We start from the raw sequence: 227,537 nt of genomic DNA, 5'->3' as shown, positions 1-227,537 counted from the left end.
CAGGTGATGAGGTTCCACGCGATCGCGCCGACGAGCGCGCAGAACACGACGACGAGCGCCGTGTGGTTGGAGGCGTCCTGGAGGTCCACGATCGAGGTCGCGATGGTCTCCGCGACCTCGGTGCCGAGGAGCGCGCCCACGAAGTTCATCACCGCCGCCATGGCCAGGGCGACGCGCGGGGTCAGCGCCCGGGTGGAGACCGACGTCGCGATCGCGTTGGCGGCGTCGTGGAAGCCGTTGGTGTAGTCGAACCCGAGCGCCAGCGCGACGACCAGGACGACGAGGGCTGCCTCCACGCTCAGGACTCCTTGAGCGCGATCGTCTCGACCATGTTCGCGACCCGCTCGAAGGCGTCGGCGGCCTCCTCGAGCATGTCGACGATCTCCTTGAGCTTCATGAGCAGGACCGGGTCGTCGGACATGTCGTCGAAGAGCTGGGCGATGAGCTTGCGGTGCAGCTTGTCGCCCTGGTTCTCCAGGCGGTTGATCTCGACCCAGTAGTCGGAGAGCTGGTCCATCGAGCGCAGGCGGGGCATGGCCTCCGCGGTCAGCTCGGCGCAGCGCTGCAGCACCTGGACCTGCTCGGAGACCCGCAGCGGCAGCTCGTCGACCTTGTACAGGACGATGAGGTCACCGGCCTCCTCCATGGCGTCCATGCAGTCGTCCAGGGCGCCGGCCAGGCCGTAGATGTCGTCCCGGTCGAACGGTGTGACGAACGTCTGGTTGAGGCGCCGCATGATCGAGTGCGTGGCGTCGTCGGCGAGGTGCTCGGCCTCGGCCAGCCGGTCCGCCACGGCCTCACGGTCCGTCTTCGGGGTGCCGAGCAGCTCGGCGAGCAGCGCGGCACCGGTCACGTTGTGCTGCGCGAGCGCGGCCAGCATGTCGAAGTAGGTGGTGTCGCGCGGGGTCAGGCGCAGGCGCACGTGAGGCTCCCGTGGTCGAGGTCGCTGAGACGTTCACAGACTAGAGGTGGCCGCAGTGGCGCGCCCAATCGCCCAGCGCGGCGCACGTCCGCGCGGGCGCCCGGGAGACGCCCCGGGAACAAGTGAGTGCGACGCCGGACCGGGAGCGCCTCTCGGCGCGTGGCCGCTCGTAGCGGCTGAAGATGGAGCCCGGGGCTACCGCGGCCCGACGTCGCGCGCCCATCGTACGCACACCCCCCGCCGGCCCGTAAACTCCCGCCGAACCCGCAGGTCAGGCGGTTCGCGGCGTCACTCGAGGGTGCCGGCGCGCCACTGGGCGGCGGCGTGCTCCAGCTCCTCGGCGGTGCGCACCAGGTCGCTCGCCCCACGGGTCGTCCGCGTGGCCCCGGCGGGGTCGGCGGCCTCGCGGGCGTCGGCGTCGAACGTGGCCCCGGTGGCCAGGATCCGGCAGAACGACGCGGCCCGCTCCAGCGCCACGGCGAGGTCGCCGGCGTACACGCCCGACAGGACGTCGTCGGCGAGGGCACGCAGGTCCTCCGGCCCGGGCGGGCGCGGCACCCCGGCGACGGCCTCGTGGACGGGCGCGGACGCGACGCCGAGCCGGTAGCGCAGCGCGACCGTCCTGGGGTCCCGTCGCACCCACTCGCGCAGCACGTAGATCCGCCACAGCGCGCCCGGCAGCGTCACGGGGGCGGCGTCCGACCACAGCGCCGCGACGACGTCGAGCCCCTCGCGCTCCACCAGCCGGACCAGCCTGTCGACGACCTGCGGGTCCTCGGCGGCGCGGGCGCGGTGCACGACGGCGCGGGCCGTGGTGTGCGCCACCTCGTCGCGCAGCGCGGGGTCGACGGAGCCGGGGAGCTGCTCCGCCTCGGCCGGGTCGAGCATGGCGGGCCTGCGGTGCCTTCGGGGCTCGTCGTCGTTCACGCCCCCCAGTGTGGCGCCCGGGCCGGGCCCTGCGACAGCCCGCGTACACTCGCCGGGCCGATCAGCGCCGCCCGGCCTAGCATGCGAAGCGGACCTCGTCCGCTCACGACGACCGGGAGAACCGAGGAGCTCATGCCCAGCCCGACCCTCAGCGCGGCGGCACGCAGCGCGCACCGCAAGGCCACAGGACTGGCGGTCGCCGCCGCCGTCGGCGGATTCCTGTTCGGATTCGACTCGTCGGTGATCAACGGCGCCGTCGAGGCGATCGAGGGCCAGTTCGGCCTGAGCTCCACCGTGACGGGCCTCGTGGTGGCCGTCGCCCTGCTCGGCTGCGCGCTCGGCGCGTGGGGCGGAGGCAAGCTCGCCGACCGCTGGGGCCGCACCCACGTGATGGTGGCGGGCGCGGTGCTGTTCTTCGTGTCGTCGATCCTCTCGGCGATCGCGTTCAGCGCCTGGGACCTGGCGCTCTGGAGGTTCATGGCCGGCGTCGGCATCGGCATCGCGTCGGTGATCGCTCCGGCGTACATCGCCGAGATCGCGCCCGCCGCGCTGCGCGGGCGCCTGGGCTCGCTGCAGCAGCTCGCCATCACCGTCGGCATCTTCGCCGCCCTCCTGTCGGACCAGCTCCTCGCGGAGGGCGCGGGCGGCGCCGCGAACGAGCTGTGGCTCGGCTGGGAGGCCTGGCGCTGGATGTTCCTGGTCGCCGTGGTCCCGGCCGCGGTCTACGGCGTCCTCGCGCTCCGGATGCCGGAGTCCCCGCGCTACCTGGTGACGAAGGGGCGCGACGGCGAGGCCCGCCGCGTCCTGTCGTCCGTGCTGGGACCGGAGGAGGACGTCGACGACCGGATCGCCGAGATCCACCGCTCCATCGCGGAGGACGAGGAGAACGCCGAGCTCGGGACGCTCAAGGGTGACCGGTTCGGCCTCAAGCCGATCGTGTGGGTCGGCATCCTCATGGCGATCTTCCAGCAGTTCGTCGGCATCAACGTGATCTTCTACTACTCGACGACGCTGTGGCAGGCCGTGGGCTTCGACGAGTCGCAGTCGTTCCTCATCTCCACGATCACGGCCGTGACGAACGTCGCGGTGACGTTCATCGCCATCGCCCTGATCGACAAGGTCGGCCGCCGGCCGCTGCTCCTCGTGGGCTCCGCCGGGATGGCGGTGTCCCTCGGGCTGATGGCGGTCGCGTTCACCCAGGCGACCGGCAGCGGCGAGAACATCTCGCTGGGCGCGCCGTGGAACGGCATCGCCCTGGTGGCGGCGAACGCGTTCGTCGTCTTCTTCGGCGCCACCTGGGGGCCGCTGATGTGGGTCCTCCTGGGCGAGATGTTCCCCAACCGGATCCGCGCCGCGGCGCTGGGCGTGGGGGCGGCCGCGAACTGGCTCGCGAACTTCGCGGTGACGCTCACGTTCCCGCCGATGCTGTCGACGTTCGGCCCGGCGGTCCCCTACACGGTGTACGGGTTCTTCGCCGTGCTGTCCTTCTTCTTCGTGCTGGCCCGGATCCCGGAGACCAAGGGCGTCGAGCTGGAGGACATGTCCGGGGAGACGTACCACCGCGCCTGACCCGCCGCCGTTCGGCTCGCCGTGGGCGCGAGGTCGACGCTGTCTCCGCCGCGAGCAGCGCCGGCCTCGCGCCCGCAGCGCGTCTCCGACCTGGATACTTGCTTGCTGCAAGCACCGGAGTTATAGTTGCATACAGCAATCAACCGACGTCGCCGCGGAGCACCGTGCGACGGACCCGCCCCCATCCAGGACAGCGAAGGCACGCCCATGCCCGTTCCCCGCGCCCGAGCCCGCGAGCTCGTGCAGACGCTCGAGGAGCTCTCCCGCGCCCAGCGCGAGGCCGCCATGCGGGTCGCGCGCGACCTCGACCTCCCCCGCGCCGGCCTCGGCGCCCTGCACCTGCTCACACGGTGCGGCCGCGTCCAGCTCACCGACGTCGCAGCGAAGCTGCGCGTCGACGTCTCGGTCGCCAGCCGCCAGGTGAGCGCCCTCGTCGACGCCGGCCTCGTGCGCCGCACCGTGGACGACGACGACCGCCGGGCCCGCACCCTCGAGCTGACGGACGCCGGCCGCGAGTTCGCCGAGGAGTCCTTCCGCCGCATCGACGACCTCGTCTCCGAGTCCTTCTCCGACTGGACGGAGCAGGACCTCGTCGACGCCACCACCCGGATCCGCAGCGTCGCGGCCGCACTCGTCTCGACCCACGACCGCGCCTCGGCGCAGGAGGAGAACGCAGCTCCATGAGCCGACCCACCACCGGCGACACCGCCCCCGCGGCCCCGTCGCCCGACACCAGTCCGGCCCCCGCCATGTCGCGGCGCGAGACGCTCGAGGCGCTCTCGGGCATCCTCCTCGGCGTCCTCGTCTCGCTGCTGGCCACCACGATCGTCTCGACGTCGCTGCCGCGCATCGTCGCGGACCTCGACGGCTCGCAGCACTCCTACACCTGGGTCGTCACGGCCATGCTGCTGACGATGACGATCTCGACCCCGCTGTGGGGCAAGCTGGCGGACCTCACCAACCGCAAGGTCCTCATGCAGGTCGCCCTGCTCGTCACCGTGCTGTCCGCCGCCGCGGCAGGCCTGTCCCAGAACATCGAGTGGCTCATCGCGTGCCGCGCCTTCCAGGGCATCGGCGCGGGCGGCGTGATGTCGCTGGCCACCGTGCTCATGGCGGACATCATCAGCCCCCGCGAGCGCGGCAAGTACATGGGCCTCATGGGCGGCGTCATGGCCGTCGCCCAGATCGGCGGCCCGCTCCTCGGCGGCGTCATCACCGACACGATCTCCTGGCGCTGGACGTTCTTCGTCGGCGTGCCCTTCGCCGTCGCCGCCCTCATCACCCTGCAGCGCACGCTGCACCTGCCGAGGCGCGAGGCCCGCGCCGTCCGGATCGACTACGTCGGCGCCACCCTCATCGCCGTGACGGTCGCCCTCCTGCTGCTGTGGGTCACCTTCGCGGGCGACCAGTTCGAGTGGGCGTCGTGGCAGACGGCGGCCATGGTCGGCGGCGCGGTCGTCGCGCTGGTCGCGACCGTCTTCGTCGAGCGCGCCGTGCCCGAGCCGATCCTGCCGCTGCACCTGTTCCGCAACCGCACGTTCGTGCTGTCCGTCGTCGCCTCCGCGTCCGTGGGCGTGGCGATGTTCGGCACCGCCGTGTTCCTCGCGCAGTACTTCCAGCTCGCCCGCGGCAAGACGCCGACCGAGTCCGGCCTGCTCACCATCCCCATGGTCGTGGGCACGATGCTCGCCGGCGTCGTCCTCGGCCGGATCATCTCCGCGACGGGCCGCTACAAGGGCATCATGATCGGCGGCGCCGCCGTGCTGTCGCTGTCGCTCTTCGGTCTGTCCACCATCGAGGTCGACACGAGCTTCGTGGTGATCTCCGTCTTCCTGTTCGGCCTCGGCCTGTCCGTGGGCGCGCTCATGCAGAACCTCGTGCTCGCCACCCAGAACACCCTCGACGTGCACGAGATGGGCGCCGGCACGTCCGGCGTCGCGTTCTTCCGCTCCCTCGGCGGCGCGATCGGCGTCTCGGTCCTCGGCGCGGTGATGGCCGCGCGGGTGAAATCCGACGTGACCGCCGGCCTCACCGACCTCGGTGTCCCGGCGTCCGCGACGGGGGGCGGCGCCGGCGCGGTGCCCGACCTCACGCAGGTGCCGGAGCCCGTCCGCGCCGTCATCGAGCAGGCGTACTCGAACGGGATCACGGAGATCTTCCTCCTGGCCGTCCCCATGGCCGTGATCTCGCTGGTCGCGGTGATCTTCATCAAGGAGATCCCCCTCGGCAAGCGCTCCGGCATCGAGCAGGTGCTCGACGAGGAGGAGGCCACCGGCGACGACACCCGGGCGGCCGTCCCCGCCTCCTGACACCTCCCGGCGGGCGGCGCACGGTGCGACGCCCGCCGGGCCCCCGCGGGCCCGGCGAAGGTCACGAGTCGGCACCGAGTCTTCCCGACCGCGCGGACGGCCTATCATGATGGCCTCATGCACCACGCCTCAGCGCCCCCACCAGACCCGGCGACCGACCCGTTCGGCGCCCTCGAACGAGAGATCCGGGTCCTGATCCGGCGCGCCCAGTCCGCCGCCGCCCAGACGGCGCGCCGGGTGCACCCGGAGCTGGAGGCGTCGGCCTACCCGCTGCTCGCCCACATCGACATGCACCCCGGGCTGCGCGGGTCCGACCTCGCCGCCCACTTCGGCGTCGGCCGTGCGACGGTCTCGCGCCAGCTCAGCCGCCTCGTGGAGCTCGGCCTGGTGCACCGCGAGGTCGACCCCGACGACACGCGCGGCCAGCGCATCACCCTCACCCAGGACGGCGCCGCGCGGTTCGCGCGTGCGCGTGACGGCCGCGTCGAGATGTACCGCGCCGCGTTCGGCCACTGGGAGCGCGACGACGTCGCACAGCTCGCGGAGCTGCTGCACCGGTACTCCGAGGACTTCGTGCGCTGGCGCGACACGCACGCCTGACCGCCGCACCGCGGCAGGGACGACGACGGCGAGGCCTCGTGACCGAGGCCTCGCCGTCGTCGTGTCCGGGGTGTCCGGCCTGTCAGCCCTCCGCGGGCTCGAACGCCAGGCTCACCGAGTTCATGCAGAACCGGTCACCCGTCGGCGTCTGCGGCGCGTCGTCGAACACGTGCCCCAGGTGCGAGCCGCACCGGGCGCAGCGCACCTCCGTGCGCACCATGCCGAGCGACCGGTCCTCGATCAGCTCGACGGCGTCACCCGCGAGGGGCGTGTAGAACGACGGCCACCCGCAGTGCGAGTCGAACTTGGTCTCGCTGCGGAACAGCTCGTTGCCGCACGCCCGACAGCGGTAGACACCGACGCGCTTCTCGTCGAGCAGCTCCCCCGTCCAGGCACGCTCGGTCCCCGCCTCGCGCAGGACGGCGTACTCCTCGCGCGACAGCTCGGCCCGCCACTGGTCGTCGGGCTTGGTGATCTCGTAGCTCATGTCGACCTCCTGAAGTTCACCGGGTGCAACCGTCAGTCGCGGCGCGCTGTTCCGGACTGGCTGCGGCCGCGTCCGCCCCGGCGCCGCCGGCGCGACGGGCGCGCCGAGCCTGCGCCCGCGTCCTGGCGTCCCTCGGCCGAGCGGGACTGGGACCGGGACGGGTCGTGCGCCCGCTCGCGCCCCTGACCACCCTGCCCTCCTGCCTGGCCTCCCGCCTGGCCGCCGGGCCGAGAGCCCTGGCGCCCCGTCCGCCGGCCCTTCTTCGGAGCGGACTGCTGAGGAGCCGCGGGCGCGGGCGGGGCGACGTACGGCGCCACCTCGCCCACGAGCGACATCACCACGGCGTCCCCAGGCGCCACCGGCTGCGGGCGCGCGGTGATCTTCGCCTTGCGGGTCAGGTCCTTCATGTCACCACGCTGCTCCGGCAGCATCACCGTCACCACGTCACCGCCGGTGCCGGCGCGCGCGGTCCGGCCGGAGCGGTGCAGGTACGCCTTGTGCTCCGCGGGCGGGTCCACGTGCACCACGAGCTCGACGTCGTCCACGTGGATGCCGCGCGCCGCGATGTCGGTCGCGACCAGCACCTTCACGCCGCCCGTCGAGAACGCCGCGAGGTTGCGCTCGCGCGCGCCCTGGCCGAGGTTGCCGTGCAGGTCGACGGCCGGCACCCCGGCGCTCGTCAGCTGCTTCGCGAGGCGCTTGGCCTGGTGCTTCGTGCGGGTGAACAGCACGCGGCGGCCGGTGCCGGACGCCAGCTCGTGCACGACGCGCTTCTTCGCGTCCGCGTCCGCCACCGCGAGGATGTGGTGAGTCATCTGCGGCGGCGGGGCCGCGGCCTCGTCCACCGAGTGCGTCACCGGGTTCTTCAGGTAGCGCTTGACCAGCACGTCGACCCCGTTGTCCAGGGTCGCGGAGAACAGCAGCCGCTGGCCCGTGGACGGCGTGCGGTCCATGATCCGCTTCACGCCGGGCAGGAACCCGAGGTCGGCCATGTGGTCCGCCTCGTCGAGCACGGTGATCTCGACGTCGTCGAGCGTGAGGTGCTTCTGGCCCAGCAGGTCCTCGAGCCGGCCGGGGCACGCGATGAGCACGTCGACGCCGGCCGCGAGCGCATTCACCTGGCGGGACTGCGCGACGCCGCCGAACACGGTCGTGGTGACGAGCCCGAGCTCCGTGGCGAGCGGCTCCATCGTGGCGTTGATCTGGTTCGCGAGCTCCCGCGTCGGGCACAGCACGAGCGCGCGGGGGCGGGCGGAGCGGCGGCGCGGCCGGCCCTCCGCGGCGGCCCGGGCGGCCGACGTCGCGAGCCGCGTCACGACGGGCAGGGAGAACGCGAGCGTCTTGCCGGACCCGGTGCGGCCGCGGCCGAGCACGTCGGACCCTGCCAGCGTGTCCGGCAGCGAGGCCGACTGGATCGGGAACGGGGTGGCGATGCCCTGGCTCGTGAGCCGCTCGACGAGCGGGGCGGGCAGGGCGAAGTCTGAGAAAGTCGTCAACGTGGCCTCTCGGGGCTGGGACGTCCGGGACGTCGGGGTCGGGGTCCGCCGCACACAATCCGGGGGGATCTCCACGACGCGGGGCGCGCGACGCGCAGCCACCACGACCATTCTCGCACGTCGGGGGCCTGGCCGGGCGAACGAGTGCCGCACCTCACGTCAGGATCGGCTCCGCGGGGACGCCGAGCGGCGCCCGAGCCGCCGTCGCGGTCCCGGCGCGGGCTCAGGAAGCCGTGGTGGAATGGCCGCCGTGGACGACTTCCTCGCGACCACCGGCGACGTGCTGACCCGGATCTGGACGGCGGCGACCACGCCCGTGGACCCGCCGGCGCAGACGATGGTGCTCGCCGCGGGCCTCGCCGCGCTCGCCGTCGTGCTGGTCACGCCGGTGTGGCGGGTGGCGCGGCACGTCGTGACGATCGCGCACGAGGGCGCGCACGCCGTCGCCGCCATGGTCACCGGCCGGCGCCTCGACGGGATCCGCCTGCACTCCGACACGTCGGGCCTCACGGTCTCGGCCGGACGCCCTCGCGGTTTCGGCATGGTCGTGACCGCGTTCGCCGGGTACGTGGGCCCGGGCCTCACCGGGCTCGGCGCCGCCTGGCTGCTGCGCCAGGGCTACGCCGTGGGGCTGCTGTGGCTCCTGGTGCTGCTCCTCGCCCTGATCCTGCTCAAGATCCGCAACTGGTTCGGCCTGTGGTCGGTGCTGGTCAGCGGTGCGGCCCTGGTCGGCGTCTCCTGGTGGCTCGACCCGACCACCCAGTCGACCGTCGCGTACGCGGTGACGTGGTTCCTCCTGCTCGGGTCGGTCCGCCCCGTGCTCGAGCTGCAGACCCAGCGGTGGCGCGGCAAGGCCAGGCGGTCCGACGCCGACCAGCTCGGCACCCTCACCAGCACGACCGGCATCGTGTGGGTGGGCGTCTTCCTGGTCGTCACCCTGGGCTGCCTCGTGCTGGGCGCCACCTGGATCCTCGAGCCGGCCGGGCCCCTGCTCCCGATGACGTAGCCCCCGGACGACGCGAGGCCGGGGCGACACCGTCCCGCGGTGTCGCCCCGGCCTCGCGCCGAAGCCTGGTCGTGCCCCGTCAGGCCTTCGGGGTGAGCACGAAGCCCGGCCCCTGCGCCTCCGGGTCGGTGTCGAGCGTGAGCGTGTCGAGGGCGGGCGCCGCCTGCGCCTCGACGAAGACGTGGGTCGCACCGGAGTCGTCGGCGACCTGGTCGTCGTCCTGCGGAGCCGGAACGAGCGCGAGCTCGAAGTTGCCCGGCTGCCCGGCGGACTGCGCGATGCGCAGGCCGCCCTCGGCAGGAACGCCCGCCTGCTGGGCGAGGTCCTCGACGGCGGTCCGGGCGTTGTCGGTCACGGTGAGCATGGACGTTCCTCTCGTCGGTCCTTGCGAACCTCTCCACGGAATCAGCCCGCGGGGGCCGAACGCAACGGCAAGACACGATCGGGACCGGATCTCCCGGTGGGTGAGACCGCATGTGACAGCCCCATCCCGGCCCGGATAGGTTGCCCTCCGTGGCCGGATCGTGACCTCGAGGGTCCCCTCGGTCCCGCCGCCCGGGCGCCCCGCGTACGCTGTGCGTGCCGCCGCGCCCGCGCGACGACGGCCCTCTAGCTCAACTGGCAGAGCAGCGGACTTTTAATCCGCGGGTTCAGGGTTCGAGCCCCTGGGGGGCCACCACGCTCCACGCCCTGACCTGCGCGACCTCAGCCGCCGTCGCCGTCGCCCCCGTCGCGGCCGTGGCCACCCTCGCCCGGGCCGTGGGTGACGCCGCCCTCGCCGGAGTCGGGGGCCACGCGCGGCGGCCGGCCCCGCCCCCGCTCGTCCGGCTCGTCGTCGAGGTCGTCGTCCGGGTCCTCGCCGCGGTGCTCGGCCGCCGTCTGCTCACGCTGCTCGATGACGTCCTCGCCGGGCCCGTGGAAGTACCGGGAGCGCGCCTCGGCCTCGGCGGAGCCGCTGAACAGCGCGGACCGTTCGGCGGTGCTCGCCGGCTGCTCGTCGTCGACCACCGGGATGACGACGGTCTCGTCGGCGCCGGCGCGCCGCTGCGTCCCGGTGCCACGCTCGAACGCCTCGATGAGGACGGTCTGGTCCTGGCGGCGGAGCGCGCGCGGGTCGGCCGAGCGGACCGTCGATCGGACCGGCGCCGGGAGGTCACGCTCCCGCAGCGACTCGCGCGCGGGGACGACCGCCGGGGCCGTGGGGGCCGCGGGCTCCGCGGCTCCGGCGGGGACGTCCTCGCTCTCGTCGCCCCCGGCCGCCTCGTCCTCGTCCGGCTCGACGGGCGCCGGGAGCGGCTCCGCGCCCTCCAGGCGCGTCCGCGGCAGCGCGGCCGGCGCCTCGCGCTGCAGCCACTCGATCAAGCCCTCGCGCACGTAGCAGCGCAGGTCCCAGATGCTGGGCGCGTCTGCGGCGCTCACCAGGGCGCGCACCCGGACGCTGCCACCGACGGCGTCCGTCACCTGCAGCACACCGGTGCGGTGGTCCCACAGCGAGGACGACTCCAGCAGCCGGTCGAGCTCCGCGCGCAGCGCGCTCATCGGCACCTGGAAGTCCAGGTCGATCTCGACCGTGCCGAGCAGGTCCGCCGCGCGGCGGGTCCAGTTCTCGAACGGCGTCGTCGTGAAGTAGGTGCACGGCAGGATGAGACGGCGGTCGTCCCACGCGTGCACGACGACGTAGGTCAGGGTGATCTCCTCGATGCGCCCGAACTCCCCGTCCAGCACGACGACGTCGTCCACGCGGATCGCGTCGGTGAACGCGATCTGCATCCCGGCGAACGTGTTCGCGAGCGACGACTGCGCGGCGACGCCGAGCACGATCGACAGGAGGCCCGCGGAGGCGAGGATGCTGGCCCCGGCGGCCTGCATGGTCGGGAACGTGAGCAGGACGGCGGCGACGGCGCAGATCACCAGCACCGCGACGGTGATTCGCCGCACCAGGTTGACCTGGGTCCGCACCCGCCGGGCGTGGCGGTCGTCCGCCCGGTCGCCGGAGAACCGGGCCAGCGTCCGGTCCTCGACGACGAACGCCGCCGCACCCACGAGCCACGCCACCGAGATGATCGTGGCGATGAGCAGCGCGTGGCTGACGAGGTCGAACCAGGGTTCCTCGCGGTCCGCCGTGACGTGCACGGCGACCCAGATCGCCACCACCATGAGCACGGCGCGCATCGAGCGACGCATCCGCACGGCCATGTCGCGCACCAGCACGTTGCGGCGTCCCAGCCGCCGGATCAGCACCGACGCGACCGTCGCGAAGAGGTACGCGGCGACGAGCGCACCCGCCGCCCAGGCGATCGTGACGGCGAGGCTGGCCGTGGCCTCCACCGTCTGGTCGAGGTCGGGGTCCGTGTCGGCGAGCATGTCCCCACACTAGGAACCTTCGGCCGGTCCGGCGCTGCGAGAGAGGGTCAGCCGCGGCGGCCGGGCGCGTGCAGCCAGCCGGACAACCTGCCCGTGACCCACGGCAGCACCCAGAAGGACATGATCGGCGTGAGCACGAGCGTCGAGGCGAGCACGCGCAGCACCACAGGAAGGCCCGCGAAGGCCGGCAGGAGCCAGCCCACCAGGGCCGTGAACGCGAGGTTGACGGGGAAGAACCCGAGCCAGATCGCCACCGACTGCTTCCAGCGCGGCGGGGCCGAGAGCAGCGGCGGCCCCGTCGGCTCGTCCTGGCGTACCGGAGGGTCGAACCAGCCCTCGATCCCGGTGCGGCGCTCGACGCGGCGGTCCTCGACGAGGTCGGCGCCCTCGGCGAGCCACCGCTGCCGCTCCGCCGACCCCTCCCACGCCTCGAGCCGCTCGGCGTCGGCGAAGCGGTAGAGCATGATCCAGTCGGCCGAGCCCTCGGCCGCCCGGATCCACCCGGAGCCGAGGAACCCGTCCCAGCGGTTCGCGAGGCGCACCCCCGACTGCACCCACGCCGTCACCTCGGGCATGCGGTCGGGGCTGACGACGCGGTGGATCGCCACGGTCACCGGTGCGGAGCTCATCGCAGCAGTCTTGGTGCTCGGCCGCCGCCCGGGCGCGGTCACCCGCACGCCCGGGACGGTGCGTCCCAGCATCCGGATGCGGCGGGCGACGTGCCCGCCGTCCACCCGGGATGTCCCGGCCTTCACACGTCGGTCGCGCGGTCCGCACCAGATTCGTGTCCGTTGGTCAACCCATCGGTCCGGAACACCCCTCGGCCTCGACCACGATGGATGAGCCCCCGAGACCCCAGGACCCCCACGTGACCCACCACGAGATCACGCGCGCCTCCGAGCACCACCCGGACCGCGGCGCCGATCACGCGACGAGCGCCACGCCGGAGCACACCCCGCTCCCGCGCCGTCGCGACATCCACCACCCCACCCCGTCGCGCCCCCGGCGACACTCCCGACGTGGCCTGCCCGTCGCCCTCACCGTCATGGCGCTGTCCACCGGCATGGCGACGGGGGTGGCGGCCGCCGCGACCGGCGGGCAGACGCCGGAGGCGACCTCCGTCGGCCCCACGACAGCCACGACCGTGCGGACGGGCACGCTCGGCGCCACCTCCACCGGTGCCTCGACGGAGGCGGTGGCCGACGCCCAGGCCGCCCTCGCCCGCGCCAAGGTCGTCGCCGCCGACTCGCTGGCCGTGACCCGCAAGGAACGCAAGCGGATCACGCGGCTGGCGGGCCAGGTGCGCGAGCTCGTCGCCGGCTCCCCGTCCGGGACACGGACGCAGCACGCCGCCTCGCGCTCGACCGAGCGCGAGCCGCTCGACCAGCGCGCCGACGACCGCGGCGCGAAGCCCGAGCCGGACGCCGCGTCCGAGAAGCCGCGCGACACCGCCGGCTCGGGCGCCGCCTCCGCCCCGGACGGGGCCGGCGACACGAGCGGCGCGGGCACCGAGCCCGGCACCACGATCGACACCACGCCTCTCGCGCTGCCGGCCGAGGCCGACCTGACCACCGAGGTCGTCGACGTCGTCCCCGAGACGCTGGAGGCTCCCGTCATGGCGCCAGTGCCCGCCGACGGGGCGGGGCCGCGGGCCGGCAGCACGCCGGACCGCGCCGACGGCGCGTCGTCCCGCACGGGCGCCGGGCGGACGGAGCTCACCGCCGCCACCCGCGACCTCACGGCCGTGCTGAACAAGGCGCAGGGCACGGACACCGGGATCGAGCCGGCCCCGGCCACCCCCGCCGAGATCCTCGCCGCGCAGGTCCGAGCCGCCCGTGACGCCGCTTCCATGCTGGCGCGGCACGCCGACGACACCGCCGGCTACGAGAACGGCCGCATCCCGGGCGGAGACCTGTGCGAGCTGTCGTTCGCCCCGGGCGAGTCCCTGCGGTGCGACGCCGCGGAGCAGCTCGAGCGGCTCGACACCGCCTTCCGGGCCAGGTTCGGCGCGCACCTCGACATCCGGGACTCCTACCGGTCGTACGACTCGCAGGTCGCGGTCAAGGCCGCCAAGGGTTACCTGGCCGCCGTCCCCGGCTACTCGAACCACGGCTGGGGCGTCGCCGTAGATCTCAGCGGCGGGGTGCAGTCCTTCGGCAGCGCGCAGTACGCGTGGCTGCGCGAGAACGCCCCGGCGTTCGGCTGGGACAACCCCGGCTGGGCGCGGTCGGACGGCCGCAAGCCCGAGGCGTGGCACTGGGAGTACACGCCGCTGCGCTGACGCCGTCGCCCGGGCGGCTCGGGACGACGGGCCGGGCAGCCGACCCGGGCGACGCCTCAGGCCCAGCCGAGCTCGTGCAGCCGCTCGTCGTCGATCCCGAAGTGGTGCGCGATCTCGTGCACCACGGTGACCGCGACCTCCTCGACGACGTCGTCCCGCGTCTCGCAGATCGCGAGGGTCGGGTAGCGGAAGATCGTGATGCGGTCCGGCAGGGCGCCGGCGGCCCAGAGGTGGTCGCGCTCCGTGAGCGGGACACCCTCGTACAGCCCCAGCAGCTCGGGCTCGTCGGCGGGCGCCTCGTCCTCCACGAGCACGACGACGTTGTCCATCATCCCGGTCAGGTCCTCGGGCACCAGGTCGAGGCCGTCGCGCACGGCGTCCTCGAAGTCCTCGCGGGTCATCTCCACCACGGGCCCATCCTCCCGTACCGACCGGCGTGGCACGCCTGGCCCATCCCCGTGGCGAGGCACGCCACGGGGATCGGTATGCTGGCCGGGTCCAGAGCCCCCATCGTCTAGCGGCCTAGGACCCCGCCCTTTCACGGCGGTAGCACGGGTTCGAATCCCGTTGGGGGTACGTCCCACGGCGTTCCGACGCCGTGGAACAGCGTGACTTCGCTGGTCAGGAGCCGATTTCCGGATCTCCTCGACCATGGGGTACGCTTCTTCTCGGCTCGAAACGAGCTTCTCGGCAGGGAGTCATCTCCCCGCCTAGGCCCTGTAGCGCAGTTGGTTAGCGCGCCGCCCTGTCACGGCGGAGGTCGCGGGTTCAAGTCCCGTCAGGGTCGCGCATGATGCGCCCGGTACGTCGGTCACGGCGCTCCGGGCTTTCGTGTCAGGGCTCTGTAGCTCAGTTGGTAGAGCGTTCGACTGAAAATCGAAAGGTCACCGGATCGACGCCGGTCGGAGCCACAGCAAAGAACCTCCGGAACCACCACGGTTCCGGGGGTTCTTCGTTTCCGTCGGCCGGCCTGCCAGCCGGGGCGGTTAGCGATTGAGTTAGCGAACTCCACCATTCACCCGGCGGCCTCCCGGCCGAGGTCGTCAGCACGAGGGAACCACGTCCGTGCGGCAGCTCAACTGTGGAAACATCCGCCTGTTAGGCTCGCGCCGGGCCGTCGGGGGGCTCGATGATCGAGGGGCCGGATCGACGCCGGTCGGAGCCGTCGCCGCAACCCCCGGGGCCTCGGGCCACGGGGGTCTCGTCGTCTCCGGACCTGTCGGAGGCCGGTGCCCGGCCCGTCGTCGACACCCTTCCGGCGTCCAGGAATTGCCGGGACCAGCAGGTACGGGTTGAGTGGGACCGCACAGACGATCGGATCGCAGGATCGGAGCAGCCGATGACGGACTGGGACGACGGGCGCACGCCACCGCCCGCCGACGAGCCGCCCACGATGGGCACGCTCATGGAGAAGCTCTCGGAGCAGGCGACGCGGCTCGTGCGCGCCGAGATCGCGCTCGCGAAGGCCGAGATGGCCGACAAGGCGAAGCGGTCGGCGATCGGCGTGGGGTTGATCAGCGTCGCCGTCGTCATCGTCCTGTACGCCGTGGGGGTCCTCATCTGGGCCGGGATCATCGGCCTGGCCGAGGCGTGGCCGCTCTGGCTCTCGGCGCTGGTGGTCGGCATCTTCCTGGTGCTGGTCGCGGGCCTCGCCGTGGCGGTCGCGGTCTCGCAGCTGAAGCGCGCCGCCCGCCGGCCGGAGACGGTCGACCGCGTCAAGGAGGACGTCGCGACGATCAAGGAGGGGATGAAGCGGTGAGCGAGCCCACCACGCCCCAGAACGGGACGCCCGCACCGAGCAAGCGCGAGCTCGAGGACGAGGTCGCGCGGAGCCGCGCGGAGCTCGGCGACACCGTCGACCAGCTCGTCACCCGGCTGTCGCCGTCCTACCAGGCGGCGCAGCTCGCCCGGTCCACCAAGCAGGCGGCGGCCGACGCCGGCTCGTTCGTCACCGGCGGGGGCCTGCCCGACACCTCCCCGCGCCGGAGCCGGAACGTGAAGATCCTGCTGGGCGTGGTCGTCACCGGCATCGCGGTGACGACCGTCGCCATCGTCCGCGCCGCACGTCGCTGAACCGCGGCGGCCACGCCCCGGCGGGGTGACGGCACGTCACTCCTCCGGGTGCGCCTCCTCGGACGCGGCGCCGAGCAGCGCACGCACCTCGGACTCCTTGTAGCGACGGTGCCCCCCGAGCGTACGGATCGACGAGAGCTTCCCGGCCTTCGCCCAACGCGTCACCGTCTTGGGGTCGACCCGGAAGAGGCTGGCCACCTCGGCGGGGGTCAACAGCACCTCCGACTCACCGTGGAGCGACATCCTGCACCTCCTGGATCGTGGCCGTCCCGGGCGGCGCCCGGTAGTTCTCGGCCTCGTTCTTCCATTGTGGGCAGAAAGTGGGATTGAGGCGACTTGGGATACCGGGTGGTTTTCCGCCCGGAACGCCCGGGCCTCGCCCTCGTGACCCGGCGGCGGCGCAGGGAACCGCGCCACCGCGTGCTGACCGCGGCAACGGACGCGTCAGATCGTGATCCGGGACACGTCCGGCCGCCGAGAGGCCTGATCGGGGTGTTCCGATCGTCACGGCACGCGCTGCGGAGTGGAGAGAATGGTGGCGGAGCATGTACCGTTGTGATCTGAACAGACGATACTTACGCACGGGGCCGCACGTCTGCGACGGTGCCGCCCCGCTCCTACGTTGAGGGGGTCGGAGCCATGGGCCGCGGCCGTCAGAAGGCAAAGCAGACCAAGGTTGCTCGCGCGCTGAAGTACTACAGCCCCGAGACGAACTACCACGCGCTCGAGCAGGAGCTCAAAGGTAGCGGTCATACGGACGTCGCCACGGAGGACCGCTATGCGGCCGACGACGACGAGTACGACAACACCTACTCCGCGTGGAACGACGAGCGCTGAGGCGCCTCCCCTGAACCGCGGACGAAGGGCCGGACGGCAACGCCGTCCGGCCCTTCGTCAGTGCGTGTGACCGGTCATGGTCGCGCGGAGGTCACCGGTGGTCCCCCACCAGGCGGACGGCACCCCCGTCGACGCCCTTGGTGCCGGAGACGAGGTCCTCGGCGGACGCCGCGAGGTCACGGTCCTCCACGGTCCCGAGCACCCAGGCGGACACGCCACGCGCGGCCAGCACGGCCAGGGCGGCGTCGGCGCTCTCCGCGCCGACCACCGCGACCATGCCGACGCCGAGGTTGAGCGTGTTCTCCAGGTCCTGCCGCGGCACGCCGCCGAGGTCGCGCACCGTCCGGAACACGGCGGGCAGCTCCCACGTCGCCCGGTCCACGGTCGCGACCGTCCCGGTGGGCAGCACGCGGGCGAGGTTGGCCGCCAGCCCTCCCCCGGTGACGTGGGTGACCGCGTGCACGTCGGCGCCGGCGTCACCGGCGAGCGCGAGCACGTCCCGGGCGTACACCCGCGTCGGCTCCAGCAGCTCCTCGCCGAGGGTCCGACCGAACTCCTCCACGTGCCGGTCGAGCTCCCAGCCGGCCTGGCGCACCACGGCCCGCACCAGGGAGTAGCCGTTGGAGTGCAGCCCGCTGGAGGCCATCGCGACGAGCACGTCGCCCGAGCGCACCCGCTCGGGGCCGAGCACCGCGTCGGCCTCGACGATGCCCGTCGCGGCACCGGCGACGTCGTACTCGTCCTCGGCGAGGAGCCCCGGGTGCTCCGCGGTCTCGCCGCCGACCAGCGCCGTCCCGGCCACCTCGCACGCCTGGGCGATGCCGCGCACGATGTCCGCGACCCGCTCGGGCACGACCTTGCCCGTGGCGATGTAGTCGGTCATGAACAGCGGCTCCGCGCCGACCACGACGATGTCGTCCACGACCATGCCGACGAGGTCGAAGCCGATCGTGTCGTGCTTGTCCATGGCCTGGGCGATCGCGACCTTGGTGCCGACGCCGTCGGTCGAGGTCGCGAGCAGCGGCTTGCGGTAGTCGCGGACCGCCGAGAGGTCGTAGAGACCCGCGAACCCGCCGACGCCACCAAGCACCGCGGGGCCGTGGGTGCGGCGCACCGCGTCCTTCATGAGCTCGACCGCCTTGTCGCCGGCCTCGGTGTCGACGCCGGCCGCGGCGTAGGTCAGGGGTTCGTTCGTCACTCGTGCTCCAGCGGTGTCGGGGTCGGGCCGGGGCCCGCGGTGGCCGACGCGTCCGCGGCCACCGGGTGGGTCAGGGGTGGTCGAGCGCGGTGGCCCCGCCGGCGCCGACGGCGACCTGCCTGAGGCCGTCCTCCGGGGCCCCCAGCGGCAGCTCGGCCTGCTCGAGCAGGTGCTTGCCGAGCTGGTCGGCGGTGGGCAGCTCGATCGGGTACTTGCCCGTGAAGCAGGCGGCGCACAGCTGGGAGGCCGGCTGCTCGGTCGCGGCGATCATGCCCTCGGTGGAGATGTACCCGAGGGAGTCGGCGCCGAGGGACTGACCGACCTCGTCGACGGCGAGCCCGTTGGCGATGAGCTCGGCGCGGGAGGCGAAGTCGATGCCGTAGAAGCAGGGCCACTTGATGGGCGGCGAGGAGATCCGCACGTGCACCTCGGCGGCCCCCGCCTCGCGCAGCATCCGGATCAGTGCGCGCTGGGTGTTGCCGCGCACGATCGAGTCGTCCACGACGACGAGGCGCTTGCCGCGGATGACCTCCTTGAGCGGGTTGAGCTTGAGCCGGATGCCGAGCTGGCGCAGCGTGTCGGACGGCTGGATGAACGTGCGCCCCACGTACGCGTTCTTGGTGAGGCCCTGCCCGAACGGGATGCCGGACTCCGAGGCGTACCCGACGGCAGCGGGGGTGCCCGACTCCGGCGTCGGGATCACCAGATCGGCCTCGACGGGGTGCTCGCGCGCCAGCGTCCGGCCCATCTCCACACGGGAAGCGTGCACGGAGCGGCCGTTGATCGTGTTGTCCGGGCGCGCCAGGTACACGTACTCGAACACGCAGCCCGCACGCTCCGGCGTCGCGAACTTCTCCGAGCGCAGACCATCGGCGTCGATCATGATCATCTCGCCGGGCTCGACGTCGCGGACGTAGGAGGCCCCGACGATGTCGAGAGCGGGCGTCTCCGACGCCACGACCCAGCCGCGCTGCAGGCGCCCCAGCACGAGCGGGCGCACGCCCTGCGGGTCGCGCGCCGCGTAGAGCGTGCCCTCGTCCATGAAGACGAGCGAGAACGCGCCCCGCAGCCGCGGGAGCACCTCCAGCGCGGTCTGCGCGAGCGTGTGGTCGGCGTCGCCGGCGAGCAGCGCCGTGATGAGCGCCGTGTCGGTGGTGTTGCCCCGCGCGAGCTCGCCCCGGCGCTGCGCGCCGTACCGCTCCGCCACGAGGTTCACGAGCTCGGCGGAGTTCGTGAGGTTGCCGTTGTGCCCGAGGGCGACGGTGCCGCCGGCGGTCGCGCCGAGCGTCGGCTGGGCGTTCTCCCAGGTGACGCCGCCGGTCGTCGAGTAGCGGCAGTGCCCGACGGCGAGGTGTCCGGTCAGCGCGTCGAGGGCGGTCTCGTCGAAGACCTGGGACACCAGCCCCATGTCCTTGTAGACGAGGATCTGCTCACCGTTGCTGGTGGCGATGCCCGCGGACTCCTGGCCGCGGTGCTGCAGGGCGTACAGGCCGAAGTACGCGAGCTTCGCGACCTCCTCGCCGGGGGCCCAGACTCCGAAGACGCCGCAGGCGTCCTGGGGGCCCTTCTCGCCGGGCAGGAGGTCGTGGGACAGGCGGCCGTCGGGGCGCAAGGGCATGGGTCGAGTATCCCACAGCACCCCGGCGGCCAGAGCTCGCGGCTCGGACCAGGTCAACAACCGTTGACATAGACTCGGGCCATGAGACGATCCTCCGCGCAGACGAAGGCAGGCATCCTCGCCGCGGCCCGCGAGCGGTTCGCCGCCGACGGGTACGAGAGGGCGACGATCCGGGCGATCGCCGCCGCGGCCGGCATCGACCCCTCGATGGTGATGCGCTACTTCGGCTCCAAGGACGGGCTGTTCGCCGCCGCGGCCGAGTTCGACCTGCGACTGCCCGACCCCCGCGACCTTCCGCGCGACCAGGTGGGCGCAACCCTGGTCCGGCACTTCATGCACCGCTGGGAGGCGGACGACGCCCTGCAGATCCTGCTGCGCACGGGGGTGACCAACCAGGCCGCGGCAGAGCGGCTCCGGACGGTGTTCGTCACCCAGCTCACACCGACGATCGCCGCGCTGACCGGTGCCGCCGGCCCCCTCGGCCAGGCGGAGTCCCGGGCCGCCCTGGTGGCGTCCCAGATCCTCGGGATGGCCCTGTGCCGGTACGTCCTGCGCCTCCCGCCGGCGGTCACCATGACGGACGACGACGTCGTCGCCTGGCTCGGCCCCACCGTTCAGCGCTACCTCACAGGCGACGCTCCGGCGACATGATGCCAACAATCGTTGACTTCGTGTGGACAGCCGCCCTATCGTGATGCCTACAAGCGTTGGCCAACGCTGGTAGGCATGAAGGAGGGGTCACGATGTCGTCCACCGTCACCACCACCGACGTCCTCGTCGTCGGCGCGGGACCCACCGGCCTGCTGCTGGCCGGGGACCTGGCCGAGGCAGGCCTGTCGGTCGTGCTCGTCGAACGCCGCCCGGCCCGGACCAGCAACCTCTCCCGGGCGCTCGTCGTGCACGCCCGGGCACTGGAGCAGCTCGACGCCCGCGGCATCGCCGACGACGTCGTGGCGCTCGGGCACCCGGTCCGCCGGCTCGCGCTGTTCGAGTCGGCCACGCTGGACCCGACGCGGCTGCCCACCCGGTACCCGTTCGTCCTGTTCGTCCCGCAGTACGAGGTGGAGAAGGTGCTCCGGCGCCGCGCAATCGAGGTCGGGGTCGACATCGTGCACGAGACCGAGGTCGCCGGGATCGAGCAGGACCAGGACGGTGTCACGGCCCGCACCCACGACCGGGACGGCCGCCCGGGCACCTCGTACCGGGCCCCCTACCTGGTCGGCACCGACGGGGTGCACAGCACGGTCCGGCGGGCGATCGGCCAGCCGTTCCCCGGCCGGACCATCCTCAGCTCGCTCGTGCTTGCCGACGTCAGGCTGAGCGAGCCCCCCGACCGCCCGTTCGTCGTGAACGCCGTCCCGGACGGTTTCGCCCTGCTCACCGAGATGGGCGGCGGGCTGCACCGGGTGACCGGCTGGAACCGCCACCACCTGCTCCCCGACGACGCGCCGCTGGAGGTGGACGAGGTCGCGGAGCTGCTCCGGATGAACTTCGGGACCGACCACGGCATCGTCGAGGTCCCGTGGCGCTCCCGGTTCCACAGCGACGAGCGCCAGGCCCCCGAGTACCGCGTCGGGCGGGTGTTCCTCGCCGGCGACGCCGCGCACGTGCACTCGCCGGCCGGAGCCATGGGCATGAACACCGGCCTCCAGGACGCCACCAACCTGAGCTGGAAGCTCGTGGCCGTGCTGCGGGACGGCGCCGACGACGGCCTGCTGGACACCTACCAGCAGGAGCGGCACGCGGTCGGCACGCTGGTGCTGCGGATGAGCGGGACGCTGGTGCGCGCCGCCCTGCTGCACCACCCTCTCGCCCGGCTCCTGCGGCGTGCGGCAGGGACGGTCGTCAGCAACGTCCGCCCGCTGGCCGACAGGGCGGCGTCCATGATCACCGGGATCGGTATCGCCTACCGCGCCCCTCGCGGCGCGCACGAGCTGACCGGGCGGCGCGCTCCCGACCTCGAGCTGGCCGACGGGCGCCTGAACGAGCTCCAGCGCGGCGGCCGCTTCGTGCTCGTCACGCCGGCCGGCCAGGAGCCCGACGTGCCCGCGAACGTCGTGCGGACGCACTGGACGGGCGCCCGGCGCACCACCGTCCTCGTCCGCCCCGACGGCTACGTCGCGTGGGCGAGCGACCGGCCCGACGAGGACGGACTGCGCGCCGCCCTGGCCACCTGGGCGGGCACGGCGAGCAGCCCGGTCTGACCCGCTCGGAGGCCGAGGCTGTCGGCGCGGTCAGCGCCGCCGGAGGCTCCGCCGGTCCGCGAGGATCGCGAGCAGGCCCGAGACGAGCAGGCCGAGGGTGGTCGTCGAGGCCACGATCACCGTCACGTAGACGCCCGGCTTCTCGAGCGGGAAGTCGCCCTGCGACGGGTCGACCTGGCCCACGAGCCAGGTGCCGAAGATCAGGCCCGCGGCGAGACCGACGACGGCACCCATCGTGAGGAACGCCCCGTACCGCGGCGCGCGCCGCACCTGCCTCGGGTCGACGAGCAGGTGCTCCTCGGGCTCCGGCCGGTCGTCGTGCGGCTCCTCCGACGGGGCGGGCTCGGTGGGCTCCGGCGTCGCGTCGGGGTTCTCGGAGGGCGTGCTGCTCACCCCTCGAGCCTAGGTCACGCGCACGGGCGCCGGGGTCACGCGTGCCGCACCGGCCACGTGACCCCGGACACCTGGCCTCGGGGACGCTCAGCGCGGCGTCACGACGCTCCAGGGACCGTTCCGCCTGGCTCCCGGCTCCTTGCCGTGGTTGGGGCGGGTCGCCCGGTACACGGTGCCCTCGTAGCGCACCTCGTCACCCCACCAGTAGCGGGTGCCGCGGTCCCAGGCGGCCACGGACGGCTCCAGGTCGAGCCCGACGAGCAGCGGATCGTGGTCGGACGACCGGAAGGGCGACGTGTCGTACAGGATCGTGGCGTTGTACTCGTACCGGCTGTACTCGTTTGCGACCGGCTCGACGGCGTTGACGTTCCAGACGTCGGCGCCGGTGACCCGCGCGGCGGCCGCGGGCGAGGCGAGCACGTGGTCCAGCGACCCGACCATGCCGCCGAACACGTAGGTGTGCTCCCCCGTCGCCGGGCCCAGGTCGGTGTACCCGGAGTCGGTGAGGACGGCGATCGGGTCCTCCTGCTCGTAGGCGTTGAAGTCCCCGACCAGCAGGACGGCGTCCGTGCCGGCGTCCGCGGCCACGTCGTCGGCGAAGTCCGCGAGCGCCGTCGCCTGGCGCACCCGCGACTCGTTCGAGGCGCCCTGGCCGTCCCCCGAGTCCTCGTCGCCCGGCCAGGGGCCCGCGGAGCCCTTGGACTTGAGGTGGTTGGTGATCACGACGACGTCGTCGCCGGGGTCGCTGTCGACGCCGCCGGCGGGCTGGAACGTCTGCGCGAGCGGCTCGCGGGCGTTGCCGAACGCCTCGGAGCCGAGCAGGATCCGCGACTCCCCCACGGGCTCGGCGTCCGCGATCCGGTACACGAAGGCGTTGCGGATGACGTCCTCGTCGGCCGGGACGTCGGCGGGCGAGCCCACGTACGCCCACGTCCCTGCGCCGTCGTGCGCGTCGAGGGCGTCGACCAGGTCGGACAGCGCCTGGTCGCGATCCTTCCCGAATGCCGCGGAGTTCTCGATCTCCTCCAGGGCGACGACGTCGGCGCCGAGCGCCGAGATCGCGGCGACGATCTTCGTCTCCTGGCGCTCGAGGTTCTCCGCGTCCGCGGCACCGCGCGCGAGGCAGCCGCCGCGGACGCTCACCGGGTCGCCGTGCCGGTCCGTGTAGTACGTGCAGCCGTCGAGCTGGTCGCCGGTGGTCGCGAAGTAGTTCAGCACGTTGAACGTGCCGACGGTGAGCGTGCCGCCGACGTCCTGCGGGGCGGGCTCGCGGGTGTCCGCGAACGTGGCGGGCTGCGCCCGGTCGGCGACGTCCGGGGTGAGCTGCTGCCGCGGCTGCAGGCCCCACGCGTCGTAGCGGTAGTCGAGCACCACGGGACCGGTGAAGGTCACGGCGGCGCCGACACGCAGGGGGTCGCCGGCGGTCAGCCAGGGCAGCGGCTCGTCCTGGTGCGACGACGACAGGTAGTCGACCGACGCTCCGTCGTCGAGCTGGACGGCGCGCGCGGCGTTGTCCGCGGCCTGGGTCGCGGCCTCCGCGGAGCCGGGCCGGCCGACGGAGGTCGGCTGCACGAGCGGCGCGTCGCCGGCCGCGAGCCCGACCGTGCCGTACCGGTTGGTGGCGTAGTTGTCGGTGACGGTGAAGTCGCCCTGCGGCGCCAGGAGCATGCCCTCGAGGGCCTCCCGCTCGGCGTCGGTCGCGGGCCACGGCGTGGCGAGCGGCTCGACGGCGGCCGGCTCGTCGAGCACGGTCCACGCCGAGGCGGTGACCTCGGTGAGACCGTAGTGCTCGCCGACCGTGCCGGTGACCTCGACGTGGTCGCCGACGGCGAGCGCCGCGGCGGCGGCGCGCGAGTAGACGAACACGCCGTCGGACGCGCCGGGCGTGGCGTCGTCGTCCGGGTCCCCGCCGGTGCCGGCGGTCTGCAGGTAGAGCCCGTCGAACCCGCCGGTCGGGTAGGCGGCGGTGACCACGCCGGTGGTGGTGACGGTGGCGCCCTCCAGCGGCGACGTGTGGCCGGTGCCCTGGATCTCCGCGATCGTCGCCGGCTCCGCGGGCTCGGGGTCCGGGTCGGGCCCCGGCTCGGTACCGCTCGCCGTCGGCGTGGGCGCGCCCGTGACGAAGTCGGCCGCGTTGTCCGCGGTGTGCGCGTGGTCGACGCGGGCCACCGACGTCGCGTTGGTGGTGGCGGGCGCCGGGCCCGACCCGGCGTACGAGGTCGCGCGGTCGCCCCAGCCGACGAGGTCGACGACGTCGGGAACGGCGGCGCAGTCGGCGCCGGCGCAGGTGATCCGGTCGGTCGATCGCACGAGCGCGACCTTGGCGCCCGAGCCGGACATCGCGATCGCCCCCTGGACGTCGGGGGTCGGCAGCGGGGGCTGCGTGTCGTCCGCGCCGGCGGCCTGGCCGATCAGGTACGACCCGCCAGCGGGGATCTGGCCGGCGAGGTCGGTCTGGGCGCCGTTCGCCCAGGTGCCGGTGGCGGAGGCGTACTGGACGGACCAGCCGGCGAGGCTCACGGGCTCGTCGGTCGGGTTGTACAGCTCGACGAAGTCCTGGGCGTAGGCGCCGCCGCTGTTGCCTCCCCCGCCGTAGACCTCGTCGATGACGACGGGGGCGTCGGCCGAGACCTCGGCCGCGGCGGTGGGCGCGACGGTGACGGCCGCGGGGACGACGGCGCCGGGGACGACGAGGGCGGCGGCGACGGTGGTGGCCGCCCTGCGGCGTCGGGACGGTTGGGTGCGGGTCACGCTGACTCCTTCGGCCGGTGGCGTGGTGGTGCCACCCCAGCAGACCGGTGTGAACCGGTGCTGAACCGCAGGCCACGGGACGACGTCGTCCCGCCGCCCGACCGCTGCCGGGGGTGTGCCGAACGTAGCGAACGCCGCCGACACGCGCCTACCGCGCGGCCCTCAGGAACGGTCGCGCGCCGCCTGCAGCGGGAGCAGCGCGGACAGGTCGGCGCGCTCCCCCGACGCGCTCACCGTCCCGGAGGCCGCGGCGTCGGCCCACGTCAGGCGCCCGGTCGCGAGCGCGAGCCACGTCTCGACGTCCGTCTCCACCACGTTCGGAGGAGTCCCGCGGGTGTGCCGCGGCCCGGCGACGGCCTGCACCGCCCCGGCGGGAGGCACGCGCACCTCCACGGCGTTGCCGGGCGCGACGTCGGCCAGCTCCTCGAGCGTGAACCGCACCGCCGTCGTCGTGGTGCGCCGGTCGGTCTCGCCGGCCAACCAGGCGGCCACCGCCGCGCGACCCTGCGCCGGGTCGGTCCGTCGTCGTGCAGGCATGGCCACAGCGTATTCCGGTCGGTGGCACGGTCGGTGGCACGGTCGGGGGCACGGCGGCCGGGCACCGAGGTCTCAGGCGAGGGCGAACCGCACTCGGCGGTCGGCCACCGAGGCCTCCTTGAGAATCACGTCGACCCGCTGCCCCAGCGGCAGCCCGGCGCCCTCGAGCGGCGCGCGCACCGCCGGGTCGCGGAGCATGACCTCGCCGCGCCCGACGCCGTCGTCCGGGGCGTCGTCGACGTCGACGACGACGCCGCTGAACCGTTCGCCCACGCGTCCCTCGAGCAGGGCTGCCTCGACCACGTCCACGCAGCCGCGCTCGAAGCGGGAAGCGCGACGGGCGGTCGTCGCCATCGTGCCCGGCAGCTCCGGCAGCGCGTCGCGCACCCAACCGGGCACGGGCCGCCCCGCCGCGTGGGCCAGGCAGACCTCGGTCGCGTACCGGTCGGCCAGGCGCCGCAGCGGCGCGGTGACGTGCGCGTACTCGGCGGCGATCGCCGCGTGGGCGGCGTCGGCCGGCAGGCTCTGCTCGGCCCCGTCCCCACGCACCCCGAACGCGAGGTACCCGGCACCGCGGAACAGGGACGTGGCCTCCGCGAGGAACGCCGCATGGGCGGGCTTTCCCGACTCCAGCGTCCGCAGCACCTCCGCGTAGGGCACGCCGTCGGGCCAGGTCACGCCCAGCGCCGCGGCCACGCCGTGCAGCCGCGCGACGTCGCGCGGCTCCGGCTCCGGGAGCGTCCGCAGCAGGCCCACGCCCGCGTCCCGCATCATCGCCGCGGCCGCGATGCCGGTGAGCAGGGAGATCTGCGCGTTCCAGCCCTCGACCGGCAGCGTGCGGCGCATCTCGATCGCGAGGCCGCCGTCGGGGCCCGGCACGACCTCCTGCTCCGGCACGTCGAGGGAGACCCCGCCGCGCGCCCGCTCACGCTCCTGCCGCAGCCGCCCCACGTCCGCGAGCAGCGTCAGCGACTCGGGGGCGAGGCCGGCGTCGAGGCTCGACTGCGCCTCGCCGTACGTGATGCGCGCACGCGAGCGCACCAGCGCCCGCGTCACGGCGGCGCTCGTGATCTCGCCGCTCGGGTCCAGCGCGATCGTCCACAGCACCGCGGGCCGGTCCTGGTCCGGCAGCAGGCTCGCCGCCCCGGTCGAGAGCACGGGCGGGAGCATCGGCGTGCGCACGTCGGGGCCGTAGACGGTGGCGCCGCGCCGGTGCGTCTCGGCGTCCAGCGGTCCGTCCGGCTCGACGAACGCCGCCACGTCCGCGATCGCGTACCGCACGATGTAGCCGCGGCCGGACGACGCCACGTGCACCGCCTGGTCCAGGTCCATCGAGCCGGCGGGGTCGATCGTGACGAGCTCCACGTCGCGCCGGTCGGACCGCACCGGGTCCTTGCGGCCCCCGGTGATCGCGGCCGGCGGCCGCCCTCCGGACCGCGCCGCCTCCTCGGCCTCCGCGCGGACCTCCGCCGGGAACATGGACGGCACCCGGAGCTCGGCCCGCAGGGCGGCGAGCGCCCCGGTCACCTCGTCAGGACCGGAGCGGGTCAGATGCAGCAGACGCGACGGCACGTCACCGACGGTAGCCATGCGGGTCGCCCGACGCGCGGCGACACGGCGCGGCACGACGCGGCAAGGCCCTGGGGCGGCACTGTGCACCCGTCTTCGACAGGGGTGTACGAAGCCAGATATCTTGATGTCAAACAATCTCTGTCACCAGCCACCTGGAGCACCGCCGCATGACCACAGAGTCCCGGCCCGAGGCCGACACGATCATCTACACGCACACCGACGAGGCGCCGCTGCTCGCGACGTTCTCGTTCCTCCCGATCGTCGAGGCGTACGCCGCCAAGGCCGGGGTCGGCGTCACGACGCGGGACATCTCGCTCGCCGGCCGCATCCTCGCCCAGTTCCCGGACCACCTCACGGACGACCAGCGCGTGGGCGACGCGCTCGCCGAGCTCGGCGAGCTCGCGACGACGCCAGGCGCGAACATCATCAAGCTGCCGAACATCTCGGCGTCCGTGCCCCAGCTCAAGGCCGCGATCACCGAGCTGCAGGGCGCCGGCTACGCGATCCCCGACTACCCGGAGGACCCGCGGACCGACGCCGAGAAGGACGTGCGCGCCCGCTACGACAAGGTCAAGGGCTCCGCCGTGAACCCGGTGCTGCGCGAGGGCAACTCCGACCGCCGCGCCCCCGCTTCGGTGAAGAGCTACGCCAAGGCGCACCCGCACCGCATGGGCGCGTGGACCGCCGACTCGAGGACGAACGTCGCCACCATGGGCGCGGGCGACTTCTTCTCCAACGAGAAGTCCGTCGTCCTGCCCGCCGACGACACCCTGCAGATCCGCCTCACCACCGCCGACGGCACCACGGTGCTCAAGGACGGCCTGAAGGTGCTGGAGGGCGAGGTCGTGGACGCGACCTTCATGTCCGTCGCCGCCCTGCGCACGTTCCTCGCCGAGCAGGTGGCCCGCGCCAAGGCCGAGGGCGTGCTCTTCTCGGCACACCTCAAGGCGACGATGATGAAGGTCTCCGACCCGATCATCTTCGGCCACGTCGTGCAGGCCTTCTTCCCCGCCCTCTTCGAGAGGTACGGCGACCAGCTCAAGGCCACCGGCATCTCACCCAACGACGGCCTCGGCGCGCTGCTGTCCGTCGTCGACACCCTGCCCGACGGCGCCGAGATCAAGGCGGCCGTCGAGCAGGGCCTCGCGGACGGCCCGGCGCTGGCCATGGTCGACTCCGACAAGGGCATCACGAACCTGCACGTGCCGTCGGACGTCATCATCGACGCCTCCATGCCGGCGATGATCCGCGGCGGCGGCCACATGTGGGGCGCGGACGGCAAGGAGCACGACACGCTCGCCGTCATCCCCGACTCCTCCTACGCCGGCGTCTACCAGACCGTCATCGACGACTGCCGCGCGCACGGCGCCTTCGACCCGGCCACGATGGGCTCGGTGCCGAACGTCGGCCTCATGGCGAAGAAGGCCGAGGAGTACGGCTCGCACGACAAGACGTTCGAGATCCCGGCCGACGGCACGGTCGAGGTGGTGAACAGCGCGGGCGAGGTGCTGATCAGTCACGACGTGCAGGCCGGCGACATCTGGCGCGCCTGCCAGACGCAGGACGTCGCGATCCGCGACTGGGTCAAGCTCGCCGTCACCCGGGCCCGCGCCACCGGCGCCCCGGCGGTGTTCTGGCTCGACGCGCAGCGCGCCCACGACGCCCAGCTCATCGCCAAGGTCGAGCAGTACCTCGGCGACCACGACACCGACGGCCTCGACATCCACGTGATGGCACCGGCGGAGGCGTGCGCGTTCTCCCTCGCACGCATCCGCGAGGGCCTGGACACGATCTCCGTGACGGGCAACGTGCTGCGCGACTACAACACCGACCTGTTCCCGATCCTCGAGCTCGGCACGTCGGCCAAGATGCTGTCGGTCGTGCCGCTCATGGCGGGCGGTGGCCTGTTCGAGACCGGCGCGGGCGGTTCCGCGCCGAAGCACGTGCAGCAGCTCCTCGCGGAGAACTACCTGCGCTGGGACTCCCTCGGGGAGTTCTTCGCCCTGGCCGCCTCGTTCGAGCACCTCGCGTCGGCGGCGGACAACCCGCGGGCGAAGGTCCTCGCGGACACCCTCGACCGGGCCACCGGCACGTTCCTGGACCAGGACAAGTCCCCGACGCGTCGAGTCGGCGGCATCGACAACCGCGGCTCGCACTTCTACCTGGCCCTGTACTGGGCGCAGGAGCTGGCCGCGCAGTCGGACGACGCCGAGCTGGCGGCCGCGTTCGGGCCGCTCGCCGCGAAGCTCACCGCGGAGGAGGCCACGATCGTCGACGAGCTCGTCGGCGTGCAGGGCTCCCCCGCGGACGTCGGTGGCTACTACCGGCCGGACCCGGCCAAGGCCTCCGCCGTGATGCGGCCGTCCGCGACGCTCAACGCCGCGCTCGCCGCGCTCTGAGGTCCGCCCCCAGCACTCGGGTCGGCACTCCGTCCCCGGGTCGGCACACCTGTCTGCCGACCCGGGGACGGAGTGCCGACCCGAGCCGCATGCACGGGGCTACCAGGACCAGCCGCGGGAGCTGAGCTCCAGCTCCTCGCGCAGGCGCTCGTCGTTCCGCGCACGCTCGTCGGCGCGCAGCGGCGTGTCGCGCACGTCGAGGCCGGACAGCCGGCACGCCTCGCGCAGCAGCTCGTCGTAGGCGCCCTGCACGGCGCGCCAGTGGTGGGCCCGCGCGTAGACGTCCGGGTCGTCGGTGAGGTGGTGGAGCTCGTGCGCGAGCTCGCCGAGCCGCACCTGGATCGCGAGCGTCACCAGCGGGTCGATCATGGCCGCGCGACGGCGCGGGTCACGGCGGGCGACGGCGTCGCGGTGGGCCTCGGAGCGCAGCCACGCGCGGGCGGCGGCCGCCGTCGTCAGGACGGCCGTCGCCGCGACGAACGCCAGCTGCCAGGTCATCGGCGCATCCCACCGTCGGGCTCTCCTCCCAGCGTAGGAGTTCGGCACCCGTTCGCGCGACAATGGTGCGCGCCGGGACGAGTGCCGGGCCGGCCCCGAGGCCGACGCCGTCCTCGACGTCGTCACCGGCGGCTGACCCACCACCCCGGGCTCACGCCCGCAGGACGGGAAGGCTCAGCCGAAGATGCGCGGCAGTGTGCCCTCGTGCGCCTCGCGGGCCTCGTCCAGCGCGATCTCGAAGGTGCCGCCGTCGAAGCCGCCCGACACGACGACCGCCTCGCCGCCGGTCTCGCCGACGCGGGCCACCGGGACGCCCGCCGCCTCGGCGGCGGACACGAGCTCCGCCTCGCGCGCCGGGTCGACGGCGACGAGCACGCGCGCCGTCGACTCGCTGAACAGCGCCGCGAAGGGGGACACGCCGTCGCGTGCGGTCACGGCGGCCAGGTCGGCGGTCACGCCGACGCCGAAGCGCAGCGACGCCTCCAGCAGGCCCTGGACCAGGCCGCCCTCGGACAGGTCGTGCGCGGCCTCGGCGAGCCCCTGCTCGCGGGCCCCGACGAGCACGGACGCCAGGGAGCGCTCCGCGGCGAGGTCCACGCGCGGCGGCAGGCCGCCCAGGTGCCCGTGCTCCACCTCGGCCCAGGCGGAGCCGTCGAGCTCGTCGGCGGTCGCGCCGAGCAGCAGCACGGCCAGGCCGGCCCGCTGCCACCCGGACGGGACGGCGGTGCGGACGTCGTCGAGCACGCCGAGCACGCCCACGACGGGCGTGGGGTGGATGGCGGAGTCGATCTGTCCCGGCTCGCCCGTGCCGTTGTACAGGGAGACGTTGCCGCCCGTCACCGGGACGCCGAGCTCCTGGCAGGCGTCGGCGAGGCCCTCGATCGCCTCGACGAGCTGCCACATGGAGTCGGGGTGCTCGGGCGAGCCGAAGTTGAGGCAGTCGGTGACGGCCAGGGGCTTCGCGCCGGTCGTCGCGACGTTCCGGTACGCCTCGGCGAGGGCCAGCTGCGCGCCGGTGCGCGGGTCGAGCTTGCCGTACCGACCGTTGGCGTCGGTCGCCAGGGCCACGCCACGACCGGTGGTCTCGTCGACGCGGACCACGCCGCCGTCGTCCGGCTGCGCCAGGGCCGTGTTGCCTTGCACGAACCGGTCGTACTGGTCGGTGACCCACGCCGGGGACGCCAGGTTGGGCGAGGCGAGCAGCCGCAGCGCCGTGGCACGGAGCTCCTCACCCGACGACGGCCGCGCCAGGCCGGCGGCGACGGTGGTGTCGGCCTGCAGGGCGTCCTGCCACGCCGGGCGGGCGTACGGCCGCTCGTAGACGGGCCCCTCGTGCGCGACCGTCCTCGGGTCGACGTCGACGATGCGCTGCCCGTGGTGGTCGATCGTCAGGCGGCCGGAGTCGTTGACCTCGCCGACGACGGCGGTCTCGACGTCCCACTTGCCGGTGATCGCGAGGAACTCGTCCAGCTTCTCCGGCCGGACCACGGCCATCATCCGCTCCTGCGACTCCGACATGAGGATCTCGCCGGCGTTGAGCGTCGGGTCGCGCAGCAGGACGTCGTCGAGCCACACGTGCATGCCGCCGTCGCCGTTGGAGGCGAGCTCGCTCGTGGCGCAGGAGATGCCGGCGGCGCCGAGGTCCTGGATGCCCTCCACCACGTGCGCCGCGTACAGCTCGAGGCAGCACTCGATGAGGACCTTCTCCATGAAGGGGTCGCCCACCTGCACGCTGGGGCGCTTGGCGGGGACGCCGTCCTCGAACGTCTCCGACGCGAGGATGGAGGCGCCGCCGATGCCGTCGCCGCCGGTGCGGGCGCCGAAGAGGACCACCTTGTTGCCCGCCCCGGACGCGTTGGCGAGGTGGATGTCCTCGTGGCGCAGCACGCCGACGCACAGCGCGTTGACGAGCGGGTTGCCCTGGTAGGAGCCGTCGAAGACGAGCTCGCCGCCGATGTTGGGCAGGCCGAGGGAGTTGCCGTAGCCGCCGACGCCGGACACGACGCCGTGCACGACGCGCGCGGTGTCGGGGTGGTCGACGTCGCCGAACCGGAGCTGGTCCATCACCGCGACCGGGCGGGCGCCCATGGAGATGATGTCGCGCACGATGCCGCCGACCCCGGTGGCCGCGCCCTGGTAGGGCTCCACGAACGACGGGTGGTTGTGCGACTCGACCTTGAACGTCACGGCCCAGCCGTCGCCGATGTCGACGACACCCGCGTTCTCGCCGATGCCGACGAGCAGGTGCTCCGTCATCTCGTCGGTGACCCGGTCGCCGAACTTCTTCAGGTGCACCTTGGACGACTTGTACGAGCAGTGCTCGGACCACATCACGGAGTACATGGCGAGCTCCGCGGCGGTGGGCCGTCGGCCCAGGAGGTCGCGGATGCGCTGGCACTCGTCCGGCTTGAGGCCGAGCTCGGCGTACGGCAGCGACTCGTCCGGGGTCGCGGCCGCGCGGTCGACGGTGTCGAGGTGCTGGTCCAGCTGCTGGTCGGGCTGCGGGCGGGCGGGCACGGCGTCAGCGCTTGCGGCGGTCATCAACTTCCCTCGGGTCGCACGAGTCGCGGGATGCGCGGTGGTCGGATGCTCGGGTGCTTGCTCGGGTGCTCGGACCGGGTGATCGCCGCACCGCCTCACCATGACGAGGATGACGAGGACGGCCGGTATCCGGCTTCGGCCCGGGCGGGGGCGCGCACACGGCGCGCGGCCAGTCTAACGGCGCCCCGGGGCCCAGGCGTCCGGCTCCCCGCCCGCGCTGGCGCCCACGGCCCGCGGCTCGAGCAGGGTCAGCCCTGCCGCGAGCACGCCCACGACGAGGCCGACGCCGGTGTGCGGCAGCCGCCGCCCCTTCGCGCGTCGGCGCTCCCCGAGGCGATAGGCCCACTTCTCCCCCAGGACCGCGAGCGCCGTCACCGCACCCAGCGCCGCGGCGATGCCGCCGGCCGCCACGAGCGGGTTCACCGGTGCGGGCCCGTCGCCCCGGTCCGCGGCGGGTTCGTCGGCTGCGGACGCGTCGTCGATGTCGCCGTCGGGGTCATCGTCGGGACCGTGGTCGAGGCCTTCGTCGAGCTCGGCGTCGGAGGCCTCGACGGCACGCAGGCCCGCCAGGGCCGCGCGCCCTTCGAAGGTCACGGCGATGCCGATGCCGACGCCGGCGCCGAGCACGGCGGTCTTGGCCAGCGCGCGCCCCCAGCGCGGTCCGACGACGTCCGGCACCGCGTACCAGAGCGCGGTGGTGACGCCGGTGACCACCGCGCTACGCACGTCGGGGCTGTCGTGCCCCTCGTGCGCCGCGGGAACCCCCGCGCCCTCTCGTGCTGCGTTCGGCCGGGTCATGGCACCTCCAGAGTCGCGCGCGCCGTCCTTCGTCGAGGATGCCACGTCCGCGGCCTCCCGGAGCAGGCCCACCGAGGCCGCCGGCGGGCGGGCGACGAAGGCGCCCATGACCGTGCCGAGCAGGAACGATGACGATCCCCGCAGCCATTCGTGGCGACCGCTTGCCCCGACCGTCGACCGTGGCCCACGCGAGTGACCCACGCCCGTGAGCAGAACCACGCGAGCCGGAAAGATCCCCAGAGGGGGTTTTGCCTTTTATCACAAGATGGTTTGATTCGCTCGTGGACATGCTTCGAGCCTTCGACCCTGGCGCCTTCGCGTACGGACTCACGTCCTGGTCGTGGCTGGGGGTCCACGGCAAGACCCCCCGCTTCACGACGGCCTTCGGCGACGTCTTCCTGGAGTCGCTGGAGGGGTGGTGGTTCCTCGACACGCTCGAGGGATCGCTGGAGCTGCGCTGGCCGACCGCCGTCGAGCTGTACGCCGAGCTGGAGTCGCCCGAGGGGCGCGGCGACCTCCTCCTGGAGGACATCTGCCAGGAGGTCGCCGCACGCGGCGTGGTGGCCGCCCCGGACGAGGTGTTCACGTTCTCCCCGCACCCGGCGGTCGGCGGCAGGCTCCACGCCGAGCGCGTCGAGCCCGTCCGGCTCGAGCTCGCCCTGCGGCTCACGGGCGACATGCACCTCGCCCTGCGGCGAAGCTCCGGCCTGGTCTCCCCCGCCCTGCCGATGGACCGCCGCGCGTCCGAGCACTCGTCCCCGCAGCCGGCCGTGCAGCCCGCCCGGGGGCTCGGCGCGCAACCGTGATGCACTCGTGACCGCGCCGACCGCTCCCTGCGGATGCACTCCGGCCCGACCTGTCGTCTCCTGGAAAGGGCACGGAAGAGGCGGACCGTGGGGAGACGTGTCATGCGGAGGGTTCTCGTCGTCGGGCTCGCCGTCGCGACGATCGACGGAGCGATGCTCGGGGTCGCCGCGGCGCTCGGATGGACGCTGGTGGCACTCGCCGCCGTCGTGGCGGGGCTGGTCGGCGCCGTCGCCGTCGCCATGTCGGCCCCGCCGCCGCGACGACGCACCGCGGCGCGACCGTCGACCGTGACGCTCGGGCTCCCGCTGCGTGACGAGGACGCCGCCGAGCAGGACGACCGGGACGCGATCGAGCCGCTGCCGCACCCCGCGGGCACGCCGACGCCCGCACCCGCCGCCGCCTAGAAGGTCGCGCGGGCAGGCAGCGTCGACTCAGGTGGTGCGCTCGACGTCGGGGCCGTCCCAGGAGGGCGGTCCCGACGTCGTGCTCGCGGCGGTCAGCCGCGCTTCTTCTTGAGCGACTTCTCGCTGACCGGCGCGGAGCCGTCGGCCCGCTGCCGCGCGTAGTACGCCCGCGCCTCCTCCTGGCGCTCGGCCTCGACGCCGGACGCGATGACGGCGCGCAGGTGGTCGGGCCCGTAGCCCCACGCGTCGACGAGGTCGACGGCGTGCGGGCGCAGGCGGTCCAGCAGCCGGTCGACGTACGACGTGACGGTCCGCGCGCGCTGCGCCGACAGGCGGCCGTTGACCAGGTACCAGGCCAGGTTGCGCTCGATGAGCGTGAGCCCGAAGACGTCCCGCAGCCACGTCAGGACGCGACGCGTGCCCGGGTCGGCGACCTGCTCCAGCGCGTCGGTGAACGCCGACCAGCGCAGCAGGTCGGCGTGCGCCTTCGCCGCCTCGACGAGCTGCACCTGGTTCTCGTCGAAGATCCGCGCGGCGGTGGCGGGGTCGGCCTTCTGCGCGGGGCGCAGCGCCATGGCGACGTCCTCGACGATCGTGGCGACGCGGTCGGCGAGCAGCTCGCGCTGGGTGTCGGCGTCGCGCAGGTGCCCGGCGGCACGGCGCGGGTCGCCGGCGTCGACGATGGCCTGCCCCGCCCGGCGCAGCCCGGTGCGGTGCAGGGCGGCGTCGGCGGCCTGGTCGACGACGAACCGGGCGAGGCCCGCGGGGGTCGACGTGGCGCCCTTGAGCTCCTTGGCGTAGTCGCCCACGAGCCGCTTGGCGACGAGCTGCAGCAGGACCGTGTTGTCGCCCTCGAACGTCGCGTACACGTCCATGTCGTGGTGCAGGCTCGTGATGCGGTTGGAGGTGATGAATCCGGCGCCGCCGCACGCGACGCGGCACTCCTGCAGCGTCTCGAGCACGAAGGTCGTCGACGTCGCCTTGAGCGCGGCGGCCGTGGTCTCCAGGTCCTCGCGGTTCTCCGGGGTGTCCTTCGCCCCGGAGAACACGTCGTCGAACAGGTCGAGCAGCCGGTCGTGCGCGAAGTGCGTGGCGTACGTCTCGGCGATGCGCGGGAAGAGGCGGCGGCGGTGGGTGGCGTAGTCGAGCAGCACCGTCTCGTCCACGGGGGACGACGACGTGAACTGCCGCCGCTCCGCCGCGTACCTCACCGCGATGGCGAGGCCGAGCTTCGATGCCGTGGACGCCGCGCCGTCGAGCGACACGCGGCCCTGCACGAGCGAGCCGAGCATGGTGAAGAAGCGGCGCCCGGGGCTGTCGATCGGCGACGAGTACGTGCCGTCGGCGGCCACCGCCCCGTAGCGGGCCAGCAGGTCGGTGCGCGGCACGCGCACGTGGTCGAACGCGAGGCGCCCGTTGTCGACGCCGCGCAGGCCGCCCTTGAGACCGTCGTCCTCGCCGCTGACGCCGGGCAGGAACTCCATGGTCTCCGGGTCGCGGACCGGCACGTAGAAGCAGTGGACGCCATGGTTGACGCCGTTCGTGATCAGCTGGGCGAACACGGTGGCCGCGGTGGCGTGCGCGGCCGCGTTGCCGAGGTAGTCCTTCCACGCCGCGCGGAACGGCGTGTGGATGACGAACTCCTCGGTGTCGGGGTCGTAGGTCGCGGTGGTGCCGATCGAGGCGACGTCCGAGCCGTGCCCGATCTCCGTCATCGCGAACGCGCCCGGCACGGACAGGTCCATCGCGCCGGGCAGGAGGCGGTCCTGCTGGTCAGGCGTGCCGAGGTGCAGGATCGCGGAGGAGAACAGGCCCCACTGCACGCCCGCCTTGATCTGCAGCGAGGGGTCGGCGACCACGAGCTCCTCGAAGCCCGCGAGGTTGGCGCCGGGCGCGTCGCCGCCGCCGAGGCGCTCCGGGAACGCCAGCCAGACCTGGTGCTTCTCGTCCTCCGTGGCGAGCCGGCGCATCTGCTCGAGCACCCGCTCGCGGTGCTCGGCCATCGAGAGCGACTCGTCCTTCCAGAACACGGGGTCGGCGGAGCGGGCGCGGGCGTGGCGGCGCCACTCGGGCCAGCGTCCGAGCAGCTGCTCGGAGAGACCGTGGACGTCGACGCGCGGGGTCGGCTTGGTGGGTCCCGTGGCGGCCTGGTCGGCGCCGGCGGCCGGGAGGCGGTCGGAGGTCGTGGTCATCGGTTCTCCTGCGTGCGTGCGGGGTGGGTGGCCGGGCGGGTTGCGCCGGCGTGGGGCGCGTCGTCGGGGGTGGACGGCGGAGCGCCGTCGTGGTGCAGGACGCCCACGGGGCCGGTCCACAGCCAGAGCGTGACCTGCTCGGTGAGCTCGTCGCGGGTGAGCCGGCCCTCGGCCGGCTGGTGGCCGAGCCACCACTCGCCCGCGCCGCGGACGAAGCCGACCGCTCCGGCGGCCCAGGCGGCCGCCGTCGCCGGCGGGACGTGGACGGCGCGGGCGAACGGCTCGGCGACGAGCTCGATGACGGAGTCGAGGTAGGAGCCGAGCGCCTCGACGTTGCCGGTCGAACCGCCGGCCGGGGCCGCGTCGGCGGCGGGCACGTTCCCGCCGAGCGCGGTGCGGGTGACGAACCAGTACACGTTCGGCGAGTGCTCGATCATCTCGAGGTACACGCGCACCATCGCCCGCAGCGCGGCGTGCGGGGACGACGCGGACTCGGCTGCCTCGCGCAGCGCGTCGTGCATGGTCTCCACGACCTGGGTCGCGACGGCCAGCCGCAGGCCGGCCTTGTCCTCGAAGTAGCGGTACACGATCGACTTGGAGGTGCCGGCGGCGGCGGCGATCTCGTCCATGGAGACCCCAGGCCCGGACCGGTGGACCGCCTTGCGCGCCGCGTGCACCAGCTCGGCGCGGCGCGCGGCACGATGGTCGTCCCACCGCGTCGACCGCCCGTCCGGCGCGGCACGACGGTCGTGCTCTCGCTGTGCGGCCGTCATCGGCCGTGTGACTCGACTCACGAGACTGAGAGTATCAGGTACTGTGAGTCCTACCTGACCGACGTCGAGAAGGAACCCATCGCTGTGGCCACACGCAAGCCCTCCGCGGGCACCTCGCGGAGCACCACCCGCACCGCCTCCACGGCCCCCGCCGACGGCGTCCGCGACGCCGTGATCGTCGGCGGGAACCGCATCCCGTTCTCCCGCGCCGGCAAGAAGTACGCGGACGCCTCCAACCAGGAGATGTTCACGGCCGCCCTCGAGGGGCTCGTCGCCCGCTTCGGCCTGCAGGGCGAGCGCCTCGGCGAGGTCGTCGGCGGCGCCGTCCTCAAGCACTCGCGCGACTTCAACCTGGTCCGCGAGTCCGTGCTCGGCTCCTCGCTGTCCCCCGCCACGCCGGCCTTCGACCTGCAGCAGGCGTGCGCCACCGGGCTCGAGGCCGCCATCACGGTCGCCAACAAGATCCGCCTCGGGCAGATCTCCGCCGGCGTCGCCGGCGGGACCGACACCGTCTCCGACGCGCCCGTCGCCGTCAGCGAGGGCCTGCGTCGCGCGCTGCTCGACGCCTCGCACGCCAAGACCCTCCCGGCCCGCCTCAAGGCGCTGTCCCGGGTGCGGCCGTCCGACCTCAAGCCGCTGACCCCCGCGACCGACGAGCCCCGCACCGGCCTGTCCATGGGCGAGCACCAGGCGATCACCACCGCGCGCTGGGGCATCACCCGGGAGGCGCAGGACGAGGTGGCGCTCGCCAGCCACACCCGCCTCGCCGCCGCCTGGGAGTCCGGGTTCTTCGACGACCTCGTCACCCCGTTCCGCGGCCTCGTGCGCGACGACAACCTGCGCCCCGACACCTCGCTCGAGAAGCTCGCGAGCCTCAAGCCCGTCTTCGGCAAGAGCCTCGCCACGTCGTCCGACGCCGCCGAGCCCACCATGACGGCCGGCAACTCGACGCCGCTGACCGACGGCGCGTCCACCGTGCTGCTCGCCTCGCGCGAGTGGGCCGCCTCGCGCGACCTGCCCGTGCTCGCCCGGTTCGTCGACGCCGAGACGGCGGCCGTGGACTTCGTGCACGGCCGCGAGGGACTGCTCATGGCCCCCGTGCACGCCGTGCCGCGCCTGCTCGCCCGCAACGGGCTCACCCTCGCCGACTTCGACTTCGTCGAGATCCACGAGGCGTTCGCCGCCACCCTGCTGACCACGCTCAAGGCCTGGGAGGACGCCGAGTACTGCAAGGCCGAGCTCGGTCTGGACGGCGCGCTCGGCAGCATCGACCCCGACCGCATCAACGTCAACGGCTCCTCGCTCGCCGCCGGGCACCCGTTCGCCGCCACCGGCGGGCGGATCCTGGCGACCGCCGCCAAGCTCGTCGCCGCGAAGGCGGCCGAGACCGGCGAGCCGGCCCGCGCGCTGGTCTCCGTGTGCGCCGCCGGTGGGCTCGGCGCCACCGCCATCATCGAGTCGGCGTGAACCGGGAGGAGCACCGATGACCGACACGTACACCAAGGCCGTCAACTCCGGGTTCACCAAGACCCTCGCCACGAAGCTGGGCCTGCCGCGCCCGGCGGTCCTGCGGCGCTTCCGCGCCGGCGACCCGCTGACCGTGGGGCCGGTGCTGGTGCTGTCCGACGACGCGTCGCGGTCCGACGCCGACACGCTCGCCACGACGCTCCTCGGCTGGGACCTCGACGTGCGCCGCGAGCCCACGGACGACGCCCGCTGGGGCGCCGTCGTGCTGGTGCTGACGAACGCCGCCCGGCCGACCGAGGTCTCGGAGGCGGTGCTCGAACTGGGCTCCGTGCTGCGGCGCCTCGCCCCGAACGGCCGCGTCGTCACCGTGTCCCGCGCGGCGGCCGACGGCGACGCCCCCGAGCTGGCCGCGACCCGCAACGGCGTCGACGGGTTCCTGCGCTCCGTGGCCAAGGAGCTGCGCTACGGCACCACCGGCAACGGGGTGCTGCTGACCGACGGTGCCGCCGTCGACGCCCCGTCGGCACTTGCCACGGTGCGGTTCTTCCTGTCCGCCCGGTCCGCCTACGTGGACGGCCAGCTGCTGGCGGTCGGCCCCGGCGACGCGGAGCTCCCCGCCGACTGGGACCACCCGCTGACCGGGAAGGTCGCCGTCGTCACGGGCGCCGCGCGGGGCATCGGCGCGGCGATCGCGCGGACGCTGGCGCGCGACGGCGCGACCGTCGTGTGCGTCGACGTGCCGGCCGCCGGCGAGGGCCTCGCCCGCACCGCCAACGCCGTCGGCGGGACGACGCTCCAGCTCGACGTCACCGCCGAGGACGCGGGCACGCGGATCCTCGAGCACGCGCGCACCCGCCACGGGCGCCTCGACATCGTCGTGCACAACGCCGGCATCCTGCGCGACAAGCTCCTCGCCAACATGAAGCCCGCCCAGTGGGACGCCGTGATCGCGGTCAACCTGGCCGCCCAGCTGCGGATCAACGCCCAGCTCCTGGAGGCGGGCGTCGAGGGGCTCCACGTCGTGTCGCTCGCGTCCACGTCCGGCATCGCGGGCAACAAGGGACAGGCGAACTACGGGTTCTCCAAGGCGGGCGTCATCGGCCACACCCGGGCCACCGCGCCGCTCGTCGCCGCGCACGGCGGCACCGCGAACGCCGTCGCGCCCGGCTTCATCGAGACCGAGATGACGTCGTCCATCCCGTTCGCCACCCGCGAGGTCGCGCGGCGGCTGTCGTCGCTGCAGCAGGGCGGGCAGCCGGTCGACGTCGCGGAGGCGATCGCGTTCCTCGCCTCCCCCGCCGCGGCCGGCGTCAACGGGCAGGTGCTGCGCGTGTGCGGCCAGAACCTGGTGGGCCGGTGACGGCCGGCGCACCGGCCACGGGCGCCGGCGAGCCCCTGCGCGTCGAGACGCTGCCCACCCTGCCGGCGCTCGGCGGGCTGTACGCCCGCGGCGCCGCTGCGTCCGGGCGCATCGCCGCCGGCCGCGCCCTGCCCGGGCTCCCGGTGATCGGCGCGGGCCGCACCGGCGACGGCACCGACACGACCGAGCGGCCGCTCGCGCTGCCGGACGTCGCCTACCGCGTGCCGTCCGTCGCGACCGCGCCGCTCGCCCGGCACCTGCACGACTACCAGCGGCTGCTGCACGAGCCCGTGACGGACGTGCTCCCGGCCGGATACCTGCACGTGCTCGCGTTCCCGCTGGCGACGGCGGTCATGGTGCGCGGCGACTTCCCGCTGCCGCTGCTGGGCATGGTGCACCTGGCGAACGACGTCGAGCTGCGCGCGCCCGTGCACCTCGGCGACGTGCTGGAGGTGCGCGCGTGGGCGGAGCGCCTGCGGCCCCACCGGAGGGGCGTCCAGGTGGACCTGGTGGCCGAGGTCCGGCGCGCCGGCGGGCCGGAGGGCGACGACGTGCCCGTGTGGCGCGGCGTGTCCACCTACCTCGTCAAGGGGTTCCACCTGCCGTCGGAGGAGCCCGGCGAGCCGGACCCGGACCAGGCGCCGTCGGGCACGTGGACGCCTCCGTTGCCCACCGGCCGCTGGGCGCTCGGGCCGGGCACCGGCCGCGCGTACGGCGCGGTGTCGGGCGACCGGAACCCGATCCACCTGTCGGCGCTGTCCGCCAAGGCGTTCGGGTTCCCCCGCGCCATCGCCCACGGCATGTACACCGCGGCCCGCGCGCTGGCCGACGTCGGGCACGCCCGCGGCGACGCGTACAGGTGGACGGTGGAGTTCGCCGCCCCCGTGCTGCTGCCCGGCACCGTGGACGTCGCGGTGACGCCCGACGACCCCGGCTTCTCCTACGTGGGTTGGAACGCCCGCCGCGGGCGGCGGCACTTCTCCGGGACGGTCACGCCGCTCTGACCGGCTCGGCGCTCGCTTGCCAAGGGGCTGACGCCGCGATGCGCGCCGGGACGGCGCCCACCACGGCGTCGGCCCCCTGTGCGGCGTTCTGCACCGGCCGACTCGCTCGACCGGCGCCCTGGAACCGGGTCGGCAGATCTGGAGGATGGACGACGGCGTTCTTGTCGCGTTCGAGGTGGCGTTTATGTAGCGTATGGGATGGCGAATCTGTAGTGTTTACCGGGTGACCGACTACCGCCGCCGCCTCTTGGACGATGTCCTGGACGAACTCGTCGACGAGCTGCCCGCGATCGAGATCTACGGGGCCAAGGGCGTCGGCAAGACCGCGACGGCGGTGCGTCGAGCGCGGTCCGTGATCCGCCTCGACTCCGATCAGGAACGGTCACTCCTCGCAGGCGACCCGGATCGGATTCGCCGACAGGACCATCCGCTCCTCATCGACGAGTGGCAACGGCATCCGGAATCGTGGGACCTGGTTCGCCGCGCGGTCGACGACCACGTCGGGTCGTACCTGTTGACGGGCAGCGCCGTTCCGGTCTCCGCACCGACCCATTCCGGCGCAGGTCGGATGGTCCCTTACCGCATGCGGCCCATGAGTCTCGTGGAACGAGGGCTTGCGGCGCCGTCCGTCAGCCTCGGCGCGCTCTTCAGGCCGGACGCCGTGATCGACGGCGAGACCGCACTGGCGGTCCCGGAATACGCGGACGAGATCACGGCATCAGGCTTTCCTGACATTCACGGCCTGGGCCCTCGCGCACGGACGGCACGCCTCGAAGGCTACGTCCACACGATCGTGCAGCGCTCGTTCCCGGAGCAGGGCGTCGTCGTCAAGAAGCCGCGGACACTTCGCGCCTGGATGACGGCCTACGCCGCCGCGACGTCGAAGGCGGTGACCTACTCGAAGATCCTCGACGCCGCGACGCCGGGCGAGGCGGAGAAGCCGGCGCGATCGACCATCCAGAACTACCGCGACGTCCTCGACGGCCTGTGGATGCTCGACCCGATCCCTGCGTGGCTGCCCACGCGGAACCATCTCAACCGCCTCGCCAAGGCACCGAAGCACCAGCTGGCCGACCCAGCCCTGGCCGCCCATCTGCTCGGCATCGACGCGGAGGGCCTGCTCAGCGGAGAGGACACCCGCGGTACGGAACTCCGAGAAGGGACGCTCCTCGGCGCCCTCTTCGAGAACCTCGTCGCGCAGAGTGTCCAGGTCTACGCCGAGGTGATCGGCGCACACGTCGGGCACCTGCGGACGCAGCGCGGCGAGCACGAGGTCGACCTGATCGTCGAACGCCGCGACGGGCGCGTCGTCGCCGTCGAGATCAAGCTCAGCACCGCGCCCACCGATCACGACCTCCGGCATCTGCACTGGCTGAAGGAGAAGCTGCCCGACCAGGTGGCCGACCTCGTCGTCGTGACGACCGGCAAGTATGCCTATCGCCGCACCGACGGCATCGCCGTCGTCCCCGCGGCTCTCCTCGGCCCCTGACCGCCTGTCACGGCACGGTGTAGCCGGCGGCGCGGAACAGCTCGTACCACTCCGCGCGGGTCAGCTCGACGTCGGAACCCTGCGCCGCGGCCGTGACCCGCCCGGGCGTCGTGGTGCCGAGCACCACCTGCATCCGCGCCGGGTGCCGGGTGATCCACGCGACGGCGATCGCCTCGCCCGGGACGTCGTACTTCGTCGCCAGCCGATCGATCACGGCGTTGAGCTCCGGGTAGCGGTCCGAGCCGAGGAACGGCCCGTCGAAGAAGCCGGCCTGGAACGGCGACCACGCCTGGACCGTGATGTCGTGCAGGCGGCAGTAGTCGACGATCCCGCCGTCGCGGCCCACCGACTGGTCGAGGCCCTGCATGTTCGCCGCGACGCCCTGCGCGATCATCGGGGCGTGCGTGATCGACAGCTGCAGCTGGTTCGCGACGATGGGCTGCGACACGTGCTTGCGCAGCAGGTCGAGCTGACCAGGCGTGTGGTTCGACACGCCGAACGCGCGCACCTTGCCCGCGGCCGACAGGTCGTCGAACGCGCGGGCGACCTCCTCGGGCTCGACGAGGGCGTCGGGACGGTGCAGCAGCAGGATGTCGAGGTAGTCCGTGCCGAGGGCCTCGAGGGAGCCGTTCACGGACTCCACGAGGTGCCCGTAGGAGAAGTCGAAGTACGGGCCGTCCTTGACGATGCCGGCCTTCGACTGGATGACGTACTGCTCGCGCTCGGACGGCGTGAGGTTCAGCGCCTCGGCGAAGCGGCGCTCGCAGCCGTGCATGCCGGTGCCGTAGACGTCGGCGTGGTCGAGGAACGTGATGCCGGCGTCGCGCGCCGTGCGCACGAGCGTCCGCACCTCCTCGTCCGACTTGTCCTGGATCCGCATGAGCCCGAGGACGACGTCGGGCACCACCATCTCGGTGCCGGGCAGGGTGAAGGTCTTCATGGTGTCTCTCCCGTGATTCAGGCGGAGCAGGTCAGGCGGACAGGCGTGCGACCTGCTCGGCGGTGAGCTCGAGCTCGGGCGCGCCCGCGGAGTCGCGGACGCTGGCGGGGCGCGATGCCCCGGGGATCGGGACGACGACGGGCGCGAGGGCGAGCTCCCACGCCAGGGTGACCTGGTGCACGCTCGTGCCGACCTCGTCGGCGACCTCCTGGAACACGCCGTGGCGGGCCGCGAGGTCCTTGGCGTTCGCGATGCCGCCCAGCGGGCTCCACGGCAGGAACGCGACGCCCAGGTCGGCGCAGTGCTCGAGCTCGCCCTGGCTGGAGCGGAACGCCGGCGAGAACTGGTTCTGCACCGACGCGAGCCGCCCGCCGAGCACCTGCTGCGCCTCGTCGATCTGCGCGACGTCGGCGTTGGAGATGCCGGCCATGGCGATGACGCCCTCGTCGAGCAGCTCGCGGACCGCGCCGACCGAGTCGGCGTAGGGCACGGCGGGGTCGGGGCGGTGGAACTGGTAGAGGCCGATCGCGTCGACGCCGAGCCGGCGGGCCGACTCCTTGGCCGCGCGCTTGAGGTACTCGGGGTCGCCGTTCTGGGTCCACGTGCCGTCGCCGGGGCGGAGGTGACCGCCCTTGGTCGCCACGAGGACGTCGGACGCTCCGGGGCCGTACTCGCGCAGCGCGCGGGCGATGAGCTCCTCGTTGTGGCCGACCTCGTGCGCGTCGCGGTGGTAGGCGTCGGCGGTGTCGATCAGGGTGACGCCGGCGTCGAGCGCGGCGTGGATCGTCGCGACCGAGCGGTCCGCGTCCGGCCGGCCCTCGATGGACATGGGCATGCCGCCGAGCCCGATCGCCGAGACGGCCCGGCCTCCGATGGTGCGCTGCTGCATCTGCCAACCCTTCGCCGATGTCGTCGCTGGTGGGGCCGTGCGGCCCGGTCGTCACCCTAGGAATCGGTAATCTAGAAGTCCAACAGTTGCGAGTTGTGGAACTCAGAAGCGGGAGCGATGGATGGATCTGCGGCAGATGGAGTACCTGCTCGCCGTCGCGGAGGAACGCCACTTCACGCGTGCCGCCGAGCTCGCGGGGATCACCCAGTCGGGCCTGTCGGCGGCGATCCGCGGCCTGGAGACCGAGCTCGGCACGGCCCTGTTCACGCGCACCACGCGCCGGGTCGAGCTCACCGAGGCGGGCCGCGCGCTCCTCCCCTACGCGCGCCGCATGCTCACCCAGGCCGCCGGGGCGCGCGACGCCGTCGTGAAGGCCAGCCACGAGGTGACGGGGTCGCTGCGGATCGGCGCCGAGCAGTGCCTCGGCTTCGTGGACGTCGCCGCCCTGCTCGAACGGTTCCACCGCCGCTACCCGCGCGTGGAGACGCACTTCACGCAGGCCGGGTCCCAGGACCTCGTGGCGATGACCCGCTCCGGCGACGTCGACGTGGCGTTCGTCGCGACGACGAAGCACCTCGGCTCGCTGCCGCACCGCACGCTGGGCCAGGAGTCGCTCGTCCTCCTCACGCCGCCGGAGCACCCCCTGGCGGCCGACGCCGCCTCGGGGCACGAGGTGCCCTGGGAGGCGCTGGAGGGCGCGGACGTCATCGACTTCACCCCGTCGTGGGGGATGCGCGACCTCAACGACGACGCCTTCGCCGCCCACGGCGTGCACCGCCACGTGCGCTGCACCGTCAACGACGTGCACACCCTGCTCGACCTGGTGACGCGGCGGCTCGGCGTCGCGATCGTGCCGCGCCACGTCGCCGCCAAGCCCCAGGCGGCGCCGCTGCGCGCGATGGCGATGTCCCCGACCACCGGCCTGTCGTGGACCGTGTCCGTGGTGTCGTCCGCCTGGGACCGCGTCGAGGCCCCGTCCGCCCGCCTCCTCGAGCTGCTCACCGACGCCGCCGCAGCCTGAGCGGCCCGCTCGTCGAGGCGGGCGCCGGCGTCCTGGCCGCGGTCCCGGCACGCGCGCCGGTGCGCGCTCGACGCCGGCCGCCGGGAACCGTTGCGCAGGCCCGCACGGGGTGGCAACGTGCGGAGCGCGGCACCCCGACCACCCCGCACCGACGGCCGGCAAGGAGCCTCCGATGGCCGAGATCCTGCTCTTCCACCACGCCCAGGGACTGACCCCGGGCATCCACGAGCTCGCGGACACGTTCCGCGCGTCCGGCCATACCGTGCACGCGCCGGACCTGTTCGACGGCCGCACGTTCGACTCGATCGACGAGGGGCTGGCCCACGTCCAGGAGCACGGCGGCTTCGGCGCGCTCCTCGACCGCGGCACGGCGATCGCCTCGACGCTGCCGACCGACCTCGTCTACCTCGGCTTCTCGCTCGGGGTCGTGGCCGCCCAGAGCCTCGCCCAGACCCGGCCGGGGTGCCGCGGCGCCGTCCTGTGCTACTCGTGCGTGCCGACCTCGGAGTTCGGCGGGTGGCCCGCCGGCGTCCCGGCGCAGGTCCACGGCATGGACCAGGACCCGATCTTCGTGGGCGAGGGCGACCTCGAGGCGGCACGCGCCCTGGTCGAGGAGTCCGGCACCACGGAGCTCTTCCTGTACCCCGGCGACCAGCACTACTTCGCCGACAGCTCGCTGCCCGGCTACGACGCGGCCGCGACGGAGCTGATGGTCTCCCGCATCCTCGCCATGCTCGACCGCTGAGCCGGCGGGCGCCGGGGCACGGGCGCCGCCTCCGGCCGGACGGGTAGCGTGCGGAGCATGGACGCCCTGCACGAGCTCACGGCCGTCGAGCTGCGCGACCGCCTCCGGGCGGGCGAGGTCACCCCCACCGAGGTCGCGGACCACTTCCTGGAGCGCATCGCACGGGCCAACCCGGAGCTCGGCGCGTTCGTCGCCGTCGCGCCGGAGGACGCCCGCGAGCGCGCGGCCGCGCTCACCAGGACCGGGGCCCGCGGCGCGCTGTGGGGCCTGCCCAGCGGCGACAAGGACCTCTGGCTGCGCGCGGGCGTGCCCGCACGGTTCGGGTCGCGGGCGTTCGCCGGCGACGACGCGGTGCTGCCGCCGGTGAGCGACGAGATCGTCGAGGTGCTCGACGCCGCGGGGACGGTCAGCCTGGGCCGCACGACCGCGCCGGAGCTGGGCTTCCCTGCGTACACGGAGCCGCTCGCCGGCCCGGTGGCCCGCAACCCGTGGGACACCTCCCTCGGGGCGGGCGGGTCGAGCGGCGGCGCGGCCGTGGCGGTCGCGGCGGGCCTGCTGCCGTTCGCGCCGGGGTCCGACGGCGGGGGGTCGGTGCGCATCCCGGCGTCCGCGTGCGGCATCGTCGGGCTCAAGCCGAGCCGCGGGCTCGTGCCGGCCGGCTCCGGGCAGGAGTCGCTGGGCGGGCTGGTCGTCAACGGCCCGCTGGCCCGCACGACCGCCGACACCGCCCTGCTGCTCGAAGGGATGCTGTCCTGGGCCCCGGACGGCCGGGTCGCGCACCCGCTGACCCTGCGGGCGCCGTCGGCCCGCGCCGGAGACTACCTCGCGGCGGCCCGCCGCGGCGAGGTCGGCGGGGAGGGCGGCGAGGACGTGCGCGGCCGGTTCCGCGTGGCGGTCACGACCGACTCGGCGTGGGACGACTTCTACGAGATCACCGTGACGCCAGAGGCGCAGGCGGCGCTGGAGACCGGCGTGGCGGCACTCACCGGGCTGGGCCACGACGTGGGATCCCTGTCGCTGGCCCCGGACCCGGACTTCGGCGCGGCCTTCCGCACGCTGTGGATGTCCGGGGCGTCGGCCGTCCCGCTCGACGACCCGGACCGCCTCGACCGGCTCGAGCCGCTCACGCGGTGGCTCATCGGCCGGGGCAGGCAGGTCCCGGCACGCGAGCTCGCGGAGGCGCTCGGCACGCTCACCCGGTTCGAGCGGCGACTGGTCGCGCAGGTCGCCGCGTACGACGCGGTCGTGACCCCCGCGCTGGCGATGTCGCCGCGCCCGCTGGGCTGGTTCGACCCGGAGGACCCGGAGCGCAACTTCGCCCAGCAGTGCCAGTACACGCCGTGGACGTCGATGCTCAACGTGGCGGGCCTGCCGGCGATCACCGTCCCGACGCGCTGGACCGACGACGGGCTGCCCATGGGCGTGCAGCTCGTGGGGCGTCCGGGCGGCGAGCGGGCGCTGCTGGCGCTGGCGGCACAGCTCGAGGACCGGCTGCGGTGGCCGGACCGGCGCCCGCCGGTCTGGTGAGCGACCGAGCCTGCCGGGACGCCCCCTTCCCTCCCGAGCACTCCGGCGCTAGTGTACCCCTCAGGGGTATATACCCCTGAGGGGTACACGAGGCGTACACGAGGGAGTGACCGCCATGTCCGACGTCGACGCGACCACCACCGCAGGACCCGAGGCTCCCGGCCGCCGGCACGGGGCGCCACGCGGCCGCGCGGGGACCCTGTGGACCAACACCTTGTGGGTGGTGGTAGGGATCGCCTCCGGCCTGGGGATCGTGCTCGCCCTGGGCTCCGACGGCACGGCGGGCGGAGGGGCTCCCGCCGAGACCACCGCCGCCGCCGTGCCGGCCACCGCCGTCGGCGTCGCCGCCGTCTGCTACCTCGCGGCCGCCGCCACCGGCCGCCGCTGGGTGGGCTGGGCGATGGTGCCCGTCGCCAGCGCCGCACCGTTCCTGGAGTACGCGGGCGTCCCCCGGTGGGCGTCGTTCGGCGCCCTCGGGCTCGCCTTCCTCGCGTACGGGCTCGCCCGGCGGAGCCCGACGACGGTCGCCCAGGCCGTGGCGATGGTCGCGTACTACGGCGTCGCCGTCGCGGCGGTGGCCCTCCCCTCGCGGGCCGGGCTCGCCGTCGCCGCCCTGGCGCTCGCCGCCCACGTCGCCTGGGACCTGCGGCACTACCGTCGCGACGCCGTCGTGCCCCGGTCCCTCGCCGTGTGGTGCATCGGGCTCGACCTCACCGTGGCAGCGCTCTGCGTCGGGTTCGCGGTCGCCGCCTGAGGGCACCGCGGGTCGCCGCCCCGAGGTGCGGACGGGACCAGAGTTGCCTACCGTCGGTGATCGAGGTCGTTCGTTCGACGGAAGGAGCCCCGATGGGACTCGAGAAGGCCAAGCACCTGGCCGAGGAGGTCGAGGGCAAGGTCACGGAGACCGCGGGACAGCTCACCGGCGACGAGAAGCAGGAGGCCGAGGGCAAGGCCCGCAAGGCCGCGGCGCACCTCAAGCAGGCGGGCGACGACGTCAAGGACGCGTTCTCGGGCTGACCCGCTGCATGACGACGGGGGTGCCACCCGGCCGGTGGCACCCCCGTCGTCATGCGTGGGCCGGTCGCGTGAGCGCCGGCGGGGCTCTCAGACGTCGTCCGGAAGGCAGCCGAACGCCTCGTCGGTGCCGAGCGCGGCGGTCGCGAGCAGCCCGTCGAGGCCGGAGCCCGCCGGCACCGGGCGCGGGTCGTCCACGACCACCCACAGGCCGTCGACGACGCCGTAGCGCGCCTCGGGCCCGTCGGCGACCAGGTGGGCCACCGCCGCCACCAGCCGCTCGACCTCCTCGCCCGCGGTCCCGACGCCGACGGACGCCCGCACCGCGCCGGCGTCGAACCCGAGGCGCCCGAGGAGCGGGTGGGCGCAGAATCGGCCGTCCCGCACCCCGATGCCGTGCTCCGCGGACAGGTAGGCGGCGACCAGGCCCGGGTCGTACCCGGCCACGGTGAACGTCACGACGCCGACCGGGTCGGCGGCGTCCTCCCACACCCGCACGACCTCCACGCGGTCGAGGGCCTCGAGCCCGGCGACGAGGCGGCGCCGCAGCGCGTCCTCGTGGGCGCGGACGTCGGACTCCTCCACCGACGCCAGCTCCTCGCACGCGGCCGCGAGCGCGACGGCGCCGATGACGTTCGGCGACCCGGCCTCGTGCCGCGCGGGGCCCTCGTGCCAGTCGGTGCTCGTCGTGCGCACGCGGCGCACGGCCCCGCCGCCGGCGAGGTACGGCGTGCCGGCGTCGAGCCAGTCCCGCCGCCCGACGAGGACGCCCGCGCCGAAGGGCGCGTACGTCTTGTGACCGGAGAACGCGAGGTAGTCGACGCCGGTGTCCTCCAGCGAGAACCGGCGGTGCGGGACGAGCTGCGCGCCGTCCAGAACCACGCGCGCACCGGCGTCGTGCGCGGCGGCGACGATCTCGGCGACCGGCAGGGCCTCCCCGGTCACGTTGGACGCACCGGTCACCGCGACGAGCGCGTACGGTCGCGCCTCGGCGACGCCGGCGCGCAGCTCGTCGCGCAGCTCGGCGACGGTCGCGGCCACGGACGGGCCGCCGCTGAGCACGGTGGCCTCGGTACCGCGCTGCCAGGGCAGGAGGTTGGCGTGGTGCTCCACGTCGAGGACGAGCACCCGGCCCGGCTCGCCGGTGCCCGGGTCCGCCGGGACGCAGCCGGCGAGCAGGTTGAGCGAGTCCGTGGTGTGGCGCGTGACGATCAGCAGGTCGTCGTCGCGCGCCCCGACGAACGCCCCGATGGTGCGGCGGGCGGTCTCGTACAGGGCGGTGGAGACCTGGGACAGGTAGCCGGCGCCGCGGTGCACGCTCGCGTACAGGGGCAGGACCTGCGTGACCCGGTCGGCGACGGCCTCCAGCGCCGGGGCCGACGCCGCGACGTCGAGGTTGGCGTACCGCACGCGGCGGCCGTCGACGAGCGGCACGAGCGTGTCGCCGCCGACGACGGGCAGCACGGGCGCGACGTCGTGCACCGGGGCGGGCTCCGTGGCAGGACAGGTGGCGGTCTCGGTCAGCGTGCTCATGGGGGCCTCCTCCGTCGTCCGGGGAGGTCCGGGCTCCCCGCGCTTGCCCGGCGCCGGTCGGCGCGGGCCTGGTCGTCACCCGGGGCACCCCGCCGCGAGGGGAGGGTTGCCGGCCAGCGAGCCGGGGCTTGGCGCTGGCGCTCTTGACCTGGTGCCCATGCTGCGCACGCGCCGCGCCGGCGTCAAGATCTGGACGTGATGTCTCACGATGCGGGCGCAGCGACGCTTCGGGAGGCCCGGATCCGCGCGGTTCGACCGATGCGTGAGACGCCACGCCCACGCACCGGACGTCGTGTCGTACGATCGCGGTGACCATCCCGAGCGGCCGAGTGACGTGGCACGTCGACGCCGCAGCAACCCGCGGGCCGGGCACCGTGTCAGCACGGATCCGGACCGGACGAGGGTGCTACCGCCACGACCGATGGGAGGAGCTCCGTGACGACATCGATCGATCCCCGCCCCGCCGACGGCTACGCCGGCGACCTCACCCCGCAGCAGGCATGGGACCTCCTGGAGCGCGAACCCGCCGCCGTGCTGGTGGACGTGCGCACGGAGGGCGAGTGGCGCGCCGTCGGCGTCCCCGACGTCGCCACGCTCGGCAAGGCGCCCGTCCTGGCCGAGTGGGTGCGTGCGGGCGGGCGCCCCAACGGCGACTTCCTCACCGAGCTCGCGGCGGCGGGCGTGACCGACGGTCCCGTGGTGTTCCTGTGCCGCTCCGGGCAGCGCTCCATCGGCGCCGCGCGGCTCGCGACGTCGGCCGGCATCGGCCCGTCCTACAACGTGCTGGAGGGCTTCGAGGGCGGCGCCGGGTTCGACGGCGTCCGCGACCGCGAGGGCTGGAAGGTGCGCGGCCTGCCCTGGGGCGCGTACGAGCCGGCGGACGCCGCGGCGCGGGAGGGCGCCCGGTGACCGCCCGGGAGACCGGCGTCCCCACCGGCCCCGTCGCCGACGACGTCCCCTTCGGCGGGTCGCGCCCGCTGCCCGCGACCGCGCGGCCCGCGACGCTGGCCGTGCGCGGGGGCCACCGCCGGTCCGACTTCCAGGAGATGTCCGAGGGCCTGTTCCTCACCCAGGGCTACACGTACGGCTCCGCCGCCGAGGCCGAGGCCGCCTTCGCCGGCGAGCGGTCGCAGTTCCAGTACTCCCGCTACGGCAACCCGACCGTGCACGTCTTCGAGGAGCGGCTGCGCCTGCTGGAGGGCGCCGAGGCCTGCTATGCCACGGCGTCGGGCATGTCCGCCGTGTTCACGACGCTCGCCGCGCTCGTGTCCAGCGGCTCGCGCATCGTGTCGTCGCGCGCCCTGTTCGGCTCCACGAACGTCATCTACGACGAGATCCTCGCCAAGTGGGGCGTGCGGGTCGACCTCGTGGACGGGCACGTGACCTCCCGGTGGGAGGAGGCGCTGGCCACGCCGGCCGACGTCGTGTTCTTCGAGACGCCGTCCAACCCCATGCAGGACCTGGTGGACGTGCGCCGCGTGACGGAGCTCGCGCACGCCGCGGGCGCCGTCGTCGTGGTGGACAACGTGTTCGCCACCCCGGTGCTGCAGAAGCCGCTGGAGCTCGGCGCCGACGTCGTCGTCTACTCCGCGACCAAGCACATCGACGGGCAGGGGCGCGTGCTGGGCGGCGCGATCCTCGGCACCGAGGAGTTCCTCACCGGGCCGGTGCAGACCTTCGTCAGGCACACCGGCCCGTCGCTCAGCGCGTTCAACGCCTGGGTGCTGCTCAAGGGCCTCGAGACGCTCGACGTGCGGGTCCGGGCGCAGAACGCGGCGGCGCTGCAGGTCGCGACGGCGCTGGAGGGGCTCGACGGGATCACCGGCGTGCGCTACCCGTTCCTGCCCTCGCACCCGCAGCACGAGCTCGCCCTGGCGCAGCAGTCGGGCGGCGGCACCGTCGTCACCTTCGACCTCGCGACGCCCGAGGGCACCGAGCCCGCGGAGTCCAAGAAGCGCACGTTCGCGTTCCTCGACGCCCTGCAGGTCGCGGACATCTCCAACAACCTCGGCGACGCCAAGTCGATCGTCACGCACCCCGCCACGACGACCCACCGCAAGCTCGGCCCCGAGGGGCGCGCCCGGGTCGGCATCGCGGAGACGACCGTCCGGCTGTCCGTCGGGCTCGAGGACCCGCTCGACATCATCGAGGACGTCGAGCAGGCCCTGCGCGCCTGAGAGGTCGCACGGATAGGCAGCGCCGCCTCTTTGAGCCACCGCCGCGACGACGGAGGGCTGTGGACGGACGGCACGCCGCTGTCGGTCCGACCCCGTAACCTGGCCGCGTGCTGCACATCCACCGCTCCGAGCGCGCCGACGCGCTGGTCGAGCCGCTGGCGGAGGTGCTGGCCGCGCCGCCCGAGGACCCGTTCGCGCCCGACGTCGTCGCCGTGCCCACGCGCGGCATCGAGCGGTGGCTGGCGCAGCGGCTGGCGCACCATCTGGGCGCGGGCGACGGCGCGGGCGTCTGCGCGAACGTCGACTTCGGCTCGCCCGCGCGGCTGGTCGGCTCGGCGACGGCGGCGGTGACCGGCGTCGAGCCGGACGACGACCCGTGGCGCCGCGCGCGCCTGGTCTGGCCGGTACTCGAGACGATCGACGCGGCGCTCGGCGAGCCTTGGGCCGCGCCGCTCGCCCGGTACGTGGGCGCGGAGGACGACGTGGTGCGCCGGTCGCGCCGCCTGGCACTGGCCCAGCGCGTGGCCGGTCTGTTCTCCTCGTACGCGCAGCAGCGGCCAGGCCTGCTCGTCGCGTGGCTGGACGGCGGCGAGGGGGCGCCCGACGACGACGGGGCCGGCCGGCCGGTGCCCGCCGACCTCGCCTGGCAGCCGGTCCTGTGGCGCCGCGTGCGGGACGCGATCGGGGCGCCGAGCCCGCCCGAGGTCCTCGGGGACGCCGTGACCCGCCTCGTCGACGACCCGGCCGCGGTGGACCTGCCCTCCCGGCTGTCCGTGTTCGGCCCCACCCGGCTGCCGGCCGACCAGCTCGCCGTCCTGCGCGCGCTGGCCGCGCACCGCGAGGTGCACCTGTGGCTGCCGCACCCCTCCCCTGCCCTGTGGGACTCCGTCGCCGGCGGCCCGGCGGGCGTCGCCCGCCGCGCCGACGTGCCCCTGCTGGCGCGCCACCCCCTGCTCGCCTCCACGGCGCGGGACTCGGTGGAGCTGCAGCTGCGCCTCGCCGCCGACGGCGAGGCGGCGACCGGCGCGGGCACCGACGTCGGCGTGCGCACGACGCACCACCCGGCGGCAGACCCGCCGGCCACGCTCCTCGGGGCCCTGCAGCGCGCGGTGCACGCTGACGAGCCGGCGCCCGAGCCGACGGACGTCGGGCCGACGGACCGCAGCGTCCAGGTGCACGCCTGCCACGGCCGGGCCCGCCAGGTCGACGTGCTGCGCGAGGTGCTCACCGGGCTGTTCGCCGCCGACCCCACGCTGGAGCCGCGCGACGTCATCGTCATGTGCCCCGACGTGGAGGCGTTCGCGCCGCTGGTCACCGCGACGTTCGGCGCGGCGCCCGACGGTGTGCCGGTGCACCCCGGCCAGCGGCTACGTGTCAGCCTCGCGGACCGGGGCGCGGGCGTCGTCAACCCTGTGCTCGGCGTCCTCGCCACCCTGCTGCGCCTCGCGGACGGTCGCGTCACGGCGTCCGAGGTGCTCGACCTGGCGGCCGCCGAGCCGGTGCGCCGCCGCTTCCGCCTGTCGGACGACGACCTGGACCGCTGGCGGGACTGGGCCGTCGAGGTGGGCGTGCGCTGGGGCGAGGACGGGACGCGCCGCGCCCGCTTCGGCATCGACGCCCGGGTGCGCCAGGGCACCTGGGACGCGGCGCTCGACCGGGTGCTGCTGGGCGTCGCGATGGCCGAGGAGGACTCCCGATTCGTGGGGCCCGCGCTGCCCCTGGACGACGTCGGCTCCACCGACGTCGACGTCGCCGGGCGGTTCGCCGAGCTGGTGGCCCGGCTCACCGACCTACTGGCCGGCCTCGACGGGCCGCGACCGCTCGGCGACTGGCTGGACGTGCTCGACCGCGCGGTCACGCTGCTGACGGACCCCGCCCCCGACGACGCGTGGCAGACCGTCCAGGCGCGCCGCGTCCTGGGCGACGTGCGCGCCGCGGGGGCGTCCGCGGGCGGGCCCGCGGGCTCCGACCTGCGCCTGGAGGACGTGCGGGCGCTGCTCGGCGACCGGCTGGCGGGCCGCCCCACCCGGGCAGGCTTCCGCACCGGGGCGCTCACCGTGTGCTCGCTCGAGCCGATGCGCGCGGTGCCCCACCGGGTGGTGTGCCTGCTGGGCATGGACGACGGCGTGTTCCCGCGCTCCGCGTCCCCCGACGGCGACGACCTGCTCGCCCGTGACGCCTGCCTCGGGGAGCGCGACCGGCGCAGCGAGGACCGGCACATCTTCCTCGACGCGCTCACCGCGGCCCGCGAGCACCTGGTGGTGCTGCACTCCGGCGCCGACGAGCGGACGGGCGCCGCCCGCCCGCCCGCCGTCCCGGTGGCCGAGCTGCTCGACGCCCTCGACCGCGTCGGGCGCACGGCCGACGGCTCCCCGGTGCGGGAGCAGGTCGTCGTGCGGCACCCGCTGCAGGTGGTCGGCGAGCGCAACTTCGTCGCCGGGGCGCTCGGGGGCACGGGCCCGTTCAGCTTCGACGTCGCCGCGTTCGACGGCGCCCGGGCGGGCCGCGGAGAGCGCGCGGAGCCGGGCCCGCTCGTCGCCGAGCCGCTCGCGCCACGCGACGACGCCCGGCCCGGCGTGGCCGGCGCGCCCACCGTGGACCTCGACGACCTGGTGGCGCTGCTGGAGCACCCCGCCCGCTGGTTCGTCACCACGACGCTCGCGGCACGCATCGCACGGGACGAGGACGAGGTCGACGACCGTCTGCCGCTGACGATGGAGCCGCTGGCGAAGTGGGGCGCCGGGGACCGCATCCTCACCGCGCTGCTCGCCGGCACCGACCCCGACCTGGCGTTCCAGGCGGAGTGGCGCCGGGGCCAGGCCCCGCCGCGGCGCCTCGGCTTCACCGCCCTGCGCGACGTCGTGGACCGGGTCCGCCCCGTGCAGGCGATGACGCAGAACGTCACGACCGGCGTGGGCGCGGCCCGCGCCGTGGACGTGGCCGCGACCCTGCCGTCCGGCGTGGTGGTCGCGGGCACGGTGCCGGCCGTGCACGACGGCCGGGTGGTGCGGGCCGAGTACTCCAAGCTGGGGCCGAAGCACCGGTTGCGGGCGTGGCTGCAGGTGCTCGCGCTGGCGGCGTCGCCCGGCCCCCCGCCCGCGGGCTCCTGGCACGCCGCCACGGTCGGGCGGGCGCCGGGGCGCAGCCCGCGCGCGGCGTGGAGCCGCATCGACGCGCCGGACGCGACCGAGGCCGCGCGGCTGCTGGACGACCTGGTGGGGCTGCGGGCCGCGGCCGCGCGCGCCCCGCTGCCGGTCCCGCCGGAGGCCGCGCACGCCTACGCCGTCTCCCGCGGCGGCGGGACGGGCGACCCCGGCCAGGCCATGAGCGAGGCGCGCTACACATGGAACGGCGGCTTCGAGCGAGCCGACCCCTATCACGTGCTCTGCTGGGGCGACGGGGCCGCCCTCGACGCCTTCGCCGGCGTCCCGGACGACGACGACCGCCGCGCGTTCCCCGACGAACCGACCCGGCTGGGCGCGCTCGCCCGGCGCGTGTGGGACCCGCTGCTGGCCCACGAGCAGAAGGGGACCACCTGATGTCCGCCGACACCTCGCCCGGCACCGCATCCGGCGCCGTGCCCGGCACCGCCGGGGCGCCGTCCGCGGTGTTCGACGTCTGCGGACCGCTGCCGCAGGGCACGACGGTGCTCGAGGCGAGCGCCGGCACCGGCAAGACGTTCACGATCGCCGCGCTCGCGACCCGCTACGTCGCCGAGGGCGTCGCCGAGCTGCACGAGCTGATGCTGGTGACGTTCGGGCGGGCGGCCACCTCGGAGCTGCGCGACCGGGTGCGCGAACGGCTGGTGAGCACCGAGCGCGCGCTGCGGGGCCCGGACCCGGCCCGCAGCGACGACCCGGTGGTCGCGCTGCTGGCCGACGTCGACCCGGCCGAGCTGGACCGGCGGCGCGCCCGGCTGACGGTCGCGCTCTCGCAGCTCGACGCGGCGACCATCACGACCACGCACGGCTTCTGCCAGCAGATGCTCGTGGCCCTGGGGATCGCCGCGGACGTCGACCCGGCCGCGACGTTCGTCCCCGACGTGGCGGACCTCGTGCGCGAGGTCTCCGACGACCTGTACGTGCGGCGCTTCGCGGACGAGGCCTCGCCGGCCCTCACCCCGACGACGGCCGCCGAGCTGGGGCGTGCCGCGGTGAGCGACCACCAGGCGGTGGTCGAGCCCGCCGAGCCGGGCGGCGCCGCGCCCTCGAGCCTCGGCACGCTGCGCCAGGCGGTGGCCGCCGAGACCCGCGCGGAGACGCTGCGTCGCAAGCGGGCGCAGCACCTCATGGACTACGACGACCTGCTGGTGCTGCTCCGGGACGCCCTGGCCGACCCCGAGCACGGGCCCACGGCGGCCGAGCGGGTGCGCTCGCGGTACCGCGTGGTCATGGTGGACGAGTTCCAGGACACCGACCCGGTCCAGTGGCAGATCCTGCGCACGGCGTTCGTGGGGCACCGCACGCTCGTGCTCATCGGCGACCCGAAGCAGGCCATCTACGCGTTCCGCGGCGCGGACGTCGTGGCGTACCTCGACGCGCGCGACGAGGCAGGCACCGTGGCGACGCTCGGCACGAGCTGGCGCAGCGACGGCCCGCTGCTGCGCGCCCTGGACGCCGTCCTCGGCGGGACGGCGCTCGGGGACGAGCGCATCGTCGTGCGCCCGGTCGAGGCGGCGCACGGCGGGTCCCGGTTCGACGGCGGCCCGCCGCTGCGGCTGCGCCAGGTCACACGGGGCTCGCTGGGCCTCTCCCCCGGCGAGACGCCACCGGTGGGCGCGCCCCGCGCGCTCGTGGCCGCGGACGTCGCGGCGGACGTCGCGGCCCGCCTGGGCCGGGACCGGCTCCACGACCCCGACCCGGGGGCGGACGACGGATGGCGCACCCTCGAGCCGCGGGACGTCGCGGTGCTCACCCGCACCAACGCCCAGGCGGAGGCGGTGCGGTCGGCGCTCGTGGCGCGCGGCGTGCCCGCCGTCGTCTCCGGCCTGTCGAGCGTCTTCGCGACGCCGTCGGCCCGCGACTGGCTCACGCTGCTGGCCGCGCTGGAGCAGCCGGGGTCCCACGGCCGGGCCGCGGCCCTGGCGCTCACGCCGTTCGTCGGCTGGGACGCCGCCCGGCTCGCGACGGCGGACGACGCCGCCCACGACGCCCTGTCCGACACGGTGCGCCGCTGGGCACGGCTCCTCGCGACCCGCGGCGTGGCGGCGCTGCACGAGGCGGTGACCCGCGACGGGCTCGCGGAGCGGCTGCTGCGCACCTCCGCCGGCGAGCGCCGGCTGACCGACCTGCGGCACGTGGGCGAGGTCCTGCACGTGGCCGCGGTGACGGAGGGCCTGGGCGCGTCGGCGCTCACGGGCTGGCTGCGCCGGCGCATCCGCGAGGCGGCGGAGGACTACGACGAGGAGCGCAGCCGGCGCCTGGAGACCGACGCCGCGGCCGTCCAGGTCGTCACGGTGCACGCCAGCAAGGGGCTGGAGTTCGGCGTCGTGTACGTGCCGTACGGGTGGGACCGGTTCGAGTCCGACCAGCCGGGGGTGCTGCGGTTCCACGCGGGCGACGGGCGCCGCATCCTGCACGTCGGCGGCCCCGGTTCGTTCGGGTACGACGCGGCGCTCGACCGGCACCGGGCCGAGGAGCGCGGCGAGGACCTGCGGCTGCTCTACGTGGCGCTGACGCGCGCCCGGCACCAGGTGGTGGCGCACTGGGCGCCGACCAAGCGGAACACGGCCAAGGGCGCGCTGACGCGCGTGCTCCTGGCGGACCGCACCCTCGACGGCCAGCCGGCGACGCACGCGGGCCAGCCGGCCATGCGCGACGACGCCGTGCGGGGCACGCTCGCCGCGCTCGCCGAGCGGGCGGGCGGCGCGGTCGCCGTCGAGGAGGTCCCCGCGCGGCCGTCCACCGCCCCGTGGCGGCCCGCCGAGCGGGCTGACCCGCCGCTGGCCGTCGCCCACCTCGACCGGGTGCCGGACCCGACGTGGCGGCGGGCGTCGTACAGCGCCCTGACGGCGGCGGCGCACGCGCGGCCGCGGCCGGCCGCCGCGACGGCGGTCGCACCGCCGCCGACCGCCGTGGGGGGCGTCGAGTCCGAGCCGGAGGACGGCGGGCTGCGCGACGAGCCCGACGCCCCGGAGGCGCCCGCCCTGCTCCGCGCCGACGCGGGGCAGCCCGCGGACGCCCCGGGCCTCGACCTGCCCTCGCCGATGTCCGGGCTCCCGGCGGGCACCGGGTTCGGCACGCTCGTGCACGAGGTGCTGGAGTACGTCGACACGGCCGCCCCGGACCTGGACGCCGAGATCCTCGCCCGGTGCACGGCGGCCGCGACCGTGCGCGTGCCCGGCACCGACCCGGCCGACCTGGCCGCCGCGCTCGGCGTCGTGGCCCGCACGCCCCTCGGGCCGCTCGCCGCGGGCCGCACGCTCGCCGACGTGCCGCCGCCCGACCGGCTCGCGGAGCTGGAGTTCGAGCTGCCGCTGGCCGGCGGGGACGGGCACGACGGCGGGCGTCCCGGCGCGGGGGCAGGCCTGGCCGACGTCGCGGCGCTGCTGGGGCGGTTCCTCGCCGACGACGACCCGTTCGCGGCGTACCCGGCGATGCTGACCGAGCTCGCCGAGGCCACGGCGGCGGAGGTCGGCGACCGGCGGCTGCGCGGCTACCTCACCGGGTCCGTCGACGCGGTGCTGCGGGTCGTCGGCGACGACGGCGTCCCGAGGTTCCTGGTCGTGGACTACAAGACGAACCGGCTCGGCGTGCCCGACGCGCCCCTCACGGCGCACGACTACCGGCCCGCGGCGACGGTCGACGCGATGCTGCACGCGCACTACCCGCTGCAGATGGTGCTCTACCTGGTGGCGCTGCACCGGTACCTGCGCTGGCGGCTGCCCGGGTACGACCCGGAGGTGCACCTGGGCGGCGGCCTGTACCTGTTCGTGCGCGGCATGTGCGGTCCGGGCACCCCGCTCGGCCCCGACGGGGCGCCGTTCGGCGTGGTGTCCTGGCGCCCGCCGCCCGGGCTGGTGCCGGCGCTCTCGGCGCTGCTGGACCGGGGGACGGACGACGGAGGGATCGCATGACGACGGTCACGGCACCTGCGGGTCCCGCGGCGGGCGACGGCGACGTGCGGGTCGCCGTCGGCGCCCCAGGGCTGCTGCGCGACTACAACGCCGCCGGCGTCGTCGCGGCGACCGACGTGCACGTCGCCACGCGGCTGGGGCGCCTCACGGGCGAGGACGACGCGCGGGTGCTGCTCGCTGTCGCCCTCGCGGTACGGGCCCTGCGCGGCGGGTCGGTGTGCCTGCGGCTCGACGCCGACGAGCTCGCGGCGCTCGCCCGCCCGGAGGACGCCGACCGCACCGACGGGGACGCGCCGCCCGCGGAGCCGCCCCCCTGGCCCGCACCCGAGGAGTGGGTGGCGGCGATCGAGGCGAGCCCGCTCGTCGCCGCGGGTCTCGACGGGCCGGCGGACCGCCCCGCGCGCTGGGTCGGCGGCCGCCTCTACCTGGACCGGTACTGGCGCGACGAGCTGACCGTGCGGCACCTGGTCGACGCCCGCCTGCGGGCCGACCCCCCGGCCCCGGACGAGGCCCGGCTCGACGCGGCCCTCGCCCGCCTGTTCCCCGCCGCGGGCGACGCGCGCCAGCGCCTCGCGGCCGAGCACGCGGCCCACCGCCGGCTCACCGTGCTCACGGGCGGCCCGGGCACCGGCAAGACGACGACGGTGGCGCGGCTGCTCGCCGTGCTGCAGGACACCGCCGCCGGTGACGGCGAGACCGGCCCTGCCCTGCGGGTCGCGCTCGCCGCCCCCACGGGCAAGGCGGCCGCGCGGCTGCAGGAGGCGGTGCGCGGCGTCGTCGGGCAGCTCTCCCCCGCCGACCGGGCACGGACCGGGGCCCCCGAGGCCACGACGGTGCACCGCCTGCTCGGGTACCGCAGCGCCACCCGGTTCCGGCACCACGCCGGGCACCACCTGCCCCACGACGTGGTCGTCGTCGACGAGACGTCGATGGTCCCGCTGTCCCTCATGGCACGGCTCCTGGAGGCGGTACGGCCCGACGCGCGCCTGCTGCTGGTGGGCGACCCCGACCAGCTCGCGTCCGTCGAGGCGGGCGCGGTGCTGGGCGACCTCGTGGCGCGACCGCCCGTCGCGCCGCCGCCGGCCCGTCCCCGGGCGGCCGAGGCCGACCCCGACGACCTGGGCAACGGGGTCGTGCGGCTCGTGACCGTGCACCGGCAGGGATCCGACTCGGCGATCCTGCCGCTCGCCTCCGCGATCCGCGACGGGGACGCGGACACCGTCCTGGACGTCCTGCGCACGGGAGCGGGCGGCGTCGAGCTGATGGAGGCCGACACGGAACGTCTCGACGAGGGCGCGGTGGCCGGGCTGCGCGACGACGCCGTGGCCGCGGGCCGCCGGCTGGTCGCCGCGGCACGCGCCGGCGACGCGGCGGGGGCGCTCGAGGCGCTGTCCGCGCACCGGGTGATGGTCGCGCACCGCAGGGGCCCGGTGGGCGTCGCCCGCTGGGCGGCGCAGGTCGAGGCGTGGGTCGAGGAGGCCACCGCCACCGGCGGGCCCGCCGCCACCACGCCGTGGGTGGTCGGCAGGCCGCTGCTCGTGACCGCGAACGACGCCGAGGTGGGGCTGTACAACGGCGACACCGGCGTGGTCGTCGCCGCCGACGACGGCGCCGTGGCCGTGTTCGGCGACCAGGACGCGCCGATGACTGTCCGCACCCACCGGCTTCCTCCCGTCGAGACGGTGCACGCGATGACGGTGCACCGCGCGCAGGGCAGCCAGTTCCGCCGCGTGTCGCTGGTGCTGCCGCCGGAGAGCTCGCCGCTGCTGACCCGCGAGCTGCTGTACACGGCGGTGACACGCGCCCAGGAGCACGTGCGCGTCGTGGCGAGCGCCGACGCCGTCCGTGCCGCCGTCGCCCACCCCGTGCGCCGCGCGAGCGGACTCCGCGAACCCCTCCCCTCCTGACCGGCTCCCCTCCGCCCGTCCCGCATTCCCTGATCGGTTGCGGGGAGGTGCCGAACATGTGGTTGGTCCGGGACTCAGACCCTGAGTCCCGGACCAACCACATGTTCGGCACCCCTGTAGCGCATGGTCGACGGCTCGGAATAGGCATGTGCCGGGCGGCGGTTGACCCAGGCGATGACCACGCCGACTTACTCTCCCACGCCTCCGCGCCTGTCCGTCCTCGACCTCGTCCCGGTCCGCACCGGGCAGTCCAGCGCCCAGGCGCTCGCCTCGTCGCTCGCCCTGGTGCGCCGCGCCGACGAGCTCGGCTTCGCGCGGTACTGGTTCGCCGAGCACCACAACATGCCCGCCGTCGCCGCGTCCACGCCGCCCGTGATGATCGCGGCCGCGGCCACGCAGACGCGGCGCATCCGCGTCGGCTCCGGCGGCGTCATGCTGCCCAACCACGCCCCGCTCGTCGTGGCCGAGCAGTTCGCGGCCCTCGAGGCGCTCGCGCCCGGGCGCATCGACCTCGGCATCGGCCGGGCGCCCGGCTCCGATCCCGTTGTCACCGCCCTGCTGCGCGCGTCGGGCCCGACGTCGGACGTCGAGCGGTTCGGAGAGCACGTGCAGAACATCCTGTCGCTGATGCGGCCCGACGGCGCCCAGCTCCGCCTTGGCGACGGCAACGTCTACGACGTGCACGCCACCCCGGCGGCCGAGGCCGCGCCGACGATCTGGCTCCTCGGCTCCAGCGACTACTCCGCCCGCCTCGCGGCCGAGCTCGGGCTGCCGTACGTCTTCGCCAACCACTTCTCCGGGGCCGGCATCGACCAGGTGCTCGCGCTGTACCGCGACGGCTACCGGCCGAGCGAGGCCCACCCCGAGCCGCGCACCTTCCTCACCGTGAACGCCGTCGTCGCCCCCACCGCCGACGAGGCGTCCGAGCGCGCCCTCCCTCAGCTGCGGGCGATGGCCCGGCTGCGCACCGGCAAGCCGATGGGCCGCGCCGAGACCGTCGAGGAGGCGCTGGCCGCCCCGCTCGACCAGCTCGGCGAGCAGATGATCGGCGACATGCGCGCGCGGTGGATCATCGACGAGCCCGACGCCGCGCGGGCCGAGGTGGCGGCGCTCGCCGCCCGGCACGGCGCCGACGAGGTGATGGTCGTGCCCGTCGCGGGCACGTACGCCGGGGAGCCGCTGGACGAGACGCCCGGCCGGGTGCGGACCCTCGAGCTGCTGGCAGGCTGAGGTGGGCGCGACGTGGGACGTGACCCGCAGCGTCGCCGTCCTGCGCGCCGACAATCCCGGCCCGATGACGTTGGACGGCACACGCTCCGTCGTCCTGCGCGCGCCGGGCTCGTCGTCGTGCGTCGTCGTCGACCCCGGCCCGGACGACGAGGCGCACCTGCGGGCGCTCGCCGGGACCGGGCCGGTGGAACTGGTGCTGATCACGCACCGGCACGCCGACCACACGGCGGGATCGCCGCGCCTGCGCGAGTTCACGGGCGCCCCGGTGCGGGCGGCCGACCCGGCGCACTGCCACGGCGGCACGCCCCTGCGCGACGGGGAGACGATCCAGGCGGCCGGTGTCCGCGTGGACGTGCTCGCGACGCCGGGGCACACCGCCGACTCGGTGTCGTTCGTCGTCACCGGACCGGGCGAGGATCCCGTGGTCCTCACCGGCGACACCGTGCTCGGGCGCGGCACCACCGTCATCACCGAGCCCGACGGCTCCCTGGCCGACTACCTGGACAGCCTCGACGCCCTCGAACGTGTCGGAGAGGGCCGGCGCGCGGTCCCCGCGCACGGCCCCGCGCTCGACGACCTCGGCCCCGTGGTGCGCGCGTACCGGGCGCACCGGCTCGAGCGACTGGACCAGGTCCGGGGCGCCCTGGGCGAGCTCGGCGTCGACGCGGGCAGCGCCGTCGCCGACGGCGTCGTCGACGCCGTCGTCGACCAGGTGTATGCGGACGTCGACCCCGCCGTGCGGGGCGCGGCGCGGCAGTCCGTCGCGGCGCAGCTCACCTACCTGCGCTCCCGCGGCTGACGGCACCACCGGCGCCACCGGGCCGTGACAGCCCGTGTCGGAGGCGGCAGGCACGATAGCGGCATGACGGTCGCTGCTGCCCCACGCCCCGACGCCCCTGTCCGCCTCGGCATCGCCTTCGTCCCCACCCACGAGCCGGAGACGCTGCGCCCGCTCGCCACCACCGCGGAGGCGGCCGGTCTGGACGACCTGTGGGTCTGGGAGGACTGCTTCAAGCAGAGCGGCCTGGCGTCGGCGAGCGCGGCCCTGGCGTGGACGGAGCGGATCCGCGTCGGCATCGGCCTGATGCCCGCGCCGCTGCGCAGCACGGCGATCACGGCGATGGAGATCGCCACGCTCGCCCGCCTGTTCCCCGGCCGCTTCCTCCCCGCCGTCGGCCACGGCGTCCAGGAGTGGATGGCCCAGTCCGGGGTCCGCGCCGGGTCGCCGCTCACGCTGCTGCGCGAGCACACCGACGCGCTGCGCCGCCTGCTCGCGGGCGAGGAGGTGACGACGTCGGGCCGGTACGTGACGCTCGACCGCGTCCGCCTCGACTGGCCGCCGGAGCCGGGGCTGCCGCTGTGGCTGGGCGGCGTCGGGCCGAGGTCCCTCGCGCTGGTCGGCGAGCTGGGCGACGGTCTCGTGCTCGCGAACGCGCTGACGCCCGACGACGTACGCGGCTCGGTCGCGACGGCGCGGGACGCGGCGAAGGGGGCGGGCCGCCGACTGCCGGACGTGCACGCCACCCTGATCGCCGCCACAGGGCCCGGTGCCCAGGAGCGTCTCGACGCCGAGCTGCCGCAGTGGGGCGCCGAGCCCGGCCGAGGCGTCGGCGCGGCCGGCGACGCGCGGGCGATCGCCGACGGCGTCCTGCGCCTGGCCGACGCCGGCGCGACGGCCGTCGCGATCCAGCCGACCGCGGACGAGCCCGACCTGCCGGGACTCGTCGAGCTCCTGGGCCGCGAGGTCCGTCCCCTGCTGTCCACCGACTGACACCCGCCACCGAGAAGAGGTCCCTGCCATGGACTGGAAGATCGAGCTCATCTTCGTCCCCGTCACCGACGTGGACCGCGCCGCCGACTTCTACGAGCGCATCGGGTTCCACCGGGACCACGACCACCAGGTCAGCGACGACCTCCGGTTCGTCCAGATGACCCCGCCGGGGTCGGCCTGCTCCATCGCGTTCGGCACCGGCCTCGGCGGCGGCCTCGCGCCGGGCACCCAGGACTCGATCCAGGTGGTCGTGCCCGACGCCGACGAGGCGCTGGCCCACCTGCGCGGGCTCGGCGTGGCGGCCGAGGGCGTGGACGACCAGCCCTGGGGACGGTTCGTCACCTTCGACGACCCGGACGGCAACTCCTGGACCCTGCAGCAGCTGCGGCCGTGGAGCTGACCCCTCGGCGACGGCCGTGACCGGTCAGAGGCGCTTGCCGTAGCAGCGCTGCTTCTCCTCGTGGGCGTGGTCGCCGTACTTCTCGATCGGCGCGTACCCGAGCGCCTCGTACAGGCCGATCGCCTCCGGCTGCTCGATACCGGTCTCGAGGACGAAGCGGCGGAAGCCGACCCTGCGCGCCGCCGTCTCGACGTCGGCCATGAGCCGCTTGGCCAGACCCAGCCCGCGCCGGGCCGGGTCCACGTAGAGGCGCTTGACCTCGCCCGTGGCGGCCGGGTGCGTGGTGCCGCGCCCGCGGCCGTCGTCGGTGCCGGACACGTCCCGCACCGCGACGGTGGCGGCGGGCTCGCCGTCCACCCTGGCGACGAGCGTCACGACGATCGACGCCGGGTCGATGGCCGGCGCGTCGTCCTCGCCGCCGTACCGCACGGCCATCTCGGCCTCCTGCGCCGCGCGCAGGGCGGCGGCGCCGGGCGCGTCCCACGCCACGGCCTCGACCACGACCTGGTCGGCATGCTGGTGCGTCGTCGTGCTCACGGGGTGTCCTCTCGTCCGGCGGCCCGGGACGTCACGCCCGCACGAGGGACGCGAGCACGGAGGTGAAGAACCCGAGCCCGTCGGTCCCGGCCCGGGGGCCCGTCGCGTCCGCCGGCCCGAAGCCCGCCTCGACGGCGTGCTCGGGGTGCGGCATCAGGCCGACCACGTTGCCGCGGGCGTTGGTGATGCCCGCGATGTCGCGGCGCGAGCCGTTGGGGTTGCCGTCCTGGTAACGGAACGCGACCCGGCCCTCGCCCTCCAGCTCGTCCAGGGTGCGCTCGTCGGCGACGAACTGCCCGTCCTGGTTCTTCAGCGGGATGGTGATCCGCTGGCCCTGCTCGTAGGCGTTGGTCCAGGCCGTGTCGGCGTTCTCGACCGACAGCACCTGCTCTCGGCACACGAAGTGCAGGTGGTCGTTCTTGATCATCGAGCCCGGCAGCAGGTGTGCCTCGGTGAGCACCTGGAAGCCGTTGCAGATGCCGAGCACGGGCATGCCGCCCTTCGCGGCGTCCACGATGGCGTCCATCGCGGGCGCGAAGCGGCTGATCGCGCCGGCGCGCAGGTAGTCGCCGTAGGAGAACCCGCCCGGCAGCACGACGGCGTCGACCCCCTGCAGGTCCCCGTCCGCGTGCCACAGGGACACCGGCTCGCCGCCGGCGAGGCGCACCGCGCGGGCGGCGTCGCGGTCGTCGAGCGTGCCGGGGAAGGTGACGACGCCGATCCTGGCGGCCGCGAGCGTCTCCGGCATCAGGCGGACACCTCGGTGGCGTCGGTGACGGCGACGACGTCCTCGATCACCGGGTTGGACAGCACGGTCGTGGCGGCCTCGCGCGCCGCGGCCAGCACCTCCGGCGTCACCTCGCCGTCGACCTCGAGCTCGAACCGCTTGCCCTGACGGACCCCGCTGAACTGGGTGAAGCCGAGGCGCGGCAGCGCCCCGACGACGGCCTTGCCCTGGGGGTCCAGGATCTCGGGCTTGGGCATGACCTCGACGACGACGCGTCCCACGGGCGCTCCTTGAATCGTGACCGGGCAAGTCGGTGGGGCCGCCGCTCCGGGATCCCAGCAGGGACGCGCACCAGGAGGAGCGCGTGTGGCGAGCGGGAGCACGGCGGCGGGATTCCGCGTCGAGTCTACCTGTCGGGCGGCCGAGGGCCGGCGCCCGCCCTCGTCACCCCGCGACACGGCGTCGGGGGCGGGCGCTACCCTCGTGCGCGACGTGCGTCGACGCCCCCGGGCACCGCCCACGTCCACGACCCCGAGCCACGACACCAGAGAGGGCAGATGTCCGCCCCCACGCCGCCCACCGGCCCCACCCCGCCCGAGCAGCCGGCATCGCCGTCCACGCCGCAGGGCGGCGCGACCGACCCGTACGCGGTGTCCGGCGAGCCTCCTGCCGTTCCCGGGGCACCGCAGCCCCCCGCCCCTCCGTACGCGGCACCCGCCCCGTACACGACGCCCGACGCCGGCCCGGCGGCGCCCCCGCCCGGGTACGGCACGCCGTACTCCGCGCCGCAGCAGCCCAGGACGGACGGGGTGTCGGTCGCCGCGCTGGTCACCGGCATCCTGGGCATGGCGCTGATCCCACTCGGCCTCGGCATCGCCGGGGTGGTGCGCACCAAGCGCCCCGAGCGCTCGGGGCGCGGCCTCGCGATCGCGGGCATCGTCCTCGGTGCGCTCGGCACCATCGGTTGGGCGATCGCCATCGGTGCCGTCCTGTTCGTGGCGAGCAACCAGGACTTCCAGGACGCGTTCACCGAGGGCTTCGAGGAGAGCTACCAGGAGGGGCTGCAGGAGGGGATGGGCCTCGGCTACGACCAGGGCGACTGCTTCGACCTGCCGTACGAGGCCACGACCCTCGAGGACATCTCCCCGGCCGACTGCGACACCCCCCACACGTCGCAGGTCGTCGGCGTGCACACCCTCGAGGGCGACGCGTTCCCGGGCACCGACGAGATCGAGGCCAGCTTCGAGGACCTCTGCTCCCGTTCCTTCACCGTGTACGTGGGGATCGGCTACGAGGACTCGAGCCTGTCGATGTACTACATCGGCCCCGACGAGACGACGTGGGGCTTCGGCGACCGCCAAATGCTCTGCGTCGTGGAGAACCCCGACGGCACCCTGCTCGAGGACAGCGTCGCCTTCTCCCGCATGTGACGACGGGCCGCCGCAGCGCGGAGCCGGGCCCGCCCGGCGTCGACCTCTTAGCGCAGCGGCGAGCCCGTCAGCCGCTCGAACGCCTCCAGGTAGCGGTCCCGGGTCCGCCGCACCACGTCGTCGGGCAGCGGGGGCGGCGGGACGTCGCCGGACCGGTCCCAGCCGGACGCGTCGGACGTGAGCCAGTCCCGCACGAACTGCTTGTCGAAGCTCGGCTGCGCACGGCCCGGCTCCCACTGGTCCGCCGGCCAGAAGCGGGACGAGTCCGGGGTCAGCACCTCGTCGCCGAGGACGGTCGCGCCGGTGGCCGGGTCGACGCCGAACTCCAGCTTCGTGTCAGCGAGGATCACGCCGCGCTCGCGCGCGATCCGCTCGGCGCGAGCGTAGACCGCGAGGGTGAGGTCGCGCAGGCGCGACGCGTCGTCGTCGCCCAGCCGCCGGGCGACCTCCGCAAAGGTGACGTTCTCGTCGTGCTCGCCCTGCTCGGCCTTGGTGGCGGGGGTGAAGATCGGCTCGGGCAGCCGCGACCCGTCGACGAGCCCGGCGGGCAGCGGGATGCCGGTGACCTCGCCGCCGGCACGGTACTCGGCGAGGCCGGACCCGGTGAGGTAGCCGCGCGCGACGCACTCCACCGGGAACATGTCCAGCCGGCGGCAGATCATGGCGCGCCCGGCGACGACGTCGGGCACCAGGCCGTCGCCCGGCTCGGCGGACGGCTCGCACGAGACCACGTGGTTCGGCACGAGGTCGGCGAGCTGGTCGAACCACCACAGGCTGAGCTGGGTCAGCACCACGCCCTTGTCGGGGATGCTGGGGCTGAGCGCGTGGTCGTACGCGGAGACGCGGTCCGACGCGACGACGAGCACCACGTCGCCCAGCGGGTGCACCCCGCCGAGCGCCGGCAGGTCCGGCTCGTACAGGTCACGCACCTTGCCGGAGTAGACGTGCCGCCAGCCGGGCAGGTCCAGCGGGCCGCCGGCGAAGGCGTCGGACATCTCGGACGTCGAGGTGGGGCGCGCGTCGGTCACGGCGCCCAGTCTCTCACTGCGGGACCGACCCGGGGCCGCCGGGCCGATCTCCGGGACCTCGCGGCTCGGCGCCGCCGGGCGACCGGTGGCACCGGCACCGCCCGACACGGCAGGCTCAGCACATGGCCCCTCAGCGCGCACCCTCGTCCCGACGGCGCCGGACCGCCGTTCTCGGCGCCGGCGGCGTGCTCGCGCTCGCCCTCGTCTCCTGCGCCGGGGACGAGGACGAGGACGAGCCTGAACCGGCTCCCCGCACGTACCGCACCGTCGACATGTCGGCCCCGCCCCTCCCGGTCACCGAGGGGCCGGCAGCCGCGGACGACGACTCGGACCACCTCTACTTCCTCGCGCCGAAGAAGGAGGCCGAGCCGCACCTGGGCGGCCTGATCGTGGACGCCACCGGCGAGCCGGTCTGGATCGACCCGGCGGAGTCGCCGATCTACGACTTCCGCGTCCAGGAGTACCGGGGCGAGCCGGTCCTGACCTACTACGCCGGCAGGTCCGACGTCGTCGGGCACGGCACCGGCGACATCCACGTCCTCGACACGTCGTACGAGGAGATCGCGACCGTCACGACGGGCGCCGACCTCGAACCGCACCAGGCCGACCTGCACGACGCCACCATCACGCCCGAGGGCACGATGCTGGTCCTGTCCTACCCCGTCGTGCCGCGCGACCTGACCGCCGCGGGCGGCGACGAGGACGGCTACGTCTACGACGGCGTCGTCCAGGAGGTCGACGTCGCGACGGGCGAGGTGCTCTCCACCTGGTCCGCGCTCGACCACGTCGACCTCACCGACACGCACGCCACCGTCGAGCCCGAGGACGAGGAGGACGAGCCGTCGGGGACGGAGGAGGACCCGTTCGACTGGTTCCACGTCAACTCCGCGACCCTCACCCCCGACGGTGACCTGCTGGTCTCGTCCCGGCAGACCCACGCGGTGTACGTCGTCGACCGGTCGACCGGCGACGTCCGGTGGACGCTCGGCGGCAAGAGCTCGGACTTCACGATGGAGGGCTCGGGCGACGGTGACGAGCCCGGGACCGGCGCGCAGTTCGCCTGGCAGCACGACGCCCAGTGGCACGACGACGGCACCGTGACGGTGTTCGACAACCAGGGCGACCCCCCGGTCGGGAAGCACTCGCGCGGCCTGCGGCTGGACGTCGACACGGACGCCATGACCGCGTCGGTGGACCAGGAGTGGCTGCCCGGCGACCCGGACCGGCTCGCCGGGAGCCAGGGGAACATGCAGGTGCTCGAGGGCGGCAACGTCGTCATCGGCTGGGGCGACGCGCAGTGGACCAGCGAGTACACCGGCGACGGCACCCTCGTGCGCGAGTTCCCGCTGCTGGGTGGCGAGACCTACCGGGCCTACCGCTTCGACTGGCACGCGACGCCGTCCGACCCGCCCGCCGTCGTGGTGGACGGCGACACGGCCTCCGTGAGCTGGAACGGCGCGACCGACGTCGCGCGCTGGAGGCTGGTCGCCGGCGAGGACGCCGATACGGCCACGGAGGTCACGACCGTCCCGCGGTCCGGGTTCGAGACGGCCGTCCCTGGGGTGCCCGGCGACGCGGCCTACGTGGCGGTCCAGGCGCTCGACGCCGACGGCGAGGTGCTGGCGACCGGTACACCCGGCTGAGAGCGGTGTCCCGTCAGGGAACGGTGACCTCGCCCCGCTCGGCGGCCAGCGCGATGTCGGAGCGGTGGTGCGAGCCGTCGAGGCCGATCATCGCCACGCCCGCGTAGGACGCCGCGCGCGCGGCGGCGAGGTCGCGGCCCCGCCCGACGACGGACAGCACGCGCCCGCCCGCAGACACCAGGCCGCCGTCGCCGGACAGCGCGGTGCCGGCGTGCAGCACGTGCACCCCGTCCAGCGCCTCGGCGGCGGCGATCCCGCTGATCGGGTCGCCCTTGCGCGGCGACTCCGGGTAACCCTGCGAGGCGACGACGACGTTGACGACGGCGTCGTCGGACCAGCGCAGCGGCCCCACGTCGGCGAGGCGGCCCGTGGCGGCGGCGAGCAGCACCCCGGACAGCGGCGTGCGCAGGCGCGCGAGCACCGCCTGGATCTCCGGGTCGCCGAAGCGGGCGTTGAACTCCACGACGCGCGTGCCGCGGCTCGTCAGGGCCAGCCCCACGTAGAGGGTGCCGGCGAACGGGACGCCGCGGCGCGCCATCTCGTCCACGGTGGGCTGGGCGATGCGCTCGACGACCTCGGCGACGAGGCCCTCGGGCGCCCAGTCGAGCGGCGTGTAGGCGCCCATGCCGCCGGTGTTCGGGCCGGCGTCGCCGTCACCGACGCGCTTGAAGTCCTGCGCGGGCACCATCGGCACCACGGTGGTGCCGTCGCAGAGGCAGAACAGCGACACCTCGGGCCCGTCGAGGAATTCCTCGACGACGATCCGTCCGTCCGCGCCGCGCGCGGCCAGCGCGTCGCGCGCGTGGGCCATCGCGGCGTCCCGGTCCGGCGTCACGACGACGCCCTTGCCGGCCGCGAGCCCGTCGTCCTTGACCACGTACGGCGGTCCGAATGCGTCGAGGGCGGCGGCGACCTCGTCCGTGGTCGTGCACACGTGCGCCATCGCGGTCGGGACGTTCGCGGCCGCCATGACGTCCTTGGCGAACGCCTTCGAGCCCTCCAGCCGCGCCGCCTCGGCCGAGGGGCCGAAGACGGGGATCCCGGCGTCGCGCACCGCGTCGGCGACGCCCGCGACGAGCGGGGCCTCCGGGCCGACGACGACCAGCTCCGCGCCGAGCTCGCGCGCGAGCCGGGCGACCGCGGCGCCGTCGTTCGCGTCGACGGGGTGCAGCGTCGCCTGCGCGGCGATACCCGGGTTGCCGGGGGCGGCGTGCAGCTCGTGCGCCGGGTCCTCCGACGCGAGGGAGTGGACGATGGCGTGCTCGCGGGCACCGTTCCCGACGACGAGGATCTTCACGGGCAGCCATGCTAACCGGACCGTGACCTACGGCCTGGAACTGCGGGCTTCGCGCCGAGATTCCCGCAGACCCGGGACGCGCGACACGTGCTGTGGATGAGCCCTGCAGGAGATACCGGGGTGGTGCTGAAGTAGGCCGGTGCCCCGTCGCCGCGCCCCGGTCCCCCCTGCGCTCCTGGAGGTCGCGCGTCGTCAGGGCGGCCTCGTCTCGATGCGGCAGTGCGCGGCGTGCGGTGTCCCTCCGGACCGTGTGACCCGGGCCGCCCGGTCAGGGGCGTGGCAGCGCGTCGCCCGGGGCGTCTACGACCTCGGCCCCGTGGCACGCGCCGACCACGACCCGCGGGGCCTGCGGAGGCTCCGCTCCGCAGCCATCGGGCCCCTCGCGTACCCGGGCAGCGTCGCCACCGGCGCGGCCGCGCTGGCGCTCCACGGCGTCCTCGGGCTGCCCACCGACATCCGCCCCGAGGTCACGCTCCCGGACGGGACGTCCCGCGCCGGGAGGTCGACGGTCCGCGTCCGGCGGCTCCCCGTGCGCCGGTGGGACGTCGTCCGCGGCATCCCGTGCGTCACCGTCGAGGACGCGCTCGCCCAGGCGGTACCCGAGCTCCGGCGGCACGAGGCCGTCGCCGTGATGGACTCCGCTCTCCAGGGGCGCCTGATCACCCGCGACGGGCTGGAGCGCGCGCACGACGCGGCACGCGGCCGGCCTGGCGCGGGACGCACCCATCCCTGGTGGGACGAGGCCGACGGCGCGGCGGAGTCACCGGCAGAGACGTGGGCTCGCCTGTCGTGCCGCGACGCGGGCGTCCCGCCGGACGCCCTCCAGCTGATGCTGGTCGACGGCCCGTCGCTGCACGGCAGGTTCCTCGCACGCGTCGACCTGGCGTGGTTGCTGCCCGACGGGCGGGCGCTGATCGTCGAGATCGACGGGCAGGACCCGCACTCGACGCCGGAAGCACTGTTCCGCGACCGCGCCCGGCAGAACCGGATCGTCACGGACCGCACGGTCGTGCGCCGCTACACGGGGACGGACGCCCTACGGGGCACCGTCGCCCACGAGGTCGCGGCGTTCCTGCGCAGCACGACGTGGACACCTGGCCGCCAGGCTTCCGACGTGTTCGCCGTCTGACGTCCCGGTTCTGCGGGCTTCGGGCCGGGTGGCCCGCAGAACCGGGACGATCGTCAGCGGGCGTGGATCAGGTCGTGCACCGGGATGATCTCGTCGCGCCGCGGGCCGACGCCGACCGCGGAGATGCGGCAGCCGGAGATGTCCTCCAGGTGCCGCAGGTACGCCTGGGCGTTGGCGGGCAGGTCGTCGATCGTCCGGGCGCCGGAGATGTCCTCCCACCAGCCGGGGAGCTCCTCGTAGATCGGCGTCGCGTGGTGGAACGCCGTCTGGTCGTCGGGCATCTCGTCGTAGCGGGTGCCGTCGACGTCGTAGGCCACGCAGACCGGCACCTTCTCCATGCCGGTGAGCACGTCAAGCTTGGTGACGACCATGTCGGTGAGCCCGTTGACGCGCGACGCGTACCGGGCGATGACGGAGTCGTACCACCCGCAGCGGCGGGCGCGGCCGGTGGTGACGCCGTACTCGCCGCCGGTCTTGAGCAGGTGCTCGCCCATGTCGTCGAAGAGCTCGGTGGGGAACGGCCCCTCGCCGACGCGCGTCGTGTACGCCTTGATGACGCCGATGACTGAGTCGATGCGGGTGGGCCCGATGCCGGACCCGGTCACCGCGCCGCCCGCGGTGGCGTTGGACGACGTCACGAACGGGTAGGTGCCGTGGTCGACGTCGAGCATGGTGGCCTGGCCGGCCTCGAACAGCACGTTCTTGCCGGCGTCGAGGGCCTCGTTCAGCACGAGCGGCGTGTTCGCGACCATCGGGCGGAGCCGCTCGGCGTGCGCCAGCAGCTCGTCGACCGTCTCGTCGACGTCGACCGCGCGGCGGTTGTACACCTTCACGAGCAGGTGGTTCTTCTGGTCGAGCGCGCCCTCGACCTTCTCCGCGAGGATCTTCGGGTCGAAGAGGTCGGAGATGCGGATGCCGACGCGGTTGATCTTGTCCGCGTACGCCGGGCCGATGCCGCGCCCGGTGGTGCCGATCCGTCGCTTGCCGAGGAACCGCTCGGTGACCTTGTCGACGGTGCGGTGGTAGCCGGCGATGACGTGCGCCTGGGACGACACCAGCAGCCGCGACGTGTCGACGCCCCGCGCGTTCAGGGCGTCCAGCTCCTCGAAGAGCACGTCGATGTCCACGACGACGCCGTTGCCGATCACCGGGACGACGCCCGGCGACAGGATGCCCGACGGCAGCAGGTGCAGGGCGTACTTCTCGTCGCCGATGACGACGGTGTGGCCCGCGTTGTTGCCGCCGTTGAACTTCACGACGTAGTCGACGTCGGACCCGAGCAGGTCCGTCGCCTTTCCCTTGCCCTCGTCGCCCCACTGGGCGCCGACGAGCACCACGGCTGGCATGGGATTCCCACTCTCCTCGCATCGACGAGGCCCGGGAGGATGGCCGCCGGGCGGTCGTCGCGGGCGGGTCGGGTCCGGGCCGCGCCCGAGTCTACCCGCGAGCGTCCGCGCAGCCGGGACGCGCGCCGTCCGCCGCGCACGGGTCGCGGCGGCGGGGCGCGTCAGGCGGGGCGGTGCCGGTGCGGCAGCGGGGTGCCCGCGGCGGGGGTGGGCGTCTCGCAGCGGTGGTCGCGGTCGATGCGGAAGAGGTCGAGGGCCCCGCACACCTCGAGCACGAACAGGTCGCGCTCGTCCGCGCCCCGCAGCACGGTGGCGCCGCCGCGCTTACGACCGGAGTCCGCCAGCGAGATGAGGAACGCCGCGCCGGTGGAGTCCATGAACGTCACCCGGCACATGTCGATGACGAGGAGCTGGCGGCGCAGCCCGACGACGCGCGCCGCGATCTCCGGGAACTGGTCCCGCTCCGCCAGGTCGAGGTCACCGGCGATCACGAGCGTCGTCGTCGCCGAGGACGTCGCGATCTCGATCATGTCCCCGAGCCTACCCGGGTCCGGGCCGGCCCGACCGTCGAACGCGTGCCCGGCCGCGCCCCGCGCGCCCGGGTCCCGCTGTCCACCACAATGGCCCCATGAGCTCCCAGCACCGCGACTCCCTGCTCGCCGGCCCTCCCCCGACCCTGCTCCCCGACGACCACCCGCAGGTGCGCGAAGGGCTGGACACCGGCGAGGACCCCGCCCGGCTCGCCGCCGACCACCCGTCGTCCAGCCTCGCCTGGGCGGTGCTCGCCGAGCAGACGCTCGACGACGGCCCGGACAGCCCCGACGGCGCCGACGGCCCCGGTGCGGCCCGGGCGGTCACCGCGTACGCGTACGCCCGCACCGGGTACCACCGCGGCCTGGACGCGCTGCGCCGCGCCGGCTGGCGCGGCCAAGGCCCGGTTCCCGCCGACCACGCGCCGAACCAGGGCTTCCTCCGCGCGCTGCTGGCACTCTCCCGGGCGGCGCACCACATCGGCGAGGAGGACGAGGCGCAGCGCTGCGAGCAGTTCCTCCGCGACTCCGGCACCTCGCCCGAGGAGGTCGCCGCGCTCCTCCCCTGACCCCGCGTCGGACGCCGGCCCGCAGCCCCCAGGCCGCCCGGATCCGGGCTGCCCGTGCCGAGAGGCTGGCTGGACCTGGCGGGAGCCGCGACAGCCACGGCCCGCACCCGGTCACGCCGGGCGGGGCGGGGGCGTGTGCCCCGAGGCTGGCTGGGTCTGGCGGGAGCCGCGCGAGGGACGAGCGCGGCGGATGGCGCGCCTCGGGGCGCACGCCCCCCGCCTCGCCCGGCCCGGCCCCGGTTGCGGTCGCAACCAGAGGTCACGCAGGCGACGGACGCAGCTTCGCCCACACCAGCTTGCCGGACCCGGCGGGCCGCCACCCCCAGTCGGCGAGCCGCTCGACGATCTGCATGCCGAAGCCCCCGACGCGGTTCGGGTGCCCGTCGGTGGACACCGGTGGGGCCGGGTTGGAGTCCTCGACCTCGATGCGCAGCCCGTCGCCCGTGTCGTAGAGCCGCAGCGCGATGTTGCCCCACCCGTGCAGCACGCCGTTGGCGACGAGCTCGGAGACGACGAGCTCCGCCGCGGCGGACTCCGGCAGGCCCCACGCCTGGCAGGTGCGCAGCACGGCGTGCCGGGCACGGCCGATGGAGGCGGGCTCGCTGGGCAGCAGCCAGCGCCGCGAGCGCGGGCTGAGCGGCTGCACCTGCGCGTCGACCACGGGGTCCGGCACCCGCACGACGACGAGCGCGACGTCGTCCTCGGGCGCGTCGGCGAGCCGGGACAGCAGCTCCTCCCCCACGCCGGCGGCGTCCCGGGCGGTGATCCGGGCCGAGGCCTCGATGAGGGCGTCGAGCCCGATCTTCAGGGAGCGGTCCCGCCGCTCGATGAGCCCGTCCGTGTAGAACAGCAGCACGTCGCCGGGCCGGAGCTCCGCCTGGGCGGTGGTGCGGGGCTCTGAGCCGAACCCGATGAGCGAGCCGCCGGCGTCGGCGAGCTGGGTGACCTTCGCGTCGCGCAGCAGCAGGGGCGGCAGGTGCCCGGCGCGTGTGTAGAGGACGCGCCACACACCGCCCGGCTGCTGCTCCAGCGTGGCGTACACCATCGACGCGGACCGGGGGATGCGCATGCCCGTGACGAGCTGGTCGACCCGGTCGACGACGATGCCGGGGGTGGCGAGCTCGAAGGCGTAGGACCGCACCACGGACCGCAGCTGCCCCATCGCAGCCGCGGCCTCGACGTCGTGCCCGACGACGTCGCCGACGACGAGCCCGACGGTGCCTGCCGAGATCTGCACGACGTCGTACCAGTCGCCGCCGACCTGCGCGTGCTCGGCGTTCGGGGCGTAGTAGGTCCACACGTCGAGGCCGGGGACGTCGGCCTGCTCGGGCAGCATCGCGCGCTGCAGCGCCTCGGCGAGCCGGTGCTCGCGTGCGTACAGGCGGGCGTTGTCGATCGCGGTGCCGGCGCGGCGCGCCACCACCTCGACGACCGTGTCGATGTGCTGGTGGCCGGTGTACGCCGACCGCGGCTCCTCGTCCCGCGCCGGGCCCTCGATGGTGGTGCCCTCGCCGTGCCAGCTCACGAGCAGCCCGAGGACGCGGCGGCGCCCGGCGACGGCGTGCACGACGACGGAGCTCGGCACCGCGCCGGTCTCCTCGACGACGCGGCGCACGAGGTCGCGCCGCAGCCACCCGGACGCCGAGTGCGCCGGGTACGGCACGCCGAGGGGCAGCAGCACCGGGCCGTCGACGACGCCGTCGAGGAGGTCCTGCACCTGGTCGGCCCGGTGCGGCTCCCGGGTGCCCTCGTCGCCGTGGGCGGCGGCCAGCTCCCGGTCGAGGACGGTCGACTCGGGGACGTACCGGGCGTGGCGCCGGCCCCGGCCGCTCGGCGGGGACATGACGTCGACGCCCTCGGCGAAGACGAGCCCGTCGTCGTTGAGGTAGAAGCCCGCCCACGGCACGAGGGACCGCAGCAGGTCGGCGATGTCGCGCAGGGCGTACGGGTACTCCAGGTCGCCGAGCAGCTCGGTGGTCTGGGCGATGAGGTCGAGGTCGGCACGCTCGCGGCGCTCGACCTCGAGCGAGGCGAGCTGGGCGGCGTGCTGCTCGACGAAGCCGGACACGTCGGTCGCGGCGCCGAGCCAGTACGGCACGTCGCCGTCGCCGTCCGGCAGCGGGGACATGGTCACGTGCCACCAGGTGTCGACGCCGTCGGGCCGGTGCCCCTTGATCATCCGCGCGGTGGGGCGGCCGGCCCGCAGCGCGATCTGGCTCGGGGTGCGTTCGGGGTCGTCCTCGACGAGGGAGAGCAGGGGGTGGGCGCCGCGGCGCCGGAGGTCGTCCGCCCGGATGCCGGTGGTGCGTGTGAAGGACTCGTTGACCCACAGCACGGGCATGCCGTCGTCCCAGGACCCGGTGACGAAGACCGGAAGGATCGCGCCCGACAGCGCGGCGCCCAACATTTCCTCCGAGACGGGGGGCACAGGACCGGATGATTCGGTCATAATGCCTCCGATACCGTGGTTTCCCGCCGCGCTTGGTGTTCTCGCTGGTCATTCAACCGTAGATTGGTGTCCGCCGAGACTCGAGCGAGCGCCCCGGCGCGTGGAAGGAGCACCGTGCACGACGGATCGAAACCGAACCTGCCTGATCCGCTGTCCGCGGACGTGCCCGACGACGCGCGCCCGGACGTCGGCGACCCCGCCAGCGTCCACGTCATCATGGGCACCTCCCGGGCGCGCATCGTGCTCTCGGGCGAGATCGACGCCGACATCGGCGCCGAGCTGAGCGAGGCCATCGCCGACGCCGAGGCCTCCGGCCTGCCGGTGGAGCTCGACGCCCACCACGTGACGTTCATGGACTCCTCCGGCGTCGCGTTCCTCGCGCGGCTCGCCTCGCGCAGCCCGCACCGCGTCCGGGTGCTGCGCGCGCCGCCGACGGTGCGGTTCCTGCTCGAGGTGACGCGGATCGGCGAGCTGCTGGACATCGTCGACGACGACCCGGGCTTCGAGCTCGACGGGTCCACGTCGAGCGGTCGGCGCACGCCGCAGTAGCGCCCGGCCGCCCGCGCGCGAACGCCCCCTCCGCCCGTGCGGGCGGAGGGGGCGTTCGTGACTCGGCGCGGAGCCGCGCCGGCTCGCCGGGGGCGAGAGTCACATCTTGTGGCCGGCCGAACGCAGCTGCTGGCAGGCCTCGACGATGCGGGTCGCCATGCCGGCCTCGGCCAGCTTGCCCCACGCACGCGGGTCGTAGGCCTTCTTGTTGCCGACCTCGCCGTCGATCTTGAGCACACCGTCGTAGTTCTTGAACATGTGCTCGACGACCGGGCGCGTGAACGCGTACTGCGTGTCGGTGTCGATGTTCATCTTGATGACGCCGTTGTCGACGGCCTGGGCGATCTCCTCGGCCGTCGAGCCGGAGCCGCCGTGGAAGACCAGGTCGAACGGGTTCTCCTTGCCGATCTCGTCGCCGACGGCCTTCTGGATGTCCGCGAGGATCCCCGGGCGCAGCTTCACGGCGCCCGGCTTGTACACGCCGTGCACGTTGCCGAAGGTCAGCGCGGTGAGGTAGCGCCCCTTCTCGCCGGCGCCGAGCGCCTTGACCGTGGCCAGACCGTCCTCGGCCGTGGTGTAGAGCTTCTCGTTGATCTCGGCCTCGTGGCCGTCCTCCTCGCCGCCGACGACGCCGACCTCGATCTCGAGGATGGTGCGCGCGGCCTGCGACAGCTCGAGCAGCTCGGCGGCGATGACGAGGTTCTCATCCAGCGGGATGTCGGAGCCGTCGAACATGTGCGACTGGAACGTCGGGTTCTTGCCGGCCTTGACCTGCTCGGCCTCGAGGGCCAGCAGCGGGCGGACCCAGGAGTCCAGGTTCTTCTTGACGCAGTGGTCGGTGTGGATCGCGATGTTCACCGGGTAGTTCTTCGCGACCTCGGTCGCGTACGCGGCGAGGGCCAGCGAACCCACCACGCGGTCCTTGATCGTGGCGCCCGAGGCGTACTCGCCACCGCCCACGGAGACCTGGATGATGCCGTCGGACTCGGCCTCGGCGAAGCCCTGGAGCGCGGCGGTCACGGTCTGCGACGAGGTGATGTTGACGGCGGGGTAGGCGAACTTGCCGGCCTTCGCCCGGTCGATCATCTCGGCGTAGACCTCGGGGGTTGCGATAGGCATCTGCGGTACTCCAATGAGGGAACGTACGAGGACGCATCGGGCCGCAACGTCGCGCCGGGGCTCCGTCAGGCCCGCATGCATCCGGATTTTCTCACGTCCGGGTCATGACAGTCACATGCCGTCGGCTCCGTGAGACGGCGCCAGCCACGTCGACGCCCAGCCGTGGATCGCGATCGCGGCCGCCGCGCCCGCGTTGAGCGAGCGTGTCGACCCGTGCTGCGCGATGTGCACGACGGCGGTGCACACCGCCTGGGCCGCCGGCGTCAGGCCGGCCGACTCCTGCCCGAAGAGCAGCACGCACCGCGGCGGCAGCGCGTACGTCTCGAGCGGCACCGACCCGGGCACGTTGTCGACGCCGACGACGTCCAGGCCCTCGCCGGCGGCCCAGGTGGCGAGCTCCTGGGCGTCGGCGTGGTGATGGGTGTGCAGGTAGCGGTCGGTGACCATCGCGCCGCGCCGGTTCCACCGGCGTCGGCCGACGACGTGCACGCCGGCCGCGTTGAACGCGTTCGCCGTGCGGACCACCGACCCGATGTTGAGGTCGTGCGCCCAGTTCTCGATGGCGACGTGCAGGGACCGCCCGGCAGGGCGGCGCGCGTCCAGGTCGGCACGCACGGCCTCCACCGTCCAGTACCGGTACCGGTCGACGACGTTGCGCCGGTCGCCGTGCTCCAGGAGCTCCGGGTCGTAGCGGGGGTCGTCGGGCCACGGGCCTTCCCAGGGGCCGACGCCGACCTCGCGGTCCGCCCCACCGGAGGATCGCGGGACGCTCATGCGCGGCGGCTCTCCCACCACAGGGCGGTCAGGACGACGGCGGCGCCGGCGAGGGCGAGCAGCAGCGGGCCGACCAGGCCGCCGGTCGGGGCGAGCAGCGAACCGTCGTCCTCCTGCCAGGGCCACAGGGCTCGCAGGGAGCCGAGCATGAGGCCCGCGAGGACCGCCATCGTGCCCTGGCGGCGGTGGTCGAGCAGCCAGTGCAGCAGCTTGACGAAGGACGCGAGCCCGATCGCGGCGCCGAGCAGGAAGGTCCCGATCACGGCGAGGTCGCGCTCGTGCAGGGCGTCGGTGACCGGGACGTACAGGCCCATCGCCAGCAGCACGAACGACCCGGACACCCCGGGCAGCACCAGGGCGTTGATCGCGACCGCGGCGCCGGCGAACACGAGCCACAGCGGCGGGTCGGACAGCTCGGCGGCGGGCAGCCCGGTGAGGAAGAACGCCGCCGCGGCCGCGGCGAGCCCCAGCACCACGTCACCCGCACGGACCCGGTGCGGCATCATGCGGACCGGCACCGCCACGGACACCGCGATCATGCCGAAGAACAGCGCGCGCATCGGGACCGGGTGGGACTCCAGCAGCGGCGCGATCGTCGACAGCGACACCAGCAGCACCACGACCATGCCCACCAGCACGGGCACCAGGAAACGCCAGTCCACCCGCGCCAGCGCGGCGCCCGCTGGCCGCAGGCCCCGCCGCTGCGCCAGGCCCTGCACCAGCTCGCGCCCGGCGTGCACCACCTGGCTCGCCGCGGCCAGGAGCCGGTCGTACAGGCCCACGACCAGCGCGATCGTCCCGCCCGAGACCCCCGGCACCGACTCCGCGGCACCCACCGCACCGCCACGCACCGCGTTGCCGAGCGTCACGGCCCACGCCGCCGGCGTGGACCCCGACCGGCGGGGGGAGGCGTGGCGGTGGGACGGTCCGGGACCGGACGAGCGGCCGGAGGGCCGGGGAGGGTTGGTCACGCAGGGCAGCGTAGCCGGGCGTCGTAGAGCGCCCGCGGAGCAAGCGTGACTAGGGTGTGGGCGTGACCGCACGCACCATCCAGTCCTGGCTCACCGACATGGACGGCGTCCTCGTGCACGAGGGCCGCGCGATCCCCGGAGCCCCCGAGTTCGTGCGCGCGCTGCGCGACGCCGAGCGTCCCTTCCTCGTTCTCACGAACAACTCGATCTTCACGGCACGCGACCTGCGGGCCCGCCTGGCGACGTCCGGCATCGACCTGCCGGAGGAGGCCATCTGGACGTCCGCCCTCGCGACGGCGCAGTTCCTCACGGACCAGGTGCCGAGCGGGTCGGCGTACGTGATCGGCGAGGCCGGGCTCACCACGGCCCTGTACGAGGCCGGGTACACGCTCACCGAGTCGAGCCCGGACTACGTGGTGCTGGGCGAGACCCGCACGTACTCCTTCGAGGCCATCACCAAGGCGATCCGACTGGTGCGCGACGGCTCCCGGTTCATCGCCACCAATCCGGACACGACCGGGCCGTCCGCGGAGGGGCCGCTGCCGGCCACGGGCGCGGTGGCCGCGATGATCCAGGCCGCCACCGGCCGCTCGCCGTACTACGTGGGCAAGCCGAACCCGATGATGTTCCGCTCGGCGCTCAACCGTATCGAGGCGCACTCCGAGACGACGGCGATGATCGGCGACCGCATGGACACCGACGTCGTCGCGGGCATCGAGGCGGGCCTCGAGACGTTCCTCGTCATGACCGGGTCGACGACGGCCGCCGAGGTCGACACCTACCCGTTCCGCCCCACGCACGTGGTCGACTCCGTCGCGGACCTCGTCGGCCGGGTCTGAGGCGTCGGTCCGCCGCGGCCGTCAGCGCGGCAGGTAGGCCGCGGCCCCGGGAGGCCGGCCTGGCGTCGACGACGTCGAGGCCCCGGCGGCCCTTGCGGCACGCCGACGTCCTCGGCGTGCCGCACGCGGGGAGCGACGCACGCCGGCGCACGAGACCGAGCCCGACGACGGGACCACGAGGATCGCGAGGCTCGGCCGCTGCGCGGCCGAGGCTTACGCGAGACCCAGGTCGGCCAGGTCGTACAGGTAGTGGTAGTCGTAGCCGCGCGCCTCGATCTTCTCCTTCGCGCCGGTCGCGCGGTCGACGAGCGTCGCCACGCCCTTGATGCGGGCGCCGGCCTCCTCGACGGCATCGATCGCCTGGAGCAGCGAACCGCCGGTCGTCGAGGTGTCCTCGACGACGACGACGGCGCGGCCCTCGATGTCCGGTCCCTCGATCTGCCGCTGCATGCCGTGCGTCTTGTTGGCCTTGCGCACGACGAACGCGTCGAGGTCCTGGCCACGGGAGGCGGCGGCGTGCAGGAGGGCGTCGGCGATCGGGTCGGCCCCGAGGGTGAGGCCGCCCGCGGCGTCGATCTCGGCGGTGCCGAGCCCGACCTCCTCCAGGTGGTCCAGGAGAACGTGGCCCACGAGCGGCGCGGCGCGGTGGTGCAGCGTGATGCGGCGCAGGTCGACGTAGTAGTCGGCCTCCTTGCCGGAGGAGAGCGTCACCTTCCCGTGCACGACGGCGAGCTCGGTGATGAGGTCGCGCAGCTGCTCGCGGGGGGTCGGGGAGAAGTCGGCGGTCGTCACGGGCTCCAGGGTACGGGCGCGGAGCGCCACAGAGCACCACGGAGCAGGACTCCTGAGCACCGCCACGCCGCGAACCCGTCCGCGTATTACGCACACGACGCGTATGGCCAACACTCCGTGTATGCCATACACTCGTGTACGCCATACACACACACTCGGAGGGACCGGCCATGAACGACCCGATGATCGCCGTGCGGGGCCTGCGCAAGGCCTACGGGCGCACCGACGTCCTGCGCGGCGTCGACCTCACCGTCCGCCGCGGCGAGATCTTCGCCCTGCTCGGGCCCAACGGCGCGGGCAAGACCACCACCGTCAACATCCTCACCACGCTGGTGCGGCCGGACGGCGGCACCGCCACGATCGCGGGCGCCGACGTCGTTCACGACCCGGCTGCCGTCCGGCGCAGCATCGCGCTGACCGGGCAGTACGCGTCGGTCGACGAGTTCCAGACCGGCGAGGAGAACCTCGTCATGATGGCGGACCTCGCGCACCTGCCCCGGCGCGCCGTCCGCCGCCGCGCGGCCGAGCTGCTCGAGCGCTTCGACCTCGCCGACGCCGCGCGCCGCCCGGTCGGCACCTACTCGGGTGGCATGCGCCGACGCCTCGACCTGGCCATCAGCCTGGTCGCCGACCCGCAGGTGCTCGTGCTCGACGAACCGACGACCGGGCTCGACCCGGCGTCACGCTCCCGGCTGTGGGAGGTCGTGCGCGGGCTCGCCGCCGACGGCACGACCATCCTGCTCACCACGCAGTACCTGGAGGAGGCCGACCGCCTCGCCGACACGATCGCCGTCCTCGCCGAGGGCCGCATCGCGGCGCGGGGCACCGCCGCCGAGCTCAAGGCGCTCGTGGCGGGCGACCATGTGCGGATCGCGTTCTCCGACGCCGCGAGCCTCGCTGCGGCCCGCACGCTCCCCGTCGCCGGCCTGGACGCCGCGGAGACGGACGAGAAGGACCTCGCCCTGACGTTCCCCAGCGCCGAGCCGGTCCGCGCGATCCGCGACGTCCTCGACCAGGCGGAGACCCGCGACCTCGCCGTCGTCGGCGTGAGCGTCGTCCGGCCGACGCTCGACGACGTCTTCCTCGCTCTCACCGGCCCGCACACTCTCTCCGGCGTCCCCCACACCGACGCACGGCGCGGCGACACACCCGGCAGCGACACACCGGACACCGACTCACCGAGCACCGACCGCCCCGCCACCGAGGAGGCCCTGCGATGACCACGACCCTGCCCGCGCCCACCGGCACGACCCGCCCGCCCGCCGTCCGCGCCCACCGGGGTGCGCCCCTGCGCGACGTCGTGACGATGACCCGCCGCGAGACCCGCCGCACGCTGCGCTCTGTCGACGGCCTCGTCACCGCGTTCGCCCTGCCCGTCCTCATCATGATCGTGTTCGTCGTCATCTTCGGCGGCGCGATCTCCGGAAGCACCGGCGGTGACTACATCGACTACGTCGTGCCGGGCGTTCTCGTCATGTGCCTGGGGATGAACTCCGCCACCGCCGCGATCGCCGTGGCGCAGGACATGACGTCCGGCACCATCGACCGGTTCAAGACCCTGCCGATCCTCGGCCCGGCACCGCTGTGGGGGCACGTCGTCGCGAGCGTCGTGCGCAACCTCACCTCCGCGGCGGTGGTGATCCTCGCCGCGCTGGCGATGGGCTTCCGGCCCGAGGCGGGCCTGGGCGGGTGGCTCGGCTTCGCCGGCTTCGCCGCGCTGTCCGTGCTCACGTTCACCTGGATCAGCGCCGCGCTCGGGCTGGTGCTCAGCGTCGACTCGTCGCAGTCGGTCAACATGATCTTCCTGTTCGTGCCCTACCTCAGCTCGGGCTTCGTGCCCGTCGACACGATGCCCGGCTGGCTGCACGGTTTCGCGGAGCACCAGCCGTTCACGCCGATCATCGAGTCGGTCCGCGGGCTGCTCATGGGCACGCCGGACGGCGGCACGATCCTCACGGCGTGCGTCTGGCTGCTGGCCTTCCTGGCGGCGAGCGTCGTCTCCGGGAGCCTGCTCTACCGCCGTCGGACGGCCCGCTGACTTCCTCGGCGCCGAACATGGGGTTGATGGCCGATTCGAGCCCCGAATCGGCCATCAACCCCATGTTCGGCAGGCCGGGGGCGGCGGGGCGGCGAGGCGACGGGATCGGAGATGATGAGGCCATGACGGACGCGCCAGAGCTGCCACCTCGCCTCGCGCTCGCCTGGGGCGTCGCCGAACGCCCCGAGCGGGTGCCCCGCCGTGAGCTGAGCATCGAGCGGATCGTCGAGGCCGCGGTCGAGATCGCGGACGCCGAGGGCCTGGCCGGGGTCTCGATGGCCCGGGTGGCCAAGAGCCTGGGCTTCACGACGATGTCGCTGTACCGGTACGTCACGAGCAAGGACGACCTGCTGCTGCTCATGCAGGAGGTGGCGTTCGACGTCGAGTTCCCGCCGGCCCACGACCCCGCCGACTGGCGGAACGAGCTCCGCGAGTGGGCGCTCCTCACGCTCGCGACGTACCGCCGGCACCCGTGGGTGCTCGACATCCCCATCACCGGCGCTCCCATGACGCCCAACAACCTGCGCGCCGCGGACGCCGGCCTGCGCGCCCTGCGCTCCGCGCCCCTCGACGACTCCGAGAAGGTCGCGACGATCCTGCTGGTCAACGGCTACACCCGCAACGCCGCGATGCTGGGCCGCGACCTGCAGCGCGCCGCCGACCAGCACGACGGCGCCTACGACGCCACCGGCATGGCCGACACGCTGCGCGCCCTCGTCGACGAGGTGCGGTTCCCGTACCTGCGGCCCCTCGTCGAGCGGGGGACGTACGTGCCGGAGGTGCCCGAGCTCGACGACGTCGACGACGTCGCGTGGGGCCTCGAGCGCACCCTCGACGGGGTCGCCGCCTACGTCGTGGGGAAGGACGCCGGCGTGGGCGCCGACGCCGGCGAGGGCGGCACGGCCGACGACGACGCGACACCGTCCGACGTCGCCGCCGTCGTCGAGGCGTACGCCTCGGACCCGAAGGTGAAGAAGGCCGCCGTCCGGCGCAAGGAGGCCGAGAAGAAGGTGCGCGAGGCGCAGAAGAAGGTCCGCGAGCTGGAGAAGGCGCTGCGCGACGCCCGCAAGGCCGAGGCCGAGGCGGCCCGGGCGGCGGCGGAGCGGGCCTCCCGCTGACGGCCCGCCGTCACCGCCGGCCCCTCGACCGCCGTCGGCGCGGTCAGCGGTACTTGCCGACGGCGCGGACGGCGGACCTCGGCAGCACCCGCAGCAGCGCGGACGCCGCCTTGTAGCGCACGGACGGCGTCGAGATGACGGCGCCGCGGCGCACGTCCGCGAGCGCCTCGGCCACGACCTCGGGCGCCTCGAGCCAGCCGAGCTCGGGGATCTGGCCCATGTCGAGCCCGGCGCGGTCGTGGAACTCGGTGTGCACGAACCCGGGGCACACGACGGTCGCCGTCACGCCGGTGTCCTTGAGCTCGACGGCGAGCCCCTCCGTGAACGAGCGCACGTACGCCTTCGCGGCCGCGTAGCTGCCGCCGGCCGTGAGCGCGGCGACGGAGGCGACGTTGAGGATCGCGCCACGGCCGCGTGCCGTCATCTGGCCCGCCGCCGCGTGCGAGAGCACGACCACGGCCCGGACCATGACGTCGAGGGCCCGCAGCTCGACGTCGAGGTCGCCGCGCACGAACGGCTGCGCCGTCGCGAAGCCCGCGTTGTTGACGAGCAGCCCCACGGGCCGAGGGCGGGGGGCGTCGGGCCCGTCGCCGTCGCCCACGGCACGGAGGCGGGCTGCGACGCGCTCGAGGTCGTCGGGGTCGGCCAGGTCGGCGGGCAGCATCTCCACGTGCACCCCGGCGGCCGCGCGGACCTGCCGGGCCACCTCCTCCAGGCGGTCGGCGTCCCGCGCGACCAGCACGACGTCGTGCCGCGCGGTGGCGAGCTGCCAGACGAACTCCAGGCCGAGGCCGGCGGTGGCGCCGGTGACGAGCGCGGTTCCCATGACGGCAGCCTAGAACGTCGGCGGCGGTGGTGGGCGCCGGGTGGTCGCGGGCCCTGTCGGGGGCGCCAGGTAGCGTGTGCCCGTGCGCCTGGCCACCTGGAACGTGAACTCCGTCCGCGCCCGCGTCGACCGGGTGGTCGCGTTCCTCGAACGGTCGGGCACGGACGTCCTGGCGATCCAGGAGACGAAGTGCCGCGACGACCAGTTCCCGTACCCGCGGTTCGAGGCCGCGGGATACGAGGTGGCGCACGTCGGGACGTCGGCGTGGAACGGCGTCGCGATCGTCTCCCGCGTGGGGCTGGGCGACGTCGAGACGTCGTTCCCCGGGCAGCCCGGGTTCGCCAAGGCGCCTGCCGACGCCGCCGCGGGCGACGCCCTGCTGGACGTCCCTCCGCCGGTGGAGGCCCGGGCGATCGGCGCCACCTGCGGCGGCGTGCGGGTCTGGTCGCTGTACGTGCCGCACGGCCGCGCCGTCGGCGACCCGCACTACGCCTACAAGCTCGACTGGTTGACGAGGCTGCGGCACGCGGCGGGCGGCTGGCTCGAGGGCGACCCCGGCGCGCAGGTCGCGCTGGTGGGCGACTGGAACGTGATCCCGCTGGACACCGACGTCTACGACCCGACGGCCTTCGAGGGGCACACGCACGTCACCCCGCCGGAGCGGGAGGCGTTCGCCGCGTTCGCGGACGCCGGCTACACGGAGGTGTCGCGCGAGCACCTGCCCGCCGAGCACACGTACACCTACTGGGACTACCAGCAGCTCGCGTTCCCGAGGAACAAGGGGCTGCGCATCGACTTCGCGTACGCGTCGCCGGCGCTGCGCCGGCGCGTGGCGGGCGTGACGATCGACCGGGACGAGCGCAAGGGCAAGGGCGCCAGCGACCACGTGCCGGTGGTCCTGGACCTCGACGCGGCGCCCTGAGGCCGTCCGCCGCGCGGCACCGTCGCCCGCACGCCCCGTCACCCACGCGGCTGCCCGGCCGCGTCGGTAGGTTGGGCGCATGAGCTCCGACCCGCCCGAGCCGACGTTCGCCTCGCCGACGCCGCCCGGCGCGCTGCCCGCGGACGGGCTCGCGGACTCGGCCCTGCCGGACCCCGCCGCGGCGCCCGCGACGGCAGCTTCCGCGGGCACCGCGCCGTCGCCGCGGGCGCCACGGCCGGGGCGCCGGCGGGCCACGGTCGTCCTGGCGTCCGCGGCGGCGGTGCTCGCCGTGGCGGCCGTGGGCACCGCCGTCGGGGTGCAGGCCGCGAGGGAGCGCGCCTGGGAGCCCGTCCCGGCGGACCCGAGCACCGCCACGGAGGCGAACGCGGTCCAGCTCGTGCTGGGGTCGTGCGTCGAGGAGCTGCCCCCGGACGGGCCCGTCGAGCGCGTGCGGGTGGTGCCCTGCGCCGACGCGCACGCGGCGCAGGTCGTCGGACGGCGGGACTCCTCGCCGGAGGCGACGTGGCCCGGCACCGACGGCGCGGCCGCGTACGCGTCGGCGGGCTGCGGGCGCCTCCTGCTCGGCGCGGACGGGCGCGAGCGCGCGGACGGCGTGTCGTTCGTCGTGTGGGCGCCGAGCGAGGAGTCGTGGGCGGACGGCGACCGCGCCGGGCTCTGTCTGGCCGTGCACGACGAGCCGGCCACCGGTTCGCTGCTCGACTGACTCCCCGCGGCGCCGTCCCGACCCGGTCCGGACCTCGCCGATGTGACTTTCGTCACATCGAGGCATCCCCGGCGTGCCCGGTTGCGCCCCCATGCCCGAGTCGTCCTGCGCGGACGCCGGGCGCTCGCGGGCGTGCCGGCGGTTGCCCGCGTGACCGAAACGTGACCTTCAGGGGTCGCCGGGGTTAGCGTCCCTCGACCGCACGCCACGCACGGTGGGCGGCAGCGGGACGCAGCCGAGTGCTGCCGGCGCCCCGGTCACCACGAACGCACGGCAGCAGCGGGAGAACCACTTCCGGCCGGCCCGGGACGCGGCACGCCACGTCCCCCGCCGGCCTTGGGGTCAAGCCGTCCCGTCCGAGCGACGCACGGCAGGCCATCGATCTCGGCCTCACCCGACAGCTCATCTCGCAGGCTCGAGAGGTCACCCATGTCCACCTTCCTCGCTCGGTCGCGCCCTGACGCCGCGACCCGTCCGACCACCCGGCGCCGGAACGCCCTCGTGGCGCTCGGCGTGGTCGCCGCCCTCACCGGCGGCGGGCTCGTCGCCCAGGGTGCGTCGGCGCCGCAGGCGTCCGCCGCCACCGCGACCTCCGTCCACGCGGCGTCGTCCTCGAAGACCCGGCCGCACACCTCGTTCGAGGCGCCCCGCCGCACCATGGTCAAGAACATGGGCGCCAAGCGGCCCGTCTACCGGATGACCGCCTCGGCGAACGGGCACCGGATCGCCGGCAAGGCCAAGCTGGTCATCAACGGCAAGGTCAAGGCGACCAAGAAGCTCAAGCACGGCAAGGCCCGCTTCACCCCGATCTGGAGCAAGTACCGCGTCGGCAAGAACAAGGTCCGCATCACGGTCCACCCCAGGTCCGACAAGCTGCGCACCGCCTGGTCGCGCAGCGTCGTCGTGCGCGCGAAGAAGCTGGACCGGGGCGCCCGGGTCGTGAAGGTCGCCAAGCAGCAGGTCGGCGACCGCTACCGCTACGGCGCGAACGGGCCGAACGCCTTCGACTGCTCCGGCCTGACCAAGTACGTGTACAAGAAGGCGACGGGCAGGACGCTGCCGCGCTCGTCGTCCGCCCAGAAGAACGCTGGCAGGACCGTCTCGCGGTCCAAGGCGCGCCCGGGCGACCTCATCTGGACGCCCGGCCACGTCGCCATCTACATCGGTGGCGGCAAGCAGGTCGAGGCCGCCCGCCCGGGCGTCGGCGTCGTCAAGCGGCACATCTGGCAGGACAACCCGCGCTTCGTCCGCCTCTGACGGACGGCTCCGCGGGACCGACGGCGTGGGCCTTCCGGGGCCCACGCCGTCGTCGTCCCCGCTCAGCCGGGCAGGAGCAGCGGGTCGGCGGGGACGTGCGCGAGGGCGCGCTCACCCAGGTCCGCCGGGACGTCGGCGAGCGCCGGGGGCGACCACGCCGGCGACCTGTCCTTGTCCACCACCTGCGCCCGGACGCCCTCGACGAAGTCGTCCTGGGTGTCGACGAACCAGCACGCGAGCCCGTACTCCTGCGCCAGCGCGGCCCGCAGGCCGGGCAGCTCCCGCGCGCGGCGCACCGCCGCGAGCGTCACCGTAAGCGCGGACGGCGACAGCCGCCCGAGCTCGTCGGCCCAGGCGCCGGCGTCCGGGTCTCCCGCACCCTCGGCCGACCGGAGCCGCGCCACGATCTCGGACACGGTGCCGGCCGAGTACGCGTCGTCGATCAGCGCGCGGCGGGCCGCCAGCCCCGACGGCGGCGCCGGCGTCGCGAACCGGCGTACCACCGCGTGGGCGGCTTCGACCGACAGCGGGCCGACGGCGGCCACCTCGGCGAGCGCCGCCGCCAGGTCGCCGAGCCGACCGCTCGGCACGTGGTGGTCGGCGAGGCCCACGTGCAGCGCGTCGCCGGCGTCCATGGTCACCGCGCCGAGGGCGAGGTGCTCCCCCACCCGGCCCGGGGCGAGCGCCAGCAGCCGCGAGACGCCGACGTCGGGCGTGAACCCGATCCGCGTCTCGGGCATCGCCACGCGCGAGCGCTCGGTCACCACGCGCACGCCCGCGTGCGCGCTCAGGCCCAGCCCGCCGCCCATCGTGACGCCGTCCATGAGGGCGACGACCGGCTTCGGGTACTCCCCGAGCGCCGCGTCCACGGCGTACTCCGTGCGGAAGAACCGCCGGGCGACGTCGCGGCGCCCGGCGACGACCTCCGCCCGCAGGGCCCGCACGTCAGCGCCGGCGCACAGCCCGCGCTCCCCCGCGCCGTCGAGCAGCACGAGGCGCACGGCGCCGTCGTCGCGCCACGCGTCGAGCGTCTCGCCGAGGGCGGCGAGCATCGCCTCGGTCAGGGCGTTGATGGCCCGCGGGCGGTCCAGGGTGATCCGCCCGACGCCGTCGTCCATGGTGGTCCTGATCTCCTGCGTCACGCCGCCACCGTAGCCGCCCCCGCCCCTGCTGGCCGGTGGTTCTGACTGGTTGCGGAATCCGGCGGATTCCGCAACCAGTCAGAACCACCGGCCAGCAGGGGGTGACCGAGGGCGACCGGCGTCAGGCCTTCGCGACGCTCAGGCCCTCGACGTCGTCGGCCCGGTCCACGACGACCGTGTCGCCGTCTGCCACGTCGCCCGCCAGCAGGAGCCGGGCCAGCCGGTCGCCGATCTCGCGCTGCACGAGTCGGCGCAGCGGGCGCGCGCCGTAGGCGGGGTCGAAGCCCTCGAGGGCCAGCCAGTCGCGCGCCGCGTCGGTGACCTCGACCGTGATCCGCCGGTCCGCGAGCCGCCGCGCGAACGCCGCGACCTGCAGGTCGACGATCCGGCCCAGCTCCTCGACGCTCAGCGCGTCGAAGACGACCACGTCGTCGAGCCTGTTGAGGAACTCCGGCTTGAACGACGCCCGCACCGCCGTCATCACGGCCTCGCGCTTCTGCTCGTCGCCCAGGGTCGGGTCGACGAGGAACTGCGATCCGAGGTTCGACGTGAGCACGAGGATCGTGGAGCGGAAGTCCACGGTGCGGCCCTGACCGTCGGTGAGGCGGCCGTCGTCGAGCACCTGCAGCAGGATGTCGAAGACCTCGGGGTGCGCCTTCTCCACCTCGTCGAGCAGGATCACGGAGTAGGGCCGGCGGCGGACGGCCTCGGTGAGCTGGCCGCCCTCCTCGTAGCCGACGTACCCCGGGGGCGCCCCGACGAGGCGCGCCACCGCGTGCTTCTCGGAGTACTCCGACATGTCGATGCGCACCATGGCGCGCTCGTCGTCGAAGAGGAAGTCCGCGAGCGACTTGGCCAGCTCCGTCTTGCCGACGCCCGTGGGCCCGAGAAACAGGAACGAGCCCGTCGGGCGGTCGGGGTCGGCGACGCCCGCCCGCGAGCGCCGGACGGCGTCCGACACGGCGCGCACCGCGCCCCGCTGCCCGATGAGCCGCTCGCCGATGACGTCCTCCATGTGCAGGAGCTTCTCCTGCTCGCCCTGCAGCAGGCGGCCTGCCGGGATGCCGGTCCAGGCGGAGACGACCTCGGCGATCTCGTCGGCGCCGACCTTGTCCGCGATCATCGGCGCCTCGTGGGCCACCTCCTCCGCGGCCTCGGTGGACGCCTCGGCGCGCTCGGCGTCGGACAGCTCGCGCTCGACGGCGGGGATCTCGCCGTACCGGATCCGCGCGGCGGCCTCGAGGTCGCCGTCGCGCAGCTTGCGTTCCGCGTCGCTCCGCAGCCCGTCGAGACGGGCGCGCAGGTCGCCGACGCGGTTGTGGCCGGCCTTCTCGGCCTCCCACCGGGCGGTGAGCGCGGAGAGCTCCTCGCGCTTGTCGGCGAGGTCGGCGCGCAGCTTCTCCAGCCGCTCGGTGCTGGCGGTGTCGGTCTGCTCGCTGAGCACGACCTCCTCCATCTCGAGGCGGGTGACGGCGCGCTGCAGCTCGTCGATCTCCACCGGGGAGGAGTCGAGCTCCATGCGCAGGCGCGACGCCGCCTCGTCGACGAGGTCGATCGCCTTGTCCGGCAGCTGGCGGCCGGTGATGAACCGGTCGGACAGGGACGCGGCGGCCACGAGCGCGGAGTCCGCGATCGTCACCTTGTGGTGCGCCTCGTAGCGCTCGGACAGCCCGCGCAGGATCGCGATCGTGTCCTCGACGGACGGCTCGCCGACGAAGACCTGCTGGAACCGGCGCTCCAGCGCCGGGTCCTTCTCGATGTTCTCGCGGTACTCGTCGAGGGTGGTCGCGCCGACCATGCGCAGCTCGCCGCGGGCGAGCATGGGCTTGAGCATGTTGCCCGCGTCCATGGCGCCCTCGGAGCCGCCGCCCGCGCCGACCACGGTGTGCAGCTCGTCGATGAAGGTGACGACCTCGCCGTCGCTGCCCTTGATCTCCTCCAGGACGGCCTTGAGCCGCTCCTCGAACTCGCCGCGGTACTTGGCGCCCGCGACCATGCCCGCGAGGTCGAGCGCGACGAGGCGCTTGTCGCGCAGGGACTCGGGGACGTCGCCGGCGACGATGCGCTGCGCGAGGCCCTCGACGACGGCGGTCTTGCCGACGCCGGGCTCGCCGATGAGCACCGGGTTGTTCTTGGTGCGACGCGACAGCACCTGCACGACGCGGCGGATCTCGGCGTCGCGGCCGATGACCGGGTCGAGCTTGCCGTCGCGCGCCGCCTGGGTGAGGTCGGTGCCGTACTGCTCGAGCGCCTTGTAGGTGCCCTCGGGGTTCGGGCTGGTGACGCGGGAGCTGCCGCGCACGGCCGGCAGGGCGGCGCGCAGGGCGTCCGCCGTCGCGCCCGCCTCGGTGAGGGCGAGGGCGGCCGCGGACTGCCCGGCGGCGATCGCGATGAGCAGGTGCTCGGTGGAGACGTACTCGTCCCCCAGCGCCTCGGCCTCCTTGCCCGCGACCTCGAGCATCGTCTGGGTGGCGCGGGACGCGCGCGGCTCGGCGACGGCGGACCCGCTGGCCTGCGGGAGCGCGACGAGGGCGGCGCGGGTGCGCTGCCCGACCGTCTGCGCGGCGGCCCCGACGGCCTCGAGGAGCCCGACGGCGACGCCGCCGGACTGCTGCAGCAGCGCGGACAGCACGTGCACCGGCTCGAGCTGGGGGTTGCCGGCCGCGGACGCCGTCTGGACGGCGTCGCCGAGCGCCTGCTGCGACATGGTCGTGAGCTTGATGTCCATGAGACCTCCGGGGAAGGACAGGGTTGGTCGTCTGCCTCAGACAACCTCCGCGAAGTTGAGTCTATTCCGCTCAACTTTGGACGCAAGCCCGGTGCGGGCAGGGCTGGCCCCCGCCGCTGACCTGCGGGATGCTGACCCGGTGACGACACCGACCCGAAGCCCCCACCCTCTCCGCACCGCCCTGGCGGCCACGCTCGCCGTCGTCGGACTGCTCGCCCTCGCGGGGTGCATGAAGATCGACACGGACCTGACGCTCTCGGAGGACGACACCGTCTCCGGCTCGATGGTCATGGCCTACTCGAACCAGTTCGCCGAGCAGATGGGCATGGACCCCCAGGAGTTCTGGGAGCAGGCCGGCGGTGACCTCAACTCCACGCTCGCCGAGAACTCCACGCAGCAGCCTTACTCTGACGGCGAGTACACCGGCGCCGAGGTGACCTTCCTCGACAAGCCGCTGGAGGATTTCACCATCCGAAACGACGCCGGCATCCAGCTGGCCATCACGCGCGACGGCGACGACTACGTGGTCGACGGCGTCATGGATCTGAGCGGGCCCGACGCCCTCGGTCCCATGCCCGAGGACGACATGGACACGCTTGCCCTGCGGATCGCCGTCACCTTCCCCGGGCCGGTGAGCGAGTCCACCGGCACCGTCGAGGGCACCACCGTCACCTGGACCCCCGCGATGGACGAGGTCACGGAGATCCACGCGGTCGGGTCCGCGAAGGGCGGGTTCCCGTGGTGGCTCGTCGGGCTCGTGATCGGCGTCCTCGTCATCGCGGTCGTCGTGGTGCTCGTCGTCCGCTCCAACCGCGCTCGCGCCGCGTCGTCGGCCGCCGCCGCGGGACCCGTCGCCGGCCCCACGCCCGACCAGCAGGTGTTCGGCGCACCGAACCCCACCTCCCCCGTACCGACCACCGGCCCGGTGCCGGAGCCGCTCGAGCCGGAGGCCCCGGCGGCCCCCGGGGAGCCCGACGCCAGCACGGGACCCGTCGCGGAGCCGTTCGAACCCGCAGACGGGACGGACGAGAGCGCGACCGGTGCGGACACCGCGGCCGCGCCGTCGGAAGACACGGCGCCCGCCGGCACGACGGAGGCCTCGCCCGGCCGGGAGGACGACGCGGACGGCCCGGACGACCGCCCGACGCGCGGTGCCTGAGCCCGCGACCGGGGCCTGGCGCCCCGACGTCCTCGGCGCGGACTTCGAGGCGCGGACGCTGCCGCTGCCGGGCGGCGCCGAGGCGACGCTGGTGCGCCACGTCCCGTCGACGCCCACCGACGACGGCGACGGCGCGCGCCGCGTCGCGGTCCTCTACGTCCACGGCTTCGTGGACTACTACTTCCACCCGCACGTGGCGTGGGCGCTCGCGGCGGCCGGCCACGCGTTCTACGCCGTCGACCTGCGGGGGCACGGGCGCTCGCTCGCCGCGCACGTGGCGGGCGGGCGCGACCCGAACCTGGTGACCGACCTGGCGCTGTACGCCCAGGACCTCGACGCGGCGGCCGCCGTCGTGCGCGCCGCGGGTCACGAGCGGCTCGTCGTGCTCGGGCACTCCACGGGCGGGCTGGTGGCCCCGCTGTGGGCGAACGGGAGGCCCGGACGGGTCGACGCCCTGGTCCTCAACAGCCCGTGGCTGGAGCTCAACGAGGGCTGGCTGCAGCGCGGTCCGGCCACCTGGGCGGTGGAGCTGCTCGGCGGCGTGGCGCCCCGCCTCGTCGTCGGGCACCTGGGCGAGCACTACGGGCGGGCGCTGCACCGCGACGGCGGCGGCGAGTGGGACTACGACCTGGCGTGGAAACCGCACGAGGGGTTCCCCGTGCGGGCCGGGTGGCTGCGCGAGATCCGGCGCGCGCACCGCCGCGTGGCGCGCGGCCTCGACCTGAGGATCCCGGTGCTCGTGCTCGCCTCCGACCGCTCCGGGCCGCACGGGAGCTGGCACCCCGAGCTCGTCACCACGGACTCCGTGCTCGACGTCGTGCACATCCGCGACCGGGCCCCGCGGCTCGGCACCGACGTCACCGTCCGCGAGATCGCGGGCGGCGCGCACGACCTCGCGCTCTCGCCGGCGCCCGCGCGGGACGCCTACCTCGCCGCCGTCGTGGAGTTCCTCGACTCCCGCGTCTCCTGACGCTCACCAGGGCGGCACCGCCGTGTCCGATTCCCGCTAGCGGACGCCGGGCGCGGCGGGTGACGATGGCGGCATGACCACGACAGCAGCCGCCCCGGCACGCGCCGTCGACGACGCCCGGTTCGCCGAGCGCTACCGCGCGATCGCGGCGCGGGACACCCGGTTCGACGGCCAGTTCTTCACGGCCGTGCGCTCCACGGGCATCTACTGCCGGCCGTCGTGCCCCGCCCGCACGCCCAACCCGGAGAACATCACGTTCTACCTGACGTCCGCGGCCGCGCACGACGCCGGGTACCGCGCGTGCAAGCGCTGCCTCCCGGAGGCGGCCCCCGGCACCCCGGCGTGGGACCTGCGCGGCGACCTCGCGGCACGCGCCATGCGCCTGATCGCCGACGGCGTCATCGACCGCGAGGGCGTCCGCGGGCTCGCCGCCCGCCTCGGGTACAGCCCGCGGCAGGTGCACCGGCTGCTCGTCGCCGAGCTCGGCGCGGGCCCTCTCGCCCTCGCCCGGGCGCAGCGGGCCCAGACGGCCCGCGCGCTCGTCGTCGGCACGGACCTGCCGCTCGGCGACGTCGCGTTCGCGAGCGGGTTCGGCTCGATCCGGCAGTTCAACGACACGGTCGCGGAGGTCTTCGACGTCACGCCGCGGGACCTGCGGGCCCGCGCCCGCCGCCGTTCGGCCCCGCCCCGGCCCACCGGGTACGCGCCGGCGTCCGGCGCGGCCGCCGGACCCGGTCAGGGCCCGGCGCCCGGCGCGGACGGGCAGGACACCGCGAGCGTCCGGCTCGACCTCGCGCTGCCGGTGCGGGAGCCGTTCGACGCCGTCGGCGTGGTCCGCTTCCTCGCCGCGCGCGCCGTCGAGGGCGTCGAGACGGCCGAGATCGACGGCGGCCGGGCACGCTACGCCCGCACCCTGCACCTGCCCCACGGGCCGGGCGCCGTGCAGGTCGAGGTCGGCGCGGACGTCGGTCCCGGCCGTGTCGCGGCCCACCTCGAGCTCGCGTCGGCCGCCGACGTGCCGGTCGCCGTGGCGCGGCTGCGCCGCCTCCTCGACCTCGACGCCGACCCGGTCGCCGTCGACGGGACGCTGGGCGCGGACCCGCGGCTCGCGCCGCTCGTCGCGGCCGCGCCCGGGATCCGGGTGCCGGGCACGGTCGACCCGCACGAGCTCGTGGTGCGCTCGATCGTCGGCCAGCAGATCAGCGTCGCCGCCGCCCGCACCCACCTGGGGCGCCTGGCTGCCGCGGTCGGCACGCCCTACGCGTCCGGGATCCCCGGGCTGACGCGCCTCTTCCCCACCGCGGCGCAGGCCGCCGACGGGGGCGACAGCCTGCGGCTGCCGGCACGCACCGTGGCCGCCGTCGTCGACACGGCCCGCGCCCTGGCCGACGGCGAGCTGCTGGTCGACGTCGGCGCCGCTCCGGACGCGCTGCGCGACGCCCTCGTCTCCCGGCCCGGGATCGGTCCGTGGACGGCCGCCTACGTGGCGATGCGCGTGCTCGGCGACCCCGACGCCTGGCTCGACGGCGACGTGGCGCTCCTGGCCGGGGCCGCCGCCGCGGGCGTCGACCTGTCCGGCGTCGCCCCGGGGGCGAGCCGCGCGGCTCGCTCCCGGGCCCTGTCCGCCCACGCGGCGCGCTGGGCGCCCTGGCGTTCCTACGCCGCGATGCACCTGTGGCGCGCCCCCTGATGCCGAACATGCGGTTGCTCCCGTTCTGCCCCCACGAATCCTGGATCAACCACATGCTCGGCACCCAGGAACCACCTGTTCGGCACCACCACCCCGAGACCGACCCGCCCGACGGAGGACCCATGACCACCCCCACCGACACCCGCACCGCGCTCACCACCACCGTGGCCACCCCCGACGGCCCGTTCACCCTGGTCGTCGCCGACGACGGCGCCGTCCTCGCCTCCGGGTGGACCGACGACACCGCGTCGCTGGTCGCCCTGGTCCACCCGGACCTGCGCCCCGCCGACGTCGTGCCCGTGCCCGACGACGACGCCACCCTCGCCCCGGCGGTCGCCGCCGTCCGCGGCTACTACGCCGGCGACCTGCACGCCATCGATGCGGTGCCCGTGCGGCAGGCCTCCGGCCCGTACCGTGCGCACGCCTGGGACGTGCTGCGCGCCGTCGAGGCGGGCGACCCGGTGACCTACACGCGGTACGCCGAGCTGTCCGGGCGGCCCGCCGCCGTCCGCGCCGCAGCCGGCGCCTGCGCCTGGAACGCCGCCGCCCTGTTCGTCCCCTGCCACCGCGTCCTGCGCACCGACGGCGGCCTCGGCGGCTTCCGCTACGGCGTCGACGTCAAGCGCCGCCTGCTCGACCACGAGGCGCGTCACTCGGCCGCGTGACGAGGCTCGGCCCGGGGGTCGGAGTTCCCGGGTCTATGCCCGCGGCTGCAGCGACGCCTCCTCCGGCGTCGAGACGGTGAAGACGGCCCCGGCGACGGCGGGCGACCGGACGGCAGCACGCTCCAGCTCGTCGAGGCGGCGGGCGACCGTCTCCTCGCGGTCGTTGCCGGTCAGGTCCACGCTGGCCACGAGGTACAACGACCGGGGCCCCACGTACTCCAGGCGCAGGTAGGTGACCCGCTCCACCTGCGGCAGCGTGAGCAGGTGCCGCAGCACGGCGTCGCGGGTGCCGGGCATGGCGGCCTCGCCGACGAGGAACCGGCGGTTGCGGTCGACGAGCACCAGGGAGACGACGGCGAGGACCACGCCCACGACGATCGACCCGACGGCGTCGGGAACCGGGGACCCGGTGAGCTGGTGCGCGAGGACGCCGCCGAAGGCGACGACGAGGCCGACCAGCGCGGCGGCGTCCTCGGCGAACACGGCCCGCAGGGTCGGGTCGGACGTGATGAGCACGTGGTGCAGCACCTCCCGCTCGGCCCGCTTCGCCTCGGCGCGGGCCTGCCGGGCCGCCTGCAGGAAGGAGAACCCTTCGAGCAGGAACGCGACGGCGAGCACCACGTAGGCGACGACGAAGTCGCCGGCCGGCTCGGGGTGGACCAGCTCCTGGATGCCGTGCGTGATCGACACGCCCGCGCCGACGGCGAACAGGCCGATCGCCGCGAACATCGACCAGACGTACGCCTCGCGCCCGTAGCCGAGCGGGTGCTCGCCGTCCGCGGGGCGCCGCGACCGGCGGTCCGCGATGAGGAGGAAGACCTCGTTGCCGGTGTCGGCCCACGAGTGCACGGCCTCGGCCAGCATCGACGCCGACCCCGTGACGACCGCCGCCACCGACTTCGCGGCGGCGATGAGCAGGTTGGCGACGAACGCGATGATCACCGTCAGGGTGCTCTCGCCCTGCGTCTCACGGGCGACGCGGGCGCTGCCGCCGGCCTCCCGCGCGGCGGGGGCGTCGGGCTCGGACAACGGTCGGTCGGGCGGCGCGGCGGACATGGTGCCGGTCTACCAGGCCGGGCCGGGGAGCGCGCGGTCAGCGGTCGTCGTCGACGGCGCCCGGGTCCATCTCGTTGGGCCGCAGCTCCGACTCGTCCACCTTGCCGGTGCGGAACCCGGCCCGCCCGACCAGGTGCGCCGCCACGGGCGCCGTGACGAGCTGGAAGATCACGACGAGCACGAGCATCGCGACCGCGGACCAGCTCCGCACGCGGAGCGCGAGCGCGAGAAGCAGCAGCACCAGGCCCAGCACCTGCGGCTTGGTCACCGTGTGCATGCGCGCCAGCAGCGACGGGAACCGGACGACGCCCATCCCCGCGGCGAACGTGAGGAACGCGCCGGCGAGCAGGCAGAGCGCCGCCGCGACGTCGGCGACGGCGGTCAGCGTGCCGGGCTCGACGTCGGTCATGGGCGTCCGCCCCCCTCGTCCTGACGGTCGTCGTGGTGGTCGTCCTGCGCGCTGTGCTCGCCGCGGTGCACGTCCGCCTCGCGGGCCTGCGCGGCGACGTCCTCCGGCGCGCGGCCCTGGTGGTCGTGCTCGGGCTCGCGGGCGGCGAAGCGCGCGATGACCACCGACCCGACGAACCCGACCAGGGACATCGCCACGAGGATCGGGATGGTCTCGGTGCGGCGCGACCAGGCGGCCTCGATCGCGATCGCCCCCACCAGGGACGCCGTGAGCAGGTCGAGGGCCACGGCCCGGTCCAGCATCGAGGGGCCCCGCTCGACGCGGACGAGGGCGAGCACCGCGGCGGCCCCCACGAGCACGGCGGCCAGCACCACCACGACGACCATCACGACTCCTCCCCCGCGTCGTCGCGCCCGCCCCGGGGCGCCTCGTCCGCCGGGCGGCCCGGCCGCGGAAGGTCGCAGCGCGCGAGCACGTCGTCGGAGGCGAACGCCCGCAGCACCCGTTCCTCGAGCCGCAGCACGTCGCGCCGCACCCCCGCGGCCCCGCCCGACGCCTCGATGTCGAGCACGTGCAGGAACATGATCCCGGTGCGCCGCTGCGCCTCGACGACGAGCGAGCCGGGGACGAGCGTCGACAGGACGGCGGTGAGGGTGAGGAACACGTCGTCGGGGTTGCGGAGCCGCACCCGCACGATCGCGCCCTGGGGCGGCGGCCCGGGGCGGAGGGCCGTGAAAGCCACCTCGAACGACGCGACGACGAGGTCGGCGACGAACCGGCCCGCGAGGACGCAGGCGGGGACCAGGCGGAACCGGCCGTCCGCCCGGATCGGCGGCAGCGGGAACGCGAGCACCACGACGGCGCCGAGCCCGAGGCCGGCGAGCGCGTTCGCCCAGGACAGGTCGCCCCACAGCAGCACCCACACCGTCGCGAGGATCAGCAGCGCGGGCCACTGCCCGACGAGGCGGCGCAGACGACGGCGGACACCGCGCCGGGACGGGGGCGGGCTCACGGTCGCTCACCTCCCGCGACGTCCGCGGGGTCGCGCTCGCCGGACGTGCCCGCGACCTCGACGGACTCGCCCGTGCCGCGGTCGCGCCCGCCCGGGAAGACGGCCTCGACGTAGCTGCGGCCGTCCATGGATGCGGCCGCGGCGCGCTCCGCGTACCCGTACAGCGGGCCGGCCACGACCGTGAGCGTCAGCCCGAACGCGACGAGCGCACCGGCCGGCAGCATCATGCCGCGCGGGACGGACCCCTCGGTCGCGACCTCCGGCGGCGCCGTCTGCCAGAACGCCTTGTTCCACGCCTTGACGACCGCGTACAGGGTGAGCAGCGACGTCGCCACGGACCCGACGACGAGCGCCCACGCGAGCGGGGACCCGACGCGCACGCCCTCCGTGAGCAGCCCGACCTTGCCGAGGAACCCGGACATCGGGGGGATGCCGGCGAGGTTGAGCGCGGGGACGAAGAAAAGCAGCGCCAGCACCGGGGCGAGCTTGGCGAGACCGCCGAGCCGGTCCAGCGACGTCGACCCCCCGCGCCATTCCACGAGCCCGACGACGAGGAACAGCGCGGTCTGCACGGAGATGTGGTGGACGACGTAGAAGATGGCCGCCGCGGTCCCGGCCTCGGTGGCGAGCGCCACGCCGAAGATCATGAATCCGATGTGGCTGACCAGCGTGAACGACAGGAGGCGCTTGACGTCGTTCTGCGCCACGGCACCGAGGATGCCGACCAGCATGGTCAGCAGCGCCGCGACGAGCAGGATGCGGTCGACGCGCTCGTCGTCGGGGAACATCACCGTCTGCGTGCGCAGGACGGAGTACACGCCGATCTTGGTGAGCAGGCCGGCGAAGACGGCGGTCACGGGCGCCGGCGCCGTCGGGTAGGAGTCCGGCAGCCAGGCCGACAGCGGGAAGATCGCCGCCTTGATGCCGAACGCGAGGAGCAGCAGCAGCTGCAGCGCCAGGCGCACCGTCGGGTCGACGTCCGGCAGCCGTTCGGCGAGCTGTGCCATGTTGACCGTGCCCGTGGCGGCGTAGATCAGGGCGATCGCGGCCAGGAACAGCAGCGACGCGGCCAGCGCGACGATGATGTACACCGACCCGGCGCGGACCCGCTCGGCCGTGCCGCCGAGCGTGAGGAGCACCGCCGACGCGGCGAGCAGGATCTCGAAGCCGACGTACAGGTTGAACAGGTCGCCCGAGAGGAACGCGTTCGCGACACCGGCCGCCAGCACCAGGTAGGTGGGGTGGAAGATCGCGACGGGGATCGCGTCCCCGACCCGCCCCGAGGAGGCCTCGTCCCCCTCGGCGACGCCCTGCCCCAGGGAGTACAGGAGCACGCACAGCAGCATGATGCCGCTGACCGTGAGCATCAGCGCGGACAGCCGGTCGGCCACCAGGTCGATGCCCACGGGCGCCGCCCACCCCCCGACGTCGACCACGAGCGGGCCGGAGTCGGCGACGGCGACCAGGGCGGCGGACGCCGCCGTGGTGGCCGCCAGCGCGGTGACGCTGATGATGCGCTGGACGGCGGGGAAGCGGTACAGGGCGAGGGTGAGCCCGGCGGCGAACAGCGGCAGCAGGACGGGCAGCGGCACCAGCGTCTCGACGTTCCACACCCCGGTCATCGGGCGCCTCCCGGCGTGTCGGTCGGCGCGTCGCCGGGGGTCTGCCCGTCCGGGTCGTCGTCGGCGACCTCGTCGTAGACCTCGGCGGCCTCCTCGTCGAGGGTCTCGCCGGTCTCGGTCGCGTCGGCGTCCTCGAAGGCGGGCGCGTTGAGGGCGGCCTGGCGCGCGACCCGCCGGTCCTCGACGTCGTCGGCGACCTCGTCGTGGCCGTGCAGCTGCCACGAGCGGTACGCGACGGCGAGGACGAGCGCGGTGAGGGCCAGGGTGATGACGATCGAGGTGAGGATCATCGCCTGGGCGAGCGGGTCGCTCATCGGCTCGTCGTTCGGCGCGTTGCCGACGATGGGCGACGCGCCGGCCCGTCCACCGGCGACGAGCAGCATGAGGTTGACGCCGTTGCCGATGAGGACGAAGCCGAGCAGCACCCGCGTCAGAGGACGTTCGAGGAGCAGGTAGACGCCGGTGCCGCACAGCACCCCGACGGCGAGCACCAGGACGGCTGACGGTGTGTTCTCCAGGACGGTCATCGCGCCACCTCCCGGGCCGCCTGCTCCTCCGGCTCGCGCTCGGAACCGGGCACCGGCGACTGCCGGTCGATCTCGGCGCCGAGCGTGCGCAGCAGGTCGAGCACCAGTCCCACGACGACGAGCATGACGCCGATGTCGAAGAACAGGGACGTCACCAGGTGCACCTTCCCGATCACGGGCAGATGGATGTCGTGGATGAAGCTCTCCAGCACCTCGTTGCCGGTGAGCAGCGCCACGAGCCCCACCCCGGCCGACAGGAACAGGCCGGTGCCGAGCAGGATGCCCGGCTGCACCGGCATCGCCTCGCCGAGCTCGTAGCGCCCGCCCGCGAGATACCGCACCGCCAGCGCTATCCCGACGACGAGCCCGGCGGCGAAGCCGCCGCCCGGCGCGTTGTGCCCGCTGAACAGGAGGAACAGGGCGAACAGCACCATGACGTGGAAGATCACGCGGGTGACGACCTCGAACATCACGGACCGCCGCTCCGGGGAGACGGTGCTGCCGGCGGCGATCCACACGCTGCGGGTGTGGGTGTCCGGGTGGGTGACGTCGTCGGCGCGGGACAGCCGCAGCACCTCGCCGCCGCGCTGGCGCAGGAACACCAGTGAGGCGACGCCGGTCGCCGCGACGAGCAGCACCGAGATCTCCCCCACGGTGTCCCAGGCGCGGATGTCCACGAGCGTGACGTTGACGATGTTCTTGCCGCCCCCGAACTCGACGGCCTCGCCGGGGAAGTCCACGCTGATCGGGGTGGCGACGCGCGCCAGCGGGGCCGCGAGCGTCAGGCCCATCATCGCCAGTCCGGTGGTGACGCCCAGCGCGAGCCGGACCCAGCGGCTGACCGCCAGCGGGCGGTCGGTGAAGTAGGGAGGCATGCGGCGCAGCACGAGCACGAGCACGACGATCGTGACCGTCTCGGTGAGCACCTGGGTGAGCGCGAGATCGGGGGCGCCGTGCAGCAGGAACAGGGCCGCGTTCGCGTAGCCGGCCACGCCGACGAGGACCACGGCCTTGAGCCGCCGTCGCGCCCGCGCCGCGAGGACGGTGGCGCACACGACGATCGCGACCACGACCAGCTGGGCCGGACGGTCCCACGGCACCACCGCGACGTCGACCGTCGTCCCCCGCAGCAGCCCGGAGGCGATGACCAGCCCGGGGGCGACCGCCAGGACGGCGAGGATGATGCCCAGGTAGACCGGCAGGGAGCCGCGCTGGGTACCGGCGGTGACGTCGGCGGCCAGGTCGTCCAGGCGGCGCATGGTGCGCCGGTAGGCGACGTCGGCCCCGCGCGGGGACCAGAGAGCGTCCTGCCAGCGCTCGACCCGCGCGCGCTGGACGAACAGGAACGCGCCGGCGGCGAGGACGGCGACGGTGATGCCGAGCACCGGCGTCAGGCCGCCCCAGAGCACGAGGTGGCCCGGATCCCCGGCGGGGTACAGGTCGGCGTACGGGGAGAGCAGGTGCTCGCCCATCGACGGGACGAGAGCCACCGCGAGGCCGAGGACGGCCAGCGCCATCGGCGGCGCCACGAGCAGCCACGGCTGCCGCCGCGACACCAGCGGCGTCGTCCCGGCGACGTCGACGGGCTCACGCCCCTGCGCCGGCACGACCGGCTTGGTGGCGAACGCGCCCCACACGAACCGCAGCCCGTAGGCCACGGTGAGGGCCGACCCGACGACGAGCGCCGCCAGCGCGAGCGCCTCCAGCGCCCCGGCGCCGTGGGTGACGTCGTGCCAGAGCCCCTCGAGCGCGGCCTCCTTGGCGACGTACCCGGCGAACGGCGGCAGGCCGATCATCGAGGCGGTCGCGGCGACGCCCGCCGCCGCGGTCCACGGCATGGTGCGCCACAGCCCGGAGAGCCTGCGCAGGTCACGGGTGCCGGTCGCGACGTCGACGGCCCCGACGACGAGGAACAGCGCCGCCTTGAACATGGCGTGCGCGCCGAGGAGCGCCAGCCCGGCGAGCGCGAGCGCGCGGGAGCCGAGGCCGAGGAGCAGCACGATCAGCCCGAGCTGGGAGACGGTGCCGAACGCGAGCACGAGCTTGAGGTCGTGCTGGCGCAGCGCCCGGTAGCCCCCGAGCAGCAGGGTGCCGCCGCCCAGCAGCAGCACGAGCCAGCGCCACACCGGCACCTCGGCGAGCGCCGGGGCGAACCGCGCCACCAGGTACACGCCCGCCTTCACCATCGCCGCCGCGTGCAGGTACGCGGACACGGGGGTCGGGGCGGCCATCGCGGCCGGCAGCCAGAAGTGGAACGGGATCAGCGCCGACTTGGTCGCGGCGCCCGCGAGCAGGCAGACCGCCGCCACGACGGCGGGAGCGCCGGTGGGCGGGTCGGCCACGACCTCCGAGACGCGCCACGTCCCCGTCGACACCCCGAGCACGATGAGGCCGACGAGCATCACCAGGCCGCCCGCCGTCGTGACGACGATCGCCTGCATGGCCGCGCGGCGGGACGCCTTGCGGTCCGCGTAGTGCCCGATCAGCAGGTAGGAGAAGACGGTGGTCAGCTCCCAGAACACGAAGAGCAGCAGCAGGTCGTCGGCGACGACCAGGCCCACCATCGCCCCCGCGAACGCCGTCAGCACCGCCGCGAACCGTCCGGTGCCGTACGCGCCGCGCTTGAAGTAGGCCGAGCAGTACAGCAGCACCAGCGCGCCGACGCCGCCGACGACGAGCAGCATCAGCCACGCCAGCGTGTCGAGCCGCAGGTCGATCGAGAGCTCGAGGCCGGGCACCCACGGGGCGCTGAAGACCGGCGGGTCGCCGGCGAGCACCCGCGGGGTGCTCGCCGCCGCGTAGGCCGCGGCCGCCGCCGGGCCGAGCGCGAGGACCCAGAACGCCCTCCTGTCCAGCCACGCCACCAGAGCCGGCGCCGCGAGGGCCAGCAGGAAGACGATCAGCAGCACAGGAAGCACAGCACTCCGTCCGGTCGAGGGCGGGGCGAGGCCTTCACCTTACCGGGACGCACCCCGCAGGGACGGCCAGGATGCTGACACGGCGGTGTGACCTGCGCCGTCGGCCGCGAGCCGGTGGCGGCGCGCTACAGGTCCTCCGGGTCGAGCAGGAAGTCCGCCTCGTCGGCGATCTCGCCCCCGGTCGCGGCGTGGATCGCCCCGGCCAGCCGCGCCACGAGGTCAGCGGCCCGCCTGCGGGCCACGACGTGCGCCGCCTGGGGGAACTCCTGCTGCGCCTCGACCAGGTCCGGCGCGTCCCAGCGCACGTGGTAGCACACGGCGCCGGACGCCGCCCACGGCAGGTCGCGCACGAGCAGCGGGAGCCTCTCCTCGCCGGTCACCTCGACGGTGACGGTGCCGTCCACGTTGAGGTCCGCGACCAGGCCGTACGCGTCCAGGACCATCGGCGCCCGGAGCGCCTCGATGTCATGGTCGTCGGCCCGGGCGTGCAGCGCGCGGCGGGTCTCGTCGTCCAGCGGCTCGCCCGGGTACAGCGGCCGCTCCGCCAGCCCCTTCGGCGGGCCCTGGTACGGCTTGCCCTCCGTGGCCAGGACGACGCGCGGGTGCACGGACTGCAGCACCCGGTGCGCGGCCTGCGGGTCGAGCCACACGTCGGAGTAGACGGTCAGGTCGACGGCCGCCCCCGGGTCGGGCGTGAGCACCGTGCCCGGCCCCGCCGGCCGCCGTCCGCCGTCGGCGTCGTCCCAGGTGCCCGCGACGTCGAGGCGCACCGTGCCGCCCAGCCGACGGGCCGCCTGCAGCAGCCAGACGACGACGCGCTCCTCCTCGCGGTTCGGCAGGCCGGCGGGGAAGGCACGTGCCAGCCCGTCGCGGTCTCCGCCGTACTTCTGCGGCGTGTCCCACCGCTCACGCGGGCACACGACGTCGAACACCATCGTGGTCCCCGCCGGCAGCCCCGGCTCGGCGCGCTTGCCCTGCGGGGCGTACGGGCCCGTCACCGTGCTGTGCCGCGACAGCCGGAGCACCCCCGGCTCGCCGGGACCGGCGACCCGCCCGACGGGCACGTCGACCTCCGACAGCCCGGCCGGCGCCACGTCCCACCGCGTCCCGGTGAAGCGTGACGTCGCCAGCACCTCGAGCTCGTCCACCGCGACGTCGGCCGGCACCCCCAGCAGGTGGCGGGCCTGGTGGCCCTGCGCCGCCGTCGGCGGGAGCGGCGGGAGGGGTGCGGGAGTGGCGGACGACATCGGTCGGCGATCCTTCCGGGACGGGGGCATGGCGCGCCCCACGGTGCTGGCGCGGCGGGACCGAGCGTAGCGACGTCGGCCGCCGCTGCCGAACGCCTCCCGCGACCCGCGGGAACCGCCGTCCCCGACGCTCATCGCGCTTCCAGCTCCGACCGGTGGAAGGCCTGCCAGGACCGGCTCGCCGTCGGGCCCCGCTGCCCCTGGTACCGCGACCCGTACGCCTGCGAGCCGTACGGGTGCTCCGCCGGCGACGACAGCCGGAAGAAGCACAGCTGGCCGATCTTCATGCCCGGCCACAGCGTGATCGGCAGCGTGGCCACGTTGCTCAGCTCGAGCGTCACGTGCCCCGAGAAACCCGGGTCGATGAACCCCGCCGTACTGTGCGTCAGCAGACCGAGCCGGCCCAGCGACGACTTGCCCTCCAGCCGCGCGGCGACGTCGTCCGGCAGCGTCACCGACTCGAACGTGGAGCCCAGCACGAACTCCCCCGGGTGCAGCACGAACGGCTCGTCCGGCGCGACCTCGACCAGCCGCGTCAGCTCCGGCTGCTCCTGCGACGGGTCGATGAACGGGTACTTGTGGTTGTCGAACAGCCGGAAGTACCGGTCGAGGCGGACGTCGATGCTGGAGGGCTGGAGCATCGACGTGTCCAGCGGGTCGAGGACGACCCGCCCGGCGTCGAGCTCGGCCCGGATGTCGCGGTCGGAGAGCAGCACGGGGACACCGTATCCGGCGCTCCCCCGCGCCCGCGTGCGCGTCCGAGGGCCGCTCCGACACCCCGCCGGACACCCGGTTCGGAGCACGGCGGGTTGTTGGGTATGATCGGGGCCGCGCACATCGTTCGCGATGCTGCCGCGCGGGTGTAGTTCAATGGTAGAACTTCAGCTTCCCAAGCTGACAGCGCGGGTTCGATTCCCGTCACCCGCTCAGCAAGGTTCCGCCCCAGGTCAAGACACGTTTCCTGACCTGGGGCGGAGTCGTTTCCACGGCGGCTCATCCGGGGCGCGTGCCATTCCCGTGCCCTGAGGCCCCTCGTCACTCCGCTCGTGCGGCGCATCGTGGGCCCGTCGCCTCGACCACCTGCCGCTCATCCGCGATGGCGGCGAGTTCCGACGACGTCGGCTCCACGCTCGGGCGTCTCACTCCCTTGAGCCCATCGTTCAGATGGTATGGATTGCCCGGGTCATCTGCTCCACCGAAGAGGAGGGCAACAATGACGGGATCATCGATCCGCACGGAGGTGGGCGAGTCCGCCATCGACCGACCCGACGCCGGACCCGAGGACGAGGTTTGAACCCGCGACCGTCGCTGGCGCGCCCCGAGGACGCGGCAGCCATCCGCTCGCTGCAGGATGAAGCGCGCGCATGGCTGCAGGCCCGCGGCTCGGACCAGTGGAGCACGATTCGGCACACCGACCCGGCCTCACCCAGGAGCTTGGAAGCGGGGATCGATCGCGGCGAGGTGTGGGTGTGGCGCGACCGGTCAGGAATCGTCGCCACCGCGACGCTCGACGACGGCGCAGACCCCGAGCTCTGGACAGCGGACGACACGCCCGACGACGCGCTCTATCTCCACCGGATGATCGTCAGCCGTGCGGCGGCAGGCAACCACCTCGGCGCCACGATCATCGACTGGGCGGCTCATCGCGCGGCCGACCTCGGCCGGCACTGGGTCCGCCTGGACGCGTGGCGATCGAGCACGGGCCTCCACGCGTACTACCTCCGCCAGGGGTTCCAGCACGTGCGGACCGTCGACCTCCCGCACCGCGGTTCGGGCGCGCTGTTCCAACGCCGGGCGTACTACCCGGCCGGAACCAGGTTGGACACGTTCATGAAGACGGCGTTCATCGTCGGAATCTCGTTGACGGCCCTCGGGTACATCGCCCTTCTCGTCGCCTTCAGCGTCTCCGACTGGACGTAGCCGGGCGGCAGCCGACCATGGCGGCGGTCGCTCGACGCGGTGGCAGGATCTGCGGCATGAACCATGCGAGATCGGACACGCACCTCCGGCGTGCGCTCGTGGTGGCGGTGGCCGCCGTGGCGGCCCTGGCCGGCTGCACCGGCGCGGAGGGGTCACCGACGGTAGAGCAGCCCACCGAAGCCGGGGGCGGCATGCCGTCGGCGACGGCGACCGACCCGGGTTCCGGTGACGCCAGGACCGACGACACGAGCGACGACACGAGCGACGAGGAGCTCTGCGCGACCCTGCCGGCCGCCATCGCGGGCCCGTACGAGGGGTGGTTCAACGGCACACCGGCGCTGCCGGACGGTTCGGTCGTCACGGAGACCGAGGACTTTCCGGACGTCATCCGCGAGCATCCGCGCGTCGTGCTGGTGAACACCTGGTCGGGAGAGGTCGTCGCGTCGTACGACCGGGTGCGGTGCGGCCGGGTCGACGGGTGGGAGGCCCCGGACGAGGCGTCGTCCTGGCCGGAGCACTCGGTCGTCGTCGTCGACGCGACGACCGGCGACGTGGTGGAGCACTTCCGCGTCGACCGGGAGGGAGCCGCGTCGTGAGGCCGCGGTGCGCCCGGTCGTGCGGCATGCGGCCGGCGCACCGGGCTCAGGTCGCCGGAGCCGGCACGGCCGACCGCTGCCACTCGCGCCGGAGCAGCCCGAACACCCACGAGTCGGACACGTCGCCGTCCACGACGCAGTCCTCCCGCAGCGTCCCCTCGTGGACGAACCCGAGCTTCTCCAGGACCCGTGCGGACGCCAGGTTGCGCGTGTCCGTCTCGGACTGGACGCGGTTCAGGTCCAGCGTGTCGAACGCCCACCGCAGCAGGGCGTGGGCGGCCTCGGTCGCGTAACCCTGCCCCCACCCGGCCTCGTCGAGGCAGTAGCCCAACGACGCGCTGCGGTAGTCCGGGTCCCACTCGATCAGGCCGCACCAGCCGAGGAAAGCCCCGTCAGCGGCGCGTTCGATCGCCACCCGGGCACCCGTGCCCTCGTCCGCGATCTCCCGGCACTTCGCGACGAAGCGCTGCGCGCGGGCAGCATCGCTCCATCGCGGCGAGTCCCAGTAGCGCATCACGGCAGGGTTGCTGTGCAGCGCGAAGAGGTGGTCGACGTCGGCGTCGGTGAACGGCCGCAACCGCAGGCGGTCGGTGCGCAGGTGGGGAGTCTCCAGGGGCATGTCCGCCATCGTGCGCCGTCCAGGGGCGGGCGGGACAGCGCATATCCCGCGCGGTCGCGGCGGCGGCACACCCGGCGCAGCGCCCTGCTGTTGCATTCGCCTCCCCGGTGGGCGAAGGGTGCACCCATGACGATCGCCACCGCGACCCTGGCCGGGGCCACGAACAACCAGGACCGCCTCGTCGTCGGGGACGGGTTCGCCGCGGTGCTCGACGGCGCGACGTCGGTCGCGGGAGACCGCTCCCACGACCCCGGATGGTATGCGGAGCAGCTCGCGCTGGCGCTGCGGGAGACGGTGCCGCGCGGCGCACCCCTCGCGGACGCCGTCGCCGACGCGATCCGCGCCGTGCGCGACGCGCACGCTCTCGTCCCGGAGACCACGCCCACCAGCACCGTCGCGCTGGCGCGCTGGTCCGGGGAAGCCGTGGAGACGTACGTCCTGGGAGACAGCGTCGTCGCCGTCCTGCGTACCGACGGTACCGACGTCGTCCGCACGGACGACCGGCTCGACGCCGTCGCCGTCGCGGAGCGCACCTCGTACCGCGCCCGCCTGGCCGCCGGGCACGGGTACGACGGCGTGCACCGCGCGCTCCTCGTCCACCTCCAGGCCGAGCAGGGCCGGCGCCGCAACAGGCACGGCGGCTACTGGATCGCCGGGGCGGAGCCCGACGCCGGCCTGCACGGACTGACCGCGACCGAGGACCGGGCGGCGGTGGCCGCGCTGGTGCTCGCGAGCGACGGCGTCGTGCCCGAGCGCTCCGCCGAGCCGGCGACGTGGCGCGACCTCCACCGCGAGGCTGAGCGGCACGGCCCGGAGCACGTGCTCGACCGCCTCCACGCGCAGGAGGAGACCGACCCCGACGGGCGGCGCTGGCCGCGGGCCAAGCCGCACGACGACAAGACGCTCGTGGTCGTCACGCTCGACGAGACGCCGTGACCGGGCATGCTCGGGGGGTCAGGGCGCGTCGGCGAACAGACCCATCACGGCGGGCCCCATCTCGACCTGCGTCAGGAGTACGAGGAACGACCCGTCCGGGTCGACGCGCAGGTCGGTGCCCAGCCCACCGGACCAGCCGAACCGCCCGGCGTGCGGCCCGGACGTCTGCACGCAGACGCCGAAGCCCCAGCCCATGCCGTCCCAGAAGCCGGGGAAGAAGCTGTCCGGAGTCTTGACGGCGGCCGGCACCTGGTCGGTCCGCATGAGGGCGAGAAGGTCGGGCTCGACGACGACCTCGCCGTCGTGCCGGCCGCCCGCCGCCAGCATGCGGGCGAAGGCCGCGTAGTCGCGGGCGGTGGAGACCAGCTCGGCGTGGCTGAGGTCGAACGGCGCGGGCGCGACGTAGAACCCCTCCCCCGCCGGCTCGATCTGTGTGAGGTTGCCGTCGGCGTCGTGGCGGTACGCCGCGGGCAGCCGGTGGGCCTGGTCCCGGGGCACGGTGTAGCCGGTGTCGACCATGCCGAGCGGCTCGAACAGGTCGACGCGCAGGTGCTGCTCCAGGGAACCCCCGACCAGCCGGGAGAGCAGGATGCCGAGGATCCCGAAGGAATGGTGGTACCGCCATCCGCTGCCCGGCTGGAACGCGAGCGGCAGGTCCGCGAGCGCCTCCAGCCACTCCTGCGCACCGAGCTCGACGGGCTCCTGGCCGGCCTGCGTGCGGTTGGCGACCATCGCTTCCTGCAGGGGGCACGGCGACGTCATCATCCCGTAGCCGGAGGTGTTGGTCAGCAGATGCCGCACCGTGATCGGCCCGTCCGCGGGGACCGTGTCGTCGAGCGGCGCGTCCGGGGCGCGCAGCACGCGGCGTCCCGCCAGCTCCGGCAACCACGTGTCCACGGGCGCGTCGAGTTCGAGCCGGCCGGCCTGGACCAGGCGCAGTGCGGCGACCGCGAGCACGGGCTTCGTCATCGACTGGATCCGCACGATCGCGTCCGCCGCCAGGTCCCCGACGGCGACGATCTCGGTGGCGCTGTCCGTGCCGCCGACCGCGGCGACGACGCCCGGGGCAGTGCCCTGTGCGACGTGCCGTTCCAGGACTCCGCGCAGTGCGTTCACCATGCGCCGAGCGTAGCGGCAGGGCCGCACCCGGGTCAGAGCGGCAGTTCCGGTTCTGTGCGGCAGTTCGGACTGCCGCACAGAACTCGAGATGCCGATGTGATCGCCCGCGGTAGCGTCCCGGACATGAGCCTCGCCTCCCGCGCCCTGCACACCCGCTGGTTCGTCCGCTCCCCCATCTGGCTGTTCCGGGCGGGACTGGGGTTCCTCACGGGCGGACGGCTGCTGATGATGGTGCACCGCGGGCGCTCGAGCGGCGAGCCGCGGTACGTGGTGCTGGAGGTCGTGGACCGCCCGGCGCCGGACCGGGTCGTGGTGGTCGCCGGCCTGGGCCCGCGGTCGCAGTGGTACCGCAACATCCAGGCCGACCCCCGGGTGCTGGTCTCCGTCGGGACGCGGCACCAGGCCCGCGCCGTCGCGACGACGATGACGCCCGACGACGGCGCGGCCACGCTGGAGGCCTACACCTCCGTCCACCCTGGGCCGTGGTCGAAGCTCGAGCCCGTGCTCGCCGAGTGGGCGGTGCCGCTGGCCGCCGAGCGGGGCGAGGACGACTGGCGGCGCGTGGTGCCCGTCGTCGAGCTCCGCCTGCTCGGCGGCGCCTGACCGCCTACGGGTGCAGCACGAGCTTGCCCACGTGGCGCCGTCGCGCGAGCTCGTCCTGGGCCCGGGCGGCCTGCGCCAGCGGGAAGGTGGCGGCGACGACGGGACGGATCGCCCCCGCGCGGGCCAGGTCCATGAGCGCGTCGAAGTGCGCGGGCGTGTGCATCGCGGAGCCGATCACCTGCGCGTTGTGCAGGTAGAGCCGGCGCACGTCGATCGCCACGTCGTACCCGCCGAGGGCGCCCGCGATCACCCACCGGCCGCCTTCGCGCAGCAGCGGCAGCCCGTCCGCCACCAGCGTCCCCGCGACGACGTCGAGACCGACGTCGATGCCGTCCGGGGCGGCGGCGCGCACCTGCTCGACGACGTCCTGCCCGCGGTCGACGACGGCGTGCGCGCCGGCCTCGCGGACCGGGTCGATCTTGCGCCCGCTGCTGATGGCGACCACGCGGGCGCCGCGCGCCCGGGCCAGCTGCACGAGGGCGATGCCGACGCCCCCGGACGCCCCGGAGACGAGCGCGGTCTCGCCGGCGCGCAGGCGGCCCCGCTCGATCATGCCCAGCGCGGTGCCGTAGGCGGTGGGCAGCGTCGCGAGCTGGTCGTCGGTGAGCGGCGAGTCCGTCACGTCGTGGACGCGCTCGGCCGCCGCGGTCACGTAGTCCGCGTAGCCTCCGTCGCGCTCGCTGCCCATCAGGCCGACCGGGTGGGCGTCCGGTCCGGTGGCGTCGTAGTGCGCGGGGTCGACGACGACGCGCCGGCCGAGGAGGCCTTCGTCCACGCCCGCGCCGACCTGGGCGACCCGGCCCGCGACGTCGGCGCCCTGGGTCCGCGGGAAGTCGAGGGGGCCTCGCCATCCCGACCGCGCCTCGGGGTCGTCCGGCGTCCCGTAGGCGCCCTCTCGGGTCCACAGGTCGGTGTTGTTGAGCGCGGCGGCGCTGACCCGGACCAGCACCTCGCCGGCCTGCGGGACGGGGCGGGCCACCGTCGCCTCCGCGAGGACCTCCGGTCCGCCGTGCTCGGCGATCTGCATCGCGCGCATCGTGGTGGGCGTGCTCATGGTGTCGACCTCCCTCAAGTATACTGATCGGTGAACATCGACCACCGTACACCGATCAGTGAAGGGCGCACGATGGCGGACCCCCAGCACCTGACGCCGGCCGGACGACGCGTCGTGGCCGCCGCGGACGAGCTCTTCTACGAACGCGGGATCACCGCGGTCGGCGTCGCTCTGATCGCGGAGCACTCCGGCGTGACCAAGCGGACCCTGTACAACCAGTTCGGGTCGAAGGACCGGCTGGTCGCGGCCTACCTCACGGAACGCGACGAACGCTGGAGGGCTCTCGTCCGCGCCACCGTCGAGGCCTGCGACGACCCCGTCGAGGCCGTCACCGCGCCGTTCGCCGCGCTGCGGACCTGGGCCCGGACCAGCTCGCGCGGGTGCGCGTTCATCAACGCCCTGGCCGAGCTGCCCGACCCCGCGGACCCTGCTCGCCGTGTCGCCGTGGACCAGAAGGTCTGGCTGCTGAGCCTGTTCGAGGAGCTGAGCGCGGCGGCGGACCGCCCCGAGCCCGCCGCGCTCGCGAGGCAGCTCCTCGTGCTGCACGAGGGCGCGCTCACCACCCTGCCCCTCCCCCTCGAGACGCTGGACGCGACCGTCGACCTGGCTCGCTCCCTCGTCACGGCCGCCGCACCGCCCGGGCGCTAGGGGCTAGGGCGCCCGCCGCCCGCACCGGGCCGGGTCTCGACGACGGGTCGGCGGTGGCGCGTCACGCCCTGCGCTCGCGCGGTCGCAGCCGCACGTCCGGCAGCGCAGGGGCACGCAGGGGCCCGCCGTCGTACCCGCGCACCTGACCGAACCGGCGCCCGGCGGCACCCGGCGCGTACTGCGTGCCGTCCCCGTCGTCGCCGGCGTCGCCCACCTGCGCCATCCAGTCGGCCCGCGCGCGGACGATGTCCTCGTGGGTGCGCCCGACGAAGTTCCACCACATGACGACGTCCTCGTCGAACGGCACCCCGCCGATGAGGACGGCGCGTGCCGGCCCCTCGTCGCCGGCGGTCACGACGAGCCGCTCGGGCCCGGGCGCGACGTACCCGAGCGCTGCCGGCGGCACCACGCTGTCCGGCCCGTCCCCGGCGAACGACACGTCGCCGGCGTCGACCAGCAGGGCGTGCTCGAACGCGGGATCCGTGTCGAGCTCGAGGCGCCCGCCGGGGGGCAGGTCGAGCTGGGCGCCGACGAGCGGCGTGTACGTGCGGGCGGGCGAGGTCAGACGCCGGCCCGCGACGACCAGCGACCCCATGAAGACCTGGACGCGCGCCCCGTCGACGTCCGCGGCAGGCAGGTCGGCGTGGTGCTCGAAGTGCGGCTCGACGGCGGCGTCCGCGGACGGCAGGACCGTCCACAGCTGGACGCCGTGCAGCACGGGCGGGCGGCGCCCCGCCGGCGACTCCTCGGAGTGCGAGATGCCGACGCCCGCCGTCATGAGGTTGAGCTCGCCGGGGCGCACGGTCACCAGGGACCCGACGGAGTCGCGGTGCACGATCTCGCCGTAGAAGAGCCAGGAGACCGTCTGCAGGCCGATGTGCGGGTGCGGCGGCACCTGCATGCCGGCCGAGCGGGAGACGTCGTCCGGGCCGTAGTGGTCGCAGAAGCACCACGCGCCCACGAGGGACCGTCGCCGCTGCGGGATGGTGCGGCGCACGCTCATCGCGCGCGGTCCTCCCAGCGGCACGTCGCGCGCCATGAGGAGCTCGACGCCGGCGTGCTGCTCGCCCGCGGTGCAGGTGCGCTCCGCCGGGCGGGTCTCCAGGTTGCTCATGACCCGAGCGTAGGCCCCGGACATGCCGAGGCCCCCCGGGGGCGGCCGGGGGGCCTCGGAGCGACCGCGTACCCCTGGTCGACGAGTCGGACCAGCAGCGCCGTGGCGACGACACGACCGCGACATCCCGTCAGACCTTCGGGCGGCTCCTGTGAGACACAGTGCGTCGTCACCCCCCGGGGTCCGTTCTCCACGGACTGCCGCACGCGGTGGTCTTCCGGCCCCGTACAGGCGCCTGCGTCGTCACCCGCAACCCGTACCGCAGTACGGGACGGCCCGTCGTTCTCCGGTCGACCCGTGTCCGTCGGAGCGGTGCACCGACACCTCGTCGCAGAGGCTCGTGCGCACCGACCTCCTCAAGACCGATACGCACGTTTCTAGACCCGTTCTCCGGCCCTCTGCAAGGGGTGCGGCGAAGGTTTTCCGGGGCATGCGGCTGACCACAGGTTCGTCCACAGGCGCAGTCCCGGAATCCCCACATCACCCACAGCCCTGTGGACAAAATCTGTGGACGGCGACGGTGGGCGATCCACCCGCGCGACCGGTCGCCGAGCCGATACCGCGGCTGCGAGGATCGGGCCGGAGGGCGCCGCGGATCACGCCGTCCGACGCCACGATCCGCGGAATGGCGCGGATCGCGCCACCGCGACGGCGCCGTGGCACCGTCGCCCGGGGCGACACGCCGGGGCGACACGCGGTCGCCGAACTCCCCGATGCGAAACGTTGCAGGTGAGGGCACGTTCGCGTGTCCGGTCGGGCACCAATCATGCACAACCTGTGGATAACTCGGGCGTCAGACCCAGGCCCGCCCGGACGCCGTCTCGCCCGCCAGCCGACGCTCGAGGTCGTCGGGCCCCACCGGCAGGCCGCCGTCGTCCAGGACGACGGCCTCGAGCCGTGGCTGCAGCAGCGCCGCGACCCGCGCGAGCAGCGCGCGGCACCGGGCGCGGGCGATCTCGTGGATGCCCGAGGGGTGCTCCACCGCCAGCTCCTCCCGGTCCAGCGGCACCCACGACAGCCGGTGCACGACGGCGCCGGAGACGGCGAGCGCCGACGCGGCCCCCGAGGCGGACCCCGCCACCGCGAGCGGCAGCCGCTCGGCGGGCGCCACGTCGATCACCAGGTCGCCGTCGTACGCGGTGCGCGCGACCACCCGCAGCGCGCCCGGCGGGCCCGCCGGCGCCGCCTGGGCGGTGGCGACGCAGGAACGGACGGCGGCGAGCAGCTCGTCCTGCGGCAGGGTGCGTGCCGACCACAGCGTCAGGTCGACGGCGGCCCGCGGGTCCGGTCGCATGACGTGGCGGCCGTCGGCGAGCAGGGCCCCGCCGAGCCGGCGGGCCACGGCCACCGCCCAGCGGACGATCTCCAGCTCCTCCCCCTCCGGCAGGGCTGCGGCGAAGGCCCGCGCGATGCCGTCCCGGTCGTCGTACACGCCGGGGCGCCCACCGCGGACGTCGAGCCCGCCGTCGAGCCGCCCGAGCGCCCATGCGGCGCCCGCGCCGCTCAGCCCCAGGGAGGACGCGTCGTCGACCGGGAAAGGCCCGGTGGCGCGGTGCTCCCGGCCGAGCCGCAGGACGCCGGGCGCGGAGGCAGAGGCGGAAGCGGAGGAGCGCATCCCCCGGAAGCGGGCTCCCACGGGGCGGCCGTCGCCGGTCGCCGCGCCGTCGCGGGGCGCCCTCAGCCACTCGACCCCGGCGAACCGGGCGGCCGCGAGCTCGGGGACGCCGTGCGCCCCGGAAGGGGCCACGAGCACGTGCTCGGACGTGTGCTCCGAGGGGACGAACGCCTGGACGGAGGCCATGGGCGGCGAACCTACCGGCGCCGCGCGTCCGGCGTGTCACGGGGGCATGACGGACGTGTTACGCAGGTCACACCACGGGGGGCTCAGGCCCGGACGTCGTGGAGGTGGTGCACGACGTCGTGCAGGAAGTACTGCCCCAGCGTCCGCACGATGAACTCGGAGCCGTTCGACCGGCGCCCGGCGCGCCCCTCGTCGGCGGGCTCCACGGCGTCGAACCGGTCGGCGACAGCGCGGCCGGCGACGTCGAGCTCCACGGCCACGGTGGCGGGGTCCTGGTGGGCGTAGTCCGCCTCCAGCGCCGTGGCGTCCTGGTCCCAGTCGGCGAACAGCGGGTCGTCCTCCGCCAGCATGAGCGCGAGCCGCTCGTCGAAGACGCGGAAGACGTCGCGCACGTGCGCCCCGTACTCGAGGGCGGACCAGACGCCGGGCTCGGGCCGCCGCGCGACGTCGGGGCGGGCGAGCACCGCCCTCCAGCGGGGCAGCGACGCGCGGACCGCCTCCCCGACCGCGGGCACCTCCGTGCGCGCCGCCACGAAACCGCATTCGGGGCAGGGGCGCTCGAGCACCCAGGTCCAATCCTTGGTGTCGGGGACGATGCCGCCGACCGGCGCGGAGGGGGCAGGGGTGGAGTCGGTCACAGGAGCACCCTAGCGGGACGGCGTGCTGACAACGGATGCCTATGATGTCAGCATGCCCAAGATCATCGGCAACAGTCTCCACGAGCACCGCCAGATGACCCGGCACAAGCTGTTCACCGCCTTGTCGACGCTGATGTCGGAGCGCGGGTTCGACTCGATCACGCTCGCGGACATCGCGACCGCGGCCGGCGTCGGACGCACCGCGGTCTACAACCACTTCCCCGACAAGGAGGCGCTGCTGCTGGGGTTCATCACGCACGAGACGGAGCAGTACGCGCAGACGCTGGAACGGGCCCTCGCGGAGGTCGGCGACCCCGTCGAGCAGCTGCGCACGTACATCCGCCAGCAGGCGCAGCTCGCGCGGGTGTTCCACCTGGCGCCCGGGCCCGACCTGCGCACCGTCCTGTCGCGCACCACGCAGGCGCGGCTGCGCGAGCACGCCGAGATCGTCGAGTCGATCCTCAAGCGGATCCTGCGCGCCGGCATCGCGGCCGGCGAGTTCCCCGAGCAGGACATCGAGCCGACCGTGCAGCTCGTCAACGCCTGCCTCTCCGGCCGGCTCATCCCCGAGGAGCCCGTGGCCCGCGAGCGCGCCATCCGCGCGGCCGAGGCGTTCGTGCTCCGCGCCGTCGGCGCCCAGCCGGTCGCCGCCTGAGTCTCGCCCGCCGACCGCCGCTCACCAGGCGTCGGCGGGGCGGTGGTGGTGGTCGGGCGGGGGTGGCTGGTAGGGCAGCGGCTCCGGCGCCAGGTGCGCCCGCGCGAACAGCAGCGCGGCCTCCAGGTCGGCGTGCCGCTCGTGCGCGGTGCGCGCCTTGCGGGTCGAGATCTCCACGACGACGTCGCCGGCGAAGTCCCGCCGCGACAGCTCCTCCAGCACCTTGTCGCAGGCCATGTCGCCCCGCCCGGGGACGAGGTGCTCGTCGCGGGCCGACGCCGTCCCGTCGGCGAGGTGCACGTGCCGCAGCCGGCCCGCGAACTCCTCCACGAGCGCGATCCCGTCCTGCTGCGCGACGGCCGCGTGCGACAGGTCGAGCGTCACGGCGTCGTAATCGTGGTCGGCCGGGTCCCAGCCGGGCAGGTAGGCCTTGAGCTCCCGGTCGCCCTTGGAGCGGGGGCGCCACGGGTACATGTTCTCCACCGCGATGGTCACGTCGCCGGACACGTTCAGCTCGTGCACGAGATCCTGGAACTGGCGGGCGTACTTGTACTGCCACCGGAACGGCGGGTGCACGACGACCGTGCTCGCCCCGACCTCGTGCGCCACGTCGACGCTGCGGCGCAGCTTGTCCCCCGGCGAGCGGCCCCACACCCGCTGGCTCACCAGCAGCGTCGGGGCGTGGATCGACCGCACCGGCACCCCGTGCTCGTCCTCGAGCCGGCGCAGCGCCGCCGGCTCCTGGGTCGCCTCGTCGGACCACACCATGACCTCGACGCCGTCGTAGCCGAGCTCGGCCGCGACCTCGAAGGCGAACGCCGCGCGGCGCGGGTACACCGACGCGGTGGAGAGGGTCACGGGGATACGGACGTCGGCCATGCTCTGCACACTAAACCTCATCGCTGGCGCCAGCCCGGACACAGGCTGAGAGCGCCCTGACACGAGCATGCACCTGATCGGTGTCGAACATGTGGTTGGTCCGGGACTCGCCTCGCGAGTCCCGGACCAACCACATGTTCGGCAGCGGGGCGAGGGCGGATAGGGTCGCCGTCATGGTGCGCGCGGTGGTGTTCGACGTCGGGGAGACGCTGGTCGACGAGACCCGGATCTTCAGCCGCTGGGCGGACCGCCTCGGCGTCCCCCGCGGCACGCTCCTCGGCCTCGTCGGCGCCTGCGCCGCCGCCGACCGGCCCCTCGCGGACGCCTTCCACCTGGTGCGGCCCGGCATCGACCTCGACGCCGAGATCGCGCGCTGGGCCGACGACGACCCCACCGGCCTGCGCGAGAACTTCGACGCCGACGACCTGTACCCCGACGTCCGGCCCGCGCTGACCGCGCTGCGCGCCGCCGGCCTCGCCGTCGTCGTCGCGGGCAACCAGCCGCCGCAGGCGCGCGCCGCGATCGAGGCCATGGGCCTGCCGGTCGACGCGATCCGCACGTCCGACGAGTGGGGCGTGCAGAAGCCGCACCCGGCGTTCTTCGCCCGGGTGGCCGAGCTCGCCGGGGTCGCGCCGTCCGACGTCGCGTACGTCGGCGACCGCCTGGACAACGACGTGCTCCCCGCCGCCGACGCCGGGATGCGACCCGTCCTGGTCCGCCGCGGCCCGTGGGGGTACCTGCACGCCGAACGCCCGGAGGCGGCGCGCGCCACCGTCGTCGACTCCCTGCTCGAGCTGCCGGGCCTCCTGGCGCCGGAGGCCCGGGACCACGCCGCGGCGCGGTAGTCTCCGGCGCATGCTCACCAAGGCGGCGGTGACGGCGGAGCAGGTCGCGGCGGTGGTCGCGCCCCTCGGAGCGGTGCGGCACGTGGCCCCGCTCAGCGGCGGGCTGTTCGCCAGCGTCCGGCGAGTCGTGCTCGACGACGGGCGCCAGGTGGTCGTCAAGGTGACCGGCGCCGACACCTCCCGCCTGCTGCGCTACGAGCACGGCATCCTCGCCACGGAGGCCGCCCTCGACCGCCTCGCGCACGCGGCGGGCCTCCCGGTGCCGCGTGTGCTCCTGGTCGACGACACCCGCCGCCACGTGGACGGCGACGCCCTGGTGGTCGAGCTCCTCGACGGCGAGCTGTGGCACGGCGCGACGCTCACGCCGGCCGAAGCCGCCCGCACGCGGCGGTCGCTGGGACGGTTCATGGCGGGGCTGCACCGCATCACCGGCGACCGGTTCGGCTACCCCGCGGCCTCGTCCGGGCTGTCCGCGCCCACCTGGCCCGGTGCGCTCGCCGCCATGCTCGACGCCGTCCTCGCCGACGCCACGCGGTGGGGAGTCGAGCTGCCGGCGGCGCGCCTCGCCGACGCGCTGGCCCGCCACCACGACACGCTCGCGACCGTCATGACGCCCCGCCTGGTGCACGGCGACCTGTGGCCCGGCAACCTGCTGCTCGACCCGGCCGACCGCACCCTGCGCGGGGTGCTCGACGGCGAGCGCGCCCTGTGGGGCGACCCCCTGTTCGAGCTCGCGGGCGTCGACCAGCACGGGATGCGCGACGTGGACCCCGACCTGCTCGCGGGCTACCGGGCGGCCGGCGGCGAGCTCGGCCTCGGCGACGGGACCCCGGCCACGGGCGACGCCGGCGCGTGGACCCGCCTGCGCGTGTACCGCGCCTACTTCTCGTGCCTGCTCGTGGTCGAGGTGGTGCCGCGCGGCTACGCGCCCGAGCACGCCGAGACCCAGGTGCGCCACGCGCGCGCCAACCTCGTGCGGCTGCTCGACGAGCTCGGCGCGACGGGCTGACGGGTCAGCCCGTCCAGCCGAGACGCCCCATGGCGTCGAGCGCCAGCAGCACGCCCACGATCCCGAGCACCCACCCCGTCATCTCGGCCGCGTTCTTCGACAGCCAGCGGTCCAGGCGCCGCAGCAACGGGTCGACGGCGCGCGCGGCGACCAGGCGCCCGGCGAGCAGCAGGAGAGCCGGCGCCACCATGACGACGCAGTACGCGGCGAGGACCCCGACGGACGTGCCCGTCGCCAGGCCCGACGACGAGAGCAGGCCGATCGCCGCCAGGTAGGGCAGCATCGTGCCGACCTCGAGCGCCGCGGCACCGAGCGCCAGCCCCATGAGCGGCAGCGCCGACGTCCGCGGCCGCACGGTCGCGACCGGGAGGGTGCCCGGCGCCGCGGGGGCGCCGTCGTCGGCGGCCTCGACGCCCATGGCCCGTTCCCGCCACCGTACGAGCCGCCCGGGCCGCGCGCCCTCGCGCTCCGCCCGCGCCCGGGCGCGCTTGCCGTCGAAGCGGAAGCTCAGCGCGAACAGACCGATGCCGAGCAGCAGCTGCACGATCACCACCGGCCTCGAGTCCAGCGCCTCGCCGTACCGGTCGAGGAACGCGCCCGCGCCGAGCATGACGACGACGCCGACGACGAGGTAGAAGGCGGCGACCGTGCCGAGGTAGGCGAGCAGACGCCCCGGGCGAGGGCGGCCGGGCGCCATGAGCAGCCACACGGGCACGAGCAGCGTGCCGAAGCTCGTCGAGTCGACGAGCGCCAGCACCACGAGGGCGCCCGCCATGGCGGCCAGGCCGGCGCCCTCGAGGCCGCCGATGTCGAGGGGAAGCTCCATGCCGGCGATCCTGCCGCGCGCCGGCCCCCGCCGCGTCGGCCGAACGAGTGATCCCGCGCGCGGGCACGCCGGGCGGCCGCGTACACCCTTCGGCCGATCCGCGACCGTGGACGCTGTGCTGGGATGGGACGATGACGACGGACCGGCCCCGCGACGCCGTCCGCGCGCGGCGCGAGGCGCCCGCGGGCGGGGACGCACGGTCCGTGGGGGCGATCGCGCAGGCGGTCGCCCGCCCGTGGCGCGGCGACGACCGGCGCTCCGACCTGTTCAACGCGGGGACGCTCTTCGTGATCGGCTGGGTGCTGCTGCAGGTGGGCCTGGTCGACACGTTCACCTGGGACCCGCCGCTCGTCGGCGACCCGCAGCCGTGGTGGCGGGTGGCGCTGCTCGCGGTGGCCTGCGCGCTCACGCTCGCCAAGCGCACCCACCCGATGCTCGCGCTCGCCGCCGTCCTCGTCCCCCTCGCCGTCGACGTCGCGTGGGGCGGCAGCCTCGCGATGATGCTCGTGCTGTGGGACCTGCTGTACGGGGCGGCGATGTGGTCCGGCCGGACGGCCCAGCGCTGGCTGTGGGGTGTCAACGCCACGCTCACGATCGTCGGTGCGGTGGCGGTGGGCGAGGCCACCCGCGACGTGCGCGGCTTCGTCAACGGCGGGCTGCTGCTCGGCGCCGTCCTGCTGATGCCCATGTGGTGGGCGCAGAACGTGCGGCAGAAGTCGGAGCTCGCCGAGCTGGAGCGCGCCCGCGCCGACGAGGCGGCCCACGCCGCGGAGCTGGAGCGTGAGCGCGCCGCGGACCTCACCCGTCTCGCGGAGCTCGACCGCCACGAGGCGGTGCAGGCCGAGCGGGCGGCGATGGCCCGCGACCTGCACGACGTCATCGCCTCCCACCTGTCGACGATCGCGATCCACTCGGGCGCGGCGCTCGCCGTGCCGCCGGACGACGACGGGCAGGGCGCGAGCCGCGACCGGGCCGCGCTGGAGCAGGTGCGCGCCAGCGCCGTGACCTCCCTGACGGAGATGCGCGCGATGATCGACCTGCTGCGCGCGGACGCGCCCCGCGACGCGCTCGCCGCCCCCGGCCGGCTCGACCGGCTGGCCGACCTGGTCGACGCCGCGCGGTCGGCGGGCGGCGACGTGGACCTACTGGACCCCGACCGGGTCGTCGCCGTGCCGCTGCCCGCTGCGGTGAGCCAGGCCCTGCACCGCATCGCCACGGAGGCCCTGACGAACGCCCGCAAGCACGCGGCCGGCGCCCCCGCCGTCGTGCGGCTCGCGTGGGACCCGACGCCCACGGAGGCGGTGCGGCTGGAGGTCCGCAACGACCCGCCCGACGGCGAGCCGCCGGTGGCGCCCGACCCGCCCCTCAGCGCGGGCACCGGGCTGCTCACCATGCGCGAGCGCGCCGAGGGCGTCGGGGGCACGTTCGACGCCGGCCCCACGCCCGACGGCGGCTGGGTGGTGCGCGCCGTCGTGCCGGCCGAAGGAGGAGAACGATGACCGGGACGACAGGGCCCGTGCGGGTGCTGCTCGCCGACGACCACGCCGCGATCCGCGCCGGGCTGCGAATGCTGCTCGACGCCGCGGGGGACGTCGAGGTCGTGGGCGAGGCCGCCGACGGCACCGCGGCCGTGGCGAACACGCGCGCGCTGCGTCCCGACGTCGTGCTCATGGACCTGCGCATGCCGGGCGTCGACGGCATCGCCGCCACGCGGACGATCGCGGGCGAGGGGCTCGCCGCGGTGCTGGTGCTCACGACGTTCGACCTCGACGAGTACGTCGACGGCGCGCTGCGCGCCGGGGCCGCCGGGTTCCTGCTGAAGTCGGCGGAGCCCGCGGCGCTGCTCGACGCCGTCCGCCGGGTCGCCGCCGGCGACGGCGTCCTCGCCCCGGAGGTGACGCGGCGCGTGCTCGCCGCGTACGCGGGGCTTCCGGACACCGGCCCCCCGCCCGAGGGCCCCTCCACGACGGCGAGCCTCGACGGCCTGACCCCACGGGAGGTCGACGTCCTCACGGCGCTGGGGCGCGGCCTGTCGAACCAGGCCATCGCCGACGAGCTCGTCATCACCGAGGCCACGGCCAAGACGCACGTGTCGCGGGTGCTCGCGAAGCTCGGGGTGGTCTCGCGCATGCAGGCGGCGATCGTCGCGCGCGACGCCGGTCTCGCCTGACGCGCCGCGGGCTCACCGGTCGGCGGCGCCCTCCGCCGTCGGGCTCAGGTCCGGGCTGCGCACCACGCGCGCCGCGTGCGCGGCCCCCGCGGCCATGGCCTCGGCGGTCGTCGCCCCGCGCAGGTGCGCGTCCAGAAAGCCGGCGAAGAACCCGTCGCCCGCGCCGTTCGTGTCGATGACGTCGTCCACCGGGCTGGCGGGGACGTCGAGGAATCCGTCGGCCGTCAGGGCCGTCGCCCCGCGCGCGCCGTGCGTGCACACGACGAGTCGGGCACCGCCGTCGAGGCGCTCGGCCATGAAGGCGCGGTGGTCGGCGAGCCGGTCGGAGCTGAGGAAGACGTGCGTGCCCGCCTCCCGCCACGGGCGGTGGAAGTCCGTCGTGCCGTCGTCGTCGTGCAGGTCCACCCACACGTCGCGGCCCCGCTCGCGCGCCGCGGCGAGCACCGGCAGCGAGTGGAGGGCCAGGTCGACGACGACGGCGCGGGCCGCGTCGACCGCGGCGAGCGTCGCGTCCCACGCCGGCCCGGCGGGCGGGACCTCGCCCGGCGCCTGCAGGTAGACGGACACGCGCCCGCCGCTCGCGTCCATGAGGTTGAGATGCTTCTCGGTGCGGCCGTCGGGCGCCGGTTCCGCGAGCAGGCGCACCCCCGCGGCGGTGAGCCGGTCGCGCACCCGGGCGCCCTCGTCGTCGGCACCGAGCACCGTGCGCAGCGCCACCGTGCGGCCCAGCGCCGCGAGGTTCAGCGCCTTGCCGGCCGACGTGCCGCCCACCGTCGCGTGGTGGTCGCGCGCGAACAGCGTGTGCGGGTGCGGCTCGGGCAGCGCGTCGAGCTGCACGAGGGTGTTCCAGGACGCCGGGCCGGCGACGAGCACGTCAGTGGTGGTCTCGGTCACCCGGCGACTTTAGCCCGGTCAGCCGCGCAGCGGCAGGCTGAGCTCGGCGGCACCGGTGCCGGTGACCCGCACGGGCACGCCCCAGTCCTGCTGGGCGAGGTGGCAGGCGGGGAAGACGTCCGGGTCGGGCTCGCCGTCGGGGCCGAGCGGCACGACGTCGCACGACGCCGCCTTCGCCGTCACGTGGAGCACGCCCTCCGTGACGTCGGGGTTGACGACGAGGTCGCGGGCCAGGTCGACGCCGTCGCCCGCGCCGTCGAGCAGCAGCGCGGGCGGGGTTGCGCTGACTCGCAGCTCGGTGGACGGGCCGAAGCGGTCGTCGAGCTTCTGCCCGGGCGCCGGGACGAACGGCACGTCGAGGCGCAGGGCACCGGCGGCGACCTCGGTCGCGGCACGGGCGACCCGGTGGGCGCCGGCGTCGAGCACCTCGCCCGCCAGGCCGGCGGGCAGCGCCACCCGCGTGACCCGGTGCGCGGCCGACTCCACGACGAGCAGGTGCACGGCGTCGCCCGCCACCTGCACGACGACGCCGGACGGCTCGGCCAGGCCGCTCGCCAGCGTCGTGACGGCGTCGGTGGCGGGGTCGTAGCGGCGCAGCGAGCCGTTGTACGTGTCGGCGACGACCGCGGAGCCGTCCGGCAGCGTCGCCACCCCGAGCGGGTGCTGCAGCAGGGCCTCGGCGGCCGTGCCGTCGCGGTGGCCGAAGTCGAACAGCCCCTGCCCGACGGCGGTGCTCACTGCCACCTCCCCCGGGTTGTCAGACTCAGCGCGAGGCATACCCCGCGCTGAGTCTGACAACTCGACGCGGCGCAGGGCGGACGTCTCGGCGTCGGCCAGCCAGAGCCCGCCGTCCGGTGCGGGCGCAAGCCCCGACGGCTGGGCGAACCACGCCTCGTCGCCGGGGCCGTCCTCCAGCCCCTCGTTCATCGTGCCGGCGAGCAGGCGGACGCTCCCGTGGCCGTCCCGCGCCACCGGTTCGAACGCCCACAGCGTGTGGTTCCCCGCCATCGCGACGACGAACGCGCCCAACTCCGCCGACCACGCCACGTCCCACGGCGAGGAGAGCCGGACCGACCGCGCGGGGACGCCGGCGGCCAGGTCCGCGTCGTCACCGTCGAGCAGGTTCTCCTGCCCTCCCACCATGAACTGGTCGCCGGTCCCCGCGACGGTGGACACGTGCCCCGACGCCAGGTGCACGCCGCGCAGCGCGTGGTTGACGGTGTCGGCGACGAGCACGTCGTAGCCGAGTCGCGCGCGCAGCTCGTCGGGGACGAGGCAGAGGCCGTTCGGCTCGCTGAACCGGGCGTCGTCCGCGCCGTCCGCGAAACCGCGCTCGCCCGAGCCGATGCGGCGCACCAGCGTCTCGTCGTCGGCCTCCAGCTCGGCGAGGGAGTGGTGCCCGGCGTCCGCGACGAGCAGGTTGCCGCCCGGCAGCGCCACGGCCTTCGCGGGGAAGCGCAGCGTGCTGGGCTCCGGTGTCGGCGGCACGTAGGGGCCGTCGCCGCGGTGCAGGGTGCCCTTGGCGTCGTGCTCCGCGACCAGCTCGTCGACGATCGCCTCGATCGCCGACGCGTGCCCCTCCCCCGCCATCTGCGCGACGACGTACCCCTCGGGGTCGATCACGACCAGCGTCGGCCAGGCCCGGGCGGTGTACGCGCCCCAGGTGACGAGCTCCGGGTCGTCCAGCACCGGGTGGCGCACCTCGTACCGCTCGACGGCAGCCGCGAGCGCGTCCGGGTCGGCCTCGTGCGCGAACTTCGGCGAGTGCACGCCGACGATCACCAGCTCGTCGCGGTGGCGTTCCTCCAGCTCGCGCAGCTCGTCCAGGACGTGCAGGCAGTTGATGCAACAGAAGGTCCAAAAATCGAGGACCACGACCTTGCCGCGCAGGTCGGCGAGGGTGACGTCGTGGCCGCCGGTGTTCAGCCAGCCACGGCCGACGAGCTCGGAGGCGCGGACACGGGGCAGAAGAGACGAGGAAGCCACCCGGACATTCTGCGACATCGCGTGGAGGTGGCCGTCCTACGAGCCCGACGTCGGTGACTGCCGGTAGGGGGCGAGGTGTGACGTGAGGTCGCTCCCGGGCGGCGAGACAGCCCAGCCATACTTCTCGAGGACGTCAGCGGCTTCCTGCTGGAGGTCGCGCACGGTCGTCCGAAACTGCCTCATGCGCCACCTCTCGCGTCCCTCTTCAAGCGCCGTCTGCCAGCCGTCGACCGCGTCGACGCCGCAGTCCCTGATGAGCATCTCGAGCACGTCCTCGAGACAGGGCCTGAATCGCTCCCCGCCGACCGGCAGATGAACGCTGGACAGATCGTGAGGCTGACTGACCTGGCGACTGTCCTTGGCGTGCGCGATGGCGAGCAGGTGGCTGAAAGCGCCACGTTCTCCATGGAACTGCCAATGGCAGACGGGGTCGGTCCGCATGTCGCTAAGGTAGTCCAGGCGAACCAAAGGAGTGCGGTCCAGCGTCGAGTACACGGCGATGTCGGTGCGGGTCGCCTTCAGATGCTCCCCGGCATGGTCGAGCTGGAGGAAGACGGCGACGGCAAGGTCTGCCAGGTGCTGCCGCTGGACGTGCAGTTGGATGCGCTGATCCTTCTTCGTCGCGCCGTCGGGTCGGACGACGTATCGATCCCCGTGCTTGACGGAGACCATCTGCACGTGGTCGCCCAGCGTGGCCGCGATCACGTCGCCGATCTCGCCGGCGAACTCGCGGGACCGTACTTCGAGATCAGAAGTCATCGGCGGTTTCCCCGAGAAGAAACGCGATCTCCTCGAGTTCTTCCACCGCATCCCATTCAAAACCAGCGAGCGACCCGCGGGCCACGCGCTCCCGGAAGTCGTCCAGGCCGGTTCCCAGCGACACGAGGATGTCCGCACGTCGGCCTTCGAGCTCGGCGCGCGTGACTTCGATCGTGCGGGGAGCCATCTCTGCGTCCTTCCGTTCGTGGTAGTTCATCATCTTGCTACGCGGCACCGACACGCGCCAGATCGGGCGGAGTGTCGGTACGATCACGATCTGGCGAGCCCATGCCTCCGGGCGGCGTCACGATCGAGAGACAGGGCGGCCAACCCATGGGGATAGCCAGCCACCTGAGCACGGCCCGGCATCAACGACGTCTTCGGTACCGGAACCTCGACGCCGAGTTCGACGGAGCCTGCGCCGTGATCGCCGACGGCCTGGTGATCGTCGAAGCGCTGAAGGGAGTGGCACTGCTCCCCCTGACTCTCTCGGGAATCCCAGGCGTCGACAGCGTTCACGACCGGGTGACGGCGCTCCGACTGCTCGCGTTCACGAAGGATCGCGCCTGCCTCTTCTCCCTGGACGCGGTCCTCTGGGACGTCGAGCGCCCTCGCTTCGACGTCGTCCGCCGGGGGCTGCTGGTCTCCAGGGTGACGATTTCCGGCCACGAGGTCACGATGCACAGCCAGTGCGCGGCCGACATCGCCCGGTTGTGGGCCGGCGAGCCCGGCTGACCGACGCAGGTCTCAGCGGGCGGTGACGGGCCCGACGACCTGCACCTGCACGGGGACGCCCCGGACCACGGGCGGGACGTCCTTGCGGGCGCTCAGTGTCTCGACGTTGACGCGCAGCACCCAGTCCGACTCGCCGCCGCGCTGCGAGAGCCCTACGCCGCACACGCCGCGGACGCCGGCGAGCGCGCCGAGCAGGGCAGACTTGGCGGCACGTGCCTCGTCCCTCGTGACCATGGGAACACCTCCCGGTCCGTCCATTGTGCTCCATCGGCGGCGCGCGGCACAGGCCTCCCCCGCGGGCGCCGGCGTCAGCCGGCCAGCGCCTCCCCGAGCGGGGTGCGCACGTGCACGACGCGTGCGCCGTCGCGGCGGGGGTCGACGAGGCGGGCACCAGCCAGGGCCGACAGGTGGTGCGAGGCGGTCGAGACGGCGATGCCGCAGGCGGCGGCGACCTCGCTCGTCGACAGCGGTGCCCGCGTGGCCAGGAGCACCCGCGCCCGGCCCGCCCCGAGGAGGGCGGCGAGCGCCTCGGCGGTCCCGGCGCCGCCGTCCGCCCAGCGTTCGGACACCCCTGACGCCGGGTAATAGAGGGTGGGTTGCGCGGGCGGCTCGGTGACGACGGCGCAGCGCGGGGCCATGACCGACGGCGCGAGCACGAGCCCGCTGCCGGCGCAGTCGACCACCTCGGCGTGCATCCGCAGCCGGACGCGCACTGCGTCGGGCGCCCAGGTCACGGCCTCGTGCAGTGTCTCGACCATCCGGCCCAGCCCGTCGGTGCTGGTGCGGCGCGACCGCACCGCGACGTCGGCGTGCAGGATCCGTTCGAGCTGCGACCAGTACGGGGCGAGGAGCGCCTCCCAGCACTGCTCCCACGCGTCGGCGGCGACCGCGCGGGCGCGCTCCGGGTGGTCGGCGAGGGCGCGCAGCGCGCGCCGTTCGGCGCCGGTGGTCCGGTCGACGCGCTTGCCCAGGTCCACCCGTACGCCGGCGAGGTCGGCGTGGCGCAGGCGCTCCAGCTCCTCCTGCGGGCCCAGGTCCCAGCCGGGCGTCGAGGTGAGGAAGTCGGGCATGTACCCGTCGGGGCCCACGAGCAGCTGGAGGAGCTCGAGGGCCCGTACGGGGGCCTGCCGGCGGGCGCGGCGCAGCCACCCCCACTGGAGCGGGTGGTACGCCGGACGGCCCAGCACGCGGACGGCGTGGGCGAGCTCGTGGCCCGGCGAGACGCCGAAGCGGATCGCCGAGACGTCGTCCGGCGCGAGGCGGAACTCCACGACGTTTCGATGCACGTCGAAACCGTAGCCGTCCTGCGGCGGCCCGACGAGGCTGTCCGACGACGGCCGCACACCGCGGCCCCGACACCAGGAGCAGACATGGCCACGGTGGTACCCGCCAACTCGATCCGCGTCCCCGGCTCGCGCACCCTGCGCTACGAGGGCCGCGAGCACGGCTCGGACGTCTCGTTCTTCCTCGTCACCAACGACCCCGGCCAGGGCCCGGGCCTCCACCGGCACCCGTACGGCGAGACGTGGGCCGTGCTCGACGGCGAGGCGACCATCACGATCGGCGACGAGACGGTCGTCGCGCGAGCCGGGGACACCGCCGTGGTCGGACCGGACGTCTGGCACGGCTTCACCAACACCGGAGACGGGACGCTGCGGATGGTCTGCATCCACGCGTCCGCGACGATGATCCAGGAGAACCGCTGATGTCCTTCCAGGCCTACCTCGACAACGTCGAGACGAGGACGGGGCTGACGCCGCGCCAGCTCGTCGACGCCGCCCACGAGCAGGGCTTCGACCTCGGCAGCAAGGCGGGCCCCGTCGTCGCGTGGCTCAGGGAGACCTACGGGCTCGGCCACGGCCACGCGGCGGCGGTCGCCCACGTCGTGACGAAGGGCGACCGCATCAGCGGCAGGCACGTGGGCTCGGAGGGCACCCACCGCGACAGCAGCGACCGGCTCTGGCTGGACGGGAAGGACTCGCGGCCCGCGGACTGGTGAGTCGGCCGGCGCGCGGGCAGGCAGGATGGGGGGCATGAGCAGCGTCCCTACCCTGACCCTCAACAACGGCGTCGAGATCCCGCAGCTCGGTTACGGCACGTTCAAGGTGCCGCCGGACACCACCCGCACGCTCGTGCTGACCGCCCTGGAGGCGGGCTACCGGCACATCGACACCGCGCAGATGTACCGCAACGAGCGCGGCGTCGGCGAGGCCCTCACCGCGGCGGGGCTGCCCCGCGACGAGCTCTTCGTCACCAGCAAGCTCAACAACGGCTACCACGCGCACGACGACGCGCTGGCGGCGTTCGACCGCACGCTCACCGACCTGCAGCTCGACCACGTGGACCTGTTCCTCGTCCACTGGCCGCTGCCGGCCGTCGACCGCTACGTCGAGGCCTGGGGCGCGCTGGAGGAGATCTACCGGTCCGGACGGGCCCGGGCCATCGGCCTGTCCAACTTCCAGCCGCACCACGCGCGCCGCGTGCTGGACGAGGGCACGGTCGTGCCCGCCGTCAACCAGGTGGAGGTGCACCCGTGGTTCGGCAACGAGGAGGTGCGCGCCTTCGGTGCCGAGCACGGCATCGTCACGGAGGCGTGGTCGCCGCTCGGGCGTGGCCGCGTGCTGGACGACCCGACCCTGGCGCGCATCGCCGCGGCGCACGACCGGACGCCCGCCCAGGTGGTGCTGCGCTGGCACGTGCAGCGCGGCGACGTCGTCTTCCCGAAGTCGGAGACGCCCGGCCGGATCGTCGAGAACGCCCGGATCTTCGACTTCGAGCTGTCCGGCGACGACATGGCGGCGATCACCGGCCTCGACCGCGGCGAGCGGATCGGCTCGCACCCGGACGAGATGAACCGTACCGACCGCTGACCGGGCCGGGGTCGTCCGGCCCCGGCGTCAGACGACCTTGCGGGTGGCGCGGATTCCGACGGCGACGCCGACGACGCAGGTGACGGCGGCGGCGACGGCGCCCCACAGCACCGCCGGGTCGGTGAACGTGCCGCCGAACAGGGCGCGCTCGGCGTCGACCATGTAGGTGAGCGGGTTGAACCGCGCGGCGACCTGCATCCACGACGGCCCGGCCTCGATCGGCAGCATCATCCCGGACAGGATGAGCAGCGGGAACAGCAGCGACTGCTGCACGCCCCAGAACAGCCACTCGCGGTTCTTCGCGGCGAGGGCCAGGGCGTGCGACAGCGCCCCGACGCCGACGCCGAAGATCCCGAGGAGCGCCAGGCCGGTCAGCGCCGGCAGCACGTGGAAGCGGAAGCCGAACGGCACGCAGACGGTGGCGATGATCAGCCCCTGCACGAGCAGCGGGGCGAACTCCTTGAGGGCCCGGCCCACGAGGATGGCGGAGCGGTCCAGCGGCGTGGCGAGCACCCGCTCGTAGGAGCCGGTCATGATCTCGTACAGCAGGTTCGACCCGGTCATCGACGTGCCGAACAGCGAGATCATCACGATGACGCCGGGGACGAACCACTGCAGCGTGTCGGCGGTGCTCGCGCCCGCGCCCGGGCCGCCGATCCCGCCCCCGAACGCCCCGGTCAGCAGGGGTCCGAACAGGCCGAGGAAGATCAGCGGCTGCAGCAGCGAGAAGATCAGAGTGAACGGGTCGCGCAGCACCAGCAGGATCTCGCGGGTGAACACGGCGGCGGTGTCGCCGAAGAACTTGCCCGGCCCGGTGCGGGTGACGATGCGCGGCGCCTCGTGCGCCGGGGCCGTGGTCGTGGTGGTGGTGGTGGTCTGCTGCTCGCTCATGAGACGGCCTCCTCGCGCAGGCTGCGGCCGGTGAGGTTGAGGAAGACGTCGTCGAGGCTGGCGCGGCGCACGTCGGCCGAGACGGTGGCGAGGCCCGCGAGGCGCAGCGCCTCGATGACGCCGGGCAGCGCGTCCGCGCCCCGCGCCGTCGCGACCCGCAGGAGCAGGCCGTCGTCGTGGGGGCCGACGGTGACGTCGCCGACGCCGTCCGGGAGCGCGGCGCGCACGGCGGCGCCGTCGTCGGTGGCGACGACGAGCGTGAGGACGTCGTCGGCGTGCTCGCGCTTGAGGGCACCGGGGGCGGCGTCGGCGATGATCTCGCCGTGGTCGATGACGACGACGCGCTCGGCCATGCTGTCCGCCTCGTCGAGGTAGTGGGTGGTGAGCACGACGGTCATGCCGTACCGCTCGCGCATCGCGGCGATGTGGCCCCAGAGGTTGGCGCGCGAGTGCGGGTCGAGGCCGGTGGTGGGCTCGTCGAGGAAGAGCAGCGGCGGGTGGTTCATGAGGCCGAGGGCGACGTCGAGGCGGCGGCGCTGCCCGCCGGACAGCGACTGCACGGACCGCTTCTCGAGCCCGGTCAGCTCGAGCGCGGCCAGGAGGTCGGCGGCCCGCTCCCGGTAGACCCGGGGCGGCAGGCCGTAGAAGCGGCCCTGGTTGTGCAGCTCGTCGACCACCTTGTAGCTGAACCCGCCGCCGTTGCCCTGCCCGATGAACCCGAGGCGGGCGCGCACCTGCGCCGGGTGGGCGACGACGTCGTAGCCGGCGACGCTCGCCTCGCCGCCCGTCGGCTCCAGCAGCGAGGTGAGCATCCGCAGGGTCGTGGACTTGCCCGCGCCGTTGGGCCCGAGGAAGGCGACGAGCTCCCCCTCGGCCACGTCGACGTCGATGCCCTTGACGGCCTCCACGACCTCTTTGCCCCGTCGGAAGTTCTTGGTCAGCCCGCGCGCCCGGATCATGGCGCCATCACCTCACGTACGCCGTACTGGAAAGAGGAGCAAGATTATCATACGCTGTACGTGAATAGCTCGGAAGAGGTCCGGGGGCGCCGGCTCCCCTGCGCTCGGGACCCCGGGTGGGAGGATGCGGGCCATGTCGAGCACAGGACCGGACCCGGAGCCGCCCGAGGCCACTCCCGCACCCGACGACGTGCCCCGGCCGCCCGACGTCGTGCGGCGCCTCGCCCTGCTGTGGAACCCGCCGCAGCCGTCCGGCCGGGGGCGCAGGGCACGACTGACGCTGGACGACGTCGTCGCGGCGGGCATCGCGATCGCCGACGCCGAGGGGCTGGACGCGCTGTCCATGCGCAAGGTGGCCACCCGGCTCGGCGTGGGCGCGATGTCCTTGTACACCTATGTCCCCGGGCGCACCGAGCTGCTGGACCTCATGATCGACCGCGCCTTCGCCGAGCTCGACCTGCCCTCCCCGGACGCCTCCTGGCGCGACGGCCTGGCCCAGCACGCGCGCCAGCACTGGGAGCTCTTCCAGCGCCACCCCTGGGTGCTGCAGACCAACATGTGGCGGCTGCCCCTGACGCCGCACGTGCTCGACGCCCAGGAGGCCGGCCTGCGCACGCTCGTCGACACCGCGCTCCCCCCGCGTCAGGTGGTGGAGATCGTCGGGCTGGTCGACGCGTTCGTGCGCGGCCTCGCGCGCGCCTCGGTCGCGGAGTCCGCCGAGCGGGACGCCTCCGGGATGGCCAACGACGAGTACTGGACGTCCATGAGCAGCTTCTGGGCCGACCACTTCGACCCGGAGCGATACCCCACGATGCTGCGCATCTGGAACGCCGGCGGCTTCGACGTGGAGTCGGCGTCCCTCGACGTCCCGCTGGAGCGACTGCTCGACTCCGTGGAGATGGCGATCGAGCGCGCCCGGTGACTTTCCTTCGGGGCCGCCGCTCTCTACGATGAACTGGTCCAGACCACCTGTCTCCGGAGGACCCCGTGGAACGCACCGTCGTCGTCGCCATCACCGAGGGCCTGCACGCCCGCCCCGCCGCCCTCTTCGCCCAGGCGGCGGGCCGGCAGCCCGCCCCGGTGAAGATCGCCAAGACCGGCGGCGGCGACCCCGTCGACGCGGCGAGCGTGCTCGGCATCATGACCCTCGGCGCGTCCGCGGGCGACGAGGTCGTGCTGCGCACCGAGGCGGACGGCGACGACGCGACCGCGTCGCTCGACGCCCTCGCCGACTTCCTCTCCCAGGAGGTCGTGGCCTGACGCCCTCGACCATGCGGTTCGGGTAGGCCGAACATGTGGTTGGTCCCGGATCGACGGCGTCGATCCGGGACCAACCACATGTTCGGCACCCCGGGGGCCGGGGTCAGAGGCCGAGCGGCTCCAGCACACCGGCGAGCTCGCGGCGCACCGCGTCGCGCGCCGCGCCGGCGTCGGGCTGCTCGAGCGCGACCTGCGCCAGCTCCCGGCACCGCGCGAACGTGACCTCGGCCAGCACGGCCGCGACGTCCGCGAGCGCCCGTGGCGTCATGGACAGCGAGGTGACGCCGAGCCCGACGAGCACGGGGGCGAGCACGGCGTCGGCCGCGGCCTCCCCGCACACACCCACGGGGCGGGCGTTCGCCCGCGCCCCCTCGCACGTGGCGCGGACCAGCTCGAGCACGGCCGGCTGCCACGAGGTGGACAGCTCGGCGAGGTCGCCGAGCATCCGGTCCGCCGCCATCGCGTACTGCGTGAGGTCGTTGGTGCCGATGCTGCCGAACGTGGCGTGCTCGAAGACCCACCGCGAGCGCAGCGCCGCCGCGGGGACCTCGACCATCGCGCCGGACCGGGCCAGGCCGTGCTTGTCGCACGCCTCGGCGAACGCCCGCGCCTCTCCGGTGGTGGCGACCATGGGGGCCATGACCCACACGTCGGCGTTCTCGGCGGCAGCGGCGTCGGCGACGGCCTGCAGCTGTCGGTCGAGGACCTCGGGGTGCGCGACGGCGGTGCGCAGCCCGCGGACGCCGAGCGCCGGGTTGGGCTCGTCGTCGGCGGTGACGAACGGCAGAGGCTTGTCGGCGCCGGCGTCGAGCGTGCGCACGACGACCTTCCTGCCGGCGAACTCGGCGAGCACGCCGCGGTAGGCGGCGACCTGGTCGTCGAGGGACGGCTCGGTGTCGCGCCCGAGGAAGCAGAACTCGGTGCGGAACAGGCCCACGCCCTCGGCGTGCGCGGCGACGGCGGCCTTCGCGCCCTCGGGGTCGGCGACGTTGGCGAGCAGCTCCACGCGGTGCCCGTCGGCGGTGCGGCCGGTACCGTCGAAGGTGCGCTCGACGCGCACGGCCCGGCGCGCGGCCTCGACCTGCTCGGCGGAGGGGTCCCGCACGACGGTGCCCACGCCGCCGTCGACGACGACGGTCTCGCCCTCGGCGAGGTCGTCGGCGCCGCGCACGGCGACGACGGCGGGGATGCCGAGCGCGCGGGCGAGGATCGCGGTGTGCGACGTCGGCCCGCCGCCGCTGGTGACGACGGCGACGACGGACTCGGGGTCGAGGGTCGCGGTGTCGGCGGGGGCCAGGTCCTCGGCGACGAGCACGAAGGGGTGCCCCGGGGAGGGCACGCCCGGCGGGCGGACGCCGGTGAGCTCGGCGACGAGGCGGTCGCGCACGTCACGCACGTCCCGCGCGCGCTCGCTCAGCGGCGGCCCGAGCGGCTCGAGCTGGGCGGCCAGCGCGTTCGCGGCGTCCCAGACGGCCCGCTCGGGCGTGAGCCGCGACTCGCGCACGCGGCGCTCCGCGTCGGCGGCGAGCGTCGGGTCGGCGGCCATCGCGGCGGTGACCGCGAGGACCTCCGCGGCGGTGCCGGTCGCAGCGTCGGCCAGGGCGCCGAGGCGCTCGGTGACGGCCTCGGACGCGGCCGTGAGCCGCCCGACGGCGGCGTCGATCTCGGACGGGGACTCGGCGACGGTCGCCTCCGGAGGCTCCGGGACAGGGGCCGGCATCGTCACGACGACGTCGGCCGCCCGCCCCGGGCTCACCGGCGCTCCGGTGAGGGTGGTGCTCATGCGGAGACGCTACCCCCGCGAGAGTCGGACCCGCCCGCCGCGCCGGCGGCTTCGCCCGCCGCAGCATCACGGGTCTCCGCCCGCTCCTCGGCGGCCTGGTCGCCCTCGACGGCGGCGGCCTCGGGGTCGTCCTCGCGGCCCGGCGTCCTGAGGTTCCACCGCGTGATGACCCAGCGGAACAGCAGGTAGTAGACGGCGGCGTAGCCCAGCCCGATGGGGATGAGCAGCAGCGGCATCTCGGCGATGCGCAGGTTCAGCAGGTAGTCGATCGCTCCGGCGGAGAACCCGAATCCGTCGCGGATGCCGAGGGCGTTGACCAGCGCCATCGACGTGCCGGTGAGCACGGCGTGGATCGCGTACAGCGGGTAGGCGACGTACACGAAGGCGAACTCGAGCGGCTCGGTGACGCCGGTGACGAACGCGACGAGCGCGGCCGAGCCCATGACGCCGGCGATGACCTTGCGGTTGTGCGGCTTGGCGGTGTGGATGATGGCCAGCGCCGCGGCGGGCAGGGCGAACATCATGATCGGGAAGAAGCCGGTCATGAACGTGCCGGCCGTCGGGTCGCCGTGCAGGAAGCGCGCGATGTCGCCGTTCCAGACCTCGCCGTTCGCGTCCGTGTAGGAGCCGAACTGGAACCAGGGCAGCGAGTTGAGCAGGTGGTGCAGGCCGATCGGGACCAGCAGGCGGTTCACCGTGCCGTAGACGAACGCGCCGAGCAAGGTGGAGCCGGTGACGAAGCCGCCGATCTGCTGGTTGATGAGCCAGTCGAAACCGGGGTAGAGAATCACGCCCACCACGCCGATGAGCATCGACGCGCCCGCGGTGACGATGGGCACGAAGCGGCGCCCGCCGAAGAACGCCAGGTACGCGGGCAGCTTGATGCGGTAGAACCGCTGGTAGAGCAGCGCGGCCGTCAAGCCGATGACGATGCCGCCGAGGACGCCGTAGTCGACATGCTCCCCCTCGTCGAGGACGTCGACACGGGGAGAGAGCGCGTCGGTGACGCCGGTGAAGACGAGGTAGCCGACGAGCGCGGCGAGGGCCGTGGAGCCGTCCGCCTTGCGGGCGTAGCCGATGGCGACACCGAGCGCGAAGATCATCGCGAGGTTGGTGAAGAGCGCGTTCCCGGCCGCACCCAGCACGTCGGCCACCGGCTGCATCCAGGAGACCGTGCCCGCGACGCCGTCCTCGCCGAGCATGTCGGCCTGCCCGAGGCGCAGCAGCAGCGCGGCCGCCGGGAGTGAGGCGATCGGGAGCATCAGCGAGCGCCCGACCCGCTGCAGCTGGGCGAGGCCGGGAACACCCCGCTTCTGCCTGGTCTCTGCGGCCGTGGTCATGTTCGTCCTCCGTTGGATGGGATGGCCTGGTCGGAATGGTCGTGCGGCCGGCGCGCGGCGCCGGTGGCGCGGCGGCGGCGCGGGCGCCGGTGCCGTCCGGGTCCGCGACACCGCCTGCCGGCAGGTTGTCTGGACCACTTGCACGAAGACTGGTCTAGACCTCATGATGTGTCAACCCCGCCCCACCGGCGGGGCGACCGGGACGGCGACGACGTCGGCCCGGTTCCGGGTCAGCCGCCGACCCCGCGGTCGGCGGCACGCAGAGGCAGGACACGACACGACGATGGTCACGGCAGGGGCACACGGCGCCGAGCACAAGTACCTCGCGGTGCGCGCCTACCTGACCGAGCTGGTGGCGGGCGAGCTCGCGGTCGGCGACGCCGTCCCCTCCGAACGCAGCCTCACCGAGAAGTTCGGCGTGTCCCGCATGACGGTCCGCCAGGCCGTCGACGCCCTCGTCACCGAGGGCGTGCTGGAGCGGGTCCAGGGCCGCGGCACGTTCGTCGCCCCGCCGCGCGCCGACTTCGAGATGCGCCTCACCACGTTCGGCGAGGAGGCCCGCCGGCGCGGCCTCACGCCCGGCGCCGACGTCCTGGAGGCCGGGACAAGGCCCGCCCCGCCGCACGTCGCCGAGGCCCTCGACTGCGAGCCCGCCACCCCCATGCACCACGTGGTCCGGCTGCGCACGACCGACGGCAACCCGATGAGCGTCGAGGAGTCCTGGATCCCCGTGCACCTGGTGCCCGGCCTCCTCGACGACGGCGTCCCCGAGAGCCTCTACGGCGCCCTCCGGGCCCACGGGCTCGACCCGACATGGGGCGAGGAGACCATCACCGCCGCCGACGGCACCGACGAGGAGCGCGAACGGCTGCAGATGCGCGGCACCCACGCCGTCATGCGCGCCGCCCGGCGCACCTTCGGCGGCGAGGCCCCATTGATGTACTCCCGCGCCTGCTACCGCGGCGACCGCTACAGCGTGTTCGTCCCGCTGCGCGAGGCGCGGCCCACCATCGTCCCCCGCACCACCGGCACGCCCCGAGCCGGCCGCGTCTTCGAAGGGAGCCCCCGATGACCCAGCCCGACGACCCCGACGCACGGCTCGCCGCGGCCATCCTCGCCGGCCTCGGCGGGGTGGAGAACATCGAGGAGATCGACCCCTGCACCACGCGGCTGCGGTCCCTCGTCAAGGACCCCGCCCTCGTCGACAGCGCCGGCCTGCGGCGCGCCGGCGCGTTCGGCGTCATGACGCACGGACGGGTCGTCCAGGTGGTCCTCGGCCCCCGCGTCGACACCATCGCGTCCGACCTCGCCGACCTGATGTAGGCCCGGCCCTCCCCGCACTCCCCCGCACCACCAAGGAGCACCATGAGCAAGGCACAGCAGATCCTCGACGCCCTCGGCGGCGACGACAACATCATCGACCTCGAGCCGTGCATCACGCGGCTGCGCGTCGAGGTCGAGAACACCGACCTCGTCGACGACAAGGCGCTCACCGCCGCCGGCGCCATCGCCGTCGTGCGCTCCGGCGACGCCGTGCAGGTCATCGTCGGCCCCGAGGCCGACACCCTCGCCTCCGACATCGAGGACCTGCGCTGATGGCGGCGCCCCTCACCGTCCTGTCACCCGTGACGGGCACCGTCGTGGCCGTCGCCGACGTCGACGACCCGGTCTTCTCCGCCGGCCTGGTGGGCCCCGGCCTCGCCGTCGAGCCCGACGACGCGCGGGGCGGCGAGGCCGTCGCGCCGGTCACCGGGACGATCGTCAAGCTGCACCCGCACGCCTTCGTCGTCCAGCACGACGACGGCCGCGCCGTGCTCGTGCACCTCGGCATCGACACCGTGAAGCTCGGCGGCGAGGGCTTCACCACGCACGCCGCCGAGGGCGACGTCGTCGAGCGCGGCACCGTGCTCGTCAGCTGGGACCCCGCCGCCGTGCGCGCCGGCGGCCGCTCCGCCGTCTGCCCCGTCGTCGCGCTCGAGGCCCCCGTCGACGCCGTCGACACCCTCGCGCAGGTCGGCACCGCCGTCGAGCACGGCGAGGGGCTGCTCACCTGGGGATGACGCCCGGTCCGGGGTCTGGGGGTTCGTGTCGCGAGGCGTCCATCCGGTCGCTCGTTCCTCGCGACCTCCCGCCAGACCCATCCAGCCTCTCGACACGAACCCCCAGACCCCGGACCTCTGAGCGTGGGTGGCGGGGGGCTCAGACGAGCTCGACGCCCAGCGCCCCGAGGACGGTGCCGATCGGGTTGCAGTAGGTGAGGCCCGTGCCGTCGGAGCCGCCCGTCTCGGAGCCAGCGAACAGCAGCCCGATCGCGGTGCCGTCGGCGCGGTAGACGAGGGACCCGGAGTCGCCGCCGCGGGAGAACGGGCCGTCACCGAGGCTCTCGACCTCGATCTGGTCGTCGAACGACAGCGTCCCCAGCTCGGGGCCGTACCCGACGACGACGCCGTCCAGCTCGACGGCGGTGACCCGCCCGCGGGTTGTCGCGGTCGTGCGACCGACCTTCTCGACCTCCTCGCGGCCGGAGACCTCCGCCACCGACGTCACCGCCCCGACCGGGTAGGTGGCGTCGACCTCGATCCCGTCGTCGAGCAGGGCCAGCGCGGCGTCCACCGTCGCCGGCTCCCCCGCCGTCAGCGGGGCCACCTGCGCCAGCGTGCCCACCCGGTCGTCGGGCGCGACACCGCCGTCGGCCGGACCGGGCTGCACCACGACGTCGCCCGGCTGCGCCGACGGCGAGCCCGCGAGCACGTGGTAGTTCGACAGCGCGTACGTGCCCGGCTCCCCCGCGCGGCGCACGAACGCCCCGAGCGTGCCGGCGGTGACGTCCACGTGCGCGATCGAGACGCCCGGGCGCAGCGGCCGCACCCGCCCCGTCTCTCCCACGGCCTGCGCCGTCGCCACGGGGTGGCGGTTGTGGGCGCGGCGGGCCGCCGTGTGGATACGGCCGGTGCGCCGCACGTCGACGTCGTCGTCGCCGATCTCCGCGACCAGGCGGCGCACGAAGGCCCGGGCGGTCGGCACGCCCAGGCGGTACCGCACCGCGATGCGGTAGGTGCCGTTGCGCCGCGGCGCGATCCCCAACGAGAGCGTCGGAGCCCGCACGGGGTCGGCCTGCGCCTCGGCCCCCACCAGGTGCGGTGCGGGCGGGACGCCGTGGCTCTCGGCCAGGTCGCGGGCGAACGCCGCCAGCTGGTTCTTGGTCTCGCGCGCCGCGGTCAGCTCCATGCCGTGAGTCTGGTCCACGGGGCCGACACGGGCGGCCCGCCCGCCCGGCGCGTCGCCGCTCGCCCCGGGCCGGGCAGGCCGACCTCCGGCGTCAGGCCGGCACGAGGCGCCGGACGGCGACCCGGCGGTGCCGGACCGTCACCCACGCGGCGAGGGCGAGCCCCGCGAGGCCCCACAGCACCAGCGCGGCCAGCGCCGCCCCCAACCCTCCGACGCCGGGCACAACCACGGCCACCAGCGCGTCGCGCGCGGCGCCCACGGGCAGCAGGTCCACCGTGCTCTGCAGCACCGCCGGGACCGTCGCGATCACGCCGGTCGCGATGATCAGCACGGCGATCAGCAGGCTGATCCCGCGGCCGACGTTGCCCAGCAGCCCGACGAAGCCCTGGTGCACGGCCACGAAGGCCACCGAGATCAGGGCCCCCACCCCGATCGCGCCGGCCCAGCCGCCCGCGCCCAATCCCTCGACGCCCGCGAGGATGCCGCCGACCGCGGCCCCGGTGACGGCCGCCACGACGGCCGGCAGGGCGAACGCCGACAGCGCGAGCCGCACCGAGCCGTGCGTCGAGCCGAGCGCCCGCGCGGCGACCGGCGGGAAGACCGTCAGCAGGCCGAGCGCTCCGAGCCACAGAGCCACGACGGCAAACAGCGGCCCGGACACGCCCGTGCTCAGGCTGTCCGCGGACGGACCGCTCACCGGCTGCGCCACCACCGACGCGAGGTTCTGCCGCTCGCTGTCCGTGTACGTGGGGATCTGCTCGGTCGCCTCGCCCAGCCCGCCGGACAGGTCGTCCGCGCCGCCGGCGAGCTGGTCCACACCGTCGGCGAGGTCGCCCGCGCCGGACGCCAGGTCCTCCGTGCCCGTCGCGAGCTGCCCGACGCCGGACGACAGGTCGTCCGCACCCGACGCGAGCTGAGTGGCACCCGTGCCGAGCTGCCCGACACCCGACGACAGGTCCGACGCACCCGACGCGAGCTGCGTCGCGCCCGTACCGAGCTGACCCACACCCGACGACAGGTCCGACGCACCCGACGCCAGCTGGTTCGCGCCGGCCGAGAGGTCCGACGCGCCCGACGCGAGCTCGTCCGCGCCCGACGCGACACCGTCAGCACCGCCCGCGACCTGCGTCGCGCCGCCGCGGAGCGCGCCCAGACCGTCGGCGAGGTCGTGCGCCCCGCCCGCCAGCTGCGACGTCCCGTCGGCCAGGTCGTCGGCCCCGCCGGCGAGATCCGCAGCCCCGGCGGCGGACCCCGCGATCCCGGCTTGCAGCCCGTACAGGCCGGTGGGCCCGTCGTCGGTGCTCGGCTGCCCGGCCAACTCGTCCAGGCCGTCGACGAGCGGGGCAGCATCGGTCTGCATCGTCACGAGAGGCAGGAGGGTCCGACACTGAGCGGGTTCGGTGAGATCCGCGTTGCAACCGTAGGCCGTCGACATCTCGTCGACGTACTGGCCGATGCCGCCCACCAGGTCGGCCACCCCGTCGGCGGAACCACGCAGTGCGTCCGGTACGGGTGCCGACTCCCGTCGGAGCTCGGCAAGTCCATCCGACAGGTCGTGGGCGCCGTCGGCGAGGTCGGACGTCCCGCCGGCCGTCTTGTCCGCGGCCTTCGCGAGCTTCGTGGCGCCCGTGGCGCTCTCCTTCACTCCCCCGGCGACCTGCGAGGCGCCGTCGGCCACCTGCCCGGCACCGTCGGCGAGGTCGGACGCCCCGCCCGCGAGCCGGGACGCGCCGTCGGCCAGGCCCGCGGCGCCGGAGGCGACGCCCTGGGCGCCGCTCGCGGCGCTCTGCGCCCCGGACGCCAGGTCGGCGGCCCCGCCGGAGAGGGCGGTCGCGCCGCCGGCAGCGGCGGTCGCCCCGGACGCCAGGTCGGACGCGCCGCCGGAGAGCTGCGAGGCGCCGCCGGCGGCGTCGTCGGCCCCGTCGGCGAGCTGTCCCGCGCCGTCGGCGAGCTGGTCGGCCCCGCCCGCGGCGTCGTCGGCCCCGTCGGCGAGCTGGGTGGCGCCGTCCTGCGCCTCGCCGATGCCGTCGGCGAGGTCGCTGAAGCCGACCAGCACGTTGTCGACGTACGTCTCGGTGAGGCTCGACGACATGATGCCGGTGGCGGTCGACGCGACCACGCGGGCGATGGCGTCGTCGGCCACGCGCCCGCCGGGCGGCGTCGCGACGTCGATGGTCGCCTGCCGCGCCTCCGACGGGTCGCCGCCGAACGAGGTCGCGGCGGCGGAGAAGTTCTCCGGGATCGTGACGACGGCGGCGTAGGTGCCGTCGGCCAGCCCGGCGGACGCGCCGTCGGCGTCGGTGATCGTCCAGTCGAAGTTCGTGGTGCTGCCGTCGGTGCCGGCGGCGGACACGGTCGCGTCGTCGTCGGCGGTGTCGCCGCCGCTGACGAGCCCGGCCGCGAGCTGGCGCCCGAGCGGGACGGTCTGCCCGTCCTGCTCGACGGGCTCGTCGAGGTTCACGATGGCGGCCGGCACCTGGTCGAGCCGGTCCTGCGGGTTCCACAGCGCGGCGAGCAGCAGCCCCAGCACCAGGATGGGCAGCAGCGCCACGGCGGCGATGCGCCACGGGTCGCGGCTCGTGGTGGTCGCGGTCGTGGCGGTCATGCCCGCACCTCCTGCACGTGGGTCTCCTCGTCGGTCTCGCCGGGCGCGGTGCCCGGGGCGTGCTCTCGTGGGGCGGGCGGCGGCACCTCGACGCCCGACCGGCGGACGGGGGCGCCCCAGCCGGTGCCGAGGTCGAGCACCGCGGGCACCGTGCCGAGCGGCACCAGGTCGGTGGCTGCCACGGCGCTGGCGCCGAGCAGCACGGTCGCGCCGGCGGCGTGCGCCCGGTCGAGCGCCTCGACCAGCGCCTCGCGGGCGGGCCGGTCGGTCACCGTGTCGGTGCGGTCGACGACGACCACCGAGGCGCCGTCGCGGACGGCGGCGTCGACGGCGGGCGCCGGGTTCCGGCCCTCGGTCTCGGCGTCGACGAACGCGACCCGGCCGCGCACCGTCATCGCGCGCTCCGGCAGCACCAGCCCGGCGACCTTGACCGCCCCGGCGTCGGGCGCGGTGCGGCCGGCCAGCGCCAGCAGCAGCGCCGACACGGGAGCGGCGGCGTCGCCGTGCACGCACAGCGCCCCGCCCGCGGGGACCCGCATGCTGACGGGGCCGACGAGCGGCGGCTCGCCGGCGTCCGTCCCGTGGGGGCCGGCGACCTCGAGCCCGTCGGCCACGACGGCGTCGGCCCGGCCGTCGGCCCGGGGCCCGGGCCAGGAGGCGAGCCGCAGCTCCTTGGCGATCCCCTCACCCTCGACGTCGAAGCCGGGCAGGACCCGGTCCAGCCAGCGCGGGATCCACCATGCCCGGTCCCCGAGCAGCGCGAGCACCGCGGGGACCAGCACCATCCGCACGACGAACGCGTCGACGGCGACGCCCACGGCGAGTCCCAGTGCGATGGGCTTGAGCGTCATGTCGCCCTCGGGCACGAACGCCACGAAGACGCTGAACATGATGACCGCGGCGGCGGTGACGACCTTCGCGGCCCCCTGGAACCCGGTGCGGATCGCGCGGCGGGCGCGGCGACCGTTGTGGACGAAGTCCTCGCGGATGCGGGAGACGAGGAACACCTCGTAGTCCATCGCGAGGCCGAACAGGACGCCCATGAGGATGATCGGCATGAAGCTGATGACCGGGCCGAGCTTGGTCACGTGCAGGGCGTCGGCGAACAGGCCGTTCTCGAACACGAGGGTGACGGCGCCGAAGGCGGCGCCGACGCTGAGCAGGTAGCCGAGGGTCGCCTTGACCGGCACCCACACGGACCGGAAGACCATCATGAGGAGCACCAGCGAGAGCCCGACCACCACGAGGCCGAAGGGCAGCAGCGCCGCGCCCAGCTTCGCGGAGACGTCGATGCCGACGGCCGTGAACCCGGTGACGGACAGGTCCACGCCGTACTCGTCGACCCAGTGGTCGTGCATGTCGCGGATCTCCGCGACGAGCGCCTTGGTCTCCTCGGAGTCCGGGGCCCCGGTGGGGATCACCTGGATGATGCCCGTGTCGGCGGACTGGTTCGGGGTGGCCATGGGCACGTCGGCGACCCCGGGCAGGTCCTCGATCTCGGCCGCGAGGTCGTCCATGAGCCCGAGCGGGTCGGTGCTCTCGATGATGGAGCCGGTGACGATCAGCGGGCCGTTGAAGCCCTCGCCGAAGTGCTCCGCGACGAGGTCGTAGGTCTGGCGCGCCTCGTTGTCCTCCGGCAGGTAGCCGGCATCGGGCAGGGCGAGCCGCAGGTTGAGGGCCGGGGCGGCGAGCGCACCGAGCAGGACCACGACGACGAGGATCGTCGCGGCGGGCACCTTGGTGACGGCGCGGACCCAGCCGTCGAAGAATCGGTTCCGGTGCCCCGCCGCGGGGTCGGTAGGCGCCGGTGCCTGGGCCGGACCGCCGGCGGGCTCCTGGCCGGCGGCGGACTCCTGGCCGCCCGGCGCGCCGCGGGACCGGCGGCGCGTCCTCCGCTTCGGGCGCAGCCGCTCCCCGGCCACGGCCAGCAGCGCGGGCAGCAGCGTGAGGGACACCAGCACCGCCATGCCCACGGCCGCGGCAGCGGCGATGCCCATGATCGACAGGAACGGGATGCCCGCGACGCCGAGCCCCACCAGGGCGATCATGACGGTGAGGCCGGCGAAGACGACGGCGGAGCCCGCCGTCGCGGTGGAGCGCGCGATCGACTCGCGCACGTCCAGCCCGTCGCGCAGCAGCTCCTGGTGCCGGGAGACGATGAACAGGGCGTAGTCGATGCCGACGGCGAGGCCGAGCATGAGGCCGAGCATCGGCGTCGTGGAGTTGATGGCCCCGAACGCGGTGGCACCGAGGAGCAGCAGCATCGACACCCCGACGCCGACGAACGCGTTGACCAGCGGCAGCCCCGCCGCGACGAACGAGCCCAGCGTGACGATGAGGACCACGAGCGCCACCACGACGCCCACCGCCTCGATGAGGCTCAGGCCGGGCAGCTCGTTCGCGTACAGCTCGCCCCCGAGGGACGCCTGGGCCCCGGACGGCAGCGCGTCGTCGAGCTCGTGCGTGATGTCGGTGAGGGCGTCCTTGGTGCCGTCGCTGATCGAGAAGGCGTCTCCGTCGAGCTGCACCTGCAGGATCGTGGCCTGCTCGTCGTCGCTGACGGACGCGCTCATCTGCTCGTCGTAGGGGGTGGTGACCGCGGCGACCTCGTCGAGGTCACCGATCTCGTCGGCGGCGTCCTCGACCGGCCCGCGCACGGCGTCGTCGTCGACGGTGCTGCCGTCGGGCGCGACGACGACCACCTGCGCCGAAGCGCCACTGACCTCGGGGAACGTGGCGGAGAGCTGGTCCAGCGCGTCCTGGGACTCGGTGCCGGGAATGGTGATCGAGTTGTCGAACCCCTGGTACACGAGCCCGCCGACGCCGCCGACGACCGCGAGCACCAGGAGCCAGCCGACGACGACGAGGCGGCGGGCGTTCGCGGCCCAGCGACCGAGCGAGTAGAGGACGGAGGACACACGGGCTCCCGGCGGTCGAGACGGCGTTCTGCCACGACGGTGCGCGCCGGACGACCGGTGCGCGAACGCGCCCGCGGGCCGACGACACCATAGTCGATACGCCACTGTATCGGAAGGGTGGCGCGTTGGATACATCTGTGCATCGATAGACTGTGCGCCGACCACCGAGGAGGACCCCGCCCGTGCCGAACCCCAGCGACGCGCCCACGCCGACACCGGCCGACGGCGCCCCACCCACGGCGATCTCGCCGCGCCGCGAGCGCACGCGCGAACGCCTGCTGGACGCGGCCTTCGAGGTGTTCGCCCGCGTGGGGGTCCAGTCCGCCTCCATCGAGGCGATCTGCGAGGCGGCAGGGTTCACGCGCGGCGCCTTCTACTCGAACTTCGCGAGCAAGGAGGAGCTCTTCCTCGCGCTCACCGAGCGCGAGACCCGGGCCCAGCTCACCGCGCTCGAGACCGCCGCGGACACCGTCGACGCCGGGACCGTGACCACGCGCGACGGCCTGCGGGCCGCTGTGCGCACCGTCATCGCCTCCGTGATGCCCGACCGCGCCGCCAAGCGGTCGTGGAGCGTCATGGCGCTGGAGTTCGAGATGCTCGCCCTGCGCGACCGGCAGGTCGCCGCCCGCTACTCCGAGCAGCAGCGACACCTCCAGGCCGAGCTCGCCGACGTGCTCGTGCGCCTCACGGACAGCCTCGGCCTGCGGTTCGCCGTGGACGCCCAGGTCGCCGTCGACCTGCTGCTCGGCGCGCACGAGTCGGGCCAGCGCACCGCCATGCTGTCCGGCGCCGACGACGAGCGCCCCCACGTGCTCATCGAGGCGCTCGTCGACCTGCTCGTCGTCCCGGCCTGACCCGAGCACGACCCCGGCCCTTGACCATGACCTAGGGTCAGGGTGCACTGTCGGCCCCGGCGGCGCGGACGAGCGTCGCGCACCGACGGCACCGAAGGAGCGGGACCTTGTCTCTCACCACCCCGGACCACCCCGGCACCACCACCCCCGAGCGCCCGGAGCTCCAGACGATCCTGGACGAGATCGTCGCGTCCGGCATCACCGGTATCACCCTGCGCGTGCACGACGAGCACGGCGACTGGACCGGCTCGGCGGGAGCCGCCGAGATCGGGCACGACGCCCCGCCCCCGGTCGACGGGCACGTACGCGTCGGCAGCAACACCAAGACGTTCGTCGCGACCGTCGCCCTCCGGCTCGTGGACGAGGGGAAGGTCGGCCTCGACACCCCCACGACCCACTACCTGCCGGAGCTCGGGATCGACCCGCGCGTCACCGTCCGGATGCTGCTGCAGCACACGAGCGGCATCTTCAACTTCACCGGCGAGTACTACCCCGACGGCACCGTGGTCGCCGGGATCCCCGCGACCACGGCGGGCAAGGAGTGGGTGGACCACCGCTTCACGACGTACGCCGCCGAGGACCTGGTGCGGCTCGCGCTCTCCAAGCCCGCCCGCTTCGAGCCCGGGACCGACTGGAGCTACTCCAACACCAACTACGTGATCGTGCGCCTGCTCGTCGAGAAGGTCACCGGCCGGCCGCTCGCCGACGCGGTGCGCCGGCTCGTCGTCGAGCCGCTGGGCCTGACCGGCACCACGCAGCCCACCGACGAGACCGCCCTCGCCGAGCCGCACGCGCACGCCTACTACCGCTACGAGGACGGCGGCACCGAGCACACCGTCGACGTCACCGAGCAGAACCCGTCCTGGATCTCCAGCGGGGGCGACATGATCTCGACCTCGGCGGACCTGCAGACGTTCGTCGTGGCGCTCGTGACGGGGCGCGTGCTCCCCGCGGGCCTGCTGGACGAGATGCTCACCACCCGCACCACGCCGATCCCCGGCATGGGCTACGGGCTCGGCGTGTTCGTGCAGGACCTCGGCCCCGACGGCACCGTGGTGACGCACAACGGCGGCGCCGCCGGGCACGCGGCGCTCATGTACAGCACCCCCGACGGCCGGCGCAGCATGACCGCGACGCTGAACTACGTCGACGACGCCGCCATGACGCTGGCGGTACCGTTCCAGCAGGGCTCGCAGCGCCTCGTGGACGCCGTGTTCCGCACCGCCGGGGCGCAGGCAGACTGAGCGGATGAGCAGCGGGGTCACGATCGGCCAGGCCGCCGCCTACGCCGGGGTCACGGTGAAGGCGGTGCGCCACTACCACAAGCTCGGGCTGGTCCCCGAGCCCGAGCGGGACCACTCCGGCTACCGGCGCTACGGGTCGGCCGAGCTGCTCCGGCTGGTGCAGGTGCGCACCCTCGCCGGCGCCGGGGTCCCGCTCGCGGAGGTCGGCGCGCTGCTCGACGCCGACGACGCCGCGTTCGCCGCGGAGCTCGTCGACGTCGAGCGGCGGCTCACCGCGCAGATCGAGGAGCTGGTCGCCCGCCGCCGCACGCTGCGCCGGCTCGCGGACGGTGCCCGCACCCTCCTGCCCGAGCGGGCGGTCGCGCTGCTGGAGCGGATGCCCGGGCTGGGCTTCGGCCCCGAGGAGGTGGCCGCCTCCCGCGAGGGGCTGGTCCTGGCCCGAGCCCTCGTGCCCGAGCGTTTCGACGAGCACCTCGCGCACGTCGAGCACGCGATCCAGGACCCGGAGTTCGTCGCGCTGAGCCGCCGCGGGGCCGAGGCAGCGACCTGGGCGCCGGACGACCCGCGCATCCCCGCCCTCGCCGCCGAGATGGCGGACCACTACCTCACCCACCCGGAGCACCTCAGGATCGTGACGGGGCTCCAGGCGCGCAGCGACACCAGGGCGCGCTACCGCGTCGTCCGCGACTTCGGCTCCGAGGAAGGCACCGCCGGGGAGCGGCTCGTCGCCCTCGTCGAGGCACGGCTCGGCGAGGCCGGCGTCCGCATCCCCCGCCCCGACGACGGCTGAGCGATACCGTCACCCGCCGTTATCGTTTCGTGACATTCGCGCCCGGGTCGGCTACATTTGTGCGCACGCTCGCGACAACGCGAGCGGTCCGTGCGGACGCCGAGCCCTGTCACCGCCACGGACCGTCCGACGACACCCATGACAGGGACGGGGGACCCACCTTCGGGCGCTGCGGCGTCCTCGGGGTGAAGCCTGGCGGACGATGTCCGCCGGCCGGGTCAGTCTCCGACCCGAACCCGACAGCTCACCCCGCAGGCGTCCTGGAGATCACCATGACGACGTCCCGCGGGCGCGCGCGCCCTCCGCACGTCCGGGGCGGCCCGGGCAGGGCCTGCCGATGAGCCGCACGAGCGACCAGGACGGCCTCACGACCTCGTCCGGCAGGACCGGGCCGTCCGGCAGGCGCCGCCGCAAGGGCCGCCATGCCGCGGACGCGGCTCCGCGCCCGACGAGCCCGGCCGTCGTCCCGAGGCGCTGGACCCGGAGCCTGGGCGTCGGCCTGGCTGTCGCCGTCGCGGCGACGAGCTCGTTGACGCTCACGAGCTCGGGAGCGACGGGCCCCCTGCACGGCGGCGCGGCCGACGGGGCGGCACCGGGCACCGCGCCGACGCCGTCGCCGGGCGCCGCGGCAGCGGCGATCGACCGCCGCGGCGGCGCGTCGCGGACCGCCGACCGGTCCGCCGTCGGCACCACGACCGGTACGGCCCGGGCCGCGGCCGGCGGGCTCGTCGTCCCGGACGACGTCTCCATGTCGACGCAGCCGGGGCAGCCGGAGCGGAAGGCGCCGGCCGCGAAGATCACGTCCGCGGCCCAGATCGAGGCGGCCGAGGCCCGGGCCGCGGCCGAGGCCGCAGCCGAGGCGCGTGCCGCCGCCGAGGCCGAGGCGGCCGCCCGGGCCCGGGCGGAGGCGGAGGCCGCTCGCGCGGCCCTGCCCGGGTGCGACGGGGAGGCCGCCGGCGCCGGGACCAACGGCGAGGTGCCCAGCAGCGAGCTGTGCGTCCTGTGGGACGGGAGCACGACGGTCCGGGCGGACGCCGCCGTCGCGCTGGCGCGCCTCGACGAGGCGTACACCGCCGCGTTCGGCGAACCGATCTGCCTGAACGACGGCTACCGCAGCTACTCGGAGCAGGTCGCCGTCAAAGCGGCCAAGGGCTACCTCGCGGCCACGCCCGGTACCTCGAACCACGGGTGGGGCCTGGCCGTCGACATCTGCGGCGAGTCCTACGCGGGCGAGCGGTGGGACTGGCTCGCGGCGCACGCCCCCGAGTACGGGTGGGACAACCCGGAGTGGGCGCGCACGTCGAAGTACGAGCCGTGGCACTGGGAGTACACCGACGCCGTGGCCCAGGTGGACGACGCCGGCTGAACAGGCCGCCGGGGCGAGGGGCCCGTGGTCGCGAGGCTGGCCGGGCCTGGCGGGAGCCGCGAGGGACGAGCGGCGGATGGCGCGCCTCGCGACACGGGCCGCTCGCCCCGGCGGCGGCCCACCACTACAGGTAGTCCGGCAGCTCCGGCTTCTCGTCGAGCACGTGCTGGGCGAGGAACGCGTGCACCACCTGGTACCAGACCTTCGCGTGCTGCGGGGAGAGCACCCAGTGGTTCTCGTCCGGGTAGTACAGGAACCGGTGGTCGGTGGTGCCGTCGTCCGCGGCGGGCAGCCCGGACCTCGTGAGCAGCTCCTGCCACAGCCGCAGGCCCTCGCCGATCGGCACGCGGTAGTCCTTGTCGCCGTGGATGACGAGCATCGGGGTGCGGATGTCGCCCACGAACCGGTGCGGGCTGTTCGCCTCGGCCATCTCCGGCGTCATCTCGCGCTGCCAGTAGTAGCCGTGGTCGGTGGTGGGGCCGAACTGGTCGAGCGCCCACAGGCTGGCGTGCGTGACGACGGCGCGGAAGCGGTCGGTGTGCCCCGCCACCCAGTTCGTCATGTACCCGCCGAACGACCCGCCCATCGCGGCGGTGCGGGTCGCGTCGACGTCGTCCCGCGCCTCGGCGGCGTCGGTGACGGCCATGAGGTCGGTGAACGGCGCACCGCCCCACTCGCCCCAGCCGCGCTGCACGAACTCCTGCCCGTACCCGGTGGACAGGGCGGGGTCCGGCAGCAGCACGGCGTACCCCCGGGCCACCATCAGCCACGGGTTCCACCGCCACGACCAGGCGTTCCACGAACCGAGCGGGCCGCCGTGGATCCACAGCAGCAGCGGCGCCGGGTCGGTGGCCGACGCGCCGTGCGGCAGGGCGAGCCAGGCGCGCACGCGGGCGCCGTCGGCGGCGGTCGTCTCCACCTCGGCGAGCGTGCCGGGCAGCTCGGGCGGGGGCACGGGGCCGCGCAGCGCGACCGCCGCGACCGGCGTCCGCTCCCCCGGCGCCCCCGAGGCCACGAAGGCCGCCAGGTCGATCCGCACCGGCGCGGACGGCGCCGCGTAGCTGGTGCGCAGCGCGTAGACCGCGCTCGCGTCCGGCGCGACCCGCACGTCGGTGAACGTGGCGTCGTCGGCGGTGACCCGCTCGACCGTGACGGCCGCGCCGTCGGCGGCGCCGGCCGGGCCGCCGTCGAACGTCACGAGGAACACCGGACCGCGCCCGCCGGAGTCCGCCGTGACGAGCAGGCCGCCGCCGTCCGGCAGCCAGGCGACCGACGTGGGCCAGCGGTCCCAGTCGTCGGCGAGGATCACGGGCTCGGCGCCCGGCTCGTCGAGCCCGACGAGGCCGAGCCGGACCACCGGGGCCTCCTCGGGCGTCGTGATGCTCTCCACCCCGTAGGCGACCCAGCGGCCGTCCGGGGAGACGGCGGGATCCATGACCTCGGCGTCCGGGTCGTCGACGAGCGTGCGCCGCTCCCCCGTCGCGGTGTCGACCGCGACGAGCGTGGTGCGGGTCGCCGCGCCGGGGTCGGCCACGGTCCAGGTCGTCACGAGCGTGCCCCCGTCCGGGGCGAGGTCCGCGGCGTGCTCGAACAGCTGCCGTCCGGCGCCGGTGAGCTGCCGCAGGTCGAGACGCCCCGCGGGCGTGTCCTCGGCAGCGCCCTCCGCGCCGTCCTCGGGCGCCGGGAGCGGGCGCGCGGGCTCGTCGCGCAGCCCGGCCGTCGAGGCGACGAAGCGGCGGGCCTCGTCCGGGCCGAGGTCGTGGTCCCAGTGCCGCACCGGGTACCCGGTGTGCAGGATCGCGCTGACCTTGCGGTCGGTGCGCGCCGTGCGGAGCCGGGCGTCGGCCGCGAGGTCGTCCGCGGCGGGCAGCACGTCGGCGCCGACGGAGACGACGTCGGCACGCGCGGCCGCGAGCGGCCCGCCGACTCCGCCGGGCGCCGTCGCCACGACGCGCGCCTCCCCGCCGCCGGCGGGCAGCAGCCAGAGCGCCGGCTTCGGGTCGTCGTCCTCGGCGCCGTCCGGGTCGGGGCGGGCCGACGTGAACAGCAGGTCGCCGCCGGAGGTGAAGACGGCGGACGACTCCCCCTTCGCGCTGCGGGTCAGCCGCCGCGCGGGTACGCGGCCCTGCGGATCCACCTCCCACAGGGCGGAGACGTACCCGGTGCGCTTCGCGTCGAGGGTCTGGACGGTCGTGACGAGCCGCGCTCCGTCGGGGCTCATCGCGAGCCCACCGGTGCGCGGTAGCGCGAGGTAGGCGTCGAGGTCGTGGAAGTCGGTGTCCGGTGCGTCCGTGGTTGCCGTGTGCTGGGTCACGTCCCGTGTCTACCACCCACCGCCCACCTCGTCTCCCGTATTGCCTGCCGGGCCCGTCGTGGTGCGCCGGGGCGGCCGTCGCGGAACTCCCGGTGAACAGTTCCTGAACTTGTTCTCGGAACGGCCTCGAACGGTTGAGCCCCGTCGTCGCGATCAGGCACTGTCTCGTCGTGAGACCGCCGTCACCCCGCACCGCACACCTGCCCCCGTTGCCCGGCGCCGTCGACCTCGTCGTCGTGGGCGCGGGCGTCGTCGGTCTGGCGCACGCCGTGGAGGCGCACGCGCGGGGCCACTCGGTGCTGGTGCTGGAACGCGACGCCCGGGCGGGCGGCGCGTCGGCGCGCCGCGCCGGGCACGTGGCGGTCACCACCCAGCACGCGGCAACCCTGGCGTGCGCGCTCGCGTCCCGCGAGCGGTGGCTCAAGCTCGGCCGGGAGGCCGGGTTCTGGGTCCGGGACACCGGCGCCGTCGTCGTCGCCCGGGCCGCCGACGAGCTCGCCGTCCTCGACGACCTCGTGGCCGCCCGCGACGGCGACGCCCACCTGCTGGACGCCGCCGCGACGGCGGACCGGGCGGGGATCGACGGCGACGGCGTGGTGGGCGGCGCGTTCCTGCCCCTCGACCTGCGCCTCGACCCGCACGACGCGCTCGGCGCGGTCGCGGCCTGGCTCGACGCCCAGCCGCGCGCGGACGTCGCGCGCGGCACCACCGCGTGGACGTTCGAGCCGGGCAGCGGCCGCACCCTGGTGCGCACCTCCCGGGGCGACGTCGTCGCGCGCCGCGTGGTGGTCGCCGTCGGCGCGGAGCTCGACCGCTTCTACCCGGGCGAGACCGCCCGGGCCGGGGCACGGCACGACGTGCGCCAGGTGCTGGGCGTCACCGCCCCTGCCGGCCCGCACGGCGCCGTCGACGACGCCGCCGCGCCCGTCGTCCTGGGCGGCACCACGCTGCTGCGGGAGTCGGCGTACGCGCACAGCCCGTCGCTCGCCGACGTGCGCGAGCGCCTGCGCACCACGGCCCCGGGCCTGCTCGACGCGGACGTGCACCTGACGTTCTCCCGGCGTACCGGGCCCGCCGGGCCCACGCTGGTGCTCGGCGACGCCCACCGGCCGGCCGGCGAGGCCGCGGACGGTCCGGCGCCGGACCGCGACCCCGCCCGCTCCGAGGCGGCGGACGCCCTGCTGCTGCGCGAGGCCGAGGCCCTGCTCGGCACCCGCCTGGAGGTGCGGTCGCGGTGGACGGTCCCCGACGTGGTCATGCCGTGGCCGCGCCGCGGCCCCTTCGCCGGGACGCCGTTCCTCGTGACCGACCCGGTGCCCGGCGTGACCACGGTGACGGTGGCCGGCGGCCTGTCCACGACGACGGCGTTCGGCCTGGCCACGAAGGTCGTCGACGGGCTCTTCTGACCGGTCAGGGCACCGGCTCGCCGGCCAGCCCGGCACGGACCGCCGCGAGCGCGCGGTCGAGCTCGGCGTCGGTGAGCCCGCCGAAGCCGACGACGATCCCGGTGGTCGTGGCGGTGCGGCAGTAGTCGGACAGCAGCGGCAGGTCGAAGCCCGCGCGCCGGGCGGCCGCGTGCGCGCGCAGCGCGGCGTCCTGGTGCGTCAGCCACGTCGAGTACATGCCCGCCGAGGTCGCCGCCGGGGTGGCGTACGGCGCGAGGACGCGGGCCACGCGGGCCGCCCGCGCCGCGTACACGCGGCGCGCGGTGCGCACCGTCGTGTCGAGCCACCCGTCGCGCAGCAGCGTGAGCAGGGCCCGTTGCGACGGCCAGGACGCGACGTCGTGCACCACCTCGCGCCGCGCCACGACGGCGTCGAGCAGCCGCGGTGGCGGCACGAGCCACCCGATCCGCAGGCCCGGTGGCGCCGACTTGGACGCCGTGCCCACGTAGGCGACGTCGTCACGTCCCAGGCTGGCGAGGGCGGGCACGGGGGCGACGTCGTAGCGCAGCTCGGAGTCGTAGTCGTCCTCGAGGACGACGGCGCCGGCGTCCCGGACGGCGGCGAGGAGGGCGAGCCGGTCACCCGCCGGCATGACCCGGCCGAGCGGATGCTGGTGGGCCGGTGTCACCGCGACGGCGGCGAGCCCCGTCACCTCCTCCGGGCGGGGCGCCCGCTCGGCGGGCAGGTCGACGACGGCGCGGCCGGACTCGCGCACCGTGGCCACGGTGGCGCGGTACCCCGGGTCCTCGACCCCGACGGCCCCGGGCGGCAGGACGGCGAGCATGTCGCGCACCCCGGCGGCGGTGCCGGCGGTGACGACCACCTCGTCGGGGTCGACGACGAGCCCGCGGGTACGTGCGAGGCGCGCGGCGAGCGCCTCGCGGAGCTCGGGCAGGCCCCGCGGGTCGCCGTAGCCGCGCGCCGGGGTCGCGGCCGAGACCTCGCGCCAGGCGCGGCGCCAGCCCGCGCGGTGCCGCGGGTCGATCCAGGGCTCGCCGGTGGAGAGCCGCACGAGGTCGGGCCCGGGGTCCGGCGCGGGACGCGACGGCACCGGCCCGCGGTGGGCGGCCTCGGACGCGACGAACGTGCCGGCGCCCCGGCGGGCCGCCAGCCACCCCTCGGCGACCAGCTGGTCGTAGGCCTGCTCGGTCACGGACCGGGCGACGCCGAGGTCGGCGGCCAGCGCCCGGGTGCTGGGGAGCCGGTCGCCGCGCCGCAGGGTGCCGCCGACGACGAGCTCGCGCACCTGCGCGGAGAGCTGCACCCCCAGCGGGTCGGGGGCGGTGCGGTCGAGCCGCACGGGCAGGGCGGTCGTCGTGCGACGGTCGGGCATCGAAGTGTCCTGTCGTTCTGGTCGGAGATTGGCCCGTGACGGCAGGCCACCGTGGGCCGAGGGTAGCCGTATGGACGTGCTCACCGACACCACGCAGGCCCCGCTGTCCCCCACGCCCCGGACCACCGTGCGGCGCGGCCGCAAGCGCGCCGTGGAGGACCGCGCGGCGCTGCTCGGGCTCCTCGCGGACGGCCTGGTGGCCCACCTCGGCGTCGACGTCGGCGACCACCCCGTGGTGCTGCCGTGCGCGTACGCGGTGGACCCGGGCGGGCCGGACGACGGCGGCACGCTGTACGTGCACGGATCGGTCGCCGCGCGGTGGCTGGCGGGGGCCACGGACGCGACGGTGTGCGTCACGGTGACCGAGCTCGACGGTCTGGTACTGGCGCGCTCCGGGTTCCACCACTCGATGAACTACCGGTCCGCCGTCGTCGTCGGCACCGCCCGCCTGGTCACGGACGAGGGCGAGCGGGCCCGCGCGCTCGACGCGATCGTCGACCACATGGCCCCGGGCCGGTCCGCGACCCTGCGCCCGGCCACGCGCAAGGAGCTCGCCGCGACGGCGGTGCTCGCCGTCCCGCTGCACGAGGCGTCGATGAAGCGGCGCGACGGCGGGCCCGCGGACGACCCGGAGGACGTGGCCGCCGGCGGCTGGGCCGGGCACGTGCCGGTGCGGCGCGCGTTCGGCGCCCCCGTCACGGCGGCCGACGCGAGCGCCCCGGTGCCGGAGCACGTCGCGCGGGTCGAGGGGCGCGCCGCGTCAGCCCTCACCCGCTGACGCTTTCGTTCGGCGCTCCGGTCCTCGATCGGTCCCGCGAGGTGCCGAGCAAGTACCGGAGTGCCGGACGAGACCTCACGGGGTGCGGCGGTCGGGCGACCGGTCGGCCTGCTCGGCCCGCTCGTCACGCTCGGCCATCCGGGCGAGCATCGCGTTGTACTCCACGAGCTCGGCGTCGCCGTCGCGCTCGGCCTTGCGGTCGCGGCGGCGCGCCTCGCGCTCGTCGGACTTCGTCCACTGGACGGCGACGGCGATGGCGAGCGCGAGGGTCGGCAGCTCGCCGATGCCCCACGCGATGCCGCCGCCGCGCTGCTGGTCCTCGATGGCGCTGTCGCCCCAGGGTCGTCCCATGTTGCCGAACCAGTCGGCGACGAGCAGGGAGGTGCCCGTGGTGAGCACCACGCCGAAGAACGCGTGGAACGCCATCGTGGCGAACAGGAGCAGCAGGCGCTGCGGGTACGGCGGGCGGTGGGGCCCGGGGTCGATGCCCACGAGGGCGTTCGCGAACAGGTACCCCACCAGGGTGAAGTGGATGATCATCCACACGTGCCCTGCGTGGTTCGTCAGCGCGAACTCGAAGGCCGGCGTGTAGTAGAACGCGATCATCCCGCCGGCGAACAGCACCGCGGCGACCACGGGTCGGGCGAAGAACTGCCCGACACGGGACTGCACCAGGCCCAGCACCCACTCCCGCGGGCCGCGGGAGCCGTCCTTGCGCGCGGGGACGGCGCGCAGCAGCAGCGTGACGGGCGCGGCGAGCACGAGGAAGAGCGGCACGAGCATCGCCAGCGTCATGTGCTGGACCATGTGGCCGCTGAAGATCACGTGGCCGTAGACCGTAGGAGCGCCGCTCGTGGTCCACAGCATCACGAGCATGCCGAGGCACCACGACACGGTGCGCCCGACGGGCCAGGCATCGCCGCGGCGGCGCAGCCGCAGCGCCCAGCGCACGTAGACGACGACACCGGCGACGCACGCGAAGGCGAAGACCGGGTCGAGGCTCCACTCGGTGAACCAGCGCGCCCCGGTCGGAGCCGGAGGCAGTGGCTCCCCGGTGAGCTGGTAGGCCGGCGAGACGTCCACCGGCACCTCGTCGGGCACGGGCGGTGCCGTGGACCCGAGCGCGACGGCGACGCCGGAGACGGCACCGATGAGCAGGAGCTCGACGGCGAGCAGCCGCCAGTACAGCCGCCGCACCGGCCCCGGCCCGCTCGCCCGCCGGATCCGGTCCACCACCCACATGCGGTGGGCGAACCCGCACCCGCCGAGCGCCACCATGAGGAGCACCTTGATCAGCATCAGCAGGCCGTAGTCGGTGAGCAGGTCGCCGATGGACGCCATGCGGATCCACGCGTTGAGGACGCCGGAGATGCCGACGGCGGCGAAGCACCAGCCCGCGATCGGGGAGTAGCGCGCGACGGCCGCGGCGGCGACCCGGCCGTCGGGCCGCTCCGGGTCGGCGGGGGCGAGCACCACCACGAGCAGCGCCCCGAGCCCGCCGACCCACAGGGCGGCACCGACCAGGTGCATGAGCATGGCGCCGACGGCGAGCTCGTGGTCGGCCGCGCCGGCGGCGTGCCCCGTGGTGGACTGCGCGGCGAGCGCCGCCAGCGGGAGGGTCGTCGTCCACAGCGCGCCGACGGGCCCGCGGACCGCCATCGCGCAGGCCGACGTGAGAGCGGCGACGACGATGATCGCCAGGTAGAGCTTGCCCAGGTCGAGCTCGGAGACGAACTGGGCGAGCCCCTGCCCGAACGCGGGCGAGGCGGGCGAGGTGCCGGAGATGTTGGCGTAGCGCAGCACGAGCTGTGCCACGGCGGCGAGCGCCCAGGCCGTGGCCGCGCCCCCTGCCGTGGTGAGCAGGCGCGACTGCGCACGTCCGGGCGGGACGAGGCACGCGGCGGCGACGAGCGCGCCGAGGGTGACGGAGACGGACAGCTCGGTGAGCACGGTGGCGGTCGGCAGGCCGTACCGCACGAGGGCGCCCGGGTCGCTGAACCCGCCGAGGGCCGCGAACGCGCCGGAGAACGTGCCGCCCAGCAGGACGGCGAGGACGGCGACGAGCACGGCGCCCGGCCCGGCGGCGACGAGCCACCAGGGGCGCGGCGGCACGCCCGGGGTGCCGCCTGCCCGGGGGGCGTCGGTGGCGGTGGAGGTCACCGGTCCAGCCTATGGGCGCCGGGCACCCGCTCCGGACGCCGCCCGGTGTGACGCTGTGCCGGCACTTCCGTTCCCAACGATTATCGATTAGTGTCCTCGACGAGGTTCCCTACCCGGTCGTGCACCACCGAGAGGATCAACGATGATCAAGCACCGCACCCTGGCGACCGTCGGCACGCTCGCGGCCGCCGGCCTCGCCCTCACCGGCTGCGCCGGCTCCGACGACGGCGGCGGCACCGCGGACGGCACCACCGAGCTGCGCATGCTCGTCAACGTCACCCCCAACCTCACCGAGGAGTTCTGGAACGGCCTGGTCGCCCCGTTCGAGGAGGCGAACCCGGACATCGACGTCGTCATCCAGAACCCGGGTGCCGAGGGCGTGACCGCCGCGCTGCCCCGCCTGCTCACCGCGGGCGACGCGCCCGACGTGGTGCAGTCGACGCCCACCGTCGAGATGGCGCCCGAGCTGGTCGACCTGTCGGGCTACGACTGGGCCACCTCCGCTCCCCTCGCGGACCAGTACTCGATCGACGGCAAGTACTACATGGCCGGCATCGGCTTCCAGCTGCAGAGCCTCTGGTTCTACAACAAGACGGCGTTCGCCGAGGCCGGCATCGAGGAGGTCCCCACCACCGTCGAGGAGCTCACGGCCGCGCTCGGCAAGCTGAAGGACGCCGGCTGGACGCCGGTCCAGACCGGCGGCGACTGGATGACCAGCCACTCGCTGCAGGCACTCGGCCTACCGACGATCGTCGCCGACGACCCCGACTGGTACGCGCACATGAGCGCCGGCGAGGCCACGTTCTCCGAGAGCTACGGCCCGGCGGTCGAGACGTACGCCGACTGGGTGGCCGAGGGCTACGTCCCCAAGGACTCGCTGGGCATCAAGTACCCCGACGCCGAGCAGGCGTTCCTCTCGGGCGAGAGCGCGGTCTACCCCATGGGGAGCTGGTTCGCGGGCACCGAGGCGAACGCCACCGACCCGGCGGACATCGGCGTCTTCCGCGCCCCGGCCTTCGAAGGCACCTCCGGGCCCGCGATGGGTGCCAACGTCGCCAGCCCGTACTCGATCCTCAAGGCCAGCGAGCACCAGGACGCCGCCGCGAAGCTCGTGGAGTTCCTCGTGACCGACCGGACCGCCGTCGCCGACCAGCTCGCCGTCGACGGCAACTTCCGCGACGGCTACGACTACGAGATGACGGACCTCGGCTCCGAGCTGCAGCAGATCGTCGCCGACACCCCCGCCGAGGACTACACCCCCACCGGCCAGGGCTACGGCGAGCGCACGCTCCCCGACGGCTACTCCGACGAGATCAACGCGCAGACGCAGGCGCTCATCGGCGGCACTCCGGCCGACGACGTGCTGTCCGCCATGGACGACTGGTTCGCCGCCACCACCGGTTGAGCCGGAGCGGAACCACGGACCCGGCCGACAGAAAGGACTGCCTGAGGCATGCATAGCTCCCTCACGGTCGCGCCCGCCCGCCGCCGCCCGGCGGCGCGGGTGTGGCGCGACCGGCTCCCCGGCATCGTCATGGGCGGCCCCGCCGTCCTCGTCTTCGTGGCGATGTTCATCGTCCCGATGATCCTGGCGTTCGTGCTGAGCCTGACGGACTGGAACGGCTACAGCCTGAACTTCACGTTCATCGGGTTCGAGAACTACACGGAGGTGTTCCGCAACCCGCGCACCGTGGACGCCGCGATCTTCACCGCCGTCGTCGCGTTCTTCGGCACGGTCCTGTGCAACGGCGTGGGCCTGGCGCTCGCGGCCCTCATCGCGGGGCCAGGGCGCACCAACACGCTGATGCGCACGATCTTCTTCTACCCGTACATCATCAGCGCGCTAATCATCGGGTTCCTGTGGTCGGCAATCCTCGCGCCCGAGGGCGCCGTCAACGAGCTGCTCGGGCACCTCGGGATCCCGGCGGTGCCGTTCCTCACCGAGGTGGGCTTCGCCAAGGCGAGCGTGATCCTCACGATCGTGTGGTCGCACTTCGGCTTCAACATGATCCTGTTCCTCGCCGGCATCAAGTCGGTGCCGACGGAGTACTACGAGGCCGCGACGGTGGACGGCGCGTCGAGGTGGCAGCAGTTCCGCGCCGTGACGCTCCCGCTCATCGCCCCCGTCTTCACGGTGAACCTGGTGCTCACCCTGGTCGGGCTGCTCAAGGTGTACGACGTCGTGCTCGCGCTGACCGACGGGGGCCCCGCCGCCTCGACGCAGACGATCGTCTACCAGATCCTCAAGGACTCGTTCGCCCAGTCCCGGCTCGGCTTCGGGGCGGCGCAGGCCGTGATCCTGCTGCTCGTCACGGCCGTGCTCGGGCTCGCCGTGACGTTCGCCCGTCGGGGCGCGGAGAAGAAGGTGGCCGCCTGATGCCCTCCCTCACCACCCGGTCGACGCCTGCGCCCGTCGCGGACGGCGCCCCCGCCGCCGCGCGGGTCGCCCCGCCGCCGCCCGCGCGCCGCCGCACGACGAAGGTCCGCACCCCGCTGACGGGCCGCGTCGTCAAGTGGATCGTCCTCGGCGCGACGGCGCTGGTCATGCTGGTGCCGCTGTACATCATGGTGATCAACGCCTTCAAGCCGCAGGAGGCGATCATCTCGTCGCCGCTGGCGATCGGCCCGGACACGTTCAGCCTGGAGTACCTGCAGGCCGCGCTCACCAGCGAGAAGTTCAACGTGGTGCGCGCGTACGGCGTCACGCTGCTGTTCGTCGCGCTGGTCAACCTGTGCGGCATCGCCCTCGCCGCGCCGGTCGCGTACGTCATCGCGCGTGGCCGCTCGAAGTGGCACCTGGGGCTGCTGCTGCTGTTCGTGTCCGGGCTGTTCATCCCCGGCCAGGTGACGCTGATCCCGGTCGTGTTCGTGCTGCGGGTGCTGGGGCTCATCAACACGATCCCCGGCTTCATCCTCTTCGAGACAGCGGCGACGCTGCCGGTGACGATCTTCCTGTTCGCCGCCTACCTGCGCACCGTGCCCCGCGACATCGACGAGGCCGCGGCGCTGGACGGCGCGGGCCGCATCCGGGCGTTCTGGTCGTGCGTCTTCCCGATCATGCGGCCGGTCGTCGCGACGATCGTCGTGCTGAACTCCATCAGCGTGTGGAACGACTTCGTCAGCCCGCAGATCATCCTGGGCCCGAGCTCGGGCATCTACACGGTGACGACCGGCGTGTACGCGGCGGTCGGCGAGTTCTCCACCGACTACACGACGGTGTTCCCCACGCTGCTGCTCGCGGTCTCCCCCGCGATCGTGTTCTTCGTCGTCATGCAGCGGCACATCATCGGCGGCCTCGTGGCCGGCGCGACGAAGGGCTGACGCGATGCACGTCCCCACCGTTCCCCTGCGCGAGGTGCCCGCCTGGGCCGTGCTGCAGCGCCGGCTGTTCGACGTCACGGAGGAGGCGTGGCAGGAGTTCTCGGCCCGCTACACGGAGCCGGACGGCCGCATCGCCCACGCGGGCGGGTTCGAGCACCGCGACGGCGTCGACGACCTGTACGAGCCGTTCTTCAACTGGCCGGCGTTCTACGCCCTCGGCGGCAGCGACGCGGTCCTCGACGCCGCCAAGCACCACTTCGAGGGCGTGACGGCGCAGCTCACCGAGGCCGGGATGCTCACCGACGAGTACGAGAACGGCTACGACTGGTTCCACCAGGGCGAGTCGCTGCTGTTCCTGTACGCGCTGTGCGCCGCCGACCCTGGCGACGAGCGGTTCGCCGACCGCGCCCGCCGCTTCGCCGCCCTGTACACCGACCCGGCCCACGGCAACTACGACCCTCGCCGCAACATCATCACCGCGCCGCACAACGGGGCGCAAGGACCTCTCGACGGGCTGGGCACCGAGTGGCTCACCTACCCGGCTTCCTTGGACTACATGAAGGCCTACGGCCTGCCGCTGCACGGGCTCCCGGGCATCGAGCGCTGGGAGGACCTGGAGGACCCGGCGAAGGCACGGCTCATGGGCGACGAGATGCAGCGCCGCGCGGCCGGGGACACCGCGGTGAACCTGGCGGCGACGTCGCTCGTGGTCAACCGCTGGCTGTACGACGGCGACGCGGCCTCGGCGGCGTGGGTGACGCGGTACGTGGCCGGGTGGCGCGAGCGCGCCGTGGCCGCCGGCGGACTCATGCCCGACAACGTCGCACCGGACGGCACGGTCGGCGGGCTGCACGACGGCGCCTGGTACGGCGGCCACTACGGCTGGACGTGGCCGCACGGCCTGCACTCGGTCGGGATGAGCACGCTCGTCGGCGCGATCAACGCGTCGTTCGTCAGCGGCGCGGCGGGGCCGCGGGACGACGGCCCGCTCGACCTGGTGCGCACCATGCTCGACACGGCGCTGGAGCACGCGGTCACGGCGCCCGTGGCCGAGACGCCGTTCAGCCTGCGCGGCGGCTGGGTCGAGCGGCTCGGCCCGCACGCCGCCGAGCCCGCGCTGCTCGTGCCCTACCGGTACGGCGCCGAGGGCTGGTTCGACTTCGGCCCGCTCCAGCTCGACCTGCCCACCTGGCTGTGGTGGTGGACCCGCGACGACGCCGACCGCGAGCGCCTGGACCGGGTGCTCGACGCCACCCCGGGCTCGCGGGAGGTGCGCTCCTTCCGGGACAAGGTGGAGGCCGGGCACGAGGGCCCCTGGCTCGCGTTCCTCGACGGCACGCTGCCCGACTACCCGGAGCGGGCGCTGTCGATGGCGCTGGGCCAGGTGGCGCGGCGCCGCGCGCTCATGGACGCCGAGCCGGCGGGGCCGGGCGTGCACCTGCATTTCTGGCAGCGCGTCAACCCCGTCGTGACGGAGGTGCTGGGTCAGCTGATCACGGGCACGCCCCAGACCCTGTACAACGGCGGGCTGCCGTTCGCGGCGGTGTCGTACACCGACGCCGACCGGCGCCGGCCCGGCCTCCCGCCCGACGTCGCCGCCCTGGTGACGCGGCTCGACGGCGACCGCGACGCCGGGCGGGTCGCCCTCACGCTGGTCAACCTGTCGTCGGCGACCCGCCGGGTGCGCGTGCGCCCCTCGCGGTTCGGCGAGCAGCGCCTCACCGGGGTCGTCGTCCACGGCGAGGAGGGCGGCGCCTGGCCGGGACCGTCGACCGCGGCGGCCGCGGCACCGGGCGCGCCGACGACCAGGACCCTCCCGCTCGACGCCGCCGACCTGCTCGTGGAGCTGCCGCCGTCGCACCGCGCCGACGTCGTGCTGCACACCGCCCCCGCCGCGGCCCGCCCGCGTCATCTCACCGAGACCCCCACCGTAGGAGCCACCCGATGACCGACTCGCTCACCACCCCGGACCTCGACGCGACGCCGGGGCTGGTCCGCCCGGACGTGTCGCTGCCCGTGCGCGGCGGCGCGTACGACCGCCCGGACCCCGCCACCGTGGAGCGGCTGGGGCGGGTCTCCGCGGCCACCGCGTGCGCCAAGCTGCACGGCCTCGGCATCCGCCGCACGTTCGTGGAGGGCCCGCGGCCCCTCGAGCCGGGGTACCGCGTGGTCGGCTCGGCGCTCACGCTGCAGTTCATGCCGCAGCGTGAGGACCTCGCGGCCGGCGACGAGCAGGAGTACGTGGAGCGGCACACCGCCCTGTGGCACGTGCTCGAGGCTGTGCGGCCCGGCGACGTGCTCGTCATCCAGGCGTACGGCAGCCGGTTCTCCGGGTGCGTCGGCGACATCCTCGCCCGCTACTTCCAGCGCCAGGGCGGCGCCGGCATCGTCGTCGACGGCCGGATCCGGGACTCGGGCAAGATCCGCGACCTGGGCCTGCCGGTGTGGTCGGACGGCGTGACGCCGCACTACGCGTCCCAGTCCGAGCTGTTCCCCTGGGCGTACGACGTGCCCGTGGCGGTGGGCGGGGTGCTGTGCATGCCCGGCGACCTGGTCGTGGCGGACGACGACGGTCCCGTCGTCGTCCCCCAGGCCATGGCCGAGCAGGTGGTCGCCTCCGCGCAGGACCACGAGGAGTGGGAGGGCTTCAGCCGGCGCCGGCTCGACGAGGGCGCCCGGCTGAGCGACTACTACCCGCTGACCCCCGACACCCGAGGGGAGTTCGAGGCATGGCGTTCCGCGCAGCCCTCCGACCTCTGAGCCCCCCGGCCTCCGACGTGTCAGACCGTGCGCGGGGTATACGTCGCGCACAGCCTGACACGTCGGTGACTGGCGCCTTCGGGCTGGGCTGCGCGCCCATCGGCAACCTGTTCACGCCCGTGGCCGAGTCGGACGCCGAGGCGACCGTGCACCGCGCGCTCGCGCGCGGCCTGCGGTTCTTCGACACCGCCCCGCACTACGGCGAGGGGGTCAGCGAGCTGCGGCTCGGGGCGGCGCTCGCCGGGGTGGACCGCGACTCCGTCGTGATCGCCACCAAGGTGGGCCGCACGATCGTCGACGCCGACGGCGCGCCCGTGCCCGCGGGCGGCACCGGCGGCCCGGACGGGAGGACCGTCGGCGACCTGAGCCGCGACGGCGTGCTGCGGTCGCTGGAGGGCAGCCTCGCCCGGCTGCGCACCGATCGTGTCGACCTGCTGTACCTGCACGACCCGGCGGACGTCGGCGCGGCGCTCGACGGCGCGCTGCCGGCGATGCTGGAGCTGCGCGACCAGGGCGTCGTACGGGCGGTGGGCGTCGGCATGGGCCGCACCGCGCCGGTGGCGCGGCTGGTGCGCGAGAGCGCGGGGGCGCTGGACGTGGTGATGCCCGCCGGGCGCCTCACCCTGCTCGACCGGACCGCGCTCGACGACCTGCTGCCCGCCGCCCGCGAGCGGGGCGTGGGCGTGATCGGCGCGGGCGTCTACAACTCCGGCGTGCTCGCCGACCCCGTCGCAGCCCCGTTCTTCGACTACCACCCCGCGTCGCCGGACCAGGTGGACCGGGCGGTACGCATGGCGGCGGCGTGCGCCGCCGCGGGGGTCGCGCTCCCGACGGCCGCCGTGCGGTACCCGCTGCGGGTCGACGGCGTGGAGGCCGTCGTCGTGGGCGCCCGCACGCCGGCCGAGGTGGACGCGTTCGCCGACGCCGCGGCCGCCGTCGTCCCCGAGTCCCTGTGGGCCGGGCTGGACGCGATCGCCCGCTCGTCCCCCACCCCCGCCGCCCCCGCTGCCGAACAGGTGGTTCCTCCGGGACTCGGGCCGTGAGTCCCGGAGCAACCCCATGTTCGGCAGCCAGGGATGACATGTTCGGCACCACGGCACGGGGAGTCGTGGACTCCCACGTGCACCTGTGGGACACCTCGGCGATGCGGGTCTCGTGGTTCCGCGACGACCTCGGCCTGCCCGCGCGGGTCGGGCCGGAGGACCTGGCGGGCGCCGTCGCCACGTCGCCCGTGCCCGTCCGGGCCGCCGTCGCCGTGCAGGCCGCGGACACCGAGGGCGAGGCGCGGTGGCTCGCGCGCGAGGCCGCCGCGCACGGCCCCCTGCCCGGGCCCGTCGTGCTGCAGTACGACGCCCGGCCCGGCGACGACGCCGCGTGGGCGGGCATGGCGCAGCCGCTCGTCGACGAGGGCGTCCCCGTGGCGGGCGTCCGGCTCGCCGCCCCGGGCGGCGCGGCGGACCTGTCCGACGTCGCAGGCCTCGACGCGCTGTGCGACGGCCTGGCCGCCACGGGCCGCGTGCTCGAGGCGCTCGTGCGGCCCGACCAGCTCCCCGCGGTCGCGGCGCTCGCGAGGCGCCACCCCGGCCTCGACGTCGTCGTGTGCCACCTGGGCCTCGGCACCGCGGACCCCGACGGGCCGTGGCGCGACGCCCTGCGCGACCTCAAGGCCCACCCCCGCGTGCACGCCAAGCTGTCCGGGATCCACACCACCGCGCCCGGCGACGACGCGCGGGTCGCGGCGGCCGCGCGCGTCGCCGTCGACCTGCTCGGCCCCGACCGGCTGCTGTTCGGCAGCGACTGGCCGATGTCCGCGCGCGTGGCCCCGTACGCGGAGGTCGTCGAGCGCACCGCCCGCGCCCTGCCCCCGCTCGGTGACACCGCCGCGCAGGCTGTCTGGGCCGCCACGGCCGTCCGGCTCTACGGCGTCGACGGCTGAGGCGGGCGCGGCGCCACGTACCCCGTCGCCCGCCCGGCCGCGGACGTGCGAAGATCCCCTCGGCCCGGCAGCCCGACGTGCGGAGGAGAGATGTTCGCGAGATCCCTCGGGGAGGACGGCGCCGAGCTGCGCCCGCTGGAGCCCCGGCACGCGGAGGAGCTGGCGGCCCACATGGACCGCGGCCGCGACTTCGTGGGCCGGTTCATCGGGCTGGCGGACGCCGTCCGCGACGTCCCGTCGGCGCGGGACTTTCTCGCCGACTACGCCACCAAGACGGCCACCGACACGGGGCGGGTCTGCGGCATCTGGACGGACGACACCCTGGTGGGTGGCGTCCTGTTCCGCACGATGGACGTCGCGCAGGGCACCGCGGAGGCCGGGTGCTGGCTGGAGCCGGCGGCCGTGGGCCGCGGCCTGGTGACCCGCGCCGCCCGGTGCCTCATCGACTGGGCCGTGCACGAGCGGGGCATCCACCGCGTCGAGTGGCGCGTCGCCGCGGAGAACTCCGCCAGCATCGCCGTCGCCCGGCGTCTGGGCATGCGGAGGGACGGCGTGCTGCGCGGGCAGCACTTCCACCGGGGCGAACGCCACGACATCGAGGTGTGGTCCGTGCTCGCGCCCGAGTGGCGCGCCGCCGCCCTGGCACGCTGACGGCCACCGGCCACGAGGAGGACGAGATGACACCGGCGAGCACCGATCCCCTGCCCGGACCACTGCGCCACGGTGCCCCCGTGCACGTGGCGCCGATGGCCGGCGGGCCGTCGTGCCCGGAGCTGGTGGTGGCGGCGGCCCGTGCGGGGCACGTCGCCCACCTCGCGGCCGGGTACCGGACCGCCGCGCGCATGGCGGAGGAGGTCGAACGGGTCCGCGCCGCGGGCGTCGAGGAGTTCGGGGTGAACCTGTTCGTGCCGAACCCGCACCGGATCTCCCGGGCGGACTACGACGCCTACGCGGAGTCGCTGCGCCCGACGGCCGACCGGCTCGGGCTCACCGAGCCGTGGCCGGAGCCGCGCGAGGACGACGACGACTGGGACGCGAAGGTCGCCGCCCTGCTCGAGCGCCCCGTGCCGGTGGTCTCGTTCACGTTCGGCCTGCCGGACCCCGCCGTCGTCGCCGCGCTGCGTGCGGCGGGCAGCGTCACGCTGCAGACCGTGACCGACCCGGACGAGGCCCGGCGCGCCGAGGCCGCGGGCGTCGACGCGCTCGTCGTGCAGGGCGCCGGCGCCGGCGGGCACTCGGGCGTCTGGGAGCCGGGGCGGCTCCCGGAGGACCGCCCGCTGCCCGACCTGGTCAGGCTCGTCCGGACGGCGACCGGGCTTCCCCTGGTCGCGGCCGGCGGCGTCGCGACCCGCGACGACGTGCGGGCCGCGCTCAGCGCCGGGGCGGGAGCCGTCGCCGTCGGCACCGCGGTGCTGCGGGCGACGGAGAGCGGGGCGTCGCCCGTGCACCAGGAGGCTCTGGCCGACCCCGCGTTCGACGGGACACGGCTCACCCGGGCCTTCACCGGGCGTCCCGCGCGGGCGCTCGTCAACCGCTTCGTCCGCGACCACGACGCCGGCGCCCCTTCCGGATACCCGGCGCTGCACCACCTCACGCGGCCCCTGCGCTCGGCGGCGACCGCCGCCGGCGACCCGTCCGCCGTGCACCTGTGGGCCGGCCGCGGCTGGCGGTCGGCGCGCCGCGCCCCCGTCGCCGACATCCTGGCCGGCCTCGTGCCCTGACCGCCGCGGGCGTCCGTGGGGCGAGGGGTGTCAGCCCACCGGCGTCTCGCCGTCGAGGAGAGTGCCCGCCGCGTGCGCCTCGAACAACGCGGAGGCGGCGTCGGGGTCCCCCTCGTCGAGGACGTCCAGCAGCCCCCGGTGCCAGTCGGCCACCTGGTGCCAGTCGCCGGAGAACTCGGGGTCGCCGAGCAGGTGCATGGCGCGCAGGCTCGGCTCGATGATGTCCCACATGCGCGGCAGGTAGGTGTTGCCGCTCGCCTCGACGACGGCGCGGTGGAAGCGGAAGTCGAGCTCGCGGAAGCCCGGCAGGTCCGCCTCGTCGACGGCGCCGTGCATCTCGTCGATGACCTTCTCCAGCGTGGAGCGCGTCTCCGGGGCGAGGCGCCCGCAGGTCAACCGCCCGGCGAGGGCCTCCAGGGCGACGCGGGCGACCTTCGCCTGCTGGACCTCCTCGTCGCTGTACTGGGCCACGAAGTTGCCCTGGTGACGCACGTGCGTCACCAGCCCCTCGTGCGACAGCCGCTTGAGGGCGTCGCGCACGGGCGCCTGGCTCACCTGGAGCCGCCGCGCGAGCTGCGACTCGACGAGCTGCTCCCCCGGCTCCAGCTGCGACGTCTTGATCATCCGCTTGACGATGTCGTAGATCTGGTCGGACAGCAGGCCGCGCTGCAGGTCGACCCCGCCCAACGGGTCGCTCATGACCGCACCCCCGCCCCGTCGACCTCGGCGGCGGGCACGCCGCCGATGCCCGTGCCACCACGGTAGGCCGCGAGCCACGCGTCCGCGATCACCCGCGACCCGGCGGGCGTGGGGTGCACGCCGTCGGGGGCGTACGCGGCCGGGTCGTCCCCCGCCGCCTCGGTGAGGACCGCGTGCAGCGGCACGAGCGGGGCGCCGGTCTCGGCGGCGAGGCGGGCCACGACGGCCCGCTTGCCGGCGAGGTCGTCGAGCCACGCGCGCTGCTCGTCGCGGACGGGCAGGAGGAACGGCTCGACGAGGATCAGCCGCGTGCCGGCGCCCACCTGCGCCAGCAGTCGCCGATACGTCGCCTCGAAGTCCTCGGCGGTGGTGGGGTCGTCGCTGTCGAAGGCGCGCCAGGTGTCGTTGACGCCGACGTAGACGCTCAGCACGTCGGGCGACGCCGCGGCGACGTCGGCCTGCCAGCGGCGCTCCAGGTCGACGGCCCGGTCCCCACTGATCCCGACGTTGACGGCCTCGGCCTCCGGGGCCTCGCGGCGGAGCTCCGCGGCGACGAGGGCGACGTACCCGTCGCCCAGCGAGGCCCGGTCCGTGCGGTCCCGTCCGGCGTCGGTGATCGAGTCGCCGACGAAGACGACGCGGGCGGCGTCCGCCCCGTCGCTCCGGCCGACGGTCGGCCGGCTGGTCTCGCTGCTGGTCATGGTTCTCCTTCGATCCGCGGGTGCCGGGTCCGACCGTAGCGGGTCGGCGCCCCCTCCGACATATTGTCACCGATTATCGATTAATGTAATGTCCGCCACGCTGCCAGTCACGTCCACACCCCGCGCAGCCGGCTCGGGGCGGGCACACGGGCCCGACGTCGGCCGACGCCGGGCCCAGACCGTGACCATCACCGAAGAGGTCGGAGCACTCGCAATGAAGCGACATCTGTCAGCCCTGCTCGTCGCCAGCGTCATCGGCACGGGCATCCCCGCCGCGGCGGTCGCCGCGCCACCACCGCACGCCGACGCACACTCCGCGGGCAAGACGTTCTTCGTCTCCCCCGACGGCGACGACGCGGCCAACGGCACCGAGAACCAGCCGCTGCGCACCCTCGAGGGCGCCCGGGACGCGATCCGGGAGCTCAAGGCGACGGACGGCCTGCCCGACACCGGCGTGACCGTCTACCTGCGCGAGGGCACCTACCAGCGCTCGGCGTCCTTCACGCTCGGCGAGGAGGACTCGGGCACCGCCGACGCCCCCATCACCTACCGGTCGTACCCGGGCGAGACGGCGCGGCTCTCGGGCGGCACGACCCTGCCGCACGACGACTTCGAGCCCGTCACCGACACGGCGGTGCTCGACCGCATCGTCGAGACCGACGCCCGCGACGACGTCGTCCAGATCGACCTGCGGGCCCTCGGCGTCGACGACTACGGGCAGCTGAGCCGGCACGGCTACTGGAAGGCCAACGACGTCTCCGAGACACCGCCGATGGAGCTCTACATCGACGGGCAGGGCATGACGCTCGCCCGCTGGCCCAACGCCGGCGCGGTCAAGGACACCGTCCAGATGGGCGACATCGTCGACCCCGGCCCGACCAAGGACGACGCCGACCTGCAGGAGCGCGGCGGCACGTTCGCCTACGGGTACGACCGCCCGCAGTACTGGGGCCAGGCGGACAACATCTGGCTCGACGGCATCTTCGGCCACAGCTGGGAATGGTCGTACAACAAGATCGAGTCCATCGACACCGACGCGAGGACGATCACGCTGCGCTACGGCGAGATGTCCGGCCTCATGAAGACCTGGTACCCGGACTTCCACTTCGCGCAGAACCTGCTCGAGGAGCTGGACGCCCCCGGCGAGTACTACATCGACCGGGACGCCGGGCTGCTGTACCTGATGCCGAACGCGGCGTTCCGCGCCGAGCGCGGCGACGTCACCGTCACCACCCTCGACGAGCCCATGATCCGCACCGAGGACGCGTCGTACATCACGTTCGACGACGTGGTGATGGAGTACGGGCGGGCCCTGGGCGCCGTCATCGCCGGCGGCAGCCACGTGACGATCGAGAGCTCGGACATCCAGAACTTCTCCGACGGCGGCGTGTACATCAACTCCCCCGGCCGGTACACCTACGACGGCATCCCGATCAACCGCGGCGGGCGCGACCACGCCGTCGTGGACAGCGAGATCCGGCACGTGGGTGGCGTCGGCGCCGTCCTCCAGGGCGGCGACAAGACGACGCTGGAGCCCGGCCGTAACCGCGTGGAGAACTCCGAGATCCACGACTTCGCCTACTACCACAAGGCGTACAACCCGGGAGTGATGTTCGACGGCGTCGGCAACGTCGCCCGCGGGAACGAGATCCACGACGCTCCCCACCCGGGGATCATCGTGCACGGCAACGACCACCTGTTCGAGCAGAACGAGGTCTACGACGTGTGCAAGACGTTCCAGGACCTCGGTGCGATCTACATGAACTCCGGCAAGACCCCGCAGCAGCGCGGGCACGTGTTCCGGCAGAACTACTTCCACGACATCGGGCTGAGCAAGCACGGCGTCGAGGGCATCTACGCCGACAACTTCACGTGGGACCTGCACATCGAGCAGAACGTCTTCGTGGACATGGGCAACGACGCGATCAAGTCCGGCTCGGCCGACTACATCGACGCCGTGAACAACGTGTTCGTCGACACCACCGTCCCGTACGACAACTACACGCAGTGGATGGGCGACGGCGAGGGCAACTCCGTCGACTCGCACTACATGGAGGACTGGAAGAAGGTGTTCGCCGACAACGACGACTTCGTCGGCACGCCGTACCTGGAGAAGTACCCCGAGCTGGCGCACTTCTTCGACGACAACCACTACTTCCCGGACCACAGCACGTTCGCGCGCAACGTCGTCTGGAACCCGAACCGGAACCGCAACCCCGACGTCAACGAGCACGGGGCCCTGGACACGAAGAATCTCCTCAACTACGGGGACAACTGGGTCGCGGACGCCGACCCGGGCTTCGTGGACGCCGCCGGCGGCGACTACACGTTCCGCGAGGACGCCGCCGTCTTCGACCAGATCCCCGGCTTCGAGGCGATCGACTTCGGCGAGATCGGCACCGACGGCCACGTGGGCCAGTCGCAGTCGCCGGACTCCGTGGCGCTGGAGTCGCTGGTGCTGCCCGCCGACCAGCTCACCGTGACCCTCGGCGACGAGGTGTCCGTGGCCGCCCAGGCCGTGCCGTGGGACGCTACGGACCAGGCCGTCACCTACGCCTCGAGCGACGAGACCGTCGCGACCGTGGGCGACGACGGCGTGCTCACCGCCGTCGGGCCGGGCGAGCTCGTCGTGTCCGTGGAGTCGAAGGCCGCCCCGGGAATCCGGGACGAGATGGCGGTCACCGTGGCCGCCGGCGACGGCGTGCTGCACTCGACGGACTTCGAGTCGGGCGCGAACGGTTGGCCGACCGACGCCAACCGGGCGATCGTCGACGACGGCACGGGCGACCACGTGCTGCGCATCAAGAACGGCGCGAACACGCGGCTCGACCGGCAGTTCTCGGAGTACGCGCTCGACTTCACCGTCACGACGCCCGCCGAGGTGCCCGAGGGCGGGCAGCTGCTCGTGTACGACCGGGCGGGCGAGACGCCCGGCGGGTACGTGCGCTACCGGCACGCGGCCGACGGACCCACGTGGACGATCTTCGACTCCGCGTGGGGGACGGTCGAGCAGGCCACGCTCCCCGCGGGCGCAGGTCTGGCGCCGAGCACGCAGTACGACGTGCGAGTCGTGGTCACGGCGGACGGCGTGCGGGTGCTGCTCGACGGCGAGGTCGTCGTCGAGGGCGCCAACCCGGCGCCCGACGCCGCGGGCCGGGTCGGCTTCTACGTGCAGGGCTTCACGCACCTGGACGTCGACGACGTGACGTTCTCCCTGGTGGGCGTCGACCCGACCGGCCTGACCGTCGCGCCGTCGACGGCGACGATCGAGCCGGGCGAGCGCTTCGCCCTGGACGCCGACCTCGCCCCGGCGGACGCCACACGCACCGGGCTGGACTGGACGTCCAGCGACGAGTCCGTCGCGACCGTGGACGCCGACGGCACCGTCCGCGGCGTCGCGGCCGGGACCGCGACGATCACCGCGACGTCGACCGCAGTGGCCGACCTGACGTCGTCGTCCACGGTGACGGTGCAGGCGGCCGACCACCCGGTGACCGACCTGGGCGAGGAGATCCTCGACCCGACGGCGTGGGCGCCGTCGGGCAGCGTGACCGTCGCGGACGGCGCCGCCCACCTGGCGCCGCGCACCGCCGCCGGGTTCGCGCCGGCGACGTTCGGTGACGAGCTGCTCCGGTTCGACACCACCGTGGGCGACTTCGACGGCGGCTGGTTCGGGTTCTCGGTGCGTTCCAAGACCGCCGGGCAGCCGGTGTGGACCAACAGCAGCTCCGGCTATCTCGTCGTCATCAAGGAGGACGTCATCGAGATGCAGCGCTGGGCGCCGGACGTCTTCATGATCGACGTCTTCCCCAACGACGTGATCGAGCCGGGCTCGACGCACGAGGTGACCTTCGGTGCCGTCGACGTCGACGGCGGCACCCGGGTGGTGCTGCGGGTCGACGGTGAGCCGGTGTGGAGCCACCTCGACACGTCGGGAAAGCTGACCACCGACGGGTACCTGCACGTGTACCGGCAGGGCCCCGCGGGTGAGATGAGCGTGGCGCCGGTCGCCTGACGACTGGCAGCGGCAGCGGCCGGTGCCGCGCGGCGAGGGGTGGTCGGGATCTCCCGGCCACCCCTCGTCGTGCCGCGGCCCGCGCGGACGTCAGCCGTGCCAGACGTCCCGTGGCGTGAGCGGGACGAGCGGCGGCACGACGGGCGCCGTCGTCACGTCGACGCGACGGCCGGAGTCCGCGGAGTCCAGCAGGCCCGCCATCACCTCCATGACGTGCAGCCCCACGTCGCCGCCCGCACGCGGGGATCCGGGCACGTCGCCCAGCCCCGCGGCACCGACCATCTCCAGCAGCCCGACGCCGCGACCCGCGCCCTCGAACCCGGCGCTCGGCGGCAGCACCTCCCACGCCTTGCTGCCGGCGCGGCGCAGCTCGACGTCGCCGTCGAAGCGGTTGGGGTCGGGCACCACCAGCGACCCGTCCGTGCCGTGCACCTCGATGGGCCGCGCGTGCGTGCCGACGGCGTCGAAGCTCACCGTCACGGTCGACAGGGCGCCGTTCGCGTGGCCGAGGACGCCGGTGACGTGCGTGGCGACCTCCACCGGCACCCGCTCCCCCTCCCGGGGGCCCGACGCGATGGTGCGCTCGTCGCGCGACCGCGAGGCCGCGCCCTGCACCCAGGCCACGGGCCCGAGCACCTGCACCAGGCTGGTGAGGTAGTACGGGCCCATGTCGAGCAGGGGGCCGCCGCCCGCGGCGTAGTAGAAGTCCGGGTGCGGGTGCCAGGCCTCGTGCCCGGCCGAGACCCACGTCGCGACGGCGGCCGTCGGGGTGCCGATCGCGCCGTCCGCGACGGCGGCCCGCGCCGTCTGCACGCCCGTGCCGAGCACGGTGTCCGGGGCGCAGCCCACCCGCGTGCCCGCGGCGTCCGCCGCGGCCATCACCTTCCGGGACGCGGCCAGGCCGGCGGCCAGCGGCTTCTCGCCGTAGCGGTCGACGCCGGCCGCGGAGCAGGCGAGCGCCACGTCGGCGTGCGCGCCGGGCGTCGTGAGGTCGAGGACCGTGCGCACCTCGTCGTCCGCGGCGAGCCCGGCGACGTCGTCCACGACGCGCGCGTTGGGGAGGTCGGCCGCGACGGCCTCGGCGCGCGAGCGGTCGAGGTCGGTGACGGCGGCGACGCGCACGCCGGTGTGCCCGGCGAGCGTCTCCAGGTACTGGCGCGAGATGACGCCGAGGCCTACGAGTCCGATGCCGTGCGGCTCGCCCACAGCAGCCCCCTCTCCACGATGGTGCGGACGGTCGGATGCTCCAGGACGTCCACCGAGTGCCCCGGGGTCGCGACGAAGATCCGGCCGTCGCCCCACTGCCGCGTCCACACGGCGGGCGACGTCACCGGGCGGTGCCACGGGTGCCACTCCGGCGCGGGGTGCGTCGTGGTGGCGAGCACGTCGATGAGGTCGTCGTGCAGCACCCAGTACTGCTCGGTCTCCAGCTCGACGTCGTCCAGCCCGGCGGTGACCGGGTGCTCGCGGCCCAGGTCGGTGAGCTCGATCGTGTGCCGGAGGAAGTTGTCGGAGCCCTCGCCCACCCGCAGGTGCGGCTCCTTGCCCGGATGGGTGGCGAACTGCCCGCCCACGAGCTGCAGGTAGTCCGAGCTGGCGCGGTACGAGTCGGCGATCCCGCCGTGCCAGCCCGCCAGGCCCGTCCCCGCCGCGACCGCCGCCCGCAGGCCGGCCAGCGCCTCCTTGCCGATCGTGGACATCGTGACGCACTGGAGCACCAGGTCCGTCGACGCCATGAGCTCGGCGTCGGCGTAGACCTCGTTGTCCGTCTCGATCCGCACGTCGAAGCCCTGTTCCCTCAGGAACGGGACGAACAGGTCCGTGGTCGCCTCGGGCTGGTGACCGTCCCAGCCTCCTCGCACGACGAGTGCCCGTCGCGTTAGCGCTGTCATGCCGCTCTCCTCGTGGTCGCCGGTGACTCGAGCGGGCACGATCGTAGGCGACACGGCGAGCGGCCGTCCGGACGGTACCAGTCTGTGGACAACGTTTACCGGCGCCTGGGGCCGGGCGGGCGGGGGTCCACCACCGCACGTCACCCCGGATCACCATTCCTCAGACCTCTGGCCCATCGTGCGGAGCTTCATCGTGACACGGCGACCACAGGCCGATAGAGTGCCTGAAAATCATCCGATGTTTAGTCGTCACGAAGAGGTGCGCATGCCCACCATCACCGACGTCGAGATCACCGACGTCCGCTTCCCCACGTCGCTCGACGCCGACGGCTCGGACGCGATGAACGTCGACGCCGACTACTCCGCCGTCTACGTCGTGCTGCGCACCGACGACGAGTCCGCCGACCTCGCCGGCCACGGGCTCACCTTCACGATCGGCCGGGGCACCGACGTCGTCGCCCTCGCCGCCCGGCACCAGGCGGAGCGGCTCGTGGGCCGCGACGTGGACGAGCTCGCCGCGGACATGGGCGCCGTCTACCGCGACCTCACCGCGGACAGCCAGCTGAGGTGGCTCGGGCCGGAGAAGGGCGTCGTGCACCTGTCGCTCGCAGCGGTGCTCAACGCCGCGTGGGACCTGGCCGCGCGGCGCGCCGGCAAGCCGCTGTGGCGCCTGCTGGCCGACATGACGCCGGAGCAGCTCGTCGACGTCGCCGACCTGCGTTACCTCTCCGACGCGCTCACCCGCGACGAGGCGCTGGGCATCCTGCGCGCCGCCGCGCCGGGTAAGGCCGCGCGCATCGCCGAGCTGGAGCGCCGCGGCTACCCCGCCTACACGACGTCGGCCGGCTGGCTCGGCTACGACGACGCCAAGCTGCGCCGGCTGTGCACCGAGGCCGTCGAGGAGGGCTACCGGCACGTCAAGCTCAAGGTGGGTGCGAGCCTCGACGACGACCGGCGACGGCTCGGCATCGCGCGCGAGGCGGTCGGCCCCGACACCACCCTGATGATCGACGCGAACCAGGTGTGGGACGTGCCGGAGGCGATCGAGTGGGTGAACGCGCTGTCCGGCTTCGACCTGCTGTGGATCGAGGAGCCCACGTCGCCCGACGACGTGCTGGGCCACGCCGCCGTCCGCGAGGCCGTCGCGCCCGTCCGTGTCGCCACGGGCGAGCACAGCCACAACCGGGTGATGTTCAAGCAGCTGTTCCAGGCTCGGGCGATCGACTACTGCCAGCTCGACACCGGGCGCCTCGCCAGCATCAACGAGATCGTCGCGGTGCTGCTGCTGGCCGCGAAGTTCGGCGTCCCCGTGTGCCCGCACGCCGGCGGCGTCGGGCTGTGCGAGATGGTGCAGCACGTCGCCGTCCTCGACCACGTCGCCGTCTCCGGCTCGCTGGACGGGCGGATCGCCGAGTTCGTCGACCACCTGCACGAGCACTTCACCGACCCCTGCGTCGCGACCGACGCGGGCGAGGGCGTCGGCTACGTGCTGCCCACCGCGCCCGGCTACTCCACGCGCATGCGACCGGAGTCCGTCGCCCGGTTCCGCTTCCCCGACGGCGAGTACTGGGCCTCCGAGCGCGCCGGTGCCGCGACGTGACCGGCTCACCTGGGACGACGATGCCCGCTGTGACGTGGGACACCGTTGACCTGAACCGCCATTGAGGTCCTAAGGTCACACACATGTCCGTCTACACGCTGCCCGACCTGCCCTACGACTACAGCGCCCTCGAGCCGCACATCAGCGGCAACCGTCACCCATCGCAACACCCCTCGCTAGATCAGGTGTTGCGACGACCGCTTGAACCCGCCCCTGCATGAGTTGTCAGGCTCTGGTGCCGGTATGCGGCCACGACACCCCGACAGGTCGTGGCGACGGTCAGCCGGTGGGGTCGTCGACCAGGACGGAGCGCATCTCCAGGGCCTGCCAGGTGGGGCCGGTCGACGTGGTGGTGGCCTGGCCGGGGATGTCGGTCCAGGTGGGGGCGCCGGTGAGGCGGAACTGGCCGTGCCAGGTGGTGGTCAGGCTGATGGCGTAGGTGCCGGGGCGGGTGTAGGTGTGCCCGATCCAGGTGGGGTCGGGGTCGCCGTCGGCGCGGGTCCAGGCCCGTCCGGGGTCGGTGGTGACCAGGGCGCCGGTGTCGTCGCCGAACGTCCAGGAGAACTCGGCCGGCACGGCGCGGACCTGCACGTCCACGCCCAGCAGGGTGACGTCGCGGGTCTGGGGGGTGTCGGTGGTGTGCACGGGGTTGTGGATGTTGATGACGGTCCACTCGGACTCGGGTTGCACGTGCACCGGGGAGGGTTCGATGGTCATGGACTCGAACGCCTTGCGGGCGGCCGCGGCGAGGTCTGCCTGGGTGACGGCGCAGAACGCCTCGTCGGTCTGGCGGGGGTCGGGCACGTCCTCGGGGCGGGTGCTGGAGGGGACCGCGGTGTACTCGAACGCGGACCCGACCGGCGTCGCGCCCTCCTCGCAGTCCAGACCCGCCAGCTCCTCGCACGCGTCGAGCACTGCCTGCATCACCGTGCTGAGCCCGTCGACCGCCTCGCACCTCGCGTCTGTGGCGCGAAACGGCATCGTGTCGCGGTCAACCGCCTGTTCGACAGGAGTCCCCGACCCGCCGGACGAGTTCTCGTCTGCGCGAGAGGCGCTCTCATCCTTAGCGTCGATCAGGATCGTGTCGGCATTCTTGTTGTCGACGCGAGAGCTGTAGTCAGGCGCATCGGACGGCGGCCCTCCTGACGATCCCGCCGTCAACGCCGGGATGACGAGGGCGGCGGCCAAGATGGAGTGCACGGACTTCACGCTTCTTCACTCCTGTGTGTCGGGTACTCCGAGGACGACCCATTTGCCGTCGTCACTCCATGCGATCTCGACACGGTCGAGGCTCGTCGCGGCCTCTGACTCGAAGAGCACGTTTCCCTCCGAGTCTTCGATACTCGACGCCTTCTCCGCCACTTCCACATCGAGCGGCAGGATCCCGGTAGCAGCATCCTGCCGGTAGGTCTTGACCACGTTCGCGGTGATGTCCCCGCCGATGTACTTGTCACCGCGTTCGGCGATCTGACCGGCCTGTTCCAGCGCTTCGTCGCAGTACCCACAAGACTTGTGCGACATCTTCTCGAACTCGGCCGTGTCGCCGGTCTTCATGATGTAGGGGTAGAGCTCCATGAAGTACACCGCTGCGGCAGCGGCGCCGTCGGCGTCGTGCTCGTCCATCGCCGCCGGCCGCTCGGGCTTCGTGACGTCCGGGGAGGGCTCGGCGGTGGGCGACGGGGACGCGGAGGTCTCGGTGTCCGCCCCGGACGTCGTCGTCGCCGGGTCGTCGGGCTCGTCGCCGGTGCACCCGGCGAGCGCTCCGGTCAGCAGGACGGTGCTGCTCAGCAGCCCGGCCCAGGTCGCCACGGCGCGGCGCATGCGCTCCTCCACAGGGTTCGGTTCGACCGTCCGCAGCACTGTAGCGGGCGGGCGTGCTGCGCCGCCCGGCCCTGTGGACGGCGTCGCCCCCGGGGGGCGTCGCGCACACCGGGCCGGGCGCCGTGGGACGCCCGGCCCGGCACGACGTCAGGAGGTCAGCAGGTCGCGAGCAGGGCCGGCACCAGGGCGGCGGACATGTCGGACTGCGCGGGGTCCACCAGGGAGCGGCCGGTGAGGGCGACGGTGACCTGTCGCTCGCCGTCGGGCGACGCGAGGTTGATGCTGAGCGTGCCGTAGGAGGCGCCGTCGTGCCCGTAGAGCCACTCCCCCTCGTGGCAGGGGTCGGGGAGCCGGTAGACGCCCAGGCCGTAGTCCGGCAGGACGTCGTCGTCGACGGTCCGCGGGGTGACGACGTCCGCCACCGTCTCCGGCGCGAGCAGGTCACCGGTGAGCAGTGCCTCGGAGAACCGCTGCAGGTCGCCGGTCGTGCTGGTCACGGCGCCCGCCGCACCGAACTGGCTCGGGTCGAAGTGTCCGAGGGGGTACCAGCCGGCGCCCTGGTCACCCGTGAAGGCGGCGCCCTCGAGGGACCGGCCGCGCACGCGCGGGTCGTCCGGGTAGTCGGAGCGCCACATCCCGGCGGGCCGGAAGACCCGCGTCTCCAGCAGCCGCTCCAGGCTCCGGCCGGTCGCCTCCTCGAGCGCGAGCCCCAGCAGCACGTACCCGGCGTTCGAGTACGAGACGTCCGTGTCCGGCGCGAACAGCCAGTCCTGCGCCGCCATCGCGGCCAGGTGGTCCGCCGTCGTGTACTTCTCGCCGAGCACCTCGAAGAACTCGTCGAGGTCCGTCGGGTCGTCCATGCGCGACGCCGTGAGCACGCCCAGGTGGTCGGGCAGCCCGGAGCGGTGCGTGAGCAGGTGCTCCAGCGTCACCTGGTCCTCGTACCGGTCGGGGATGACGTCGGCGGCGGCGGGCAGAGCGTCCACCACGAGGGTGTCGAGGGACCAGGTGCCGCGCTCGACCTCCTGCATGACGAGGGTGGCCACCATCGACTTGGTGTTGCTCGCGACGCGGAAGCGGTCCCACGGGAGGGCCGGCCCGCGCCCGTCGAGCGCGCGCGTCCCGGCCGCGCCGCTCCACCGCAGCCCCGGCGCGTCGACGCGGGCCACGATCCCGACCGGGACGCCCGCCACGGTGTCGTCGAGCCCCTGCTCCAGCCCCTCCTTCACCTCGTGCACGCCCTTCGCGGACGTCTCGCTCGGGGCGCCGAAGGTGCGGGCGCTCGCCTGCTTCCGCGCCTCCTCGGCCGCCTCCACGACGGCCCGGGAGACGGCGGACGTGTCCTCGTCCAGCGCCGGCAGCGGCACCGCGGGCGGTGCCGGCTCGTCGGCGCCCGCGGGCGCGGCGGCGAGGGCAAGCGGCAGCGCCAGGGCGGCCGCGGTCGTGAGGGTCAGGGTGGTGCGCACGCGTCGGCGCATGGTGTCTCCTCGCAGTCTTCGGTGCGGTGGCTGCCGTCGGTGTGCCCACCGTCGCAGGTCACGGGGCCGGGCGGATCCGTCGCACGACGGAGATCCGGGTCGTCCTTCCGGCCGAGGCGGCAGCCCCGTCCGCGTCGGCGGGAGCGGTCAGCCGAGGTCGCGCAGCCGGGCGGCGGCCTCGTCCCGGCGACGGGTGGCGTCGGCGAGAGTGCGCTCGGCCCGCTGCCGGGCGACGACGGCGCCACGCAGCTCCGCGTCCACGGCCGCGGCCTGGTCGTCCAGCTCAGCGAGCCGGCGGTGCAGGGCCTGCCGCTCGGCGTCCACACGGCCGGCGACCGCCTCCACGCGCCCCACCTCGGCGGCCGCCGCGCTCCCGGCGTCGCGCGCGGCGGCGACGTCGTCCTCCGCGTCCGCGAGGTCCTGGCGCGCCCGGGCCCGGGCCTCCTCGGCCTCCGCCCGCGCCGCGTCCCGGCGTCTCGCCGCCCCCGACGGCGCGGCGCCCTTCGCCTCCCGGGACGACGCCGGCAGGTCGGGCACGGCGCGGAGGTGCCGCGCGTGCCCGTCCTCGCCGGGCGGCGCGAGGCCGAGCGCGTCCGGGACGGCGACGGCGGACGCGACGTCGGCACCGCCGAGCCCGGTGGCCTCCAGGGGGCCGACCAGCAGACCGCTGCGGACCGCGCGCCCGGCGTCGTCGTCGATCATGGCGGCGGTGAGCGTGGCCTCGACCTGCGCGGCGACGGACTCCGAGACAGGGACGCCCGCCTCGGCCGCCAGGTCGCGGGCGCGAGCCGCGACGGCCGCGGTGAGCCGGCGGCGCTCGCGGGCCAGCTCGCGCAGCCGCCCGCCGTCGAGCCCGGCCTGCGACTCGCGGAGCACGCCGCCGAGGTGGACCACCTCGTCGAGCTGCCCCGGGTCGGTGTGTGCGAGGTGGTTGACGGCCCATGCCGCCGTCGACGGCTTGCGCAGCCTCGTGACCTGCGCGGCCAGCCCCTCGTCGCCCGCCGCGCGCAGCTCCCGCGCGCGGGCGTCGCGGGCGGCGATCATCTCGCCCGGGAGCCGGGCGTACAGGTCGGCGGCGACCTCGGCGAGCGTCGGCACGCTCCGAGGATCCCACGAGTTGTCAGGACCAGCGCGTGGTATGCACCTCGCACGGTCTGACAGCTCGACGTCGCCGCGGAGCTGTCAGACCCAGCGCGGTGGAAACCTGGCGGAGAGTCTGACAGCTCGCGCCGGGCAGGATCGTAGAATCGATTCGATCACCATGACCGAGACCTCACCCCGCAGCGCCGTGCCGCCCCCCCGGCGGCATCGCGCCTCCCGTCGACGAACGCCGCGCCACCGTCATCCTCGTCGCGATGGCGCTGTCCACGTTCCTGTTCGTCACCGTCGAGTCGCTGCCGTCCGGGCTGCTGACGCTCATGGCCCCCGACCTCGGCCGCTCCACGTCGCAGATCGGACTGCTCGTCACCGGGTACGCGGTGGTCGTGCTGGCGACGTCGGTGCCGCTCGCGCACTGGACGCGGGGCATCGCGCGGCGCTGGGTGCTGTCCGGGTGCGCGGGCCTCGCCGCCGTGGCCACCCTGTGGGCCGCGCTGGCGCCGACCTACGAGCAGCTCATGGCCGCGCGGCTGGTCACCGCCGTCGCCCAGGCACTGTTCTGGGTCGCCGTGGTTCCCGCCACGATCGGACTGTTCCGGCCCGCGGTGCGCGGCAAGGTGATGTCCCGGCTCGCCATCGGCAACTCGCTCGCCCCCGTGCTCGGCGTGCCCGTCGGCACCTGGCTCGCCGAGCACACGTCGTGGCGGTGGACGTTCGTCGCGGTGGCGGCCCTCTCGCTGCTCGTGACCGTCGTCGTCCTCACGCTGTTCCCCACGATCGCGCCGTCTGCCGGCGGCGCCAGCCGGGCGCCGCACCCCAGCGCGCGCCGGTTCGGGTTCCTGCTCGTCACGACCGCCCTGGTCCTGACGAGCGCCTTCGGCATCATCACCTTCGTCACCCAGTACGCCATCGACATCACCGGGCTCACCCAGGCGGACGTCCCGCGCCTGCTTCTCCTCCAGGGGGCCGCCGGGGTGCTCGGCGCGTTCACGATCGGGCGGTTCATCGACGCCCACCCGGTGGCGGTGCTCCTCGTCGCCCTCGGGCTGATGACGGCCGCCGCCGGCGCGCTGTGGGCCTTCGGGGAGCACCCGGTGCCGGCGGTGGCCGCCCTCGCGGTGTTCGGCTTCTCCTTCTCCGGTGTCCCGCCGGCCCTGACCCACCGGACGATGCTCGTGGCACCACGCTCCACGAACATGGCCCAGGCGATCTCGTCGTCCGTGTTCAACGTGGGGATCGCCGCCGGCTCGGGCCTCGGGGCCGCGCTGGTCGCCGTCGTCGGCGTCCACGCGGTGCCGCTCGCGAGCGCCGCCGTCGCGATGCTGGCGCTGCTGGTCGCGCTGGCGGAGGAGCGCTTCAGCCCGCCCCTGGCCGGCTCGCGCTGACCCGACGACCCGCCGGCCGCGCCGTCGCCCCACGCCGTCGGGCGGGCCGCACCGCGAGGCCGGCCGCCCGCGCCCGCGGGAGAATGTCCGCGTGGAGGACACCGACCGCTGCCCCTGCCCGTCAGGCGACATCTACGGCGCGTGCTGCGGCCCGCTGCACCGCGGCGAACGCCCGGCGCCGACGGCGGAGGCGCTGATGCGCTCCCGCTACAGCGCCTACGCCCTGCGCGACGCCGACTACCTGCGCGCGACGTGGCACCCGACCACCCGGCCGCCGGAGCTGCACCTCGACCCGGACATGCGGTGGCAGCGGCTCGACATCCTCACGACCCGCGCCGGCGGCCCGTTCGACGACGCCGGCGAGGTGGAGTTCGTCGCCCGCTACCGGTGGGCGACGACGGGCGACCGCGGCCGGCTGCACGAGGTGAGCCGGTTCGTCCGCTCCGGCGGGCGCTGGTACTACGTGGACGGCGACGTGGGCGGGGCTCCCGACCGGGGCTGATCGCCGCGCGCGTGCGAACCGGGGGCGCCGGTGGTGGGGTAGGGGACGAGTCGCACGGAAGGAGAAGCCGATGGGTATCGGTGACAAGGCCGAGAACGCCGCGGAGGACGCCGTCGGCAAGGCCAAGGAGGCCACCGGGCGGGCCACGGACGATGAGAACCTCGAGGCCGAGGGCCGCACCGACCAGGCGAAGGCCTCGCTGAAGAAGGCCGGCGAGAACGTCAAGGACGCCTTCAAGAAGTAGGCCTCGCGGTGCGAGTCCGCCCGCCCGCGCCCGTGGGCGGGCGGACTCACGCCGGGTCGGCCGCCGGGAGCGGTCAGGCGCGGCCGGCGAGCCAGCCCGCCAGCCGGTCGGGGCGGTCGGTGATGATCTGGTCCACCCCGAGGTCGACGGCCGCCGCCCAGTGCTCGGGCTCGTTCAGGGTCCAGACGGCGGTGCGCAGCCCGGCGTCGTGCAGGCGGGCCACCAGGCCGGGGTCGTCGCGCAGCACGGTCCCCTGCGGGTTGCACATGACGACGTCGAGCTCGGCGCACCGGTCGAGCACGTCGTCCCGGGCGTGCGTGACGAGCAGGCCGCGACGCAGCTCCGGGTCGGCGGTGCGCAGCGCCGCCACGGTGTCCGGCCAGAAGCTCTGCACCACGGTCCGGTCCGCGAGGCCCGCCTCCCGCAGCGGCTCCGTCAGCCGCCGCACCTCGACCGCGGTCCACGACCCCTTGACCTCCAGCAGCAGGTCCATGCCCCGCCGCGCCCGCAGCAGCTCGATCGTCTCGGCGAACGTGGGCACCCGCTGGCCCGCGAAGGCCGGCGCGAACCACGATCCCGCGTCGAGCAGGCGGACCTCCCGCAGCTCCAGGTCCGCGAGCTTGCCGCTGCCGTTCGTCGTCGCGTCCACGGTGTCGTCGTGGATGACGACGACCTGGTGGTCGGAGGTCAGCCGCACGTCGATCTCGAGGACGTCCGCGCCCGCGTGCCAGGCGCCCTCGAACGCCGCGAGGGTGTTCTGCGGGGCGACGGCGCTGTTGCCGCGGTGCGCGACGACGGCCGGTCGGTGCGGGGTCTCGGTGCTCACAGGTAGGGCTCCACGTTCTCGGTGTACGCCGTCTCGATGCGCGGCGCGATCGACTCGAACGCCGTCGCCGGGTCGGTGCCCTCGATCACGATCTGCTCGATCGCCTCGTTGAGGAGGGCATCGGCACCCGGGACGAACACCCGCACATCGTCCTGCACGCGGGCCTTGTCGGCCAGCTGGTCGACGGCGGTGCGGAACTGCGGCGTCTCGGCGTACGTCTGCTGCATCGTCTCGCTCTCCACGGCGGAGGTGCGCACCGGCATGTAGCCGGTGAGCTGCGAGAAGGCCGCCGTGTTCTCGGTGTCCGTGAGGTACTCGACGAACATGGCCGCCGCGAGCTGCTCCTCCGGCGTCGACGAGGAGGCGATCGCCACGCCGGTGCCGCCGGTCGGTGTGCCGCCGCCGTCGGGCCCGTCGGGCAGGTAGGCGGTGCCGACCTCGAACGACGCGGCGTCGAGCGCCCCCGTGAGGGACCCCGTGGAGCCGATGGTGGAGGCGATGACGCCGGCCGAGAAGTCGGCCATCACGTCGTCCGCCGACAGGCTCGCGACGCCGGACTCGTGGAACAGGTCGTGCAGGAACTCGCCGCCCGCGACCGACTCCGGGGTGTCGAGCGTGAGGTCGAAGCCGTCGGAATAGGCGCCGCCCTGCCCCCAGATCATGTTCTCGAACCACCAGGCGCCCCACGACGGGCCGGTGGACAGGCCGAACGTGGACCCGTCGTCGCCGACCTCCTTCGACACCTTCGCGTCCCACTTCTCGAGCTCGGCCCACGTCTTCGGGCCTCGGTCGGGCAGGCCGGCCGCGGACCAGACGTCCTTGTTGTAGTAGAACAGCGGCGTCGAGCGGGCGTACGGCACCGCCCAGTGCTGGTCGTCGTACTCGTAGTCGGCGTACAGCGCGGGCTGGTAGTCGGCCGCGTCGGCGCCCAGGTGCTCCAGGACGTCGTCGACGGGCATGATCTGGTCGTTGAGGTGGTAGCGGAACCACCACACGTCCGAGGCGATGACGACGTCGGGCACCTCGTCCGTCTGCGACGCCGCCTGGAACCGCTGGGCGACCTCGTCGTAGTTGGCGCCCGCCGTCACGAGGTCGACGGCGATGCCGGTCTCCGCCTCGAACTCGGCGATGATCCGCTCCTCGTAGGCCTGCGACTGGCCGGGGTGGTTGCTCCAGAACGTGATCTCGTCGGCGGGCTCCACCTGCGACCAGTCGACGTCCTCGGCGGCGCTCGCGTCGTCGCCGGAGGTGGCGCCGACGCTCGGGCCGGCGCACGCCGTGAGCGTGACGGCGGCGACGGCGGTCAGGGCCACGGCGGCTCGACGGCGGCCGGACGGGCGGGTGCTGCGGGCAGCGTGGGACACGGGGTGCTCCTTCGGGTCGTGCACCCCGTCCGGGGTGCGGATCGTGCGGGGAAGGTCTCTCAGGTCAGCCGGTGACGGCGCCCGCGGTGAGGCCGGCGACGAGCCGGCGCTGCAGGATGAGGAAGACGAGCAGGATGGGGAGGGTCACGACGACGGTCGCGGCGAGCAGCACGCCCCAGTCCGACATGCCGTCGGTGTTCTGCAGCAGCGTGAGGCCCACCGGCAGCGTCATGGTGGACGGGTCGTCGACGACGAGGAACGGCCATAGGTAGTCGTTCCACTCCGTCACCACGGACACGAGCGCGACGGCGGCGAGCGTGGGCGTGCTCATCGGCACGACGAAGCGCCACAGCCGCCGCCAGTGCCCGGCGCCGTCGAGCTCCGCCGCCTCGAGGATCGACGTCGGCAGCGTGAGGAAGTGCTGGCGGAACAGGAAGGTGCCGAACGCGCTGGCGAGCCCGGGCACGAGGATGCCCTGGTAGGTGTTGAGCCACCCCAGGCCCGCGACCAGCGTGTAGTTGGGGATGATCGTGATCTGCGGCGGGATCATCAGCGTCGCGATGACCAGCCCGAACACGACCCTGCGAAACGGGAAGTCGAGGAACACCAGCGCGTACGCGCAGGCGAGGCCGAGGGCGACCTTGAGGCCCGCGCCCACGACCGTCAGGCCGATGCTGTTGAGCAGCAGGCGGCCCAGCGGGATCGCGCCCGCCGCCTGCGCGTAGTTGTCGAGGCTGGGCACGCCCGGCAGCCACTGGAGCGGCACCTGGTACAGCTCCTCGGGCGTCTTGAGGCTCGCGAGCGCCATCCACAGCAGCGGCGCGCCGAGCACGACCGTCGCGAGGACCATCGCGAGGTGGCCGCCCACCTGCGGCGACCGCCGTCGGCGACGCGGCTTGCCCGGGATGGCGAGGGTGGCGGCGCTCATGAGTAGTGCACCTTCCGCTGGACGTACCGCATCTGCACCGCGGTGACGGCGAGCAGCACGAGGAACAGGACGGTGGCGACGGCGGACGCGTAGCCGGCGCGGCCGGTCACGAAGCTCTCCTCGTAGATCGAGTACATGAGCGTCGTGGTGGAGCCCAGGGGGCCGCCCTGCGTCATCGCCTGGATGATGTCGAACGACTGCAGCGAGGCGAGCATCATCGTCACCAGCAGGAAGAACGTCGTCGGGGTGAGCAGCGGCAGCACGATCGCCCGCAGCGTGCGCGCCGAGGACGCGCCGTCGAGCGCCGCCGCGTCCTTGAGGTCCTGCGGCACCGCCTGCAGGCCCGCCAGGTAGATGAGCGCGACGTACCCGAGGTTCTTCCACAGGTAGACCACGACGATCATCACCAGCGGCCACGGGCTGTCCGTGTACCAGGCAGGCGAGCCGAGCCCTACCCAGCCGAGGAGCTCCTGGATCAACCCGTAGCGCGGGTCGAACATGAACAGCCAGAGGATGCCGACCGCGAAGCCGCTGAGCACGTACGGCGCGAACGCGACCGTGCGGGCGGCGCCGCGGCCCCGCAGCCGCCGGTTCAGCAGCAGCGCCAGGCCCAGTCCCAGCACCATCGCGCCGCCGACCGTCGCCACCGTGAAGACGAGGGTCGTGAGGACGACGCGTCCCGTAGTGGGCGCCGTCAGCCACTCCGCGTAGTTGCCGAACCCGATGAACCGCGCCACCGGAGAGCCGAGGTTCCACTGCAGCGTCGACAGGTACAGGCTCTGCAGCAGCGGCCGGTACACGAACACCAGCAGCAGGAGCACGTTGGGGCCCGCCAGCAGCAGCGCCCACAGCAGCGCGCTGCGGCGACGGCGGGCGCCGAGGCGGCTGCGGTGCGGGTGCGGCGGGGCGGCGGGTGGGGCCCCGCGGTCGGGCGGGGCGGCCGGGGTCCCGGCCGCCCGTGGCGTCACGACGGTGGTCACAGCCGCGACTCTAGGAACCCGCCCGACCGGTTTGTCCGGGTTCTCCCGGGCGCGACCGAAGCGTTCGGGGAACGTTCATCGGCCCGAGCCCCGGCGGTCACCGTGGCTGCCGGGCGGCCACGTGGACGTCAGTCGGACGTCGCCGGCACCCCGGCGCGCGGGTAGGCGCGCGTCCGCTCCGAGGTGCCCATCCCCCACCGCACGGCCCGGACGGCGAGGGCGCCGGCCGGCCTCCCGAAGGTGCGGCGGAACCGGGTGTCGACGTGCAGGGACGCGCGCGCCCAGGACGGGAGCAGTGAGACGGCGCCCGCGGCGAGCAGCGCGTACGGCGGGCGCGCGGCGGTCGGCAGCGGGGGCTCGCGCAGCAGGAACGACGCCGCGTCGAGCGCCGCCGGAGTGGCCTCCAGCTCGGGGCGGTAGTCCTCGATCGTCGCGCGCAGGTCGGCCACCGTCTCCGGGACGACGACGGCCCCCAGCGCGCGGGCGACCGTGGCGGCCTGCGCCACGTACTCGTCCGCCTCGGCGTCCGTCAGGGGGCGCTCGCCGAACCGCTGGTGGGCGGCGAGGAACGAGTCCGCCTCCGCCGCGTGCACCCACGTGAGCAGGTGCGGTTCCCCCGCGCGGTACGGCCGCCCGTCCGGCGCCTTGCCGCGCACGCGCTCGTGCACCGCCCGGACCCGGTCCACCGCAGCCTGCGCGTCGGCCGTCGTGGCGAACGTCGTGGTGGCGATGAACGTCGCCGTGCGCTCCAGCCGCCCCCACGGGTCGCCCCGGTACCCCGAGTGGCCCGCCACCCCCGCCATCGCCAACGGGTGCAGCGACTGCAGCAGCAGCGCCCGCAACCCGCCCACGAACATCGACGCGTCCGCGTGCACACGCCCGATCGGGCTGTCCGGTGCGAACCACCGCGGCCCCGGCGTCAGGTGGATGCGGTCGCGCACCGCCTCCGCGTCCGGGCCTGCGACCTTCGCGAACAGCACGTCACCCAGCCGGAGCCGCACACGCTCCACCGGGTTCGTCGCCGTCGTCATGAGGCCAGTATCGGGGTGACGTCGCTCCGACATCACACGGGGCACGGCCCGGCAGGCAGCCCAGTGTCGCCGTACGACGACACCACAATCATGTCGCCGTACACTGACATCGATGAGGTGTCGTCGTACGTTGACATCATGATCGCCGACGCGCACGTCCTCAACGCGCGGTCCCTGCCCCGTCTGGGCGCCGCGGTACGACGCTTGCGACTCGACCACCGACTCACGCAGGCCGAGCTGGCCCGCGCGGCCGGCGTCTCGCGACAGTGGCTGGTCGGCCTGGAGCGCGGCCAGACGCCGGGACTGGAGGTCGGGCGCCTGATGCGGGTCCTCGACGCGCTGGACGCCAGCCTCGCCATCCGCGACGACAGCCAGGGCGTGTGACGTGGGCACCACGAACCACCTCGCCGTCCTTCTCGAGGGTCGCCACGTTCCTGCAGGGCCTGGTGCCCGAGAACGACGCCGCACTGCGCGCGATCGCGCGTCGCCACGGCGTCGACGCCGGCGACCTGCTGGACTTCCTGTCCGCCATCGGGAAGGACTGCCGCGGGGCCGTGCAGTTCTGCCTCGAAGGCGAGGTCGAGGCGACCATCCATCGCGACGGGCACCTCGAGGAGGAGTGCAGCGACGGTGAGATCGAGGCGCGACTCGACGAGATGGACACCGACGAGGACGCGTCCTGGACGATGCCGGGCGAGCACTGGTCCCTGGGCGGCACGCGACAGAAGTTCGCCCTGCGCCGCCACGACGACCGGTGGTTCATCGCGCACGACGCCGAACCGACCACCCACATCGTCAAGCCCGGCGTTCGGAAGATGCGGGCCCAGGCGCTGGTGGAACATGTCACGATGCGCGCCGCTGCCGCTCTCGGAGTACGGGTCGCGCACACGGAGTACACCGCCTTCAAGTCCCAGGACGCGATCGTGGTCACCCGGTTCGACCGAGACGTCGCGGGCGACGGCGCGGTCGTGCGACGGCACCAGGAGGACCTCTGCCAGGCCGTGGGGAACGACGAGAAGTACGAGGAGGGGGGCGGCCCCACGGCTCTCGACCTGATCCGGCTGCTTCGCGACTCGGCGGCGGAACGTCGAGCGCTTCGTCGACTGGCTGATCTTCAACACCGTGGTGGGCGCCCCCGACGCGCACGCACGCAACTACGCCGTCCTGCTCGACGGCGACTCCGTGGAGCTGGCGCCGCTGTTCGACGTCGCGTCCGGATTCGCCTACGGCGTGCGGCCCGGCTCGTCGCGAGTGCTGTCGATGAGCGTCGGCGGCACGTTCCTCGTCGACGGGATCGACCGCGACGCCTGGGCACGATTCGCCGACGCAGCCCACCTCGACCCGGCGCGAGTGGCCGACCGCGTCCGTGACATGAGGAGCCGGGCACCCGACGCCTTCGCCCAGGCACTCGACGACGTGGACGACGACGTCGACGGCCACACTGCTGAGCTGCGTGAGCGGCTCCTGCCCGAGCTCCGGGTGGGTGCGGCCTCGTGACGCTATGACTCAATCATTGCGTCATGCCTGCGACGGATGAGCCGGAACCTCGGCGCGCTGGTCCGGGCAGGGCTGCTCGAAGCCCGCGGTCAGACCCGCGGCCGCTACGACGTCGCCGCGGGTCCGCTCGTCGACCTCGCGAACGAGCTGCGCGTGACGCAGAGAACTTGCCGACCCGTACCCGTAGCTCGACGACGAACTCGTACGGCTGGCAGCGCGCCGGCAGCGCGAGGCCTACACCGGCTTCGTGTGCGCCGAACCCGGAATCGCGGTCGGTCGTGAGGAATACGCCAGACGACACTCCTCGAGCCACTCGACGAGCTCGGCGTGGTGGCTGAACGGTCCGGCGATGCCGGTGCTCCAGCGGCCCACGACCTTCGCGTCAGCCTTCACCATCGCGCGCCGCACATTCGTCGACGCAAGCCGTTCCGCGCCCTCGGCCGACAGCAGCAGCAAGACCGACCGATTCGACGCCACCTTCCATTCGGTGATCCTGTCGATGTCATCCCACGCGAGGTCGATGCGTGCGGAGCGAACTCCTTGACGGTCCACGCGGAACGTCACCGGCCGGGCGAGCCGCACCGCGACGGCGACCCCGCCCAGCCCGAAGAAGCCGACGCACAGCCCTCGGACGATCTGGCTGCCCGTCTCGGTCCACAGGAACACGCCGATCGCCACGATGCCGACGCTGGTGAGCAGGAGTCCGACCAGCCGCCACCGGGATGGACCGATCCGCACCTCATCCGTGAGCGCAAGCTCCTGGTTCCAGCGGTCTCTCATCGGGTGGCTCACGGCACGGGAGCGTAGCGAACTCGGCCCGACCGCTTGTGATGTCGTCGCCGACCTGCTGAGCTTCCAGCCGTGGAGTATGCGCTGCGTCCAGCAGGATGCGATGGCGGTACGAATGCTTCGCGACGGCCACGGGGCTGATACCCGGTCGATCGCCCCGGGGATATCATTGATAACCTGGTCCGGTGGTTGATCTTCGAGCCGAGCGCGAACGGGCGGGCCTCTCGCAGGCACGCCTGGCGGAGCTTGCCGGGATCGCCGCCTCCAACCTCTCGGCGTACGAGTCCGGGAAGCGCCCGGTGTCGCCGGCGATGATCGAACGCATCCGGCGGGCGATGGTCCGCCCGTCGGACCGGCTCCGGCAGCATCATGACGAGGTGCGCGCGGTCATCAGGCGCAACGGCGGGAAGAATCCGCGGCTGTTCGGCTCCGTGGCGCGCGGCGACGACACGCCGTCGAGCGACGTCGACCTCATCGTCGAGGTGCGACCCGAGGATGCATGGCGCTTCGTCTCCACGGCACGGGAACTCTCAGCCCTGCTTGGGGTACACGTCGACGTCGTGACGGACGGCGGCCTGCGCCCCAAGCACCGCGACATCCTCGACGAGGCAGTGCCGCTGTGAACGAGCGCACCCGGCGATGGCTCGAGGATCTCGTCGACCACGCCGCGGCGGCGAAACGCCTGGTCGCGCGAGGCAAGGACGCCTACGACGCCGACGAGATGCTGCGATACGCCGCCGAGAACCTGCTCATCCGACTGGGCGAGTGCGTCAGCCGCATCGACCGCGACGACCCCGCGTTCGTCGACGCGCATCCTGACCTCGAGCTCCGGCGTCTCAAGGATGCACGAAACGTGATCGCGCACGGGTACGACATCGTCGATGCCGAACTCCTCTGGGCGATCCTGTCGACGAACATCCCGAACGTGGCACGTCAGGTCACCGAAACGCTCGACACGATTCGGCCTTCCACCCCCACGGACAGGTAGTCGTTTCACCCGTCGACGGGCCGATGCATCGCGACAAGCACCCGGAACGGAGATCTGACCGGGAACACATATTCCGGTCCGGCCGACGAGCCGAGCGGCCCACCGGGCTCTGCTGAGATGAGTGTCACCGGCTCGTGGTGCAGTACTGCCAGGGATGGGCGGAGAGCGGAGGACGCATGTTGGGGTATCGGACCTACTTCACGGTCGGCGGGCAGGACGTTCTGGACACCACGCTCCCGCAGCTGTTCGCCTGGCTGAAGCGCAAGAGGTACGACGCCGGAGAGGTCCGCCCGGGGACGGTCTCCACGATCGGACCCGGCGTCGAGTCCGTCCTGACCAATATGAACGACCAGGACGGCTCTCGTTCCGTCCTCTTCCAGCTCCGCGAGAAGAAGGAGACGGGCACCTGGCTCACGCAGCTCGTCGCTCACCAGCCGGGCTCACCGAAGCGTGACCCGTGGGTATGGCTGGATGTCGACAACCCCGAGGGCCGCCACGTCGCCGTCCCGCGCCTGGCCCGGGCGCTGCTGGAGGTGCTCGACGCCCGCGACGGCGCTGCGTCGTTGTCCCCATCGGCGCGGATGATAGGGGTCGACGAGGTGCCCGAGCTGCTGGACGCCGTCCGGGACGAACGGCGCCGCGGCCCCGTCTTCGTCGCCGGTACCCACGAGGCGCTGCCGCTCCAACCATGGCAGGACCTCACGAACGGGCTGCTGCGCGAGACGACCGGGCTGGCATCGGCGTACCTCCTCGATGCGGAGGCGACGGAACGCTTCGCAGACCTCACCGGCCGAACCCACGCTGTCGCTCCCGGCACGCTGCGATCGTTCCTCCGCGCCGTCGACCTCGGCGACGAGGTGGACGCCAGACGACACCGCGTACTGACGACGCAGTCGATCGTGCGGGAGTCCGGCCGCCGCGTCGTGCGGATGCTCGGGCAGCGTGCGCGGGACACCACGCTCGTGCAGCCGCTACCGGCTCAGGCGCTCCGCGTCGAGGAACGCCTCCTGCGCCAGGCCGACGAGGACTTCCTCGAACAGGCACGGACGAGTCGGCGGGCCCGTGGCGCACGCTCCCCGGCGACCACCGACGCGGCGCCGTCCACCGTCACGTCGATCATGCCCGCGACACCACCGACCATCAGCGCTCCGTCGTCGGGCGAGCTCGGCGGCGACGGTGGACCGCAACCGGCGTCGCCAACGCTCACGACTACCGACGTCGAGCTGCTCGCCGCCCTTCGCACCGTCGCGGACACCGTGTACGGCCCGGCGCCGCTCACGGTGGACCTCGTTCTCGAACTCGGGCAGCAGGCGCAGGACTCCGCCTCGCTCCAGGAGCTGAAGCAGCGGATGCGCCACGAGACGGAGGGGTTGCAGCTCCGAGTCACGGAGCTTCGCACCGATGCGACCGAGCTCGGCCAACGTCTGGAAGACGAACAGGCGGAACACGCGCAGACGGCAGTCGATCTCCGCGAAGCGCAGGCCGAGCTCCAGGCCCTTCGTGTTCGCATGCTCGCGAACGACCAGGGAGACGCTGCATGGGCGCCCCTGAATGCCGACGAGCAGGCGGAACCCGTGCCGGATTCGTTCGACTCCCTCCTTGCGACGATCGAGACGCTGAACCATGTGAGGTGGACCGGCGACGACGACGTCACCGTGGGCCTCGATGCCAAGGACCCGCTGGGCCGCTGGGCGGCCACCACCTGGGACGCCCTCCGGGCGCTCGACGCATACGTGGCGTGGCGTCTCGACGGGAACCAAGGGTCGGTCGACCACTACCTGCGGAACACCCCGCAGGGCATGCACGGCTTCAGCGCGAACCGGCACGCCGCCGACGAGACGGACAGCGTCCGCTCGACCGCCAAGTATGCGGAACCGAGAACTCTCCCCGTACCGGACACCGTCGAACCGGCCGGCAGGGTCTTCATGGGCGCTCATCTCAGGATCGCCAAGTCCGGCATGACCTCACCGAGGTTGCACTACCACGACGCGTACGAGACCGACCGGAAGATCTACGTCGGGTACATCGGCCCGCACCTTCCGAGCCGGCGCACGAACTGATCTCCGCCTCCTCAGGCGCGGGCCGCCGGGGGACGGGGACGCCCGTCGTCGATCCTCAGTACGAGACCAGGACGACACCACACAGATCGAGGTGCACTCCCCGGGCTGCGGCCAATTCGTGGAGGTGGCTCTCGACCTTTGGTGCGGTCGTCGATCCCTTGTACGTCTCGGGCGCGAGGAGCAAAAGCCAGTCCACACCGACGCACGAGGCCGCCGACAGTGTCGCCGCGAGGCCACCGTTGTTCGTCGACGCACGGCCGGTCTGAATGCTGACGACGGCGGCGAGCCCGCTCGCGTGGTAGTTGAGCTCCGTCGGGAGGAAGGTCGCCGGCGAACCCGGCCGAAACCCTGCCTCGGCCAACACAGGACGGACGACGTTCTCGACGGAGGCACGCAATATCCCGCCGGCCGGGGTGAAGGTCCCACGGATGGCAGGCCGCAGCACCTCGATTCGCGATACCAGCTCGTGCAGAACGTCCGGGACGGCGACCGGCGCGAGCGAGAGCGAGATGACGACGCTCACGCCGCGTCCTCGACAGAGGCCGGCGCGTGCGCGTCCAGGGCGTCGAGGAGCAGGCGCCCGACGGCCTGTCCCAGCGGGATCGGGACGGCGTTGCCGATCTGCCGCGCGATCTGGGTGAACGAGCCCGCCCATCGGTAGTCCTCGGGGAAGCCCTGGATCAGCGCGGCCTCGTAGTGGGTGATCACCCGGTGCTCGACCGGGTGGAGGTAGCGGCCCTTCTCCGGCTTGTGGAACTCTGTCCGGATCGTGACGGACGGATCCTCCCAGCGCAGCCTGCCCATAACGTCTCCCGAGCCGGAGGTGTGCTTGCGCCAGCACGGCGCCTTGAGCTCGTCGGGCAGGTCGAACCTGCTCCCTCCGTAGGGGATCTCGGGGAACCGTCTCAGCGAGATGTCCTGGTACTTCCGCCCGACGTGGAGCTGCCGGGTCGAGAACGGCCCCGGGAAGCGCCGGTCACCGAAGCGGATGGCGCCCGCGTCGGGCAGCCCGACGGCGGTCACGCCGGCCGGAACTCGGGCAAGCGCCTGCCCGAGAGTCAGCCAGTCGTCCTGTGAGGTCGTCGCCTTCGGAAACCCCGGGGCGGGCAGGTCCTTATGGTGCCCGATGACGACGACGCGCTTGCGCGACTGTGCCGCACCGTAGTCGGCGGCGTTCAGGATCTGCGCGTCGAACGTGTAGTCCGCCAGCATGCCGCCGGCGGAGAGCTCCTCCAGGAAGACGCCGTACTGGGGCGAGGTGAGGAACGCCGGCACGTTCTCGAGGACGAAGTACTGCGGTCGGGCCTTGCTCACCGTCGTCGCGTACTCGCGCCACAGCAGGTTGCGTTCGTCGAGCACGTCGCGCTTGCCCAGGTTCGAGAACCCTTGGCACGGCGGGCCTCCGACGACGACGTCCACCTCGGGCACGTCGTCATGCTCGAGCCACTTCGCGATGTCTCCCGCGAACACGGCGTCGGACGTCAGTTCGTCGTCGGCGATCCGCCCACCGTGGTTCAGCGCGAACGTCGCGGCCGCGGCAGGCTCCCACTCGACCGCCCGAACCGGGGCAAAACGCTGCGAAGCGGACCTCATACCCTCGGTCAGCCCGCCCGCGCCGGCGAACAGATCGAGGGTGCGGACCCTGCGGCGCGACCGACGCCCGGGCGACGGCTGTCGGGCGGACAATCGAGACGTGGACACAGGACGACAGGGTAGCCGGCCCCGGGGACAGGCCCGGGCCGGCGCGCCGGCGACGCTCGTCACGTCGGCGACAACCTCTCAGCGTATGTCCCGACAGCGTCGGCGGGACACGTCGCCGGAGCTGCTTCTGCGCCGCGAGCTGCACCGGCGCGGGTTGCGCTACCGGGTCGACGCGCCGCTGCCCGGCATGCCGCGGCGGCGGGCGGACGTCCTCTTCACGCGCGCCCGGGTGGCGGTGTTCGTGGACGGGTGCTTCTGGCACGCCTGCCCCGAGCACCGCACGTCGCCGGCGCACAACGGGGCGTGGTGGGCGCGCAAGCTCGAGGCCAATGTCGCGCGCGACCGGGAGACGGATGCGCGCCTGGCCGATGCGGGGTGGACGGCGCTCCGCTTCTGGGAGCACGAAGACGCCGTCCGGGCCGCCGACGACGTGGCAGCGGCGGTGCGCTCGGCGCGAGATGGGCCGTGAGCCGACCCGGAGGGCCGTGAACGCCCATCGACCGCGAGGACGTCTTCACCCGCTGGTTGCCGCCCGCACTTCAGGCCCGCTCCCGTACGCGGCCCTACGATGTGGGCACATCCCGTTCGCCGCGGCACACGCCGAGGCGACGGGCGACTCGTGAGCCACAGGAGCACTACGGATGACGGACCCGGTACCGACCCCGACGACGCCCGCGACCCGGCGGAAGCTCATCGAGGTCTCGCTCCCGCTGGAGGACATCAACCGGGAGTCGGCACGGGAGAAGTCGATCCGTCACGGACACCCCTCGACGCTGCACCTGTGGTGGGCCCGTCGGCCGTTGGCGTCGGCCCGGGCGGTGCTGTTCGCCCAGCTCGTCGACGACCCGTCGTCGCGGCCCGACGAGTTCCCCACCGAGGAGGCGCAGAAGGCGGAGCGCGAGCGGCTCCACCACATCATCCGGCGCCTGGTCGTCTGGGATAACGTCAACGACGAGAAGCTGCTCGCCGAGGCCCACGCCGAAATCCTCAAGTCCACCGATGGCAACCCGCCAGCGATCCTCGACCCGTTCGCCGGCGGCGGCACCATCCCGCTCGAAGCGCAGCGCCTGGGGCTGGAGGCGCACGCGAGCGACCTCAACCCCGTCGCGGTGCTCATCAACAAGGCACTGATCGAGATCCCGCCGAAGTTCGCCGGCCAGCAGCCGGTGTTTCCCTGCGCGGCCGAAGAGCGCATGGGTGACTGGCCGCGCGCCACCGGCCTGGCCGAGGACGTCCGCCGGTACGGCGCCTGGATGCGCGACCGCGCCCAGGAACGCATCGGCCATCTGTACCCGACGGCGACCATCACCGACCCGAACTCCAGAGCGTCGACCGAGGCGGCCGTCATCGCCTGGATCTGGGCTCGCACGGTCACCTGCCCCAACCCCGCCTGCGGCATCGAGATGCCGCTCGTGCGGTCCTGGTGGCTCGGGAAGAAGAAGGGCAAGGAGGCGTACGTCGTCCCCACAGCAGTCGACGACGCCGACGCACCGTCCGGCCGTCGCGTCGAGTTCTCGATCGCCCACGACAAGGCGAACGCACCCACGAAGAGCGACGACGGCACGGTCGGCAGAGCTGGCGCTACATGCGTCGCTTGCGGTTCCGCCGTGAGCCTGAAATACATTCGAAGCGAGGGCAGGGCCAAGCGCATCGGATCGCAACTCATGGCAATCGCTGCCGGATCTGGCCGTCAGCGCACTTATCTGCCTCCGACTGACGAACACAAAGCCGCAGCACGCGTCCCCACACCTGGCGACGCACCACAGGCGAATATCGGACACTACCCGCGCGACATCAAGACGCAGATATATGGCATGACTAGTTTCGCCGACCTCTTCACCAATCGCCAGCTGGTAGCAATCACTACTTTTAGCAATCTCGTCGCAGAGGCGCGCGAGCTTGCACTTAAGCACGCACTGGACGCAGGGATGCCTCACAGCGACTCACTCGCCGACAACGGACAAGGCGCGGAGGCGTACGCCGACGGAATCGCCGTATACCTTGCACTCGGCGTGAGCCGACTCGCAGACATCGCGAATGCACTGTGCAGTTGGGAGAACTCCAAAACTCAGGTACGACATTTGTTCACACGCCAGGCCATCCCCATGCTTTGGGACTTTGCAGAGGCGCCGCCTTTCGGCGCCGCGGCAGGCTCGTTCGAGGTAAGCCTTAACAGCGCTATCAAGGTTCTCGACCGGCTTGACCCGCGCACTCCCGCTGACGCCTTGCAGGCAGATGCGGCTGCCCGCAATTACCACGGACTCGTCCTGTCGACAGACCCGCCGTACTATGACAACATCGGCTATTCGGATCTATCGGATTTCTTCTACATTTGGCTCAGGAGCTCGCTTCGCTCGGTTTATCCGTCGCTATTTTCAACCATGCTTGTACCGAAGACCGAGGAGCTCGTTGCCAACCCGTATCGTCACGACGGCAAAGACGGCGCGGCAACGTTTTTCGAGGAGGGTTTTGAGGCAGTCTTCGCCCGCGCACGGGAGTCCGCCAACGACGGGTACCCAATAACCGTGTACTACGCTTTCAAGCAGCAGGAGCTTGAAGCCGAAGGTGTGGCATCAACAGGTTGGGCAACCCTCCTCGAGGGCATGATCCGATCCGGTTGGACAATTACGGCCACATGGCCAATGCGTACAGAAATGGCGAACCGCATGATGGCGTCAGGCATGAATGCGCTCGCCTCGTCGATCGTCCTCTCGCTCCGCCCACGTCATGCGACGGCATCGGCAACGAGCCGCCGTGGCTTCCTCACCGCGCTGAAGGCTGAGCTCCCGCAGGCGCTCACGGAGATGCAGCAGGGCGCGATTGCCCCGGTCGACCTCGCCCAGTCGACCATCGGCCCGGGCATGGCGATCTTCTCCCGCTACTCGTCGGTGCTGGAGAACGACGGCTCACCGATGTCGGTCAAGACCGCACTCGCACTGATCAACCAGGTGCTCGACGAGATCCTCGCGGAGAACGACGGCGACCTCGACAGCACCAGCCGGTTCTGCCTCAAGTGGTACCTGCAGTACGGCTGGGCCGTCGCCTCGTACGGCGAGGCCGAGGTGCTCGCCACGGCGACCGACGTCTCCGTGCGAGGTCTGGAGGACTCCGGCGTCCTGAAGCAGGGCGAGGGGAAGGTACGGCTCATCCGCCCCGCCGACCTTCCGGCGTCGTGGAACCCCGCCGTCGATGACCGCATCTCCGTGTGGGAGGTGACGTGCCAGCTCGCGCGCGTACTCTCCGACGAGAACGGCGGCATCGAGCCCACCGCGAGGCTGCTCGCCGCCGTCCGCGACCGCGGCGACGTCGACCTCGAAGCGGTGCAGCTGCTCGCCTACCGGTTGTACGAGCTCACGCAGGACAAGCGGCCCGAGGACGCACGCCTCTTCAACGCGCTCGGCGGCTCGTGGGCCGACCTCACCACCACCGCCGAGACCATCGTCACGACCGCTTCCGTGCAGGACGAGTTCAACCTCGGAGATGCCTGATGGCCACCAGCAACCGCGACTACGTCGGCCGCGCGCTCGAGACCCTCGCCGAGGCGCTCGACCCGTTCATCGAGCGCGTCGTCGCACCCCACCTGCCGGACGGGATCACCGACTGGGCGCAGGTCGTCCAGGCGAAGGACGCCAAGGCAGGCAAGAGCGGCGGCACCTACGAGCGCACGGACCCCCAACTTCAGCTGCGCATCATCACCGAGCCCATGGGCGCGCTCGGCTACCTCTTCAACGGGGCACTGTCGCGCACCGAGCAGGGGTACGCCGGTGAGCTGCGGGCCGTCCGCAACGACTGGGCCCACAACAAGCCGTTCTCCGGGGACCAGGCACGCCGTGCGCTGGAGACGATCGAGCTCCTGCTTCGTCCCGCCGGCGCGGTCCGTGAGGCCGACACCGTGCGGCGCATGCGCCTGGAGATCCAGCGGGCCGAGTTCGAGCGGGAGACCCGCCGCTCCACCAGGTCCGCCGCCACCACGTCCAATGTGGCCGACGCCGAGCTGCCCTCCTGGCGCGACGTGCTCACCCCGCACCCCGACGTCGCGAGCGGCGACTTCGCGTCGTCGGAGTTCGCCGCCGACCTCTACCGTGTGGCGGTGCGCGACACCGACGGGGCCGTGGACGCCGCCCCGACGGAGTACTCCGACGCGATCGAGTTCTTCCGCCGCACGTACCTCACCGACGGGCTCCGAGAGCTCCTGCAACGCTCGGCCGCCCGCCTCGCCGGCAACGCCAACGCCGACGCAGTGATCAACCTGCAGACCACGTTCGGTGGCGGCAAGACCCACTCCATGCTCGCCGTCTGGCACCTGTTCTCCGGCCGTCGCCTGCACGAGTTCCCGCAGGACGTCCAGGACGTGCTTGTCGGCCACCACGAGGACGCCGTCGGGACGCCGGTCAAGCGGGTGACGATCGTCGGCAACGAGATCGCCCCCGGCCAGCCGACCACCAAGCCCGACGGCACGGTCGTGCACACGCTGTGGGGCGAGATCGCCTGGCAGCTCGGCGACCAGGCGGGCGACGCTGCCAGCGCCTACGCGTACGTCGCCGAGGCGGACCGCACCGGCACGAACCCGGGCGGCGCCCTGCGCGACCTCTTCGCTGCCTACGGGCCGGCGGTGATCCTCATCGACGAGTGGGTCTCGTACGCACGCCAGCTCAACACCCGCCGGCAGCTCGCCGACGGCACGTCCGCGCCGCTGCCGGCCGGCGACTTCGACACCCAGTTCACGTTCGCCCAGTCGCTCACACAGGCCGCCGCGGCGGTGCCCGGCGTGCTCCTGCTCGTCTCCATCCCCGCGAGCGAGCGCCAGGAGTCGGACGACGACGCCGACCGCGCCTCGACCGCGTCGGACATCGAGGTCGGCGGTTCCTTCGGCCGGGAGGCGTTGGAGCGCCTCGACAACATCGTCCGCCGCGTCGCCTACCAGTGGGCCCCGGCCGCGCGCGACGAGTCGTACGAGATCGTGCGCCGACGCCTCTTCGTGCAGCCGAACGCCGACCAGGCCAAGCAGATCGCCGTCGCCGCCCGCCGCTTCCGGGAGTTCTACCAGAAGCACACCGGCGAGTTCCCCTCCGACGTCACCGGGCCGGACTACGAGGCCCGCATCCGCGCCTCGTACCCCGTACACCCCGAGCTGCTCGACCGGCTCTACGCCGAGTGGTCCACGCTGGAGAAGTTCCAGCGCACCCGCGGTGTCCTGCGCCTCATGAGCACGGTGATCCACCAGCTCTGGGCGGCCGAGGACCCGGCCCCGCTCATCCTGCCCGGCACGGTCCCGCTCGGCGGCGCGGTGACCCGCCGCGAGCTGGTCCAGTACCTGCCGCACGGCTGGGACGCCGTCCTGCAGAACGACGTCGACGGCGAGGACTCCGTCGCGCGCCGCATCGACCGCGACCGGCCGGCGCTCGGCAACAGGTCGCTCACCGTCCGCACCGCACGCACCGTGCTGATCGACTCCGCCCCGACGGTGAGCTCCGCCGTCAAGGGCGTCGACCGCAAGCGCCTCACGCTCGGGCTCGCCCTGCCCGGTGACGTCGTCGGGAACATCGGCTCCGCGCTCACGATGCTGGCGGACCGGTCGTCGCACTTCTACGTGAGCGACGACCGGTACTGGTACGACACCCAGGCCTCCCTCAACCGCACGGCCGCCAACCGGGCCCTGGAGGTGGACGAGGAGCGCGTCCACGAGGAGGTCGTCGCCCGGCTCCGGCGCGACGCCCCGCGGTCCACACAGGAGTTCGCCGGCGTCGTGGTCGCACCGACGTCGACGGGCGACGTCGCCGACGAGGACTCGACCCGCCTCGTGCTGCTGCACCCGCGTCACGTCCACAACGGGAAGGACCCGGGAAGCTCGGCGAGTCGATTCGCGCTCGAGCTGCTCCAGAAGCGGGGCACGGCGTCGCGCACGATGCCGAACTCGATCGTCATGCTCGCCGCCGACAGTTCCCGGTGGAACGACCTCGATTCCACCGTCCGGTCGTACCTCGCGTGGAAGTCGATCCTCGACGACAAGATGCACCTCGATCTCACACCGACCAACGAGGCGCAGGCGCAGCGTCAGGTCGAGACGACCAACCGGACCATCGGCGACCAGATCGCGGCCACCTGGATCTGGGGCCTGCACGCTACGCAGCCCGACCCGGGCGCGCCGTTCGGCGTCGGGCAGCAGAAGTGCGAGGGGCAGGAGAAGCGCCTCGCCCAGCGCGTGGGCGCGCGGTTCGTCCGGGAGGATCTGCTCCGCGTCGAGGTGGCCCCCCGCCTGGTACGTATGGACATCAACGACTTCCTGTTGCCGCGGTGGAACACCGGCAAGATCCGCCTCGGCGAGCTGTGGGAGTACTACGCCCGCTACCCGTACATGCCGCGCCTGCGCGACAAGAACGTACTGATCGGCGCCGTGCAGTCCGCCCTGCATGACGCGGGATTCGCTGCCCAGGGCTTCGCCCTCGCGCAGTCGTACGACGAGACGACCGGAAGTTTCGACGGGCTCGCCGTCCCGATCGAGGACCTCGACGCCGGCACGATCACCGACGACACCCTGCTCGTGAAGCCGGACCTGGCGATCACCCAGCGTCGGGCCGAGCGCGCGGCCGAGGCGAGCGCGGCGGACGCCGACACGGGCGCGCCCGCCATAACCCCAGGGGCGTCGACCGACCCCGCACCGAGCGCCCCTGCGGCCGGCTCGTCGTCACCGCCCGTGCCGGCGGCCCGGCCGGTGATCGCGAACGCGAGCTATGTAGGTCGTGTCGAAGTCGACGGGGGTTCCGACCTCCCGTCGACGTTCCGCGACCTCGTCGACGAGGTGCTCCTGCACCTCCAGCAGGCAGGACCGGACGTCCTCGACATCACGGTGGATATCCGCGCGGAGCGCTCGACGGGGTTCGAGGCGTCCACCGTGCGGGTCGTCGGCGAGAACTCCAGGCAGCTGAGGTTCACCTCGACACGGTTCACGGACGGCTGATGCCGACCGCGCCGCAGCCCGTCACGCAGCGGCGGGTGGACCCCGACCCGTCGATCACCTCGGCGATCGGTCGGCACCACTCGCTGTCCACGGCCGTGGCGGACCTCGTCGACAACAGCCTCGACGCCGGCGCACGCAACGTCGTCGTCCGCTTCGTCACCCGCGACGGGCGACCCGTCGGGCTCGAGGTGATCGACGACGGGCACGGTATGGACACCGCCGCCGTCGACGCCGCGATGACTTACGCCAGGAAACGGGACTACGACGAGAACGACCTGGGCCACTTCGGCATCGGCCTCAAGGCCGCGTCGCTCAGCCAGGCCGAGACGCTCATCGTGTGGTCCCGTCGCTTCGGAGCGCCGGCCGTGGGGCGGCGAATCCGCCGCGCGACCATCGACACCGGGCCGGTCGTGGAGTCGTACGCCTCCGACACCGCGCGCGAACGGCTCGACGCCGTCGACGTCGACTTCGACCTCGAGACCGGGACCGTCGTCGAATGGGCGGACGTGCGGGCGTTCCTCCCGACCACCGACGTCGAGGAGCAGCAGGCGTGGATCGGCTCGACGATCCACCGCCTCGCGACCCACCTCGGTTTGGTACTCCACCGGCTGCTCGCGCGGGGCGCCGTGCACGTCAGCATCGAGGAGTACGACGCCGAGTACGGCCCGGGGGCGCCGGCCGTGGTCTCCCCGCTCGACCCGTTCTCGTCCCGGGTCTCCGGAGCCGTCGGCTTCCCGATGGACCTACCGGTTCGTCTCGACGACGGCACGGTCACGGCCACTGCGTACGTCTGGCCGGCGCGCGAACAGAGCGCACCGGGATTCGTCCTCGACGAGCGCGGGCCGCTCGACACGCAGGGGCTGTACGTCTACCGCCGCGACCGGCTGTTGCAGGCCGGCGGCTGGTGCGACCTGACGATGCGCGAACCGGACCTCGGGCAGGCACGACTGGCCCTCGACCTCGGCCCGTCGACCGAGCGGCACGTGACGATCAACCCGGAGAAGACCGGCGTCGTCCTCGACGCCGTCCTCAAGGACGCGATCCGCGCCGCGCGCTCCGCGGACGGACGGGGGTTCGCGGATCTCCTCGCCGCCGCACGCGACGAGTCACGGGAAGCGCGCAAGCGCCAGGCCCGCCCGGTCTCCGTCGTCGAACCCCACGGCGGCATGCCGGCGAGCGTGATCGAGGCGTTCGCCGACGCCACAGACCTCGTACCGGACGAGCAGCCCGTCGACATCCGGTGGTCGATGCTGCCCGAGGACGAGTTCTTCCGCGTGGACGTCGACGCGCGCAGGCTCTTCCTCAACGCACGGTACCGGGAGGCGATCGTCGGGCACCGGAGCCTGAGCCCCGACGACGCACCCATGGTCAAGGCACTCCTGTATCTGCTGGTGAACACCCATTTCACCGCCGACATCCGGGGCGCCCGCCTGAAGCGGCTGGAATCCGCGTGGCAGCGTGTGCTCGTCGCCGCCGCACGGGAGCATGTGGCGCAGCACACGCGACGCAGCGAGGAGAGTTCGTGACCGACCCCGCCCGGTACCTCACCCCCGAATCCCTCGACGAGTACTTCTCGGCGAACGTCGCGACGCAACATCTGCTCTGCGACGAGCCTCGATGCTTGCTGCGCATCGACCCGGCAGCCGAGCGGCTCACCTTCCGCACCGTGCACGACGGGACCTCGCCGACGGTCAAGGGCCTCGAGCGCGTCTCCGTCGACCTCGAGGACGTCGACGGGACCATGTGGTCGGTCGTCGACGTCGACGCCCGGGGAATGCACCAGCCCGCCTACGCCCTCGCCGTCTCCATCGTGGAGGAGATGCGCAAGGGGTCCTCGTTCGCCGCGGCCACCAACGCCGCGATGTCGGACCTGCGGTCCCTGCTCGCACTGCGCCGTCGCCTCAGCGAGGAACAGCAGCTCGGGCTCCTGGGTGAGCTGATGGTGCTGGAGGCCCTGCTCGACGGCGCGGGCGCCGACGACGCCCTCGACTGGTGGCTCGGCCCGCTCGCCGAACAGCACGACTTCGCGCTGCCCGCCGTCGACCTCGAGGTGAAGACCACGCTCTCGGAGCGCCGGAAGCACATGATCTCCGGGACCGAACAACTCCGCCCCAACCCGGCGCGACCGTTGTGGCTCCTCTCGATCCAACTCACCCGGGCCGGCGGCGGTACCGGGCGTTCGTTAGCCGGCATGGTCGTCGACCTCCGTGGGCGGCTGAGCGGGGACGCCCGGTTCGGCGCCGCGCTCGCCGACCTCGGCTGGGCCGACGAGGACGCGGAGCTGTACGACCAGAAGTACCTGCAGCGCAGCACCCCGCGTGCCTACGCCGTCGACGACGACTTCCCGGCCGTCACCACGGAGCGTCTCCGCGCCGTCGTCCCCAACCACGATCTTGTCGGTGACCTCACCTACCGTGTCGACGTGACCGACCGCACACCCGGCGACCCCGGTCATCCGCTGACACCGTTCCTGGGCCACACGGGGAGCACCACCGCATGAGCGACATCCTCACCGACGCCGTCGTCCGCGCCATGCGGAGCATGCAGGGGTTCGAGCCGCAGCCGCTGCTCGACGACGTCCTGCACCACCTGCGGCGATACGACGAGACGCTGACCGAGGACGAGCTGGTCGAGATGATCACCTCGGCCGACCCCAACGACCAGGCGCGGCTGGCCTTCCACGTCCAGCTCAACCGGTGGGACGCGGGTGACGCCGACGGATGGACCCAGACCACCGAACCCCGCACCGCCGAGCGCCGGGCCCTCGTGCTCGAGCTGCTCGAGCTCGGCGACGAGGCGCGCGCCGCCGTCGACGCGGCCTACCCCTTGGACCTCGGTGCCGTTGTCATCGCCGGGGACAAGCCGGAGGACTGGGACCCGTGGTACACGGATGCCATCGCCGCCGAGCGCTCGTTCTACTGGGCCGGCTATCGCCGGGTCCTCGAGCGCAAGATGAGCGGTGACGCGGTCAACGAGCTCGACCGCGTGACGCACGAGGTGGTCCGCCGCCTCGCCGACCCGACACGCCGCGAGCCGTACCAGTCCAAGGGGCTCGTGGTCGGACACGTGCAGTCCGGCAAGACGGCCAACTTCACCGGCGTCGTCGCCAAGGCCGTGGACGCCGGGTATCGCCTGGTCATCGTGCTGACCGGCACCATCGAACTGCTGCGGGGCCAGACCCAACGGCGCATCGACATGGAGCTCGTCGGGGAGGAGAACATCCTCGGTGGGCGCGACAAGAACGACCCCGACCAGGTACGCGACATCGACTACGCCGGCAGCGGCGACCTGGACTGGCTCGCCGGCAAGTTCGTCCGCTACGGAGGGGACCCGAAGCGCCAGCGTCGACCGGGCATCCGGAGGCTGACGAACGCGTCGGGTGACTACCGGAGCCTCAAGACCGGCCTCGGGTACCTCGACTACCGCGACACCGATCCTTTCGCCGACCCGGCCAAGCCGCTGTACGACCCGACGAATCTCTTCGGCACGGACATCCGCCTCGCCGTCGTGAAGAAGAACTCGTCCGTGCTCAAGAAGCTCGTCAAGGACCTCAAGGCGATCAAGGCCGACCTCCGCGAGATCCCTGCACTGATCATCGACGACGAGGCGGACCAGGCCTCCATCAACACCACCGACCCTCGCAAGGACACCCCCGAGCGCCGCGAGCGGACGGCGATCAACCGCCTCATCGCGCAGCTCCTCGGCGAGCTACCGCGAGCCCAGTACATCGGCTACACGGCCACGCCCTTCGCCAACGTCTTCGTCGACCCGGACGACGCCGAGGACGTGTTCCCCAAGGACTTCATCGTCAGCTTGGACCCACCCGCCGCCTACATGGGTGGGAGGCAGTTCCACGACCTCGACCGCGAGCCCGACGAGCCGGTCTCCGACGATCCTGCCGACTCGAACGAGGCGGCGTTCGTCCGCGACCTTCTTGCCGCTCCCGACGACGAGGACGCCCGACGTCTCGAGATCCGGAACGCCCTCGACGCCTTCGTGCTCAGCGGAGCGCTGAAGCTGCAACGCGCTGCTCGAGGGGACGAGGGCGACTTCCACCACCACACGATGTTGGTGCACGAGTCGGTGAAGCAGGTGGACCACGCGGAACTGGCGGCAACCGTCGTCGACGTCTGGAACCGTGCCGGCTACTCCTCTCCCGCCGGGATGCGCCGGCTCCACGACCTGTGGCGCGACGACTTCCGCCCGGTGACCCTGGCGCGCGCCCCCGAGGCGGGGATCGACGACTTCACCGCACTGCGACCGTACGTCGGCGAGGCGGTCAGTCGTATCCGATCCGGGTACAGCCCCGTCATCGTCGTCAACGGCGCTGCCGAGCGGGACTACGTCCAGGAGGACCTCGACTTCCAGGCGGGCTCGGTCTGGAAGATCCTGGTCGGAGGCACCAAGCTCAGCCGCGGATTCACGGTGGAGGGTCTCACCACGACGTACTACACCCGCCGCACCGTCGCGGCGGACACGCTCATGCAGATGGGCCGCTGGTTCGGCTACCGCCCGGGCTACCACGACCTCGTCCGGCTCTACATCGGCAGGTACGTGCCCGGGCAGAGGAAGAGCACGACCGTGGACCTGTACCGGGCATTCGAGGCGATCGTGAAGGACGAGGAGGACTTCCGCGACCAGCTGCGCCAATACCAGGGTGCACGGGACGACGGACACCCCATGGTCCGCCCGATCGACGTGCCGCCGCTGGTGTTCCAGAGCCTGCCATGGCTGACGCCGACCGGACGCAACAAGATGTACAACGCCCGCCTCACCCGACAAGGAGACGGCGGCAAGGTCCGCGACTTCTTCCAACAGCCGGACCGCGACCCGCAGGTCAATGCCACGCACTTCGCCGCCGTCCGACCGCTGCTCGACGCGGCGAGCAACCGCGGCCCGTTCTTCCACGTGATCGACGTGCGAGACGACGAGAAGCCCGTCGCCAACGAGTACGCGGCACGGTACGGCATCGTGGACACCGACACGGTGCTCGCCATGATCCGTGAGTTCCACTGGGCCAAGCGCTACTCGATCGCGCCGACCCTCAACTTCATCGAGAAGGCGCACGACGAGGGCACTCTGACCGATTGGGCGGTGATCGTGCCCGAGTTGGCATCGAGCAGCCGAGCGAGCGCGAGTGTCGCGACGCGCTACGTCGACGGCGAGCGGCTCGACATCCTCAAGCGCAGAAGGCGTGACGACCGCGAGGGCATGTTCTCCGGGAGCTCGCCCCGTCAGCGCGACGCCCTCGAGATCATCTCCGGCGGTGGCGCTGCTCCGGAGCACAAGTACCGCGCGGCGTTCGCGGAGATCCTTCGCACCGAGACCAAGTTCAGGCACCTCCGTGACGTCGCTGACCCGCGCGGCACCCGGGGAGCGATCCTCCTGACGTTCTCAGCCGACCGATTCGACGACGACGAACCGCGCAACCTGCCCGACCAGCCCGACCCCGGTGAGATCGCGTCGATGTTCTCGCTCGCCATGCCGTACCGCTCGGCACCGGGCGGCCGCGTGGCGTTCGAGGTCAAGTTCAAGGACGAGCGCGCCACGTACGACGTGGATCTGAAAGGTTCGGGAGGATGACCGAACAGCTCACCCTTTCGTTCGACCCCAACACGATTGAACATCTGGGTTTCAAGATGTACTCGCGGCTGCCGAACGCCGTCGCCGAACTGGTCGCCAACTCGTATGACGCCGACGCCGCACACGCACGTGTCACGCTCGACACCTCGGGGGCGCAGAGCGTACGCGTCGAGGACGACGGCCACGGGATGAGTCGCGAAGATCTCGCGGAACGCTATCTCCGCATCGGGCGGAACCGGCGGCGTGACGCCACCGGCTTCTCCGAGTCCGGCCGACGACGGGTCGCCGGTCGCAAGGGCCTCGGGAAACTGGCGCTCTTCGGCATCGGCAAGCGGATCACCATCCGAACGAAGCGGGCCGGCGAGTCGACCTGGACCGTCGTGACGATGGACTGGGACGCGATCCTCGGAGAGACCGGAGGCGTCTACCACCCCGAAGCCGGGGCCGAGCGGGCGGAGGACGTCGACGAACACGGCACGACCATCCTGGTCGAAGATCTGCAGCGGAAAAGCCCGGTCAAGGCCAAAGACCTAGCCGAGAGCCTCGCCAAGCTCTTCAATTACGGCGACTCCACGTTCGAGATCACCGTACGGGGACCGCGCACCGACCCGATCCTCGTCTCGCGCGACCTCAGGTACGCGCGGATCGACGTCGAGGCCGAGTGGTCCATCCCCGGCGATCTCGCGGACTCCTCCGACGCGCCGCCCGTACGTGGGCGCATCATCACAGCGTCGAAACCACTCCCCCAGGAGCTCCGCGGGGTCACCCTCTACGCCAAGGGTCGACTGGCGAACGACCCGGAGTACTTCGGTGTACCCGAGTCCAGCTATGCGTTCTCCTACATCACCGGGCACATCGACGCCGACTATCTCGACGATCTCGAGGAGGACGTCATCGCCACGGATCGGCGGTCGGTCAGCTGGGAGAGCTCCGAGGCCGAGCGCCTCCGAGACTTCCTCGCCGACATGCTTCGCGAAATCGCGGCGAAGCGCCGAGAAACACGGCGGACAACGAAGCGCGCACGGCTGAAGACGGACCTGGGAGTCGAGGTGGATAAATGGGTCGCCTCCATTCGTGACGAACGGCGAGCACAATCACTCTCAGATGTGCTCCACGTCCTCGAATCACCTGACACCGAGCTCTCCGACAGCGATCGCGAAGCGATCGTCATCGGCATGAACGAGATCGCGCCGGAATACGCCGACCTTCACTGGCGAACCCTCCACTCGTCGATCCAATCGGCATCAGAGGAGTACTACAAGGACGGCCACTACTTCCATGCCGTCCTGGAGGCAACCAAGAGATACGTCCGCGACGTCAAGAACGCCGGTTCCATCTCCGGAAACGACGATCTGAGCGCACTGCAACGAGCATTCGGTAAGTCCTTCGCCATCGACGTCCTTCCTGGGCTCGACGGCGAGATCTCGGACGACAGTGCACAGAACATCAGGACCGCGCAGCGTGTTCTCTCGGAAGGGATCTGGCACGGCTTCCGGAGTCCGTTCGCCCACGAGGAAGTCAGGGCCCTGCGCGAGCGGGGGTTCTTCACTCATCAGGACTGCCTCGACGCGCTGAGTCTCCTGTCGCATCTGAGGAGGCGAATCGACGCCGCCGGTGACATGGGTGGAGGCCCCTCTCAGGAGAGCGACAGCGACTGATCCCTACGCAGGTGATCCACTGGTCCGCGAAGATCGCGCGTGGTTCAGAGCACCCCTGGTCGGCACCGCAGGGTCAGAGGCCCACCACCCCGCCTGACCAACCAGCATGCACAGGCCCTCCCGCTCGAACCGCTGGGGGCCGGAGTGAACGGCGCGACGTCCTGCTCGCAGGTGGCGCCGTCGTCGGCCTCGCGGTCCACCAGGTAGCGGGCGATGGCGGCGTCGGCGCAGTCGCTCGCCCCGAGGGGTGGTGTGGCCCCAGCCTCCACGGTCATCGCGCGTGCGTCGTCGTAGTGGTCGGCCGGTCCATCCGCAGAGGCGCCCGAAGTGTCGCCGTCACGCCGAGGTGCACCTGGTGCTGTCGTTCACGCCCGCCACCCCCTCACCCGCTGCCGTCGGCGTAGGCTCGCCGAGGCCCGATCGAGGACCCGCGTTGCCGTCCGGGCCACCGCGAACAGCTGAGGAGTTGAGACCGACGTCTACCAGTCCCCGCGCCGCCAAGGACGTCCCCGCACCCGGCACCACCGAGGGGCGGCTCCACCGGAGCCTGTCCCTGCGCCACCTCGTCGTCTACGGGCTGCTGTTCATCGGCCCGACCGCGCCGATGGGCACCTTCGGCGTGCTGGACGCCCGCAGCAACGGGGCGGTCGCCCTCGTGTTCCTCGTCGCGACGGTGGCGATGGCGTTCACCGCATGGTCGTACGCGCGCATGTCCGTCGCCGTGCCCAAGGCGGGGTCGGTCTCGGCCTACGCGACCGCGGGGCTGGGGAGGCGCCCGGGCTTCATGGCCGGCTGGATGATCGGGCTGGACTACCTGTTCATCCCGAGCCTGGCCGCGCTGTTCTGCGGCATCGCCAGCCACGCCCTGTTTCCCGCGGTGCCCGTCTGGGTGTTCACCGGCGCGGCCGTGCTGCTCATCACGGGCCTGAACCTCGGCGGGGTCAAGCTGGCGGCGACGGTCGGTTTCGTCGCCCTGGTGGTGGAGATCCTGGTGCTGGCCGCCTTCTGCGTGGGTGCGGTCGTCGTCCTGGTCCAGGAGGGACCGGCGAGGCCGTGGCTGTCCCCGCTGACGGGGCTGGACGGCTTCACCGTCGCCGGCACTCTCGGTGCGGTCTCGGTGGCGGCGCTCGCCTTCCTGGGCTTCGACGCGATCGCCACGTTCGCCGAGGAGACCACCGGGTCCCCACGGCAGGTCAGCAAGGCCCTGATCTTCTGCCTGGTCCTCGCCGGGGCGCTCTTCGTGCTGCAGACGTACCTGGGGGCGCTGCTGACGACGACCACCCCGGCGGAGCTCGCCGCGCGCCCCGACGAGCAGGGCACGGTCTTCTACACCATGATCGGCGACGAGATCGGGTCCTGGCTGGGCACGACCGTCACGACGGCGAGAGCGATCGGGCCCGTGCTCTCCGCGCTCGTCGCGCAGGCCGCGGTCAGCCGTCTCATGTACGGCATGGCCCGCGACGGGCAGCTGCCCGCCGCGCTCGGTTCCGTGAGCCGCCGCACCGGCGTGCCTCGGCCCGCGATCCTCGTCTCGGCGGTCGCGACGCTCCTCATCGCCGTCGCCGCCGCGATCAAGCCCGACGGTCTCGACCTGCTCTCCTCGATGGTCACCGTCGGCGCCCTGGCCGCGTTCGTCTTCCTGCACGTCGCCGTGATCGGCTACTACGTGCTCGGACGCCGCACGGACCGCCGCGTCCTGCACACCGTCGTCCCGGTCGTCGGGGCGGCGATCGTCGTCGCCGTCCTCGTGCTGGCCAGCCATCTCGCGCTGGAGATCGCCGCGGTGTGGCTCGTCGTCGGCCTGGTCATCATGGTCGTGCGCGCCAGGCGTGGTCCGGGCGCGCCGACGCACGACGTCGCCACGGACACCGGCCCGCGTCGCGGCGTCTAGCCGACAGGGCCGAGGTACCGCACGATCCGGTTGACGGCGTCGCGGCCGGCGCGGTTGGCGCCGACGGTGGAGGCGGAGGGCCCGTAGCCGATGAGGTGGACGCGCGGCTCGCCCGCGACCTGGGTGCCGTCCATGCGGATGCCGCCGCCGGGCGCGCGCAGGTGCAGGGGCCGCAGGTGGTCGAGGGCGGCGCGGAAGCCGGTGTTCCAGAAGATGACGTCCACGGGGACGTGCTCGCCGTCGGGGGTGACGACGCCGTCGGGCGTGATGCGCGTGAACATGGGCCGGCGCTCCAGCACTCCCCGCGCGGCGGCGGCGCGCAGCGACGGGGTGCGGATCAGGCCGGTCACGGACACGACGCTCTGCGGCGGCAGGCCCTCGCGCACCCGGTCAGCCACCATCGCGACGGCGGCCGCGCCGTCGCGGGAGTCGAAGGAGTCGCGCCACACGGGTTCGCGGCGCGTGAACCAGAAGGTCTCCGCGACGTGGGAGACCTCCTCGAGGAGCTGGACGGCGGAGATGCCGCCGCCGACGACGGCGACGCGCTGCCCGGCGACGTCCTCGGCGCGCACGTAGTCGGCGGTGTGGAGCTGGCGGCCGCGGAACGTCTCCTGCCCGGGGTAGGCGGGCCAGAACGGCTTGGACCAGGTGCCGGTCGCGTTGACGATCGCCCGCGCGGCGATCGTTCCGGACGCCCCGTCGCCCTCCCACCGGACCAGCAGCGCGCCGTCGTCGCCCGGCTCGACACGTCGAACCCGCACGGGCCGCACGACGGGGAGGCCGAGCTCGCGCTCGTAGTCGCCGAAGTAGGCGGGCAGCACGTCGACGCTCGCCGCCTCGGGCTCGACGCCGGGCTGCTCGATGCCGGGCAGGTCGTGGATTCCGTTGACGGTGCGCATCCGCAGGGAGCGCCAGCGATGCCGCCACGCTCCTCCGGGGCCATCCTCGCCGTCGAGGACCACGTACGTGCGCCCCGCGCCGCCACGTCCCGCGGGTGCGAACCCGCGGCGCCGCAGGTGGTAGGCGGCGGACAGGCCGGCCTGCCCGGCGCCGATGACGACGACGTCGGCGGCGGTCGGGATCGCGTCGGGCGGTGTCACGTCGGCGACAACGCCGTCGGCGAGCGCAGCCTTCCGCTCGACGACGTGGCGTGCGGCACCAGGCCGACGTGGCACGGCGCGCGCAGCACTTCACCCGCTGCTCACGCGGAGTTCGTCGCCCCGTCCGACACCGGTCAGCGGCGCCCGGTGGACTGGGCGCCGACAGCCGGGGCTGTGGCCTGCGTGGACTGCACGGGCACGGCAAGGCACGCAAGGGCGCAGCGCCGGGCGGCTCCATCACGGGGAGGCACCATGCATCGACCACGAACCACTCGGCTGACCGTCGCGGCGGCGGCCGCGGCCCTGGCGCTGCCGCTCGCGGCGGCCGTCCCGGCGGCCGCGAGCGCGCCGACCACGGGCGACGAGGCCGTACCGCCCGCGGTGGCGAGCCTGCCGCTGGAGCAGAACGGCGGCACCTGGCCCACCAGCCACGTGCAGGGCATCGCCGTCGATCAGGCGGGCGGCTTCGTCTACTACTCGTTCACCACGATGCTGGTGAAGTACGACTTCGAGGGCAACCTCGTCGGCACGGTGGAGGGCTTCACGGGCCACCTGGGCGATCTCGACTTCAGCACCGAGGACGGGCGGGTCTACGGCTCCCTCGAGTACAAGACGGACGAGGCGTTCTACGTCGCCGTGATCGACGGCGACGCGGTGGACGAGGTCGGGATGGACGCGCAGGAGTCCGACGTCTTCTCCACGGTGTACCTGCCCGAGGTGCACGACGACTACGTGGCCGACATGGACGGTGACGGCGAGTTCGACGGCAACGTGGCCGACACGGCGGACCACCGGTACGGCTGCTCGGGGATCGACGGCGTGAGCTTCGGGCCCGCCTTCGGCACCACGGGTGGCGAGCAGCTCCTCACGGTGGCGTACGGCATCTACTCCCACACGGGCCGCACGGACAACGACCACCAGGTGCTGCTGCAGTACGACGTCTCCGACTGGGAGCGGTACGAGCGTCCGCTGACCGAGGAGGACCCGCACCGCAGCGGCCCGGCCGAGGTGGGCGGCAAGTACTTCGTCCGCACCGGCAACACCACCTACGGGGTGCAGAACCTCGCCTACGACGCGGCACAGGAGCGTTGGTTCCTGGGCGTCTACCGTGGCAAGAAGCCGCAGTTCCCCAACTATCTGATGTTCGCGGTCGACGCCGCCACGCGTCCCGTGGAGGGCGACCTGGTGGGCGTCCCCGGCCCCGGCGGCGAGGGCACCGAGCGCGGCCTGCTCCTCGACCTGGCCGACGACGGTCTTGAGGACCCGGAGACGGGGATCCGCGGCTGGGAGCAGAAGGCGGACGTCGGTCTGCAGCCGCTGGGCCACGGCTTTTTCTACCACTCGGCCGACTCGGGCCCTCGCGGTGCGGAGACGGCGGACCTGACGCTGGTGCGGTGGACGAGCGACGCGGAGACTCCGTTCGCACCGGCGACGGCCGACGAGCTGGCCGGGACCTGCGCCGTCGACTACACGGTGCACGGCTCGTGGCCGCGCGGCTTCACCACGCAGGTCTGGGTGGAGAACACCGGCAGCGCCGCGATCGACGGGTGGACGGCGGCGTGGCGGTTCGGGTCCGGGGAGTCGCTGCGCCACGCCTGGAACGTCGACGCCGAGCAGACCGGCGACGTCGTGCGCGCCGCGAGCCTCGACCGGAACGCCGTGCTGGCGCCGGGTGACCGGCGGACTTTCGGATTCGTCGGGGCGACGACGTCGGGAACGGCCGCCCCGTCGCTGGTCACGCTGAACGGGTTCCCCTGCAACACCGCGTGACGGTCGGCGCGCCGGGCTGCGCGACTTCACGCACCTGCACGAGCGCCCCGCGCGCCCTGGCGGGGGCTAGCGTGAGGCCATGACCTTCGCGAACGTCGGCACCCTGGGTGCCGCCCCGGGCCGGCGCGACGAGCTCGTCGCGCACCTGACGCAGCACAGCACGGAGCTGGCCGACGCCGGCTGCCTCCTGTACGAGGTGGGGGTGAACGACGAGCAGCCGGACACGGTGTTCGTCGCCGAGCTGTGGACGTCCGCCGAGGCGCACCGGGCGTCGCTGCAGCTCCCGGCGGTGCGGGAGTCGATCGCGGCAGCGCGCCCGCTGCTCTCGGGCGAGTTCGGCGGGCTGCGGTTCGACGTCGTCGGGTCGCCGCTCCGTGACTGACCACGGGGCGGCGCCGGACGACGCCCGGACCGCGGTCGTCATCGGCGGCGGCGTCGGCGGTCTCGCCTCCGGGGCGGCGCTCGCCCGCCGCGGCTGGGACGTCACCGTGGCGGAGCGGGCGACGTCGCTCGACCCCGTCGGCGCGGGCATCGCGGTGGCGCCGAACGCGGTGCGGGCGCTCGCCGCGCTGGGCATCGGCGACACCCTGCGGGACCTGGCCGCGCTGCAGGGCGAGGTCGGGCTGCGCCGCCCGGACGGCCGGTGGCTGCTGCGCGCGCGGGCCGAGCAGGCGACCGCGCACTTCGGCGACCGGACCCTGATGCTGCACCGCGCCCAGCTCGTCGGCATGCTCGCGAACGCGCTGCCGGCCGGGGCGCTGCAGCTCGGGACGGCCGCCACGGTCACCGACCCGGGCACCGCGCGGCGGCCGGCGCGCGTCTCGGTGGTCTCGCCGGACGGAGTCCGGAACGTCGACGCCGGCCTCGTCGTCGCGGCCGACGGCATCGACTCCCCCACCCGCGCGCGGTGGTGGGCCAGCGCCCCCGCCCCGGTCCACGGGGGCTCGACGGCGTGGCGCTTCGTGGCTCCGGCGCCCGCGGGGCTCGTCGGCTCGGAGACGTGGGGGCGCGGGATCGTCGTCGGGCTGGCGCCGCTCGCGGACGGCCGCGTCTACGGCTACGTGTCGGTGGCCGACGCCGCCGACGTACCGGGCGACCTCGACGGGCTGCGGGCGCGGCTCGCCGGCTGGCACGCCCCGATCCCCGAGCTGCTCGCGTCCCTCGACGAGGGCACGGTGCTGCGGCACGCGCTGCGGCACCTGCCCGCTCCCCCGGCGTCGCTCGCGACGGGCCGGGTCGCCCTCGTCGGCGACGCCGCCCACGCCATGCTGCCGAACGTCGGCCAGGGCGGGTGCCAGGCGATCGAGGACGCCGTCGTGCTCGGGGCGCGCGTGCGGTCCGACGACGTCGCGGCGGGGCTGCAGCGCTGGTCGGCCGAGCGCCGGCCCCGCGTGCGGCGGGTGATGCGCCTGTCCGCGCGGGTCGCCGGTCCGACCCGGTGGACGTCGCCGCTCGCGACCGGACTGCGGGACCTGGGCGCCCAGGCACTCGGTCGCCGGGCCGAGGCGCTCGGCGCCCGCGCCCTGCGCCCCCTGCTCGGCTGGCGGCCGCCGGAGTGACGGGCCTCGGGTCCGGGACGCGGGCCGTGTCCGATGCCGAACCGGTCGAACGGTCCGCCCCCGCGCCCTGAGCCGTCGGAACGGTCCGGCGTCGAGCCCCGACCCCGCCCGGCGGACGTGCGAGGAAGCACGTACGGTTTTGCGTGCTGGCTCGCGGGCGCGCGAGGGCGCCCGGGCGGCGGACGGGCGCGCGTCACGAGAGGAGGCGCCGTGGACCGCAGGCATGTGGCGCTGACAGGGCGCCGGGAGCCCGCCACCCGGTCGCGACGGCGTCGCGACCGGGTGGCGGCCGCGGTCGCCGTCGTCAACGTGGTCGTCTTCTCCGTGCTCGTGACGGAGCAGTCCGTCGAGCGGGAGGGCCGGTACGACCCGGCGGACCCCGCCTGGTGGGTGGGCGGCGTCACGCTGGTCGTCGGGCTGGTCCTGGTGGGCGTGGTGCTCGCGGTGCACCGCGTGCTGCACCGGTGGCCCGCGCGCCTCGCCGTCGCCGCCCTGCTCGCGGCTGTGCAGGCGGCCGTGCGGACGGCGCTGCTCCTGCCGGTCACGACGGTGTCCGACGTCGTGAGCCCGGGCGCCGTCGCCGTGTGGAGCACGGGCGTGCTCGGGTACGCCGGCTCGCTCGGCGCGGGGTACCTCGTGGCGTGGCTGCTGCAGCGCGAGGACGCGGAGCGCGCGCGACGGCGGGCGGAGGAGGAGCGGACGGCGGCGGCCGTCCGGGACCTGGAGGCCGAGGAGCTGCGGGTGCGGCGCATGGTCGCCGACCGGCTGCACGGCACCGTCCAGCAGCGCCTCGTCGTCATCTCCGCCGGGCTGGACGCCCTGGCCGTCGAGCTCGACCCGCCCGCCCGCGCCCGCTGGGGCGGGCGGCTGCACGAGTGGGCGGCCGACCTCGACGCCCTGCGCGAGGAGGACGTGCGGGTGCTGAGCCATCACCTCTTCCCGACCGGCGCCGACCTGGGCACGGTCGACGCGATCCGGGTGCTGCTCGACCGGCTCCCCGTCAACGTGGCCACGTCCGTGGTGCTCGGCCCGACCCTGCAGCACCTCGCCGACGACCACCGCGCCGTCCTCCCCCTGACCGACCGGCTCGTCGTCGTCTACACGGTCGAGGAGGCCGTGACGAACGCGCTCAAGCACGGGGGCGCCCACGCGGTCACGGTGCGCGCCGAGGTGCGCCCGCCCGTGGACGGGCGCACGCGGTGGGTGTGCGACGTCGTCGTGGACGACGACGGCAGCGGCCCGCCCGACCCGGTCCCGCCGTTCTCCGGGCTGGAGCGCCACCGCGCCCGGGTCCGCGCCCGCGGCGGGTCGCTCACGCTCGGCGCCCGCGACGGCAGTGGCGGGCGCCTGCACCTGGTGCTGCCGTTCGACCCGGTCGAGGGGGCCGGCCTGCCCCCCGTCAGCCCTTGAGGCCCGTGTGCGCCAGACCCTGGACGAACTGGCGCTGCGCGACGAGGAACACGGCCAGCACGGGGATCACGGTGAGCGTGGTCGCGGCGAGCTGGACGTTCCACATCGGCCCGCCGTAGGCGTCGACGTACTGCGTGAGCGCCTGCGGCAGCGTGAACTTGTCCCGGCTCGACAGGTACACGATGGGCTCGAGGTAGAGGTTCCACGACTTGAGGAACGTGAAGATGGCGACCGCCGCGAGCGCCGGCTTCGCGAGCGGCACGGCGATGCGGCCGAACAGGCCCCACCGGCTGAGGCCGTCCATGCGCCCGGCCTCCTCCAGCTCGCGCGGCAGGCCGAGGAAGAACTGCCGCATGATGAACGTCGCGAGCACGGACGGCGCCCCGAAGATCGGCACGACGATCAGCGGCCAGTGCGTGTCGACCAGGCCGAGGCTGTTGACCATGCGGAACAGCGGGACGATCGTCACCTCGGCGGGCACGAGCATGCCGGCGAGCACGAGCACGAACAGCGCGTTCGCCCCGCGGAACCGGATGCGCGCGAAGGCGTACCCGGCCAGCGCGGAGATCGCCATCGTCCCCAGGGTCACGAGCGCGGCGATGTACAGGCTGTTCCAGTACTGCTGCGCGAACGGCTGCAGCCGGAACACCTCGCCGTAGGCGTCCCAGGTGGCGCTCCGCGGCCAGACCGTGGGCGGGACCTGCAGGATCTCGCTCATCGGCTTGAGGCTGGACGTCGCCATCCACCAGGTGGGGAACACGAACGGCAGGCTGAGCAGCACGAGCAGCCCCACCAGCACGCCGCGCACGGGCCGGGCCCGGCGGCGACGGCGGGGCGGGACGGGCGACGGCGGTGCCGCCGTCGGGGCTGCCGGCTCGTCGGGGGTGCGCGCCTCGTGCGGCGCGGGCGCGACGTCAGACCTCATCGTGGACCCACCTCTTCCGCGTCTGCCACTGGACCAGGGTCAGGGCCAGGACGACGATGAACAGCAGCACGGAGATCGCGCTGGCGTACCCGAACTCGTTGAACTGGAAGGCCTGCTGGTACAGGTAGTAGACGAGCACGGTCGTGGACGTGCCCGGCCCGCCGCCGGTGAGCACGTCGATCTGGGCGAAGACCTCCAGCGAGCCGACGACCGTGAGGATCGAGACGAGCAGCACGGTCGGGCTGATGAGCGGCAGGACGATCGACCGGAACCGGCGCCACGGCCCCGCGCCGTCGATGCGCGCCGCCTCCTGGACCTCCTCCGGCACGCCCTGGAGTGCGGCGAGGAACAGGATCATGTTGAGGCCGACGTTCTTGAAGACCTGGACGACGATCACGGCGAGCATCGCGGTGGGGCCGCTGCGCAGCCAGTTGGGCCCGTCGATGCCGACCGACGCGAGGAAGCCGTTGATGCCGCCGTCGTCCTGGAGCAGGAACCGCCACACGATGGTCCAGGCCACGAGGGACACGACGACGGGCGAGAAGAAGAACGTGCGGAACGTCGTGGTGCCCGGCAGCTTCTGGTCGAGCAGGACGGCGAGCAGCAGGGCCAGGGAGACGTTGAGGACCACGAGCCCGACGGAGAACCACAGGCTCGCGACGAGCGAGTCGCGCAGCCCGGGGTCGGCGAGCATGCGCTCGTAGTTCTCGGCGCCGGCGAACTGGAACGTGCCGGCGAGCACGTTCCACTCGTGCAGCGAGTACCAGACGACGACCAGCAGCGGCGCGACGACGAACGCGAGGGTGCCGAGCACCTGCGGCGCCACCATCGTGTAGCCGACGAGCTGGTCGCGGCGGGCCGCCGTGCCGCGGGCGCCCCGAGGGCGCGCCCGCGGCCGCGTGAGGGTCGACGACGTCATCGGTCGGCCAGGATCGGCTCGATCGAGCCGCAGACGTCGCCCAGGACGGCCTCGACGTCGGCGTCCGCCGTCCAGAGCGGGTCGAGCGACGCACGCACCGTCTCCTGCAGCTTGGCGAAGCTCGGGTGCGCGGGCTTGGTGACGGCGCCGGTGATGCCGTCGACGACGACGGCCTGCAGCTGGTCCTCGCTGAGCTTCGGGTTCGCGGCGCCGAGGACCTCCGCCGTCAGGAGCGACTCGCGCGGCGGCGGGAAGAACTCGGCGAGCTGCTCGGCGTTCTCCGGGTTGGTGAACCAGGCGAGGAAGTCGGCGGCGATGTCGGGGTGCTCGCCCTGGGCGAAGACGCCGATGCCGGCCTGGCCGATGACGTTCTGCTGCCCGGCGGGCCCGGCCGGCAGCCGCACGACGTCCCAGGCGAAGCTGTCGTCGAGGACGGAGGCCCGGGAGATCTGGGTGATCGTCATGGCGGCGTCGCCGGCGAAGAAGTCCGCGGTGGTGCCGGGGGCGGGCATCGCGCCGTCGCCGAACGTGGCGTCGTGGATCCACGTCATGGCGTCGACCATGGCGGGGTCGGTGAAGGTGCAGGTGGCACCGTCGTCGCTCCAGGGCGCGGCGCCCCAGCCGTCCCAGATCGTGGAGAGGTTCTCCCACACCTGGTAGTCGAAGTCCCGCACGACGAGGCCCTGCTTGCCGGACTTCTTCGCGGCGGCCGCGGCGATGTCGCGGGCGGCGTCGTACGTCCACTTCCCGTCCGCGACGAGCTCGGCCGGGTCGGGCTGGCCGGCGGCGGAGATCTGGTCGGTGTTGACGAACATCGCGAACGGGCTGTTCGAGAACGGGTAGGCGAACAGGCCGTCGTCCTGCTGCCACAGCTCCAGCGACGAGTCGAGCAGGTCGTCGTACGCGTAGCCCTCGGTGCCTTCGAGCACGGGGGCGAGGTCCACGAGGGCGCCGCTGTCGACGAACTCGGGGGCGTAGCTCTCCAGGATCCACGCCAGGTCGGGGGCGTTGCCGCCCGCGAGGCGCGTGGTGAGCGAGGTGGTGTAGTCCTCGAACGGGATCGCCTCGAACGTCACGTCGGAGACGAGGTCGGGGTTCGCCTCGACGTACGCGTCGGCGATGGACTGGAAGAGGGCGAGCTGGGTCTCGTCCGCCGTCCAGACGGTCATGGTCAGCGACACGGGGTCGCCCGGGGTCTCGGGGTCGCCGGCCTGGCCGGCGTCGCCGGACCCGCACGCCGTCAGGCCGAGGACGGCGGCGACGGCGGCACCTGCGACGAGACCTCTGCGTCGGGTGAGGATGGACATCAGTACTCCTTCGGACTGGGCGGACGGGGTGCTGCGGGCTCGGCTCAGTAGGGGTGCACGCCCGGGCCCCAGCGGAGCTGGACGCCCGCGGCGGTCAGCTCGGACTGCAGCTCGGTGACCAGGTCGGGCTTGGCGTGGACGTCGTGCGGCCGCACACCCCGCTCCGCGCAGAACGCGGCGAGGTGGCCGGCGACCTCGCCGACGTTCCACTCCACGGGGTGCAGGCGGTAGCAGCCGTTGGTGATGTGGGTGGTGCCGATGTTCTTGTTCGCGGCCAGCAGGTTGGTGGTGCGCTCGGGCAGCAGCGCGCCGAGCGGGATCTCGAACGGGGTCGACGGCACGTCGATGTACGTGTCGCCGCCGGTCGAGGGGTGCAGGTCGATCCGGTACATGCCGACGCCGACGCTGTCGTCGTAGCGGGTGGCGCCGCGGTCGCCGCGCACCGCGTAGGAGACGTCGTTCTCGGTCACGGTCGTCACCGCGCGGATGCGGCGGCTCTCCCGGTGGTACACGGCCTGCGCCAGGCCGTCGGCGGTGCCCATGACGTCGGGGCGCAGCCGCAGGCCGGGGAACCCGGTGCCGCCGTCGGTCCGCGGCGCCTCCGTCTGCATCCAGTAGAGCATCGACAGGCTGAGCTGCCGGGCGTCCTCGATCCGCGCCAGCTCGACGTCGCGCGGCACGTCGAGCACCGGGGCGAGGAAGTAGTCGATGCTCGGCCAGTTGACCAGGCACACGTCCCCGGCGAGGAATCCCGGGGCGAACTGGTCGCGGGCCATGATGCGGCGGAAGGTCCACAGGTTCCCGTCGCCCGGGTTGCGGGACTGGTCGGCCACCACCGCACCGGCGTCGTCCCCGGGGTCGGGCGTGAAGCTGCGCACGTCCATGGCGAGGGTGCGCGGGTTGGGGGCGTGCCAGGAGAGCATGCGCTCGCCGTTCCACGGGCCGGGCCGGTAGGAGCTCCAGAAGTCGTACCGGTCGGGCCGCTCGATGGTGTGGTCGCCGTCGGCGTGCTCGACGGCGAAGCACACGCTGAGCGCCTGCACGTTGTCGGGCTGCGCCTCGGCGGGGGCGCTGGGCTCGCCCGTGGCGGCCTGCGACTCGAAGCCCGTGACGTACTCGGTGCCCGTGAGCGGCAGCAGCTCGCCCGTCTCGGTGGCGTCGAGCACGTAGCCGGCGGTGACGGTGGTCCGCGACCCGTCCAGCACCGACTCGAGCGTCACCGCGCGCACCGTGTCGCCGTCGGTCTCCGCGGCCACCGGCCGCACGCGCTCGACGAGGGTGATGCGGCCCGAGACCCTGCCGGGCAGCAGCATCCGCTCCAGCACGTTCACCGCGACGCGAGGCTCGTGGCACAGCTTGGACACCCACCCGGCGCCCGGGTTGAGGTCGTCGCGGCCCCGGGCCGCCGCCGTCAGCGGGTAGTCGCGCCGGTACACCTCGCGGATCCCGTCGCGCAGGGCCCGGTAGCGGCGGGTGACTCCCTGGGTCTCGACCCACGGGTGCTCGTCCGGCGGCACGGCCTGGGAGGTGAGCTGGCCGCCGATCCACGGGTGCTCCTCCGTGAGGACGACGCGGGCGCCGCGGTCGGCGGCGGCGAGGGCGGCGGCGACGCCGCCGAGCCCGGCGCCGACGACGAGGACGTCGGTGGTGACGTCGGTGGTGGTGGGCACGGGTGGACTTCCGTTCTCTCGGGGCTTCTCGGGGGCATCAGGGGGCGAGCGCGGTGACGGGCGGGGCGACCGTGGCGCCCTCGACGTCGGTGCACTCCAGGAGGCGGTGCAGGTCGGGGTCGGCGACCTCGTCGCCCGCGACCAGGCGGGAGAGGAGCAGCAGGGCGCGGGCGCCCATCTGCTCGCGGGGGATGACGAACCCGGACCACTCCTGCGGGCGACGCAGCCGGTGGTGCGGCTGGCCGAGCAGGACGACCGACACGTCGCGCGGCACCTCCAGCCCGCGCCGCCGCAGGGCGTCGTGCAGCTCCTCGGGGTCGCGCTCTGGCGCCAGGACGACGGCCGTGAGCCCCTGTTCGACGATCGCGGCGGCGACGGCGTCAGGGTCGTCCTCCGGCACCAGCCGGGCGCCGAGCCCGGCGGCGCGCAGCGCGTCCCGGTAGCCGGCCCAGCGGTCGGTGGTGGGCTGGTCGGACCCCATGTCCCCGGCGTACCCGACACGGCGGTGCCCGGCCTCCAGCAACCGCTCGACCGCCCGCCGGGTGGCGCTCACGTAGTCCGCGCCCACGTAGGGCAGGCGCCCGCCCTCGCTGACCCGCTTGCCGATGAACACGAACGGGTAGTTGGTGTCGAGCAGGTGCTGCAGCTCGCTGCGGTCCTCGTGCTGCCCGAGCAGCAGGCAGCCGTCCGCGATGCCGAGGCGCTGCCACCCGTCGCGGGTGAGGCGCCGCCGCCCGTCGACCACGCGGGCGCTGGTGAACAGCAGGATGTCGATGCCGAGCTGCTCGGCGGCGTGCTCGACGCCGACGAGGAACGGGCCATAGAAGTCGCGGCCGCCGCCGGGGAACGTCGCCTCGTAGGTGAAGACGCCGAGGATCTGGTTGCGCCCGCCGGCGAGTCGCTGGGCCACCGGGTTGGCGGAGTAGCCGGTGATGCGGATGGCGTCGAGGACGCGCTGCCGGGTGTCGGCGCTGATGTGCACGCCCGCGGGGCGGCGGTCGTTCAGCACGAAGGACACGGTGGCCTGGCTGACGCCCGCCACGGCGGCGACGTCGGCCTGCGTGGTGCGGCGCTTCGGCATCCGGTCCTCCTCGGTCCGTCGGCGGTGACGTGTGGGGAGTCTGCCGGGGCGCGAGGAGCGACCACAAGACCATAATGCGCATTATTATCGCGTCCACGAAGAGGCCCTCAGCCGCAGGATTCCGCGGCTGAGGGCCTCTCGTTACGCATGATCCACAGGTCTGGGGATCACGGTGCGGACACGGTACCGCCCCTCGGTGCCGCGGCCGGTCCGTGCTCCGGCGTCCAGCGGAACCAGTCGAACGTCGCGATGATCTCCGGGGCCGACGTCGCGCCGCGCAGCGCGGACAGCCCGACACCCGTGGGGGCGAGCTCCGCCAGCGGGACGGGCCGCCCCACCGGGAAGAACGCCTGGCCGTCCACCGACGCCGACGCCCGCACCGACGTGCCGTCGCTCGTCAGCCGGAGCCAGAGCGGGCCCGCGACGTCCGCGGCCAGGGTCGTCGAGTCGGCGGGGCCGTTGCGCTCCGAGCCGTCCTGCCGCCAGATGAACGACAGGCGCTCGCCGGCGCTGCCGTAGCCGTGGTCGAGCTTGGCGTACGTGTCCCCCGCCGTGTGGAGGATCAGGCCGGCCTGCTGGTACTTCTCGCGCGGGTCGACCTCCACCTGCGTCGTGACCTCCCACGGGCCCTGCGGGACCGCCTGCACCGGGAACGCCGCGCCCGCCACGCCGGTGGCGTACGTCGGGATCGTCAGCGCGCCGCCGGCGACCTCGTGCCGGGCGCCGTCCGGGTTCACGACGCCCCACAGGTCGGCGTCGAGGCCGTCGCCGTCGAACTCGTCCGAGCCGGGACCGCTGCGGCGCTCGCGCAGCGGGTCGGGGTCCGGCGGGCTCGGGCGCTCCACGGTGGCGTACGCGATGGTGGCGCCGAGCCGGTCGCCCGACTCGTAGAACATGTACGTGCGGCCGCGGTCCGTGACGAACTCCGGCGCGGCCACGCGGCCGACGTCGTCCCCGATGCCCGACGACCGGTGCAGCACCCGCTGCGGACCGATCTCCGTGACGGTGCGGTCGACCTCTCGGGCATACGTGACGCCCGACGAGCCGTGGTAGGTGATGTAGTGCCGCCCGCGCCAGGTCAGCAGGTTGCCGCCGGAGACGTTCCGCCCGGTCTCCGCATCGGGAACCACGACGGGATCGGGGCGCATCTCCCAGCTCTTGCCGTCCACGGACTCCGACATCATGATCCGGCGGATGTCGTCGGTGCGGTTCTGCATGGAGAACATGGCCCACCGGTACGGCGAGTCGGGGTCGGGGTGCGGGAACACGCGGGCGTACGACGTCTCCGTCGTCCCGGGGCCGCCGTCCGCGTTGGTCACCGCGACGCCCGAGTCGTCGAACGTGACGCCGTCGCCCGACGTCGCCCAGCGGGTCGTCGAGTTCTCCCCGTGGAAGTAGAGACGCATCTCGCCCGTCGCGTCGTCCCAGACGGCGTCCGGCGACGACACGTGGGACACGTGGTCGTAGTACGGCGGCCACTCGTTGGAGATGACCGGGTTGGCGGCGTACTCCGTCCACGGCCCGTCCAGCGAGTCCGCGTACATGAGCGAGATCCCGCCGGGCGCGTCGTGCGGGGCGTAGTACAGGTACCACTCGCCGAGCGGGTCGGCGAGGTGCTCACCGGCGTGGAAGACGCTCGGGAAGATGAACTCGTCCGTCGGGTTGTAGTCCATCTCGTCCTTGTCGATGACACGACCCGCGAACTCGAGCTCCGGGAGCCGCCCGCCGTCGTCGGCGGCTCCCGCGGGCGTCGCCAGCGCCGACGCCCCTGCCAGGGCGAGCACCAGCGACGTCGCCAGGGCCACGACACGTCTTCCGGTCCGTCTGCGTGGATTCACGATGACCTCCGTCGGTCGACCCGACGGCGTCCTCGCCGTCGAGGGCCGGGACTCCCCCGGCCCTGGCAGTCTCCGGAGGACCGTCGTCGCAGGTCAACGCCATAATGCGCATTATTAGCCGCCGCGGTACCGGCCTCGCGGCGGCTGCGCGCACGAACCACCACACCATCAGAGGCCGCACCCAGCGACGGCGCACCCGCGCGGTTCCTGGACTTCCACCGCTCCCCTGGCGATGGTGGTCGGGACCGCGCGCCGGCCGGCCCGGCGCGAGCAGCGACGAGGGGGTTGCGATGGCGGAGAAACGGCTCGACGCTCTGGCACGACGACTGGGACTGCGGACGGACCCGACGATCTTCTTCGTCTCGGCCGCGCTGATGGTGCTGTTCCTGATCGTGCTGCTGGTCTTCCCCACCCCGATCGGTGATGCGTTCGGCCAGGGCCGGGAGTGGATCGTCACCAACCTCGGCTGGTTCTTCATCGGCGGCGTGACGATCTGGCTGATCTTCCTGGTCTGGGTCGCGTTCAGCCGGTACGGGCACCTGCGCCTGGGCGACGACGACTCCCGCCCCGCGTACGGCAACCTCTCCTGGTTCGCGATGCTGTTCGCGGGCGGCATCGGCACGGTCCTGATGTTCTGGGGCGTCGCGGAGCCGATGTCGCACTTCGCCGAGCCGCCGATCGCGGGCGTGGAGCCGTACACGGCCGAGGCCGCCTCGAACGCCATGTCCATCTCGCTCTACCACCTGAGCCTGCACACGTGGGCGATCTTCACGCTGCCCGGGCTGGCGTTCGGCTACTTCGTCTACCGGTACAAGCTACCGCTGCGGGTCAGCTCCGTGTTCTACCCGTTCCTCAAGGAGCGGATCCACGGGCCGATCGGCAAGACCATCGACGTGTTCGCGGTGCTGGGCACCCTGTTCGGGCTGGCCGTGTCGCTGGGGCTGGGGACGTCGCAGGTCGGCGCGGGAATCAACGCGCTGTTCCCCTCGGTCGAGAACGGCACGTGGCTGCAGGTCGGCGTGATCACCGTGCTGACCACCGTCGCGGTCTCGTCGATCGTCGCCGGGCTCGACAAGGGCGTGAAGCGGCTGTCGAACCTCAACATCCTCATGGCCGTCGGGCTCATGCTCTTCGTGCTGGTCAGCGGGGACACCGTGTTCCTGCTGCGGCAGATCCCGCAGTCGATCGGCGTCTACCTGCAGGACCTCGTGGGCCTCGCGCTGTGGAACGACGCGATGTCGCCGTTCACCAAGGACGACGGCTGGGGCTGGCAGGGCAGCTGGACAGTCTTCTACTGGGCGTGGACCGTCACGTGGGCGCCGTTCATGGGCGTGTTCCTCGCGCGGATCTCGCAGGGCCGCACGATCCGCCAGTTCGTCGCCGGGGTGCTCGTCGCCCCCTCCCTGTTCACGGCCGTGTGGTTCGCCATCTTCGGCTGGTCAGCGATGGAGCTCGACGGCATCGGTGGTTCCGGGGGCGCCCTCTCGGAGGCGGTCGCCGAGAGCGAGGCGCTGGCCATGTTCGCCTTCTTCGACAGCTTCCCGGCCGCCACGCTGATCTCCGGCATCGCCGTCATCGTGGTGGCGCTCTTCTTCGCCACCTCGTCCGACTCCGCGTCCCTGGTGGTGGACATGCTGTGCGTCGGGACGCCCGACGCCGGCCCCGTGCGGCAGCGCGTGTTCTGGGGGGTCAGCGAGGGGGCGCTGGCCGCGTCGCTGATCAT

At 73.9% G+C, this 227,537-nt stretch carries 201 protein-coding genes, 5 tRNA genes, 3 pseudogenes and 2 riboswitches (2 of these 211 running past the window's edge); of the genes and pseudogenes, 114 read left to right on the top strand and 95 right to left on the bottom strand.

The genetic code is table 11. The features are described 5' to 3' along the window. From EYB28_RS03975 to EYB28_RS03965, 3 genes are all read right to left on the bottom strand, one after another. On the bottom strand, nt 1-296 hold the beginning of the coding sequence (locus EYB28_RS03975; protein ID WP_166845024.1) for an inorganic phosphate transporter. It extends 709 nt beyond the left edge of the window; 296 of the gene's 1,005 nt are visible here — the first part of the coding sequence; the start codon lies at nt 294-296; its stop codon lies off the left edge, out of view. A gap of 2 nt (nt 297-298) precedes the next feature. After that, nucleotides 299-922 carry a DUF47 domain-containing protein gene (locus tag EYB28_RS03970; protein WP_166845022.1) on the bottom strand — a complete coding sequence of 208 codons (624 nt, stop codon included), beginning with the start codon at nt 920-922 and terminating at the stop codon, nt 299-301. A 288-nt stretch (nt 923-1,210) separates the two neighbouring features. Then, nucleotides 1,211-1,810 (bottom strand): hypothetical protein, encoded by a 600-nt coding sequence (locus EYB28_RS03965; protein WP_166851647.1) that lies wholly within the window; start codon nt 1,808-1,810, stop codon nt 1,211-1,213. 171 nt (nt 1,811-1,981) lie between these two features. Here EYB28_RS03965 and EYB28_RS03960 point away from each other — a divergent pair, with 171 nt between their 5' ends. The 4 genes from EYB28_RS03960 (at nt 1,982) to EYB28_RS03945 (ending at nt 6,327) form a co-directional block, all read left to right on the top strand. Next, nucleotides 1,982-3,418 carry a sugar porter family MFS transporter gene (locus tag EYB28_RS03960; protein WP_166845021.1) on the top strand — a complete coding sequence of 479 codons (1,437 nt, stop codon included), beginning with the start codon at nt 1,982-1,984 and terminating at the stop codon, nt 3,416-3,418. Between the two features lie 207 nt (nt 3,419-3,625). Further along, the gene (locus EYB28_RS03955; RefSeq protein ID WP_166845020.1) at nt 3,626-4,102 is read left to right on the top strand and encodes a MarR family winged helix-turn-helix transcriptional regulator; all 477 of its coding nucleotides are present in this window, start codon (nt 3,626-3,628) and stop codon (nt 4,100-4,102) included. Continuing rightward, nucleotides 4,099-5,727, top strand: coding sequence for an MDR family MFS transporter (locus EYB28_RS03950; protein WP_166845019.1), 1,629 nt, complete (start codon nt 4,099-4,101; stop codon nt 5,725-5,727). The genes EYB28_RS03955 and EYB28_RS03950 overlap by 4 nt, the downstream gene beginning before the upstream one ends. A 117-nt stretch (nt 5,728-5,844) precedes the next feature. Next, complete coding sequence (locus EYB28_RS03945; RefSeq protein ID WP_166845018.1) at nt 5,845-6,327, top strand: MarR family winged helix-turn-helix transcriptional regulator; 483 nt, start codon at nt 5,845-5,847, stop codon at nt 6,325-6,327. Between the two features lie 82 nt (nt 6,328-6,409). Here the strand turns inward: EYB28_RS03945 and msrB are convergent, their stop codons facing one another. Then, on the bottom strand, nt 6,410-6,814 hold the full coding sequence (msrB, locus tag EYB28_RS03940; protein WP_166845017.1) for a peptide-methionine (R)-S-oxide reductase MsrB: 405 nt from the start codon (nt 6,812-6,814) through the stop codon (nt 6,410-6,412). A gap of 32 nt (nt 6,815-6,846) precedes the next feature. Continuing rightward, nucleotides 6,847-8,310 (bottom strand): DEAD/DEAH box helicase, encoded by a 1,464-nt coding sequence (locus EYB28_RS03935; protein ID WP_166845016.1) that lies wholly within the window; start codon nt 8,308-8,310, stop codon nt 6,847-6,849. Nucleotides 8,311-8,551: 241 nt separating this feature from the next. Between EYB28_RS03935 and EYB28_RS03930 the strand changes: the two genes are divergently transcribed. Further along, on the top strand, nt 8,552-9,316 hold the full coding sequence (locus EYB28_RS03930) for a M50 family metallopeptidase (protein ID WP_166845015.1): 765 nt from the start codon (nt 8,552-8,554) through the stop codon (nt 9,314-9,316). Between the two features lie 79 nt (nt 9,317-9,395). Here the strand turns inward: EYB28_RS03930 and EYB28_RS03925 are convergent, their stop codons facing one another. Beyond that, nucleotides 9,396-9,680 (bottom strand): iron-sulfur cluster biosynthesis family protein, encoded by a 285-nt coding sequence (locus tag EYB28_RS03925; protein WP_166845014.1) that lies wholly within the window; start codon nt 9,678-9,680, stop codon nt 9,396-9,398. 239 nt (nt 9,681-9,919) lie between these two features. Here EYB28_RS03925 and EYB28_RS03920 point away from each other — a divergent pair. Continuing rightward, nucleotides 9,920-9,995: transfer RNA gene (locus tag EYB28_RS03920), tRNA-Lys, on the top strand. Between the two features lie 26 nt (nt 9,996-10,021). Here EYB28_RS03920 and EYB28_RS03915 read toward each other — a convergent pair. Together EYB28_RS03915 and EYB28_RS03910 are read right to left on the bottom strand one after the other, a co-directional pair. Continuing rightward, nucleotides 10,022-11,680 (bottom strand): mechanosensitive ion channel family protein, encoded by a 1,659-nt coding sequence (locus tag EYB28_RS03915; protein WP_166845013.1) that lies wholly within the window; start codon nt 11,678-11,680, stop codon nt 10,022-10,024. Between the two features lie 47 nt (nt 11,681-11,727). After that, on the bottom strand, nt 11,728-12,309 hold the full coding sequence (locus tag EYB28_RS03910) for an antibiotic biosynthesis monooxygenase (RefSeq protein ID WP_166845012.1): 582 nt from the start codon (nt 12,307-12,309) through the stop codon (nt 11,728-11,730). Nucleotides 12,310-12,548: 239 nt separating this feature from the next. On the opposite strand from EYB28_RS03910, the gene EYB28_RS03905 reads away from it, so the two are divergent. Continuing rightward, nucleotides 12,549-13,961, top strand: coding sequence for a D-alanyl-D-alanine carboxypeptidase family protein (locus tag EYB28_RS03905; RefSeq protein ID WP_205710834.1), 1,413 nt, complete (start codon nt 12,549-12,551; stop codon nt 13,959-13,961). Nucleotides 13,962-14,017: 56 nt separating this feature from the next. Here the strand turns inward: EYB28_RS03905 and EYB28_RS03900 are convergent, their stop codons facing one another. Next, a complete protein-coding gene (locus tag EYB28_RS03900) occupies nt 14,018-14,362 on the bottom strand; it encodes a metallopeptidase family protein (protein ID WP_166851644.1) in 345 nt (114 codons plus the stop codon). A 102-nt stretch (nt 14,363-14,464) separates the two neighbouring features. Here EYB28_RS03900 and EYB28_RS03895 point away from each other — a divergent pair. The 5 genes from EYB28_RS03895 to EYB28_RS03875 all read left to right on the top strand — a co-directional run bounded on the left by EYB28_RS03895 (nt 14,465) and on the right by EYB28_RS03875 (nt 16,034). Continuing rightward, nucleotides 14,465-14,537: transfer RNA gene (locus EYB28_RS03895), tRNA-Glu, on the top strand. Between the two features lie 137 nt (nt 14,538-14,674). Then, a tRNA-Asp gene (locus tag EYB28_RS03890) sits at nt 14,675-14,748 on the top strand. Nucleotides 14,749-14,799: 51 nt separating this feature from the next. Beyond that, nucleotides 14,800-14,872 (top strand) — tRNA-Phe (locus EYB28_RS03885). A gap of 428 nt (nt 14,873-15,300) precedes the next feature. Continuing rightward, nucleotides 15,301-15,720, top strand: coding sequence for a phage holin family protein (locus EYB28_RS03880; protein ID WP_166845010.1), 420 nt, complete (start codon nt 15,301-15,303; stop codon nt 15,718-15,720). Further along, a complete protein-coding gene (locus tag EYB28_RS03875) occupies nt 15,717-16,034 on the top strand; it encodes a DUF3618 domain-containing protein (RefSeq protein WP_166845008.1) in 318 nt (105 codons plus the stop codon). Before EYB28_RS03880 ends, EYB28_RS03875 begins: the two co-directional genes overlap by 4 nt. A gap of 36 nt (nt 16,035-16,070) precedes the next feature. On the opposite strand, the gene EYB28_RS03870 is transcribed toward EYB28_RS03875, so the two are convergent. Continuing rightward, nucleotides 16,071-16,277, bottom strand: coding sequence for a BldC family transcriptional regulator (locus EYB28_RS03870; protein ID WP_166845007.1), 207 nt, complete (start codon nt 16,275-16,277; stop codon nt 16,071-16,073). 396 nt (nt 16,278-16,673) lie between these two features. Between EYB28_RS03870 and EYB28_RS03865 the strand changes: the two genes are divergently transcribed. After that, a complete protein-coding gene (locus EYB28_RS03865) occupies nt 16,674-16,871 on the top strand; it encodes a DUF3073 domain-containing protein (protein ID WP_166845006.1) in 198 nt (65 codons plus the stop codon). A 91-nt stretch (nt 16,872-16,962) separates the two neighbouring features. Here the strand turns inward: EYB28_RS03865 and purM are convergent, their stop codons facing one another. Continuing rightward, entirely contained in the window at nt 16,963-18,069 is a 1,107-nt protein-coding gene (gene purM, locus EYB28_RS03860; RefSeq protein WP_166845004.1) for a phosphoribosylformylglycinamidine cyclo-ligase, read from the bottom strand. A gap of 70 nt (nt 18,070-18,139) precedes the next feature. Further along, nucleotides 18,140-19,687 carry an amidophosphoribosyltransferase gene (gene purF / locus EYB28_RS03855; RefSeq protein ID WP_166845003.1) on the bottom strand — a complete coding sequence of 516 codons (1,548 nt, stop codon included), beginning with the start codon at nt 19,685-19,687 and terminating at the stop codon, nt 18,140-18,142. A gap of 81 nt (nt 19,688-19,768) precedes the next feature. Between purF and EYB28_RS03850 the strand changes: the two genes are divergently transcribed. Both EYB28_RS03850 and EYB28_RS03845 read left to right on the top strand, forming a co-directional pair. Further along, on the top strand, nt 19,769-20,338 hold the full coding sequence (locus EYB28_RS03850) for a TetR family transcriptional regulator (protein ID WP_166845002.1): 570 nt from the start codon (nt 19,769-19,771) through the stop codon (nt 20,336-20,338). A gap of 92 nt (nt 20,339-20,430) precedes the next feature. After that, the gene (locus EYB28_RS03845; RefSeq protein WP_166845000.1) at nt 20,431-21,891 is read left to right on the top strand and encodes an FAD-dependent monooxygenase; all 1,461 of its coding nucleotides are present in this window, start codon (nt 20,431-20,433) and stop codon (nt 21,889-21,891) included. A gap of 30 nt (nt 21,892-21,921) precedes the next feature. Here EYB28_RS03845 and EYB28_RS03840 read toward each other — a convergent pair whose 3' ends face one another. The 4 genes from EYB28_RS03840 to EYB28_RS03825 all read right to left on the bottom strand — a co-directional run bounded on the left by EYB28_RS03840 (nt 21,922) and on the right by EYB28_RS03825 (nt 27,144). Beyond that, nucleotides 21,922-22,284, bottom strand: coding sequence for a hypothetical protein (locus tag EYB28_RS03840; RefSeq protein ID WP_166844999.1), 363 nt, complete (start codon nt 22,282-22,284; stop codon nt 21,922-21,924). An 87-nt stretch (nt 22,285-22,371) separates the two neighbouring features. Next, nucleotides 22,372-25,035 (bottom strand): ExeM/NucH family extracellular endonuclease, encoded by a 2,664-nt coding sequence (locus tag EYB28_RS03835; RefSeq protein WP_166844997.1) that lies wholly within the window; start codon nt 25,033-25,035, stop codon nt 22,372-22,374. Between the two features lie 162 nt (nt 25,036-25,197). Then, nucleotides 25,198-25,572: a sterol carrier family protein gene (locus tag EYB28_RS03830; protein ID WP_166844996.1), complete on the bottom strand. Its 375-nt coding sequence runs from the start codon at nt 25,570-25,572 to the stop codon at nt 25,198-25,200. 72 nt (nt 25,573-25,644) lie between these two features. Beyond that, nucleotides 25,645-27,144 (bottom strand): RNB domain-containing ribonuclease, encoded by a 1,500-nt coding sequence (locus EYB28_RS03825; protein ID WP_240930375.1) that lies wholly within the window; start codon nt 27,142-27,144, stop codon nt 25,645-25,647. Nucleotides 27,145-27,311: 167 nt separating this feature from the next. On the opposite strand from EYB28_RS03825, the gene EYB28_RS03820 reads away from it, so the two are divergent. Beyond that, the gene (locus EYB28_RS03820) at nt 27,312-29,543 is read left to right on the top strand and encodes an NADP-dependent isocitrate dehydrogenase (protein WP_166844993.1); all 2,232 of its coding nucleotides are present in this window, start codon (nt 27,312-27,314) and stop codon (nt 29,541-29,543) included. 99 nt (nt 29,544-29,642) lie between these two features. On the opposite strand, the gene EYB28_RS03815 is transcribed toward EYB28_RS03820, so the two are convergent. The 3 genes from EYB28_RS03815 to EYB28_RS03805 form a co-directional block, all read right to left on the bottom strand. Then, entirely contained in the window at nt 29,643-30,041 is a 399-nt protein-coding gene (locus EYB28_RS03815) for a hypothetical protein (protein WP_166844991.1), read from the bottom strand. A 174-nt stretch (nt 30,042-30,215) separates the two neighbouring features. After that, the gene (gene purL / locus EYB28_RS03810) at nt 30,216-32,582 is read right to left on the bottom strand and encodes a phosphoribosylformylglycinamidine synthase subunit PurL (RefSeq protein ID WP_166844989.1); all 2,367 of its coding nucleotides are present in this window, start codon (nt 32,580-32,582) and stop codon (nt 30,216-30,218) included. 174 nt (nt 32,583-32,756) lie between these two features. Further along, complete coding sequence (locus tag EYB28_RS03805; protein WP_166844987.1) at nt 32,757-33,380, bottom strand: hypothetical protein; 624 nt, start codon at nt 33,378-33,380, stop codon at nt 32,757-32,759. 287 nt (nt 33,381-33,667) lie between these two features. On the opposite strand from EYB28_RS03805, the gene EYB28_RS03800 reads away from it, so the two are divergent. Then, the gene (locus tag EYB28_RS03800) at nt 33,668-34,186 is read left to right on the top strand and encodes a T6SS immunity protein Tdi1 domain-containing protein (RefSeq protein ID WP_205710833.1); all 519 of its coding nucleotides are present in this window, start codon (nt 33,668-33,670) and stop codon (nt 34,184-34,186) included. A 102-nt stretch (nt 34,187-34,288) separates the two neighbouring features. Continuing rightward, entirely contained in the window at nt 34,289-34,591 is a 303-nt protein-coding gene (locus tag EYB28_RS03795) for a hypothetical protein (protein WP_166844985.1), read from the top strand. A gap of 92 nt (nt 34,592-34,683) precedes the next feature. Here EYB28_RS03795 and EYB28_RS03790 read toward each other — a convergent pair whose 3' ends face one another. Together EYB28_RS03790 and EYB28_RS03785 are read right to left on the bottom strand one after the other, a co-directional pair. Further along, nucleotides 34,684-36,783, bottom strand: coding sequence for an acyl-CoA dehydrogenase (locus tag EYB28_RS03790; protein ID WP_166844983.1), 2,100 nt, complete (start codon nt 36,781-36,783; stop codon nt 34,684-34,686). Next, on the bottom strand, nt 36,780-37,556 hold the full coding sequence (locus EYB28_RS03785) for a TetR/AcrR family transcriptional regulator (RefSeq protein WP_166851641.1): 777 nt from the start codon (nt 37,554-37,556) through the stop codon (nt 36,780-36,782). The genes EYB28_RS03790 and EYB28_RS03785 overlap by 4 nt, the downstream gene beginning before the upstream one ends. Nucleotides 37,557-37,640: 84 nt before the next feature. Between EYB28_RS03785 and EYB28_RS03780 the strand changes: the two genes are divergently transcribed. The 4 genes from EYB28_RS03780 to EYB28_RS03765 all read left to right on the top strand — a co-directional run bounded on the left by EYB28_RS03780 (nt 37,641) and on the right by EYB28_RS03765 (nt 42,876). Then, a complete protein-coding gene (locus tag EYB28_RS03780) occupies nt 37,641-39,023 on the top strand; it encodes an acetyl-CoA C-acetyltransferase (protein WP_166844981.1) in 1,383 nt (460 codons plus the stop codon). 16 nt (nt 39,024-39,039) lie between these two features. Next, the gene (locus tag EYB28_RS03775) at nt 39,040-40,383 is read left to right on the top strand and encodes a 3-oxoacyl-ACP reductase (protein WP_166844979.1); all 1,344 of its coding nucleotides are present in this window, start codon (nt 39,040-39,042) and stop codon (nt 40,381-40,383) included. Then, entirely contained in the window at nt 40,380-41,387 is a 1,008-nt protein-coding gene (locus tag EYB28_RS03770) for a MaoC/PaaZ C-terminal domain-containing protein (protein ID WP_166844977.1), read from the top strand. The genes EYB28_RS03775 and EYB28_RS03770 overlap by 4 nt, the downstream gene beginning before the upstream one ends. A gap of 223 nt (nt 41,388-41,610) precedes the next feature. Then, a complete protein-coding gene (locus tag EYB28_RS03765; protein WP_166844975.1) occupies nt 41,611-42,876 on the top strand; it encodes an ATP-binding protein in 1,266 nt (421 codons plus the stop codon). A 7-nt stretch (nt 42,877-42,883) separates the two neighbouring features. On the opposite strand, the gene EYB28_RS03760 is transcribed toward EYB28_RS03765, so the two are convergent. Then, the gene (locus EYB28_RS03760; RefSeq protein WP_166844973.1) at nt 42,884-43,816 is read right to left on the bottom strand and encodes an aldo/keto reductase family oxidoreductase; all 933 of its coding nucleotides are present in this window, start codon (nt 43,814-43,816) and stop codon (nt 42,884-42,886) included. Between the two features lie 31 nt (nt 43,817-43,847). Next, a complete protein-coding gene (locus tag EYB28_RS03755) occupies nt 43,848-44,705 on the bottom strand; it encodes an aldo/keto reductase (RefSeq protein ID WP_166844971.1) in 858 nt (285 codons plus the stop codon). Between the two features lie 121 nt (nt 44,706-44,826). Between EYB28_RS03755 and EYB28_RS03750 the strand changes: the two genes are divergently transcribed. The 5 genes from EYB28_RS03750 (at nt 44,827) to EYB28_RS03730 (ending at nt 49,015) form a co-directional block, all read left to right on the top strand. Continuing rightward, nucleotides 44,827-45,726 (top strand): LysR family transcriptional regulator, encoded by a 900-nt coding sequence (locus EYB28_RS03750; RefSeq protein ID WP_240930374.1) that lies wholly within the window; start codon nt 44,827-44,829, stop codon nt 45,724-45,726. Nucleotides 45,727-45,898: 172 nt separating this feature from the next. Continuing rightward, on the top strand, nt 45,899-46,471 hold the full coding sequence (locus EYB28_RS03745) for a dienelactone hydrolase family protein (protein WP_166844968.1): 573 nt from the start codon (nt 45,899-45,901) through the stop codon (nt 46,469-46,471). Nucleotides 46,472-46,528: 57 nt separating this feature from the next. After that, nucleotides 46,529-47,998, top strand: coding sequence for an amidase (locus EYB28_RS03740; protein ID WP_166844966.1), 1,470 nt, complete (start codon nt 46,529-46,531; stop codon nt 47,996-47,998). Between the two features lie 115 nt (nt 47,999-48,113). Then, on the top strand, nt 48,114-48,752 hold the full coding sequence (locus EYB28_RS03735) for a hypothetical protein (protein WP_166844965.1): 639 nt from the start codon (nt 48,114-48,116) through the stop codon (nt 48,750-48,752). 92 nt (nt 48,753-48,844) lie between these two features. Continuing rightward, complete coding sequence (locus EYB28_RS03730) at nt 48,845-49,015, top strand: CsbD family protein (protein WP_166844963.1); 171 nt, start codon at nt 48,845-48,847, stop codon at nt 49,013-49,015. 87 nt (nt 49,016-49,102) lie between these two features. Here the strand turns inward: EYB28_RS03730 and EYB28_RS03725 are convergent, their stop codons facing one another. Beyond that, a complete protein-coding gene (locus tag EYB28_RS03725; protein ID WP_166844961.1) occupies nt 49,103-50,545 on the bottom strand; it encodes an aminotransferase class V-fold PLP-dependent enzyme in 1,443 nt (480 codons plus the stop codon). 34 nt (nt 50,546-50,579) lie between these two features. Continuing rightward, a riboswitch (SAM riboswitch) is annotated at nt 50,580-50,694 on the bottom strand. A 286-nt stretch (nt 50,695-50,980) separates the two neighbouring features. On the opposite strand from EYB28_RS03725, the gene EYB28_RS03720 reads away from it, so the two are divergent. From EYB28_RS03720 to EYB28_RS03680, 9 genes are all read left to right on the top strand, one after another. Further along, a complete protein-coding gene (locus EYB28_RS03720) occupies nt 50,981-51,454 on the top strand; it encodes a rhodanese-like domain-containing protein (RefSeq protein WP_205710831.1) in 474 nt (157 codons plus the stop codon). 68 nt (nt 51,455-51,522) lie between these two features. After that, nucleotides 51,523-52,722 (top strand): O-succinylhomoserine sulfhydrylase, encoded by a 1,200-nt coding sequence (locus tag EYB28_RS03715; RefSeq protein WP_240930681.1) that lies wholly within the window; start codon nt 51,523-51,525, stop codon nt 52,720-52,722. A gap of 107 nt (nt 52,723-52,829) precedes the next feature. Next, the gene (recC, locus tag EYB28_RS03710) at nt 52,830-56,261 is read left to right on the top strand and encodes an exodeoxyribonuclease V subunit gamma (RefSeq protein ID WP_166844959.1); all 3,432 of its coding nucleotides are present in this window, start codon (nt 52,830-52,832) and stop codon (nt 56,259-56,261) included. Next, a complete protein-coding gene (locus tag EYB28_RS03705; RefSeq protein WP_166844958.1) occupies nt 56,261-59,797 on the top strand; it encodes a UvrD-helicase domain-containing protein in 3,537 nt (1,178 codons plus the stop codon). Before recC ends, EYB28_RS03705 begins: the two co-directional genes overlap by 1 nt. Further along, nucleotides 59,794-61,704, top strand: a complete 1,911-nt coding sequence (recD, locus tag EYB28_RS03700; protein WP_166844957.1) for an exodeoxyribonuclease V subunit alpha — start codon at nt 59,794-59,796, stop codon at nt 61,702-61,704. The genes EYB28_RS03705 and recD overlap by 4 nt, the downstream gene beginning before the upstream one ends. Before the next feature lie 174 nt (nt 61,705-61,878). Next, a complete protein-coding gene (locus tag EYB28_RS03695) occupies nt 61,879-62,934 on the top strand; it encodes an LLM class flavin-dependent oxidoreductase (RefSeq protein ID WP_166844956.1) in 1,056 nt (351 codons plus the stop codon). Between the two features lie 64 nt (nt 62,935-62,998). Beyond that, complete coding sequence (locus EYB28_RS03690) at nt 62,999-63,733, top strand: MBL fold metallo-hydrolase (protein ID WP_166851631.1); 735 nt, start codon at nt 62,999-63,001, stop codon at nt 63,731-63,733. Between the two features lie 63 nt (nt 63,734-63,796). Then, a complete protein-coding gene (locus tag EYB28_RS03685) occupies nt 63,797-64,705 on the top strand; it encodes an LLM class flavin-dependent oxidoreductase (protein ID WP_166844955.1) in 909 nt (302 codons plus the stop codon). Nucleotides 64,706-64,733: 28 nt separating this feature from the next. Then, nucleotides 64,734-65,105 (top strand): VOC family protein, encoded by a 372-nt coding sequence (locus EYB28_RS03680; RefSeq protein WP_166844954.1) that lies wholly within the window; start codon nt 64,734-64,736, stop codon nt 65,103-65,105. 24 nt (nt 65,106-65,129) lie between these two features. Here the strand turns inward: EYB28_RS03680 and EYB28_RS03675 are convergent, their stop codons facing one another. Genes EYB28_RS03675 through purS form a run of 3 tightly spaced genes read right to left on the bottom strand, consistent with a single transcriptional unit; the run spans nt 65,130 to nt 66,650 of the window. Then, nucleotides 65,130-65,642 carry a GNAT family N-acetyltransferase gene (locus EYB28_RS03675; RefSeq protein ID WP_166844953.1) on the bottom strand — a complete coding sequence of 171 codons (513 nt, stop codon included), beginning with the start codon at nt 65,640-65,642 and terminating at the stop codon, nt 65,130-65,132. A gap of 31 nt (nt 65,643-65,673) precedes the next feature. Further along, nucleotides 65,674-66,390 (bottom strand): phosphoribosylformylglycinamidine synthase subunit PurQ, encoded by a 717-nt coding sequence (gene purQ, locus EYB28_RS03670; protein WP_166844951.1) that lies wholly within the window; start codon nt 66,388-66,390, stop codon nt 65,674-65,676. Further along, nucleotides 66,390-66,650, bottom strand: a complete 261-nt coding sequence (gene purS, locus EYB28_RS03665; RefSeq protein ID WP_166844949.1) for a phosphoribosylformylglycinamidine synthase subunit PurS — start codon at nt 66,648-66,650, stop codon at nt 66,390-66,392. The genes purQ and purS overlap by 1 nt, the downstream gene beginning before the upstream one ends. 276 nt (nt 66,651-66,926) lie before the next feature. Here purS and EYB28_RS03660 point away from each other — a divergent pair, with 276 nt between their 5' ends. Continuing rightward, complete coding sequence (locus EYB28_RS03660) at nt 66,927-67,799, top strand: DUF4190 domain-containing protein (protein WP_166844947.1); 873 nt, start codon at nt 66,927-66,929, stop codon at nt 67,797-67,799. 47 nt (nt 67,800-67,846) lie between these two features. On the opposite strand, the gene EYB28_RS03655 is transcribed toward EYB28_RS03660, so the two are convergent. Beyond that, a complete protein-coding gene (locus EYB28_RS03655) occupies nt 67,847-68,794 on the bottom strand; it encodes a phosphoribosylaminoimidazolesuccinocarboxamide synthase (RefSeq protein WP_166851628.1) in 948 nt (315 codons plus the stop codon). A gap of 155 nt (nt 68,795-68,949) precedes the next feature. On the opposite strand from EYB28_RS03655, the gene EYB28_RS03650 reads away from it, so the two are divergent. Further along, a complete protein-coding gene (locus tag EYB28_RS03650; protein WP_166844945.1) occupies nt 68,950-70,470 on the top strand; it encodes an arylsulfotransferase family protein in 1,521 nt (506 codons plus the stop codon). Nucleotides 70,471-70,483: 13 nt separating this feature from the next. Here the strand turns inward: EYB28_RS03650 and purD are convergent, their stop codons facing one another. Then, nucleotides 70,484-71,767: a phosphoribosylamine--glycine ligase gene (gene purD, locus EYB28_RS03645; protein WP_166844943.1), complete on the bottom strand. Its 1,284-nt coding sequence runs from the start codon at nt 71,765-71,767 to the stop codon at nt 70,484-70,486. Between the two features lie 139 nt (nt 71,768-71,906). On the opposite strand from purD, the pseudogene EYB28_RS20575 reads away from it, so the two are divergent. Next, nucleotides 71,907-72,059, top strand: a pseudogene (locus EYB28_RS20575) (type IV toxin-antitoxin system AbiEi family antitoxin domain-containing protein); the annotation flags it as partial. A gap of 24 nt (nt 72,060-72,083) precedes the next feature. Next, nucleotides 72,084-72,896 carry a hypothetical protein gene (locus tag EYB28_RS03640; RefSeq protein ID WP_240930373.1) on the top strand — a complete coding sequence of 271 codons (813 nt, stop codon included), beginning with the start codon at nt 72,084-72,086 and terminating at the stop codon, nt 72,894-72,896. A 53-nt stretch (nt 72,897-72,949) separates the two neighbouring features. On the opposite strand, the gene EYB28_RS03635 is transcribed toward EYB28_RS03640, so the two are convergent. Further along, nucleotides 72,950-74,242, bottom strand: a complete 1,293-nt coding sequence (locus EYB28_RS03635; protein ID WP_166844939.1) for an adenylosuccinate synthase — start codon at nt 74,240-74,242, stop codon at nt 72,950-72,952. A 161-nt stretch (nt 74,243-74,403) separates the two neighbouring features. After that, nucleotides 74,404-74,772: an STAS domain-containing protein gene (locus tag EYB28_RS03630; protein ID WP_166844937.1), complete on the bottom strand. Its 369-nt coding sequence runs from the start codon at nt 74,770-74,772 to the stop codon at nt 74,404-74,406. A 98-nt stretch (nt 74,773-74,870) separates the two neighbouring features. Between EYB28_RS03630 and EYB28_RS03625 the strand changes: the two genes are divergently transcribed. Then, nucleotides 74,871-75,341, top strand: a complete 471-nt coding sequence (locus EYB28_RS03625) for a DUF3151 domain-containing protein (protein ID WP_166844935.1) — start codon at nt 74,871-74,873, stop codon at nt 75,339-75,341. A 259-nt stretch (nt 75,342-75,600) separates the two neighbouring features. On the opposite strand, the gene EYB28_RS03620 is transcribed toward EYB28_RS03625, so the two are convergent. Then, nucleotides 75,601-77,769 carry a SpoIIE family protein phosphatase gene (locus EYB28_RS03620; RefSeq protein WP_370459435.1) on the bottom strand — a complete coding sequence of 723 codons (2,169 nt, stop codon included), beginning with the start codon at nt 77,767-77,769 and terminating at the stop codon, nt 75,601-75,603. A gap of 135 nt (nt 77,770-77,904) precedes the next feature. Here EYB28_RS03620 and EYB28_RS03615 point away from each other — a divergent pair, with 135 nt between their 5' ends. Continuing rightward, nucleotides 77,905-78,339: an STAS domain-containing protein gene (locus EYB28_RS03615; RefSeq protein ID WP_240930372.1), complete on the top strand. Its 435-nt coding sequence runs from the start codon at nt 77,905-77,907 to the stop codon at nt 78,337-78,339. Nucleotides 78,340-78,438: 99 nt separating this feature from the next. On the opposite strand, the gene fbaA is transcribed toward EYB28_RS03615, so the two are convergent. The 3 genes from fbaA to EYB28_RS03600 all read right to left on the bottom strand — a co-directional run bounded on the left by fbaA (nt 78,439) and on the right by EYB28_RS03600 (nt 81,203). After that, nucleotides 78,439-79,458, bottom strand: a complete 1,020-nt coding sequence (gene fbaA, locus EYB28_RS03610) for a class II fructose-bisphosphate aldolase (RefSeq protein ID WP_166844932.1) — start codon at nt 79,456-79,458, stop codon at nt 78,439-78,441. Nucleotides 79,459-79,569: 111 nt separating this feature from the next. Beyond that, nucleotides 79,570-80,232, bottom strand: coding sequence for an RNA methyltransferase (locus EYB28_RS03605; RefSeq protein WP_166844930.1), 663 nt, complete (start codon nt 80,230-80,232; stop codon nt 79,570-79,572). Next, entirely contained in the window at nt 80,229-81,203 is a 975-nt protein-coding gene (locus tag EYB28_RS03600; RefSeq protein ID WP_166844928.1) for a DUF368 domain-containing protein, read from the bottom strand. The genes EYB28_RS03605 and EYB28_RS03600 overlap by 4 nt, the downstream gene beginning before the upstream one ends. A 98-nt stretch (nt 81,204-81,301) precedes the next feature. Between EYB28_RS03600 and EYB28_RS03595 the strand changes: the two genes are divergently transcribed. After that, nucleotides 81,302-82,042, top strand: coding sequence for an HAD-IIA family hydrolase (locus tag EYB28_RS03595; protein ID WP_166851624.1), 741 nt, complete (start codon nt 81,302-81,304; stop codon nt 82,040-82,042). Between the two features lie 213 nt (nt 82,043-82,255). Here EYB28_RS03595 and pyrE read toward each other — a convergent pair whose 3' ends face one another. After that, entirely contained in the window at nt 82,256-82,834 is a 579-nt protein-coding gene (gene pyrE, locus EYB28_RS03590) for an orotate phosphoribosyltransferase (protein ID WP_166844926.1), read from the bottom strand. 170 nt (nt 82,835-83,004) lie between these two features. On the opposite strand from pyrE, the gene EYB28_RS03585 reads away from it, so the two are divergent. From EYB28_RS03585 to EYB28_RS03575, 3 genes are all read left to right on the top strand, one after another. Continuing rightward, nucleotides 83,005-84,054 (top strand): ATP-binding cassette domain-containing protein, encoded by a 1,050-nt coding sequence (locus tag EYB28_RS03585; protein WP_166844924.1) that lies wholly within the window; start codon nt 83,005-83,007, stop codon nt 84,052-84,054. Continuing rightward, entirely contained in the window at nt 84,051-84,872 is an 822-nt protein-coding gene (locus EYB28_RS03580) for an ABC transporter permease (protein WP_166844922.1), read from the top strand. The genes EYB28_RS03585 and EYB28_RS03580 overlap by 4 nt, the downstream gene beginning before the upstream one ends. 122 nt (nt 84,873-84,994) lie before the next feature. Continuing rightward, on the top strand, nt 84,995-85,990 hold the full coding sequence (locus EYB28_RS03575) for a TetR/AcrR family transcriptional regulator (RefSeq protein ID WP_166844920.1): 996 nt from the start codon (nt 84,995-84,997) through the stop codon (nt 85,988-85,990). Nucleotides 85,991-86,033: 43 nt separating this feature from the next. On the opposite strand, the gene EYB28_RS03570 is transcribed toward EYB28_RS03575, so the two are convergent. Next, nucleotides 86,034-86,816 carry an SDR family oxidoreductase gene (locus tag EYB28_RS03570; RefSeq protein WP_166844918.1) on the bottom strand — a complete coding sequence of 261 codons (783 nt, stop codon included), beginning with the start codon at nt 86,814-86,816 and terminating at the stop codon, nt 86,034-86,036. An 82-nt stretch (nt 86,817-86,898) separates the two neighbouring features. Between EYB28_RS03570 and EYB28_RS03565 the strand changes: the two genes are divergently transcribed. From EYB28_RS03565 to EYB28_RS03555, 3 genes are all read left to right on the top strand, one after another. Then, nucleotides 86,899-87,738, top strand: coding sequence for an exodeoxyribonuclease III (locus tag EYB28_RS03565; protein WP_166844916.1), 840 nt, complete (start codon nt 86,899-86,901; stop codon nt 87,736-87,738). 79 nt (nt 87,739-87,817) lie between these two features. Further along, nucleotides 87,818-88,462 (top strand): septum formation family protein, encoded by a 645-nt coding sequence (locus tag EYB28_RS03560; RefSeq protein WP_240930371.1) that lies wholly within the window; start codon nt 87,818-87,820, stop codon nt 88,460-88,462. 429 nt (nt 88,463-88,891) lie between these two features. Next, nucleotides 88,892-89,719, top strand: coding sequence for a C40 family peptidase (locus EYB28_RS03555; protein ID WP_166844914.1), 828 nt, complete (start codon nt 88,892-88,894; stop codon nt 89,717-89,719). A 62-nt stretch (nt 89,720-89,781) separates the two neighbouring features. Here EYB28_RS03555 and EYB28_RS03550 read toward each other — a convergent pair whose 3' ends face one another. Further along, on the bottom strand, nt 89,782-90,861 hold the full coding sequence (locus EYB28_RS03550; RefSeq protein ID WP_255461451.1) for an enoyl-CoA hydratase/isomerase family protein: 1,080 nt from the start codon (nt 90,859-90,861) through the stop codon (nt 89,782-89,784). Between the two features lie 121 nt (nt 90,862-90,982). Continuing rightward, the gene (gene clpB, locus EYB28_RS03545) at nt 90,983-93,589 is read right to left on the bottom strand and encodes an ATP-dependent chaperone ClpB (RefSeq protein ID WP_166844913.1); all 2,607 of its coding nucleotides are present in this window, start codon (nt 93,587-93,589) and stop codon (nt 90,983-90,985) included. Nucleotides 93,590-93,728: 139 nt separating this feature from the next. On the opposite strand from clpB, the gene EYB28_RS03540 reads away from it, so the two are divergent. From EYB28_RS03540 to EYB28_RS03525, 4 genes are all read left to right on the top strand, one after another. Continuing rightward, nucleotides 93,729-94,748 carry an LppM family (lipo)protein gene (locus EYB28_RS03540; RefSeq protein ID WP_166844911.1) on the top strand — a complete coding sequence of 340 codons (1,020 nt, stop codon included), beginning with the start codon at nt 93,729-93,731 and terminating at the stop codon, nt 94,746-94,748. Then, on the top strand, nt 94,741-95,718 hold the full coding sequence (locus tag EYB28_RS03535; protein WP_166844909.1) for an alpha/beta hydrolase: 978 nt from the start codon (nt 94,741-94,743) through the stop codon (nt 95,716-95,718). Before EYB28_RS03540 ends, EYB28_RS03535 begins: the two co-directional genes overlap by 8 nt. Nucleotides 95,719-95,791: 73 nt before the next feature. Continuing rightward, nucleotides 95,792-97,408 (top strand): AlkA N-terminal domain-containing protein, encoded by a 1,617-nt coding sequence (locus EYB28_RS03530; protein WP_166844907.1) that lies wholly within the window; start codon nt 95,792-95,794, stop codon nt 97,406-97,408. Nucleotides 97,409-97,530: 122 nt separating this feature from the next. Beyond that, entirely contained in the window at nt 97,531-98,073 is a 543-nt protein-coding gene (locus EYB28_RS03525) for a methylated-DNA--[protein]-cysteine S-methyltransferase (protein WP_166844906.1), read from the top strand. A gap of 33 nt (nt 98,074-98,106) precedes the next feature. On the opposite strand, the gene EYB28_RS03520 is transcribed toward EYB28_RS03525, so the two are convergent. From EYB28_RS03520 to dcd, 9 genes are all read right to left on the bottom strand, one after another. Beyond that, nucleotides 98,107-99,129 carry a cation diffusion facilitator family transporter gene (locus tag EYB28_RS03520; RefSeq protein WP_166844904.1) on the bottom strand — a complete coding sequence of 341 codons (1,023 nt, stop codon included), beginning with the start codon at nt 99,127-99,129 and terminating at the stop codon, nt 98,107-98,109. 37 nt (nt 99,130-99,166) lie between these two features. Continuing rightward, entirely contained in the window at nt 99,167-99,538 is a 372-nt protein-coding gene (gene mnhG / locus EYB28_RS03515; protein WP_166844902.1) for a monovalent cation/H(+) antiporter subunit G, read from the bottom strand. Beyond that, nucleotides 99,535-99,924, bottom strand: a complete 390-nt coding sequence (locus EYB28_RS03510; protein WP_166851614.1) for a monovalent cation/H+ antiporter complex subunit F — start codon at nt 99,922-99,924, stop codon at nt 99,535-99,537. Before EYB28_RS03510 ends, mnhG begins: the two co-directional genes overlap by 4 nt. Continuing rightward, nucleotides 99,924-100,550, bottom strand: coding sequence for a Na+/H+ antiporter subunit E (locus EYB28_RS03505; RefSeq protein WP_166844900.1), 627 nt, complete (start codon nt 100,548-100,550; stop codon nt 99,924-99,926). Before EYB28_RS03505 ends, EYB28_RS03510 begins: the two co-directional genes overlap by 1 nt. Further along, nucleotides 100,547-102,172 carry a Na+/H+ antiporter subunit D gene (locus tag EYB28_RS03500; RefSeq protein WP_166844898.1) on the bottom strand — a complete coding sequence of 542 codons (1,626 nt, stop codon included), beginning with the start codon at nt 102,170-102,172 and terminating at the stop codon, nt 100,547-100,549. Before EYB28_RS03500 ends, EYB28_RS03505 begins: the two co-directional genes overlap by 4 nt. Continuing rightward, nucleotides 102,169-102,699, bottom strand: coding sequence for a Na(+)/H(+) antiporter subunit C (locus EYB28_RS03495; protein WP_166844896.1), 531 nt, complete (start codon nt 102,697-102,699; stop codon nt 102,169-102,171). Before EYB28_RS03495 ends, EYB28_RS03500 begins: the two co-directional genes overlap by 4 nt. Further along, complete coding sequence (locus EYB28_RS03490; protein ID WP_166844894.1) at nt 102,696-105,617, bottom strand: Na+/H+ antiporter subunit A; 2,922 nt, start codon at nt 105,615-105,617, stop codon at nt 102,696-102,698. Before EYB28_RS03490 ends, EYB28_RS03495 begins: the two co-directional genes overlap by 4 nt. A 125-nt stretch (nt 105,618-105,742) precedes the next feature. Then, nucleotides 105,743-106,864 (bottom strand): hypothetical protein, encoded by a 1,122-nt coding sequence (locus EYB28_RS03485; RefSeq protein ID WP_166844892.1) that lies wholly within the window; start codon nt 106,862-106,864, stop codon nt 105,743-105,745. A gap of 131 nt (nt 106,865-106,995) precedes the next feature. Continuing rightward, complete coding sequence (dcd, locus tag EYB28_RS03480; RefSeq protein ID WP_166844890.1) at nt 106,996-107,580, bottom strand: dCTP deaminase; 585 nt, start codon at nt 107,578-107,580, stop codon at nt 106,996-106,998. A gap of 140 nt (nt 107,581-107,720) precedes the next feature. Here dcd and EYB28_RS03475 point away from each other — a divergent pair. The 3 genes from EYB28_RS03475 (at nt 107,721) to EYB28_RS03465 (ending at nt 109,380) form a co-directional block, all read left to right on the top strand. Next, a tRNA-Gly gene (locus tag EYB28_RS03475) sits at nt 107,721-107,791 on the top strand. A gap of 237 nt (nt 107,792-108,028) precedes the next feature. Beyond that, nucleotides 108,029-108,784 (top strand): GNAT family N-acetyltransferase, encoded by a 756-nt coding sequence (locus EYB28_RS03470; RefSeq protein ID WP_205710830.1) that lies wholly within the window; start codon nt 108,029-108,031, stop codon nt 108,782-108,784. Nucleotides 108,785-108,840: 56 nt separating this feature from the next. Further along, nucleotides 108,841-109,380: a hypothetical protein gene (locus tag EYB28_RS03465; RefSeq protein WP_166844888.1), complete on the top strand. Its 540-nt coding sequence runs from the start codon at nt 108,841-108,843 to the stop codon at nt 109,378-109,380. Between the two features lie 46 nt (nt 109,381-109,426). On the opposite strand, the gene EYB28_RS03460 is transcribed toward EYB28_RS03465, so the two are convergent. After that, nucleotides 109,427-109,999: a GNAT family N-acetyltransferase gene (locus EYB28_RS03460; RefSeq protein ID WP_166844886.1), complete on the bottom strand. Its 573-nt coding sequence runs from the start codon at nt 109,997-109,999 to the stop codon at nt 109,427-109,429. Nucleotides 110,000-110,125: 126 nt separating this feature from the next. On the opposite strand from EYB28_RS03460, the gene EYB28_RS03455 reads away from it, so the two are divergent. Then, nucleotides 110,126-110,935, top strand: coding sequence for a protein phosphatase 2C domain-containing protein (locus tag EYB28_RS03455; RefSeq protein WP_166844884.1), 810 nt, complete (start codon nt 110,126-110,128; stop codon nt 110,933-110,935). Between the two features lie 18 nt (nt 110,936-110,953). Here EYB28_RS03455 and EYB28_RS03450 read toward each other — a convergent pair whose 3' ends face one another. Then, a complete protein-coding gene (locus EYB28_RS03450; RefSeq protein ID WP_166844882.1) occupies nt 110,954-112,054 on the bottom strand; it encodes a serine hydrolase in 1,101 nt (366 codons plus the stop codon). Nucleotides 112,055-112,177: 123 nt separating this feature from the next. Here EYB28_RS03450 and EYB28_RS03445 point away from each other — a divergent pair, with 123 nt between their 5' ends. Continuing rightward, the gene (locus EYB28_RS03445; protein WP_166844880.1) at nt 112,178-112,657 is read left to right on the top strand and encodes a nitroreductase family deazaflavin-dependent oxidoreductase; all 480 of its coding nucleotides are present in this window, start codon (nt 112,178-112,180) and stop codon (nt 112,655-112,657) included. Between the two features lie 4 nt (nt 112,658-112,661). Here EYB28_RS03445 and EYB28_RS03440 read toward each other — a convergent pair whose 3' ends face one another. Further along, entirely contained in the window at nt 112,662-113,711 is a 1,050-nt protein-coding gene (locus EYB28_RS03440; RefSeq protein ID WP_166844878.1) for a zinc-binding dehydrogenase, read from the bottom strand. A 72-nt stretch (nt 113,712-113,783) separates the two neighbouring features. On the opposite strand from EYB28_RS03440, the gene EYB28_RS03435 reads away from it, so the two are divergent. Continuing rightward, nucleotides 113,784-114,359: a TetR/AcrR family transcriptional regulator gene (locus EYB28_RS03435; RefSeq protein WP_166844876.1), complete on the top strand. Its 576-nt coding sequence runs from the start codon at nt 113,784-113,786 to the stop codon at nt 114,357-114,359. A 61-nt stretch (nt 114,360-114,420) separates the two neighbouring features. Here EYB28_RS03435 and EYB28_RS03430 read toward each other — a convergent pair whose 3' ends face one another. From EYB28_RS03430 to EYB28_RS03420, 3 genes are all read right to left on the bottom strand, one after another. Continuing rightward, complete coding sequence (locus EYB28_RS03430; protein WP_166844875.1) at nt 114,421-115,473, bottom strand: pirin family protein; 1,053 nt, start codon at nt 115,471-115,473, stop codon at nt 114,421-114,423. Nucleotides 115,474-116,266: 793 nt separating this feature from the next. After that, a complete protein-coding gene (locus tag EYB28_RS03425) occupies nt 116,267-117,274 on the bottom strand; it encodes a hypothetical protein (RefSeq protein WP_166844873.1) in 1,008 nt (335 codons plus the stop codon). Between the two features lie 83 nt (nt 117,275-117,357). After that, nucleotides 117,358-117,912 carry a DinB family protein gene (locus tag EYB28_RS03420; RefSeq protein ID WP_166844871.1) on the bottom strand — a complete coding sequence of 185 codons (555 nt, stop codon included), beginning with the start codon at nt 117,910-117,912 and terminating at the stop codon, nt 117,358-117,360. 52 nt (nt 117,913-117,964) lie between these two features. Between EYB28_RS03420 and EYB28_RS03415 the strand changes: the two genes are divergently transcribed. Beyond that, complete coding sequence (locus EYB28_RS03415; protein WP_166844869.1) at nt 117,965-118,567, top strand: TetR/AcrR family transcriptional regulator; 603 nt, start codon at nt 117,965-117,967, stop codon at nt 118,565-118,567. A 21-nt stretch (nt 118,568-118,588) separates the two neighbouring features. Here EYB28_RS03415 and EYB28_RS03410 read toward each other — a convergent pair whose 3' ends face one another. Beyond that, nucleotides 118,589-119,446 (bottom strand): sugar phosphate isomerase/epimerase, encoded by an 858-nt coding sequence (locus tag EYB28_RS03410; RefSeq protein WP_166844867.1) that lies wholly within the window; start codon nt 119,444-119,446, stop codon nt 118,589-118,591. A 173-nt stretch (nt 119,447-119,619) separates the two neighbouring features. Here EYB28_RS03410 and EYB28_RS03405 point away from each other — a divergent pair, with 173 nt between their 5' ends. Both EYB28_RS03405 and EYB28_RS03400 read left to right on the top strand, forming a co-directional pair. Then, nucleotides 119,620-120,291 carry an HAD family hydrolase gene (locus tag EYB28_RS03405; RefSeq protein ID WP_205710828.1) on the top strand — a complete coding sequence of 224 codons (672 nt, stop codon included), beginning with the start codon at nt 119,620-119,622 and terminating at the stop codon, nt 120,289-120,291. A 10-nt stretch (nt 120,292-120,301) separates the two neighbouring features. Beyond that, on the top strand, nt 120,302-121,300 hold the full coding sequence (locus EYB28_RS03400) for a phosphotransferase family protein (RefSeq protein ID WP_166844865.1): 999 nt from the start codon (nt 120,302-120,304) through the stop codon (nt 121,298-121,300). Nucleotides 121,301-121,304: 4 nt separating this feature from the next. Here EYB28_RS03400 and EYB28_RS03395 read toward each other — a convergent pair whose 3' ends face one another. Beyond that, the gene (locus EYB28_RS03395; protein WP_166844863.1) at nt 121,305-122,126 is read right to left on the bottom strand and encodes a GAP family protein; all 822 of its coding nucleotides are present in this window, start codon (nt 122,124-122,126) and stop codon (nt 121,305-121,307) included. A 131-nt stretch (nt 122,127-122,257) separates the two neighbouring features. Between EYB28_RS03395 and EYB28_RS03390 the strand changes: the two genes are divergently transcribed. Together EYB28_RS03390 and EYB28_RS03385 are read left to right on the top strand one after the other, a co-directional pair. Beyond that, nucleotides 122,258-123,625, top strand: a complete 1,368-nt coding sequence (locus tag EYB28_RS03390) for a sensor histidine kinase (RefSeq protein WP_166844860.1) — start codon at nt 122,258-122,260, stop codon at nt 123,623-123,625. Beyond that, on the top strand, nt 123,622-124,296 hold the full coding sequence (locus EYB28_RS03385; RefSeq protein WP_166844858.1) for a response regulator transcription factor: 675 nt from the start codon (nt 123,622-123,624) through the stop codon (nt 124,294-124,296). The genes EYB28_RS03390 and EYB28_RS03385 overlap by 4 nt, the downstream gene beginning before the upstream one ends. 12 nt (nt 124,297-124,308) lie before the next feature. Here the strand turns inward: EYB28_RS03385 and EYB28_RS03380 are convergent, their stop codons facing one another. The 4 genes from EYB28_RS03380 to EYB28_RS03365 are packed head-to-tail and all read right to left on the bottom strand — an operon-like array spanning nt 124,309 to nt 128,122. Then, the gene (locus EYB28_RS03380; protein ID WP_166844856.1) at nt 124,309-125,190 is read right to left on the bottom strand and encodes a carbohydrate kinase family protein; all 882 of its coding nucleotides are present in this window, start codon (nt 125,188-125,190) and stop codon (nt 124,309-124,311) included. Nucleotides 125,191-125,208: 18 nt separating this feature from the next. After that, nucleotides 125,209-127,194, bottom strand: a complete 1,986-nt coding sequence (locus EYB28_RS03375; protein WP_166844854.1) for an NHL domain-containing thioredoxin family protein — start codon at nt 127,192-127,194, stop codon at nt 125,209-125,211. Nucleotides 127,195-127,212: 18 nt separating this feature from the next. Then, nucleotides 127,213-127,935, bottom strand: a complete 723-nt coding sequence (locus EYB28_RS03370; RefSeq protein ID WP_166844851.1) for a hypothetical protein — start codon at nt 127,933-127,935, stop codon at nt 127,213-127,215. Continuing rightward, entirely contained in the window at nt 127,925-128,122 is a 198-nt protein-coding gene (locus EYB28_RS03365; RefSeq protein WP_166844849.1) for a hypothetical protein, read from the bottom strand. The genes EYB28_RS03370 and EYB28_RS03365 overlap by 11 nt, the downstream gene beginning before the upstream one ends. 236 nt (nt 128,123-128,358) lie before the next feature. Between EYB28_RS03365 and EYB28_RS03360 the strand changes: the two genes are divergently transcribed. Then, nucleotides 128,359-128,670, top strand: a complete 312-nt coding sequence (locus EYB28_RS03360; RefSeq protein WP_166844848.1) for a hypothetical protein — start codon at nt 128,359-128,361, stop codon at nt 128,668-128,670. A 12-nt stretch (nt 128,671-128,682) separates the two neighbouring features. Here EYB28_RS03360 and EYB28_RS03355 read toward each other — a convergent pair whose 3' ends face one another. Then, entirely contained in the window at nt 128,683-128,904 is a 222-nt protein-coding gene (locus tag EYB28_RS03355; RefSeq protein ID WP_166844846.1) for a hypothetical protein, read from the bottom strand. Between the two features lie 74 nt (nt 128,905-128,978). Beyond that, nucleotides 128,979-129,956, bottom strand: a complete 978-nt coding sequence (locus EYB28_RS03350; RefSeq protein WP_166844844.1) for a DUF5937 family protein — start codon at nt 129,954-129,956, stop codon at nt 128,979-128,981. Between the two features lie 84 nt (nt 129,957-130,040). Between EYB28_RS03350 and EYB28_RS03345 the strand changes: the two genes are divergently transcribed. Genes EYB28_RS03345 through EYB28_RS03335 form a run of 3 tightly spaced genes read left to right on the top strand, consistent with a single transcriptional unit; the run spans nt 130,041 to nt 131,540 of the window. Then, complete coding sequence (locus EYB28_RS03345) at nt 130,041-130,376, top strand: cupin domain-containing protein (RefSeq protein WP_166844842.1); 336 nt, start codon at nt 130,041-130,043, stop codon at nt 130,374-130,376. Next, on the top strand, nt 130,376-130,669 hold the full coding sequence (locus tag EYB28_RS03340) for a DUF4287 domain-containing protein (RefSeq protein ID WP_166844840.1): 294 nt from the start codon (nt 130,376-130,378) through the stop codon (nt 130,667-130,669). The genes EYB28_RS03345 and EYB28_RS03340 overlap by 1 nt, the downstream gene beginning before the upstream one ends. Nucleotides 130,670-130,703: 34 nt before the next feature. After that, the gene (locus EYB28_RS03335) at nt 130,704-131,540 is read left to right on the top strand and encodes an aldo/keto reductase (RefSeq protein WP_166844838.1); all 837 of its coding nucleotides are present in this window, start codon (nt 130,704-130,706) and stop codon (nt 131,538-131,540) included. Nucleotides 131,541-131,567: 27 nt separating this feature from the next. On the opposite strand, the gene EYB28_RS03330 is transcribed toward EYB28_RS03335, so the two are convergent. Beyond that, nucleotides 131,568-132,431: an ABC transporter permease gene (locus EYB28_RS03330; RefSeq protein ID WP_166844836.1), complete on the bottom strand. Its 864-nt coding sequence runs from the start codon at nt 132,429-132,431 to the stop codon at nt 131,568-131,570. Continuing rightward, nucleotides 132,428-133,390: an ATP-binding cassette domain-containing protein gene (locus tag EYB28_RS03325; protein ID WP_166844834.1), complete on the bottom strand. Its 963-nt coding sequence runs from the start codon at nt 133,388-133,390 to the stop codon at nt 132,428-132,430. Before EYB28_RS03325 ends, EYB28_RS03330 begins: the two co-directional genes overlap by 4 nt. 133 nt (nt 133,391-133,523) lie before the next feature. Between EYB28_RS03325 and EYB28_RS03320 the strand changes: the two genes are divergently transcribed. Together EYB28_RS03320 and EYB28_RS03315 are read left to right on the top strand one after the other, a co-directional pair. Continuing rightward, nucleotides 133,524-134,312, top strand: a complete 789-nt coding sequence (locus tag EYB28_RS03320; protein ID WP_166844832.1) for a TetR/AcrR family transcriptional regulator — start codon at nt 133,524-133,526, stop codon at nt 134,310-134,312. 65 nt (nt 134,313-134,377) lie between these two features. Further along, nucleotides 134,378-134,650, top strand: coding sequence for an HPr family phosphocarrier protein (locus EYB28_RS03315; protein ID WP_166844830.1), 273 nt, complete (start codon nt 134,378-134,380; stop codon nt 134,648-134,650). A gap of 103 nt (nt 134,651-134,753) precedes the next feature. On the opposite strand, the gene ptsP is transcribed toward EYB28_RS03315, so the two are convergent. Further along, the gene (gene ptsP, locus EYB28_RS03310; RefSeq protein ID WP_166844828.1) at nt 134,754-136,433 is read right to left on the bottom strand and encodes a phosphoenolpyruvate--protein phosphotransferase; all 1,680 of its coding nucleotides are present in this window, start codon (nt 136,431-136,433) and stop codon (nt 134,754-134,756) included. Next, nucleotides 136,430-137,773 (bottom strand): PTS transporter subunit EIIC, encoded by a 1,344-nt coding sequence (locus tag EYB28_RS03305; protein WP_166844826.1) that lies wholly within the window; start codon nt 137,771-137,773, stop codon nt 136,430-136,432. Before EYB28_RS03305 ends, ptsP begins: the two co-directional genes overlap by 4 nt. 283 nt (nt 137,774-138,056) lie before the next feature. Here EYB28_RS03305 and EYB28_RS03300 point away from each other — a divergent pair, with 283 nt between their 5' ends. From EYB28_RS03300 to EYB28_RS03285, 4 genes and pseudogenes are all read left to right on the top strand, one after another. Further along, nucleotides 138,057-138,845 (top strand): GntR family transcriptional regulator, encoded by a 789-nt coding sequence (locus EYB28_RS03300; RefSeq protein ID WP_166844824.1) that lies wholly within the window; start codon nt 138,057-138,059, stop codon nt 138,843-138,845. After that, nucleotides 138,842-139,096 carry a PTS transporter subunit EIIB gene (locus EYB28_RS03295; RefSeq protein WP_166844822.1) on the top strand — a complete coding sequence of 85 codons (255 nt, stop codon included), beginning with the start codon at nt 138,842-138,844 and terminating at the stop codon, nt 139,094-139,096. Before EYB28_RS03300 ends, EYB28_RS03295 begins: the two co-directional genes overlap by 4 nt. Before the next feature lie 30 nt (nt 139,097-139,126). Further along, nucleotides 139,127-139,369, top strand: a pseudogene (locus tag EYB28_RS03290) (glucose PTS transporter subunit EIIB); the annotation flags it as partial. Then, nucleotides 139,369-139,833 (top strand): PTS glucose transporter subunit IIA, encoded by a 465-nt coding sequence (locus tag EYB28_RS03285; protein ID WP_166844818.1) that lies wholly within the window; start codon nt 139,369-139,371, stop codon nt 139,831-139,833. The pseudogene EYB28_RS03290 and the gene EYB28_RS03285, both read left to right, overlap by 1 nt. Before the next feature lie 139 nt (nt 139,834-139,972). Here the strand turns inward: EYB28_RS03285 and EYB28_RS03280 are convergent, their stop codons facing one another. The 3 genes from EYB28_RS03280 to EYB28_RS03270 all read right to left on the bottom strand — a co-directional run bounded on the left by EYB28_RS03280 (nt 139,973) and on the right by EYB28_RS03270 (nt 146,524). After that, nucleotides 139,973-141,001: a hypothetical protein gene (locus tag EYB28_RS03280; RefSeq protein ID WP_166844816.1), complete on the bottom strand. Its 1,029-nt coding sequence runs from the start codon at nt 140,999-141,001 to the stop codon at nt 139,973-139,975. A 91-nt stretch (nt 141,002-141,092) separates the two neighbouring features. Then, entirely contained in the window at nt 141,093-143,606 is a 2,514-nt protein-coding gene (locus tag EYB28_RS03275; protein ID WP_166844815.1) for a YhgE/Pip family protein, read from the bottom strand. After that, nucleotides 143,603-146,524, bottom strand: a complete 2,922-nt coding sequence (locus EYB28_RS03270; protein WP_166844813.1) for an efflux RND transporter permease subunit — start codon at nt 146,522-146,524, stop codon at nt 143,603-143,605. The genes EYB28_RS03275 and EYB28_RS03270 overlap by 4 nt, the downstream gene beginning before the upstream one ends. 182 nt (nt 146,525-146,706) lie before the next feature. On the opposite strand from EYB28_RS03270, the gene EYB28_RS03265 reads away from it, so the two are divergent. From EYB28_RS03265 to EYB28_RS03250, 4 genes are all read left to right on the top strand, one after another. Then, complete coding sequence (locus EYB28_RS03265) at nt 146,707-147,378, top strand: TetR/AcrR family transcriptional regulator (RefSeq protein WP_166844811.1); 672 nt, start codon at nt 146,707-146,709, stop codon at nt 147,376-147,378. 107 nt (nt 147,379-147,485) lie between these two features. After that, on the top strand, nt 147,486-148,622 hold the full coding sequence (locus EYB28_RS03260; RefSeq protein ID WP_166844809.1) for a serine hydrolase: 1,137 nt from the start codon (nt 147,486-147,488) through the stop codon (nt 148,620-148,622). A 4-nt stretch (nt 148,623-148,626) separates the two neighbouring features. Further along, the gene (locus tag EYB28_RS03255; protein ID WP_166844807.1) at nt 148,627-149,412 is read left to right on the top strand and encodes a MerR family transcriptional regulator; all 786 of its coding nucleotides are present in this window, start codon (nt 148,627-148,629) and stop codon (nt 149,410-149,412) included. Between the two features lie 117 nt (nt 149,413-149,529). After that, nucleotides 149,530-149,685: riboswitch (cyclic di-AMP (ydaO/yuaA leader) on the top strand. A gap of 64 nt (nt 149,686-149,749) precedes the next feature. After that, nucleotides 149,750-150,778, top strand: coding sequence for a D-alanyl-D-alanine carboxypeptidase family protein (locus tag EYB28_RS03250; protein WP_166844805.1), 1,029 nt, complete (start codon nt 149,750-149,752; stop codon nt 150,776-150,778). A 124-nt stretch (nt 150,779-150,902) separates the two neighbouring features. Here the strand turns inward: EYB28_RS03250 and EYB28_RS03245 are convergent, their stop codons facing one another. Next, the gene (locus EYB28_RS03245; RefSeq protein WP_166851608.1) at nt 150,903-152,999 is read right to left on the bottom strand and encodes a prolyl oligopeptidase family serine peptidase; all 2,097 of its coding nucleotides are present in this window, start codon (nt 152,997-152,999) and stop codon (nt 150,903-150,905) included. Nucleotides 153,000-153,262: 263 nt separating this feature from the next. On the opposite strand from EYB28_RS03245, the gene EYB28_RS03240 reads away from it, so the two are divergent. After that, entirely contained in the window at nt 153,263-154,498 is a 1,236-nt protein-coding gene (locus EYB28_RS03240) for an FAD-dependent oxidoreductase (protein WP_166844803.1), read from the top strand. 4 nt (nt 154,499-154,502) lie between these two features. Here EYB28_RS03240 and EYB28_RS03235 read toward each other — a convergent pair whose 3' ends face one another. Continuing rightward, nucleotides 154,503-155,870, bottom strand: coding sequence for a PLP-dependent aminotransferase family protein (locus EYB28_RS03235; RefSeq protein WP_166844801.1), 1,368 nt, complete (start codon nt 155,868-155,870; stop codon nt 154,503-154,505). A 70-nt stretch (nt 155,871-155,940) separates the two neighbouring features. On the opposite strand from EYB28_RS03235, the gene EYB28_RS03230 reads away from it, so the two are divergent. Further along, entirely contained in the window at nt 155,941-156,648 is a 708-nt protein-coding gene (locus EYB28_RS03230; protein ID WP_166844799.1) for a pyridoxamine 5'-phosphate oxidase family protein, read from the top strand. A gap of 75 nt (nt 156,649-156,723) precedes the next feature. On the opposite strand, the gene EYB28_RS03225 is transcribed toward EYB28_RS03230, so the two are convergent. Continuing rightward, nucleotides 156,724-158,808: a cytochrome c oxidase assembly protein gene (locus tag EYB28_RS03225; RefSeq protein WP_166844797.1), complete on the bottom strand. Its 2,085-nt coding sequence runs from the start codon at nt 158,806-158,808 to the stop codon at nt 156,724-156,726. A 142-nt stretch (nt 158,809-158,950) separates the two neighbouring features. On the opposite strand from EYB28_RS03225, the gene EYB28_RS03220 reads away from it, so the two are divergent. The 9 genes from EYB28_RS03220 (at nt 158,951) to EYB28_RS03180 (ending at nt 168,546) form a co-directional block, all read left to right on the top strand. Continuing rightward, nucleotides 158,951-160,213 carry an ABC transporter substrate-binding protein gene (locus tag EYB28_RS03220; RefSeq protein WP_166844795.1) on the top strand — a complete coding sequence of 421 codons (1,263 nt, stop codon included), beginning with the start codon at nt 158,951-158,953 and terminating at the stop codon, nt 160,211-160,213. A gap of 48 nt (nt 160,214-160,261) precedes the next feature. Beyond that, nucleotides 160,262-161,185 (top strand): carbohydrate ABC transporter permease, encoded by a 924-nt coding sequence (locus EYB28_RS03215; protein WP_166844793.1) that lies wholly within the window; start codon nt 160,262-160,264, stop codon nt 161,183-161,185. Beyond that, entirely contained in the window at nt 161,185-162,129 is a 945-nt protein-coding gene (locus EYB28_RS03210; protein ID WP_240930370.1) for a carbohydrate ABC transporter permease, read from the top strand. The genes EYB28_RS03215 and EYB28_RS03210 overlap by 1 nt, the downstream gene beginning before the upstream one ends. 4 nt (nt 162,130-162,133) lie before the next feature. Then, complete coding sequence (locus EYB28_RS03205; protein WP_166844791.1) at nt 162,134-164,077, top strand: hypothetical protein; 1,944 nt, start codon at nt 162,134-162,136, stop codon at nt 164,075-164,077. Then, nucleotides 164,074-164,889 (top strand): ribonuclease activity regulator RraA, encoded by an 816-nt coding sequence (locus tag EYB28_RS03200; protein WP_166844790.1) that lies wholly within the window; start codon nt 164,074-164,076, stop codon nt 164,887-164,889. The genes EYB28_RS03205 and EYB28_RS03200 overlap by 4 nt, the downstream gene beginning before the upstream one ends. A gap of 65 nt (nt 164,890-164,954) precedes the next feature. Beyond that, the gene (locus EYB28_RS03195; protein ID WP_240930369.1) at nt 164,955-165,932 is read left to right on the top strand and encodes an aldo/keto reductase; all 978 of its coding nucleotides are present in this window, start codon (nt 164,955-164,957) and stop codon (nt 165,930-165,932) included. 38 nt (nt 165,933-165,970) lie between these two features. Beyond that, nucleotides 165,971-166,825, top strand: a complete 855-nt coding sequence (locus tag EYB28_RS03190; RefSeq protein ID WP_166844786.1) for an amidohydrolase — start codon at nt 165,971-165,973, stop codon at nt 166,823-166,825. A gap of 90 nt (nt 166,826-166,915) precedes the next feature. Continuing rightward, nucleotides 166,916-167,476, top strand: a complete 561-nt coding sequence (locus tag EYB28_RS03185; protein WP_166844784.1) for a GNAT family N-acetyltransferase — start codon at nt 166,916-166,918, stop codon at nt 167,474-167,476. A 26-nt stretch (nt 167,477-167,502) separates the two neighbouring features. Further along, nucleotides 167,503-168,546 (top strand): nitronate monooxygenase family protein, encoded by a 1,044-nt coding sequence (locus EYB28_RS03180; RefSeq protein WP_166844782.1) that lies wholly within the window; start codon nt 167,503-167,505, stop codon nt 168,544-168,546. A gap of 30 nt (nt 168,547-168,576) precedes the next feature. Here EYB28_RS03180 and EYB28_RS03175 read toward each other — a convergent pair whose 3' ends face one another. Both EYB28_RS03175 and EYB28_RS03170 read right to left on the bottom strand, forming a co-directional pair. Beyond that, nucleotides 168,577-169,245 (bottom strand): GntR family transcriptional regulator, encoded by a 669-nt coding sequence (locus tag EYB28_RS03175; RefSeq protein WP_166844780.1) that lies wholly within the window; start codon nt 169,243-169,245, stop codon nt 168,577-168,579. After that, nucleotides 169,242-169,946, bottom strand: a complete 705-nt coding sequence (locus tag EYB28_RS03170; RefSeq protein ID WP_166844778.1) for an SGNH/GDSL hydrolase family protein — start codon at nt 169,944-169,946, stop codon at nt 169,242-169,244. The genes EYB28_RS03175 and EYB28_RS03170 overlap by 4 nt, the downstream gene beginning before the upstream one ends. Nucleotides 169,947-170,160: 214 nt before the next feature. On the opposite strand from EYB28_RS03170, the gene EYB28_RS03165 reads away from it, so the two are divergent. Then, the gene (locus tag EYB28_RS03165; RefSeq protein WP_166844776.1) at nt 170,161-173,961 is read left to right on the top strand and encodes an Ig-like domain-containing protein; all 3,801 of its coding nucleotides are present in this window, start codon (nt 170,161-170,163) and stop codon (nt 173,959-173,961) included. A 90-nt stretch (nt 173,962-174,051) separates the two neighbouring features. Here the strand turns inward: EYB28_RS03165 and EYB28_RS03160 are convergent, their stop codons facing one another. Further along, the gene (locus tag EYB28_RS03160; RefSeq protein WP_166844774.1) at nt 174,052-175,167 is read right to left on the bottom strand and encodes a Gfo/Idh/MocA family protein; all 1,116 of its coding nucleotides are present in this window, start codon (nt 175,165-175,167) and stop codon (nt 174,052-174,054) included. Further along, nucleotides 175,137-175,853 (bottom strand): ThuA domain-containing protein, encoded by a 717-nt coding sequence (locus EYB28_RS03155; RefSeq protein WP_166844772.1) that lies wholly within the window; start codon nt 175,851-175,853, stop codon nt 175,137-175,139. The genes EYB28_RS03160 and EYB28_RS03155 overlap by 31 nt, the downstream gene beginning before the upstream one ends. 265 nt (nt 175,854-176,118) lie before the next feature. On the opposite strand from EYB28_RS03155, the gene EYB28_RS03150 reads away from it, so the two are divergent. Beyond that, nucleotides 176,119-177,453 carry an enolase C-terminal domain-like protein gene (locus tag EYB28_RS03150; RefSeq protein WP_166844770.1) on the top strand — a complete coding sequence of 445 codons (1,335 nt, stop codon included), beginning with the start codon at nt 176,119-176,121 and terminating at the stop codon, nt 177,451-177,453. An 83-nt stretch (nt 177,454-177,536) separates the two neighbouring features. Next, the gene (locus tag EYB28_RS20280; RefSeq protein WP_240930368.1) at nt 177,537-177,674 is read left to right on the top strand and encodes a hypothetical protein; all 138 of its coding nucleotides are present in this window, start codon (nt 177,537-177,539) and stop codon (nt 177,672-177,674) included. A 58-nt stretch (nt 177,675-177,732) separates the two neighbouring features. On the opposite strand, the gene EYB28_RS03140 is transcribed toward EYB28_RS20280, so the two are convergent. The 4 genes from EYB28_RS03140 to EYB28_RS03125 all read right to left on the bottom strand — a co-directional run bounded on the left by EYB28_RS03140 (nt 177,733) and on the right by EYB28_RS03125 (nt 181,850). Continuing rightward, the gene (locus tag EYB28_RS03140; protein ID WP_166844768.1) at nt 177,733-178,380 is read right to left on the bottom strand and encodes a hypothetical protein; all 648 of its coding nucleotides are present in this window, start codon (nt 178,378-178,380) and stop codon (nt 177,733-177,735) included. A 288-nt stretch (nt 178,381-178,668) separates the two neighbouring features. Further along, nucleotides 178,669-179,274: a DUF6318 family protein gene (locus tag EYB28_RS03135; protein WP_166844766.1), complete on the bottom strand. Its 606-nt coding sequence runs from the start codon at nt 179,272-179,274 to the stop codon at nt 178,669-178,671. A 155-nt stretch (nt 179,275-179,429) separates the two neighbouring features. Then, a complete protein-coding gene (locus EYB28_RS03130) occupies nt 179,430-180,752 on the bottom strand; it encodes a serine hydrolase (RefSeq protein ID WP_166844764.1) in 1,323 nt (440 codons plus the stop codon). A 147-nt stretch (nt 180,753-180,899) separates the two neighbouring features. Next, the gene (locus EYB28_RS03125; protein WP_166844762.1) at nt 180,900-181,850 is read right to left on the bottom strand and encodes a hypothetical protein; all 951 of its coding nucleotides are present in this window, start codon (nt 181,848-181,850) and stop codon (nt 180,900-180,902) included. Between the two features lie 257 nt (nt 181,851-182,107). Between EYB28_RS03125 and EYB28_RS03120 the strand changes: the two genes are divergently transcribed. From EYB28_RS03120 to EYB28_RS03110, 3 genes are all read left to right on the top strand, one after another. Continuing rightward, nucleotides 182,108-183,235 carry an MFS transporter gene (locus tag EYB28_RS03120; RefSeq protein WP_166844760.1) on the top strand — a complete coding sequence of 376 codons (1,128 nt, stop codon included), beginning with the start codon at nt 182,108-182,110 and terminating at the stop codon, nt 183,233-183,235. A 91-nt stretch (nt 183,236-183,326) separates the two neighbouring features. Continuing rightward, nucleotides 183,327-183,737 (top strand): YchJ family protein, encoded by a 411-nt coding sequence (locus EYB28_RS03115; protein ID WP_166844758.1) that lies wholly within the window; start codon nt 183,327-183,329, stop codon nt 183,735-183,737. A 70-nt stretch (nt 183,738-183,807) separates the two neighbouring features. Further along, nucleotides 183,808-183,981, top strand: coding sequence for a CsbD family protein (locus tag EYB28_RS03110; RefSeq protein WP_166844756.1), 174 nt, complete (start codon nt 183,808-183,810; stop codon nt 183,979-183,981). Between the two features lie 73 nt (nt 183,982-184,054). Here EYB28_RS03110 and EYB28_RS03105 read toward each other — a convergent pair whose 3' ends face one another. The 5 genes from EYB28_RS03105 to EYB28_RS03085 all read right to left on the bottom strand — a co-directional run bounded on the left by EYB28_RS03105 (nt 184,055) and on the right by EYB28_RS03085 (nt 189,110). Further along, nucleotides 184,055-184,807, bottom strand: coding sequence for a glycerophosphodiester phosphodiesterase family protein (locus tag EYB28_RS03105; RefSeq protein ID WP_166844754.1), 753 nt, complete (start codon nt 184,805-184,807; stop codon nt 184,055-184,057). After that, entirely contained in the window at nt 184,804-186,171 is a 1,368-nt protein-coding gene (locus EYB28_RS03100) for an ABC transporter substrate-binding protein (RefSeq protein WP_166844752.1), read from the bottom strand. The genes EYB28_RS03105 and EYB28_RS03100 overlap by 4 nt, the downstream gene beginning before the upstream one ends. Before the next feature lie 64 nt (nt 186,172-186,235). After that, nucleotides 186,236-187,099 (bottom strand): carbohydrate ABC transporter permease, encoded by an 864-nt coding sequence (locus tag EYB28_RS03095; protein ID WP_166844751.1) that lies wholly within the window; start codon nt 187,097-187,099, stop codon nt 186,236-186,238. Continuing rightward, entirely contained in the window at nt 187,096-188,079 is a 984-nt protein-coding gene (locus EYB28_RS03090) for a carbohydrate ABC transporter permease (protein ID WP_166844750.1), read from the bottom strand. The genes EYB28_RS03095 and EYB28_RS03090 overlap by 4 nt, the downstream gene beginning before the upstream one ends. 128 nt (nt 188,080-188,207) lie before the next feature. Beyond that, nucleotides 188,208-189,110: an oxygenase MpaB family protein gene (locus EYB28_RS03085; protein ID WP_166844749.1), complete on the bottom strand. Its 903-nt coding sequence runs from the start codon at nt 189,108-189,110 to the stop codon at nt 188,208-188,210. Between the two features lie 138 nt (nt 189,111-189,248). Here EYB28_RS03085 and EYB28_RS03080 point away from each other — a divergent pair, with 138 nt between their 5' ends. The 3 genes and pseudogenes from EYB28_RS03080 (at nt 189,249) to EYB28_RS20480 (ending at nt 190,607) form a co-directional block, all read left to right on the top strand. Next, nucleotides 189,249-189,494, top strand: a complete 246-nt coding sequence (locus tag EYB28_RS03080; RefSeq protein WP_240930367.1) for a helix-turn-helix transcriptional regulator — start codon at nt 189,249-189,251, stop codon at nt 189,492-189,494. Next, nucleotides 189,377-190,445, top strand: a pseudogene (locus EYB28_RS03075) (HipA domain-containing protein); the annotation flags it as partial. The gene EYB28_RS03080 and the pseudogene EYB28_RS03075, both read left to right, overlap by 118 nt. A gap of 36 nt (nt 190,446-190,481) precedes the next feature. Continuing rightward, nucleotides 190,482-190,607, top strand: a complete 126-nt coding sequence (locus EYB28_RS20480) for a hypothetical protein (RefSeq protein WP_255461446.1) — start codon at nt 190,482-190,484, stop codon at nt 190,605-190,607. Between the two features lie 234 nt (nt 190,608-190,841). Here the strand turns inward: EYB28_RS20480 and EYB28_RS03070 are convergent, their stop codons facing one another. Continuing rightward, the gene (locus tag EYB28_RS03070; protein ID WP_166844744.1) at nt 190,842-191,399 is read right to left on the bottom strand and encodes a hypothetical protein; all 558 of its coding nucleotides are present in this window, start codon (nt 191,397-191,399) and stop codon (nt 190,842-190,844) included. Between the two features lie 182 nt (nt 191,400-191,581). On the opposite strand from EYB28_RS03070, the gene EYB28_RS03065 reads away from it, so the two are divergent. The 3 genes from EYB28_RS03065 to EYB28_RS03055 all read left to right on the top strand — a co-directional run bounded on the left by EYB28_RS03065 (nt 191,582) and on the right by EYB28_RS03055 (nt 194,444). Further along, nucleotides 191,582-192,019, top strand: coding sequence for an XRE family transcriptional regulator (locus EYB28_RS03065; RefSeq protein ID WP_166844743.1), 438 nt, complete (start codon nt 191,582-191,584; stop codon nt 192,017-192,019). Then, nucleotides 192,016-192,384 (top strand): DUF86 domain-containing protein, encoded by a 369-nt coding sequence (locus tag EYB28_RS03060; RefSeq protein WP_166844741.1) that lies wholly within the window; start codon nt 192,016-192,018, stop codon nt 192,382-192,384. Before EYB28_RS03065 ends, EYB28_RS03060 begins: the two co-directional genes overlap by 4 nt. Before the next feature lie 134 nt (nt 192,385-192,518). Beyond that, nucleotides 192,519-194,444 (top strand): hypothetical protein, encoded by a 1,926-nt coding sequence (locus EYB28_RS03055; RefSeq protein ID WP_166844739.1) that lies wholly within the window; start codon nt 192,519-192,521, stop codon nt 194,442-194,444. 55 nt (nt 194,445-194,499) lie between these two features. Here the strand turns inward: EYB28_RS03055 and EYB28_RS03050 are convergent, their stop codons facing one another. Then, complete coding sequence (locus EYB28_RS03050) at nt 194,500-194,967, bottom strand: hypothetical protein (protein WP_166844737.1); 468 nt, start codon at nt 194,965-194,967, stop codon at nt 194,500-194,502. Next, complete coding sequence (locus EYB28_RS03045; RefSeq protein WP_255461445.1) at nt 194,964-196,145, bottom strand: DNA cytosine methyltransferase; 1,182 nt, start codon at nt 196,143-196,145, stop codon at nt 194,964-194,966. Before EYB28_RS03045 ends, EYB28_RS03050 begins: the two co-directional genes overlap by 4 nt. Here EYB28_RS03045 and vsr point away from each other — a divergent pair. The 8 genes from vsr (at nt 196,138) to EYB28_RS03005 (ending at nt 212,235) form a co-directional block, all read left to right on the top strand. Continuing rightward, on the top strand, nt 196,138-196,614 hold the full coding sequence (vsr, locus tag EYB28_RS03040) for a DNA mismatch endonuclease Vsr (protein WP_370459433.1): 477 nt from the start codon (nt 196,138-196,140) through the stop codon (nt 196,612-196,614). The genes EYB28_RS03045 and vsr overlap by 8 nt on opposite strands. Before the next feature lie 172 nt (nt 196,615-196,786). Beyond that, nucleotides 196,787-199,633: a DUF1156 domain-containing protein gene (locus EYB28_RS03035; protein WP_166844733.1), complete on the top strand. Its 2,847-nt coding sequence runs from the start codon at nt 196,787-196,789 to the stop codon at nt 199,631-199,633. Then, on the top strand, nt 199,633-203,103 hold the full coding sequence (locus tag EYB28_RS03030; RefSeq protein WP_166844731.1) for a Swt1 family HEPN domain-containing protein: 3,471 nt from the start codon (nt 199,633-199,635) through the stop codon (nt 203,101-203,103). The genes EYB28_RS03035 and EYB28_RS03030 overlap by 1 nt, the downstream gene beginning before the upstream one ends. Then, nucleotides 203,103-204,629, top strand: coding sequence for an ATP-binding protein (locus tag EYB28_RS03025; RefSeq protein ID WP_166844729.1), 1,527 nt, complete (start codon nt 203,103-203,105; stop codon nt 204,627-204,629). The genes EYB28_RS03030 and EYB28_RS03025 overlap by 1 nt, the downstream gene beginning before the upstream one ends. Then, nucleotides 204,626-205,603, top strand: coding sequence for a PD-(D/E)XK motif protein (locus EYB28_RS03020; protein WP_166844727.1), 978 nt, complete (start codon nt 204,626-204,628; stop codon nt 205,601-205,603). The genes EYB28_RS03025 and EYB28_RS03020 overlap by 4 nt, the downstream gene beginning before the upstream one ends. Next, the gene (locus tag EYB28_RS03015) at nt 205,600-208,686 is read left to right on the top strand and encodes a Z1 domain-containing protein (RefSeq protein WP_166844725.1); all 3,087 of its coding nucleotides are present in this window, start codon (nt 205,600-205,602) and stop codon (nt 208,684-208,686) included. Before EYB28_RS03020 ends, EYB28_RS03015 begins: the two co-directional genes overlap by 4 nt. Continuing rightward, nucleotides 208,683-210,344, top strand: coding sequence for a TIGR02391 family protein (locus EYB28_RS03010; protein WP_166844723.1), 1,662 nt, complete (start codon nt 208,683-208,685; stop codon nt 210,342-210,344). Before EYB28_RS03015 ends, EYB28_RS03010 begins: the two co-directional genes overlap by 4 nt. Before the next feature lie 466 nt (nt 210,345-210,810). Next, on the top strand, nt 210,811-212,235 hold the full coding sequence (locus EYB28_RS03005; protein WP_240930365.1) for an APC family permease: 1,425 nt from the start codon (nt 210,811-210,813) through the stop codon (nt 212,233-212,235). Here the strand turns inward: EYB28_RS03005 and EYB28_RS03000 are convergent. Continuing rightward, nucleotides 212,232-213,335 (bottom strand): FAD-dependent oxidoreductase, encoded by a 1,104-nt coding sequence (locus EYB28_RS03000; RefSeq protein WP_240930364.1) that lies wholly within the window; start codon nt 213,333-213,335, stop codon nt 212,232-212,234. The two genes, EYB28_RS03005 and EYB28_RS03000, sit on opposite strands and share 4 nt — an antisense overlap. Nucleotides 213,336-213,587: 252 nt before the next feature. Between EYB28_RS03000 and EYB28_RS02995 the strand changes: the two genes are divergently transcribed. The 4 genes from EYB28_RS02995 (at nt 213,588) to EYB28_RS02980 (ending at nt 218,074) form a co-directional block, all read left to right on the top strand. Next, nucleotides 213,588-215,105: a cellulose-binding domain-containing protein gene (locus EYB28_RS02995; protein ID WP_166844721.1), complete on the top strand. Its 1,518-nt coding sequence runs from the start codon at nt 213,588-213,590 to the stop codon at nt 215,103-215,105. Nucleotides 215,106-215,184: 79 nt separating this feature from the next. Continuing rightward, nucleotides 215,185-215,487, top strand: coding sequence for a putative quinol monooxygenase (locus EYB28_RS02990; protein ID WP_166844719.1), 303 nt, complete (start codon nt 215,185-215,187; stop codon nt 215,485-215,487). Then, nucleotides 215,480-216,664, top strand: coding sequence for an FAD-dependent monooxygenase (locus tag EYB28_RS02985; protein WP_166844717.1), 1,185 nt, complete (start codon nt 215,480-215,482; stop codon nt 216,662-216,664). The genes EYB28_RS02990 and EYB28_RS02985 overlap by 8 nt, the downstream gene beginning before the upstream one ends. A 210-nt stretch (nt 216,665-216,874) precedes the next feature. Beyond that, on the top strand, nt 216,875-218,074 hold the full coding sequence (locus tag EYB28_RS02980; protein WP_166844715.1) for a sensor histidine kinase: 1,200 nt from the start codon (nt 216,875-216,877) through the stop codon (nt 218,072-218,074). On the opposite strand, the gene EYB28_RS02975 is transcribed toward EYB28_RS02980, so the two are convergent. From EYB28_RS02975 to EYB28_RS02950, 6 genes are all read right to left on the bottom strand, one after another. Further along, complete coding sequence (locus EYB28_RS02975) at nt 218,064-218,999, bottom strand: carbohydrate ABC transporter permease (RefSeq protein WP_166844713.1); 936 nt, start codon at nt 218,997-218,999, stop codon at nt 218,064-218,066. The two genes, EYB28_RS02980 and EYB28_RS02975, sit on opposite strands and share 11 nt — an antisense overlap. Next, the gene (locus EYB28_RS02970) at nt 218,989-219,918 is read right to left on the bottom strand and encodes a carbohydrate ABC transporter permease (protein ID WP_166844712.1); all 930 of its coding nucleotides are present in this window, start codon (nt 219,916-219,918) and stop codon (nt 218,989-218,991) included. Before EYB28_RS02970 ends, EYB28_RS02975 begins: the two co-directional genes overlap by 11 nt. Then, nucleotides 219,915-221,225, bottom strand: a complete 1,311-nt coding sequence (locus EYB28_RS02965; protein WP_166844711.1) for a sugar ABC transporter substrate-binding protein — start codon at nt 221,223-221,225, stop codon at nt 219,915-219,917. The genes EYB28_RS02970 and EYB28_RS02965 overlap by 4 nt, the downstream gene beginning before the upstream one ends. Before the next feature lie 44 nt (nt 221,226-221,269). Continuing rightward, the gene (locus EYB28_RS02960; RefSeq protein WP_166844709.1) at nt 221,270-222,895 is read right to left on the bottom strand and encodes an FAD-dependent oxidoreductase; all 1,626 of its coding nucleotides are present in this window, start codon (nt 222,893-222,895) and stop codon (nt 221,270-221,272) included. Nucleotides 222,896-222,932: 37 nt separating this feature from the next. Then, nucleotides 222,933-223,976 carry a LacI family DNA-binding transcriptional regulator gene (locus EYB28_RS02955; RefSeq protein WP_166844707.1) on the bottom strand — a complete coding sequence of 348 codons (1,044 nt, stop codon included), beginning with the start codon at nt 223,974-223,976 and terminating at the stop codon, nt 222,933-222,935. A 167-nt stretch (nt 223,977-224,143) separates the two neighbouring features. Then, a complete protein-coding gene (locus tag EYB28_RS02950) occupies nt 224,144-225,781 on the bottom strand; it encodes a DUF1349 domain-containing protein (protein ID WP_166844705.1) in 1,638 nt (545 codons plus the stop codon). A 323-nt stretch (nt 225,782-226,104) separates the two neighbouring features. Here EYB28_RS02950 and EYB28_RS02945 point away from each other — a divergent pair, with 323 nt between their 5' ends. After that, nucleotides 226,105-227,537 carry the 5' portion of a BCCT family transporter gene (locus EYB28_RS02945; protein WP_205710827.1) on the top strand. It continues 292 nt past the right edge of the window, so the window shows 1,433 of its 1,725 coding nt (coding positions 1-1,433); the start codon lies at nt 226,105-226,107; its stop codon lies beyond the right edge, outside the window.

The organism is Isoptericola sp. BMS4, from assembly GCF_011634835.1.
GTDB lineage: Bacteria > Actinomycetota > Actinomycetes > Actinomycetales > Cellulomonadaceae > Isoptericola.
Note: the sequence above shows the minus strand (reverse complement) of the source record. Positions and strands in the feature narration are given on the sequence as shown.

Bases quoted from the DNA above. Each gene is read 5' to 3' on its own strand.
- EYB28_RS03570 (WP_166844918.1), bottom strand. From the start codon at position 86,816: ATGGGAACCGCGCTCGTCACCGGCGCCACCGCCGGCCTCGGCCTGGAG.
- EYB28_RS03425 (WP_166844873.1), bottom strand. From the start codon at position 117,274: ATGGCCTCCGTCCAGGCGTTCGTCCCCTCGGAGCACACGTCCGAGCAC.
- EYB28_RS03205 (WP_166844791.1), top strand. From the start codon at position 162,134: ATGCACGTCCCCACCGTTCCCCTGCGCGAGGTGCCCGCCTGGGCCGTG.
- EYB28_RS03625 (WP_166844935.1), top strand. From the start codon at position 74,871: ATGAGCTCCCAGCACCGCGACTCCCTGCTCGCCGGCCCTCCCCCGACC.
- EYB28_RS03130 (WP_166844764.1), bottom strand. From the start codon at position 180,752: ATGCGCCGACGCGTGCGCACCACCCTGACCCTCACGACCGCGGCCGCC.
- EYB28_RS03365 (WP_166844849.1), bottom strand. From the start codon at position 128,122: ATGGCTCCCCGCACGATCGAAGTCACGCGCGCCGAGCTCGAAGGCCGA.
- EYB28_RS03410 (WP_166844867.1), bottom strand. From the start codon at position 119,446: ATGGCCGACGTCCGTATCCCCGTGACCCTCTCCACCGCGTCGGTGTAC.
- EYB28_RS03690 (WP_166851631.1), top strand. From the start codon at position 62,999: ATGACGTTGGACGGCACACGCTCCGTCGTCCTGCGCGCGCCGGGCTCG.
- EYB28_RS03555 (WP_166844914.1), top strand. From the start codon at position 88,892: ATGTCCACCTTCCTCGCTCGGTCGCGCCCTGACGCCGCGACCCGTCCG.
- EYB28_RS03415 (WP_166844869.1), top strand. From the start codon at position 117,965: ATGCCCAAGATCATCGGCAACAGTCTCCACGAGCACCGCCAGATGACC.
- fbaA (WP_166844932.1), bottom strand. From the start codon at position 79,458: ATGCCTATCGCAACCCCCGAGGTCTACGCCGAGATGATCGACCGGGCG.
- EYB28_RS03175 (WP_166844780.1), bottom strand. From the start codon at position 169,245: ATGAGCGACCCGTTGGGCGGGGTCGACCTGCAGCGCGGCCTGCTGTCC.
- EYB28_RS03960 (WP_166845021.1), top strand. From the start codon at position 1,982: ATGCCCAGCCCGACCCTCAGCGCGGCGGCACGCAGCGCGCACCGCAAG.
- EYB28_RS03445 (WP_166844880.1), top strand. From the start codon at position 112,178: ATGAGCCTCGCCTCCCGCGCCCTGCACACCCGCTGGTTCGTCCGCTCC.
- EYB28_RS03235 (WP_166844801.1), bottom strand. From the start codon at position 155,870: ATGCCCGACCGTCGCACGACGACCGCCCTGCCCGTGCGGCTCGACCGC.
- EYB28_RS03845 (WP_166845000.1), top strand. From the start codon at position 20,431: ATGTCGTCCACCGTCACCACCACCGACGTCCTCGTCGTCGGCGCGGGA.
- EYB28_RS20480 (WP_255461446.1), top strand. From the start codon at position 190,482: ATGAGGAGCCGGGCACCCGACGCCTTCGCCCAGGCACTCGACGACGTG.
- EYB28_RS03930 (WP_166845015.1), top strand. From the start codon at position 8,552: ATGGCCGCCGTGGACGACTTCCTCGCGACCACCGGCGACGTGCTGACC.
- EYB28_RS03775 (WP_166844979.1), top strand. From the start codon at position 39,040: ATGACCGACACGTACACCAAGGCCGTCAACTCCGGGTTCACCAAGACC.
- EYB28_RS03865 (WP_166845006.1), top strand. From the start codon at position 16,674: ATGGGCCGCGGCCGTCAGAAGGCAAAGCAGACCAAGGTTGCTCGCGCG.
- EYB28_RS03820 (WP_166844993.1), top strand. From the start codon at position 27,312: ATGACCACAGAGTCCCGGCCCGAGGCCGACACGATCATCTACACGCAC.
- EYB28_RS03150 (WP_166844770.1), top strand. From the start codon at position 176,119: ATGCCCACCATCACCGACGTCGAGATCACCGACGTCCGCTTCCCCACG.
- EYB28_RS03245 (WP_166851608.1), bottom strand. From the start codon at position 152,999: ATGAGCCCCGACGGAGCGCGGCTCGTCACGACCGTCCAGACCCTCGAC.
- EYB28_RS03215 (WP_166844793.1), top strand. From the start codon at position 160,262: ATGCATAGCTCCCTCACGGTCGCGCCCGCCCGCCGCCGCCCGGCGGCG.
- EYB28_RS03520 (WP_166844904.1), bottom strand. From the start codon at position 99,129: ATGTCCGCCGCGCCGCCCGACCGACCGTTGTCCGAGCCCGACGCCCCC.
- EYB28_RS03455 (WP_166844884.1), top strand. From the start codon at position 110,126: ATGACGATCGCCACCGCGACCCTGGCCGGGGCCACGAACAACCAGGAC.
- EYB28_RS03025 (WP_166844729.1), top strand. From the start codon at position 203,103: ATGCCGACCGCGCCGCAGCCCGTCACGCAGCGGCGGGTGGACCCCGAC.
- recD (WP_166844957.1), top strand. From the start codon at position 59,794: ATGACGACGGTCACGGCACCTGCGGGTCCCGCGGCGGGCGACGGCGAC.
- EYB28_RS03695 (WP_166844956.1), top strand. From the start codon at position 61,879: ATGACCACGCCGACTTACTCTCCCACGCCTCCGCGCCTGTCCGTCCTC.
- EYB28_RS03785 (WP_166851641.1), bottom strand. From the start codon at position 37,556: ATGACGGCCGCACAGCGAGAGCACGACCGTCGTGCCGCGCCGGACGGG.
- EYB28_RS03345 (WP_166844842.1), top strand. From the start codon at position 130,041: ATGGCCACGGTGGTACCCGCCAACTCGATCCGCGTCCCCGGCTCGCGC.
- EYB28_RS03015 (WP_166844725.1), top strand. From the start codon at position 205,600: ATGAGCGACATCCTCACCGACGCCGTCGTCCGCGCCATGCGGAGCATG.
- EYB28_RS03340 (WP_166844840.1), top strand. From the start codon at position 130,376: ATGTCCTTCCAGGCCTACCTCGACAACGTCGAGACGAGGACGGGGCTG.
- EYB28_RS02990 (WP_166844719.1), top strand. From the start codon at position 215,185: ATGACCTTCGCGAACGTCGGCACCCTGGGTGCCGCCCCGGGCCGGCGC.
- EYB28_RS03280 (WP_166844816.1), bottom strand. From the start codon at position 141,001: ATGGAGCTGACCGCGGCGCGCGAGACCAAGAACCAGCTGGCGGCGTTC.
- EYB28_RS03925 (WP_166845014.1), bottom strand. From the start codon at position 9,680: ATGCTCACCGTGACCGACAACGCCCGGACCGCCGTCGAGGACCTCGCC.
- EYB28_RS03120 (WP_166844760.1), top strand. From the start codon at position 182,108: ATGGCGCTGTCCACGTTCCTGTTCGTCACCGTCGAGTCGCTGCCGTCC.
- EYB28_RS03435 (WP_166844876.1), top strand. From the start codon at position 113,784: ATGGCGGACCCCCAGCACCTGACGCCGGCCGGACGACGCGTCGTGGCC.
- mnhG (WP_166844902.1), bottom strand. From the start codon at position 99,538: ATGACCGACGTCGAGCCCGGCACGCTGACCGCCGTCGCCGACGTCGCG.
- EYB28_RS03650 (WP_166844945.1), top strand. From the start codon at position 68,950: ATGGCCCCTCAGCGCGCACCCTCGTCCCGACGGCGCCGGACCGCCGTT.
- EYB28_RS03595 (WP_166851624.1), top strand. From the start codon at position 81,302: ATGGACGGCGTCCTCGTGCACGAGGGCCGCGCGATCCCCGGAGCCCCC.
- purF (WP_166845003.1), bottom strand. From the start codon at position 19,687: ATGCCCTTGCGCCCCGACGGCCGCCTGTCCCACGACCTCCTGCCCGGC.
- EYB28_RS03190 (WP_166844786.1), top strand. From the start codon at position 165,971: ATGTTCGGCACCACGGCACGGGGAGTCGTGGACTCCCACGTGCACCTG.
- EYB28_RS03585 (WP_166844924.1), top strand. From the start codon at position 83,005: ATGAACGACCCGATGATCGCCGTGCGGGGCCTGCGCAAGGCCTACGGG.
- EYB28_RS03580 (WP_166844922.1), top strand. From the start codon at position 84,051: ATGACCACGACCCTGCCCGCGCCCACCGGCACGACCCGCCCGCCCGCC.
- EYB28_RS03575 (WP_166844920.1), top strand. From the start codon at position 84,995: ATGACGGACGCGCCAGAGCTGCCACCTCGCCTCGCGCTCGCCTGGGGC.
- msrB (WP_166845017.1), bottom strand. From the start codon at position 6,814: ATGAGCTACGAGATCACCAAGCCCGACGACCAGTGGCGGGCCGAGCTG.
- EYB28_RS03385 (WP_166844858.1), top strand. From the start codon at position 123,622: ATGACCGGGACGACAGGGCCCGTGCGGGTGCTGCTCGCCGACGACCAC.
- EYB28_RS03035 (WP_166844733.1), top strand. From the start codon at position 196,787: ATGACGGACCCGGTACCGACCCCGACGACGCCCGCGACCCGGCGGAAG.
- EYB28_RS03220 (WP_166844795.1), top strand. From the start codon at position 158,951: ATGATCAAGCACCGCACCCTGGCGACCGTCGGCACGCTCGCGGCCGCC.
- EYB28_RS03830 (WP_166844996.1), bottom strand. From the start codon at position 25,572: ATGCCTGCACGACGACGGACCGACCCGGCGCAGGGTCGCGCGGCGGTG.
- EYB28_RS03460 (WP_166844886.1), bottom strand. From the start codon at position 109,999: ATGCCCCTGGAGACTCCCCACCTGCGCACCGACCGCCTGCGGTTGCGG.
- EYB28_RS03730 (WP_166844963.1), top strand. From the start codon at position 48,845: ATGGGACTCGAGAAGGCCAAGCACCTGGCCGAGGAGGTCGAGGGCAAG.
- EYB28_RS02965 (WP_166844711.1), bottom strand. From the start codon at position 221,225: ATGTCCATCCTCACCCGACGCAGAGGTCTCGTCGCAGGTGCCGCCGTC.
- EYB28_RS03790 (WP_166844983.1), bottom strand. From the start codon at position 36,783: ATGACCACGACCTCCGACCGCCTCCCGGCCGCCGGCGCCGACCAGGCC.
- EYB28_RS03470 (WP_205710830.1), top strand. From the start codon at position 108,029: ATGGTATGGATTGCCCGGGTCATCTGCTCCACCGAAGAGGAGGGCAAC.
- EYB28_RS03605 (WP_166844930.1), bottom strand. From the start codon at position 80,232: ATGAGCGTCCCGCGATCCTCCGGTGGGGCGGACCGCGAGGTCGGCGTC.
- EYB28_RS03295 (WP_166844822.1), top strand. From the start codon at position 138,842: ATGACCCAGCCCGACGACCCCGACGCACGGCTCGCCGCGGCCATCCTC.
- EYB28_RS03955 (WP_166845020.1), top strand. From the start codon at position 3,626: ATGCCCGTTCCCCGCGCCCGAGCCCGCGAGCTCGTGCAGACGCTCGAG.
- EYB28_RS03390 (WP_166844860.1), top strand. From the start codon at position 122,258: ATGACGACGGACCGGCCCCGCGACGCCGTCCGCGCGCGGCGCGAGGCG.
- EYB28_RS03685 (WP_166844955.1), top strand. From the start codon at position 63,797: ATGACGGTCGCTGCTGCCCCACGCCCCGACGCCCCTGTCCGCCTCGGC.
- EYB28_RS02970 (WP_166844712.1), bottom strand. From the start codon at position 219,918: ATGACGTCGTCGACCCTCACGCGGCCGCGGGCGCGCCCTCGGGGCGCC.
- EYB28_RS03530 (WP_166844907.1), top strand. From the start codon at position 95,792: ATGACCACGACAGCAGCCGCCCCGGCACGCGCCGTCGACGACGCCCGG.
- EYB28_RS03740 (WP_166844966.1), top strand. From the start codon at position 46,529: ATGGACGCCCTGCACGAGCTCACGGCCGTCGAGCTGCGCGACCGCCTC.
- EYB28_RS03915 (WP_166845013.1), bottom strand. From the start codon at position 11,680: ATGCTCGCCGACACGGACCCCGACCTCGACCAGACGGTGGAGGCCACG.
- EYB28_RS03880 (WP_166845010.1), top strand. From the start codon at position 15,301: ATGACGGACTGGGACGACGGGCGCACGCCACCGCCCGCCGACGAGCCG.
- EYB28_RS02975 (WP_166844713.1), bottom strand. From the start codon at position 218,999: ATGAGGTCTGACGTCGCGCCCGCGCCGCACGAGGCGCGCACCCCCGAC.
- EYB28_RS03485 (WP_166844892.1), bottom strand. From the start codon at position 106,864: ATGTCGTCCGCCACTCCCGCACCCCTCCCGCCGCTCCCGCCGACGGCG.
- EYB28_RS03255 (WP_166844807.1), top strand. From the start codon at position 148,627: ATGAGCAGCGGGGTCACGATCGGCCAGGCCGCCGCCTACGCCGGGGTC.
- EYB28_RS03440 (WP_166844878.1), bottom strand. From the start codon at position 113,711: ATGAGCACGCCCACCACGATGCGCGCGATGCAGATCGCCGAGCACGGC.
- EYB28_RS03180 (WP_166844782.1), top strand. From the start codon at position 167,503: ATGACACCGGCGAGCACCGATCCCCTGCCCGGACCACTGCGCCACGGT.
- EYB28_RS03250 (WP_166844805.1), top strand. From the start codon at position 149,750: ATGAGCCGCACGAGCGACCAGGACGGCCTCACGACCTCGTCCGGCAGG.
- EYB28_RS03910 (WP_166845012.1), bottom strand. From the start codon at position 12,309: ATGAGCTCCGCACCGGTGACCGTGGCGATCCACCGCGTCGTCAGCCCC.
- EYB28_RS03085 (WP_166844749.1), bottom strand. From the start codon at position 189,110: ATGACGACGGCGACGAACCCGGTGGAGCGTGTGCGGCTCCGGCTGGGT.
- EYB28_RS03660 (WP_166844947.1), top strand. From the start codon at position 66,927: ATGTCCGCCCCCACGCCGCCCACCGGCCCCACCCCGCCCGAGCAGCCG.
- EYB28_RS03945 (WP_166845018.1), top strand. From the start codon at position 5,845: ATGCACCACGCCTCAGCGCCCCCACCAGACCCGGCGACCGACCCGTTC.
- EYB28_RS03170 (WP_166844778.1), bottom strand. From the start codon at position 169,946: ATGACCAGCAGCGAGACCAGCCGGCCGACCGTCGGCCGGAGCGACGGG.
- EYB28_RS03400 (WP_166844865.1), top strand. From the start codon at position 120,302: ATGCTCACCAAGGCGGCGGTGACGGCGGAGCAGGTCGCGGCGGTGGTC.
- EYB28_RS03185 (WP_166844784.1), top strand. From the start codon at position 166,916: ATGTTCGCGAGATCCCTCGGGGAGGACGGCGCCGAGCTGCGCCCGCTG.
- EYB28_RS03465 (WP_166844888.1), top strand. From the start codon at position 108,841: ATGAACCATGCGAGATCGGACACGCACCTCCGGCGTGCGCTCGTGGTG.
- EYB28_RS03095 (WP_166844751.1), bottom strand. From the start codon at position 187,099: ATGAGCGCCGCCACCCTCGCCATCCCGGGCAAGCCGCGTCGCCGACGG.
- EYB28_RS03760 (WP_166844973.1), bottom strand. From the start codon at position 43,816: ATGAAGACCTTCACCCTGCCCGGCACCGAGATGGTGGTGCCCGACGTC.
- EYB28_RS03155 (WP_166844772.1), bottom strand. From the start codon at position 175,853: ATGACAGCGCTAACGCGACGGGCACTCGTCGTGCGAGGAGGCTGGGAC.
- clpB (WP_166844913.1), bottom strand. From the start codon at position 93,589: ATGGACATCAAGCTCACGACCATGTCGCAGCAGGCGCTCGGCGACGCC.
- EYB28_RS03500 (WP_166844898.1), bottom strand. From the start codon at position 102,172: ATGACCGGGGTGTGGAACGTCGAGACGCTGGTGCCGCTGCCCGTCCTG.
- EYB28_RS03165 (WP_166844776.1), top strand. From the start codon at position 170,161: ATGAAGCGACATCTGTCAGCCCTGCTCGTCGCCAGCGTCATCGGCACG.
- EYB28_RS03795 (WP_166844985.1), top strand. From the start codon at position 34,289: ATGCGGAGGGTTCTCGTCGTCGGGCTCGCCGTCGCGACGATCGACGGA.
- EYB28_RS03405 (WP_205710828.1), top strand. From the start codon at position 119,620: ATGGTGCGCGCGGTGGTGTTCGACGTCGGGGAGACGCTGGTCGACGAG.
- EYB28_RS03375 (WP_166844854.1), bottom strand. From the start codon at position 127,194: ATGTCGCAGAATGTCCGGGTGGCTTCCTCGTCTCTTCTGCCCCGTGTC.
- EYB28_RS03750 (WP_240930374.1), top strand. From the start codon at position 44,827: ATGGATCTGCGGCAGATGGAGTACCTGCTCGCCGTCGCGGAGGAACGC.
- EYB28_RS03395 (WP_166844863.1), bottom strand. From the start codon at position 122,126: ATGGAGCTTCCCCTCGACATCGGCGGCCTCGAGGGCGCCGGCCTGGCC.
- EYB28_RS03355 (WP_166844846.1), bottom strand. From the start codon at position 128,904: ATGGTCACGAGGGACGAGGCACGTGCCGCCAAGTCTGCCCTGCTCGGC.
- EYB28_RS03110 (WP_166844756.1), top strand. From the start codon at position 183,808: ATGGGTATCGGTGACAAGGCCGAGAACGCCGCGGAGGACGCCGTCGGC.
- EYB28_RS03325 (WP_166844834.1), bottom strand. From the start codon at position 133,390: ATGATCCGGGCGCGCGGGCTGACCAAGAACTTCCGACGGGGCAAAGAG.
- EYB28_RS03965 (WP_166851647.1), bottom strand. From the start codon at position 1,810: ATGCTCGACCCGGCCGAGGCGGAGCAGCTCCCCGGCTCCGTCGACCCC.
- EYB28_RS03870 (WP_166845007.1), bottom strand. From the start codon at position 16,277: ATGTCGCTCCACGGTGAGTCGGAGGTGCTGTTGACCCCCGCCGAGGTG.
- EYB28_RS03320 (WP_166844832.1), top strand. From the start codon at position 133,524: ATGTCGAGCACAGGACCGGACCCGGAGCCGCCCGAGGCCACTCCCGCA.
- EYB28_RS03230 (WP_166844799.1), top strand. From the start codon at position 155,941: ATGGACGTGCTCACCGACACCACGCAGGCCCCGCTGTCCCCCACGCCC.
- EYB28_RS03370 (WP_166844851.1), bottom strand. From the start codon at position 127,935: ATGACTTCTGATCTCGAAGTACGGTCCCGCGAGTTCGCCGGCGAGATC.
- EYB28_RS03755 (WP_166844971.1), bottom strand. From the start codon at position 44,705: ATGCAGCAGCGCACCATCGGAGGCCGGGCCGTCTCGGCGATCGGGCTC.
- EYB28_RS03850 (WP_166845002.1), top strand. From the start codon at position 19,769: ATGAGACGATCCTCCGCGCAGACGAAGGCAGGCATCCTCGCCGCGGCC.
- EYB28_RS03630 (WP_166844937.1), bottom strand. From the start codon at position 74,772: ATGATCGAGATCGCGACGTCCTCGGCGACGACGACGCTCGTGATCGCC.
- EYB28_RS03800 (WP_205710833.1), top strand. From the start codon at position 33,668: ATGCTTCGAGCCTTCGACCCTGGCGCCTTCGCGTACGGACTCACGTCC.
- EYB28_RS03680 (WP_166844954.1), top strand. From the start codon at position 64,734: ATGGACTGGAAGATCGAGCTCATCTTCGTCCCCGTCACCGACGTGGAC.
- EYB28_RS03655 (WP_166851628.1), bottom strand. From the start codon at position 68,794: ATGTCCGACGCCTTCGCCGGCGGCCCGCTGGACCTGCCCGGCTGGCGG.
- EYB28_RS03725 (WP_166844961.1), bottom strand. From the start codon at position 50,545: ATGAGCACGCTGACCGAGACCGCCACCTGTCCTGCCACGGAGCCCGCC.
- EYB28_RS03210 (WP_240930370.1), top strand. From the start codon at position 161,185: ATGCCCTCCCTCACCACCCGGTCGACGCCTGCGCCCGTCGCGGACGGC.
- ptsP (WP_166844828.1), bottom strand. From the start codon at position 136,433: ATGAGCACCACCCTCACCGGAGCGCCGGTGAGCCCGGGGCGGGCGGCC.
- EYB28_RS03560 (WP_240930371.1), top strand. From the start codon at position 87,818: ATGAGCTCCGACCCGCCCGAGCCGACGTTCGCCTCGCCGACGCCGCCC.
- EYB28_RS03495 (WP_166844896.1), bottom strand. From the start codon at position 102,699: ATGACCGTCCTGGAGAACACACCGTCAGCCGTCCTGGTGCTCGCCGTC.
- EYB28_RS03200 (WP_166844790.1), top strand. From the start codon at position 164,074: ATGACCGACTCGCTCACCACCCCGGACCTCGACGCGACGCCGGGGCTG.
- EYB28_RS03335 (WP_166844838.1), top strand. From the start codon at position 130,704: ATGAGCAGCGTCCCTACCCTGACCCTCAACAACGGCGTCGAGATCCCG.
- EYB28_RS03135 (WP_166844766.1), bottom strand. From the start codon at position 179,274: ATGCGCCGCGCCGTGGCGACCTGGGCCGGGCTGCTGAGCAGCACCGTC.
- EYB28_RS03815 (WP_166844991.1), bottom strand. From the start codon at position 30,041: ATGACCTGGCAGCTGGCGTTCGTCGCGGCGACGGCCGTCCTGACGACG.
- EYB28_RS03745 (WP_166844968.1), top strand. From the start codon at position 45,899: ATGGCCGAGATCCTGCTCTTCCACCACGCCCAGGGACTGACCCCGGGC.
- EYB28_RS03805 (WP_166844987.1), bottom strand. From the start codon at position 33,380: ATGACCCGGCCGAACGCAGCACGAGAGGGCGCGGGGGTTCCCGCGGCG.
- EYB28_RS03635 (WP_166844939.1), bottom strand. From the start codon at position 74,242: ATGCCAGCCGTGGTGCTCGTCGGCGCCCAGTGGGGCGACGAGGGCAAG.
- EYB28_RS03450 (WP_166844882.1), bottom strand. From the start codon at position 112,054: ATGGTGAACGCACTGCGCGGAGTCCTGGAACGGCACGTCGCACAGGGC.
- EYB28_RS03705 (WP_166844958.1), top strand. From the start codon at position 56,261: ATGTCCGCCGACACCTCGCCCGGCACCGCATCCGGCGCCGTGCCCGGC.
- EYB28_RS03010 (WP_166844723.1), top strand. From the start codon at position 208,683: ATGACCGAACAGCTCACCCTTTCGTTCGACCCCAACACGATTGAACAT.
- EYB28_RS03525 (WP_166844906.1), top strand. From the start codon at position 97,531: ATGACCACCCCCACCGACACCCGCACCGCGCTCACCACCACCGTGGCC.
- EYB28_RS03735 (WP_166844965.1), top strand. From the start codon at position 48,114: ATGTCCGACGTCGACGCGACCACCACCGCAGGACCCGAGGCTCCCGGC.
- EYB28_RS03285 (WP_166844818.1), top strand. From the start codon at position 139,369: ATGGCGGCGCCCCTCACCGTCCTGTCACCCGTGACGGGCACCGTCGTG.
- EYB28_RS03305 (WP_166844826.1), bottom strand. From the start codon at position 137,773: ATGACCACGGCCGCAGAGACCAGGCAGAAGCGGGGTGTTCCCGGCCTC.
- EYB28_RS03275 (WP_166844815.1), bottom strand. From the start codon at position 143,606: ATGACCGCCACGACCGCGACCACCACGAGCCGCGACCCGTGGCGCATC.
- EYB28_RS02995 (WP_166844721.1), top strand. From the start codon at position 213,588: ATGCATCGACCACGAACCACTCGGCTGACCGTCGCGGCGGCGGCCGCG.
- EYB28_RS03510 (WP_166851614.1), bottom strand. From the start codon at position 99,924: ATGGTCGTCGTGGTGGTGCTGGCCGCCGTGCTCGTGGGGGCCGCCGCG.
- EYB28_RS20280 (WP_240930368.1), top strand. From the start codon at position 177,537: ATGTCCGTCTACACGCTGCCCGACCTGCCCTACGACTACAGCGCCCTC.
- EYB28_RS03950 (WP_166845019.1), top strand. From the start codon at position 4,099: ATGAGCCGACCCACCACCGGCGACACCGCCCCCGCGGCCCCGTCGCCC.
- EYB28_RS02955 (WP_166844707.1), bottom strand. From the start codon at position 223,976: ATGCCGAAGCGCCGCACCACGCAGGCCGACGTCGCCGCCGTGGCGGGC.
- EYB28_RS03330 (WP_166844836.1), bottom strand. From the start codon at position 132,431: ATGAGCGAGCAGCAGACCACCACCACCACCACGACCACGGCCCCGGCG.
- EYB28_RS03300 (WP_166844824.1), top strand. From the start codon at position 138,057: ATGGTCACGGCAGGGGCACACGGCGCCGAGCACAAGTACCTCGCGGTG.
- EYB28_RS03430 (WP_166844875.1), bottom strand. From the start codon at position 115,473: ATGAGCAACCTGGAGACCCGCCCGGCGGAGCGCACCTGCACCGCGGGC.
- purL (WP_166844989.1), bottom strand. From the start codon at position 32,582: ATGACCGCCGCAAGCGCTGACGCCGTGCCCGCCCGCCCGCAGCCCGAC.
- EYB28_RS03900 (WP_166851644.1), bottom strand. From the start codon at position 14,362: ATGACCCGCGAGGACTTCGAGGACGCCGTGCGCGACGGCCTCGACCTG.
- purQ (WP_166844951.1), bottom strand. From the start codon at position 66,390: ATGCCGGAGACGCTCGCGGCCGCCAGGATCGGCGTCGTCACCTTCCCC.
- EYB28_RS03030 (WP_166844731.1), top strand. From the start codon at position 199,633: ATGGCCACCAGCAACCGCGACTACGTCGGCCGCGCGCTCGAGACCCTC.
- EYB28_RS03080 (WP_240930367.1), top strand. From the start codon at position 189,249: ATGATCGCCGACGCGCACGTCCTCAACGCGCGGTCCCTGCCCCGTCTG.